Origin of the sequence: Agrococcus sp. Marseille-P2731, assembly GCF_900117395.1 — a bacterium.
Lineage (GTDB): Bacteria > Actinomycetota > Actinomycetes > Actinomycetales > Microbacteriaceae > Agrococcus.
On sequence record NZ_FPEG01000003.1, the window covers coordinates 1 to 223,280 of the forward strand.

Annotated in this window: 209 protein-coding genes, 4 tRNA genes, 3 rRNA genes and 1 riboswitch (1 of these 217 running past the window's edge); of the genes, 74 read left to right on the top strand and 142 right to left on the bottom strand. The window is 71.9% G+C overall.

Annotated elements, in window-relative coordinates; all coding sequences use genetic code 11:
• Positions 1 to 58 precede the first annotated feature (58 nt).
• From rrf to BQ6202_RS08225, 10 genes are all read right to left on the bottom strand, one after another.
• Positions 59 to 175, bottom strand: a 5S ribosomal RNA gene (rrf, locus tag BQ6202_RS08180).
• A 111-nt stretch (positions 176 to 286) separates the two neighbouring features.
• A 23S ribosomal RNA gene (locus BQ6202_RS08185) occupies positions 287 to 3,399 on the bottom strand.
• Between the two features lie 404 nt (positions 3,400 to 3,803).
• A 16S ribosomal RNA gene (locus tag BQ6202_RS08190) occupies positions 3,804 to 5,326 on the bottom strand.
• Together the 16S, 23S and 5S rRNA genes form the textbook arrangement of a ribosomal RNA operon.
• A 661-nt stretch (positions 5,327 to 5,987) precedes the next feature.
• Complete coding sequence (locus tag BQ6202_RS08195) at positions 5,988 to 7,442, bottom strand: NCS2 family permease (RefSeq protein WP_072314023.1); 1,455 nt, start codon at positions 7,440 to 7,442, stop codon at positions 5,988 to 5,990.
• A gap of 79 nt (positions 7,443 to 7,521) precedes the next feature.
• Positions 7,522 to 8,772: a citrate synthase gene (locus tag BQ6202_RS08200; protein WP_234946225.1), complete on the bottom strand. Its 1,251-nt coding sequence runs from the start codon at positions 8,770 to 8,772 to the stop codon at positions 7,522 to 7,524.
• Positions 8,773 to 8,860: 88 nt separating this feature from the next.
• Positions 8,861 to 9,934 carry a succinyldiaminopimelate transaminase gene (dapC, locus tag BQ6202_RS08205; protein WP_072314025.1) on the bottom strand — a complete coding sequence of 358 codons (1,074 nt, stop codon included), beginning with the start codon at positions 9,932 to 9,934 and terminating at the stop codon, positions 8,861 to 8,863.
• Positions 9,934 to 10,257: a ferredoxin gene (fdxA, locus tag BQ6202_RS08210; protein ID WP_072314026.1), complete on the bottom strand. Its 324-nt coding sequence runs from the start codon at positions 10,255 to 10,257 to the stop codon at positions 9,934 to 9,936. Before fdxA ends, dapC begins: the two co-directional genes overlap by 1 nt.
• A complete protein-coding gene (locus BQ6202_RS08215; RefSeq protein ID WP_072314027.1) occupies positions 10,254 to 11,348 on the bottom strand; it encodes a PIG-L family deacetylase in 1,095 nt (364 codons plus the stop codon). The genes fdxA and BQ6202_RS08215 overlap by 4 nt, the downstream gene beginning before the upstream one ends.
• A gap of 162 nt (positions 11,349 to 11,510) precedes the next feature.
• Positions 11,511 to 13,415 carry a translational GTPase TypA gene (typA, locus tag BQ6202_RS08220; protein WP_072314028.1) on the bottom strand — a complete coding sequence of 635 codons (1,905 nt, stop codon included), beginning with the start codon at positions 13,413 to 13,415 and terminating at the stop codon, positions 11,511 to 11,513.
• A gap of 83 nt (positions 13,416 to 13,498) precedes the next feature.
• On the bottom strand, positions 13,499 to 15,400 hold the full coding sequence (locus tag BQ6202_RS08225) for a dipeptide ABC transporter ATP-binding protein (RefSeq protein ID WP_083587138.1): 1,902 nt from the start codon (positions 15,398 to 15,400) through the stop codon (positions 13,499 to 13,501).
• A 62-nt stretch (positions 15,401 to 15,462) separates the two neighbouring features.
• On the opposite strand from BQ6202_RS08225, the gene BQ6202_RS08230 reads away from it, so the two are divergent.
• The gene (locus BQ6202_RS08230) at positions 15,463 to 16,080 is read left to right on the top strand and encodes a PH domain-containing protein (protein WP_083587139.1); all 618 of its coding nucleotides are present in this window, start codon (positions 15,463 to 15,465) and stop codon (positions 16,078 to 16,080) included.
• Between the two features lie 35 nt (positions 16,081 to 16,115).
• Here BQ6202_RS08230 and BQ6202_RS08235 read toward each other — a convergent pair whose 3' ends face one another.
• From BQ6202_RS08235 to BQ6202_RS08245, 3 genes are all read right to left on the bottom strand, one after another.
• Positions 16,116 to 17,117 (bottom strand): ABC transporter permease, encoded by a 1,002-nt coding sequence (locus BQ6202_RS08235; RefSeq protein ID WP_234946166.1) that lies wholly within the window; start codon positions 17,115 to 17,117, stop codon positions 16,116 to 16,118.
• Positions 17,114 to 18,655 (bottom strand): ABC transporter permease, encoded by a 1,542-nt coding sequence (locus BQ6202_RS08240; protein WP_072314029.1) that lies wholly within the window; start codon positions 18,653 to 18,655, stop codon positions 17,114 to 17,116. The genes BQ6202_RS08235 and BQ6202_RS08240 overlap by 4 nt, the downstream gene beginning before the upstream one ends.
• A gap of 138 nt (positions 18,656 to 18,793) precedes the next feature.
• Positions 18,794 to 20,614: an ABC transporter family substrate-binding protein gene (locus tag BQ6202_RS08245; RefSeq protein ID WP_234946167.1), complete on the bottom strand. Its 1,821-nt coding sequence runs from the start codon at positions 20,612 to 20,614 to the stop codon at positions 18,794 to 18,796.
• Between the two features lie 163 nt (positions 20,615 to 20,777).
• Here BQ6202_RS08245 and BQ6202_RS08250 point away from each other — a divergent pair, with 163 nt between their 5' ends.
• Positions 20,778 to 21,542: a CPBP family intramembrane glutamic endopeptidase gene (locus BQ6202_RS08250; RefSeq protein WP_072314031.1), complete on the top strand. Its 765-nt coding sequence runs from the start codon at positions 20,778 to 20,780 to the stop codon at positions 21,540 to 21,542.
• A 90-nt stretch (positions 21,543 to 21,632) separates the two neighbouring features.
• On the opposite strand, the gene BQ6202_RS08255 is transcribed toward BQ6202_RS08250, so the two are convergent.
• The 10 genes from BQ6202_RS08255 to BQ6202_RS08300 all read right to left on the bottom strand — a co-directional run bounded on the left by BQ6202_RS08255 (position 21,633) and on the right by BQ6202_RS08300 (position 34,080).
• Positions 21,633 to 23,423, bottom strand: coding sequence for an ABC transporter substrate-binding protein (locus BQ6202_RS08255; protein ID WP_072314032.1), 1,791 nt, complete (start codon positions 23,421 to 23,423; stop codon positions 21,633 to 21,635).
• Positions 23,424 to 23,452: 29 nt separating this feature from the next.
• Positions 23,453 to 26,296: an aminomethyl-transferring glycine dehydrogenase gene (gene gcvP, locus BQ6202_RS08260; protein WP_072314033.1), complete on the bottom strand. Its 2,844-nt coding sequence runs from the start codon at positions 26,294 to 26,296 to the stop codon at positions 23,453 to 23,455.
• Positions 26,296 to 26,655 (bottom strand): glycine cleavage system protein GcvH, encoded by a 360-nt coding sequence (gcvH, locus tag BQ6202_RS08265; protein ID WP_072314034.1) that lies wholly within the window; start codon positions 26,653 to 26,655, stop codon positions 26,296 to 26,298. The genes gcvP and gcvH overlap by 1 nt, the downstream gene beginning before the upstream one ends.
• On the bottom strand, positions 26,652 to 27,794 hold the full coding sequence (gcvT, locus tag BQ6202_RS08270) for a glycine cleavage system aminomethyltransferase GcvT (RefSeq protein WP_072314035.1): 1,143 nt from the start codon (positions 27,792 to 27,794) through the stop codon (positions 26,652 to 26,654). Before gcvT ends, gcvH begins: the two co-directional genes overlap by 4 nt.
• A gap of 63 nt (positions 27,795 to 27,857) precedes the next feature.
• A riboswitch (glycine riboswitch) is annotated at positions 27,858 to 27,944 on the bottom strand.
• A 30-nt stretch (positions 27,945 to 27,974) separates the two neighbouring features.
• On the bottom strand, positions 27,975 to 28,346 hold the full coding sequence (mnhG, locus tag BQ6202_RS08275) for a monovalent cation/H(+) antiporter subunit G (RefSeq protein WP_072314036.1): 372 nt from the start codon (positions 28,344 to 28,346) through the stop codon (positions 27,975 to 27,977).
• Complete coding sequence (locus tag BQ6202_RS08280) at positions 28,343 to 28,759, bottom strand: MrpF/PhaF family protein (RefSeq protein WP_072314037.1); 417 nt, start codon at positions 28,757 to 28,759, stop codon at positions 28,343 to 28,345. The genes mnhG and BQ6202_RS08280 overlap by 4 nt, the downstream gene beginning before the upstream one ends.
• Positions 28,759 to 29,289 (bottom strand): Na+/H+ antiporter subunit E, encoded by a 531-nt coding sequence (locus BQ6202_RS08285; protein WP_072314038.1) that lies wholly within the window; start codon positions 29,287 to 29,289, stop codon positions 28,759 to 28,761. Before BQ6202_RS08285 ends, BQ6202_RS08280 begins: the two co-directional genes overlap by 1 nt.
• The gene (locus tag BQ6202_RS08290) at positions 29,286 to 30,794 is read right to left on the bottom strand and encodes a Na+/H+ antiporter subunit D (RefSeq protein ID WP_083587141.1); all 1,509 of its coding nucleotides are present in this window, start codon (positions 30,792 to 30,794) and stop codon (positions 29,286 to 29,288) included. The genes BQ6202_RS08285 and BQ6202_RS08290 overlap by 4 nt, the downstream gene beginning before the upstream one ends.
• Positions 30,794 to 31,249: a Na(+)/H(+) antiporter subunit C gene (locus BQ6202_RS08295; protein ID WP_072314040.1), complete on the bottom strand. Its 456-nt coding sequence runs from the start codon at positions 31,247 to 31,249 to the stop codon at positions 30,794 to 30,796. The genes BQ6202_RS08290 and BQ6202_RS08295 overlap by 1 nt, the downstream gene beginning before the upstream one ends.
• Complete coding sequence (locus BQ6202_RS08300; protein ID WP_159433630.1) at positions 31,246 to 34,080, bottom strand: Na+/H+ antiporter subunit A; 2,835 nt, start codon at positions 34,078 to 34,080, stop codon at positions 31,246 to 31,248. The genes BQ6202_RS08295 and BQ6202_RS08300 overlap by 4 nt, the downstream gene beginning before the upstream one ends.
• 111 nt (positions 34,081 to 34,191) lie before the next feature.
• Between BQ6202_RS08300 and BQ6202_RS08305 the strand changes: the two genes are divergently transcribed.
• The 3 genes from BQ6202_RS08305 (at position 34,192) to BQ6202_RS08315 (ending at position 39,673) form a co-directional block, all read left to right on the top strand.
• A complete protein-coding gene (locus BQ6202_RS08305) occupies positions 34,192 to 35,391 on the top strand; it encodes an exonuclease SbcCD subunit D (protein ID WP_072315051.1) in 1,200 nt (399 codons plus the stop codon).
• Positions 35,388 to 38,450, top strand: coding sequence for an AAA family ATPase (locus tag BQ6202_RS08310; protein ID WP_072314042.1), 3,063 nt, complete (start codon positions 35,388 to 35,390; stop codon positions 38,448 to 38,450). The genes BQ6202_RS08305 and BQ6202_RS08310 overlap by 4 nt, the downstream gene beginning before the upstream one ends.
• A 62-nt stretch (positions 38,451 to 38,512) precedes the next feature.
• Positions 38,513 to 39,673, top strand: coding sequence for an LOG family protein (locus tag BQ6202_RS08315; protein WP_072314043.1), 1,161 nt, complete (start codon positions 38,513 to 38,515; stop codon positions 39,671 to 39,673).
• A gap of 13 nt (positions 39,674 to 39,686) precedes the next feature.
• Here the strand turns inward: BQ6202_RS08315 and BQ6202_RS08320 are convergent, their stop codons facing one another.
• The 3 genes from BQ6202_RS08320 to BQ6202_RS08330 all read right to left on the bottom strand — a co-directional run bounded on the left by BQ6202_RS08320 (position 39,687) and on the right by BQ6202_RS08330 (position 42,457).
• Entirely contained in the window at positions 39,687 to 40,391 is a 705-nt protein-coding gene (locus BQ6202_RS08320; RefSeq protein ID WP_072314044.1) for a hypothetical protein, read from the bottom strand.
• A gap of 34 nt (positions 40,392 to 40,425) precedes the next feature.
• Positions 40,426 to 41,967 carry an MDR family MFS transporter gene (locus BQ6202_RS08325; RefSeq protein ID WP_072314045.1) on the bottom strand — a complete coding sequence of 514 codons (1,542 nt, stop codon included), beginning with the start codon at positions 41,965 to 41,967 and terminating at the stop codon, positions 40,426 to 40,428.
• Positions 41,968 to 42,049: 82 nt separating this feature from the next.
• A complete protein-coding gene (locus tag BQ6202_RS08330; RefSeq protein WP_072314046.1) occupies positions 42,050 to 42,457 on the bottom strand; it encodes a VOC family protein in 408 nt (135 codons plus the stop codon).
• A gap of 72 nt (positions 42,458 to 42,529) precedes the next feature.
• Between BQ6202_RS08330 and BQ6202_RS08335 the strand changes: the two genes are divergently transcribed.
• The 5 genes from BQ6202_RS08335 (at position 42,530) to BQ6202_RS08355 (ending at position 46,150) form a co-directional block, all read left to right on the top strand.
• Complete coding sequence (locus tag BQ6202_RS08335) at positions 42,530 to 43,180, top strand: TetR/AcrR family transcriptional regulator (RefSeq protein WP_072314047.1); 651 nt, start codon at positions 42,530 to 42,532, stop codon at positions 43,178 to 43,180.
• Positions 43,123 to 44,217, top strand: a complete 1,095-nt coding sequence (locus tag BQ6202_RS08340; RefSeq protein ID WP_083587142.1) for an FUSC family protein — start codon at positions 43,123 to 43,125, stop codon at positions 44,215 to 44,217. Before BQ6202_RS08335 ends, BQ6202_RS08340 begins: the two co-directional genes overlap by 58 nt.
• 67 nt (positions 44,218 to 44,284) lie before the next feature.
• Positions 44,285 to 44,917, top strand: a complete 633-nt coding sequence (locus tag BQ6202_RS08345; RefSeq protein WP_072314048.1) for a CDP-alcohol phosphatidyltransferase family protein — start codon at positions 44,285 to 44,287, stop codon at positions 44,915 to 44,917.
• A complete protein-coding gene (locus BQ6202_RS08350; RefSeq protein WP_072314049.1) occupies positions 44,914 to 45,375 on the top strand; it encodes a hypothetical protein in 462 nt (153 codons plus the stop codon). The genes BQ6202_RS08345 and BQ6202_RS08350 overlap by 4 nt, the downstream gene beginning before the upstream one ends.
• Positions 45,376 to 45,445: 70 nt before the next feature.
• The gene (locus BQ6202_RS08355) at positions 45,446 to 46,150 is read left to right on the top strand and encodes a DsbA family oxidoreductase (RefSeq protein ID WP_072314050.1); all 705 of its coding nucleotides are present in this window, start codon (positions 45,446 to 45,448) and stop codon (positions 46,148 to 46,150) included.
• Here BQ6202_RS08355 and BQ6202_RS08360 read toward each other — a convergent pair.
• Both BQ6202_RS08360 and BQ6202_RS08365 read right to left on the bottom strand, forming a co-directional pair.
• Positions 46,129 to 46,872 carry a class I SAM-dependent methyltransferase gene (locus tag BQ6202_RS08360; protein WP_072314051.1) on the bottom strand — a complete coding sequence of 248 codons (744 nt, stop codon included), beginning with the start codon at positions 46,870 to 46,872 and terminating at the stop codon, positions 46,129 to 46,131. The two genes, BQ6202_RS08355 and BQ6202_RS08360, sit on opposite strands and share 22 nt — an antisense overlap.
• Positions 46,873 to 46,903: 31 nt before the next feature.
• The gene (locus tag BQ6202_RS08365) at positions 46,904 to 49,054 is read right to left on the bottom strand and encodes a DEAD/DEAH box helicase (RefSeq protein ID WP_442855766.1); all 2,151 of its coding nucleotides are present in this window, start codon (positions 49,052 to 49,054) and stop codon (positions 46,904 to 46,906) included.
• A gap of 235 nt (positions 49,055 to 49,289) precedes the next feature.
• Between BQ6202_RS08365 and BQ6202_RS08370 the strand changes: the two genes are divergently transcribed.
• Positions 49,290 to 50,174, top strand: a complete 885-nt coding sequence (locus tag BQ6202_RS08370; RefSeq protein ID WP_072314052.1) for a hypothetical protein — start codon at positions 49,290 to 49,292, stop codon at positions 50,172 to 50,174.
• A 10-nt stretch (positions 50,175 to 50,184) separates the two neighbouring features.
• On the opposite strand, the gene BQ6202_RS08375 is transcribed toward BQ6202_RS08370, so the two are convergent.
• Positions 50,185 to 50,631: an SRPBCC family protein gene (locus BQ6202_RS08375; protein ID WP_072314053.1), complete on the bottom strand. Its 447-nt coding sequence runs from the start codon at positions 50,629 to 50,631 to the stop codon at positions 50,185 to 50,187.
• A gap of 88 nt (positions 50,632 to 50,719) precedes the next feature.
• A complete protein-coding gene (locus BQ6202_RS08380; RefSeq protein ID WP_072314054.1) occupies positions 50,720 to 51,163 on the bottom strand; it encodes a YdeI/OmpD-associated family protein in 444 nt (147 codons plus the stop codon).
• 63 nt (positions 51,164 to 51,226) lie between these two features.
• On the opposite strand from BQ6202_RS08380, the gene BQ6202_RS08385 reads away from it, so the two are divergent.
• Positions 51,227 to 52,036, top strand: coding sequence for a YwaF family protein (locus BQ6202_RS08385; protein ID WP_143143701.1), 810 nt, complete (start codon positions 51,227 to 51,229; stop codon positions 52,034 to 52,036).
• On the opposite strand, the gene BQ6202_RS08390 is transcribed toward BQ6202_RS08385, so the two are convergent.
• Positions 51,989 to 52,540 (bottom strand): hypothetical protein, encoded by a 552-nt coding sequence (locus tag BQ6202_RS08390; protein ID WP_072314056.1) that lies wholly within the window; start codon positions 52,538 to 52,540, stop codon positions 51,989 to 51,991. The two genes, BQ6202_RS08385 and BQ6202_RS08390, sit on opposite strands and share 48 nt — an antisense overlap.
• 27 nt (positions 52,541 to 52,567) lie before the next feature.
• The gene (locus tag BQ6202_RS08395) at positions 52,568 to 53,806 is read right to left on the bottom strand and encodes a saccharopine dehydrogenase family protein (protein ID WP_072314057.1); all 1,239 of its coding nucleotides are present in this window, start codon (positions 53,804 to 53,806) and stop codon (positions 52,568 to 52,570) included.
• 208 nt (positions 53,807 to 54,014) lie between these two features.
• Between BQ6202_RS08395 and BQ6202_RS08400 the strand changes: the two genes are divergently transcribed.
• The 5 genes from BQ6202_RS08400 to BQ6202_RS08420 are packed head-to-tail and all read left to right on the top strand — an operon-like array spanning position 54,015 to position 58,152.
• The gene (locus BQ6202_RS08400; RefSeq protein ID WP_072314058.1) at positions 54,015 to 55,568 is read left to right on the top strand and encodes an APC family permease; all 1,554 of its coding nucleotides are present in this window, start codon (positions 54,015 to 54,017) and stop codon (positions 55,566 to 55,568) included.
• On the top strand, positions 55,565 to 55,984 hold the full coding sequence (locus BQ6202_RS08405; RefSeq protein WP_072314059.1) for a universal stress protein: 420 nt from the start codon (positions 55,565 to 55,567) through the stop codon (positions 55,982 to 55,984). The genes BQ6202_RS08400 and BQ6202_RS08405 overlap by 4 nt, the downstream gene beginning before the upstream one ends.
• Positions 55,985 to 56,027: 43 nt before the next feature.
• The gene (locus tag BQ6202_RS08410; RefSeq protein WP_072314060.1) at positions 56,028 to 57,368 is read left to right on the top strand and encodes an aspartate aminotransferase family protein; all 1,341 of its coding nucleotides are present in this window, start codon (positions 56,028 to 56,030) and stop codon (positions 57,366 to 57,368) included.
• Complete coding sequence (locus BQ6202_RS08415; RefSeq protein ID WP_083587146.1) at positions 57,365 to 57,814, top strand: Lrp/AsnC family transcriptional regulator; 450 nt, start codon at positions 57,365 to 57,367, stop codon at positions 57,812 to 57,814. Before BQ6202_RS08410 ends, BQ6202_RS08415 begins: the two co-directional genes overlap by 4 nt.
• Positions 57,815 to 57,837: 23 nt before the next feature.
• On the top strand, positions 57,838 to 58,152 hold the full coding sequence (locus BQ6202_RS08420) for a biopolymer transporter Tol (protein WP_072314061.1): 315 nt from the start codon (positions 57,838 to 57,840) through the stop codon (positions 58,150 to 58,152).
• A 34-nt stretch (positions 58,153 to 58,186) separates the two neighbouring features.
• Here BQ6202_RS08420 and BQ6202_RS08425 read toward each other — a convergent pair whose 3' ends face one another.
• From BQ6202_RS08425 to BQ6202_RS08435, 3 genes are all read right to left on the bottom strand, one after another.
• On the bottom strand, positions 58,187 to 58,471 hold the full coding sequence (locus BQ6202_RS08425; RefSeq protein WP_072314062.1) for a DUF3072 domain-containing protein: 285 nt from the start codon (positions 58,469 to 58,471) through the stop codon (positions 58,187 to 58,189).
• 81 nt (positions 58,472 to 58,552) lie between these two features.
• Entirely contained in the window at positions 58,553 to 60,217 is a 1,665-nt protein-coding gene (locus tag BQ6202_RS08430; protein ID WP_072314063.1) for an ABC-F family ATP-binding cassette domain-containing protein, read from the bottom strand.
• Positions 60,218 to 60,281: 64 nt separating this feature from the next.
• Positions 60,282 to 61,124, bottom strand: coding sequence for a formate/nitrite transporter family protein (locus BQ6202_RS08435; protein WP_072314064.1), 843 nt, complete (start codon positions 61,122 to 61,124; stop codon positions 60,282 to 60,284).
• 90 nt (positions 61,125 to 61,214) lie between these two features.
• Between BQ6202_RS08435 and BQ6202_RS08440 the strand changes: the two genes are divergently transcribed.
• The 5 genes from BQ6202_RS08440 to arfB all read left to right on the top strand — a co-directional run bounded on the left by BQ6202_RS08440 (position 61,215) and on the right by arfB (position 63,362).
• The gene (locus BQ6202_RS08440; RefSeq protein WP_083587147.1) at positions 61,215 to 61,541 is read left to right on the top strand and encodes a YrhK family protein; all 327 of its coding nucleotides are present in this window, start codon (positions 61,215 to 61,217) and stop codon (positions 61,539 to 61,541) included.
• Positions 61,542 to 61,601: 60 nt separating this feature from the next.
• A complete protein-coding gene (locus tag BQ6202_RS08445) occupies positions 61,602 to 61,940 on the top strand; it encodes a TraR/DksA family transcriptional regulator (protein ID WP_072314065.1) in 339 nt (112 codons plus the stop codon).
• Between the two features lie 72 nt (positions 61,941 to 62,012).
• On the top strand, positions 62,013 to 62,477 hold the full coding sequence (locus BQ6202_RS08450; protein ID WP_072314066.1) for a hypothetical protein: 465 nt from the start codon (positions 62,013 to 62,015) through the stop codon (positions 62,475 to 62,477).
• A complete protein-coding gene (locus BQ6202_RS08455) occupies positions 62,474 to 62,875 on the top strand; it encodes a barstar family protein (protein WP_072314067.1) in 402 nt (133 codons plus the stop codon). Before BQ6202_RS08450 ends, BQ6202_RS08455 begins: the two co-directional genes overlap by 4 nt.
• Before the next feature lie 46 nt (positions 62,876 to 62,921).
• Positions 62,922 to 63,362: an alternative ribosome rescue aminoacyl-tRNA hydrolase ArfB gene (arfB, locus tag BQ6202_RS08460; protein ID WP_072314068.1), complete on the top strand. Its 441-nt coding sequence runs from the start codon at positions 62,922 to 62,924 to the stop codon at positions 63,360 to 63,362.
• Between the two features lie 28 nt (positions 63,363 to 63,390).
• Here the strand turns inward: arfB and BQ6202_RS08465 are convergent, their stop codons facing one another.
• The 10 genes from BQ6202_RS08465 to BQ6202_RS08510 form a co-directional block, all read right to left on the bottom strand.
• Positions 63,391 to 63,843 (bottom strand): VOC family protein, encoded by a 453-nt coding sequence (locus BQ6202_RS08465; protein ID WP_072314069.1) that lies wholly within the window; start codon positions 63,841 to 63,843, stop codon positions 63,391 to 63,393.
• A gap of 56 nt (positions 63,844 to 63,899) precedes the next feature.
• The gene (locus BQ6202_RS08470; protein WP_072314070.1) at positions 63,900 to 65,168 is read right to left on the bottom strand and encodes an NAD(P)/FAD-dependent oxidoreductase; all 1,269 of its coding nucleotides are present in this window, start codon (positions 65,166 to 65,168) and stop codon (positions 63,900 to 63,902) included.
• On the bottom strand, positions 65,168 to 65,830 hold the full coding sequence (locus BQ6202_RS08475; protein WP_072314071.1) for a response regulator: 663 nt from the start codon (positions 65,828 to 65,830) through the stop codon (positions 65,168 to 65,170). Before BQ6202_RS08475 ends, BQ6202_RS08470 begins: the two co-directional genes overlap by 1 nt.
• A complete protein-coding gene (locus tag BQ6202_RS08480) occupies positions 65,827 to 67,083 on the bottom strand; it encodes a sensor histidine kinase (protein ID WP_083587148.1) in 1,257 nt (418 codons plus the stop codon). Before BQ6202_RS08480 ends, BQ6202_RS08475 begins: the two co-directional genes overlap by 4 nt.
• Positions 67,084 to 67,094: 11 nt before the next feature.
• Entirely contained in the window at positions 67,095 to 67,946 is an 852-nt protein-coding gene (locus BQ6202_RS08485; protein ID WP_072314072.1) for an ABC-2 transporter permease, read from the bottom strand.
• The gene (locus BQ6202_RS08490; protein ID WP_072314073.1) at positions 67,943 to 68,854 is read right to left on the bottom strand and encodes an ATP-binding cassette domain-containing protein; all 912 of its coding nucleotides are present in this window, start codon (positions 68,852 to 68,854) and stop codon (positions 67,943 to 67,945) included. Before BQ6202_RS08490 ends, BQ6202_RS08485 begins: the two co-directional genes overlap by 4 nt.
• A 108-nt stretch (positions 68,855 to 68,962) precedes the next feature.
• Positions 68,963 to 69,250, bottom strand: coding sequence for a transcriptional regulator (locus BQ6202_RS08495; protein WP_072314074.1), 288 nt, complete (start codon positions 69,248 to 69,250; stop codon positions 68,963 to 68,965).
• Between the two features lie 7 nt (positions 69,251 to 69,257).
• Positions 69,258 to 69,701: a hypothetical protein gene (locus BQ6202_RS08500; protein WP_072314075.1), complete on the bottom strand. Its 444-nt coding sequence runs from the start codon at positions 69,699 to 69,701 to the stop codon at positions 69,258 to 69,260.
• A 56-nt stretch (positions 69,702 to 69,757) separates the two neighbouring features.
• Positions 69,758 to 72,358 (bottom strand): excinuclease ABC subunit UvrA, encoded by a 2,601-nt coding sequence (locus BQ6202_RS08505; RefSeq protein ID WP_072314076.1) that lies wholly within the window; start codon positions 72,356 to 72,358, stop codon positions 69,758 to 69,760.
• Complete coding sequence (locus BQ6202_RS08510; protein WP_072314077.1) at positions 72,355 to 73,080, bottom strand: competence/damage-inducible protein A; 726 nt, start codon at positions 73,078 to 73,080, stop codon at positions 72,355 to 72,357. The genes BQ6202_RS08505 and BQ6202_RS08510 overlap by 4 nt, the downstream gene beginning before the upstream one ends.
• Before the next feature lie 157 nt (positions 73,081 to 73,237).
• On the opposite strand from BQ6202_RS08510, the gene BQ6202_RS08515 reads away from it, so the two are divergent.
• On the top strand, positions 73,238 to 74,077 hold the full coding sequence (locus tag BQ6202_RS08515; protein ID WP_072314078.1) for a PhzF family phenazine biosynthesis protein: 840 nt from the start codon (positions 73,238 to 73,240) through the stop codon (positions 74,075 to 74,077).
• Positions 74,078 to 74,086: 9 nt separating this feature from the next.
• Here the strand turns inward: BQ6202_RS08515 and BQ6202_RS08520 are convergent, their stop codons facing one another.
• A complete protein-coding gene (locus BQ6202_RS08520) occupies positions 74,087 to 75,013 on the bottom strand; it encodes a helix-turn-helix transcriptional regulator (RefSeq protein ID WP_072314079.1) in 927 nt (308 codons plus the stop codon).
• A 147-nt stretch (positions 75,014 to 75,160) separates the two neighbouring features.
• Between BQ6202_RS08520 and BQ6202_RS08525 the strand changes: the two genes are divergently transcribed.
• From BQ6202_RS08525 to BQ6202_RS08540, 4 genes are all read left to right on the top strand, one after another.
• Positions 75,161 to 76,198, top strand: a complete 1,038-nt coding sequence (locus BQ6202_RS08525) for a zinc-binding dehydrogenase (protein ID WP_083587149.1) — start codon at positions 75,161 to 75,163, stop codon at positions 76,196 to 76,198.
• A gap of 160 nt (positions 76,199 to 76,358) precedes the next feature.
• On the top strand, positions 76,359 to 76,877 hold the full coding sequence (locus BQ6202_RS08530) for a DUF2243 domain-containing protein (protein ID WP_072314081.1): 519 nt from the start codon (positions 76,359 to 76,361) through the stop codon (positions 76,875 to 76,877).
• Positions 76,874 to 77,710: a cytochrome c oxidase assembly protein gene (locus tag BQ6202_RS08535; protein ID WP_083587150.1), complete on the top strand. Its 837-nt coding sequence runs from the start codon at positions 76,874 to 76,876 to the stop codon at positions 77,708 to 77,710. The genes BQ6202_RS08530 and BQ6202_RS08535 overlap by 4 nt, the downstream gene beginning before the upstream one ends.
• A gap of 85 nt (positions 77,711 to 77,795) precedes the next feature.
• On the top strand, positions 77,796 to 78,449 hold the full coding sequence (locus tag BQ6202_RS08540) for a TetR/AcrR family transcriptional regulator (protein WP_159433631.1): 654 nt from the start codon (positions 77,796 to 77,798) through the stop codon (positions 78,447 to 78,449).
• 85 nt (positions 78,450 to 78,534) lie between these two features.
• Here BQ6202_RS08540 and ychF read toward each other — a convergent pair whose 3' ends face one another.
• Positions 78,535 to 79,608: a redox-regulated ATPase YchF gene (ychF, locus tag BQ6202_RS08545; protein ID WP_072314083.1), complete on the bottom strand. Its 1,074-nt coding sequence runs from the start codon at positions 79,606 to 79,608 to the stop codon at positions 78,535 to 78,537.
• A 112-nt stretch (positions 79,609 to 79,720) separates the two neighbouring features.
• Between ychF and BQ6202_RS08550 the strand changes: the two genes are divergently transcribed.
• The 4 genes from BQ6202_RS08550 to BQ6202_RS08565 all read left to right on the top strand — a co-directional run bounded on the left by BQ6202_RS08550 (position 79,721) and on the right by BQ6202_RS08565 (position 82,585).
• Entirely contained in the window at positions 79,721 to 80,548 is an 828-nt protein-coding gene (locus BQ6202_RS08550; RefSeq protein WP_159433632.1) for an FkbM family methyltransferase, read from the top strand.
• A gap of 100 nt (positions 80,549 to 80,648) precedes the next feature.
• Positions 80,649 to 81,062 (top strand): hypothetical protein, encoded by a 414-nt coding sequence (locus BQ6202_RS08555; RefSeq protein ID WP_072314084.1) that lies wholly within the window; start codon positions 80,649 to 80,651, stop codon positions 81,060 to 81,062.
• 47 nt (positions 81,063 to 81,109) lie between these two features.
• Positions 81,110 to 81,355 (top strand): acylphosphatase, encoded by a 246-nt coding sequence (locus BQ6202_RS08560; protein ID WP_327021586.1) that lies wholly within the window; start codon positions 81,110 to 81,112, stop codon positions 81,353 to 81,355.
• A 165-nt stretch (positions 81,356 to 81,520) separates the two neighbouring features.
• Complete coding sequence (locus tag BQ6202_RS08565) at positions 81,521 to 82,585, top strand: Glu/Leu/Phe/Val dehydrogenase dimerization domain-containing protein (protein WP_072314086.1); 1,065 nt, start codon at positions 81,521 to 81,523, stop codon at positions 82,583 to 82,585.
• Here BQ6202_RS08565 and BQ6202_RS08570 read toward each other — a convergent pair.
• Positions 82,582 to 83,184: a DinB family protein gene (locus tag BQ6202_RS08570; protein ID WP_072314087.1), complete on the bottom strand. Its 603-nt coding sequence runs from the start codon at positions 83,182 to 83,184 to the stop codon at positions 82,582 to 82,584. The genes BQ6202_RS08565 and BQ6202_RS08570 overlap by 4 nt on opposite strands.
• Before the next feature lie 25 nt (positions 83,185 to 83,209).
• On the opposite strand from BQ6202_RS08570, the gene BQ6202_RS08575 reads away from it, so the two are divergent.
• Both BQ6202_RS08575 and BQ6202_RS08580 read left to right on the top strand, forming a co-directional pair.
• Entirely contained in the window at positions 83,210 to 83,647 is a 438-nt protein-coding gene (locus BQ6202_RS08575) for a lipocalin/fatty acid-binding family protein (RefSeq protein ID WP_072314088.1), read from the top strand.
• 104 nt (positions 83,648 to 83,751) lie between these two features.
• Positions 83,752 to 83,946, top strand: a complete 195-nt coding sequence (locus BQ6202_RS08580) for a hypothetical protein (RefSeq protein ID WP_143143702.1) — start codon at positions 83,752 to 83,754, stop codon at positions 83,944 to 83,946.
• A 52-nt stretch (positions 83,947 to 83,998) separates the two neighbouring features.
• On the opposite strand, the gene BQ6202_RS08585 is transcribed toward BQ6202_RS08580, so the two are convergent.
• On the bottom strand, positions 83,999 to 84,376 hold the full coding sequence (locus tag BQ6202_RS08585; RefSeq protein ID WP_072314090.1) for a VOC family protein: 378 nt from the start codon (positions 84,374 to 84,376) through the stop codon (positions 83,999 to 84,001).
• A gap of 148 nt (positions 84,377 to 84,524) precedes the next feature.
• Between BQ6202_RS08585 and BQ6202_RS08590 the strand changes: the two genes are divergently transcribed.
• On the top strand, positions 84,525 to 84,713 hold the full coding sequence (locus tag BQ6202_RS08590; RefSeq protein ID WP_072314091.1) for a hypothetical protein: 189 nt from the start codon (positions 84,525 to 84,527) through the stop codon (positions 84,711 to 84,713).
• Here the strand turns inward: BQ6202_RS08590 and BQ6202_RS08595 are convergent.
• From BQ6202_RS08595 to leuC, 7 genes are read right to left on the bottom strand one after another with little or no spacing between them, the layout of a single operon-like run.
• Positions 84,710 to 85,183, bottom strand: coding sequence for a DUF488 domain-containing protein (locus BQ6202_RS08595; protein ID WP_234946168.1), 474 nt, complete (start codon positions 85,181 to 85,183; stop codon positions 84,710 to 84,712). The two genes, BQ6202_RS08590 and BQ6202_RS08595, sit on opposite strands and share 4 nt — an antisense overlap.
• 56 nt (positions 85,184 to 85,239) lie before the next feature.
• On the bottom strand, positions 85,240 to 86,358 hold the full coding sequence (locus BQ6202_RS08600; protein ID WP_072314092.1) for a D-alanine--D-alanine ligase family protein: 1,119 nt from the start codon (positions 86,356 to 86,358) through the stop codon (positions 85,240 to 85,242).
• Positions 86,355 to 87,353, bottom strand: coding sequence for an NAD(P)H-dependent glycerol-3-phosphate dehydrogenase (locus BQ6202_RS08605; RefSeq protein WP_072314093.1), 999 nt, complete (start codon positions 87,351 to 87,353; stop codon positions 86,355 to 86,357). Before BQ6202_RS08605 ends, BQ6202_RS08600 begins: the two co-directional genes overlap by 4 nt.
• Positions 87,346 to 88,158, bottom strand: coding sequence for a lysophospholipid acyltransferase family protein (locus tag BQ6202_RS08610; protein ID WP_072314094.1), 813 nt, complete (start codon positions 88,156 to 88,158; stop codon positions 87,346 to 87,348). Before BQ6202_RS08610 ends, BQ6202_RS08605 begins: the two co-directional genes overlap by 8 nt.
• Positions 88,158 to 89,474, bottom strand: coding sequence for a UDP-N-acetylglucosamine 1-carboxyvinyltransferase (murA, locus tag BQ6202_RS08615; RefSeq protein WP_072315059.1), 1,317 nt, complete (start codon positions 89,472 to 89,474; stop codon positions 88,158 to 88,160). The genes BQ6202_RS08610 and murA overlap by 1 nt, the downstream gene beginning before the upstream one ends.
• Before the next feature lie 41 nt (positions 89,475 to 89,515).
• The gene (leuD, locus tag BQ6202_RS08620; protein WP_072314095.1) at positions 89,516 to 90,124 is read right to left on the bottom strand and encodes a 3-isopropylmalate dehydratase small subunit; all 609 of its coding nucleotides are present in this window, start codon (positions 90,122 to 90,124) and stop codon (positions 89,516 to 89,518) included.
• 2 nt (positions 90,125 to 90,126) lie between these two features.
• On the bottom strand, positions 90,127 to 91,626 hold the full coding sequence (gene leuC / locus BQ6202_RS08625) for a 3-isopropylmalate dehydratase large subunit (protein WP_083587153.1): 1,500 nt from the start codon (positions 91,624 to 91,626) through the stop codon (positions 90,127 to 90,129).
• A gap of 165 nt (positions 91,627 to 91,791) precedes the next feature.
• Here leuC and BQ6202_RS08630 point away from each other — a divergent pair, with 165 nt between their 5' ends.
• Positions 91,792 to 92,823 (top strand): malate dehydrogenase, encoded by a 1,032-nt coding sequence (locus tag BQ6202_RS08630; protein ID WP_072314096.1) that lies wholly within the window; start codon positions 91,792 to 91,794, stop codon positions 92,821 to 92,823.
• Between the two features lie 26 nt (positions 92,824 to 92,849).
• Here BQ6202_RS08630 and BQ6202_RS14585 read toward each other — a convergent pair whose 3' ends face one another.
• On the bottom strand, positions 92,850 to 93,269 hold the full coding sequence (locus BQ6202_RS14585) for a TFIIB-type zinc ribbon-containing protein (protein WP_083587154.1): 420 nt from the start codon (positions 93,267 to 93,269) through the stop codon (positions 92,850 to 92,852).
• Between the two features lie 282 nt (positions 93,270 to 93,551).
• Entirely contained in the window at positions 93,552 to 94,409 is an 858-nt protein-coding gene (locus tag BQ6202_RS08640) for an endonuclease domain-containing protein (protein WP_072314097.1), read from the bottom strand.
• A 477-nt stretch (positions 94,410 to 94,886) separates the two neighbouring features.
• On the opposite strand from BQ6202_RS08640, the gene BQ6202_RS08645 reads away from it, so the two are divergent.
• A complete protein-coding gene (locus BQ6202_RS08645; protein ID WP_072314098.1) occupies positions 94,887 to 96,782 on the top strand; it encodes an FAD-binding monooxygenase in 1,896 nt (631 codons plus the stop codon).
• A gap of 86 nt (positions 96,783 to 96,868) precedes the next feature.
• Here the strand turns inward: BQ6202_RS08645 and BQ6202_RS08650 are convergent.
• Positions 96,869 to 96,944, bottom strand: a tRNA-Glu gene (locus tag BQ6202_RS08650).
• A gap of 96 nt (positions 96,945 to 97,040) precedes the next feature.
• Positions 97,041 to 97,931 (bottom strand): diacylglycerol/lipid kinase family protein, encoded by an 891-nt coding sequence (locus tag BQ6202_RS08655; protein ID WP_072314099.1) that lies wholly within the window; start codon positions 97,929 to 97,931, stop codon positions 97,041 to 97,043.
• 72 nt (positions 97,932 to 98,003) lie between these two features.
• On the opposite strand from BQ6202_RS08655, the gene BQ6202_RS08660 reads away from it, so the two are divergent.
• From BQ6202_RS08660 to BQ6202_RS08670, 3 genes are all read left to right on the top strand, one after another.
• A complete protein-coding gene (locus tag BQ6202_RS08660; RefSeq protein ID WP_072315061.1) occupies positions 98,004 to 98,636 on the top strand; it encodes an MBL fold metallo-hydrolase in 633 nt (210 codons plus the stop codon).
• Positions 98,637 to 98,724: 88 nt separating this feature from the next.
• Entirely contained in the window at positions 98,725 to 99,453 is a 729-nt protein-coding gene (locus BQ6202_RS08665; protein ID WP_072315062.1) for an IclR family transcriptional regulator, read from the top strand.
• Positions 99,454 to 99,456: 3 nt separating this feature from the next.
• Entirely contained in the window at positions 99,457 to 100,209 is a 753-nt protein-coding gene (locus BQ6202_RS08670) for a TSUP family transporter (protein WP_072314100.1), read from the top strand.
• Between the two features lie 33 nt (positions 100,210 to 100,242).
• Here the strand turns inward: BQ6202_RS08670 and BQ6202_RS08675 are convergent, their stop codons facing one another.
• Positions 100,243 to 101,745 (bottom strand): APC family permease, encoded by a 1,503-nt coding sequence (locus BQ6202_RS08675; protein ID WP_083587155.1) that lies wholly within the window; start codon positions 101,743 to 101,745, stop codon positions 100,243 to 100,245.
• 151 nt (positions 101,746 to 101,896) lie between these two features.
• On the opposite strand from BQ6202_RS08675, the gene BQ6202_RS08680 reads away from it, so the two are divergent.
• On the top strand, positions 101,897 to 102,901 hold the full coding sequence (locus BQ6202_RS08680) for an AraC-like ligand-binding domain-containing protein (protein ID WP_072314101.1): 1,005 nt from the start codon (positions 101,897 to 101,899) through the stop codon (positions 102,899 to 102,901).
• Between the two features lie 61 nt (positions 102,902 to 102,962).
• The gene (locus BQ6202_RS08685; RefSeq protein ID WP_072314102.1) at positions 102,963 to 105,095 is read left to right on the top strand and encodes a primary-amine oxidase; all 2,133 of its coding nucleotides are present in this window, start codon (positions 102,963 to 102,965) and stop codon (positions 105,093 to 105,095) included.
• 193 nt (positions 105,096 to 105,288) lie between these two features.
• On the opposite strand, the gene BQ6202_RS08690 is transcribed toward BQ6202_RS08685, so the two are convergent.
• The 3 genes from BQ6202_RS08690 to BQ6202_RS08700 form a co-directional block, all read right to left on the bottom strand.
• The gene (locus BQ6202_RS08690; RefSeq protein ID WP_072314103.1) at positions 105,289 to 106,692 is read right to left on the bottom strand and encodes an aldehyde dehydrogenase family protein; all 1,404 of its coding nucleotides are present in this window, start codon (positions 106,690 to 106,692) and stop codon (positions 105,289 to 105,291) included.
• A 23-nt stretch (positions 106,693 to 106,715) separates the two neighbouring features.
• Positions 106,716 to 108,236, bottom strand: a complete 1,521-nt coding sequence (locus tag BQ6202_RS08695; RefSeq protein WP_072314104.1) for a GMC family oxidoreductase — start codon at positions 108,234 to 108,236, stop codon at positions 106,716 to 106,718.
• Positions 108,237 to 108,359: 123 nt separating this feature from the next.
• Positions 108,360 to 111,404: a cytochrome P450 gene (locus tag BQ6202_RS08700; RefSeq protein ID WP_072314105.1), complete on the bottom strand. Its 3,045-nt coding sequence runs from the start codon at positions 111,402 to 111,404 to the stop codon at positions 108,360 to 108,362.
• A 114-nt stretch (positions 111,405 to 111,518) separates the two neighbouring features.
• Here BQ6202_RS08700 and BQ6202_RS08705 point away from each other — a divergent pair, with 114 nt between their 5' ends.
• Together BQ6202_RS08705 and BQ6202_RS08710 are read left to right on the top strand one after the other, a co-directional pair.
• Positions 111,519 to 112,442, top strand: coding sequence for a LysR family transcriptional regulator (locus BQ6202_RS08705; protein WP_072314106.1), 924 nt, complete (start codon positions 111,519 to 111,521; stop codon positions 112,440 to 112,442).
• On the top strand, positions 112,439 to 112,867 hold the full coding sequence (locus tag BQ6202_RS08710) for an HtaA domain-containing protein (protein WP_072314107.1): 429 nt from the start codon (positions 112,439 to 112,441) through the stop codon (positions 112,865 to 112,867). Before BQ6202_RS08705 ends, BQ6202_RS08710 begins: the two co-directional genes overlap by 4 nt.
• A gap of 56 nt (positions 112,868 to 112,923) precedes the next feature.
• Here BQ6202_RS08710 and BQ6202_RS08715 read toward each other — a convergent pair whose 3' ends face one another.
• On the bottom strand, positions 112,924 to 114,333 hold the full coding sequence (locus tag BQ6202_RS08715) for an MFS transporter (protein WP_072314108.1): 1,410 nt from the start codon (positions 114,331 to 114,333) through the stop codon (positions 112,924 to 112,926).
• Between the two features lie 147 nt (positions 114,334 to 114,480).
• Positions 114,481 to 115,197, bottom strand: coding sequence for a phosphotransferase family protein (locus BQ6202_RS08720; protein ID WP_072314109.1), 717 nt, complete (start codon positions 115,195 to 115,197; stop codon positions 114,481 to 114,483).
• Positions 115,198 to 115,262: 65 nt separating this feature from the next.
• On the opposite strand from BQ6202_RS08720, the gene BQ6202_RS08725 reads away from it, so the two are divergent.
• From BQ6202_RS08725 to BQ6202_RS08750, 6 genes are read left to right on the top strand one after another with little or no spacing between them, the layout of a single operon-like run.
• The gene (locus BQ6202_RS08725) at positions 115,263 to 116,777 is read left to right on the top strand and encodes a fumarylacetoacetate hydrolase family protein (RefSeq protein WP_072314110.1); all 1,515 of its coding nucleotides are present in this window, start codon (positions 115,263 to 115,265) and stop codon (positions 116,775 to 116,777) included.
• On the top strand, positions 116,774 to 117,508 hold the full coding sequence (locus BQ6202_RS08730) for a GntR family transcriptional regulator (RefSeq protein ID WP_072314111.1): 735 nt from the start codon (positions 116,774 to 116,776) through the stop codon (positions 117,506 to 117,508). Before BQ6202_RS08725 ends, BQ6202_RS08730 begins: the two co-directional genes overlap by 4 nt.
• A gap of 9 nt (positions 117,509 to 117,517) precedes the next feature.
• Positions 117,518 to 119,011, top strand: a complete 1,494-nt coding sequence (hpaE, locus tag BQ6202_RS08735) for a 5-carboxymethyl-2-hydroxymuconate semialdehyde dehydrogenase (protein ID WP_072314112.1) — start codon at positions 117,518 to 117,520, stop codon at positions 119,009 to 119,011.
• 58 nt (positions 119,012 to 119,069) lie between these two features.
• Entirely contained in the window at positions 119,070 to 120,164 is a 1,095-nt protein-coding gene (hpaD, locus tag BQ6202_RS08740; protein WP_072314113.1) for a 3,4-dihydroxyphenylacetate 2,3-dioxygenase, read from the top strand.
• Positions 120,161 to 120,997, top strand: a complete 837-nt coding sequence (locus tag BQ6202_RS08745; RefSeq protein ID WP_083587158.1) for a 2-keto-4-pentenoate hydratase — start codon at positions 120,161 to 120,163, stop codon at positions 120,995 to 120,997. The genes hpaD and BQ6202_RS08745 overlap by 4 nt, the downstream gene beginning before the upstream one ends.
• Positions 120,994 to 121,791 carry an HpcH/HpaI aldolase family protein gene (locus BQ6202_RS08750; protein ID WP_072314114.1) on the top strand — a complete coding sequence of 266 codons (798 nt, stop codon included), beginning with the start codon at positions 120,994 to 120,996 and terminating at the stop codon, positions 121,789 to 121,791. Before BQ6202_RS08745 ends, BQ6202_RS08750 begins: the two co-directional genes overlap by 4 nt.
• A gap of 105 nt (positions 121,792 to 121,896) precedes the next feature.
• On the opposite strand, the gene BQ6202_RS08755 is transcribed toward BQ6202_RS08750, so the two are convergent.
• Entirely contained in the window at positions 121,897 to 122,145 is a 249-nt protein-coding gene (locus BQ6202_RS08755) for a hypothetical protein (protein ID WP_072314115.1), read from the bottom strand.
• Between the two features lie 82 nt (positions 122,146 to 122,227).
• Positions 122,228 to 122,614 (bottom strand): DUF1304 domain-containing protein, encoded by a 387-nt coding sequence (locus tag BQ6202_RS08760; RefSeq protein ID WP_072314116.1) that lies wholly within the window; start codon positions 122,612 to 122,614, stop codon positions 122,228 to 122,230.
• 81 nt (positions 122,615 to 122,695) lie between these two features.
• Here BQ6202_RS08760 and trxA point away from each other — a divergent pair, with 81 nt between their 5' ends.
• The gene (gene trxA / locus BQ6202_RS08765; protein WP_072314117.1) at positions 122,696 to 123,079 is read left to right on the top strand and encodes a thioredoxin; all 384 of its coding nucleotides are present in this window, start codon (positions 122,696 to 122,698) and stop codon (positions 123,077 to 123,079) included.
• 50 nt (positions 123,080 to 123,129) lie between these two features.
• Here trxA and BQ6202_RS08770 read toward each other — a convergent pair.
• The 7 genes from BQ6202_RS08770 to BQ6202_RS08800 all read right to left on the bottom strand — a co-directional run bounded on the left by BQ6202_RS08770 (position 123,130) and on the right by BQ6202_RS08800 (position 129,326).
• Positions 123,130 to 123,201, bottom strand: a tRNA-Gln gene (locus BQ6202_RS08770).
• Between the two features lie 106 nt (positions 123,202 to 123,307).
• Positions 123,308 to 124,219: an NAD(P)/FAD-dependent oxidoreductase gene (locus BQ6202_RS08775; RefSeq protein WP_072314118.1), complete on the bottom strand. Its 912-nt coding sequence runs from the start codon at positions 124,217 to 124,219 to the stop codon at positions 123,308 to 123,310.
• Positions 124,219 to 125,709 carry a glutamate--tRNA ligase gene (gene gltX, locus BQ6202_RS08780; RefSeq protein WP_234946170.1) on the bottom strand — a complete coding sequence of 497 codons (1,491 nt, stop codon included), beginning with the start codon at positions 125,707 to 125,709 and terminating at the stop codon, positions 124,219 to 124,221. The genes BQ6202_RS08775 and gltX overlap by 1 nt, the downstream gene beginning before the upstream one ends.
• 51 nt (positions 125,710 to 125,760) lie before the next feature.
• On the bottom strand, positions 125,761 to 126,321 hold the full coding sequence (locus tag BQ6202_RS08785; protein ID WP_072314120.1) for a DUF937 domain-containing protein: 561 nt from the start codon (positions 126,319 to 126,321) through the stop codon (positions 125,761 to 125,763).
• A 52-nt stretch (positions 126,322 to 126,373) separates the two neighbouring features.
• A complete protein-coding gene (locus BQ6202_RS08790; RefSeq protein WP_072314121.1) occupies positions 126,374 to 127,147 on the bottom strand; it encodes a fumarylacetoacetate hydrolase family protein in 774 nt (257 codons plus the stop codon).
• A complete protein-coding gene (locus tag BQ6202_RS08795; protein WP_072314122.1) occupies positions 127,147 to 128,265 on the bottom strand; it encodes a branched-chain amino acid aminotransferase in 1,119 nt (372 codons plus the stop codon). Before BQ6202_RS08795 ends, BQ6202_RS08790 begins: the two co-directional genes overlap by 1 nt.
• Positions 128,262 to 129,326: a 3-isopropylmalate dehydrogenase gene (locus tag BQ6202_RS08800; protein ID WP_072314123.1), complete on the bottom strand. Its 1,065-nt coding sequence runs from the start codon at positions 129,324 to 129,326 to the stop codon at positions 128,262 to 128,264. Before BQ6202_RS08800 ends, BQ6202_RS08795 begins: the two co-directional genes overlap by 4 nt.
• Before the next feature lie 171 nt (positions 129,327 to 129,497).
• On the opposite strand from BQ6202_RS08800, the gene BQ6202_RS08805 reads away from it, so the two are divergent.
• On the top strand, positions 129,498 to 129,755 hold the full coding sequence (locus BQ6202_RS08805) for a DUF6458 family protein (RefSeq protein WP_072314124.1): 258 nt from the start codon (positions 129,498 to 129,500) through the stop codon (positions 129,753 to 129,755).
• Positions 129,756 to 129,836: 81 nt separating this feature from the next.
• On the opposite strand, the gene BQ6202_RS08810 is transcribed toward BQ6202_RS08805, so the two are convergent.
• Together BQ6202_RS08810 and BQ6202_RS08815 are read right to left on the bottom strand one after the other, a co-directional pair.
• Positions 129,837 to 130,544 carry an alpha/beta fold hydrolase gene (locus BQ6202_RS08810; protein ID WP_072314125.1) on the bottom strand — a complete coding sequence of 236 codons (708 nt, stop codon included), beginning with the start codon at positions 130,542 to 130,544 and terminating at the stop codon, positions 129,837 to 129,839.
• A 57-nt stretch (positions 130,545 to 130,601) separates the two neighbouring features.
• Positions 130,602 to 132,134 (bottom strand): MFS transporter, encoded by a 1,533-nt coding sequence (locus tag BQ6202_RS08815; protein WP_234946171.1) that lies wholly within the window; start codon positions 132,132 to 132,134, stop codon positions 130,602 to 130,604.
• Positions 132,135 to 132,184: 50 nt separating this feature from the next.
• On the opposite strand from BQ6202_RS08815, the gene BQ6202_RS08820 reads away from it, so the two are divergent.
• A complete protein-coding gene (locus BQ6202_RS08820) occupies positions 132,185 to 132,718 on the top strand; it encodes a TetR/AcrR family transcriptional regulator (RefSeq protein ID WP_072314127.1) in 534 nt (177 codons plus the stop codon).
• A 3-nt stretch (positions 132,719 to 132,721) separates the two neighbouring features.
• On the opposite strand, the gene serA is transcribed toward BQ6202_RS08820, so the two are convergent.
• Complete coding sequence (serA, locus tag BQ6202_RS08825) at positions 132,722 to 134,314, bottom strand: phosphoglycerate dehydrogenase (protein ID WP_072314128.1); 1,593 nt, start codon at positions 134,312 to 134,314, stop codon at positions 132,722 to 132,724.
• 119 nt (positions 134,315 to 134,433) lie between these two features.
• Between serA and BQ6202_RS08830 the strand changes: the two genes are divergently transcribed.
• Positions 134,434 to 134,901 (top strand): YbjQ family protein, encoded by a 468-nt coding sequence (locus BQ6202_RS08830; RefSeq protein ID WP_072314129.1) that lies wholly within the window; start codon positions 134,434 to 134,436, stop codon positions 134,899 to 134,901.
• 70 nt (positions 134,902 to 134,971) lie between these two features.
• Complete coding sequence (locus BQ6202_RS08835) at positions 134,972 to 135,367, top strand: DoxX family protein (protein ID WP_072314130.1); 396 nt, start codon at positions 134,972 to 134,974, stop codon at positions 135,365 to 135,367.
• A 17-nt stretch (positions 135,368 to 135,384) separates the two neighbouring features.
• Here the strand turns inward: BQ6202_RS08835 and BQ6202_RS08840 are convergent, their stop codons facing one another.
• From BQ6202_RS08840 to ilvD, 8 genes are all read right to left on the bottom strand, one after another.
• Entirely contained in the window at positions 135,385 to 135,780 is a 396-nt protein-coding gene (locus tag BQ6202_RS08840) for a hypothetical protein (RefSeq protein ID WP_143143703.1), read from the bottom strand.
• A complete protein-coding gene (locus BQ6202_RS08845) occupies positions 135,777 to 136,187 on the bottom strand; it encodes a hypothetical protein (RefSeq protein ID WP_072314132.1) in 411 nt (136 codons plus the stop codon). The genes BQ6202_RS08840 and BQ6202_RS08845 overlap by 4 nt, the downstream gene beginning before the upstream one ends.
• A complete protein-coding gene (locus BQ6202_RS08850) occupies positions 136,184 to 137,188 on the bottom strand; it encodes a DUF2332 domain-containing protein (protein ID WP_159433633.1) in 1,005 nt (334 codons plus the stop codon). The genes BQ6202_RS08845 and BQ6202_RS08850 overlap by 4 nt, the downstream gene beginning before the upstream one ends.
• Positions 137,189 to 137,295: 107 nt before the next feature.
• Positions 137,296 to 138,768 (bottom strand): FAD-dependent oxidoreductase, encoded by a 1,473-nt coding sequence (locus tag BQ6202_RS08855; RefSeq protein ID WP_072314134.1) that lies wholly within the window; start codon positions 138,766 to 138,768, stop codon positions 137,296 to 137,298.
• A gap of 130 nt (positions 138,769 to 138,898) precedes the next feature.
• Entirely contained in the window at positions 138,899 to 139,924 is a 1,026-nt protein-coding gene (gene ilvC / locus BQ6202_RS08860) for a ketol-acid reductoisomerase (RefSeq protein WP_072314135.1), read from the bottom strand.
• 51 nt (positions 139,925 to 139,975) lie between these two features.
• Positions 139,976 to 140,494, bottom strand: coding sequence for an acetolactate synthase small subunit (gene ilvN, locus BQ6202_RS08865; protein ID WP_072314136.1), 519 nt, complete (start codon positions 140,492 to 140,494; stop codon positions 139,976 to 139,978).
• The gene (locus BQ6202_RS08870; RefSeq protein ID WP_072314137.1) at positions 140,494 to 142,281 is read right to left on the bottom strand and encodes an acetolactate synthase large subunit; all 1,788 of its coding nucleotides are present in this window, start codon (positions 142,279 to 142,281) and stop codon (positions 140,494 to 140,496) included. The genes ilvN and BQ6202_RS08870 overlap by 1 nt, the downstream gene beginning before the upstream one ends.
• Positions 142,282 to 142,342: 61 nt before the next feature.
• Positions 142,343 to 144,040, bottom strand: a complete 1,698-nt coding sequence (gene ilvD / locus BQ6202_RS08875; RefSeq protein ID WP_072314138.1) for a dihydroxy-acid dehydratase — start codon at positions 144,038 to 144,040, stop codon at positions 142,343 to 142,345.
• Between the two features lie 124 nt (positions 144,041 to 144,164).
• On the opposite strand from ilvD, the gene BQ6202_RS08880 reads away from it, so the two are divergent.
• Entirely contained in the window at positions 144,165 to 145,016 is an 852-nt protein-coding gene (locus BQ6202_RS08880) for a sugar phosphate isomerase/epimerase family protein (protein WP_072314139.1), read from the top strand.
• A gap of 164 nt (positions 145,017 to 145,180) precedes the next feature.
• On the opposite strand, the gene BQ6202_RS08885 is transcribed toward BQ6202_RS08880, so the two are convergent.
• From BQ6202_RS08885 to BQ6202_RS08925, 6 genes are read right to left on the bottom strand one after another with little or no spacing between them, the layout of a single operon-like run.
• Positions 145,181 to 146,770, bottom strand: a complete 1,590-nt coding sequence (locus BQ6202_RS08885) for a class I adenylate-forming enzyme family protein (protein WP_072314140.1) — start codon at positions 146,768 to 146,770, stop codon at positions 145,181 to 145,183.
• A 2-nt stretch (positions 146,771 to 146,772) separates the two neighbouring features.
• On the bottom strand, positions 146,773 to 147,981 hold the full coding sequence (locus BQ6202_RS08890; RefSeq protein ID WP_200792238.1) for a cytochrome P450: 1,209 nt from the start codon (positions 147,979 to 147,981) through the stop codon (positions 146,773 to 146,775).
• Positions 147,978 to 148,772, bottom strand: coding sequence for a glycosyltransferase family 2 protein (locus tag BQ6202_RS08895; protein ID WP_234946172.1), 795 nt, complete (start codon positions 148,770 to 148,772; stop codon positions 147,978 to 147,980). The genes BQ6202_RS08890 and BQ6202_RS08895 overlap by 4 nt, the downstream gene beginning before the upstream one ends.
• Positions 148,769 to 151,483 (bottom strand): 3-oxoacyl-[acyl-carrier-protein] synthase III C-terminal domain-containing protein, encoded by a 2,715-nt coding sequence (locus BQ6202_RS14590; RefSeq protein WP_083587161.1) that lies wholly within the window; start codon positions 151,481 to 151,483, stop codon positions 148,769 to 148,771. The genes BQ6202_RS08895 and BQ6202_RS14590 overlap by 4 nt, the downstream gene beginning before the upstream one ends.
• Positions 151,480 to 154,449 (bottom strand): MMPL family transporter, encoded by a 2,970-nt coding sequence (locus BQ6202_RS08920; RefSeq protein WP_072314142.1) that lies wholly within the window; start codon positions 154,447 to 154,449, stop codon positions 151,480 to 151,482. The genes BQ6202_RS14590 and BQ6202_RS08920 overlap by 4 nt, the downstream gene beginning before the upstream one ends.
• Positions 154,449 to 155,087 (bottom strand): TetR/AcrR family transcriptional regulator, encoded by a 639-nt coding sequence (locus BQ6202_RS08925; protein WP_072314143.1) that lies wholly within the window; start codon positions 155,085 to 155,087, stop codon positions 154,449 to 154,451. The genes BQ6202_RS08920 and BQ6202_RS08925 overlap by 1 nt, the downstream gene beginning before the upstream one ends.
• A gap of 158 nt (positions 155,088 to 155,245) precedes the next feature.
• Here BQ6202_RS08925 and BQ6202_RS14910 point away from each other — a divergent pair, with 158 nt between their 5' ends.
• The 5 genes from BQ6202_RS14910 (at position 155,246) to BQ6202_RS08950 (ending at position 159,027) form a co-directional block, all read left to right on the top strand.
• On the top strand, positions 155,246 to 155,470 hold the full coding sequence (locus BQ6202_RS14910) for a hypothetical protein (RefSeq protein WP_072314144.1): 225 nt from the start codon (positions 155,246 to 155,248) through the stop codon (positions 155,468 to 155,470).
• Entirely contained in the window at positions 155,467 to 156,366 is a 900-nt protein-coding gene (locus tag BQ6202_RS08935) for a PfkB family carbohydrate kinase (protein WP_072314145.1), read from the top strand. Before BQ6202_RS14910 ends, BQ6202_RS08935 begins: the two co-directional genes overlap by 4 nt.
• 76 nt (positions 156,367 to 156,442) lie before the next feature.
• Complete coding sequence (locus BQ6202_RS08940; RefSeq protein WP_072314146.1) at positions 156,443 to 157,684, top strand: pyridoxal phosphate-dependent aminotransferase; 1,242 nt, start codon at positions 156,443 to 156,445, stop codon at positions 157,682 to 157,684.
• Entirely contained in the window at positions 157,681 to 158,229 is a 549-nt protein-coding gene (locus tag BQ6202_RS08945; protein ID WP_072314147.1) for a GNAT family N-acetyltransferase, read from the top strand. The genes BQ6202_RS08940 and BQ6202_RS08945 overlap by 4 nt, the downstream gene beginning before the upstream one ends.
• A 39-nt stretch (positions 158,230 to 158,268) precedes the next feature.
• Entirely contained in the window at positions 158,269 to 159,027 is a 759-nt protein-coding gene (locus tag BQ6202_RS08950; protein ID WP_072314148.1) for an alpha/beta fold hydrolase, read from the top strand.
• A gap of 70 nt (positions 159,028 to 159,097) precedes the next feature.
• Here the strand turns inward: BQ6202_RS08950 and BQ6202_RS08955 are convergent.
• Positions 159,098 to 159,170, bottom strand: a tRNA-Lys gene (locus BQ6202_RS08955).
• Between the two features lie 70 nt (positions 159,171 to 159,240).
• On the opposite strand from BQ6202_RS08955, the gene bcp reads away from it, so the two are divergent.
• The gene (gene bcp / locus BQ6202_RS08960) at positions 159,241 to 159,711 is read left to right on the top strand and encodes a thioredoxin-dependent thiol peroxidase (RefSeq protein WP_200792240.1); all 471 of its coding nucleotides are present in this window, start codon (positions 159,241 to 159,243) and stop codon (positions 159,709 to 159,711) included.
• A gap of 49 nt (positions 159,712 to 159,760) precedes the next feature.
• On the opposite strand, the gene BQ6202_RS08965 is transcribed toward bcp, so the two are convergent.
• Positions 159,761 to 160,165, bottom strand: a complete 405-nt coding sequence (locus BQ6202_RS08965; RefSeq protein WP_083587164.1) for a hypothetical protein — start codon at positions 160,163 to 160,165, stop codon at positions 159,761 to 159,763.
• A 138-nt stretch (positions 160,166 to 160,303) separates the two neighbouring features.
• On the opposite strand from BQ6202_RS08965, the gene BQ6202_RS08970 reads away from it, so the two are divergent.
• On the top strand, positions 160,304 to 160,552 hold the full coding sequence (locus BQ6202_RS08970) for a WhiB family transcriptional regulator (protein WP_072314150.1): 249 nt from the start codon (positions 160,304 to 160,306) through the stop codon (positions 160,550 to 160,552).
• 54 nt (positions 160,553 to 160,606) lie between these two features.
• Here the strand turns inward: BQ6202_RS08970 and BQ6202_RS08975 are convergent, their stop codons facing one another.
• From BQ6202_RS08975 to BQ6202_RS08985, 3 genes are read right to left on the bottom strand one after another with little or no spacing between them, the layout of a single operon-like run.
• Positions 160,607 to 162,118 carry a sensor histidine kinase gene (locus BQ6202_RS08975; protein WP_072314151.1) on the bottom strand — a complete coding sequence of 504 codons (1,512 nt, stop codon included), beginning with the start codon at positions 162,116 to 162,118 and terminating at the stop codon, positions 160,607 to 160,609.
• A gap of 4 nt (positions 162,119 to 162,122) precedes the next feature.
• Positions 162,123 to 163,376, bottom strand: coding sequence for a CpaE/TadZ family protein (locus tag BQ6202_RS08980; RefSeq protein ID WP_072314152.1), 1,254 nt, complete (start codon positions 163,374 to 163,376; stop codon positions 162,123 to 162,125).
• Positions 163,373 to 163,984: a hypothetical protein gene (locus BQ6202_RS08985; RefSeq protein ID WP_143143704.1), complete on the bottom strand. Its 612-nt coding sequence runs from the start codon at positions 163,982 to 163,984 to the stop codon at positions 163,373 to 163,375. The genes BQ6202_RS08980 and BQ6202_RS08985 overlap by 4 nt, the downstream gene beginning before the upstream one ends.
• A gap of 108 nt (positions 163,985 to 164,092) precedes the next feature.
• Between BQ6202_RS08985 and BQ6202_RS08990 the strand changes: the two genes are divergently transcribed.
• A complete protein-coding gene (locus BQ6202_RS08990) occupies positions 164,093 to 164,341 on the top strand; it encodes a helix-turn-helix domain-containing protein (RefSeq protein WP_072314154.1) in 249 nt (82 codons plus the stop codon).
• 38 nt (positions 164,342 to 164,379) lie between these two features.
• On the opposite strand, the gene BQ6202_RS08995 is transcribed toward BQ6202_RS08990, so the two are convergent.
• Entirely contained in the window at positions 164,380 to 164,949 is a 570-nt protein-coding gene (locus tag BQ6202_RS08995; RefSeq protein WP_072314155.1) for a hypothetical protein, read from the bottom strand.
• A gap of 160 nt (positions 164,950 to 165,109) precedes the next feature.
• Between BQ6202_RS08995 and BQ6202_RS09000 the strand changes: the two genes are divergently transcribed.
• A complete protein-coding gene (locus BQ6202_RS09000; RefSeq protein WP_072314156.1) occupies positions 165,110 to 165,502 on the top strand; it encodes an Rv3235 family protein in 393 nt (130 codons plus the stop codon).
• Positions 165,503 to 165,536: 34 nt separating this feature from the next.
• On the opposite strand, the gene BQ6202_RS09005 is transcribed toward BQ6202_RS09000, so the two are convergent.
• Positions 165,537 to 165,797 (bottom strand): hypothetical protein, encoded by a 261-nt coding sequence (locus BQ6202_RS09005; RefSeq protein WP_072314157.1) that lies wholly within the window; start codon positions 165,795 to 165,797, stop codon positions 165,537 to 165,539.
• The gene (gene mca, locus BQ6202_RS09010; RefSeq protein ID WP_072314158.1) at positions 165,797 to 166,651 is read right to left on the bottom strand and encodes a mycothiol conjugate amidase Mca; all 855 of its coding nucleotides are present in this window, start codon (positions 166,649 to 166,651) and stop codon (positions 165,797 to 165,799) included. Before mca ends, BQ6202_RS09005 begins: the two co-directional genes overlap by 1 nt.
• A gap of 144 nt (positions 166,652 to 166,795) precedes the next feature.
• On the opposite strand from mca, the gene BQ6202_RS09015 reads away from it, so the two are divergent.
• The gene (locus tag BQ6202_RS09015; RefSeq protein ID WP_072314159.1) at positions 166,796 to 167,188 is read left to right on the top strand and encodes a DUF4307 domain-containing protein; all 393 of its coding nucleotides are present in this window, start codon (positions 166,796 to 166,798) and stop codon (positions 167,186 to 167,188) included.
• Positions 167,189 to 167,243: 55 nt separating this feature from the next.
• Entirely contained in the window at positions 167,244 to 167,732 is a 489-nt protein-coding gene (gene greA, locus BQ6202_RS09020) for a transcription elongation factor GreA (RefSeq protein WP_072314160.1), read from the top strand.
• A 66-nt stretch (positions 167,733 to 167,798) separates the two neighbouring features.
• Here the strand turns inward: greA and ilvA are convergent, their stop codons facing one another.
• Together ilvA and BQ6202_RS09030 are read right to left on the bottom strand one after the other, a co-directional pair.
• Positions 167,799 to 169,091: a threonine ammonia-lyase gene (gene ilvA, locus BQ6202_RS09025; protein ID WP_072314161.1), complete on the bottom strand. Its 1,293-nt coding sequence runs from the start codon at positions 169,089 to 169,091 to the stop codon at positions 167,799 to 167,801.
• On the bottom strand, positions 169,088 to 170,314 hold the full coding sequence (locus BQ6202_RS09030) for an AI-2E family transporter (protein ID WP_234946173.1): 1,227 nt from the start codon (positions 170,312 to 170,314) through the stop codon (positions 169,088 to 169,090). Before BQ6202_RS09030 ends, ilvA begins: the two co-directional genes overlap by 4 nt.
• A gap of 69 nt (positions 170,315 to 170,383) precedes the next feature.
• Here BQ6202_RS09030 and BQ6202_RS09035 point away from each other — a divergent pair, with 69 nt between their 5' ends.
• Positions 170,384 to 171,595 carry a winged helix-turn-helix domain-containing protein gene (locus tag BQ6202_RS09035; RefSeq protein WP_234946174.1) on the top strand — a complete coding sequence of 404 codons (1,212 nt, stop codon included), beginning with the start codon at positions 170,384 to 170,386 and terminating at the stop codon, positions 171,593 to 171,595.
• Positions 171,596 to 171,771: 176 nt separating this feature from the next.
• Here the strand turns inward: BQ6202_RS09035 and BQ6202_RS09040 are convergent, their stop codons facing one another.
• The 8 genes from BQ6202_RS09040 to BQ6202_RS09075 all read right to left on the bottom strand — a co-directional run bounded on the left by BQ6202_RS09040 (position 171,772) and on the right by BQ6202_RS09075 (position 180,140).
• Positions 171,772 to 172,320, bottom strand: a complete 549-nt coding sequence (locus tag BQ6202_RS09040) for a LemA family protein (protein WP_072314162.1) — start codon at positions 172,318 to 172,320, stop codon at positions 171,772 to 171,774.
• A gap of 24 nt (positions 172,321 to 172,344) precedes the next feature.
• Positions 172,345 to 173,637 carry a D-arabinono-1,4-lactone oxidase gene (locus tag BQ6202_RS09045; protein ID WP_083587167.1) on the bottom strand — a complete coding sequence of 431 codons (1,293 nt, stop codon included), beginning with the start codon at positions 173,635 to 173,637 and terminating at the stop codon, positions 172,345 to 172,347.
• Positions 173,634 to 174,848, bottom strand: a complete 1,215-nt coding sequence (locus BQ6202_RS09050) for an alanine racemase (RefSeq protein ID WP_072314163.1) — start codon at positions 174,846 to 174,848, stop codon at positions 173,634 to 173,636. The genes BQ6202_RS09045 and BQ6202_RS09050 overlap by 4 nt, the downstream gene beginning before the upstream one ends.
• A gap of 158 nt (positions 174,849 to 175,006) precedes the next feature.
• Complete coding sequence (locus BQ6202_RS09055; protein WP_072314164.1) at positions 175,007 to 176,341, bottom strand: NAD(P)/FAD-dependent oxidoreductase; 1,335 nt, start codon at positions 176,339 to 176,341, stop codon at positions 175,007 to 175,009.
• Positions 176,342 to 176,417: 76 nt separating this feature from the next.
• On the bottom strand, positions 176,418 to 176,906 hold the full coding sequence (locus BQ6202_RS09060; RefSeq protein ID WP_072315071.1) for a DUF501 domain-containing protein: 489 nt from the start codon (positions 176,904 to 176,906) through the stop codon (positions 176,418 to 176,420).
• Between the two features lie 68 nt (positions 176,907 to 176,974).
• On the bottom strand, positions 176,975 to 177,427 hold the full coding sequence (locus BQ6202_RS09065) for an FtsB family cell division protein (protein WP_072314165.1): 453 nt from the start codon (positions 177,425 to 177,427) through the stop codon (positions 176,975 to 176,977).
• Between the two features lie 62 nt (positions 177,428 to 177,489).
• Positions 177,490 to 178,770 (bottom strand): phosphopyruvate hydratase, encoded by a 1,281-nt coding sequence (gene eno, locus BQ6202_RS09070; RefSeq protein WP_072314166.1) that lies wholly within the window; start codon positions 178,768 to 178,770, stop codon positions 177,490 to 177,492.
• Between the two features lie 101 nt (positions 178,771 to 178,871).
• The gene (locus tag BQ6202_RS09075) at positions 178,872 to 180,140 is read right to left on the bottom strand and encodes a histidine--tRNA ligase (RefSeq protein WP_072314167.1); all 1,269 of its coding nucleotides are present in this window, start codon (positions 180,138 to 180,140) and stop codon (positions 178,872 to 178,874) included.
• Positions 180,141 to 180,263: 123 nt separating this feature from the next.
• On the opposite strand from BQ6202_RS09075, the gene BQ6202_RS09080 reads away from it, so the two are divergent.
• Positions 180,264 to 180,893, top strand: a complete 630-nt coding sequence (locus BQ6202_RS09080; protein ID WP_083587168.1) for a Pr6Pr family membrane protein — start codon at positions 180,264 to 180,266, stop codon at positions 180,891 to 180,893.
• Positions 180,894 to 180,911: 18 nt separating this feature from the next.
• Here the strand turns inward: BQ6202_RS09080 and BQ6202_RS09085 are convergent, their stop codons facing one another.
• The 16 genes from BQ6202_RS09085 to BQ6202_RS09160 all read right to left on the bottom strand — a co-directional run bounded on the left by BQ6202_RS09085 (position 180,912) and on the right by BQ6202_RS09160 (position 198,248).
• Positions 180,912 to 182,330, bottom strand: coding sequence for a PepSY-associated TM helix domain-containing protein (locus BQ6202_RS09085; RefSeq protein ID WP_072314168.1), 1,419 nt, complete (start codon positions 182,328 to 182,330; stop codon positions 180,912 to 180,914).
• Positions 182,327 to 183,121: a YcnI family copper-binding membrane protein gene (locus BQ6202_RS09090; protein ID WP_083587169.1), complete on the bottom strand. Its 795-nt coding sequence runs from the start codon at positions 183,119 to 183,121 to the stop codon at positions 182,327 to 182,329. Before BQ6202_RS09090 ends, BQ6202_RS09085 begins: the two co-directional genes overlap by 4 nt.
• A gap of 130 nt (positions 183,122 to 183,251) precedes the next feature.
• Complete coding sequence (locus BQ6202_RS09095; RefSeq protein WP_072314169.1) at positions 183,252 to 183,860, bottom strand: hypothetical protein; 609 nt, start codon at positions 183,858 to 183,860, stop codon at positions 183,252 to 183,254.
• Entirely contained in the window at positions 183,857 to 184,606 is a 750-nt protein-coding gene (locus BQ6202_RS09100) for a MazG family protein (RefSeq protein WP_072314170.1), read from the bottom strand. Before BQ6202_RS09100 ends, BQ6202_RS09095 begins: the two co-directional genes overlap by 4 nt.
• On the bottom strand, positions 184,606 to 188,058 hold the full coding sequence (mfd, locus tag BQ6202_RS09105; protein ID WP_083587325.1) for a transcription-repair coupling factor: 3,453 nt from the start codon (positions 188,056 to 188,058) through the stop codon (positions 184,606 to 184,608). The genes BQ6202_RS09100 and mfd overlap by 1 nt, the downstream gene beginning before the upstream one ends.
• A gap of 92 nt (positions 188,059 to 188,150) precedes the next feature.
• A complete protein-coding gene (locus BQ6202_RS09110; protein WP_143143705.1) occupies positions 188,151 to 188,624 on the bottom strand; it encodes a hypothetical protein in 474 nt (157 codons plus the stop codon).
• A 51-nt stretch (positions 188,625 to 188,675) separates the two neighbouring features.
• The gene (pth, locus tag BQ6202_RS09115; protein ID WP_072314172.1) at positions 188,676 to 189,254 is read right to left on the bottom strand and encodes an aminoacyl-tRNA hydrolase; all 579 of its coding nucleotides are present in this window, start codon (positions 189,252 to 189,254) and stop codon (positions 188,676 to 188,678) included.
• Between the two features lie 21 nt (positions 189,255 to 189,275).
• Positions 189,276 to 189,914, bottom strand: a complete 639-nt coding sequence (locus BQ6202_RS09120; protein ID WP_072314173.1) for a 50S ribosomal protein L25/general stress protein Ctc — start codon at positions 189,912 to 189,914, stop codon at positions 189,276 to 189,278.
• A 161-nt stretch (positions 189,915 to 190,075) separates the two neighbouring features.
• Positions 190,076 to 191,485, bottom strand: a complete 1,410-nt coding sequence (locus BQ6202_RS09125; protein WP_072314174.1) for a GntP family permease — start codon at positions 191,483 to 191,485, stop codon at positions 190,076 to 190,078.
• 64 nt (positions 191,486 to 191,549) lie between these two features.
• Positions 191,550 to 192,134 (bottom strand): gluconokinase, encoded by a 585-nt coding sequence (locus BQ6202_RS09130; RefSeq protein WP_083587170.1) that lies wholly within the window; start codon positions 192,132 to 192,134, stop codon positions 191,550 to 191,552.
• Positions 192,131 to 193,204, bottom strand: a complete 1,074-nt coding sequence (locus BQ6202_RS09135; RefSeq protein WP_072314175.1) for a zinc-binding dehydrogenase — start codon at positions 193,202 to 193,204, stop codon at positions 192,131 to 192,133. Before BQ6202_RS09135 ends, BQ6202_RS09130 begins: the two co-directional genes overlap by 4 nt.
• 10 nt (positions 193,205 to 193,214) lie before the next feature.
• Entirely contained in the window at positions 193,215 to 194,006 is a 792-nt protein-coding gene (locus BQ6202_RS09140) for a glucose 1-dehydrogenase (protein WP_072314176.1), read from the bottom strand.
• Positions 194,006 to 195,061 carry a D-2-hydroxyacid dehydrogenase gene (locus BQ6202_RS09145; protein WP_072314177.1) on the bottom strand — a complete coding sequence of 352 codons (1,056 nt, stop codon included), beginning with the start codon at positions 195,059 to 195,061 and terminating at the stop codon, positions 194,006 to 194,008. Before BQ6202_RS09145 ends, BQ6202_RS09140 begins: the two co-directional genes overlap by 1 nt.
• Before the next feature lie 73 nt (positions 195,062 to 195,134).
• Positions 195,135 to 195,923 (bottom strand): fumarylacetoacetate hydrolase family protein, encoded by a 789-nt coding sequence (locus BQ6202_RS09150; RefSeq protein WP_072314178.1) that lies wholly within the window; start codon positions 195,921 to 195,923, stop codon positions 195,135 to 195,137.
• Positions 195,923 to 197,347, bottom strand: coding sequence for an MFS transporter (locus BQ6202_RS09155; protein ID WP_072314179.1), 1,425 nt, complete (start codon positions 197,345 to 197,347; stop codon positions 195,923 to 195,925). Before BQ6202_RS09155 ends, BQ6202_RS09150 begins: the two co-directional genes overlap by 1 nt.
• Positions 197,348 to 197,450: 103 nt before the next feature.
• The gene (locus BQ6202_RS09160; protein WP_072314180.1) at positions 197,451 to 198,248 is read right to left on the bottom strand and encodes an IclR family transcriptional regulator; all 798 of its coding nucleotides are present in this window, start codon (positions 198,246 to 198,248) and stop codon (positions 197,451 to 197,453) included.
• 100 nt (positions 198,249 to 198,348) lie between these two features.
• Here BQ6202_RS09160 and BQ6202_RS09165 point away from each other — a divergent pair, with 100 nt between their 5' ends.
• Complete coding sequence (locus BQ6202_RS09165) at positions 198,349 to 199,269, top strand: NAD(P)-dependent oxidoreductase (RefSeq protein ID WP_072314181.1); 921 nt, start codon at positions 198,349 to 198,351, stop codon at positions 199,267 to 199,269.
• Here BQ6202_RS09165 and BQ6202_RS09170 read toward each other — a convergent pair.
• A complete protein-coding gene (locus tag BQ6202_RS09170) occupies positions 199,266 to 200,225 on the bottom strand; it encodes a TIGR03557 family F420-dependent LLM class oxidoreductase (protein ID WP_072314182.1) in 960 nt (319 codons plus the stop codon). The two genes, BQ6202_RS09165 and BQ6202_RS09170, sit on opposite strands and share 4 nt — an antisense overlap.
• A gap of 101 nt (positions 200,226 to 200,326) precedes the next feature.
• Here BQ6202_RS09170 and gndA point away from each other — a divergent pair, with 101 nt between their 5' ends.
• Entirely contained in the window at positions 200,327 to 201,805 is a 1,479-nt protein-coding gene (gene gndA / locus BQ6202_RS09175; RefSeq protein ID WP_072314183.1) for an NADP-dependent phosphogluconate dehydrogenase, read from the top strand.
• A gap of 10 nt (positions 201,806 to 201,815) precedes the next feature.
• Here gndA and BQ6202_RS09180 read toward each other — a convergent pair whose 3' ends face one another.
• The 3 genes from BQ6202_RS09180 to BQ6202_RS09190 are packed head-to-tail and all read right to left on the bottom strand — an operon-like array spanning position 201,816 to position 205,186.
• Positions 201,816 to 202,859, bottom strand: a complete 1,044-nt coding sequence (locus BQ6202_RS09180; RefSeq protein ID WP_072314184.1) for a mechanosensitive ion channel family protein — start codon at positions 202,857 to 202,859, stop codon at positions 201,816 to 201,818.
• Between the two features lie 57 nt (positions 202,860 to 202,916).
• A complete protein-coding gene (locus BQ6202_RS09185; protein WP_072314185.1) occupies positions 202,917 to 203,600 on the bottom strand; it encodes a response regulator in 684 nt (227 codons plus the stop codon).
• Positions 203,597 to 205,186 carry a sensor histidine kinase gene (locus tag BQ6202_RS09190; RefSeq protein ID WP_159433634.1) on the bottom strand — a complete coding sequence of 530 codons (1,590 nt, stop codon included), beginning with the start codon at positions 205,184 to 205,186 and terminating at the stop codon, positions 203,597 to 203,599. Before BQ6202_RS09190 ends, BQ6202_RS09185 begins: the two co-directional genes overlap by 4 nt.
• A 162-nt stretch (positions 205,187 to 205,348) precedes the next feature.
• Here BQ6202_RS09190 and BQ6202_RS09195 point away from each other — a divergent pair, with 162 nt between their 5' ends.
• Positions 205,349 to 206,770, top strand: a complete 1,422-nt coding sequence (locus BQ6202_RS09195; RefSeq protein ID WP_072314187.1) for a cation:dicarboxylate symporter family transporter — start codon at positions 205,349 to 205,351, stop codon at positions 206,768 to 206,770.
• A gap of 79 nt (positions 206,771 to 206,849) precedes the next feature.
• Here the strand turns inward: BQ6202_RS09195 and BQ6202_RS09200 are convergent, their stop codons facing one another.
• From BQ6202_RS09200 to BQ6202_RS09230, 8 genes are all read right to left on the bottom strand, one after another.
• The gene (locus BQ6202_RS09200) at positions 206,850 to 208,151 is read right to left on the bottom strand and encodes an APC family permease (protein ID WP_072314188.1); all 1,302 of its coding nucleotides are present in this window, start codon (positions 208,149 to 208,151) and stop codon (positions 206,850 to 206,852) included.
• Between the two features lie 52 nt (positions 208,152 to 208,203).
• On the bottom strand, positions 208,204 to 208,332 hold the full coding sequence (locus BQ6202_RS15130; protein WP_234946175.1) for a putative transporter small subunit: 129 nt from the start codon (positions 208,330 to 208,332) through the stop codon (positions 208,204 to 208,206).
• A gap of 12 nt (positions 208,333 to 208,344) precedes the next feature.
• Positions 208,345 to 210,045: a sodium:solute symporter family protein gene (locus BQ6202_RS09205; RefSeq protein ID WP_072314189.1), complete on the bottom strand. Its 1,701-nt coding sequence runs from the start codon at positions 210,043 to 210,045 to the stop codon at positions 208,345 to 208,347.
• A 257-nt stretch (positions 210,046 to 210,302) separates the two neighbouring features.
• Positions 210,303 to 211,424: a methyltransferase domain-containing protein gene (locus BQ6202_RS09210; protein WP_072314190.1), complete on the bottom strand. Its 1,122-nt coding sequence runs from the start codon at positions 211,422 to 211,424 to the stop codon at positions 210,303 to 210,305.
• A gap of 7 nt (positions 211,425 to 211,431) precedes the next feature.
• Entirely contained in the window at positions 211,432 to 211,890 is a 459-nt protein-coding gene (locus BQ6202_RS09215; protein WP_143143706.1) for a hypothetical protein, read from the bottom strand.
• A gap of 24 nt (positions 211,891 to 211,914) precedes the next feature.
• On the bottom strand, positions 211,915 to 212,892 hold the full coding sequence (locus tag BQ6202_RS09220) for a ribose-phosphate diphosphokinase (RefSeq protein WP_072314192.1): 978 nt from the start codon (positions 212,890 to 212,892) through the stop codon (positions 211,915 to 211,917).
• 11 nt (positions 212,893 to 212,903) lie between these two features.
• A complete protein-coding gene (gene glmU / locus BQ6202_RS09225; protein ID WP_072314193.1) occupies positions 212,904 to 214,346 on the bottom strand; it encodes a bifunctional UDP-N-acetylglucosamine diphosphorylase/glucosamine-1-phosphate N-acetyltransferase GlmU in 1,443 nt (480 codons plus the stop codon).
• Between the two features lie 24 nt (positions 214,347 to 214,370).
• Positions 214,371 to 215,291 (bottom strand): glycosyltransferase family 2 protein, encoded by a 921-nt coding sequence (locus BQ6202_RS09230; RefSeq protein WP_072314194.1) that lies wholly within the window; start codon positions 215,289 to 215,291, stop codon positions 214,371 to 214,373.
• 66 nt (positions 215,292 to 215,357) lie between these two features.
• Between BQ6202_RS09230 and BQ6202_RS09235 the strand changes: the two genes are divergently transcribed.
• Together BQ6202_RS09235 and BQ6202_RS09240 are read left to right on the top strand one after the other, a co-directional pair.
• Positions 215,358 to 215,428 (top strand) — tRNA-Gln (locus BQ6202_RS09235).
• Between the two features lie 134 nt (positions 215,429 to 215,562).
• Complete coding sequence (locus BQ6202_RS09240) at positions 215,563 to 216,051, top strand: MarR family winged helix-turn-helix transcriptional regulator (RefSeq protein ID WP_072314195.1); 489 nt, start codon at positions 215,563 to 215,565, stop codon at positions 216,049 to 216,051.
• 64 nt (positions 216,052 to 216,115) lie between these two features.
• Here BQ6202_RS09240 and ahcY read toward each other — a convergent pair whose 3' ends face one another.
• Complete coding sequence (gene ahcY, locus BQ6202_RS09245; protein WP_072314196.1) at positions 216,116 to 217,552, bottom strand: adenosylhomocysteinase; 1,437 nt, start codon at positions 217,550 to 217,552, stop codon at positions 216,116 to 216,118.
• Positions 217,553 to 217,658: 106 nt separating this feature from the next.
• Here ahcY and BQ6202_RS09250 point away from each other — a divergent pair, with 106 nt between their 5' ends.
• A complete protein-coding gene (locus tag BQ6202_RS09250; protein ID WP_159433635.1) occupies positions 217,659 to 219,737 on the top strand; it encodes an acyltransferase family protein in 2,079 nt (692 codons plus the stop codon).
• Between the two features lie 6 nt (positions 219,738 to 219,743).
• Here BQ6202_RS09250 and BQ6202_RS09255 read toward each other — a convergent pair whose 3' ends face one another.
• The 3 genes from BQ6202_RS09255 to galU all read right to left on the bottom strand — a co-directional run.
• A complete protein-coding gene (locus tag BQ6202_RS09255; RefSeq protein WP_072314197.1) occupies positions 219,744 to 221,183 on the bottom strand; it encodes a sugar nucleotide-binding protein in 1,440 nt (479 codons plus the stop codon).
• Positions 221,184 to 221,188: 5 nt separating this feature from the next.
• On the bottom strand, positions 221,189 to 222,187 hold the full coding sequence (rfbB, locus tag BQ6202_RS09260) for a dTDP-glucose 4,6-dehydratase (RefSeq protein WP_072314198.1): 999 nt from the start codon (positions 222,185 to 222,187) through the stop codon (positions 221,189 to 221,191).
• A gap of 409 nt (positions 222,188 to 222,596) precedes the next feature.
• Positions 222,597 to 223,280, bottom strand: partial view of a UTP--glucose-1-phosphate uridylyltransferase GalU gene (gene galU, locus BQ6202_RS09265; RefSeq protein ID WP_072314199.1) — the 3' portion only. Its footprint extends 210 nt past the window's final position; the window shows 684 of its 894 coding nt (coding positions 211–894); its start codon lies off the right edge, out of view — the gene reads right to left on this strand; the stop codon is at positions 222,597 to 222,599.

The window sequence follows — 223,280 nt, forward strand, 5'->3', positions numbered from 1 at the left end:
TCGTGGCACAAACGGAAAAAGGGGCCCCAGACGAATCTGGGGCCCCTTTCCAAAAGAAGTCCGGCGGTGTCCTACTCTCCCACAGGGTCCCCCCTGCAGTACCATCGGCGCTGAGAGCCTTAGCTTCCGGGTTCGGAATGTGACCGGGCGTTTCCCTCTCGCTATGGCCGCCGAAACACTGTTGATGTTTCAGTCTGCACAGCTCTCCACACGGGGTGGAGGGCTGCGGTTCTCGACCGTACATCGAGAACCACAAAGTGGACGCGAGCAGCAAGCTCATATATATGTTATCAAGTCATCGGCTTATTAGTACCGGTCAGCTTCATGGGTCGTTAGTCCCCACTTCCACATCCGGCCTATCAACCCAGTAGTCTGGCTGGGAGCCTCTCGCCCGAAGGCATGGAAGTCTCATCTTGAGGCCGGCTTCCCGCTTAGATGCTTTCAGCGGTTATCCATCCCGAACGTAGCTAATCAGCGGTGCTCCTGGCGGAACAACTGACACACCAGAGGTTCGTCCAACCCGGTCCTCTCGTACTAGGGTCAGATCCTCTCAAACTTCCAACGCGCGCAGCGGATAGGGACCGAACTGTCTCACGACGTTCTAAACCCAGCTCGCGTGCCGCTTTAATGGGCGAACAGCCCAACCCTTGGGACCTACTCCAGCCCCAGGATGCGACGAGCCGACATCGAGGTGCCAAACCATGCCGTCGATATGGACTCTTGGGCAAGATCAGCCTGTTATCCCCGAGGTACCTTTTATCCGTTGAGCGACAGCGCTTCCACAAGCCACTGCCGGATCACTAGTCCCGACTTTCGTCCCTGCTCCAGTTGTCACTGTCACAGTCAAGCTCCCTTGTGCACTTACACTCGACACCTGATTGCCAACCAGGTTGAGGGAACCTTTGGGCGCCTCCGTTACTTTTTGGGAGGCAACCGCCCCAGTTAAACTACCCACCAGGCACTGTCCCTGAACCGGATTACGGTTCGAAGTTAGATATCCAGAGTGACCAGAGTGGTATTTCAACATTGACTCCACCCGAACTAGCGTCCGAGCTTCACAGTCTCCCACCTATCCTACACAAGCCACACCGAACACCAATACCAAGCTGTAGTAAAGGTCACGGGGTCTTTCCGTCCTGCTGCGCGTAACGAGCATCTTTACTCGTAGTGCAATTTCGCCGAGTTCGCGGTTGAGACAGCTGGGAAGTCGTTACGCCATTCGTGCAGGTCGGAACTTACCCGACAAGGAATTTCGCTACCTTAGGATGGTTATAGTTACCACCGCCGTTTACTGGGGCTTAAATTCTGAGCTTCGCTTGCGCTAACCCTTCCTCTTAACCTTCCAGCACCGGGCAGGCGTCAGTCCGTATACATCGACTTGCGTCTTCGCACGGACCTGTGTTTTTAGTAAACAGTCGCTTCCCACTGGTCTCTGCGGCCTTCAAACGCTTCCGGCAGCAAGTGCCGTCACGCCTCAGGCCCCCCTTCTCCCGAAGTTACGGGGGCATTTTGCCGAGTTCCTTAACCACGATTCTCTCGATCTCCTTAGTATTCTCTACCTGACCACCTGAGTTGGTTTGGGGTACGGGTGACTTGAACCTCGCGTCGATGCTTTTCTTGGCAGCATAGGATCACAGACTTCCCTCTAGGGTTCGGCAAAGCTCTCAGGCTATGTGTGGGACGGATTTGCCTATCCCACGCCCTACGGCTTACCCGGACTCAACCATCGGCCCGGTTCTGCTACCTTCCTGCGTCACACCTGTTAATACGCTAGCCGCCCCAGCATAGGGTCGAGTGCTAGGCCAAGGACGTCACCCCGAAGGGATCGGTCCAAGGATTCGGACTCTTAGCATTACTGGTTTGGCTTGGGCGGTTCTTCGTCAGCTCAGGAGTATCAACCTGATGTCCATCGACTACGCCTGTCGGCCTCGCCTTAGGTCCCGGCTTACCCAGGGAAGATTAGCTTGACCCTGGAACCCTTGGTCTTTCGGAGGACATGTTTCTCACATGTCTTTCGCTACTCATGCCTGCATTCTCACTCGTGTGGCGTCCACGGCTGGATTCCTCCGCCGCTTCACTCGCCACACGACGCTCTCCTACCAATCCGTACGCCTGGACAGCCGAAGCTGCCGAGCTGTTGTACGAATTCCACGACTTCGGTGGCGTGCTTGAGCCCCGTTACATTGTCGGCGCAAAATCACTTGACCAGTGAGCTATTACGCACTCTTTCAAGGGTGGCTGCTTCTAAGCCAACCTCCTGGTTGTCTAAGCAACTTCACATCCTTTTCCACTTAGCACGCGCTTAGGGACCTTAGTCGGTGGTCTGGGTTGTTTCCCTCTCGACGATGAAGCTTATCCCCCACCGTCTCACTGCTGCGCTCTCACTTACCGGCATTCGGAGTTTGGCTGACGTCAGTAACCTTTTGGGGCCCATCGGCCATCCAGTAGCTCTACCTCCGGCAAGAAACACGCAACGCTGCACCTAAATGCATTTCGGAGAGAACCAGCTATCACGAAGTTTGATTGGCCTTTCACCCCTATCCACAGCTCATCCCCTCAGTTTTCAACCTAAGTGGGTTCGGTCCTCCACGAGGTCTTACCCTCGCTTCAACCTGGCCATGGATAGATCACTTCGCTTCGGGTCTAGGACATGCGACTGAATCGCCCTATTCAGACTCGCTTTCGCTACGGCTACCCCACACGGGTTAACCTCGCCACATATCGCTAACTCGCAGGCTCATTCTTCAAAAGGCACGCTGTCACAGCTACTAGGGCTGCTCCAACGGTTTGTAAGCAAACGGTTTCAGGTACTATTTCACTCCCCTCCCGGGGTACTTTTCACCTTTCCCTCACGGTACTTGTCCGCTATCGGTCATCTGGGAGTATTTAGGCTTACCAGGTGGTCCTGGCTGATTCACACGGGATTTCTCGGGCCCCGTGCTACTTGGGATGAACCTCGCGCCATCGCACGGTTTCGGCTACGGGATTGTCACCCTCTGTGATGGACCTTTCCAAGTCCTTCGCCTACCGCGGTCTGTCACGCTTGCTGATCGGCAGATCAGCTGAGATGTCCCACAACCCCGATCGTGCAACGCCTGCCGGCTATCACACACGATCGGTTTAGCCTCTTCCGCGTTCGCTCGCCACTACTTACGGAATCACTGTTGTTTTCTCTTCCTGTGGGTACTGAGATGTTTCACTTCCCCACGTTCCCTCTACCCGCCCTATATATTCAGGCGGGAGTCACCGGGTCAGCACGCTGCCCAGCGGGGTTTCCCCATTCGGAGATCCTCGGATCAAAGCTCGTTTATCAGCTCCCCGAGGCTTATCGCAGATTACTACGTCCTTCATCGGCTCCAGATGCCAAGGCATCCACCGTTTGCTCTTAGAAACTTGACCACATACATGAGTATTTTGGTTAGGACACCACCGTCGAAACGATGGCGACCAATGATCTATATAGATCATCAAGACTCGAGCCGAAGCCCGAATCTAAGATGCTCGCGTCCACTGTGTAGTTCTCAACTTACGGTCGGTACCGACGATCGAAACGCATACGCGCAACAACCGGCCGGTCCGAGGGTCATCCAACGCCAAAAGGCGCCGTCCGGTCCCTCAGGACCCAACAGCGTGCATGCACCCGAGAACCCCGAACCCCACCGTTCCAGACCGCCGAAGCAGCCGTACTGAGCAGAGCTCGATCCCTCGAGCACCAATGTCAATGTTCCACCCATGAGCTGACCACCGATCGACATGGCGACCGAAGTGGCTCTGCGCCGGCGAACCGACGAGATGCTCCTTAGAAAGGAGGTGATCCAGCCGCACCTTCCGGTACGGCTACCTTGTTACGACTTAGTCCTAATCACCGATCCCACCTTCGACGGCTCCCTCCAAAAGGTTAGGCCACCGGCTTCGGGTGTTACCGACTTTCATGACTTGACGGGCGGTGTGTACAAGGCCCGGGAACGTATTCACCGTAGCGTTGCTGATCTACGATTACTAGCGACTCCGACTTCATGAGGTCGAGTTGCAGACCTCAATCCGAACTGAGACCGGCTTTTTGGGATTCGCTCCACCTTACGGTATCGCAGCCCATTGTACCGGCCATTGTAGCATGCGTGAAGCCCAAGACATAAGGGGCATGATGATTTGACCTCATCCCCACCTTCCTCCGAGTTGACCCCGGCAGTATCCCATGAGTTCCCACCATAACGTGCTGGCAACATAGGACGAGGGTTGCGCTCGTTGCGGGACTTAACCCAACATCTCACGACACGAGCTGACGACAACCATGCACCACCTGTATACGAGTGTCCAAAGAGTTCACTGTCTCCAGTGCGTTCTCGCATATGTCAAGCCTTGGTAAGGTTCTTCGCGTTGCATCGAATTAATCCGCATGCTCCGCCGCTTGTGCGGGCCCCCGTCAATTCCTTTGAGTTTTAGCCTTGCGGCCGTACTCCCCAGGCGGGGAACTTAATGCGTTAGCTACGACACGGAGACCGTGGAATGGTCCCCACATCTAGTTCCCAACGTTTACGGCATGGACTACCAGGGTATCTAAGCCTGTTTGCTCCCCATGCTTTCGCTCCTCAGCGTCAGTTACGGCCCAGAGATCTGCCTTCGCCATCGGTGTTCCTCCTGATATCTGCGCATTCCACCGCTACACCAGGAATTCCAATCTCCCCTACCGCACTCTAGTCTGCCCGTACCCACTGCAAGCCCGAGGTTGAGCCTCGGGATTTCACAGCAGACGTGACAAACCGCCTACGAGCTCTTTACGCCCAATAATTCCGGACAACGCTTGCACCCTACGTATTACCGCGGCTGCTGGCACGTAGTTAGCCGGTGCTTTTTCTGCAGGTACCGTCACTCTCGCTTCTTCCCTGCTAAAAGAGGTTTACAACCCGAAGGCCGTCGTCCCTCACGCGGCGTTGCTGCATCAGGCTTGCGCCCATTGTGCAATATTCCCCACTGCTGCCTCCCGTAGGAGTCTGGGCCGTGTCTCAGTCCCAGTGTGGCCGGTCACCCTCTCAGGCCGGCTACCCGTCGTCGTCTTGGTGAGCCATTACCTCACCAACTAACTGATAGGCCGTGAGCTGATCCTTGACCGAAATTCTTTCCACCCCCAGGAGATGCCTCCGAAGGTCGTATCCGGTATTAGACGCCGTTTCCAGCGCTTATTCCAGAGTCAAGGGCACATTGCTCACGTGTTACTCACCCGTTCGCCACTAATCCAGAGGAGCAAGCTCCTCCTTCATCGTTCGACTTGCATGTGTTAAGCACGCCGCCAGCGTTCGTCCTGAGCCAGGATCAAACTCTCCGTAAAGAAAAGATGCATACCACCCAGAAAAACCAGGCGGCAGCGAGTTTGAAACTGACAAAAAAGACTGTCTACTGACAATCTGTCTCATCCAAAGGAATCGTTCTGCCCGAAGGCAGGACGAGTAAATAATTTGGCATATGACATTGTGCACGCTGTTGAGTTCTCAAGGATCGGACGCTCCCGTGCTTCCCCCCATCAGGGATCAGCGCCGAGGCAACTTCTCAATCATAACCACTTCTCGGACCATGTCAATTCGACACGCCGTGCGGAGCTCGTACTCCCACCAGACCCTCAGGTCCGGCTCGTGGCAACCTGTCTAGGTTACACGCTCTGGAGCAGCTGTCAAATCGCTGATCCCGCACGGTTCGTTCCCGGTTCATGGCAACCTGTCTAGAGTACATGCCTCGCGGCCGCCGTCAAACCACCTGTGGGCCGGGCGCGTCGCGGGTCGGCGCGAGGCCCGCAGCTTCGCGTCTCGGCGATGCCTAGACGGCCCGCGATATTGGTGTAACCCGGACGATGGCGGGCCCAGCACGGCGTGACGCGGTCGACGCGCCTAGAGGTCGCCGATGGGGCTGCCCGTCGGTCGAACCGAGCCGTCTCCCCCACGCGGTCATCGCGATGCAGGACGCGATGCAGCGCTCGCACACACGAGCGACAGCGGCTACGCGGCGAGCAGTGCCTCGATGGGCCCGCGCGCGAAGAAGACGACGAACAGCACGGCGACGATCCACAGCAGCGGCGAGATCTGCTTCGCCTTGCCCGAGACCGCGTTGATCAGCACCCAGGCGACGAAGCCGACGCCGATGCCGTTGGCGATGTTGTAGGTGAGCGGCATCACGACGATGGTGAGGAACGCGGGCAGTGCCACCCGGAAGTCGGTGAAGTCGATGTCGGCGATCTGCGACATCATCAGCGCACCGACGACGACGAGCGTCGCAGCGGCCACCTCGAGCGGCACCACCGAGGTCAGCGGCGTGAGGAACATGGCGGCGAGGAACAGCACGCCCGTCACCACCGACGCGAGGCCAGTGCGAGCACCATCGCCGATGCCTGCCGCGGAGTCGATGAAGACGGTGTTCGAGGATGCGCTCGCACCGCCACCGGCGACGGCGCCGACGCCCTCGACGACCAGCGCACGCTTCAGGCCCGGGAACTGGCCGTTCGGGTAGGCCAGGCCCGCCTGGCGTGCGAGGCCGGTCATCGAGCCGATCGCGTCGAAGAAGTTCATGAACACGAGCGTGAAGATGAACATCGTCGTCGCGAGCACCCCGATGCGCTCGAAGGAGCCGAACGACACCTGGCCGATGAGTGAGAAGTCGGGCAGGGAGAAGATCGCGGTCGGCAGCGCCGGCGGGTTCAGGTTCCAGGCATCAGGGTTCTGCCCGAGCGACGGGCCCACCTTGAAGATCGCCTCGAGGATGATCGCGATGACCGTGGTGGCGACGATGCCGATCAGCAGCGCACCCTTGACCCGCAGCGAGAGGAGGATCCCCATCATCGCCAGCGCGATGATGAAGACGACCGTCGGCAGCGCGGTGATCGATCCCCCGTCGCCCAGCTGCACGGGCGGCGACGCCGCGAAGGTCGAGCGCACGAAGCCCGCGTCGACGAATCCGATGAAGGCGATGAACAGGCCGATCCCCACGGTGATCGCGCTCTTGAGCGCGGGCGGCACGGCATCGAAGATCATGCGGCGGAGGCCGGTGAGGCCCATGACGACGATGATGATGCCGTTGATGACGACGAGGCCCATGGCCTCCGGCCAGGTCAGCTCGCCGACGAGGCTGAACGCCAGGAACGAGTTGATGCCGAGGCCGGCCGCAAGCCCGAACGGCACGTTGGCGATCAGGCCCATCGCGAGGGTCATGAGCCCGCCCACCAGCGCGGTGACGGCCGCCACCTGGTGGTTGGGGAGCCATCCGCCCTCGACGTCGACCGCCGCCTGATCGGCGGAGAAGCCGCCGATGATCAGCGGGTTCAGCACGATGATGTACGCCATCGCGAAGAACGTGACGAGACCGCCGCGCACCTCCTGCGTGACGGAGGAGCCGCGCTCCGAGATCTTGAAGAAGCGGTCGAGGGCGCCCTTCGGCGCCGCCTGCGTCGTGCTGGTCATGAGTGCTCCGGGTCGGGCGCGGGGGCTTCGACGCTCTCGGCGCCCGCGGCGCGGAGCGGCTCAGCCGCCTGAGGTCGGGTCAGATGTGGCGCTCGGTCGGGCCGACGTAGAGCTGCTGCGGTCGGCCGATCTTCGTCTGCGGGTCGAGCATCATCTCGCGCCAGTGCGCGATCCAGCCCGGCAGGCGGCCGATGGCGAAGAGCACCGTGAACATGCGCTCCGGGAAGCCCATCGCCTTGTAGATGACGCCGGTGTAGAAGTCGACGTTCGGGTAGAGCTTGCGCTCCTTGAAGTAGTCGTCGGCCAGCGCCACCTGCTCGAGCTCCTGCGCGATGTCGAGCAGCGGGTCGCGCACGCCGAGCTGCGCGAGCACCTCTTCTGCCGAGGTCTTCACGAGCTTCGCGCGCGGGTCGTAGTTCTTGTAGACGCGGTGCCCGAAGCCCATGAGCTTGACGCCCTGCTCCTTGCGCTTGACGCGCTCCACGAAGCGCTCGACGCCCTCGCCAGAGTCGCGGATGCCTCGCAGCATCGACAGCACGGCCTCGTTCGCGCCGCCGTGCAGCGGCCCGGAGAGGGCGTGGATGCCGGCGGATACCGAGGCGAACAGGTTCGCGTCGGTCGACCCCACCATGCGCACCGTCGACGTCGAGGCGTTCTGCTCGTGGTCGGCGTGCAGGATCAGCAGACGCTCGAGCGCGCGCACCATCACCGGGTTCTGGATGTAGGGCTCGGCCTCGATGCCGAAGTTGAGCTTCAGGTAGTTCTCCACGAAGCTCAGGCTGTTGTCCGGGTAGAGGAAGGCCTGCCCGATCGACTTCTTGTGGGCGTAGGCCGCGATCACCGGCATCTTCGCCAGCAGGCGGATGGTCTGCTTGTCGACCTTGTCGGCGTCGCGCGGATCGTGGTCGGGCTCGTAGTAGGTCGACAGTGCGCTGACGGCGCTCGAGAGCGCGCTCATGGGGTGGGCGTCGCGGGGCAGCGCGTCGAAGAAGCGCCGCAGGTCCTCGTGCAGCAGGGTGTGGCGACGCACGCTCTGGTCGAAGCCCGCCAGCTCGTCCTCGCTCGGCAGCTCGCCGTAGATGAGCAGGTGCGCGACGTCGAGGAAGGTCTTCTGCTCCGCGAGCTCCTCGATGGGGTAGCCGCGGTAGCGCAGGATGCCCGCGTCGCCGTCGATGTAGGTGATCGCGCTGCGCGTGCTCGCCGTGTTCACGAACCCGTAGTCGAGGGTGGTGAGCCCCGTCTCGCGCGTCAGCTTCGACACGTCGATCGCAGAGCGCCCGTCAGCGGCCTCCAGCACCTGCAGCTGCGTCGAGCCGCCATCGTGCTGCAGCGTCACGGAACGGGCGGGCTTGGCGGTGTCCTCGATCGTCACGCTGACAGACTATCGGTCGCCAGCGGCTGCCCCTCACGCACCGGGATCAGCCCAGGAGTCGCGCTGCTGCCTCGGCGATGTCGTCGTCGGATGCGGTGAGCGCGACCCGCACCCGAGTGCCGTCGCCGTAGAAGGTGCCAGGGGCGACCAGGATCCCGAGTCGCGAGAGCGCATCGACCTGCTGCAGCGCATCCGAGCCGTCGGTGGCCCACAGGTAGAGGCCCGCGTCGGAGGCGACCTCGAACCCGCGCTGCCGGAGCGCGGGCAGCAGCTGCGCGCGGCGCGCGCGGTAGCGCTCGCGCTGCTCGGCCACGTGGGCCTCGTCGGCGAGTGCCACGGCGAGTGCGTGCTGCACGGGGCTCGGCGCCATCAGGCCCAGGTGCTTGCGCACCGCGAGCACGCGCTGCACGACGCTCGGGTCGCCGGCGATGAAGGCGGCGCGGTAGCCGGCGAGGTTCGACTGCTTGCTGAGCGAGTAGACGGAGATGAGGCCGCGCAGGTCGCCGTCGGTGACGCGCGGATCGAGGATCGACGGTGCCTCCTCGACCTCCCACGGCAGCAGCGCGTAGCACTCGTCGCTCGCGACCACGATGCCGCGCTCGCGCGCGACGCGCACGACGCGACGCAGCGCATCCACCCCCAGCACCTCACCCGTCGGGTTCGACGGCGAGTTGAGCCAGACGAGCCTGGTCTCTGCCGGCCACTCGTCGGGATCGTCGGCCCGCACCGGCGCAGCGCCGGCGATCCGCGCACCGATGTCATAGGTCGGGTAGGCGACCGACGGATGCACGACCACATCGCCCGCGCCGAGGCCGAGCTGCAGCGGCAGGCCGGCGACGAGCTCCTTCGAACCGACCGTGATGAGCACGTGCTCGTCGGCGATGCCCTCGACGCCGCGCACGCGGGCGAACCACTCGGCGATCGCCGCGCGTGCCTCCGCCGTGCCGTGGTTCGTCGGGTAGCCGTGCGCGTCGGTCGCCTCGCGGAGCGCCGCCTGGATCACCGGCGGCGTCGGGTCGACCGGCGAGCCGACGCTCAGGTCGACGAGCCCGCCCGGGTGCTGCGCGGCGCGAGCCTTCGCGTCCGAGAGCGTGTCCCAGGGGAACTCGGGCAGCAGCATCAGCTGGTCTGCTGCGGCGGGAGCGCGGCCACGATCGGGTGGTCGTGCTTGATAACGCCCACCTTCGCGGCGCCGCCGGGCGAGCCGATCTCGTCGAAGAAGTGCACGTTGGCCTCGTAGTACTCGGCCCACTCCTCAGGCGTGTCGTCCTCGTAGAAGATCGCCTCGACGGGGCACACGGGCTCGCACGCGCCGCAGTCGACGCACTCGTCGGGGTGGATGTACAGCATCCGCTCGCCCTCGTAGATGCAGTCGACGGGGCACTCGTCGACACAGGCGCGATCCTTGAGGTCGACGCATGGGAGCGCGATCACGTAGGTCATCGGTCTGCCTCCCCTCCTGTCGTTCGGCTCCTAGCCATCCTAATCCGCCGCATCGCCTCCGCATCCGGCCACGCCAGCGCGACGAAGGATGCGACCACCGGCACGATCGACCAGAGCCAGCCCGCGAGGTTGGAGGGCACGATCGAGCGCTCGGTGCCCCAAGCGCCGCGGCCGAGCGGATCGATCGCGATCAGGGCGATGACGCCGACCACGCCGAGCACGGCCGCGACCGTCATGGGCCGCGAGCCGCTCGTCGCCCGCACCCCGAGGATCAGGCCGACCGCGGCGATGAGCGAGAGGCCGAGGCCCCACGGCAGCTGCTGGTGCGAGAAGGTGCCGACGACGCCGACGACGAGGCCGGCGAGCAGCGCGCCCACCCGCAGCAGCACCCGCGTGCTGCGCTTCGGGCGCGCTTCGATGAGGCGGTAGTGCTCGACCGCGTCGATCGGGCGGCGCTGGCCGCCGACGTGCAGCACGTCGTCGCCCTCGACCGTCAGCTGCGAGCTGTGCTCGGCGAGCGCGGCGAGCACTCGGTCGCGCACCGGCTCGAGCGCGAAGGAGACGTCGGCCGCGCGATCGGTGCGCACGTAGAGCGGCAGGTCGTAGCGGCGCGCGACGAGCACGGCGGCGCGGTGCGCGGCGACGTGATCCGGATGGCCGTAGCCGCCATCGGCGTCGTAGGTCACGAGAGCCGTCGGGTCGACCTCCTCGACGACGACGCTCAGCGCATCCGCCAGGTCATCGATGTCGGCGCGACTCATGGAGGTCGGCGGGGCGTCCGGGGCGGCGCCGGCCTTGCCGTTCGTGTGCCACGCCATGCCGGAGTCGTCCCAGCCGTGGATGCGTCGGCCGCGGGCGCCGAGCGCGCGCAGTGCCGCGTCGAGCTCGGCCCGACGCACCTCGCCGATGCCGACCTCCTCGACGTCCGGCATCCGCTCGGCGCGGACCTCGCCGCGCTCGCCGAGCGTGAAGGTGACGACGACGGCGTCGCCGCCGCTCTCGGCGACAGCGGCGATCGCGACACCGGTCGAGAGCGTCTCGTCATCTGGGTGGGCGTGCACGAACATGACACGCTCGAGGCGGGGATCCATCCCTCTCATCCAACCACCGCTGGAGGCCTGCTCCGCACGCGACCGCCGAGCACCCGGCTGCTGGCGCGGTGCGGCGCGCAGACGCCGAAGGACCCCTCCTGCCATCCGGGGCCCGGTGCACCGGGTCGCCGTTGGCGGGAGGGGTCCTGTCGAGGAGCGGTGTCAGCCCTGCTTCTTGAGGCGGCTGGCCTCGCGAGCGCGCGTGGTCGCATCCAGGTTCACCTTGCGGATGCGCACGTTCTGCGGCGTCACCTCGACGCACTCGTCGTCGCGAGCCCACTCGAGGCACTCCTCGAGCGAGAGCTGCTTCGGCGGCGTCAGGCGCTCGAGCTCCTCACCGGTCGACGACCGGATGTTGTTGAGCTTCTTCTCCTTGGTGATGTTGACGTCCATGTCATCGGCGCGGGCGTTCTCGCCCACGACCATGCCCTCGTAGACGTCGTCGCCCGGCTTGATGAAGAAGGTGCCGCGCTCCTGCAGGGCCATGATGGCGTTCGGCGTGGCGACACCGGTGCGGTCGGCGACCAGCGCGCCGTTGTTCCGCGTCGTGATCGCGCCCGCCCAGGGGCGCACTCCGTGCGAGATCGCGTTGGCGATGCCGGTGCCGCGGGTGATGGTCATGAACTCGGTGCGGAACCCGATGAGGCCGCGCGAGGGCACGACGAACTCCATGCGCACCCAGCCGGTGCCGTGGTTCTGCATCCCGTCCATGATGCCCTTGCGAGCGGCGAGCAGCTGCGTGACGGCGCCGAGGTACTCCTCGGGCGCGTCGACCGTCAGGTGCTCGAAGGGCTCGTGCAGCACGCCGTCGATCTTGCGCGTCACGACCTGCGGCTTCCCGACCGTGAGCTCGAAGCCCTCGCGGCGCATCTGCTCGACCAGGATCGCGAGGGCCAGCTCGCCGCGGCCCTGCACCTCCCAGGCGTCGGGCCGGCCCACGTCGACGACGCGGAGCGACACGTTGCCGATGAGCTCGCGGTCGAGGCGGTCCTTCACCATGCGGGACGTGAGCTTGGCGCCCTTGACCTTGCCGGCGAGCGGCGAGGTGTTCGTGCCGATCGTCATCGAGATCGCGGGCTCGTCGACCGTGATGGTGGGCAGCGGGCGCACGTCGTCGGGGTCGGCGAGCGTCTCGCCGATCGTGATCTCGGCGATGCCCGCCACGGCGACGATGTCACCGGGGCCCGCGCTCTCTGCCGGCACGCGCTCGAGCGCCTTGGTCTCGAGCAGCTCGGTGATGCGCACGTTCTGCACCTCACCGTCGTGCCGCACCCAGGCGACGGTCTGCCCCTTCTTGATCGTGCCGGCCTTGACGCGCAGCAGCGCGATGCGGCCGAGGAAGGGGGATGCGTCGAGGTTCGTCACGTGCGCCTGCAGCGGCGCCTCGTCGTCGTAGGTCGGCGCCGGGATGTGCTGGAGGATCGCGGCGAACAGCGGCTCGAGATCCTCGCTCTCGGGGAGCGAGCCGTCGGCGGGCTTGACGGTCGAGGCGCGGCCGGCCTTGCCGGAGGCGTAGACGACGGGCACGTCGAGGACGGCGTCGAGGTCGAGGTCGGGCACGTCGTCCGCGAGGTCGGAGGCGAGGCCGAGGAGCAGGTCCTGGCTCTCCCCCACCACGTCGTCGATGCGCGCGTCGGGGCGGTCGGTCTTGTTGACCAGCAGGATCACGGGCAGCTTGGCCTCGAGCGCCTTGCGGAGCACGAAGCGCGTCTGCGGCAGCGGGCCCTCGGAGGCGTCGACGAGCAGGACGACGCCGTCGACCATGGAGAGGCCGCGCTCGACCTCGCCGCCGAAGTCGGCGTGGCCCGGGGTGTCGATGACGTTGATGATCACGGGCCCGTCGACGGCGTGCTCGCCCACGTAGCGGATCGCCGTGTTCTTGGCGAGGATCGTGATCCCCTTCTCGCGCTCCAGCTCGTTGGAGTCCATGGCGCGCTCGTCATGCGTGTCGTGCGAGCCGAACGAGCCGGTCTGCGTGAGCATCGCGTCGACGAGGGTGGTCTTTCCGTGGTCGACGTGGGCGACGATCGCCACGTTGCGGAGATCTGATCGCGATGCGATCGGCATACAGGAGCCTTCCGTATGGGGAGTGCGCGACGAACGGCCGCAGTCGCCCATCCTAGCGGGCGGCTGCGGCCGAGCTTCGCGGCTCAGATGCCGCGCTCCTCCTCGATCGCCGTCTGCGTCTTGCGCTCGTCGGCGAGCTGCTCGACGTCGACCGCGTCGCTGTCGCCCTGCGCCCCGTCCTCGGAGGTGCGCGCGAGCAGCTCGTGCCGCAGCGCGCGGCGAGCGCGCTGCTTGTCGGGATCGGGCACGGGGATCGCGGCGATGAGGCGCTGCGTGTACGGCTCCTTCGGGGCGCGCAGGATCGCGTCGCGCGCGCCCTGCTCGACGATCTTGCCGTGGTGCATCACCGCGATGCGATCCGACATGAGGTCGACGACCGCGAGGTCGTGGCTGATGAACAGGCACGCGAAGCCCTGCTCCTCCTGCAGCTCGCGCAGCAGCTCGAGCACGGTCGCCTGCACCGAGACGTCGAGCGCGCTCGTCGGCTCATCGGCGACCAGGAGGTCGGGGCTCATCGACAGCGCGCGAGCGATGCCGACGCGCTGCTTCTGGCCTCCGGAGAGCTCGTGCGGGAAGCGGTTCCGATATGCGCGCGGGAGGCGCACGGCATCGAGCAGCTCCTCGACGCGCTTGTCGAGCGCGGCGCCGCGGTGGATCTTCGCCAGGTACATCGGCTCGCCGATCGACTCGCCGATCGGGAGTCGCGGGTTCAGCGAGGACGAGGGGTCCTGGAAGACGATGCCGACCTTGCGGTTGAGGCTGCGCGCGAGCTTCCGGTCGATGTGCGAGATGTCGACGCCCGCGACCTCGAGCCGGCCCTCGGCGATCGGCTGGAGGCCGATGGCCGCGCGACCGATGGTCGACTTGCCCGAGCCGGATTCGCCGACGAGGCCGAGGATCTCACCGGCGCGGATCTCGAGCGAGACGCCGTCGACAGCGCGGAACGTGCCGAGCTTGCCCTTCTTGCCGTACTCGATCGCGACGTCCTCGAGCACGAGCACTGGCTCGCCCGTGAACTGCTTCTCCTCGCGCTGCGCCTGCTCTGCTGCGCGGGCGTTCTCCTCCACGCGCACGCGCAGGTCCTCGTCCATGACCTCCTGATCGGAGGCCAGCGCGAGCGCCGCGGTCAGGTCGATCGCGGCCGCGCCCTCGCTGCCCTCGCCGAGGCGAGGCACCGAGGAGAGCAGCATCTGCGTGTAGGCCTGCTGCGGGTTCGCGAAGATCTCGCGCACCGGCCCCTGCTCGACGATGCTGCCCTGCTCCATCACGACCACCCAGTCCGCGAGGTCGGCGACGACACCCATGTCGTGGGTGATGAGCAGCACGGCCGAGCCGAGGCGATCCTTCAGGTCGCGCATCAGCTCGAGGATCTCGGCCTGCACCGTGACGTCGAGCGCCGTGGTCGGCTCGTCGGCGATGAGCAGCTCGGGGTCGAGCGAGAGCGCCATCGCGATCATGGCGCGCTGGCGCTGACCGCCGGAGAGCTGGTGCGGGTACGACTTGAACGCCTTCATCGGGTCCGGCAGCTCGACGAGCTCGAGCATCTCGAGCGCACGCTCCTGCGCAGCGCTCGGCACCATCTCGCGGTGCAGGCGCAGCCCCTCCATGATCTGGAAGCCCACCGTCAGCACGGGGTTCAGCGCCGTCATCGGCTCCTGGAAGATCGCGGAGACCCGATTGCCGCGCACCTCGCGCATCTTCTGCGGGGCGAGCCCGAAGAGCTCGTCGCCACCGAGCTTGATCGAGCCGCGCGTGCGCGCGTTCTTGGGCAGCAGGTCGAGGATGGCCATGGACGAGACGCTCTTGCCGGAGCCGGACTCGCCGACGACGGCGACGACCTCGCCCTTGCCGATCTCGTACGAGACGTCCTTCGCCGCGGGGACCCAGTAGCCGTCGACGGCGAAGTCGACGTGCAGCCCCGAGATCTGCAGGGCGGGAACCCCGTCCTGAGCGTGCTGAGCGTTGTCAGTGTGATGCGAGGTCATGCCGCCTCCTCCAGCGGGGTGTCGGATTCGTCGCGCGATGCGGTGCCTGCGACGATGGAGCCGTGAACGACGACCCGCGTGCCGTGACCGTCCACTCCCGCGTGAATCGAGGCATGGCGATCTTCTGCTGGGCCCTGCTCGCCGTGCTCGGCGCGCTCGGCGCCATGCAGGCGGAGCCGCGGGGCGCGGTCGCGGCGGTCATCGCCGTCGTCTGGCTGGCCTACGCGGCCTTCGTGGTGCTGTGGGCTCCTGCGCTCGTGGTCGACCGCGCCGGCTGCGAGATCCGCAACCCGCTGCGCACCGTCCGCGTCGCCTGGGAAGCGCTCATCCACGTCGACACCCGCTACTCGCTGACGCTGTTCACGCCGAACCGTCGCTGGCCCGTGTGGTGCGCGCCGCAGGCCGGGCGCCTGAGCGCCCGCCGCAAAGCGCGCCGGGCGGGCGACGACGACCGCGATCCCCGCGACCCCCGCAACCCGCTCGACGCCGGCATGCGCATCGGCGACGTGCCCGGCACCGAGTCGGGCGACGCGGCGAGGCTCGTGCGCGATCGCTGGGCGTCGGCCCCGCGCGGAGCGGACGCCGAAGCGGTCGCGGTGCCCGTCGTGCTGCACTGGTCGCGGGTCGCGGCGCTGGCCGCGGGGCCCCTGCTCATCGCCGGCGTCCCGCTGCTCTTCTGACGCGGTCGTCGGCGCACAGCTGCTGAGACCGCGGATCATGCGCGCGACTCCGCGGCCACCGGCTGCTCCTTGGTGCGGCGCACCGAGAAGCGCTTCTGGCGCGGGTCGAACGCGTCGCGCAGCCCGTCGCCGATGAAGTTGATCAGCAGCGCGGGCGTCACGATGAAGAACGCCGGGAACCAGAACAGCCACGGCCGGGTCGCGAAGGCCGACTGGTTGTCGGAGACCTGGCGGCCGAGCGATGTGTCCGGCGGCAGGATGCCGTAGCCGAGGTAGCTCAGCGAGGCCTCGAGGATGATCGCGGCCGCGGCGATGAGCGACGCGGCGACGATGACGACGCCCATGGCGTTCGGGAGGATGTGCTTGAAGATGATGCGGAAGTCGTTCGCGCCCGCGACCCGCGCAGCCTCGACGAACTCGCGCTCGCGCAGCGACAGGAACTCGGCGCGCACGAGTCGCGCGATGCCCATCCAGGCGACGAGGCCGAGGAAGACGGCGAGGTACTGCACGCCCAGCCCGCCCGTCATGGCGCCGACGACCGCGCCCACGACGATCAGCGGGATCACGATGAACACGTCGGTGATGCGCATGAGGATCGCGTCGACCCATCCGCGGTAGTAGCCGGCGACGGCACCGACGACGGTGCCCACGATCGTCGCGACGCCGGCGAGCAGCACGATGACGACGAACGAGTTCTGCACGCCGCGCATGGTCTGCGCGAAGTAGTCGACACCGATGCGGTTCTGGCCGAAGGGGTGGTCGCCGAGGAACAGGCCGGCACCGCCGAGCCACTCGGGGATGAGCGACAGGGTGGGCCGCCCGCCGTCGACGACGGTGCTGGGCGTGCGGTAGTCGTAGTGCCACCAGCCCGGGATCGGACCGATGCCGATCGCCGAGATCGCGAACACGAAGATCGCCACCAGCAGCACGAGCGACACCATCGAGGACTTGTTCGAGACGAAGCGCGTGAAGATCAGGCGGCTCTGGCTCTGGCCGGCCACCTCTTCCTGCGTCGTGGTCTTGGCAGAGTTCGTCACTTGACCCTCACTCTCGGGTCGAGGAGCGCGTAGCTCAGATCGGCGATGAAGTTGAACAGGATCGCGGTGATCGCGATCACGAGGAAGTAGCCCATGACAGGGTTCACGTCGACGCGGTCGAGCGCGACGTTGAACAGCGCACCCATGCCACTGATGGCGAACACGCGCTCCGTGATTAGCGCACCGCCGAGCAGCGCGCCGATGTCGGCGGCCACGATCGTCGTGATCGGGATGAGCATGTTCCGGAACGCGTGCCGCGTGATCACGACGCGCTCGGAGAGGCCCTTCGCGCGCGCGGTGCGGATGTAGTCCTGGTTCATGACCTCGAGGAGGCCGGCGCGCGCGTAGCGCGTGTAGCCCGCGAACGAGATGAGCGTGAGCGAGATCGTCGGCAGCAGGAAGTGGGTGAACGTGTCGATGCCCATGACCCACATGTCGCCGGAGAGCCCAACCGTCTGCTCGCCGACCGTCGCGATCGGCCGGTTGTTGATGCGCGGGTTCGTGAGGTACGAGGGCCACGCCTGCAGGTAGCGGTCCGCGACGACGAGCAGCGACGACAGGGCGCCGACCACCATCGTGGTGCGCACGACCTGCGCCCGATCGTTGCCGCCGATGACCCATCCGATGACGAAGCACGCCGCGAGCGTCGCGAGGCCCAGGATGCCGATCGTCCACACCGTGGAGATGTCGAACAGGCCCTGCAGCACGAAGTACGAGACGTACGCGAGCACACCGGCGCTGATGGCACCGATGAGCGCACGGCGGTTGCCGAAGCCCGCCATGACGGCCGTCACGCCGAAGACCGTGCCGCCGATGAGCAGCAGCAGGCCGACGGCACCGAGGCCGGGCTGCTGGAACCAGTTGACGGCGTCGAGGTAGTAGAGCATGCCGAACGTCGCAGCGCCGGAGATCACGAAGGTGATGACGCGGTTGCGCCGCGAGCCTGCGACGAGCGCCTGCATGATCACCGCGATCACCAGCGCGATCACGAGCGTCGGGATGAAGCCGATGCTCGAGTCGCCGCTCGAGAGCCAGTCGTTGAACCCGATCGCCACGAACTCCTTCAGCAGCACCGCTGCGAGGAACGACGGGAGCGAGTAGAGGAAGAAGCTGACGAACGTCATACCGAGGTCGAACGCCGAGTACTGGCGCAGCGCCGAGACGATGCCCGTGATGATGCCGAAGATGATCGCGAGGATCGTCGAAGCGGCGACCAGCCTCACCGTTGAGGCGGCAGCGGGCGGGAGGAGCTGCGTGACCTGCGCGTAGTTCAGGTCGGTGCCGAGATCGCACGGCGTGAAGGGCGTGAGGCAACCTGCCGCGCCCGCCAGCCAGCCGAACCACCGCAGCGGCGGCGGGACGTCGAGGTCGAGGCGCTCGATGCGCTGCGCGATGAGCAGCTGCGCGTTCGGGGCGTTGGACGCCTGGAGGTCTTTGAGGGGGTTGTCCGAGTACGCCGTGAGGACGTACATGATGAACGACGCCACGAGGAGCGTGAGGATGGAGGCAAGGATGCGCCTCACGATGAAGCTGAGCATGGCTCTGTGCTCCGATCAGCCGGAGGACCGCGCGGGTCGCGCGCGAATCGAGGACGGACACGGGTTGGCCGTGGCTGCCGGGACGAGGTCCCGACAGCCACGGCCGAAGGACTAACTGGGAATCATACTGTCAGGCGATCAGCCGACGAGCGTCCACTCCCACGTGTTCCAGATGGCGCCCGTCTGGCCGCCGTTGTAGACGACACCGTCGACGCCGCCGTTGGTCGCAACCAGACCGGGGGTCTGGAAGAGCGGCAGGCCGTAGAAGTCGTCGCGCGACAGGCGGTCGATCTCGATCTGGATCTCCGTCAGTCGCTCCTCGTCACCGATCGTGATCTGCGACTCGTCGGCGAGAGCGTCGACCTCGGCGTTGCTGTAGCCGTTGTAGTTGCCACCGCCACCGGTCTTCCAGATCTGCGGCAGGCTCGCGTAGCCGACACCCGGCGAGACCCATCCGAAGATCGATGCGTCGTAGTCACCGCTGCCGAGCAGGCTCGACCAGTCGGGCGATCCGGCGTCGACGATGTTGAAGCCGGCCTCCGAGGCGCTCGCCTGGATGAGCTGGAAGGAGTCGACGCGGTTCGGGTTCTCCGTGTTGTAGAGGATGCTGACCGTCGGCGTAGCACCGGCGAGCAGCTCGCGAGCGCCCTCGATGTCGGGCTCAGCGAAGTCGCCGTAGCCGTTCTCCGCGATCGCGTCCTGGTACTGCGGCTGGTTCGTGACGAACTGCTGCGAGTTCAGGACCTCAGCGCCCTCCTGGATGGGCGTGATGATCGAGTCGAGGATCTGCTGGCGCGGGATGGTCATGAGGAACGCCTCGCGCACGGTCGGGTCGGAGAAGACCTCCGAGTCCATCGTGAGGTCGAGGTGGTCGTACGCCAGCTGCGAGCCCTGGATGAGCGTGCCGCCGAAGGCCTCGATCGAGGAGATCGTGTCAGCCGAGGGCTGCGGCTCGATGACCTGCACCTCACCGTTCTGGAGAGCGGTGATCTGCGCGTTCGGGTCACCGATGAAGCGGATGATCAGCTCGTCGAACGACGGCTGCATCTCGCCACGCCACTCGGGGTTCGGCTCGAAGGAGATGAAGCCACCGTCGTCAGCCTGGAAGTCCTTGGGGATCCACATGCCGGCGCCGACGAGGAGGCCCTCGTCCTCAGGCATCGCGGTGATGTTGTAGCCCGTGTTCCACAGCTCGGCCATGGTCTGCAGCTGCTCGTTCGGCTCGGCGGGAGCCTCGGGGTCGCCCTGCGGAGTCTCCTCGAGGAACGTCGCGAGCTCCTCGACCGAACCGAAGCCAGCGGCCTCAGCGAAGACGTGCGCCGGCTTGTTGATGAGGTTGACCAGGTTCCAGTCGACGTACGGAGCGCCGTAGTTCAGCGTGAGCGTGCCGGCCTCCGCGTCGATCTCCGGGAACTCGGTGGTGTCGAGGCCAGCCGTCGAGCCAGCGAGCTGGAAGTAGACGTTGCCCTCGGTGACCTCACCGGTCGCCTCGTCGTACGTGGCGTCGTCGTAGTAGCCCGAGCCGATCGCCCACGAGAGCAGGAGGTCGGTCGTGGTCATCGGCGTGCCGTCCGACCAGACAGCCTCGGGGTCGAGGGTGTACTTCACGACGAGCGGGTCATCGCTGACGAGCTCCATCGTGCCGTTGGTCTCGTCGGGGACGACGTTGAACTCCGGGTCGACGTAGGCGAACGAACCGGGGCCCGTGCCGGCACCCATGAGGTAGTCGACCATGCCGTTCGTGTTCAGGTTCGTGTCGGGGGTGCCCGAGTTCAGCGCGGTCGCAGCGTTGGTCTGCGCGACGCTGATCGTGCCGCTGGTGGGAGCGGCGCTGTCGGTGCCACCGGACTCTGCCGGCTCCGGGGTGGTCGTGGTGCAGCCCGCGAGCGCGACCATAGCGGCGGTGCCGATGGCGAGCCCGGCGAGCGCGCGGCCGCGACGCCTGTTGAGAATTGTCACTGGTTTCCTCCTGTGCAAGGTGAGCGAGCGGCTTCTTGAGCCGCAGTGCTCTGAGATAGTCGTCAGTCTAAGCACGGGGATTCGAGCGAGCGGGCCCGTTCTCCTGATCGTTACCAAGTTGGTGCTTGCGCGATCCGGAGCGCGGAGCCCCTAGCGTTGGAGCGTGCACGAGCCCCAGACCCGCCGCCGCCTCGCGTGGGAGATCGCCATCGTGCTGCTGCTCTCGCTCGGTGCGAGCGCCCTGTGGTCGGTGCTCCAGTTCGCCGACGTCTCGACGCGCGAGGCACCGATCGGCGAGCAGCAGGTGGCCCTCAACCCCAGTCGCTCCGACCGCGCCTGGCTCGACCTCGCGTATCAGCTGACCGGCATCCTGCTCGACCTCGTGCCCGTCGCGCTCGTCATCTGGCTGCTGTGGCGCGCCCGTCGACCCCACCTGAGTGCCCTCGGGATCGACGGTGCCCGCCCGTGGCGCGACACCGCATCCGGCACCGCCCTCGTGCTGATCATCGGCATCCCGGGGCTCGCGCTCTACATCGCCGGACGCGCGATGGGGCTGACGGTGAACGTGGTGCCATCGCCGCTCGACGCGCACTGGTTCACGGTGCCCCTGCTGCTGCTCTCGGCGCTGCGCGCCGGGCTCACCGAGGAGGTGATCGTCATCGGCTACCTCTTCGAGCGTCTGCGCCGGATCGGGTGGAGCCCATGGGCGATCATCGTCTCGGCCGCGCTGCTGCGCGGGGTCTACCACCTGTATCAGGGCGTGCCCGCGATGCTCGGCAACATTGCGATGGGGCTGCTGTTCGGGTGGCTCTACCAGCGCACCGGCAGGCTCGTGCCGCTCATCGTGGCCCACACGCTCATCGACGTCGCGGTCTTCGTCGGCTACCCGTGGGCGTACGCGAGCTTCCCGGTGCTGTTCGGGGGATGATCTCGTGACGCGTGCGACTGCGTCGCGCGCTCCTCGATCAACGGGTGGGGTGCGACTGGGTCACGCCCGATCAGCGGGGGTCGCGCGGCGTCACGGCGCGGGCGCCGGGGCGGTCGCGGTCTCGATCGCCCACTCCCAGGCGTTCCAGGTGAGGGATGCGCTGCGCGGCCTCGGCACGACACCCTGCACCTGCGAGGCCGAGACGGTCGTGGGCGAGGGCTCGATGATGGGGAGCACCAGCGCATCCGCGACCAGCGAGGTCTCGAGCTCGAGCAGGGTCTCCTCGAGGGCGTCGCGATCTGCCGTGGCCAGCGCCTCGTCGATCATTGCGTTGCGCTCGGCGCTGCTCGCGGCCGTGATGCCGCCGTCGCGCCAGCGCTCGTCGATCTCGCCGACGCCCTCCGGCACCGTGACCTGTCGCAGCACCGCGTGCCAGTCCTCGCCGGCGAGCCCGGCGCGCAGGTCGTCGACGCCGCAGTCGCGCACCGCCCACCCGGCCTCGGCGGCCTGCTCGCGCATCGCCTCGACGTAGGCGGTCGAGAAGCCCGACGCGCGGTCGTGCAGCACGCAGAGCTCGGTGCCCGCGGCGATGGCCATGGAGTCGCGCAGCGCGGCCGCGGCCTCCGCATCCGCACCGCCGAAGGCGTCGCTGAAGCCGGCGTCCTCGAGCGCGTACTCGTAGATGCGGGTGCCGGAGCGGAAGAGGATCGAGTCGGTCGCGGTGGTGTCCTGCACCCGCTCCCCCAGCGCCGCCTCGGTCGCTCGCCGCTGGTCGAAGGAGCGGAGGAACGACGTGCGCGCCTCGACCGACTGCAGCGGAGCGCGGTCGGCGCGCAGCGCGAGCTCCCAGCGCGTGCCGTCTCCGGCGAGCAGGAGCGACGCGTCGTCGCGCTCGAGGTCGCGGATGACAGTGCGGCTCTCCTCGGTCGGCTCGACGGTCGCGACGTCGACCTCGCCGGCAGCGAGCGCCTGCAGCGCCGCGGCGTCGTCGGCCACCGGTCGCAGGGCGAGGCGCTCGATCGCGGCGCTCTGGGCACCGACGTAGGAGGTGTTCGCGACCAGGTCGACGCGGCCGTTCTGGATCGTGTCCACGCGATAGGCGCCGCTCGAGACCAGGAGGTCGGACTCCAGGGCGAGCGGGTCGACCACGAACTCGCTGCTCCACGCCGCCGAGAGGCGGTGCAGCACGAGCGGATCCGCGCGGTCGATGGCGTCGAGCACCGCCTGCTTGGCCTCCATCGGGTCGGCGATGCCGAGCACCCGCTGCGCGAGCACGTGCGCGGGCACCGCGACCGGCAGCGCCTGCTGCCAATCGGGGATCGGCTGCGACAGCTCGACGTCGATCGAGCGCTGCCAGTCGTCGGGCGTCGCGCCGGTGGAGTGGATGAGGCCGCCCGAGTCTGCGACGTCGAACCAGACGGCGTCCTCCGGCAGGTCGAGCGCCCCATCCGTGCCGCGCAGCGCGGACACGTCGAGATCGGGCGTCGAGAGCGCGTTGGAGGTCGCGGCCCACGCCAGCATGAGGTCGGCCGCATCGACCGGCACGCCGTCGGACCAGCGCACGCCCTCGGCCAGGTCGTAGCGCACCGTGAAGGGCGACTCGCTCGCGATCGTGACCGTGCCGAAGCTGGGGTCCTCGCGCAGCTCACCGTCGTTGTCGAGGGTCGTGAACGCGCCCCGCGTGAGCGCCGCGAGGTCGCGGTTGCCCGCCGTCGCCCCGGTGCTGCTCGCGGCGTTCGCAGAGGTCAGCTCGCCCTCCCACGCGACCGCGACGCTCGTGCCGGCCACCACGCGCGGCTCGTACGACGGGCCCCCGCACGCGGTCAGCGCGAGCGCCGCGATGGCGGCGGCCGCGATCGCGAGCGTGCGGGGTCTCGTCACGCGTGCGGCGCGACCAGCGGACGGTGGCATCAGGCGAAGGCCTCCACCGGCGGGCAGCTGCAGACGATGTTGCGGTCGCCGAAGGCCTGATCGATGCGTGCGACCGGCGGCCAGTACTTGGCCCGCTCGACACCCGGCACCGGGAATACCGCCTGCTCGCGCGAGTACGGCCGATCCCACTCGCCGTGGACGATCGAGCCCGCGGTGTGCGGTGCCCGGCGCAGCGCGCTCTCCTCGAGCGGCACCTCGCCGCGCCCGATGGCGTCGGCCTCGGCCTTGATCGCGATCATCGCATCGATGAAGCGGTCGATCTCGGCGATGTCCTCCGACTCCGTCGGCTCGACCATGAGCGTGCCCGCCACCGGGAAGGACATCGTCGGCGCGTGGAACCCGTAGTCCACCAGGCGCTTGGCGACGTCGTCGTTCGAGACGCCCGTCGCCTCCTTCAGCGGCCGCAGGTCGAGGATGCACTCGTGCGCGACGAGGTCGCGCTCGCCGCTGTACAGCACCGGGAAGTGCTCGCTCAGGCGCGCGGCGACGTAGTTCGCCGCCAGCACCGCGCTCGCGGTCGCCTTCGTCAGGCCGCCGTGCCCCATCATGCGCACGTAGGCCCACGAGATCGGCAGGATCGACGCCGAGCCCCAGGGCGCGGCCGAGAGCGGGTTGGCGCCGAGGGTGAGCCCGTCGACGACCTGCGGCTCGTCGCGCGGGTCGCGGGGCAGGAAGGGCGCGAGGTGCGCCTTCGCCGCGACCGGGCCGACGCCCGGTCCGCCGCCGCCGTGCGGGATGCAGAAGGTCTTGTGCAAGTTGAGGTGCGAGACGTCGCCACCCATGTCGCCGAAGGTCGCGTGCCCGAGCAGCGCGTTGAGGTTGGCGCCGTCGATGTAGACCTGGCCGCCAGCGTCGTGCACGAGCTCGCACACGCGCCGCACCTCTGCCTCGTAGACGCCGTGCGTCGAGGGGTAGGTGATCATGAGCCCGGCGAGGTCGTCGGCGTGCGCCGCGATCTTCGCCTCCAGGTCGGCGAGGTCGACATCGCCGCTCTCGCTCGTCGCGACCACCACGACGCGGCAGCCGGCGAGCACGGCGCTCGCCGCGTTCGTGCCGTGCGCCGACGCGGGGATCAGCACGACGTCGCGGTGCTCGTCGCCGCGCGACCGGTGGTAGCCGCGGATCGCCATGAGGCCGGCGAGCTCGCCCTGCGCACCGGCGTTGGGCTGCAGCGACACCGTGTCGTAGCCGGTGATCTTCGCCAGCCACTCGCTCAGCTGGTCGACGAGCTCGAGCGTGCCAGCGGCATCCTCGATCGGTGCGTAGGGATGCAGCTGCGAGAACTCGGGCCAGGTGATGGCCTCCATCTCTGCGGCCGCGTTGAGCTTCATGGTGCAGGAGCCGAGCGGGATCATGCCGCGGTCGAGCGCGTAGTCGCGATCGGAGAGCCGCTTCGCGTACCGCATCAGCTGCGTCTCGGAGCGGTGCGCGGCGAAGACCTCGTGCGTCATGAACTCGGTCGTGCGCTCGAGCGACGTGGGGATCGCGCGCTCCCCCTCGCCCGCCTCGGCGATGCCGAGCGCCTCGAGCAGGTCGGCGAGCGGCACGCCCGTGCCGACCTCCGCCCAGGTCTCGTCGAAGGCGACGTGGAGGGTGTCGCCGTCGACCGCGTGGACGAGGATGCCGGCGTCGGCGGCACGGGACCGGAGCTCAGCCGCCCGACCGGGAACGCGCATCCGCACCGTGTCGAAGAACGCGTCGTGCACGAGCTCGACACCGGCCGCGCGCGCGGCTGCGGCGAAGCGCGACGCGACGGCGTGCACGCTCTCGGCGATCGCCCGGATGCCGTCAGGCCCGTGGTAGACCCCGTAGAACGAGGCCATCACGGCCAGCAGCACCTGCGCGGTGCAGATGTTGCTCGTCGCCTTCTCGCGGCGGATGTGCTGCTCGCGCGTCTGCAGCGTCAGGCGGTAGGAGGGGTAGCCGTCGGCATCCTGCGAGACGCCGACGAGGCGGCCCGGCATCTGCCGGGTGAGGCGCTGCGCGACCGCCATGAAGCCGGCGTGCGGCCCGCCGAAGCCCATCGGCACGCCGAAGCGCTGCGACGAGCCGACGGCGATCTGCGCGCCCTGCGTGCCGGGCGCCTCGATGAGCGCGAGCGAGAGCAGGTCGGCGGCTGCGACCGGCACGCCACCCATCTCGGCCGAAGCGGTGAAGATGCCCCGCGCATCCCAGACGAGGCCGGATGCGCCGGGCAGCTGGGCGATGACGCCGAAGGAGTCGGGCAGGTCGGCCGGGGCCGTGTGCGCGAGCGGCAGCTCGACGAGCTCGATGCCCGTCGCGTGCGCGCGGTGGCGCAGCAGCGCCTTCGACTGGGGCAGCAGGTCGGCATCGACGACGAACACCGACGAGGCCGACTTCGAGGCGCGGCGCGCGAGCAGCATCGCCTCGACGACGGCCGTGCCCTCGTCGAGCATCGAGGCGTTCGCGATGTCGAGGCCGGCGAGGTCGGCGACCATGGTCTGGAAGTTGATGAGCGCCTCGAGCCGGCCCTGGCTGATCTCGGGCTGGTAGGGCGTGTAGGCGGTGTACCACGAGGGGTTCTCGAGGATGAGCCGCTTGATCGGGGCGGGCGTCACGGTGCCGTGGTAGCCGAGGCCGATGGCGCTGTGGCGCACCCGGTTGCGGCCGGCGAGGGCCCGCAGCTCGGCGAGCGCAGCGGTCTCGGAGGCGGCCTCGCCGATGTCGGCGCCGGCGCTGCGGATGCCGGACGGCACCGCGGCATCCATCAGCGCCTCGAGCGAGTCGAAGCCGATCGCTTCGAGCATGACCTGCTGCGCCGCCGCATCGGTGCCGATGTGGCGGTCGACGAACGGACGCATCAGGCGGTGAGCTCGCGGTAGGCGGCCTCGTCGAGCAGCTCGGGCTCGTCGGTGAAGCGCAGCTTCACGAGCCAGCCCTCGCCCTCGGCGCCCGAGTTGACGAGCGTGGGGTCGCCCGCGACCTCGTCGTTGACCTCGACGACCTCGCCGGCGGCGGGCGCGATGAGCTCGCCGACCGACTTGGTCGACTCGATCTCGCCGATCGCCTCACCGGCGGCGAAGCTGCGGCCGACGCCCGGCAGGTCGACGAACACGACGTCGCCGAGCTGTGCCTGCGCGAAGTCGGTGATGCCGACGGTGGCGACGTCGCCCTCGGCGCGGACCCACTCGTGGTCCTTGGTGTACTTCGTCTCGCTCATGCTGAGGCCTCTCGCTTGTAGAACGGCAGCTGGGTGGTGACGGCCGGCAGCCGGGTGCCGCGGACGTCGACGGACAGGGAGTCGGAGGTCGCCGAGCCGGGCTCGACGAGGGCCATCGCGATGGGGTGGCCCAGGGTCGGCGACAGCGCGCCGCTCGTCACGGCGCCCACGACGAGGTCGCCGTCGAGCACCGGGTAGCCCGCGCGAGGCGCGCGGCGGCCCTCGGCGGTCAGGCCGACGAGCACCGGGGCCTCGGCAGCCGGGCCGGCCTCGATGGCGGCACGGCCCACGAAGTCGCCCTTGGTCTTCAGCGCGACGACGCGACCGAGCCCCACCTGCGTCGGCAGCACGTCGAGCGAGAGCTCGTTGCCGTAGAGCGGCATGCCGGCCTCCAGGCGCAGCGTGTCACGGGCGGCGAGGCCGCAGAGCGTCAGGCCGTGTTCCTCGCCGGCGAGCAGGATGGCGCGCCAGAGGTCCTCAGCCGCGTGGGCGGCGATGTAGAGCTCGAAGCCGTCCTCGCCGGTGTAGCCGGTGCGGGCGATCAGCACGTCCTCGCCCTCGAAGACGCCCGGCAGGCTGCGGTAATAGCGCAGCCCCTCGAGCGGCTCGGACTCGAGCCCGAGGCGCTCGACGATGGCGAGCGATGCGGGGCCCTGTACCGCGATGAGCGCGGTCTGCTCGGTCTCGTCGATGATCTCGGCGTCGAAGCCCGCCGCGCGCGAGCGGAGCGCGTCGAGCACCGCGTGGCGATTGGAGGCGTTGGCGACGACCAGGAACTCGGTGTCACCCGTGCGGTACACGATCAGGTCGTCGATGATGCCGCCGTGCTCGGCCAGCAGCAGCGAGTACTTCGCCTGCCACGGCTCGAGGGCGGAGAGCCGGCCGGCGAGCGCGTGGTCGAGCAGCGCGGCTGCGTCGGGGCCGCTCACGCGCAGCTCTGCCATGTGGCTGAGGTCGAACAGTCCCGCCCGCTCGCGCACGGCCTCGTGCTCGGCGAGGTCGGAGCCGTAGCGGACCGGCATCTGCCAGCCCGCGAAGTCGATCAGCTGCGCGCCCGCCGCCTCGTGGATCGCGAGCAGCGGCGTGCGCGGCGGGGCAGCGGGGCCGCCTGCTGCGCCTGTGGGATCGGTGCCGGTCATGAGTCCTCCATCGCTCTGGACTCCCCCACAGTCGCCGATCGTCGCCGATCTGCTCCAGTGCGGCCTTCCCGAGCGGTTCTAGAACCTGAGAGTTTGGCGGGGAGGCTTGCTCCTTCGGTGCTCCCGAAGGAGCTCTCCCGCACGGGCGTGCAGCGGCCGGCTGTATGTGCTGAGCCGATCCTACCCGTTCTCGTCGCGCCCGGCGGGATCATCGTCACCGTTCGGGGAGCGGTCGTCGACGACCACGATGTCGGAGCGGAACTGGCCGGTGCGGTAGGCCGCCTTGCCCATCATCTGGGTCGCGACGGGCGCCGTGACGAGCTGCATGCCTCCCGCCAGGATCAGCAGGGTGGTCGCCCCGGGATCGCGCAGCACGAGCGCCAGCCCGGCGCACAGCAGCAGGAAGCCGAGCGACTGCGGCTTGGAGGCCGCGTGCATGCGGTTCAGCACGTCGGGCAGCCGCACGAGCCCCACGGCCGCCGTCAGCGTGAAGAAGGCGCCGATCAGGATCAGCACCGCGCCCGCGACGTCCAGTGCACCTTCGATCGTCACGGGGTCTCCTTCCCCTCGCGCCCGACGTCCGGCACTTGGCCGGCGTCCTCCTGCGAGCGGTCCCCGAGCGGTCCGGCTGCCTCGCCCTCGGCGGGCGCGTCACCCTCGGTCGCGTCAGGGGCGGGACCCTTCGCATCGGGGCCGGTGCCCACGACGCTCTCGCGGCCCGCGACGAAGCGCGCCATCGAGACCGTGCCTGCGAAGGCGAGCAGCGACAGCACGAGGATGACCGGCAGGGTGTAGCGCTGGTGGTTGATCGCCGCCTCGACGGCGAGCGAGCCGGCGACGGTCGTGATGAGCACGTCGGTCGCGACCACGCGGTCGGCGGGGCCGGGCCCGCGCACGATGCGGACGAGCGTCAGCGCCGCGGCGACCACCAGCATGACGCCGGCGATGATCAGGATGACATCCATCAGCGCTCCTCCAGCAGCGCCCGGTCGGCCGCGGTGCCGAAGGCGCGCAGCGCAGTCGCCTCTGCCTCTAGCACCTTGGCACGGGCCTTCTCGACTCGCTCGGGCGTCGAGGCGTCGAAGACGTGCACGAGCAGCCAGCGGTCGCCCGCGTCCATCGCGACCGACCCTGGCACGAGCGTCGTCAGCTCGGCGGTGATGGCGGTGATGAAGATCGAGTCGCTGCGCAGCCGGACGCGGATGATGGCGTTCTGCGTCGGGCGCCAGAACGCGAGCACCTTGAGCGCGACCTCGAAGCTCGCGACCACCAGTCCCCACAGCGTGACCGCGACGAGCCGCAGGAAGCCGAGGGGCCGGAAGAACTCGAGCTCCGGCACGTCGGGCAGCGGGAAGAGGGCCTGGATCAGCAGCGCGATGATGACGCCCCAGAGCGCGGCGCCGAGCGTGAGCTCGCCCCACAGCATCATCCAGACGACCGCCAGCCCGACGGTGGTGACGATCGAGAACCGGTAGCGGAGCTTGGGTCGCTTCACGGGATCGCCTCCTCGACGGCGGCCTGGTACGCCCCGCCGTGGATGTCGACCGCCGCACGATAGGCGTAGTCCGTCAGCGGCCCCGCGATCGCGGTCAGCGCGACCGTGATGGCGACGAGGGTCGATGCGGCGACGACCCAGATGCGCGGCAGCACGCGGAGCGAGTGCACGCGGTCGTCGTCCTCGCCGCGATCCTGCCAGAAGGCGCGCTGCCACACGCGGATGACCGCGATGAGCGTCAGGATGCTCGTCACGACCCCGGCGATCACCGCGACGAGCGCGAGCGGGTTGTCGAGCATGAGGGCCGCGTCCATCAGCGCGACCTTGCCGAGGAAGCCCGACAGCGGCGGGATGCCGCCGAGGTTCAGCGCCGGCACGAGGTAGAGCACCGCCAGCAGCGGCACCGAGGCGAGCCCGCCGAGGCGCGCGAGGCTCGTGGAGCCGCCGACGCGCTCGATGAGTCCGACGACGATGAACAGCGTCGTCTGCACCAGGATGTGGTGGACGATGTAGAAGATCGCGGCGCCGAGCCCCAGCTCCGTGCCGAGCGCGATGCCGAGCAGCATGTAGCCGATGTGGCTGACGAGCGTGAACGAGAGCAGACGCTTGATCTCGCCCTGCGCGAGCGCGCCGAGGATGCCGAACAGCATCGTCAGGATCGCGACGACCAGCAGCAGGTCGGTGAGCGGGCTCTCCGGGAACAGCAGGGTCTGCAGCCGCACGATCGCGAAGACGCCGACCTTGGTCAGCAGGCCGGCGAAGACCGCGGTCACGCTCGCGGGGGCCGTCGGGTAGGAGTCGGGCAGCCAGGCCTGCAGCGGGAAGATGGCGGCCTTGATGCCGAAGACGACCAGCAGCAGCAGCTGGATGGTGAGCTGCATCCCCGGGTCGAGCGCGGCGAGCCGCTCCGGCAGCTGCGCGAAGCTGACGGTGCCCGTCGCGCCGTAGACGAGGGAGATCGCCAGCAGGAACAGCAGCGAGGAGACGACGCTGACCACCACGTAGGTGGAGCCCGCGCGCACGCGCTCTCGCGTCGCGCCCAGCATGATCAGCACGTACGAGGAGAACAGCAGGATCTCGAAGCCGACGAAGAGGTTGAAGAGGTCGCCAGCGAGGAAGGCGTTCGACACTCCCGCGGTCAGCACCAGGAACGTCGGGTGGAAGACCGAGACGGGGGCGCCGTCGGCGCTGTCGGCGATGTCGCGGCGCGAGGGGAAGATCACGACGATCGCGACCACGATGCTCGAGACGAGCAGCATCAGCGACGAGAGCCGATCTGCGACGAGCACGATGCCCAGGCCATCCGGCCAGGCCCCGACCCACAGCACGGTCGGGCCCTGCGCATCCGCCGCCAGGCACAGGACGAGCGAGACCACCGCGACCACCGCGAGCGTGCTCGCGGAGACGACGCGCTGCATGGCCGGGTGCCGGGCGAGGATGAGCGTGATGCCGGCAGCGAGCAGCGGCAGCAGCACGGGGATGGGGACGAGGTTGGCGAGGTCCATCAGCGCACCCGCCCGCCGTCGAAGCGGCCGCCGGACTCGGAGTCGGAGTCGTCGTTCGGGTCGGTGGAGGTGTCGACGTAGGCCTCGCTCGAGAGGTCGGCCTCCGCGCGACGGCGCACGATGGCGTCCTCGACGTCATCGGCGACCTCGTCGTGGCCCTCGAGCTGGAACGAGCGGTAGGACATGGCGAGGAGGAGCGCGGCGGTCGCGAGCGAGATGACGATCGCGGTGAGCACCATGGCCTGCGGCAGCGGGTCGGCGATCAGCTCGGGATCCTCGCCTACGATCGGCGCGAGGCCCGCGGGGCCGGAGGCGACGAGGAACAGCAGGTTCACGCCGTTGCCGGCGAGCATGACGCCGGCGAGGATGCGCATGAGGCTGCGCTCGAGGAGCAGGTAGATGCCGGCGGCGATGAGCACGCCGCCCGCGATCGCGAGGATGAGCGTGGGGGTCATCGGCGGGCCCCTTCTGCCGGCAGCGAGCGGTCGGAGCGCCAATGCGGACGCGGGGCGAGGTTCTGCTCGCCGTGCAGGTCGACACCGGCGCCTAGCGAGCGCACGAAGTCGAGCATCGCGCCGATGATGATCAGCCACACGCCGACGTCGAAGAACACGGTCGTGACGAGCTTCTGCTCGCCCAGCAGCGGCAGCACCGCCTCGATGGCGTAGGACTCACCGATGCGGCCGCCGATGAAGACGGGCCACACCACGCTCAGCACGACGACCGCCATGCCGCCGCCGAGCAGCTTGCCGGCGTCGAAGGGCACCGCCTCGAGCAGCTCGTCGCGGCCGCCCGCCAGGTAGCGCACCGCGAGCGCGACGCCCGCGACGAGGCCACCGGCGAAGCCGCCGCCTGGCTCGTTGTGCCCCACCGCGAGCAGGTAGATCGAGACCAGCATCATGATCGGGAACAGCAGGCGCGTCATCATCTCGAGCACGGGCGACGAGCGCTGCTCGTCGGCGAACGCGCCGCGCAGCCAGGTGCGACGGCCGGTCGCGCTCTGGCGCTGGCGCAGCACGCCGGTGCCCGCGACCGGGCGGCGGACGAAGATGAGGCTCGCGACGCCGGTGGCTGCGGCGAGCACGACCGCCACCTCGCCCAGGGTGTCCCAGGCGCGGATGTCGACGAGCGTGACGTTGACGATGTTCTCGCCGTGGCCGAACTCGTACGCCCACTGGTAGAAGCCGAGGGAGATCGGCTCGGCGGTGCGCGACTGGAGCGCCGCGAGGGAGGCGAGCGCCGCGAAGGTGCCGACCGCGATGCCCAGCGAGGCGCGCAGGTAGCGCGCGGCTCGCAGCGGCCGGTTCGTGAAGTACTTCGGCAGGCGACGCAGCACGAGCACCAGGATCACGAGGAAGACGGTCTCGGTGAGCGCCTGCGTGAGGGCCAGGTCGGGCGCGCCGTGCAGCAGGAACAGCAGCGCGACGCCGTAGCCGGCGACGGACAGCAGCATGAACGCCTTGAGGCGACCTCGCGTGGTGGTCGTGTAGACCGCGGCGATGCTCACGATCACGGCCGTCGCGATCTGGCCGGCGGAGTCGTAGAGGCGCAGGTCGCTCGTGAGCGCCCCGGAGAGCAGCAGCGCGATGCCGGGGAACGCGACGACGACCAGCAGGATCGTCGTGAGGTGCATGGGCAGCGAACCGGTCTGGAGGCGACCGGTCACCTCGACGGCCACGCGGTCGAGGCCGCGCATGCCCGCGTGGTACGCCCGCTCCAGCGGATCCTGGCCGTGCGGCGCGCGCCGGCGCCCGCCGAAGCGGCGGTGCACGAGCCAGCCGACGAGCCACGCGACCGCGGAGGAGACGAGCGCGGGTGTGATGCCGTGCCAGAGCGCCAGGTGCGGCGGGGCGTCGCCCGCGGGCACCGCAGTGGCCTGCGGAGCGAGGAGCGAGGTGATCAGCTCGCCGCTGAAGCCGCCGATCAGCCCGATGGCGGCCAGCGCGATCGGCGCGACGATGAGCAGGTTCGAGCGGCGCTTGGGCTCGGTGCGCATCGGCCCGAAGAACGTGCCGACCAGCAGCCGCAGCGAGTAGGCGACCGTCAGCGCCGCGCCGACCGCGATGCCGATGAAGGCGATCCAGCCGATCGCCGTCACCTCGCCGTCGACCGGGCCGAGCGCGGCGTCGAGCGCGGCCTCCTTGCCCAGGAAGCCGAGCGCCGGCGGGATGCCGGCCATCGACGCGGCCGAGAGGATCGCGGCCGTCGCGACCCACGGCATCCGTCGTGCCAGCCCGCCGAGCTCGCGCAGGTCGCGCGTGCCGGTCGACTTGTCGACGATGCCGACCACCATGAACAGCGCCGCCTTGAAGACCGCGTGCGCGGCGAGCAGCGTCAGGCCCGACTGCATCGCTGCCTGGGTGCCGATGCCGAGCACCGTCACGAGCAGGCCGAGCTGGCTGACCGTGCCGTGGGCGAGGAGCACCTTGATGTCGAGCTGGCGCATGGCGCGCAGCGCACCGACCAGCATGGTGATGATGCCGAGCGTGACGAGGCTCCAGCGCCACCAGGGCAGCTCGACGAACGCGGGGCTGAGCGCTGCGATCAGGAAGATGCCCGCCTTGACCATGGCCGCCGCGTGGAGGAAGGCGGAGACGGGCGTCGGCGCTGCCATCGCGCCCGGCAGCCAGTACTGGAAGGGCACGATGGCCGACTTCGAGAGCGCCCCGACCACCATAAGCGCCGCGGCCCACGCTGCGGTCACCGTCTGCGGCGGCTCGGCGAGCATGGCCGCGAGCGAGAAGGAGCCGGTCTCCGCCTCGAGCAGCATGATGCCGACGAGCATCGTCAGACCGCCGATGGTGGTGACGATGAGGGCGGTCTGCGCGGCCCTGCGGTTGCTCGCCGAGCGGTGGTTGAGGCCGACGAGCAGATAGCTGAAGACGGTCGTGAGCTCCCACCCGACCATCAGCGCGATGAGGTCGTCGGAGAGCACGAGCAGCAGCATCGACGCCGCGAAGCCCGTGAGGAGGCCGACGGTGCGGTTGGCGAGCTTCTTCGACTCGAAGTACCAGGCGCAGTAGATGAAGATGAGGCCGCCGACCCCGAGGACGACCATGGCGAGCAACCACTGCAGCGATCCCAGGCGCAGGTCGATCGCGATGCCGAGCACGGGCATCCACTCGACGCGCTCCTGCAGGATGCCGCCATCGGCCACGAAGGGTGCCTGCATGCCGAACCAGACGGCGGCCGCGATGCTCGCCGCCGCGGGCAGCAGGAACACGAAGCGCCCCATGCGGCTGCTGAGCGCGCTCGCGACGACGCCGAGAACGGCGAGTGTCGTCACAGTGAGCAGCACGTGGTGCAGTCCCTCTCGAGGCGCGGGCAGGGGCTGGCCCTATCCTATCCGCGCCGGGTGGTGCGGAACGACGTGGGCGGCGCCCTCTACCGTGGTGGCATGCGGCTCCTGCACACCTCCGACTGGCACGTCGGGCGCACGTTCCACGGGGCTGACACGCTCGGAGCGCTCGTCGGCGTGCTCGACGCGGTAGCGCTCGCCGTTCGCCAGCAGCGCATCGATGTCGTGCTCGTCGCGGGCGACGTGTACGACTCGGCGATGCCGTCGGGGCGCCACGTCGAGGCCCTCACGCGGGCGCTCGCCGAGATCCGCGCCGCCGGCGCCGAGATCGTGCTCTCGAGCGGCAACCACGACTCGGCGGCGCGGTTGGGCGCCAACGCCGGCTTCGCCAAGGCCGGCGGGCTGCACCTGAGCACGCAGGCGCTCGACCCCGACTCGTGGCGCATCCAGCTCTCGGACGAGCACGGGCCCGTGCACGTCTACGCCCTGCCCTACCTCGAGCCGGTGCTGCTGCGCGCCGCCCTGCCCGACGCCGGCATCACCGGCCAGACCGGGGCCGTGCGGTGGGCGATGGACGCGGTGCGCGCCTCGCGCGCGCAGCACCCGGGGCGCGCGGTCGTGCTCGCGCACTGCTTCGCTGCGGCGATGGGCGACGATGCCGCGGATGCGCCGACCGCGGCCGCGCAGGCCTCGGCGCGCGAGCTCGACGACGCCCCCCGCGACATCACAGCGGGCGGGCTCGACGTGGTGCCGGTGTCGGCCTTCGCGGGCGTCGACTACGTCGCGCTCGGGCACATCCACTCGCGTCAAGTGCTCGCGCCCGCCGTGCGCTACTCGGGCGCGCCGCTGCACTACTCGTTCCGCGAGCGCTCCCCCGAGCGCGGCGGCTGGCTCGTCGAGCTCGACGCGGAGGGGCTCGGCTCGGTCTCGTGGGTCGGGCTGCCGGTGCCGCGGGCGCTCACCACGATCGAGGGCGAGCTCGCCGAGCTGCTCGTCGACCCGCGCCACGACGGCACGGAGGGCGACTGGTTGCGGGTGCGCCTCACCGACCGGCTGCGGCCGATCGACGCCATGCGGCAGCTGCAGCGGCGCTGGCCGCACTGCGCGGAGGTCGACTGGATCGGTGGAGAGACGGCGCCGCAGGTGGCGCTGCGCGAGCGACTCGCGCGGCGCAGCGAGGCCGAGATCGTCGACGGATTCCTCGCCCACGTGCGCAAGGGGGCCGGCGCGAGCGAGCGCGAGGCTGCGCTGGTGCGCGACGCTCTGGGCCGGGTCGCCGCCGAGGAGGCGTCCCGATGAGGCTGCTCCGGCTCGCGGGGGCGGCCTTCGGCCCGTTCCGGCAGGAGTTCGCCATCGACTTCGCCGCCTTCGAGGCAGACGGGGTCTACCTGATCGCCGGGCCCACCGGAGCCGGCAAGTCGACGATCCTCGACGCGGTGACGTTCGCGCTGTACGGATCCGCGCCGCGATACGCCGGCAGGCAGCAGCACCTGCGCAGCGACCTCGCGGGCCCGGAGCAGGCGACGTGGGTCGAGCTCGAGCTCGCCGTCGGCGAGCGCGTGCTGCGCGTGCGGCGGTCGCCGGAGTACGAGCGGCCCAAGCAGCGCGGCACCGGCACGACGAAGGAGCGAGCCTCCGCCCAGCTGCTCGAGCTGATCGACGGCGAGTGGCGCGCGGTGTCGACGAACGTCGGCGACGTCGGCGTCGAGGTCGGCCGCACCCTCGGGCTGACGAAGGATGAGTTCCTGCAGGTGATCCTGCTGGCCCAGAGCGGCTTCGCGAAGTTCCTCGCGGCTTCGAGCGACGAGCGCAAGCTGCTGCTGCAGCGGCTCTTCGGCACCGGCAGCATGCGCCGGCTGCGCGAGCTGCTGCTGGAGGACGCGAGGTCTGTCGAGACCGAGCGCAGCGACCTCGAGCGCGTTCGCGACGAGCGCGGCGGGCGTGTGCGCGCGGTGCTCGATGACCTGCGACAGGGTGCGCCTGCAGGCGACGATGCTCCCGCCGCCGACGCTCCCGCCGACGCCGCGGTGATCGACGAGGCCCTGCTGGAGTCCGCCGCGGCGGCGCTGGACTCGCGCGTCGCGGCCGCCGAGGGCACTGCGGAGCGCGCGGCCCGGGGCGAGCGCGAGGCGCGGCTCGAGCGCGACGCCGCGCGGGCCCTGGCTGAGCGCTTCGCCCGCCGCGCGGCGGCCGAGGGGTCGCTCGGTCGCCTCGACGAGGTCGCGGATGCGATCGACGCCGAGCGCGCGATCCTCGCCGACGCCGACCGTGCCGCAGAGGCCGCCAGCGCCCTCGACCGCTGGGATCGCGCCGACCGCGCTGCCGAGCGCACTGCGACGGCCGCGACCGCCGCGACGGACGCACTGCTGCGGGCAGGACTACTCGAGGAGGCTGCGCTGCCCGATGCCGCGTCTGCAGGAGCGCAGAGCGCACCGACGCCCGAGCGCGACGCGGTCGAGCAGGCGCATGCCTCCGCCGCCGACGATGTCGCGCTGGCGGGCACCGCCGTGCGGCTCGAGGCCGAGCTGCCCGCGCTCGAGCGCGAGGCCACGGCGACCGCAGCAGCAGCGGCGGCCGCCGATGCCGCGGTCGACGGGGCGAGGCGCGAGCGCACCGAGGCTCCCTCCCACAGAGAGGCGATCGCGCAGGCGCGGGAGCGCGCCGCGACCATCGCCGCAGGGCTCGGCGCGGCAGAGCGCGCGGTCGACGCCGGGCGCGAGCGGCTCGAGGCGCGCGTCGAGGCCGACCGGCTGCTGAGACCGCTGGAGCGTGCCCGCGAGTCGGCGGCGACGACAGCTGCCGCTCAGGCGGCGGCCGCTGGCGAGGCCCAGCGCCTGCAGGCCGCCCGGCTCGCGGGCATCGCCGGCGAGATCGCGTCGAGTCTCGCGGACGGCGAAGCGTGCCCGGTGTGCGGCGCGATCGAGCATCCCGCCCCGCACGCCCCTGGCGCAGACGCCGTCACGGCCGACGACGTCGGCGAGGCGCTCGATGCCGCCGAGCAGGCAGCTGCTGCTTCGCGCGCCGCCAACGACACCCTGGGCGAGCTCGAGCGGCGGCTCGCCGCGGTCGAGGCGCGCGCCGGCGACGACGACCGGTCAGCGCTCGAAGCGGCGCTCGCCGAGGCCGAGTCCGAGTGCGCCGCGTGCACCGAGGCCGAGCGCGAGCGGGCGAGGCAGGTCGCCTTGCTGGCCGCGCACGACGAGGAAGCGCGCGGGCGGGACGAGCGCATCGCCGAGCTCGAGCAGCACGCCGCCCGCGCGCGCTCGGCCGAGGCCGCTGCTGCCGCCCGCCTCGTCGACGCCCGGCAGCGCCTCGTCGAGGCACGGGGCGAGCATGCTAGCGCGAGCGCGCTCCTGGCCGAGCGCACGGCGCGAGCGCGGACGCTCCGCGACTGGCTCGATGCGGATGCTGAGCACCGTCGAACCCTGGCCGAGCGGTCGGAGGCCGCAGCTGCGGGTGCCGCGGCGCTCGCCGAGCACGGCCTGCCCGCGCGCGAGACGACCGCGGCCATGCGCCTCGCGCCGGGCGACCGCACGACGCTGCGCCAGCGCATCCGCGCCCACGACGACGCCGTCGCGAGCGCGCGCGGCGTGCTCGCGCAGCCCGACCTCGCCGACCTCGAAGGCGAGGCGCCGGCGCTGGCGCCGCTCGACGCTGCCCTCGAGGCGACGGAGGCCGCCGCGCGCGACGCCGGGAAGGCGGCGGCCGCCGCCTCGACGAGCCGCGACCACACCCTCGCCGACATCGCCGCCGCGAGGCAGGCCATCCGCGCACTCGCCGACGGTGCGGCGGAGGCCACGACGGTGCGAGCGCTCTCTCGTGCGCTGCAGGGCGACAACGAGCTGCGGCAGGACATCGAGACCTACGTGCTCGCGACGCGGCTCGGCGCGATCATCGATGCCGCGAACCTTCGGCTCACCACCATGACGGGCGGCAGGTTCTCGCTGCTGCACGACGAGTCGACCGCATATCGGCGCAAGGCCTCCGGACTCGGCATCGAGGTGCTCGACGCGCACACCGGCGTGCCGCGCACGGCGGCCTCGCTCTCGAGCGGCGAGACCTTCCTCGCCTCGCTCGCGCTGGCGCTCGGACTCGCCGACGTCGTGCAGGCGGAATCCGGCGGGGTCTCGCTCGAGACGCTCTTCGTCGACGAGGGCTTCGGCTCCCTCGACCAGGACACCCTCGAGGCGGCCTTGGCGACGCTCGACGAGCTGCGGGCCGGTGGGCGCAGCGTCGGCGTCATCAGCCACGTGCAGCAGATGCAGGAGCGCATCCCAGCCCGCATCCGCGTCGTGCTGGAGCCTGGCGGCGGCAGCCGCATCGACGTCTCCCCCGCCGGAGCGCCCGCGACCGGCTGAGCGCGCCGGCAGATCCAGGGGCCGCAGGGGACGCACTGCGCGCGCTGGGTAGGCTCCCCCGCATGCGCGACTTCGATCAGCGACCGCAGCACGGCCGACGGCTCGACATCTCGTCGATCGCGGCGTTCGACCACTTCTCCCGCGACGCCGCGAGCATGCACGGCTGGCGCATCCAGGACGTCGACCTGCGCCAGCACGGCGACGTGCTCGAGCGCCTGCACGGCGACGGCGCCCTCATCATGGGCTCCGATCTGCCGCAGCAGGCCAAGGAGCGGCTGATCAGCGAAGGCGCGCTCGTCTTCGACGACGTGCCCGACACGCCGTTCAACGCCTACCGCTCCTCGCTCTACACGCCTGACGAGCTCGTGCAGGGCATCGAGCACGGGTACGCCGAGAGCTTCGACGCGCGGGTCTACGCCTGGTCGCGCACGCGCCACCACGACGTCGCCGACACGTTGGCGGCAGCGCTGCACGACCACTCGATCGACGACGCCCTCGCTGAGTGGGTGCAGGGCAAGCAGATCGTCGGCATCATGGGCGGCCACGCGCTGTCGCGCGACTCCGACGAGTACCGCCAGACCGCGCACCTCGCGCACGGGCTGGCGCGCGCCGGCCGCATCGTCGCCACCGGCGGCGGCCCGGGGGCGATGGAGGCCGGCAACCTCGGCGCGCGGGCCGTCGCGCTCTCACCGGACCAGCTCGACGCCGCCATCGACGAGCTCGCGGCCGTCGCCTCCTTCCACGGTGCCATCCCGGAGTGGATCGCCTCGGCGCGCAGCATCGCGAAGCGCGTCGGCGACGGCGTCTCGCTCGGCATCCCCACCTGGCACTACGGGCACGAGCCGCCCAACTCCTTCGCGACCTCCATCGCGAAGTACTTCCAGAACTCCATGCGGGAGGACATCCTGCTGCGGGTCGCGAACGCCGGCATCGTCGTGCTGCCCGGCGGCGGTGGCACGACCCAGGAGATCTTCCAGGACGCGTGCGAGAACTCCTATGCCGAGGAGGGCGCGTGGGCGCCGCTCGTGCTCGTCGGCGAGCGGTTCTGGACCGAGACGCTGCCCGCGTGGCCCCTGCTTCAGGCGGTCATGCGCGGCAAGCCGGGCGAGGCCGGCATCGCGCTCGTCGACACGGCGGCGGATGCGGTGGCCAGGATCGCGGCGTTCGAGCCGTCACCGGGCGGCTCGGCGCTGCACGCGGCGGCGCCAGAGGATCGCCGCTGATCCCAGGCGGCCCTCAAGCCTCGATCTCGCCGGCGATGCGGCGCTCGAGGTCGTGCGTGGTGGCGTCGGGCAGGGCGATGAGCCCGTCGAGCTCGCGGCGCGCCTGCCGATAGGCGCTCTGCCGCTCCGCCGGGGTCGACGCCTCGTTCTCGGCGAGCGCCATCAGGCGCTGCGCGGACTGCAGGCGGCCGCGCTCGGCGTCGTCGAAGTCGCTCTGCGCGCGCCGCTTCGCCTCGCGCACCGCTGCTTCGAAGGCCACCTCGTAGTCGCGCACGGCGTCGCGGTAGCGCTCGAGCGCGCCCTCGACGCGCAGCGCGCCCGGCTCATCCGGTCGCAGCCCGTCGGCGACCCGCTTCGCGCGATGGAAGGTCTGCGTCAGCGGCTCGCGCATGTCGGTCACGAGCGGGTAGTCGATGAGCTTCGCGACATCCAGCTCGAAGTCGAGCCAGCGTCGGTCGACCTCGTCATGATCGGCGAGGATCCGCTCGATCTGCCGATCGCGGTTCGCAGCGGCCTCCGCCCTCGCGCTGTCCGCGGCGGACGCCGAGGCGCCCTCGACGGGAGCCATCGGCGCCCGGCGCACGCGCTCGAGCTCGATCCTGTCGCGGCGCCGACGCTCGTTGTACTTCGCGACGCCGCCGACCCATCCGCCCACCGCCGGCCCGATGATGAAGATGAGCCACCAGTAGCTGCCGGCGAAGCGCAGGATCTCTTCCACGCCCGCAATCTATCGGGCGTCGGGGGCGGAGCCGTCAGGCGCGGGGTGCCCCCTCGGCCTCGCGCACGACGGGCTCCTCCGCGGCGTGACCGGCGAGTGCCTGCTCGGGCTCCTCGGCGACGACGTCCGCGGGCTTGCGCATCCAGAACGTCGCGGCGACACCCACGAGCCACAGTGCCGCGGCGCCCATGAACGCCAGGCGCGCGCCCTCGAGCAGCGCGTCGCCGCGCGAGACGCCCTCGGCGACCAGCTGCCCCTGCCGCGTCGCCATGACCGTGACGAACAGCGCAGTGCCCGCGGCGCCAGCGACCTGCTGCACGGTGCCGACGATGGCGGAGCCGTGGCCGTAGAGCCGCTTCGGCAGCGACGCGAGCGACACCGTGAACAGCGGCGGGAAGGTGAAGGCGAAGCCCAGCATCAGCACCATCTGCATGATGAGGACCATCCACCAGGGCGTCGTCGGGCTGAGGGTCGTGTAGAGCACGAGCGCCGCGAGCACGACCAGGCCGCCGGGGATGACGAGGGGCCGCGGGCCGAAGCGGTCGTAGAGGTTGCCGACCACAGGACCGAGGAGGCCCGTGAGCAGCGCGCCGGGCATCGTGATGAGACCGACCTGGAGCGGCTCGAGGCCCATGGAGTCCTGCAGGATGAGCGGCAGCATGATGAGCGTGCCGAACATCGCCGCCATCGCGAGCCCCATGATGATGACCGTCGTGGTGAACAGCGGGTGGCGGAAGGTGCGCAGGTCGAGCAGCGCGTCGTCGCGGCGCTGCAGGCGCAGCTGACGCAGCACGAACGCGACGAGGCTCAGCACACCGACGCCGAGCGCCAGCGGCAGCTGCCAGGCGGGCAGGCCCTCGGCGCCGAGCAGCGAGAGGCCGTAGACGAGGCCGCCGAAGCCGAAGGCGGCGAGCGGGATCGACAGCCCGTCGAGCTTGGGGCGGTCGTCGAGCGCGGTGCTGCTGAGGTTGCGGGCGCCGATCAGGAGCATCAGCAGCGCGAGCGGTGCGACGCCGAGGAAGATCCAGCGCCACGAGCCGAACTGCAGGATCACGCCGGAGACGGTCGGGCCGAGTGCCGGTGCGACCGACATGACCATCGAGATCGTGCCCATGAAGGCGCCCCGGCGGGCGGGCGGGACGAGCTGCATGACCGTGGTCATGAGCAGCGGGAACACGATCGCCGTGCCGGAGGCCTGCACGATGCGGCCCAGCAGCAGCAGCGGGAAGGACGGGGCGAACCCGGCGACGATGCTGCCGAGGACGAACGTGCCCATGGCCGCGATGTAGAGCGTGCGCTTGCTGAAGCGCGCCATCAGCCAGCCGGTCGTCGGGATGACGACGGCCATCGTGAGGAGGAACGCGGTCGTGAGCCACTGCGCCGCGCGCTCGTCGATGCCGAGCATCGGGTCAGTGATGAGGGTGGAGATGGCGACGTTCATCGCCGTCTCGTTCAGGATCACGACGAAGGCCGACACCAGCAGGGTGGCGATGATGAGCGCGCCGCCGGCGGGCAGGCGCTGGGGCTCGGATGCGGTGTGCGGCACGGGCCGCTCGTTCTGGGTGTCGATCTGCATGGTGCTCCGGGAAGGCGACGACGAACCCAGCGGGAGTGCTCCCGCTGGGTTCGCGTCGGTGCGTGAGAGAAGGCGGCGCAGGTCAGGCCTGCGGGACCTCCATGAAGAAGAAGTCGATGATGTGGCCGTCGGGATCGGTGAGCTGACCGCCGTACATGCCCCACTCATCCGCCTTGACAGGCTTGGAAAGGGTACCGCCTGCGGTCGTGCCCGCTGAAGCGAACGCATCGACCTCCTCCTGGCTTCCCAAGAGCATGGCGAGCAGGTTCTCGACGGCGCCCTGCGGCGCGCGCCGCTGATCGCCGACCAGGAACTCGTCGAACTTGTCGTGCTCGAGCAGCATGATGGACGCCTGCTCGCTCACCACCATGCAGCTCGTGTCCTCGTCGCTGAACATCTCGTTCTTCGAGAAGCCGAGCGCGGTGTAGAAGTCGGTGGCACGCGCGATGTCGGCCACTGCGTAGTTGGGGAAGATCATCTGGACAGCCATGGCCGCTCCTCCGTGCGAACGAGTGTGAACGGCGTTCACATTAGGTGTCGCAGGCATGTAGCGTCAAGAGCGATGGCACGATCGGGCTACTTCCACGGCGACCTGCGCAGAGCGCTGCTCGACGCCGGCCTCGAAGCTGCCCGCGCGGGCGGGCCCGACGCGGTGAGCGTGCGAGAGCTGGCCCGCGCAGCGGGCGTCGCACCCTCGGCGGTCTACCGGCACTTCGACAGCCACGAGTCGCTCGTCTCGGCGCTCGCGCTGCGCGCGCTGGCGCAGGTCGCGGATGCGATGGAGCACGAGATCGAGCAGGTCCCGATCGCAGGCGGTGATGGCGCCGACCGCGCGTGGGCCGACGGCGCGATCGCAGCGGTCGGCCTCGGCTACATCGGTTGGGCGTGGCGCGAGCCGGGGCTCTTCCGCCTCGCGTTCCGCGTGCACCGAGACCTCGACGCCGTGCACCTCGACGAGGCGCGGGGCGCCTGCGGCCGCACGCCCTACGAGCAGCTCGAGCGAGCACTCGACGCGCTCGCCGCCGCTGGCGAGCTCTCCCCCGCCGCTCGCCCCGGCGCCGAGGCGCTGGCCTGGTCGGCCGTGCACGGCTTCGCATCCCTCACGGTGGAGGGCCCGCTCCGCTCGCTCGATGCCGACACCCGGCGGATGCTCTCGTGGCGCGTCGTCGAGATGGTGCGCCTGGGGCTCTCGGCGACACCGCCGTCGCCGTGAGCGCGCCGGGGTTCCGCGAGGCGCTGCTCGCGTTCGGCCCGCACGACGGCGCGCACCGCGTCGCGCTGCGCGTGATGCTCTCGACCGTCGCGCCGCTGCTGGTGCTGCTGGCGATCGGCCGCATCGAGCTGGCGGCGTTCGCGGCGTTCGGATCCTTCGCCGCCCTGTACGGGCGCAACCGCGTGCACCTGCCCCGGCTCGTCATGCAGCTGACGGCTGCAGCGGTGATGGTCGCCGCCGTCGCGCTCGGCGCGCTCGTGGCGACCCTGCCGGAGCCCGCGTGGGCGATGGTGCTCGGCGGCGCGGCCTTCGCGGGGCTCGTCTCCGTCATCTCCGATGCCGAGGACTGGCATCCGCCCGGGGTGCTCTTCGCGCTGTTCGCCTTCAGCGGCTCTGCCTCGATCCCGAGCGTCGGGCTCTCCGATGTCGGGATCGCCGCGCTCGTGGCGGCGTGCGCCGCCGCGTTCGCGGTGCTCGTGGGCACCGCGGGCACCGCGCTGCGCGTCGCGCGCGGGCTGCCGCAGGCGGAGGCGCTGCCGGTCGACCGCGACTACCGCCTGCGCGACCGCCACCGGGTGCAGCTGCGCCGCGTCGGCCGCTACGCAGCCAGCGTCGTGCTCGCCGGCGGCCTCGCCATCGTGCTCGGCATCGGCCACCCCTACTGGGCGATGGTCTCCGCGGTGGTCCCCCATGCGGCCGGTGCCGTGACCGCGGGGATCGCCCGCGGCATCCACCGCATCCTGGGCACCGCGGTGGGCGTCCTGCTCGCGGCCGGAGTGCTCGCGCTGGACCCGGGCGACCTGCTCATCGTCGCGCTGATGGGCGCGGCGGTCTTCGGCGCCGAGCTGCTCATCGGCCGCAACTACGGCATCGCGATGGTCTTCGTCACACCGCTGGCCCTGCTCGCAGTGCACCTGGCCTCGCCGACGCCGGTGGAGGTGCTGCTCGTCGACCGGCTCCTGGAGTCGATCATCGGCGCGCTCGTGGGCATCGCCGTCGGGCTCGCCACCGCGCGCTGGTGGACGCGGCGGCCGTGAACCACCCGCGCGCCGGACGGCGACGGGTCTGCGGCGGCTCGACGCCTGCGCGTGCTATCAAGAATGCATGCCCCTCATCTCGGCTCGCGACCGCGATCCGGACGACCCCTTCTTCACGCGCATCCTGACCCTGCCCAACATCGTCACCCTCGCACGGCTGCTGCTGCTCGTGCCGGTGTGCTGGCTGATCGTCGTCGGTGCACCGGGTTCATGGCTGCCCGTGATCCTGCTCGCGCTCTGGGCGGCGACGGACTGGATCGACGGCGTGCTCGCGCGCGCCCTGCACCAGGAGTCGCGCCTGGGCGAGGTGCTCGACCCGGTCGCCGACCGCATCGGCATCATCGGCGTGACCCTCGCGCTCGCGCTCGGCGGCGCGGTCGACTGGTGGATCCTCGCGGTGCTGTTCGCGGTCGACGTCGCCACGGTCGCGCTCGCCGGCCAGGCGGCCCGCGACGGCAGCATCCACGTGTCGTGGGCCGGCAAGGTGCGCACGGCGCTGCTGCTCACCGCCATCGTGGTGCTGCTGATCGGCCACACGGTGCTCCCCTGGGCGATGCCGGTCGGCATGACCCTGATGGTGCTCGGCGTCGGCCTGCACGTCGTGGCCGGCATCGATTACATCGTGCAGGCGCGACGCCCGCGACGGGTGCAGACTGGAGAGGTGCAGCAGACGGGTGGGATCGATGAGGGAGATCGATGAGCGACTGGCTTGACGACCGCGAGCGGATCGCCGCACGGGTCGAGGACGTGATGGCCGGGTGGCACGACACGGTCGAGCGCGTCGCCGGCGAGGACGGCGACGCCGACTCCATCGTCGGTCGCGACGGTTCCAAGGTGTCGGCGATCCTGCTGCTCGACGAGGAGAACGTCGAGGCGCTCGTCGAGGCCGAGGCCGATGGCACCCTCGCGCAGTGGCTGCGCGACGAGCTCGCTGAGGACGACGAGCGCGACGACGACGACGCCGATGAGGAGGGCGGCGAGCTCGACGCCGCCGCCGACGCCTGGCTCGGCGACGACGCCGATGCCCCCGCTGACGACCCCCTGGTCGTTCCCGCTCCGGCGCCCACCGCATCCGCCGTCGACGATGGCGACGACTTCGACCTCGACGACTGGGACGACCCGGAGGCCGACGCGCTCATCGACGAGCTGCCTCGCTGAGCCCCACGCGCTGACGGCCCGCGCGAGCCCGCGTCGGAATCGTTCCGCGACTCGCGCTGTTGCCTCGAGCATGCAGATCGACATCTGGTCAGACGTGGCGTGCCCGTGGTGCTTCATCGGCAAGCGGCGGTTCGAGCGGGCGCTGCGCGCCTGGGAGCACGGGGACGAGGTCGAGGTGACGTGGCACTCGTACCAGCTCGACCCGAGCCTGCCGGAGCACTACGACGGCACCGAGGCCGAGTACCTCGCTGAGCGCAAGGGCATGCCGGTCGCGCAGGTGCGCGAGATGTTCCAGCACGTGACGCAGCAGGCCGCCGGTGAGGGCCTCGCCTACGACTTCGACGCCCTCGTCGTCGCCAACAGCCTGCGCGCGCACCAGCTGCTGCACCTGGCGAAGGCGCACGCCCGGGCCGGGGTCGCGGATGCGGTGAAGGACGCGCTCCTGTCGGCCCACTTCGAGCGCGGGGTCGACATCGGCGACGTCGACGCGCTGGTCGCGATCGGCACGAGCGCGGGCCTCGACGAGCGGGAGATCCGCGAGGCGCTCGCCGACGAGCGGCACCTGCCGGCGGTGCGCGCCGACATCGCGCAGGCGCAGGAGCTGGGCGTCACGGGCGTGCCGTTCTTCGTCTTCGACATGCGGCTGGGGCTCTCCGGCGCCCAGCCCGCCGAGGTCTTCGCGCAGGCGCTCGAGCAGGCGCGCACGCTCGCGCTCGATGCGGGCACTGGCGAGGCCGCCGCGCCCGAGTCGGCTCAGGGGCGCCGCGCCACGTAGACCCACTCGCGGCCCGGCCGGTCCGGCGCGTCACGCACCTCGACGACGTCGAAGCCGCGCTCGAGGAGCGAGCGCTCGATCGACTTGCGCGGGCGGAAGCGGAGCGTGGACGTCGAGTCGATGCGGTGCCCGTCCCGGTGGAAGACCGTCGGCGAGACGAAGGTGACGATCGCACCGCCGTCGGCCGTCGCATCCGCCGCCGTCACCTCGACCCAGTCCTCCACCGGACCCTCGTGCGGCACGTCGACGAGCTGCCGCGTCGCCTCCGGTGTCCACTCGAGCCACGCCCGGCGCTCGGGCCTGCGCGCCTCGAGCACGAGCATGCCCCCTGGGCGCAGCCGCTCGTAGGCGGCCGCGAGCACCGCACCCCACGCGGCGTCGTCGACGAAGACCTGCGCGACGTTCGCCGTCATGGTCGCGACGTCGACGCGCATCGGCGGCAGCGCATCCGCCGTGCCGACGTGCCACTCGACGCGGTCAGCACCTGGCTTGCCTCGGGCGACGTCGACGGATGCGCGCGCGGGGTCGACGCCGACGACCGAGAGCCCGCGGTCGGCGAGCATGATCGCGAAGGTGCCCGTGCCGCAGCCGATGTCGAGCACCGATCGGGCGCCGAGCTCGTCTGCGACGAGCGCGACGTAGACCTCGAGGTCACTGCGGTCGGGATCGAGCGCGTCGTACACCGCGGCCAGGCGCGGGTCCTCGAAGATCGCGTCTGCCACGGCTGTCCTCTGCGCTCGCCCTGCCGGATCGCTACGCGCGGCGAGCGCGCGCCGCGACGGCGTCGTGCAGCATGCCGACGACGGCCTCGAGCCGCAGGTCACCGCTCGTGGGCTCGTCACCCGTGGTGCCGTCGATCGCGCGGCCGACGAGGCCCGCCTTCGCGTCGAGCAGCTCGGCGATGCGCGTGTCGATCGTCTGCGCGGCGAGGATGCGCCACACCGTGACGGGCATCGACTGCCCGATGCGGTGGATGCGATCGATCGCCTGCGTCTGCTCGGCGTCGGTCCACGAGAGCTCGGCGATCACCATGTCGGCGGCAGCCTGCAGGTTGACGCCGACGCCCGCGGCCATGAGCGAGCAGACGATGACCTGCACCGACTCGTCGGTCGTGAACGCGTCGATCGCGCGCTGGCGCTGCGTCGGGGTCTGGTCGCCGCGGATCGAGACGGTCTTGATGCCGGCCTTCGCGAGCTTCTGCTCTGCGGTGTCGAGCACGTCGATGTGCTTCGCGAAGAAGACCACCTTGCCGACCGAGTGCGCGAGCTGCGCGGTGTAGTCGGCGGCGAGATCGGCCTTGGCACGACCGATGCGGCGGGCGAGCGCGAAGACGTTCTCGCCCGTGCCGCCCTCCTGCGTCTCGACCTCGCTGCGGGCGATGCGGCGGATGAGCTCGTCGTCGATCGCGGCGTCGTGGTCGGCGGTGCGCTGCAGCAGCGCCGCGTCGTAGCGCCGCAGCATGCGGTCGATCAGGTCGCGCTCGGCAGCGCGGATGGAGCGCACCTCGGTCTCGTCGAGCTCGACCGGGATGTCGGCGATGCGACGAGCGGGGATGTCGCTCGCGACGTCGATCTTGCGGCGGCGCACGATGCCCATGTCGATGACGGCCTTGCGGGCCGCGGGGTAGAACCCGCGATCCATCGGCGTCAGGCCGATCTCCTCCAGGTCGTCCGTCAGCTCGGCGTTCGGCTCCTTCTGGTCGATCCAGCCGAGGAACCGCCAGATCGCCCCGAAGTCCTCGATGTCGTTGATGAGCGGCGTGCCCGTCAGCGCCATCAGCAGCGGGTTGCCGATGCGCTCGCGCAGCGCCGCGGCGATCTGCAGCACGTGCCGCGAGCGCTTCGAGCGCGTGTTCTTGATGAAGTGGGCCTCGTCGACGACCATGCCGCGGAACCCGAAGCGCTCGAGCCAGCTGAGGTGCCGGTCGAGCACCTCGTAGTTCACGACGACGACATCGGCGAAGGCGTCGAGCGCGTCGCCGTCACCCTGGACGACGGCCGCGCGTCGACCGGGCACCCAGCGCTCGGTCTCGCGGGCCCAGTTGATCTTGACGACGCTGGGCGCCACGACGAGCAGGGGGAAGGCGTTCGCGGCCTGCGCTGCCAGCAGTGCCTGCGCGGTCTTGCCGAGACCGGGCTCGTCGGCGAGCAGGAAGGTGCGGTGGCCCTCGCGCGCCGACTGCACGAGCTGCGCCTGGTGGAGCATGAGCTCCTTGCCCCCGGGCGCGATGCGCCGCTGGGGCTCGGGCAGGGGCATGCAGGCGGGCTTGCCGTCGGCCGCGACCTCGAACGAGAGGTAGAGCGGCGACAGCAGGTCGAAGCCGGCGAGCCGATCGCGCTCGGGCTTGCGGCGGATGTGCGAGAAGTCGGGCTCGAGGAACGGCTTCGCCAGCTGCACGCGGCGCACCGACGGCGGCACGACCTGCGGCGCGAGCGGCTCGGAGGACTCGGGCTCGGGTGCCGACTGCTGCTCGACCTCGGGCTCGAGCCCGGCGGCCAGCAGCATCTCGCGCTTGCGCTCCCGCACGGCGTCGGTGATGGGTGCGCCCTCGCCGAGCAGCGGCAGGAGCGTGGGCTCGCGGCTGGCTGCCTTGGCCAGGATCATGGCGATCCCGTCGAGGCGCTTGAGATCCTCGGCGCGCTGCGCGTCGGTCAGCGCGGAGTCGGCGCGCACGCGGGCGCGCTCCTCTCGCGCGAGCATGGCGACGACCTGCAGCTTGACGCGGGTCGAGCGCGATGCCGCGCCCCGCTTGACGCCCGCTTCGACCTGCCGGACGGCGCGGGCGAGCTGCGGGATGAGCGCGTCGCGGTCGCGCGACGGGTGCTCGGCTGATGCGTCCGGCGCGAGGATGTCCGAGGGATCGGCATCCGCCTGAGGCGCATCGATGATCGCGGCGTCTGCCACATGTCCTCCATTCGAGGCGGGGCCGATGTCACGACCCCGGCGTTCATGCTGCGACGAGCGCCCCGCCCGACACGGCTTGCATGTGCGGCGGCGGCCCGACGAGCCGGCGACGGCGGCTGCGGTGCGCGGGATGCCACGATGTGACACCGGCGAGACCGGCGAGCTGACGCCTGCGCACCATGCTACCCCTCGCCCGCCAGATCGCGCGCAAGCCGTGCACAGGTAGCCTGACGCGATGCACCTCACGGACGACGTCGACCGCGGCGCGTGGCTGCGCGATCGGCTCGGCGCCTGGGCGACGGTCGCCGGCGCAGCGGGCACCGGCTTCGAGCGGTACGCACGGCTGCTGCACCCCGTCGGTGCGCGCCGCCTCGATCTCACCACGACCGACGCGTGGGGCCAGCACCCCGTCGCGGAGGAGGCGCAGTGGCCGTGGCGCGAGCTCGCCAGGCGCAACGGCAAGACGATGCATCCGCTCGTGCAGTGGCAGCGCATCACCGACGAGGAGCGAGCGCTCGACTTCGCCGACGGCTGGGGCGCCGAGCAGAGCCGGGACGGCTGGTTCGATCCGGCGCTCATGGCCAGGCTCACCTCGAGCCTGCGGACGCACACGGCGGAGCCCGACGACGTCACGATCGGGGTCTGGAGCGGCTGGGGCACGCCGGCGACCTACGGATGGCTCGTGCCGGAGGACGGCGATGCCGCCGCTGCTGCCGTCGAGCCCGTCGTCGCGGCACAGCTCCGCCGACAGGAGCGGGCGGGCGGCGCCCCCGCGTTCTCCCCTGCGTTCCTGCGGGCGCGCGAGCGCGGACCCCTCCTCCACCTCCCCGGCCGGGACTACGTGCTGCTCGCGGCGGCGCTGACGGAGCTCGCCGATCCCGATTGGGGGTACGGTGCGGGCATCGGCTGGGACCCGCGCTTCGACGGCGATCCATCGCCGCAGCTCGTCTGGTCGGCCGATCGCGCATGGATCGTCGCCACCGAGATCGACTGGGACTCCACGATCGTCGGCGGTCCCGCCGCGCTCATCGCCGAGGTCCTCGCCGACCCGGCCTTCGAAGCCTTCGAGGTGGCCGCCGACGCCGACCTGAGCTGGAGCGGCGACACCATCAACCGGTGACGCGCGGGCGTCACCCCTCGAGCAGCGCCGCGAGCCGGTCGATGGATGCCCGCAGGTTCTCAGCGCGCGTCGAGCGAGCGCGCTCGAGCCGGCTCTCGTCGTGCAGCTCGCTCCAGTCGTAGGTGTGGGTCACGCGCGTGCCGTCGCCCTCGGGCTCGAGCTCCCAGCGCCACAGGTGCCCGATCGGCTGCCCGCCCTCGACGGCCGGCTTCCACGCGATGCGCCGTCCCTCCTCGAACTCGACCACGTGGTTCTCGCGCACGGCACCCTTCGTGAGCGTCATCGCGAAGACGTCGCCGACCGCCAGCACGCGCTGATCGCCGGCCGCCTCACCGAGGTTGTCGTTGCCGTCCCAGGCCGGCTGCCGCGCCGGGTCTGCGATGTGCTCGAAGATCGTCGCCGCGGGCGCCGCGATCACTCGGCTGGCCTGCACGACTCGGGTTTCGCTGGTGCTCATGGGTCGATCCAACCGCACCGGCTCGCGCGGCGCCACGGTGGTCGCGCGCCCGCTGCGCTCGGAGCTCGGTGATCGCGAGGCGCGCCCGTCAGCCGCGCAGCTGCTCGAGCGCCTTCTGGAGGCGGCGCTGCCGCGTCTCCTCCGCCTTCGCCTCGGCGATCGAGCGCGCCATCTCCTTGCGCTTCGAGGGGGCGAGCGCGTCGAAGGCGGCCCTCGCCCGCTCGTCTGCCGCGAGCGCCGCCTCGAGCTCCGGCGCCAGCACGACCGTCCGCTCCGCCGTGTCGAGCGCGATGATCGCCTCCACCTCGTCGCCGTGCTCGACGCCCAGCTCGGCGCGCGCCGCCTTGCTCAGGCCGATCATGCTCTGCCCGCCCATCTGCCCGATGCGCAGGCGCGCGGTGCGCTCGCCGATCGTGACCGTCACGGGTGCGTTGCGCGCACCGCCGAGCGATGCCACCTGCTCCTCGGTGAGGAGGATGCGGGCGGCGGGTGCCGGCTCGACGATGGTGGTGCGGATGCGCAGCTCGCTCATGTGGGCGAGCCTACGACAGCGTCCGCGCGGCACGACCCGCCGAAACGTGCCTAGACTGCAAGGATGCTCCAAGCTGCAGCAGCGGTCGGGCGCATGGAGCCGTACAGCGTCGAGCACCTCGCAGCGCTGGCGCTGACCATCGCGCTCATCGTCGTGCTGCCGCTGCTGATCCGCCGAGCACGTGACGTGCGGCGCGTCGAGCGCTGGCTGAGCGCGGTCGGCTGGGCCCTCCTCGCGGTGACGGTGCTGTGGACGGCGTGGGGGATGCTCCCGCACAACTACGACGTCGACGAGTCGCTGCCCTTCCACTTCTCCGACGCGCTCCGCGTCATCACCGCGGTGGCGCTGATCCGACGCTCGGGCTGGGCGATCGCGGTCAGCTACTTCTGGGGCTTGACGCTCAACCTCCAGTCCATGCTGACGCCTGACCTCACGTACGCCTTCGGCGTGCCCTGGCTCGACTCGGCGATGTACTGGATCCTGCACATCACGGTCATGGTCGCCCCCGTCGTGCTCGTGTGGGGCCTCGGCTACCGACCGACCTGGTTCGGCTACGGCACCGCCTTCGCGCTCGCGGTCGGCTGGGCGGGGCTCGCGCTCGTCGCGAACCGCGCGATCGGCGCCAACTACGGCTACCTCAACGCCGCGCCGGAGGGGCCGACGCTGCTCGACGTGCTCGGGCCGTGGCCGATCTACATCGCCTGGGAGGCGGTGCTCGTCGCCTCGGTGTGGGCGCTCATGACCTGGCCGTGGACGACCAGGCGAGCCATCGCATCCGCCCCCATCGACGACCGCCTCGGCATCGTGCGGCGCAAGCCGCTCGCCTCAGACCGCCCACGGCAGACCGTGCCGCACCACGAACACGACGGCTGAGACGACGGCGAACGCCAGGAAGCTGCCACCCATGATCGGCCCCGTCAGCCGGCTCGACGAATGCGTCGCACGACGGATGCGCGGCAGCGCGACCAGGAGCGCGGCGGCCTGGAGCACCCCGAGGATCGCGTAGGCCGCATCCCCGAAGACCACCGCGAGCGGGATGAAGTGCAGCGCGACGACCATCGCCACCCACCATGCGATCCAGCGCGCCCCTCCCCGGACCGCCAGCACGATCGCGCCGCCCGCGATCAGCACGACCTCGATCGCGACGATCGCGATGTGGCCGCCGAGCCCCTCGTCGAGCGAGCTGGGCGTGCGCCAGCTGCCGATCACCGCGAGCACGAAGGGCACCGCGAGCAGCACGCCGAGCCCGGAGGCAGCGCCAAGGCGCCATCGCCATGAGGCGGGCGGATCCTCCTGCGCCCAACCGAGCCACGCCATGGTCATGACGCCGAACAGCGCGATCGCGGTCGCGTGGTCGCGCAGGAAGTCGGTCAGCATCGTCGCCCCTCGGTCGATGCCCGAATGCTATGCCGCCGAGGCGACCTCCATCTGACCCCACGGGCTGCCGTACTCGCCGAGCATGTCGAGGAACGGCTTCGGCGGCAGCGCCTCGGGCCCGAGCACGCCGGCGCCCGACCAGACGCCCGTCGCGAGCAGCTCGAGGGCGATGACCGGGTTGATGGCCGTCTGCCACACCACGCACTGGTGGCCGTACTCCTCCATCGACCAGGCGTTGTCGACCACGTGGTAGAGGTAGGTCGAGCGCTGCGCGCCGTCCTTGCCGGTGCCGCGCACCCAGACGCCAGCACAGGTCTTGCCCGTCATCACGGGGCCGATCGTCGCCGGGTCGGGCAGGCACGCAGCGACCACGTCGCGCGGGGAGACCTCGACGCCGCCGACGCGCACCTTCTCGGTGCGGTCGAGGCCGAGCGTGTGGAGCGTCTGCAGCACGCCGATGAACTCGGTGCCCAGCCCGTACTTGAAGGTGACGCGCTCGCAGTCGAGCCAGCGCGGCATGAGCAGCACCTCCTCGTGCTCGACGTTGACGCACTCGACCGGGCCGATCCCCTCCGGGAAGTCGAAGACCTCGGGCTCGCTGAAGGCCTCGGTGGTGTACCAGCCGCCGTCGACGGCAGCGCGGGAGCGCTCCCAGATCACCGGCGGGTTGAGGCACTCCTCGATCGTCGTCCAGATCGAGAACGACGGCGCGAAGATCTCGTTGCCCTCGTCGTCGTGCACGGCGAGGTTCGCGCCGTCGCGCGTTCCGAGCTCGTCGATGTGGTCGAACAGCTCGTCGGCGGCATAGCGCGCCAGCACGTTCGACAGGCCCGGCTCGACGCCCATGCCGACGAGCGCGAGGCGGCCCGCCGACTCCCAGTCGCCCGCCTTCGCGAACTGCTCGTCGCCGAGCTTCACGCCCACCTTGGCGTAGGGCTCCTCCGGGTGCCGCGTCGACAGGCTCATCGCCATGTCGAGGTAGTCGGCGCCGGCCGCGAGCGCGCCGTCGAAGATCGGCATGACGAAGCGCGGGTCGACGGCGTTCATCACGTGCGTGATGCCGTGCTCGCGGCAGAGCGCCGCGACCGAGTCGGGGTCGGATGCGTCCACTCGCGCAGCGGTGAAGCGCGCGTCGACGTCGGCGGCGCGCTGGGCGCGGGCCTCGTCGTAGTCGGCGATCACGATCGCCTCGTAGAAGTCGCGGCGGGCCGCGATCGCGGCGAACGCCCCTCCGACGCCACCGGCACCGACCAGCAGGATCCGCATGATGCTCCTCTCGGGGCCAGCGTCGCGGGCGCGAGTCGCGCACACCGCCGACCCTGGCAGTGCCAGACTCTAGCGCAGCGACAGCGGAATCTATAGGCTTCGGCACCAACGGCGACGGATGCATCGCTGCAAGCCGAGCTTGACGCACGAATCCGTCGAATCACTCGTCGCGGGCCTTCGTCGGCCGGCAGCACCAGGAGGAGCGCTCGTGTCCCACGATCCCACCACGACCGCCGCTCCCGACGGCGGCCCGCAGCTCAAGGCGAACGCGATCGGCTTCTTCGACGCCCTCGTCATCGGCCTCGCCTCGACCTCCCCGGCCTACACGATCGCCGCGATCATCGGCGGGCTCGTGCTCTACACCGGCGTGCACGCGCCCGGCGTCATGCTCCTGGCGTTCGTGCCGATGCTCCTGATCGCCTCGGCCTTCTACTACCTCAACACCGTCGACCAGGACTGCGGCACCACCTTCTCGTGGGTCACCCGCGCGATGGGCCCGTGGTTCGGCTGGATCGGCGGCTGGGCGATCACGATGACCGGCGTGCTCATCGTCGGCTCGCTCGCCGAGGTCGGGGTGCGCTACTCGCTGCTCACCTTCGGGCTCGAGGATCTCGCCTACGACCCCGTGCTCATCCGCGTGCTGACGGTGCTGCTCATCATCCTGATGACGGCGATCTGCGTGTGGGGCACCGAGGTCTCGGCCCGCGTCCAGAACGTGCTGATCGTCTTCCAGGTCGTCTCGCTGCTCGTCTTCGCGGTCGTCGCGCTCTGGCAGGTCTTCTCGAACAGCTCGGCCTACGACTCGATCACGCCCTCGTGGGAGTGGCTGAACCCCTTCGGGGGCGGCTGGACGGGCGTGACCGCCGGCCTGCTCCTGGGCGTGTTCGCGTACTGGGGCTGGGAGTCGGCGGTCAACCTCACCGAGGAGACCACGGACTCCTCCCAGGCGCCGGGCAAGGCGGCGATCTGGTCGACGATCGTGCTGCTGGTCACCTACCTCTCGGTCACGATCGCGGTCGTGGCGCTCGCGGGCACCTCGTTCCTCGCCGAGACGGCCGACGAGGAGGACGCGATCTTCCAGGTGATCGCCAGCGACACGATGGGCCCGTGGGCGTGGGTCGTGATGCTGTCGGTCGCGACCTCGGCGATCGCCTCGACGCAGACGACGATCATCCCCGCCTCCCGAACCGGCCTCAGCATGGCGCGGCGCAAGGCGCTCCCGGCGATGTTCGGCCGCATCCACCCGCGCTTCCGCACGCCGGACGTCTCGACCTGGTGGGTCGCGGGCATCGCGATCGCCTACTACCTCGTCGTCGGCATCCTGAGCGAGACGGCGCTGTGGGACACCCTCACCGCGCTCGGCCTGCTCATCGCGTTCTACTACGCGCTGACGGGCATCGCGTGCGCGATCTACTTCCGCAAGCGGCTCACCGCGAGCGTCAAGAACTTCGTGCTCATCGGCGTCGGGCCGGTCGTCGGCTCGCTGATGCTCATCGCGCTGCTCGTCGCCGCGATCATCGACTACGGCAACCCCGAGAACTCCTACAGCGAGACCTCGTGGTTCGGCCTCGGCCCGCCGCTCGTGATCGGCATCGGCATCTTCCTCACCGGCGTCGTGCTGATGACCGTCTGGTACTTCCGGGATCGACGCTTCTGGGAGGAGCGGCCGAGCACCGCCGAGCAGGACATCATCCGCTTCCAGACCGGTGCGCTGCCGAAGGTCTCGACCACGACCGTCCCCGACGAAGGAGCGAAGCGGTGAGCATCATCCTCGGCTACGACGAGTCCCCCGGCGCGAGGTCGGCCCTCGCCGTCGCGATCGACCTGGCGCAGAAGTACGGCAAGCAGCTGGTGATCGTGCACGGCACGGCGCCGCCCTCGAGCCTCGGCGAAGAGCAGCGCAGCCACGCGGATGCGCTGGCGCAGCTCGGGCGCGCGGCCCTCGGTCGCGGCCTCGACGCGGCCCGCGCCGCGGGGGTCGACGCCGTCGTGGCGGAGGTCGCCGCGAAGCCCGTCGACGCTCTGCTCGAGCAGGCCGAGGCGCGCGATGCGAGCATCATCGTCGTGGGCACCTGGGGCGAGAGCCCCCTCCGCGGCGCCATCCTCGGCGCGACGCCCCACAAGCTGCTGCACCTGAGCCGGTGGCCGGTGCTGTGCGTGCCGGCGCCCGGCGAGTGACCGACCCGACCACCTGACGACACCGACGACGAGGACGAACGACATGAGCGCATCCGCCGACCACCTCTGGCTGCACTTCAGCCGCATGGCGGGCGCCGAGCGCGCACCGGTGATGGTGCGCGGCGAGGGAGCCTACGTGTTCGACGACCGCGGCAAGCGCTACCTGGACGGGCTCGCCGGGCTCTTCGTGAACCAGCTCGGCCACGGCCGCGCCGACCTCGCAGAGGTCGCGGCCGAGCAGGCGCGCACGCTGGCGTTCTTCCCGATCTGGTCCTACGCCCATCCGAGCGCGCTCGCGCTCGCCGACAAGCTGGCAGCGCTGGCGCCCGGGGACCTGAACCGCGTCTTCTTCACGAGCGGCGGCGGCGAGGCCGTCGAGAGCGCCTGGAAGCTCGCGAAGAACTACTTCAAGCTCGTCGGCAAGCCCCTCAAGCACAAGGTGATCAGCCGCGCCATCGCCTATCACGGCACCACGCACGGCGCCCTCTCGATCACGGGGCTGCCGCCGCTCAAGCAGCAGTTCGAGCCACTCGTGCCCTCGACCTTCCGGGTGCCGAACACCAACATCTATCGCGCGCCGGTGCACCGCGACGACCCCGAGGCGTTCGGCCGCTGGGCGGCCGACCAGATCGCGATCGCGATCGAGCAGGAGGGTCCGGAGACCGTCGCCGCGGTGTTCCTCGAGCCGGTGCAGAACGCGGGCGGCTGCTTCCCCCCGCCGCCCGGCTACTTCGAGCGGGTGCGCGAGATCTGCGACGAGCACGACGTGCTGCTCGTCTCGGACGAGGTGATCTGCGCCTTCGGCCGGCTCGGCACGATGTTCGGCGCCGAGCGCTACGGGTACCAGCCCGACATCATCACGTGCGCGAAGGGGCTGACCTCCGGCTACGCGCCGCTGGGCGCGATGATCGCGAGCGACCGGCTCTACGAGCCCTTCGCCGAGCCGGGGGCGATGTTCGCGCACGGCTACACCTTCGGCGGGCACCCGGTGGCGACCGCGGTGGGCCTGGCGAACCTCGAGATCTTCGAGCGCGAGCAGGTGCTCGAGCACGTGCGAGCGAACGAGGGCGCCTTCCGCTCGACGCTCGAGCGGCTCACCGATCTGCCGATCGTCGGCGATGTGCGCGGCGACGGCTACTTCTACGGCATCGAGCTCGTGAAGGACAAGACCACCCGCGAGACCTTCGACGAGGACGAGAGCGAGCGCCTGCTGCGCGGCTTCCTGTCGGATGCGCTGTTCGACGCCGGGCTCTACTGCCGGGCCGACGACCGCGGCGACCCCGTCATCCAGCTCTCGCCGCCGCTGATCTGCGACCAGACGCACTTCGACGAGATGGAGCAGATCCTGCGCGGGGTGCTGACCGACGCCTGGGCCCGTCTGTGACCGAGCCCGACGGCATCGACAAGGCAATCATCGCCGAGCTGCAGCGCGACGGGCGCGCCTCCTACGCGGCGATCGCCGACGCCGTGGGGCTCAGCGAGACCGCCGTGCGCAACCGCGTGATGCGGTTGACGGATGCGGGGGTCATGCAGGTCGTCGCCGTCACCGATCCGACCCAGCTCGGCTTCGCCCGCCAGGCGATGATCGGCGTGCGCGCCTCGGGGGCGCTCGAGCCGGTCGCCGAGGCGCTCGCTGCCTTGCCGGAGGTCGACTACGTCGTCATCACGGCGGGCAGCTACGACCTGCTGGCAGAGGTGGTCTGCGAGAGCGACAGCCACCTGCTCGAGCTCGTCTCCGGGCGCATCCGCGCGATCGAGGGCGTGCGCGAGACCGACACGCTCATGTACCTGAAGCTGCAGAAGCAGTCGTATGCCTGGGGCGTGCGCTGAGCGCACTCAGGCATCATCGAGCCATGGCAGCACCCGAGCGCACAGACGACGGCAGGTGGATCATCGTCGACGGGCGGCGGTGGCGCGCAGAGGACCCGACGCTCGACGCGGATGCTGCGGCCCGGCTGCGCTCGCACCTGGGCCGGGCGCGCTCCGCGGTGCGGAACGCCGGCGACGAAGCGGCGCGCGAGGCCGCGCGCGACCGCGTCCAGCTCGCGAAGGAGGGCCTCGGCGAGCGGGGCGACCTCTGGTGGGAGCTGACGCTCGACGAGCGCTCCGGTCGCGCGGCCGACCGCCTCGCGGCCCTGGACGACCTCGCACCCCCGCCCGCCCGCTGAGGCCGGCCTCCTGCCCGCGGAGGTCAAGCGCCGATCAGGCCTGCGCGCCGGTCCCAGCAGCGTCGTCGCGGCCGCCCTGCAGCCGCTCGATGTGCTGCGAGGCCTCGGCCTTCGTGAGGCTCGCGGGGAGCTCTTCGCCGGCCTCGCGAGCGAGCGTGTCCAGGTAGGACCGCTGGGCTCCGGTCATCGGGTCATCGCCGCTCACCCAGTCGGCCGGGTCCTTCTCGACCGAGGGATCGGCGGCGCCCGGCGTCGCCCCGATCGTCTCGCCGGCGTCGGCGGATGCGTCGTGGGGCTCGGGGATCGTCGCTGCAGCCATGGTGTTCCTCCTCCGGCGGTCGCGTGGATCGCGCCCGTGCCGGAACCCTAGCCGCCCCGCCCGGACGCCCGCTCAGCGGCGTCAGCGCTCGATGACCATGCCGCCTTCGACGTGCCAGCGGCGGTCGACGCGGACCGTGTCGAGCATCCGCCGGTCGTGCGTGACGAGCAGCAGCGTGCCGTCGTAGCCCTCGAGGGCCTGCTCGAGCTGCTCGATCGCCGCCAGGTCGAGGTGGTTGGTCGGCTCGTCGAGCACGAGCACGTTGACACCCCGCGCCTGCAGCAGCGCGAGCGCCGCCCGGGTGCGCTCACCGGGCGACAGCTCGCCGGTCGGGCGCCCGACGTGGTCGGCGCGCAGCCCGAACTTGGCGAGCAGCGTGCGCACCTCACCAGAGGCCATCTCCGGCACGAGCGCCTCGAACGCCGCCGCGAGCGGCTGCTCGCCCGTCAGCAGCGAGCGAGCCTGATCGATCTCGCCGATCGCGACGCTCGCGCCCATGCTCGCACTGCCCTCGTCCGGCTCCTGCCTCCCGAGCAGCGCCCGCAGCAGCGTCGACTTGCCAGCGCCGTTGGGCCCGGTGATGCCGATCCGCTCGCCCGCGCTCACCTGCAGCGAGACCGGCCCGAGCGAGAAGGACCCCTGCCGCACGACGGCGCCGCTCAGCGTCGCGACGACCGAGCTCGAGCGGGGTGCCGCGCCGATCGTGAACTCGAGCTGCCACTCCTTGCGCGGCTCCTCGACCTCGTCGAGCCGCGCGATGCGGCTCTCCATCTGCCGCACCTTCTGCGCCTGCTTCTCGCTCGACTCGGTGGATGCCTTGCGGCGGATCTTGTCGTTGTCGGGCGCCTTCTTCATGGCGTTCCGCACGCCCTGGCTCGACCACTCGCGCTGGGTGCGGGCGCGGGCGACGAGGTCGGCCTTCTTGTCGGCGAACTCGTCGTACTGCTCGCGCGCGTGGCGGCGGATCGTCGCCCGCTCCTCCAGGTAGGCGTCGTAGCCGCCGCCGTAGACGCGGTTCGAGCTCTGCGCGAGGTCGAGCTCGAGCACCCGCGTCACGCAGCGGGCGAGGAACTCGCGGTCGTGGCTCACGAGCACGACGCCGCCGCGCAGCCCCTGCACGAACGACTCGAGCCGCTCGAGCCCGTCGAGGTCGAGGTCGTTCGTGGGCTCGTCGAGCAGCACGATGTCGAACCGCGAGAGCAGCAGCGCGGCCAGCCCGACCCGCGCCGCCTGGCCGCCGGAGAGCGCAGTCATCGGCACGCGCTCGATGGGCTCGCCGTCGAAGGCGAGGCCGAGCTCGGCGAGCACGATCGGGATCCGCTCGTCGAGGTCGGCGGCGCCGCTCGCCAGCCAGCGCTCGAGGGCGGATGCGTAGGCATCGGCCGGGTCGGCACCGGTCGCCGCGAGCGCGGGGTCGGCGAGCGCCTCGGCTGCCGCGTCCATCTCGCGCGTCGCGGCTGCGCATCCGGTGCGGCGGCCGATGTAGTCGACGACGCTCTCCCCCTCGACACGCTCGTGCTCCTGCGGCAGCCAGCCGATGAAGGCGTCGGCGGGCGCGAGCGCGACCGTGCCGGCCTGCGGCTCGTCGATGCCGGCGAGGATGCGCAGCAGGGTCGACTTGCCCGCGCCGTTCGCACCCACGACGCCGACGACGTCGCCGGGCGCGACGGTGAGGTCGAGGGAGTCGAAGAGCGTGCGGTGACCGTGCCCACCGGCGAGGCCCTGCGCGACGAGTGTTGCGGTCATCCCACGATCCTCTCAGCAGCTCGCGGGTGCGCCCGCCCCTCGGCACGCTGCGGCAGCGCGCGGCTCAGCTGCCCTGCTCCTCCGAGGACTCGAGCGGGACGGTGCCCGCGCGGATGCCGCGCAGCACCCGCAGCGTGCGCACGACGCGGGGCAGCGCGATGATGAGCAGCCCGCCGAGCATGTTGCACGGGATGACGATGACGAACCACAGGGCGAGGTCGCCGAGCGCGATGGGCGCTCCTGCGAGCATCGCGCCGAAGATGACGATCGCGTTCAGCGCCCCGTGCAGCATGCCGAAGCCGATCACGAGCAGGCCAGAGATCATGCACGTGATCGCCGTCACGACGTCGTTGGACGTGCCCTGCTGCATCCGCGTGGAGAGCGTGATGGTCGCGCCCGCGAGCAGGGCGAGCGCGATCATCACCGGCAGCGACGGCTGATCCATGTAGGCGAGCGCGGAGTCGATCATCGTCTGGTGGTAGCCGGGCAGGCCGACGACGACGATCGCCATGAAGCCGAGGCCGCCGAGCAGGTTGGTGATGAGCGTCACTCCCCACAGGCGCAGGATCTGCATCCACGTGCCCTGCCCGGCGATCACCGCGTTGAGGGGCAGCAGGAACTCCTCGGTGAAGAGCTCGGAGTGCGCGAGCTTGAGCGCGAGCAGCCCGACGCCGAACGCCATGCCCGCGAGGATGTCGGAGTCGGTCGCCTGCTTGACGAGCACCATCGCCAGGATGCCGAGGCCGACGTCGACGCCGCCGAAGAAGCCGGTGACGATCAGCTCCGGCCACTTGCGGTTCAGCCGCTCGGAGCCCTTCACCACGGTCATGACCGCTTCGTCGAGCAGCGCATCCTCGATGTCGAGATCGCTGTCGCCGAGCTTGCGCCGCTGCTCGCCCTCGTCCATGGGCACAGCGTACGGATGCGGCGCTGGGTGTCGGGCAGCGGGTCCGACGACTGCCACCCGGCGGCCAGGCTCGCCTGCGACGATCGAGGCATGTCCCCCACGAAGCAGCCCGAAGGAGGCGGACGCGAGGACATGGGCGCGAACGATGTCGAGATCCCGCTCTCCGGCAACGACGAGATCGTCATCCGAGACCGCTACGAGACGCTCAGCATCCTGAACGACGTGCTGATCGGGATCCTGTTCGTCGTGGGCAGCGTCCTGTTCCTCTCGGAGTCGACCTCGGGCGTGGGCACCTGGTTCTTCGTCGTCGGCAGCGCGCAGTTCCTGCTGCGACCGGTCATCCGCCTCTCGCGCCGCTTCCACCTCAAGCGGTTCGGGCCCGAGCGGGATCGCTCGGACCGCGGCGGCGATTACTGACCTCGCCTCCAACGCCCACCGCCACGGACCCGGTCGCCGTGGCAGCGCTACGCTGGCGGGATGACGGCCTCCCGAGCCACGCAGATCGCAGCGCGGCGGCTCGAGGTCGTGGAGCAGCTCGCGTCGCTCGAGCAGGAGCTCGCCGAGCTGCGCAGAATGCGCGAGCGACTGCACGACGATGACGAGCACGATCCCGACGGCGTCTCGCTCTCCTCCGAGTGGTCGCGCCTGGAGGGGCTCCGGCGCACGCAGCTCGATGCGCTCGCCGCCGTCGACGCGGCCGCCGCGCGGCTCGCATCCGGCCAGGCCACCGTCTGCAGCGTCTGCGGCGGGCCCATCTCGCCCGAGCGCCTCGAGGCGCGCCCCGACGCGACCACCTGCATCGACTGCGCTCGCTGACCAGGCGCGGCTGGGCAGTTCTCCCCATGCCGGGTGCACCGTGCGGGCGCTGAGCCGTGGTGGGATGGACCCATGGTGATCTGGCGTGGCTGGGGTGTGTTGGCGTTCGTCTACGGTGCGCTGGCGATGATGCTGTTCGCCGGTCTCGCGAGCACGCTCGTCGAGGAGGCGATGCTGCCCTTCTCGATCGCGCTCGGCCTCGCGAGCGCGGCCGGAGCCACCTGGTTCACGGGTCAGGCGCTGAACGTGACGGTCCCGCAGCGCAAGATCGACGCGTGGTACGAGCCGCGCGCGAACCAGCTGGCCGAGCTCGTGGCCTCTGGCCGCTTCATGATGGGCCCGGGTCAGCCGCCGCCCGCGTCGATGGCCGAGGCCGAAGCGCAGAGCGAGGCGCTCCTCGAGAGCGAGCTCCAGGCCGCGCGACGCTCGCGCAACGGCCACACGCTCTTCTTCATCCCGATGCAGTACTGGGCCTTCATCTATGCCGCCGTCGCGGTGCTCGTGCTGATCATGGGCGTCGTCGGCTCGATGCAGTGAGCTCCGCGAGCCTCGAGCCACCGGCGAGCGAGCTGCGGATCGACGGCGCAGCCGTGCACGGCATCGCCGACCTCTACGCTCAGCTGAACACCCTGCTCATGGCAGACGAGGAGTGGGAGCTCGGCCCGAGCCTCGACGGTCTCCACGACGTGCTCCACCGCTTCGACCGCGAGCCGGTCACGCTGGTCTGGGAGGACAGCGCGCACAGCCGCGCCGCGCTCGGCGTCGACGAGACCCGCCGGTGGCTGCAGGCGAAGCTCGACCCGACCGGCCGCTTCGACCGGGCGCGCATCCGCGCTGACCTCGAGGCGCTCGAGTCGGGCACCGGCACCACCTACTTCGAGCTCGTGCTCGAGGTCTTCGCCGAGCACCCGGCGATCGCGCTCGAGCTCCGCTGAGCTCGGGTCGCTCCACCCCGTCCGCCGAGTGCGCCACACTCGTGGGATGGACGATCTGCACGTGCCCCCGGCGCCCGGCGCGCCGCAGGGCCTGCGGGTGCCGGCGGCCGAGCTCCTCGAGCAGTTCTCCCGATCGTCCGGCCCCGGCGGTCAGGGCGTCAACACCGCGGATTCGCGCGTGCAGCTGAGCCTGGACCTCGCGACCACGAGCGCGCTCGACGACGCACAGCGCGAGCGGGCGCTCACTCGCCTCGCGGCGCGCCTGACGGGCACCGTGCTGACGCTCAGCGCCTCCGAGCACCGCTCGCAGCTCGACAACCGGATGGCCGCGCGTCGCCGGCTCGCCGCGCTGCTGCGCGATGCTGTCGCCCCGAGCAGGCAGCGACGAGCGACGCGGCCCACCCGCGGCGCGCAGCGTCGACGGCTCACCGCGAAGCGCGAGCGCGGCGAGACGAAGCGCAACCGGCGTCCGCCGCCGCACGATTGACCGCGCCCGGGCTCGGGCGTTCGGCGCCTCAGCCGTCCGAAGGCTCCGAGCCTTGCAGCTCCTGCGCGAGCATCACGATGATCCCGCTCGGGCCGCGCAGGTAGGTGAGCAGGTAGACGTCCCGGTAGTTCGCGACGCCGCGCAGCGGATGGCAGCCGTGCGTCGCCGCGATCGCGAGCGCCGCGTCGAGGTCGTCGACCGAGAAGGCCACGCGGTGCATGCCGATCTCGTTCGGCAGCGTCGGCTGCGTGGGGATCGCCGCTGGGTGGAGATACTCGAACAGCTCGATCCGGCCGTGCCCGTCGGGGGTCTGCAGCATCGCGATCTTCGCGTGGTTGCCGTCGAGCCCGACTGCGGTGTCGGTCCACTCGCCGCTGACGGTGTCGCGACCGATCTCGGCGAGGCCGAGGTCGGTGAAGAAGGCCACGGCGGCCTCCAGGTCGTCGACCGCGATGCCGACGTTCTCGAGCGTGATGGCCATGGGCGTCACGCTAGTGCCCGCGCCCCGCGCAGTCGAGGCCGCTCGTGCTGCCCGCGTCACCCGCCGAAGCGCGCGACCACCGCATCCGCCGCCCGTGCCCCCGCGACGAGCGCGCCCTGGATCGACGCGGTCTCGCGGTGGTCGCCGGTGACCAGCACCCGCTGGCCCCGCCACTCGGGCCCCCGGTCGATCGGGCCCGGCGGCTGCGCCGGCACGGCGTGCGGGATGACGTGGTGCGCGAGCACCTCCCACCGGTGGGTCGGGGTCGCGTAGATGCGGGCGAGGTCGCGCCGCACCTCGGCCTCGGTCGCCATACCGTCGGGCCGGCTGAGCAGCGTCGTCGCGTGCACGAGGTGCTGCCCGGGCGGTGCATAGCTGGGCGCGACCTGCGAGATCGCCGAGGTGTTGACGATCGGACCGCGCGGCCCACCTCCCTCGGCAGAGGCGTCGAGCACGAGGAATCGGCCGGTGCGCGGCTCCCCCGTCGCGCGGAACCACCAGGTCGTCAGCCCGTGCGTCGTGGGCGTCGTCTCGGGCGTCGTCGACGCCGTGAGCTGCGCGACGTGCTGCGGCCCGACGGCGACCACCGCTGCCCGCGCGGTCAGCTGGCCGGCGTCGGTCTCCACCGCCACGGCATCGCGTCGCTCGCGCAGCTCGCGTGCCGACGTGCGCAGCCGAACGGGCGCGCGGAGCGTCGCGGCCAGCTGCTCGGGGAACGCCTGCATGCCGCGTGCCGGAAGCCCGGGCGCGCCCAGCGCGAAGGAGCGCAGCAGCAGCCGCACGTAGTTGGCCGAGGCGCCGCCCGAGTCGTCGGCGAGCACTCCGGCGAGGAAGGTGTCGAGCACGTCGCGCCGCAGTCGGCCCGTCAGCCCCACGCGGTCGAACGAGGCATGCAGCGCCTCGTCGCTCGCGGCGCGCGAGGCGACGCTCGGCCGCAGGAGCGTGGGCCCGGCCCAACGTGCGAGCGCGACGAGGTCGGATGCCGGGGTCGCATCGCTCACGAGCGTCGCGAGGGCGAGGCTCGGGTGCCGCAGCGGATGCGCGAGGCGCGTGACGCGGGCTCCCCTGCGCACGATCGCGCCCACGGTGAAGCGCTGGAGGTCGAGCGCCTCGAGGTCGACCGCGCGACGCACCGCGGGATACGCGGGGTTGAGCACCTGGAAGCCGCGGTCGAGGCGGAAGCCGTCGACGGTGTCCGTTCGGATCCTGCCGCCCACCGCATCCGCTGCCTCGAGCACGATCACGCTGTGCCCGCGTCGCTCGAGGAGGCCGGCCGCGCGGAGGCCGGCGAGGCCCGCCCCGACGACGATGACGTCGGCATCCATCAGCGCCCCACCAGCCCGAGCTCGTAGGCGAGGATGACGAGCTGCACGCGGTCGCGCGCGCCGAGCTTGCGCAGCAGCCGGCCGACGTGGGTCTTCACCGTCGACTCGGAGAGCACGAAGCGCGCCGCGAGCTCGTCGTTCGAGTCGCCCTCCGCGATCGCGACCAGGAACTCGCGCTCGCGCGGCGTCAGCACGGCGAGCGCCGCCTCGTCGCGCTCGGCCTCGCCTGCGGCCGGCGCGCTCGATGCGAAGCGCTCGAGCATCCGCCGGGTGACCGTCGGCGCGAGCGCCGCGTCTCCCGCGTGCACGGCGCGGATCGCGGCGAGGAGCTCTGCGGGTCGCGCGTCCTTCAGCAGGAACCCGCTCGCGCCGGCGCGCAGGGCCGCGTAGGCGTACTCGTCGAGGTCGAAGGTCGTGAGGACCAGCACCTTCGGCAGCGGGCCCGCGGCACTGATGCGCTCGGTCGCGGCGATGCCGTCGAGGCCGGGCATCCGCACGTCCATCAGCACGATGTCGATGCCGCCCCGCGCCGCGAGCGCCACGGCCTCGGCACCGTCGGACGCCTCCGCGACCACCGCGACGCCCTCCTCCGCCTCGAGGACCATGCGGAACCCGAGGCGCACGAGCGACTGGTCGTCGACGATGGCGATGCGGATGGTCATGGAGCTCCAGTCTCGCTGAGGGTGACGGCGACGCGCCATCCACGCGGCGCCCGCGGGCCGGCGTCGACGAGGCCGTCGAACATCGCGGCGCGCTCCCGGATGCCGATGATGCCGCGCCCGGCGCCCATGGTCGTCGCGGGGGCGCCCGAGCCGTCGTCGAGCACCTCGAGCCGCACCGTGCCGCCCTCGTGCCGCACGTGCACGTCGACCTGCCGCGCATCCGACGCGTGGCGCAGCACGTTCGTGAGCGCCTCCTGCGCGATGCGATGCACCGTCAGCGCGAGCGGCTGGTCGTCGATGGCCGTCCCCGAGGTCGCGAGGCTCACGGGCATGCCCGCGTCGCGGAACGAGGCCACCAGCGCGTGCAGGTCGCCCGACGCGGGCTGCGGCGCGAGCGCGGGATCATCGCCGGGCTCGCGCAGCACCCCGAGCAGGCGTCGCATCTCGGTGAGCGACGAGCGCCCGGTGTCGGCGACGCTGCGCATGGTGGCGCTCGCGCGCTCCGGGTCGCGCGCGGCCTGCGCGGCTGAGCCCTCCGCGAGCGTCACCATCACCGTCAGCCCGTGGCTGACGACGTCGTGCATCTCGCGAGCGATGCGAGCGCGCTCGGCGGCGACCGCGAGGCGCGCCCGCTGGTCGCGGTCGCGGTCGAGGTCGGACGCGCGGGCGATCAGCTGGTCGACGTAGGAGCGTCGGGCTCGCGCCGAGATGCCGAGCAGCACCGCCACGGCGTAGGACGAGATCGCGAGCAGGTTCACCGACACCAGTGGGCCGACCATCGCGGGCTCGAGCGCCGGCAGCACGGCGGTCGCGATCACGGAGCAGACCGCGGCGATGGCGACGGCGAGCCACGCCCGCAGCGCCCGCGCGTGCGCGCCGACGGAGAACAGCGCGACGTAGAGCGCGAGCGCTGCCCCGGCCGAGGCCTCGAAGGGCACGCTCGAGAGCAGTGCGCAGACGACGCTGACGAGCAGCGGCAGGCGTCGGCGCCAGAGCAGCGCCGCGCCGGCGGCGATCGCGACGGCGATCATGCCGAGCCCCTCGCCGAGCAGCGGGGGCTCCCAGGCGTCGAGCGCGGCGCCGATCGCGAGCACCGCGCCGACCGCGATGGCCGGGAGCTGCGGGCAGATCGCCAGCAGCCAGTCGACGAGGCGCGGATGCGCGAGGCCGAAGCGCCGGAGCACCCCGGGCGGTCGCGGCATGCGCACGAGGCCCCCCGCGGGATCGCGGGAGGCCTCGTGGGTCGTGCTCACGTGGGCTGAGCCTACGCGTCGCGGCGCAGCATCGCGGCGGCGGCGCCGAGCAGCGCGACCGCGGGCCAGGCGGCGGTGACGGCGAGCGCCCGCCAGAAGTCCTCACCCGGCTCCGCGCCCGGCAGCGACATCGTGAGGCCCGCGTTCGGCAGCAGGTAGGGCGAGGCCTCCTGCACGAACTCGAAGGGGACCAGGCCGACGACGGTCGGCAGCACCAGCAGCACGCCGAGCGCGATGGCGATGGCGCCGGCGCCCGAGCGGACGAGCGCGCCGATGGCGAGCGAGAAGACCGTCAGCAGCGCGAGGTAGGTGGCTCCGCCGAGGATCGCGAAGGGCGCGTCGAGGCCGATGTCCATCGCGTCCAGCTCGAGGCCGAAGGCGAGCGCGACACCGATCGTCGAGGCCATGCCGATCGCGAGCGCGATGCCGCTGGCCACGAAGGCGATGAGGCCGAGCACGAGCGCCTTGGCGCCGAGCACGGGGAGCCGCCGAGGCACCGCGGTGAGGCTCGAGCGGATCTGCCCGCTGCCGTACTCGCCGGTGATGGCGATGACGCCCAGCACGGCGAAGACGAGCTGCGAGACGAGGAGGCCGGCGGTGCCGAGCGCCGCGACCGGCATGTCGGCGAAGGCGCCCTGCTCGATCGCGCCCTCCGGAGCCGTCGCCAGCGTCGCGAGGCCCGCGAGCGCGCCGAGGCCGGCGGTGATGACGACCGCGATGGCGATGGCCCAGCCGATCGAGCGGACGCTCGTGAGCTTCACCCACTCCGAGCGCAGGACGCCCGCGAAGGTGACGCGGTGCTGCGAGGGGCGGAAGGTGGCGCGGCGGGACTCGGCCTCTGCCGCGCTGGTGGTGGTGGTCATCGGAGCGCCTCCGTCCGGTACTCGACTGCGTCGTTGGTGAGATCCATGTAGCGCTCCTCGAGCGTCGCCCTGCGCGGCGCGAGCTCTTCGAGGCCGATGCCGTTCGCGACCGCGATCTCGGCGATGCGCGGTGCGGGGAGGCCGGAGACGTCGACGGCGTCGGGGGCGACCTGGGTGACGGTGACGTCGGGGCCGGCGAGCAGCTGCGGCAGGCGGTCGACGCCGGAGCCGCGCACGTGCACGTGCTGCGTGCCGCGCTGCGTGAGCATCTCGTCGATCGACTGGTCGGCGAGCACTCGCCCGCGGCCGAGCACCACGACGCGGTCGGCGACCTGCGCCATCTCGCTCATGAGGTGCGACGAGAGGAGCACGGCGCGCCCCTCCCCCGCGAGCGTGCGCAGCAGGCGGCGCACCCAGGCGACGCCCTCGGGGTCGAGCCCGTTGACCGGCTCGTCGAGGATCAGCGTGTGCGGGTCGCCGAGCAGCGCCGCGGCGATGCCGAGTCGCTGGCCCATGCCGAGCGAGAAGCCGCCGACGCGCTTGCGCGCCACAGCCTCCAGCCCTGTCTGCTCGAGCACCTCCCGCACGCGGGCCTTGCCGATGCCGTGGGTGGCGGCCATGCCGAGCAGGTGCCGCTCCGCCGTGCGGCCGGGGTGCCACGCCTTCGCGTCGAGGAGCGCCCCGACCTCCGACAGCGGCGAGCGCAGCTCGCGGTAGGGCACGCCGGAGACGGTGACGGATCCCTGGTCGGGCCGGTCGAGGCCGACGATCATGCGCATCGTGGTGGACTTGCCGGCGCCGTTCGGGCCGAGGAAGCCGGTGACGAGGCCCGGGCGGACCTCGAACCCGACGTCGTCGACCGCGACCTTCGCGCCATAGCGCTTCGTGAGGTGCTCTGCTGTGATCATGCATCCAGCCTGGCGCGCACGCCGCGCGAGCGCGTCAGCCCGGGGGTGGAACCGTGCGACCGCGCCCTGGTACCTGGGTACGACGGCGCGCCGCGCATCCGGACCGCATCATCGGCCGGCGATGCGGTTGAGCGTCGCGAGCAGAGCCGCGAAGGTGGCACGGCCCTCCGGGGTGAGTCGCACCAGCGTCGTGCCGTAGCGGGTGCGGCGCTCCTTGGTGACGGCGACGAGCCCGCGCTCCTCGAGGTCACGGATGATCTTGGACAGATCCGGGGTCGAGAGGCCCGTCGCCTCCTGCAGCCCGGGGTAGTCGGCCTGCTCGACCTGCTGCAGGTGAGCGAGCGTGACGAAGCGCTTGGGTGCGACGAGGTGCGCGTCGAGCTCCTGGAAGGGCATCGGAGACTCAGCGGCGGATGAGCAGGACGAGGTAGTAGGCGAGCCACGCGAGCGGTGCGAGGCCTGCGAAGAGCAGCGCCTCCGGGAACGGGATGACCTCGCCTCGGGTGATGCCTCGCCAGATCGGGATGACCATCCACACGGTGAACACGACGGTGACCATCGCGGCCGCCCGCAGCCGCGGCTCGTTCGCGAGGCGCTGGCGCCGCGCCACCCAGTGGTGGGAGACGACCAGCGCGCCGAGCCCCGGCACGATCGCCCACCACGGGTGGCCAGCGAGCGCGAGCGCCCCTGCGGCGAAGGAGAGCGCGATCGTCGCGAGCGCGCTGAGGTGGTCGATGGCGCCGAGTCGCCGTCGCGGGCGCGGCGGCATCGAGGCGAGGAGGCGCTGCGCCTCGGTCGCCGTCATGGCGTCGGGGGTGGACCTCGGGGTGCCGGTTCGCTCGTCCATGGCCCCACCGTACCCACCACTTGCAGATTGTGCAACTGGTTGCAGCGAGACCGACGTCAGCGCGCCGCCTGCCGTGGTGAGCCGCCGGAACCGGCCTCCCGCAGCGCCGCAGCGAGGTATGGAGCGGTGCGGCTCGCCGAGCTGACCGCGACCTGCACCGGCGTCCCCTCCGCGACCACGGTGCCCCCGGCCGCCCCGGATCCGGGGCCGAGGTCGACGACCCAGTCCGCTTCTGCCACCACGCGCATGTCGTGCTCGACCATGATCACCGTGCTGCCGCCGTCGACGAGGTGGTGCAGGTGCGTCATGAGCCGATCCGCGTCGGCGGGGTGGAGGCCGGAGGTCGGCTCGTCGAGCAGGTAGAGGGTGTCGCCACGCTGCCCCCTGCGCAGCTCCGCGGCCAGCTTCACGCGCTGCGCCTCGCCACCCGAGAGCTCCGTCGCGGGCTGCCCGAGCGCGACGTAGCCGAGGCCGACATCCAGGAGCGCGTCCAGGTGGCGGTGCACGTCGTCGTCCTCGAACCACTCGCGCGCATCCGCGACGCTCATCGCCAGCACATCCGCCACGGTCCTGCCGTCGAGCTCGACCTCGAGCGTCTCGGGGTTGTAGCGGCTGCCCCCGCAGGTGGTGCACGGCGCGTGCACCGTCGGGAGGAAGAGCAGCTCGACCTCCATCGTCCCCTCCCCCTTGCAGGTCGGGCAGCGGCCGGCCGGCAGGTTGAAGGAGAACCGGCTGGCCGAGTAGCGGCGGCGTCGCGCTTCCGGGGTGGCGGCGAAGAGCGCGCGGATGCGGTCGAACAGCCCGGTGTAGGTGGCGACGTTCGATCGTGAGGTGCGGCCGATGGGTCGCTGGCTGACCTGCACGATGCGCCGCAGCCGCTCCCCGGGGCCGCGCGCGCTGCCAGTGGTCGAGGCCTCGGTCGCGATCGCCAGCGGATCGTCGGCCGCAGTCGAGCCCTCGTCGGCGCGCGCCTCGTCGGCGTCCAGCTCGCTCGCGAGGCTCGCCTGCAGCAGCTCGGGCAGCGCCTGGGCGACGAGCGTCGACTTGCCGGAGCCCGACACCCCGGTGACCGCGGTGAGCGCGCCGAGCGGGAAGGCCACCGAGAGGTCGCGGATGGTGTGCCGCGTCACGCCCTGCAGCTCGATCCGGCCGTCGCCCTCGCGCGGGGTGCGCGGGCTACGCGCAGGTGGCGGTGCGTCGAAGAGGTACCGCCGCGTGACCGAGGCCTCAGCGCCTCGCAGCCCGTCGAGCGGACCGGAGTAGACGACCGTCCCGCCCTGGGCTCCTGCGCCCGGCCCGATGTCCACGATCCAGTCGGCAGCACGGATGACGTCGAGCGAGTGCTCGACGAAGTAGACGGTGCTGCCCGAGTCGCGCAGGCGCGCGAGGATGCGCAGCAGCGGCTCGGTGTCGGCCGGGTGCAGCCCCGCAGATGGCTCGTCGAGCACGAAGACGACGCCGAACAGCTGCGAGAGCACCTGCGTCGCCAGCCGCATGCGCTGCAGCTCGCCGGAGGAGAGCGATCCGGTCGTGCGATCGAGCGAGAGCGAGCCGAGCCCGAGGTCGACGATGGGCGCGATGCGGGCGAGCGCCTCGGAGACCAGGCGCCGCGCCGCGAGCAGCTGCTCGGGCGCGAGCGCGCCCGCGCGCCCTTCCCCTCCCTCATGCTCCGCCGCCCACTCCGGGCTCAGCACCTGCTCGAGCAGCGCCGCGACGTCATCGAGCGGCATCGCCGAGAGCTCGACGATGTCGTTGCCCTCGAAGGTGACGGCGAGCGCCTCAGGCTTCAGCCGCTTGCCGCCACAGCTCGGGCAGGCGATCGAGACCATGAAGGACGCCGCCCGCTCGCGCATCCGCGCGCTCTTCGAACCCGCGAAGGTGGACAGCACGTAGCGCCGCACGCCGAGGAACGTGCTCATGTAGCGAGGCTCGACGCCCTCGGCGACCGCCCGCTGCACCTCGGCCGGGGAGCGATCGGTGTAGACCGGCACCTGCGGCGACTCGTCCGTGTGCAGCGCCCAGTCGCGCTGCTCGCGCGTGAGCTCGCGCCACGGGATGTCGATGTCGTAGCCGAGCGAGATGAGGCTGTCGCGCAGCTGCTTGCCGTGCCAGGCGGTCGGCCAGGCGGCCAGGGCGCCCTCGCGGATCGTGAGGGAGTCGTCGGGCACCATCAGCCGCTCCGGCACGTCGTGCACGCGGCCGAGGCCGTGGCAGGTGGGGCACGCGCCCTGCACGGTGTTCGTCGAGAAGTCCTCTGCGAGCAGCATCGGCGCACCCTCGGGGTAGGTGCCGACGCGCGAGTAGAGCATGCGCACGACGTTCGCGATGGTGGTCGCGCTGCCGACGGTCGAGCGGGCAGAGCCGCCGGAGCGCTGCTGCGGCAGCGCCACTGCCGGGGGCAGTCCAGTGATGGCGTCGACGTCGGGGCTGCCCACCTGGTGCATCAGGCGCCGGGCGTAGGGCGCGACCGACTCGAAGTAGCGCCGCTGCGACTCGGCGTAGATGGTGCCGAACGCCAGCGAGCTCTTGCCGGAGCCCGAGACGCCGGTGAACGCGACGAGCGCGTCGCGCGGGATGTCGAGGTCGACGCCCTGCAGGTTGTGCTCCCGCGCGCCGCGGACGCGGACGCGATCGAGGTCTCGCTCCTGCGCCGTCACGCGACGGCTCGGCGGGTCGCCTCGAGGCGCTCGATCGCTTGGTCGATGCGGGAGGCGTCCGTGCCGCGGACGACGATGTTGGTGCCGAAGACCATCCCGTCGTGGAACGGGTAGGAGCCGATGTTGAGGTCGGGCAGCTCGAGCGCCAGCTCGCGCAGCGGCGCCGCGATGCGACCCTCTCCGACGTCGAACCGCAGCTCTCGCGAGCGCACGGGCAGGCCCGCCTCGAGGGTCGGCAGCAGCGCGTCGAGCATGGCCACGAAGATGGCCGGCACGCCCGCCATGACGTGCACGTTGCCGATCGAGAAGCCCGGTGCGCCGCTGATCGGGTTGACGATCAGGTCGGCGCCGTGCGGGATGCGCGCCATGCGCAGGTGCTCGGGCGTCAGCACCCTGCCGGTCCCGACGGCGGCCTGCAGCGCCGCTCGCGCATCATCGCGCACGTCGACCCCGACCCCGAAGGCGCCAGCCACCGCATCCGCCGTGATGTCGTCGTGCGTCGGGCCGATGCCGCCGGACGTGAGCACGTGCGTGTGCGCGGCCCGCAGCGCGTTGAGCGCATCGACGATCACCGCGTGGTCGTCGGGCACCACGCGGATCTCGCGGAGGTCGATGCCGAGTCGCCCCAGCTGGCCGGCGGCGTAGTGGGCGTTGGCCTCGCGCGTGCGGCCGGAGAGGATCTCGTCGCCGATCACGAGCATGGCAGCGGTCGGGTTGGTCATGGCTCCAGCCTGCCCCTCCCGCCTGTGGGAAGCGAATCGCCGAGCTGTACCGGAACGTGCTGGGGGTGCCGCCCGCTGCGCGCAGATCGACCCGCCGCAGCGGGTGCGTTGCGTGCTTGGCTGGGCACCACCCGCGCACGCTCGAGAGGATCATCCGATGCCCACTGCCTACGACTTCGTCCAGGTCGATGTCTTCTCGCCGGAGCCCTACCGGGGCAATCCGGTCGCAGTGATCCACGGCGCAGATGCGCTCGACGCCGCGACGATGCAACGGGTCGCCCGCTGGACGAACCTGTCGGAGACGACCTTCTTGCTGCAGCCGACCTCCCCGGAGGCCGACTACCGGGTGCGCATCTTCACGCCCGGCGGCGAGTTGCCGTTCGCCGGGCACCCCACGCTCGGGTCTGCGCACGCGTGGCTGGAGGCGGGCGGTCAGCCGAAGTCGTCTGATCGCGTCATCCAGCAGAGCGAGGCGGGGCTCGTGCCCGTCCGCCGCGGGGAGCTGCTCTCCTTCGCCGCTCCCCCGATGCGCCGGACCGGCGCGATGATCGAGGCGGAGCTCGCACCGCTGCTCGCCGCGCTCGGCGTCGCGCCGGAGCGCGTGCTCGATCACCAGTGGGTCGACAACGGACCCGGCTGGTGCGTGGTGCGACTGCGCACCGCGCAGGAGGTCCTCGACCTCGACCCCGATCTCTCCGGCATCCCTGAGGCGATGGTCGGCGTCATCGGCGCCTACCCCGCCGGCTCCCCGCACGCCTTCGAGATGCGGACCTTCGCTCCGGGCGTCGGTGTGCCGGAGGATCCGGTGTGCGGCAGCATGAACGCCTCGGTCGGGCAGTGGCTCACGTCGACTGGCGTGGTCGACGGCGACTACGCCGTCTCGCAGGGGCAGAGGCTCGGCCGAGCCGGCAGCATCGCGATCTCGCTGGACGACGACGGCCAGGTCTGGGTGGGCGGCGCGACGACCACCCGCTTCCGCGGCAGTGCGCTGATCTGAGGGCCCGGCTCACTGACGGGGGGCAGCGCGCTCCTGCGAGGCCGCAGGATCGCGCTCGGCAGCCGCGGTCGGTTCGGCCTTGCCGATGAAGCCTTCGCTCGCCGCCCACGATGCGAGCAGCCGAAGCGCGTCGGCGCTCGGCGATCCGGGGACCGCGGGGTAGGTCGTCAGCGTCATCCCGCGGTCGCCGTGCAGCGGCACCGAGAGGTAGTGGAGCTCGAGCGCCCCGACGACGGGGTGCACGAACCGCTTGAGGCCGGCGTAGTGGTGGCGCACGTCGTGGGCCGCCCAGAGGGTGCGGAACTCCTCGCTTCTCATCGACAGCTCGCCGATGAGCGAAGCAAGGCCCGCGTCGTGGGGGTTGCGACCGGCCTCGCCGCGAAGGATCGCGACATTCATGTCAGCGCTGCGCTGCCACTCGGGGAAGTAGGCCTTCGCGCGCGAGTCGAGGAAGATGAAGCGCGAGACGTTGGCCGGCCGCTCGGCGCCCGCGTACATCGGCGAATGGAGCGCATAGCCGAGCTCGTTGCCCGCGACGAGGTCCATGCGATGGTTGAGCACGATCGCGGGTGCGTCGGTGATCGCGTCGAGCAGATAGCGCACCTCGGGCCGCACGTCGGTCGCAAGCGGCTTCCGCTGCACCCGCGGCGAGGCTTGGGATGAGCGGGCGAGGTCGAAGAGGTGCTCCCTCTCGGCGTCGTCGAGGCGCAGCGCGCGGGCGATGGACTCGAGCACTTCGTCGGAGACGCCTTTCAGGTTGCCTCGTTCGAGCCGAGTGAAGTAGTCGACGCTCACGCCGGCGAGCCGGGCCACCTCCTCGCGGCGCAGTCCTGTCACGCGGCGGCGGTCGCCGAAGGTCTCGACGCCGGCTTGCTCCGGCGTGATCCGGGAGCGGCGGCTGACGAGGAACTCCCTGACCTCCGCGCGATTGTCCATGCGATCGACGGTATCTCCCGGACGCCTCGCGAGGGAGGTCCTGCCGGAACCCGTCACAGCGGGGCCCTTCCCCGATCGCGCGCCACGCGGTCGACTGTAGGCACCCATCCGCGCCCGTCTGACGGCGGGCCCCACGAAGGAGCGCTCATGCGAGCAACCATGATGTACGGCGCGGGCGATGTCCGCGTCGCCGAGGTCGCCGATCCCACGATCGTAGAGCCGACCGACGCGATCATCCGCGTCACCTACGCGTGCGTGTGCGGCTCCGACCTGCACCCGTACCACCAGCTCGACGAGACGCCCGAAGGCCGCCCGATGGGCCACGAGGCCATCGGCGTCATCGAGGAGCTCGGCTCCGACGTCGCGTCCCTCTCGGTCGGCGACACCGTCATCGTCCCGTTCGCCTTCTCAGACGGCACGTGCTCGTTCTGCCGCGACGGCATCACCACGTCATGCGTGCACGGCGGGTTCTTCGACGGCCTCGAGACCGGCGCGACCCAGGCGGAGCGCCTCCGCGTCCCGCACGCTGACGGCACGGCCGTCGTCATCCCCGCCGGCACCGACGAGTCGCTCATGCCGTCGCTGCTCACGCTCTCGGACGTCTACCTGACGGGCCACCACGCCGCCGTCCGCGGCGGAGTGGAGCCCGGGAAGACGGTCGCCGTGATCGGCGACGGCGCGGTCGGCCTCTCGGCCGTGCTCGCTGCGAAGCAGCTCGGCGCTGAGACGATCGTCCTCATGGGCCGTCACGAATCGCGCACCGACCTCGGGCGAGAGTTCGGCGCCACCCACGTCGTCGCCGAGCGCGGCGAGCAGGGCATCGCGAAGGTCCTGGAGCTCACCGGGGGCGAGGGTGCGCACGTCGTGCTCGAGGCCGTCGGTCACATGCCTGCCTACGAGCAGTCGTACGGGATCGTCCGACCGGGCGGCACCATCTCGCGCGTCGGCGTGCCGCAGTACGAGGATGCCCCGGTCGGCTTCGCCTCGCTGTTCGGCAAGAACGTGACCCTCACGGGCGGCCCCGCGACCGTCCGCGCCTACCTCGAGGCTGCGCTGCCGCTCGTGCTCGACGGCATCATCGAGCCCGGTCGCGTGTTCGACCGAGAGCTGCCCCTCGACCAGATCCCCGAGGCCTACCGCCTCATGGACTCGCGCGAGGCGCTCAAGGTGCTCATCCGTCCGTAGTCCGCGACGCTGCACGTCGGAGGGCTCGACCATCGGCAGAGCCCTCCGACCCAGGTCGGCCGGTCGGTCGGCCACCGGCGAGGCGCTCCTCCGAGCGGCTCCCGCTCGCAGCGTGACGCAGCCCGTGGCGGGCCGCGCCCGAGCATGGAACAGTGAGGGGATGGCTCCTTCTCGTTCCCCGCTCGCGGAGTCGAGCGCGGTGCAGTCGTCCTGGCCCGCTCGCGCCCGCTACTCCACCCGCAACGCCTGGTCGGGAGCGCTGTTCGGCATCGGCCTCGTGGCGTTCGTCGATGAGGCCGTCTTCCATCAGCTCCTCCACTGGCACCACTTCTACGACCGGGGCACGACCGAGCTCGGCCTCGTGTCCGACGGCCTCTTCCACGCCGTGAGCTGGTTCGCCACGATCGCGGGGCTCTTCCTCCTCGCCGACCTCCGCCGCCGAGGGGCGCTCTGGTGGAAGCGATGGGTGGGCGGGGTGCTGCTGGGCGCCGGTGGCTTCCAGCTGTACGACGGCATCGTGCAGCACAAGCTCCTGGGTCTCCACCAGATCCGCTACGTCGACGATCTGCTCCCCTACGACCTGACGTGGAACCTCGCCGCCGTCGCCCTCGCGATCGCCGGGCTGGTGCTCCTGCTCCTGACCCGGCGGTCCACGGCGCTCTCGCGCGATCCCTCATGACGCTCGCGGCGCCGATGCATCCGCACCACGCGAGCGGGAGCTTCTCGCTCGACCTCGTGCTCATCGGCATCGCTGTCGCCGCAGCGGCGCTCTACGCGCTCGGTGTGATCCGCGCGGGTCGTCGGGGCCGGCGCTGGCCTGCGTACCGCACCATCTGCTGGATCCTCGGGATCGCCGCCGCGACGGTCTCGGTCGCCGGGCCCCTCGCCGCCGCGGCCCACAGCAGCTTCGTCGCGCACATGTGGGCGCACCTGCTGGTCGGGATGCTCGCACCGCTGCTGCTGGTCGCAGCGGCACCAGTGACGCTGGCGCTCCGGGCGCTCGATGTGCTCTCCGCGCGCCAGCTCTCGCGCCTGCTGCGCACGCGTCCTGTCCGCGTCGTCGCGCATCCGCTCACCGCCGCACTGCTCAACGCCGGCGGCCTGTGGCTCATCTACCTGACGCCGCTCTTCGCGTTGATGCAGAGCAGCCAGCTCATGCACGTCGCCGTCCACGCGCACCTGCTGCTGGCCGGCTACCTCTTCACGGCGGCCGTCATCGGCGTCGACCCGAACCCGCACCGCCTGGCTCGTCCCTGGGTCGCCGGCATCGTGGTCCTGACCATGGCATCGCACAGCATCCTCGCGAAGCACCTCTACGCGAACCCACCGGCCGCCGTGCCTGTGCTCGAGGCGCACGACGGCGCCCAGCTGATGTACTACGCCGGGGCCTGGCTCGAAGCCGCGATCGTCGTCATCTTCTGCGCCCAGTGGTACCGAGCCTCAGGGATCCGTGAGCGCCGACGACCCCGATCTGAGCATTCTTTCAATGCGGCCCCGCGCCGCGAGTCGTGAGGGAGCGCCCGTCGACCAGGCGCAAACTCGCACGTGCTGCACTCTTCCGCGGCGATCCCTGACGAGACAGGTACGACGGATGGCTATGCCCTCCATTCACGACACCGCGCCGATGACGCCGAGCCTGCGCATCCGCAAGAAGCAGGTCACGCATCGCGCGATCACTGACGCCGCCCTCGCGCTCGCGAACGAGCGTGGTTTCTCCAACGTCACGCTCGACCAGATCGCGGAGCGCGCCTTCATCTCGGCTCGCACCGTCACCAACTACTTCGCCTCGAAGGAAGCAGCGCTCCTCGCCGCCTTCGACACTCCCTGCGACGACCTGTTCGCGATGCTCGCCGCGAGGCCGGCAGAGGAGCATCCGCTGCGCTCGGTGCAAGCAGCCATCACCGCCGACGTCCGCAGCTGGGATGAGTCCCGCCTCGCGCTGGTCCGCGCAAGGGAGAGCATGCTCGCGCAGAACCCGTCGGTCGCCTCGCTGCAGCTGAGCCAGCTCGAGCGCTTCGGACACGCCATCCACTCGACCCTCGCGCTGCGCGCGGGCACCGACCCCTTCTCCGAGCTCACGTCTCGACTCGCTGCGGGGATCACGGTGATCATCCTGAAGACGGCGACCACCCGCTGGACCGAGGTGCCGGATGATGCGGCCCGCCTTGCTGCACTGCTCGATGAAGCCTTCGACGAGGCAGCGCAGGGCGACCCACTCGCGCTTCCGATCTCGGCGGCGCTGCCGGCCTGACCCGAAGGCCTTCTGGGCTGTCCATGAACGCCTGCGGCCGGAGCCCGGCAGCTCTCGAGCGATTGCCCGAGGAGCCGGGCGCTGCTCAGACGTTGAAGCGGAACTCCACCACGTCGCCGTCGGCCATCACGTAGTCCTTGCCCTCGATGCGCACGCGGCCGGCGGCCTTCGCGTCCGCCATCGAGCCGTGCGCGTCGAGGTCCTCGAAGGAGACGACCTCTGCCTTGATGAAGCCGCGCTCGAAGTCCGTGTGGATGACGCCGGCGGCCTGCGGGGCCGTCCAGCCCTTGCGGATGGTCCAGGCGCGCGACTCCTTCGGCCCAGCCGTCAGGTAGGTCTGCAGGCCCAGCGTCTCGAAGCCGATGCGCGCGAGCTGGCCGAGGCCCGACTCCTCCTGGCCGAGCGACTGCAGCAGCTCCAGCGCCTCGGCGGGCTCGAGGTCGACGAGCTCCGACTCGACCTGCGCGTCGAGGAAGACGGCCTTCGCCGGCGCGACCAGCGCCGCGAGCTCCGCCTTCTTCTCCTCGTCGCCCAGCACGGCCTCGTCGACGTTGAAGACGAACAGCACCGGCTTGGCGGTCAGCAGCCCGAGCTCCTTGATGGGCGTGGTGTCGAAGCCGGCCTGCGAGAGCGTGCGACCCGAGTTCAGGATCTCATCCGCCTCGACCGCCGCGGCGAGCACCGATGCGTCGACCTTCTTGCCCTTGACCTCCTTCTCGAGGCGCGGGATCGCCTTCTCGAGGGTCTGCAGGTCGGCGAGCATCAGCTCGGTGTTGATGGTCTCCATGTCGGAGGCGGGGTCGACAGCGCCGTCGACGTGCACGACGTCGCTGTCGCCGAACCCGCGCACGACCTGCGCGATCGCATCCGCCTCGCGGATGTTCGCGAGGAACTTGTTGCCGAGCCCCTCCCCCTCGCTCGCACCCTTGACGATGCCGGCGATGTCGACGAACGACAGGGCGGCGGGCAGGATGCGCTGCGATCCGTGGATCTCGGCGAGGCGCGTCAGGCGCGCGTCCGGCAGCTCGACCACCCCGATGTTCGGCTCGATCGTGGCGAACGGGTAGTTCGCCGCGAGCACGGTGTTCTTGGTGAGTGCGTTGAAGAGGGTCGACTTGCCCACGTTGGGGAGTCCGACGATGCCGATGGTGAGTGCCACGACAGATCAGCCTAGCGACCGGGCGGTCAGCCGACGGCCAGTCGGATGCTGGGCTCGGCGGGTAGGGTCGCGGCACGGCGCTGCTGCCGTCACCTCGAGCTCGGGAGGCACCATGACGGATGGCACGACGGCGGATGCGCCTGCAGCCCTGCGGGAGCCGACCCGAGACGAGCCTCGAGCCGCGGTGCGCTCGAAGCGGATGTCGCTGGTCGCCGCGTGCCTGCGGAAGGCCGCGGGATGGCGACTGCTCGAACCGGAGGTGCTCGGGCTCGAGCAGCTGGTGCGCCCTGGCGACGTGTGCGTCGACGTGGGCGCCGCCTACGGCATGTACAGCTATCCGCTGGCGCACCTCGTGGGCCCGCTCGGCGCCGTGCACAGCTTCGAGCCGCAGCGGAAGGCGCACGCGCTGCAGCGCGCCGGCAGCGCGCTCGCCGGCGCCGGCCGCATCCACCTCACCCGCTCGGGCGTCGGCCGCGTCGCAGGCGAGGCCGAGATCGTGCTGCCCATCCGCTTCGGCCTCCCCATCCACGGCCACGCGCACATCGGCGACGGCCTCGTCGAGCCCTCACGACCGAGCCGCTGGCACTCGCGCACCAAGCGCATCCGGGTGCCCGTCACCACGATCGACGAGGTGTGCGCGGCGCGCGGCATCGAGCGCGTGCACTTCATCAAGGTCGACGTCGAGGGCTTCGAACCGGGCGTCGTGCAGGGCGCGGCCGAGGTGATCCGCCGCGACCGGCCGAGCTTGCTGCTCGAGATCGAGGATCGCCACCTCGAGCGCTACGCGACGACCGCCGCCGACTTCGCCGCCAGCCTGCTCGCGCTCGGCTACGCGATGCACGTCTGGCGGGCGGGGCGATGGCAGCGCGTCGACCGCGTCGAGCGCGGCACGCGCAACTACCTCTTCGCGACCGACGCGGCTTGGGGTCGCACCGCCTGACCGCCGCGCGCCCGTCGTTCATCCAGGTGATCCGCGTAGCGTCACCAGGACACCGCCGCGCGACGCTCCGCCGCCGGCGACGACCGAAGGGCGATGCACCATGGCCGCTGACCAGACCGACCCCGACTACGACCGCCGACAGGGCGACCCCGTGGACCACGAGCAGGCACCCGCCGACAGCGGCTCGGCCAGCTCGTTCGCCTCGCGCCACAACGAGTTCGCGCCCGAGGACGGCCACGACGCCGCCGCGCACGACCCCAAGACCGGCGCGCCCGTGCACGGCGACGGCACTCCCGTCGAAGCGGAGCCGGTGCACTGGGACAAGGGCGAGGCCAGCGGGCAGGATCCGGCCGCGCAGGCGGTCGAGGACGACGACGCCCCGCACGAGCGCGAGCGGGCCGGTGACGGGCAGGCTCGCGAGGCGCACCCCGACCACGTGCCGCAGCGGACGGAGCCCCACGAGGGCGCCAGCCACCTCGACGAGGCGGAGCCGGGCACGAAGGCCGAGCACTGAGCATCGACACCGGGAGCGCCGGCGGCCCCGCCCGCCGGCGCTTCGTCGTGCGCGGCAGCGTGCAGGGCGTGGGCTTCCGCATGGCCGCCGCGGCTGAGGCGCGCCGCCTCAGCGTCGCCGGCAGCGTGCGCAACCGCTTCGACGGCACCGTCGAGGCCGAGGTCGAGGGCACTGCGGATGCGGTGGCCGCCATGGGAGCGTGGCTCGCGCAGGGCCCGCCCTCGGCCCGCGTCGACAGCGTCGAGGCGGATGAGCTGGAGCTGCGCGGCGAGAGCGGCTTCCGCATCGCCTGACGCGCAGCGCGGCAGGTCGGGGTGCGCAGTCGCGCCCGGTCATGGCGCGGTGCACTGCGCGACGCGCGCAACCGCGACGCGCTCGCTTGCGCGCTTCGCGCATCCGTTGCATGCTCGTGGGAGCCGCGCGATCCGCGGTACCCAGCACTCAACGAGGAGAGCACCATGAGCGCCATCCCTGAGTTCTCGCACGAGCGCGTCCTGACATCGCAGGGCGCCCGCAGCGGGCTCGTCATCACCGTCGCACTGCACTCGAGCGCACTCGGCCCCGCGCTCGGCGGCTGCCGGATGTGGACCTACCCGACCTGGGCCGAGGGCCAAGCCGACGCCCTGCGCCTCTCTGCGGCAATGACCCTCAAGAACGCCGCCGCAGGCCTCGATGCTGGCGGCGGCAAGTCGGTCATCGCCCTGCCCGCCGGCGAACGCGTCGACAGCGAGCGCCGCCGCGCGGCCCTGCTCGACCTCGGCGATCTCGTCGAGACGCTCGACGGCCGCTACCGGACGGCCGAGGATGTCGGCACCACCGAGCACGACATGGTCGTCGTGCGCGAGCGCACCGAGCACGTCGTCGGCCTGCCCGCCGCGAAGGGCGGCGCGGGCGAGCCCGCCGGCGCCACTGCGCTCGGCGTCTACTCGTCGGTCGCACCGACGCTCGAGGCGGCGTTCGGCTCGGCCTCCATCGAGGACCGCTCGTTCGTGATCTCGGGGCTCGGGCAGGTGGGCGGCCGTCTCGCGCGCATGCTCGCCGGGCACGGCGCGCGCCTGCTCGTCACCGACATCGACGACCGCAAGCAGGCCCTGGCGCGCGAGATCGGCGCCGAGTGGATCGCGCCCGAGCACGCGCTCACGACCGCCGCCGACGTGCTCGTGCCGGCCGGCCTGGGCGGCATCCTCACCGACGCGACGATCGACGCGCTGCCCGTTCGGGCGGTCGTCGGCCCGGCCAACAACCCGCTCGCCGAGCACTCCGGCGCCGAGCGGCTGCAGCAGCGCGGCATCGTCTACGCCCCCGACTTCGTCGTGAACGCCGGCGGCGTCATCCACCTCGAGGGCATCGCGGGCGGGCTCGAGTGGCCGGCGATCGCCGAGCGCCTCACCGGCATCGGCGACACGCTGCGCGAGGTCTTCACGAGCGCCCGCGAGCGCGGCACCACGCCGCTCGCCGCGGCCGAGGCGATCGCCAACGCGCGCATCGACGCGGCGCGGGCGCGGCAGTCCGTGGCCGCCTAGGCCTCAGCGCTGGGCCGCTCGGCGGGAGCGGAATCGGCCACCGCTTGCAGGCGCGCGACATACGCGCTCCACCACTGCGCGTCCCGCTCCGGCAGGTTCGAGACGCCATCCCGCAGACCGGCAGCACCATCGAGGCTCTCGCGCACGATGTCGGCGTGCCCTGCGTGGCGCGCGACCTCGGCGATCATGTGCACGAGCAGGCGCTGCAGCGTCGTGTCGCCGCGGTCGCCCCACCAGGGCACGTGCGCGGGGGCGTCGAGCGGCAGCGCGGCGATGGATGCGTCGGCGTGCGCCCAGGCGCGATCCCAGAGGCCCAGCACCGACGCCTGCGACTCATCGGCCGCGGCCCACATGTCGGCGTTGTCCTCGGCAGCGTCGTCGTTCCAGGCGAGGCTCTCGGGGAACGGCGGGCCGACGCACACGCCGAAGTAGTCGGAGGCGACGGTCGCCACGTGCTTGACGAGCCCCAGCAGGTTGGTGCCGGTCGGCGTCATCGGCATGCGCAGCTCGCGCTCCGAGAGCCCCTCGAGCTTCCAGCGCAGCGCATCGCGCTGGACGGTCAGAGAGCGCTGCAGGATCTCCTCGGCGTCGTCGCTCATGCACGCATGATGGCAGACTCGCCCCATGCACGAGGAGATGCTGCAGGGCACCTGGCACGTCGTGGCGTCGAGCCTCACGATGTGGCAGCGCCGCAGCGAGCCGAGCATCACGTACGCGCCACTGCCGGACGGCCGCATCAGCGACACCGTCCTGTCGCGCGGGCGGCGCGGCTGGAGCACCATCGTCGGCATCGATGCGCTGCAGCCCGACGGCTCGCTCGAGTGGCGAGGCGTGCAGCCGCTCACCCTGCTCGTGCGCAGCCGCTGGCGCGTGCTGCTGCACGACGGGCGCTTCGCCGCGATCCGCTTCGAGCGCACGCCCTTCACCGAGGCCGGCATCGACATCCTCGCGCGCGATGCGAGCGCGAGCACGGATGCGGTGGCCGAGATCGCGCGCCGCCTCTCGGCAGAGCCCTCCGCGGCCGACCTCGTGCACCGTCTGCGTGCACCCAAGGGGCGCTGAGCAGCACACCGCCGACTCTGGCTCCACGCCCATGGCGCGTGCAGGATGCGCGCGTACGGTCGGCCGTGCGCGGCGACCGCGCTGCGCGGAACGGAGTGACGAGCATGCACGAGAGCAACCAGCACGACCAGGCCCGTCAGGGGCAGGAGCACGACGCCCCGGCCCAGGAGGACTCGGTGGTCGACAGCGGCGCCGAGAGCGGCGGCACGGTGCAGCAGCCCGACCCGGCGGTCGGCGAGGACGCCAAAGAGAATCCGGTCGAGGGCTTCGATCCTGAGAGCGAGAGCTCCGGAGCCTGACGCGGCTGAGGCCTCAGGCCCCGGCGGCGGATGGAGCCGAGCGAGCGACGCGTCAGGCGGCGCCGTCGCCCTCCATGAGCGCGATCACGTTGCCGCCGGGGTCCGTCGTCCACGCGATGTCGGGGCCCATGCCACGGGCGATGCCGCGCTCATCCTGCTCGAAGCCCTCGTAGCGCTGGAAGGCGACGCCGCGCGTGACGAGTTCGTCGACCGCTGCCCGCAGGTCGGGCACGACCAGGTTGAGGATGGTGAACACCGCCGGCTCGTGATCCTCCTTCGGATACGCGAGCACGACGGTGCCGCCCGGCAGCGTCAGGTGCAGCATCCCGTGGTCCTCCGCCACCTGCAGCTCGAGCACCTCGCTGTAGAACTCCCTCGCCGCTGCCACGTCGGGCACGGCGAAGCCGCTGAAGCCATCGTTGTAGTGCATCCGGCACCTCCCGCGGGCATCCTCCTCTCGGTCCGCCTCGGACACAAGGCCCGCTCAGCGGTGACGGCGCGACGCTCGGCCCACGCTGAGGTGCGCCACCTAGGGTCGGGATGCGCGACCACGTCGTCGCGCTGACGAAGGGAAGCACATGAGCGACCAGCACCAGCACACCCCCGCCGACAGCGACGGCCAGACGGGACCCGACGGCGCGATGGGCGGCGACTACGGCGACCCCGGCGAGGCGGAGAGCCTCGTGGGTCAGCCGGTCGAGGAGACCGGCGCCGACGAGAACGAGCCCGCGGAGGGCGAAGCGCCGCAGGAGCCGACCGACCGCTAGGCCGGCCAGCGCACCGCACCCTCGACGACGACCGCGGTCTCGCTCAGCGGGTGCGGTGCGAGCCGGCCGTCGTGCATGAGGTGACGCACGTCGACGCCGTGCAGCACCGTCGCGACGTCTGCGACGACGCGTCGATGGCAGCGCCACCACACGGCTTCCGAGCAGAGCACCGCGACGCGCCGCTCCGCCGCCTCGGCGAGCACGGTCTCGAGCCCCGCGCCGAACTCCGGCGTGCGGGTCCACGCCGCGTAGGCGCGGAACGCCGCGACGCGCCACCAGTCGTCTGGCGACTCGGCGTCGTCCGCGACCGACAGGCGACGACGCCCGCCGAGCCGCTCCTCCCACCGCCAGGCGATCCCGCCGGCAGCGAGCTCGTCCTCGATCGCATCCCGCGACGCGGCCGGGTTCGCCTGCGAGCCGGGGAAGCGGCGGATGTCGACGACGAGCTCGACGCCGGCGGTGCCGAGCACCGCACGGAGCGCATCCCCGTCGAGGCGTCCGTGGCCGACGGTGAGCAGCTGGAGCGCTATCGCTGCGCCTCCAGACCCAGCTCGATGAGCTCGGTGATGAGGTCGCTGTAGGCGATGCCGCTGGCCTCCCAGACGACGGGGAACATCGAGATCGAGGTGAACCCGGGCATCGTGTTCACCTCGTTGAGCACGATGCCGCCGTCGGGCGTGACGAAGAAGTCGACGCGGGCGAGCCCCGATCCGTCGATCGCCTCGAAGGCGCGGATGGCCGCATCCTGCAGAGCCTCGATCGTCGCCTCGTCGAGGTCGGCGGGGCACTCGGTGCGTGCCGTCGCGAGGCCGCGGTACTTCGCGTCGAAGTCGTAGAACGTGCCCTCGTCGAGCACGATCTCCCCCGGCAGCGAGGCGCGGGCACCGTCGCCGGCGCGGCCGCCGAGCACGCCGACCTCGACCTCCCGGCCAGCGACCCCCGACTCGACGAGCGCTCTGGTGTCCTCGGCGAGGGCCAGCTCCATGGCGCGGTCGAGCTCGGCGGCCGTAGCGACGCGGCTCACGCCCACCGATGATCCTGCGCGCGCGGGCTTCACGAAGACGGGGAAGGTCAGCTCGCCAAGTCGCGCCCGCACCGCCTCGGGGTCGCGCGCCCACTGCTGGCGCGAGACCGTGACCCACGGCGCCACCGCGATGCCGGCGTGCTCGATGACGGTCTTCGCGAAGTGCTTGTCCATCGCGACCGCGCTCGCCAGCACGCCGTTGCCGACGTAGGGCACGTCGATGAGGTCGAGCAGGCCCTGCACCGTGCCGTCCTCGCCGAATCGGCCGTGGAGGATCGGGAGCACGACGTCGACGTCGCCGAGCTGCCGGACCGCACCCGAGGCATCCGTCACCGACAGCGCGCGCGAGGCGATCGAGCCCGGCAGCTGCACCGCGTCGCCCTCGACGACCTCCGGCACGCGCTCGAGCGCGAGCGGCGCGGGATCGTCGGCCTGGAGCACGAAGCGGCCGTCGCGGGTGATGCCGATCGGCACCACCTCGAAGCGCTCGCGGTCGATGTGCTCGAGCACGCTGCCTGCGGTCGCGCACGAGATCGTGTGCTCGCTCGAGCGGCCGCCGAAGAGCAGCGCGACGCGGGTCCTGCGGCCGGATGCGGATGGGGAGAGCTCTGCCACGGTCATTCCTCGATCGGCTCGTCGTCGGTCGTCAGGTGCGGTGCGATGTCCCGCGGATCCATCTGCCCGTCGAGCACGAGCTTCACCTGCTCGAGGATCGGCATCCGCACCCCCTTGGCAGCCGCCAGCTGCGCCACCGGATCGACGGAGGCGAGCCCCTCGGCCACCTGCTCCATGCGAGCGATGACGTCGGTGCGCGAGTAGCCCATGCCGAGCAGCCGGCCGGCGGTGAAGTTGCGCGACAGCGGCGAGGCGCAGGTGGCGATGAGGTCGCCGAGGCCCGCGAGCCCGCGCAGCGTCTCGCGCTCCGCGCCGTGTGCCACGGCGAAGTCGGTCACCTCTGCGAGGCCGCGCGTGATGATCGAGGCCTTCGTGTTCTCGCCGTAGCCGACGCCGTCGACGATGCCGATGGCGAGGGCGACGAGGTTCTTCAGCACTCCCCCGAACTCGGTGCCGATCACGTCGGTGTTGATGAAGGAGTGGAAGTAGTCGTTGCGGGCGCGCTTGGCGACCGCGCGCGCGGTCTCGGCGCTCGCCGACGACACCACGGCGGCGGTCGGCTGCTCCTGCGCGATCTCGAGCGCGAGGTTCGGCCCCGAGACGACCGCGATGCGCTCCACCCCGAGCCCCAGCTCCTCGGCGATGACCTCGCTCATGCGCATGCGCGAGCCGGCCTCCACGCCCTTCATGAGGCTCACGATCGGCGCGCCGGGCTCGATCGCATCGCCGTGCTCGCGCAGCAGCAGCCGCAGCTGCTGGCTCGGCACGGCGAGGTAGACCTGGGATGCGCCTGCCAGCGCCGCGCGCACATCGCTCGTCGCGTGCAGGGTCGCGGGCAGCGTGATGCCCGGCAGGTAGCGGGTGTTGCGCCGTGCCTCGTCGATCTCTCGCGCCGCCTCGGGCCGGCGCGCCCAGAGCACCGTCTCAGCACCGCCGTCGGCCAGCGCCTTCGCGAACGTCGTCCCCCAGCTGCCGGCGCCCAGGACGACGGCGTCAGCCATCGGTGCGCTCGTCGTCGGCCGCACCCGGTGCCGTGCCCGGCGCATCCCGTCGGTGGTCGAACCTGCCGATCTCGCTCTGGCCGTGCTTGGAGGGGTCGTGGCGCTCAGCCGGGGGCGCCTCGCCGCGCAGCTCGCCGAGCAGTGCCGCGATCGCCGCCATCACGCGGTCGGTGGCGGCGGTCATCGCCTGCTGGTCGGTGCGGCCGGCGAACTCCGACAGGTCGACGGGCGGGCCGAAGAGGATGTGGATGTGCTTGCGCGGGAACGGATGGATGCGCTTGCCGTAGCGCGGCATCAGGTGCTGCGTGCCCCAGTGCGCGGCGGGGATGAGCGGCACGCCCGCTTCGAGCGCCATGCGCACGGCGCCGGTCTTGCCGCGCATCGGCCACAGGTCGGGGTCGCGCGTCAGCGAGCCCTCGGGGTAGATGATGACGCCCAGCTCGTCGCGCACGACCGTGCGCGCCGCCTCGAGCGACTGGCCGTGCGCGCTCGGGCGGCCGCTGCGCTCGACCGGGATCTGCCCTGCGGCGCGCAGGATGCGCCCGACCACGGGGATCTCGAACAGGCTCGCCTTCGCCATGAAGCGCGGGATGCGGCCCGACTTGTAGATCGCGACCGCCATCACGAGCGGGTCGATCTCGCTGTAGTGGTTCGGGGAGATGACGAACGCGCCGCGCGCGGGCACGTGCTCGTTGCCGCGGATGTGCAGCTTCGTCATCGCCGCGATGGCCGGCAGCACCGCAGCCGCGAGGCCGCGATACACCGGCGTGCGCTCGTGCTTCGGAGGCTTGCCGGGCAGGCCCATCAGCCCTCCACGTCGAAGTCTGCGCCCAGCGTCTCCAGCTTCTCGATGAAGCGCTCGTAGCCGCGGGCGATGATCCCCACGTTCGAGATGCGGCTCGTGCCCTCTGCGGTCAGCGCCGCCACGAGGTGGCTGAAGCCGCCCCGCAGGTCGGGCACGGTCACATCCGCGCCGTGCAGCTCGACGGGGCCGGCGATGACCGCCGAGTGCTCGTAGTTGCGCTGGCCGAAGCGGCAGGCGTGGCTGCCGAGGCAGTCGGTGTGGATCTGGATGCGCGCGCCCATCTCGACCAGCGCCTCCGTGAACCCGAAGCGCTGCTCGTACACGGTCTCGTGCACGATCGAGATGCCGTTCGCCTTCGCGAGCGCGACCACGAGCGGCTGCTGCCAGTCCGTCATGAAGCCGGGGTGCACATCCGTCTCGACCACGACGGGCTTCAGGTCGCCGCCGGGGTGCCAGAAGCGGATGCCGTCGTCCTCGATCTGGAAGGCGCCACCGGCCTTGCGGTAGACGTTGAGGAACGTCGTCATCTCGGGCTGGCGCGCGCCCTCGAGGAAGATGTCGCCGCCGGTCGCGAGCGCCGCGCACGCCCAGGAGGCGGTCTCGTTGCGGTCGAAGAGCGCGGTGTGGCTGTAGCCGACGAGCTTCTCGACGCCCTCGATGCGGATGGTGCGGTCGGTGTCGACCTGGATCTCGGCGCCCATCTTCTGCAGGATCGCGATGAGGTCCATGATCTCGGGCTCGACCGCTGCGTTCGTGAGCTCGGTGCGGCCGCGCGCGCGCACGGCGCCGAGCAGCACCTGCTCGGTGGCACCGACCGAGGGGTAGGGCAGATCGATCTTGGCGCCGTGCAGGCCGTTCGGAGCGGTCATGCGGATGCCGCTGGGCAGCTTCTCGACGACGGCGCCGAAGTTGCGCAGCACCTCGAGGTGGAAGTCGATCGGTCGGTCGCCGATGTGGCAGCCGCCGAGGTCGGGGATGAAGGCCTCGCCGAGCTGGTGCAGCAGCGGGCCGCAGAACAGGATCGGGATGCGGCTGGAGCCCGCATGCGCGTTGATCGAGGTCTCGTGCGCCGTGCGCACGTTGGCCGGGTCGAGGCGCAGGGTGTCGCCGTCGCGCTCGACCGTGACGCCGTGGAGCTCGAGCAGGCCCTGCACGACGCGCACGTCGCTGATCTGCGGCACGCTGCGCAGCTCTGACGGGCCCTCGCCCAGCAGCGACGCGACCATCGCCTTCGTGACGAGGTTCTTCGCGCCCTTCATCTGGATGCGGCCCTGCAGCGGCTTGCCGCCGCGGACGGTGATGCGGTCGACGTTCATGCCGACTGCTGCGCCAGCGCTCTTGCTGAACTCGGTCAGATTCACTGGGTTCCTTCCCTGACGGGCTGCGTCGTGGGCATCCACGCCGGTCGGTTCGCCTCGAAGGCCGTGATGGCGGCTTCGTCGCGGAGGGTCAGGGCGATGTCATCGAGCCCTTCGAGCAGGCGCCAGCGAGTGTAGTCGTCGATCTGGAAGGGATGCGCGACGCCGTTCGCCGTGGCGGTGCGCGCCTCGAGATCGGCCGTGACCTCGGCGCCGGGCGCCTCGCGCGCGATCGCCCACAGCGCCTCCATCGTCTCCTCGGAGATCTGGCCGACGAGCAGCCCCTGCTTGCCGGCGTTGCCGCGGAAGATCTCGCCGAAGCGCGGGCCGAGCACGGCGCTGAAGCCGAAGTCGCGCAGCGCCCAGACGGCGTGCTCGCGGCTCGAGCCGGTGCCGAAGTCGTGCCCGACGACGAGGATGCCGCCGCGCTTGAAGGGCTCGCGGTTGATGACGAAGTCGGGATCCTGCCGCCACGAGTGGAAGAGGGCGTCGTCGTAGCCGGTCTTCGTGACGCGCTTCAGGAACACCGCGGGGATGATCTGGTCGGTGTCGACGTTCGACCGCTCGAGCGGCACGATGGGGCCCGTCAGGGTGCTGATCTTCTCCATGCTCAGGCCTCCTCGGCCGTCGGCTGCTGCGGATCGACGATCTGCATCTCGTCGGCGCTCACGTTCTGCGGGTCGCGCCGGGCGGGCGCCTGCCCGTCGCCCTGCAGGTCCCAGGGGCTCGAGAGCGTGCCGCGGATCGCGGTCGCCGCAGCGACGAGCGGCGAGACCAGGTGGGTGCGCCCGCCCTTGCCCTGGCGCCCCTCGAAGTTGCGGTTCGAGGTCGACGCGCAGCGCTCGCCTGGCGCGAGCTGATCGGGGTTCATGCCCAGGCACATCGAGCAGCCGGCGAAGCGCCACTCGGCACCGAAGTCCTTGAACACCTTGTCGAGCCCGAGCGCCTCGGCCTCGAGGCGCACCCGAGCCGAGCCCGGCACGACCATGACCTTCACCCCATCCGCCTTCTGCTTGCCGCGGATGATCTCGGCGGCAGCGGTAAGATCCTCGACGCGCGAGTTCGTGCACGAGCCGATGAAGACGGTGTCGACCGGGATGTCCTTGAGCTTCGTGCCGGGGCGGAGGTCCATGTACTCGAGCGCGCGCTCTGCGGCTGCGCGGTCGGTCGGGTCGGTGAACGACTCGGGCGAGGGCACCTCGCCGGAGAGCGAGACGCCCTGGCCGGGGTTCGTGCCCCAGGTGACGAAGGGCTCGAGCTCGTTCGCGTCGAGGAAGATCTCGGCGTCGAAGACGGCGTCGTCATCGGTCGGGAGGGTGCGCCAGTAGTCGAGCGCTGCCTCCCAGTCGGCGCCCTTCGGCGCGTGCGGCTTGTCCTTGACGTAGGCGAAGGTCGTCTCGTCCGGGGCGACCATGCCGGCGCGGGCGCCGGCCTCGATCGACATGTTGCAGATCGTCATGCGGCCCTCGACCGAGAGCGAGCGGATCGCGCTGCCGCGGTACTCGAAGACATAGCCCGCGCCGCCGCCCGTGCCGATCTGGGCGATCACGGCGAGGATGATGTCCTTCGCGGTGACGCCGGGGCGCAGCTCGCCCTCGACGTTCACGGCCATGGTCTTGAAGGGCTTGAGCGGCAGCGTCTGGGTCGCCATGACGTGCTCGACCTCGCTCGTGCCGATGCCGAACGCCATCGCGCCGAACGCCCCGTGCGTCGAGGTGTGCGAGTCGCCGCAGACGACCGTCACGCCGGGCAGCGTGAGGCCCAGCTGCGGACCGACGAGGTGCACGATGCCCTGCTCCTTGTCGCCGAGCGAGTGGATCCGCACGCCGAACTCGGCGGCGTTGTGGCGCAGCGTCTCGATCTGCTTGCGGCTCGTCGGATCCTGGATCGGCTTGTCGATCTCGAGCGTGGGGGTGTTGTGGTCCTCCGTCGCGACGGTGAGGTCGGTGCGACGCATCGGCCTGCCGGCCTGGCGGAGGCCGTCGAAGGCCTGCGGGCTCGTCACCTCGTGGACGAGGTGGAGGTCGATGTAGATGAGGTCGGGTGCCCCGTCGGCACCCTTGACGACGACGTGGTCGTCCCACACCTTCTCTGCGAGCGTCTTGCCCATATCGATCTCCCCCAACACGGCCGGGCCCCGTCGTGCCCGTCTGCCAAGTCTACGCGTGGGCCTGTGCTGGCCCCCTGCAGGCGAACGCGTCGGCGGGTGCGCGTGTTCCCGTCGCCCCCGCTCGAAGCCCTGGTGGTGCACCGGCGCAGGCGGCACGATGGGGGCATGATCGCTCACTCCTCCCCCGCCGGTGCCACGCAGCCGGCGGGCTCCCGCACGCCCGTCACCGTCGCCGTCACCGGCGGCGCCGGCCAGATCGGCTACCAGTTGCTGTTCCGCATCGCTGCGGGCGACATGCTCGGGCCCGACCAGCCCGTGCGCCTGCGGATCCTCGAGGTCGAGCCGGCGCTGCCGGCGCTCGAGGGCGTCGTGATGGAGCTGCACGACGCGGCCTTCCCACTGCTGGCCTCCGTCGACACGACGGCGGATGCGGCGGTCGCCTTCGAGGGCGCAGATCACGCGCTGCTCGTGGGCGCGCGGCCGCGCGCGAAGGGCATGGAGCGCTCCGACCTGCTCGCGGCCAACGGGGCGATCTTCGCCGCGCAGGGACGCGCGATCCAGGAGGGCGCGAGCGACCGCATCCGCATCACCGTGACCGGGAACCCGGCGAACACCAACGCCCTGATCGCAGCCGCCGCGGCGCCTGACATCCCGCGCGAGCGCTTCTCAGCGCTCACCCGGCTCGACCACAACCGCGCGATCGCGCAGCTCGCCGCGAAGACCGGCGCCGCGGTCGCCGACGTGCGTCGGATGATCGTGTGGGGCAACCACTCGGCGACGCAGGTACCCGACGTGACGCACGCGCTCGTGGCGGGTCAGCCCGCTGTCGACCTGGTCGAGCGCGAGTGGGTCACAGACCAGTTCGTGCCGACGGTGGCGAACCGGGGCGCTGCGATCATCGAGGCGCGCGGGGCGTCGTCGGCGGCGTCGGCCGCCTCGGCGACGGTCGACCACGTGCGCGACTGGGCGCTCGGCACGGCCGACGGCGACTGGACGTCGATGTCGGTGCTCTCTCGCGGCGAGTACGGGGTGCCGGAGGGGCTCGTGTCGTCGTTCCCCGTCACCGTGGCCGGCGGCGAGTGGTCGATCGTCGAGGGGCTCGCGATGGATGCCGACGTGCGCGCGCAGCTCGACCGCTCGGTCGCGGAGCTCACCGAGGAGCGCGAGGCGGTGCGGGCGCTCGGCCTGATCGGCTGACCGGGCGCACCCGCTGGGCTGGCGGCTCAGCGCAGGATGTCGCCGAGCCAGTTGCGGCCGCCGCGCTGGTTGCCGCGCTGGCCGCCCTGCTGACCGGCGCGCTGCTGCACGGTGCGGATGACCTTGTCGGCGATGCGGCCGACGGTGTCGCTGGAGCCCTGCTGGCCGGGCTGCTCCTGTCCGTGCGACTGCTGGCCGTACGGCTGCTGCTGGCCGTGCATCGGCTGGCCGTAGGGCTGCTGGCCGTGCGGCTGCTGCGGCTCGTAAGGCTGCTGCGCGAACTGCTGCTGCTCGGCGCCACCAAGACCCTGCTGCTGCGCGCGGTCGATCAGCTTGTCGAGCTCACCCCGGTCGAGCCAGATCCCCCTGCACTCCGGGCAGTAGTCGATCTCGATGCCGCTGCGCTCGCTCATCACCAGGGTCGCTGCGTCGTTCGGGCACTGCATGAGGGGTCCTCTCGTCAGAAGACTCCAGCATCGCCGCGTCGCCTATGCGTCGGCCCGGTGCCACTGCGTCGGCTCGGTGCCTCGCGGCGCAGCGAGGCAGCGGGCGGCGGCGCTGGTGGCGTCCCCAGACGAGGACGCATCGGGGAATCGTCTCGAGACGAGGACGGAATGCGCAGACAGCTGCACATCGTCCTCGATTCGTGACAGGTGCCGACCGCCGGCCCACGACTGGCCGCCCACGGTTGGGCGACCGCGGCTAGCCGTCCGCACCGGGATGCGTCCTCAGCTCGCGGAGGCCTGCTCCCCCACCCGACCGGGCCTCCCCTGCGACAGCACCAACGAGATCGTCGCCATCGTCCGCGCGATGTCGTGCACGACCTCCGCATAGCCGAAGCGCAGCCCACGATCGCCCTGGTCCGTGATCGCACGGTCGCGTCGTCGATCCTTCGCCGCCTGGCGAGCGTTGTCGTGCCACTCGTCGCCGTCGGCCTCGACGTACAGCCAGCCGTCGATCAGCAGATCGCTGAAGCTCCCGCCCGGCGCCGGCACCTGCGACTCGACGCTCCAGCCGCGTTCCAAGCACGGCACGCGCACGAGCGACTCCAGCCCTGAACCCGCGTGCCGGTCGAGCATCCTCCGCCATCGCGCGCACCGCTTGGGCAGCTTCCCGAACAAGCGGTCGAGCTCCGGTTCACCGATCAGGCCGCGGTGCAGCGCGCTGTCGATCGACGCGATCGCGTGTGGCGCCTCCACGCGGCGCGCGTGCTGCGCCAGCGCATCGACGATGCTCACGCGCCATGGGCGAGCATCCGCCTCGTAGTCCTCCCAGATGCGGTCGCCGACGCTCGTCGCTGCCACGCCGCGCGTCGGTCTGGTGGCGATCTGCAGGCGTGGCTGCTCGGTCACCCAGACGCCGAAGCTGCCCAGTGCGGTCGCGCCGCCGAGCACGCCGTGCGCTTCGAGCGCCGCCCTGATCTCGGCGTCGGCCTCGCGCGGCATCACCCAGCTGCGGCCGACCGCTTGCACGCCGCCGCCCTCGATCGCCCGACGGATCTGCCTCGGCGTGTGCCCCAACGCCCGCAGTGCGGTGCGCGTCATCGCGCCGCCCGCGGCCGTCAGATCGAGCTCGATGTCGCGCATCCGGGCACTCTGCACGCGGCGGCGCGGGGGCGCGGGATGCGGTGGGGCGGCTGTGGAGGGCGAGGAATGCGGGAGCCGTGCTGGGCGCGGGACTCGCGGCTGCGCGGAGCGCAGGTCCCAGGGCCGCGAAGCGGACGGCACGCGGGATGGCTACGGAGAGAGCGGAGCACCCGGGCGCGGGCGCCGCGGGCGGTCGTTGCCCGCGGCGGGCCGAGCGCACCGAGATGAGGACGTGAGCTGACGAAGTGGCCATTCGATCCTCTGCTGGGTGCGGATCCGCGATGCATCCTCTATCCGGGACCGCGGCGGCGCCTTACGGCGGGCGGCGGCGGAGGGCCACGGGCGCTGACGCGCACGGCCCTTGCCCGCCGCATCCGACGACCGTATGCTCGTAGCAATAATCGAAGCGTGTGTTCAGATAGAGAACACCCGTCGTGACGAAGACGTCCGTCGTCTCACACAGGAGTGAGGAAGCCCGTGCAGTTCCACCACCACGGTTACGTGTCCACCGACCCGCGCGTGCAGCCCGCCGCCGGCATCGGCCTCGATCGGCCCGCCGAGCTGCCCGACGAGGTCGACGTGCTCATCGTCGGCTCGGGCCCCGCCGGCATGATCGCGGCCGCGCAGCTCGCGCAGTTCCCCGCCGTCAACGTGCGCATCGTCGAGCGCCGCCCGGGCCGGCTCGAGATCGGCCAGGCCGACGGCATCCAGGCGCGCAGCGTCGAGACCTTCCAGGCGTTCGGCTTCGCCGAGAGCATCACGGCGGAGGCCTACCGCATCACCAAGATGTCGTTCTGGGGGCCGGACCCTGACGACCGCACGCGCATCATCCGCACCTCGAACCCCGAGGACGACCCGGCCGGCATCAGCGAGTTTCCGCACCTGATCGTCAACCAGGCCCGCGTGCTCGACTACTTCGCCCAGGCCGCGCTCAACGCTCCCGGCCGCGTGAAGCCCGACTACGGCTTCGAGTTCGCCGGCCTGCGCGTCACCGGCGAGGGCGAGCACCCCGTCGAGGTGACGCTCAAGCACTCGGCCGGCGAGCGGCTCGGCGAAGAGCGCGTGATCCGCGCGAAGTACGTCGTCGGCGCCGATGGCGCGCGCAGCGGCGTGCGCTCGGCCATCGGCTGCACGCTCGCGGGCCAGTCGGCGAACCACGCCTGGGGCGTCATGGACGTGCTGGCGAACACCGACTTCCCCGACATCCGCACGAAATGCGCGATCCAGTCGGCCTCCGGCGGCAACATCCTGCTGATCCCGCGCGAGGGCGGCTACCTCTTCCGCATGTACGTCGACCTCGGCGAGGTCGCCGAGGGCGACAACCGCAAGGTGCGCGACACCCCGATGGACGAGGTAATCCGCCGGGCGAACGAGATCATCGCGCCCTACACGCTCGACGTGAAGGACATCGCCTGGAGCTCGATCTACGAGGTCGGCCACCGCATCACCGATCGCTTCGACGACGTCACGCCCGAGGAGCGCGGCACCCGCACGCCGCGCGTGTTCATCGCCGGCGACGCCTGCCACACCCACTCGGCGAAGGCCGGCCAGGGCATGAACGTCTCGATGCAGGACGGCTGGAACATCGGCTGGAAGCTCGGCCACGTGCTCGACGGCCGCGCCGATGCCGCTCTGCTCGACACCTACTCGCTCGAGCGCCAGGTGGTCGCGCAGAACCTGATCGACTTCGACAAGGAGTGGTCGACGCTGATGGCGAAGCCGGCGAGCGAGCTCGGCAGCCCGCAGGAGGTCGCCGAGTTCTACACACGCACGATGGAGTTCCCGGCAGGATTCATGACGGAGTACGAGTCGTCGATGATCGTCTCGGGCGAGCCGCACCAGGAGCTCGCGACCGGCTTCCCTATCGGCAAGCGGTTCAAGTCGGCGCGCGGCGTGAAGGTCGCCGACACGAACCCCGTGCACATCGGGCACTTCCACACCGCCGACGGCCGCTGGCGCATCTACGCCTTCGCGGACGCGGCCCGGCCCGGTGCGGCATCCGCGATCGCCGACTGGGCCGAGTGGATCCAGCGCGACCCCTCCTCGCCCATCGCCGTGCACACGCCCGCCGGTGCCGACACGAGCGCGCTGTTCGACATCCGCGCCATCTACCAGCAGCCGCACGGCGAGGTCGACCTCAACGACGTGCCGGATGCGTTCAAGCCGGTCGTGGGTCCGTTCGAGCTCGTGAACCTCGAGAACGTCTACGCGACGCTGCCGGAGGAGGACATCTTCGACATCCGCGGCATCTCGCGTGACGGCGCGGTGGTCGTCGTGCGCCCGGATCACTACGTCGCGCACGTCCTGCCGCTGACGGCGACGGCCGAGCTCGCGGCGTTCTTCCGCGGCGCACTGCTGCCCGCCGCGCGCTGACGCGTCGCCGCTCGCCCTCCGGGGCGGGCGGCGGCTCCGCGCCAGAGACGCGACAGAGCCCCGGTCCTGAGACCGGGGCTCTGTGCTGGTGACCCCAGCGGGATTCGAACCCGCGTTACCGCCGTGAGAGGGCGACGTACTAGGCCGCTATACGATGGGGCCGTGCTGCGCATCTTGCGATTGCAACCTGGATAGTTTGCCACACGATCCGCACCCGTGCCAAATCGGCGTGGCGAGCCAGCCCGAGGACGGCACCCGTCAACGGATGCGGAGCACCTGCAGCGCTCCGGGCATGACCGTGCAGCGCACGGGCAGTCGACCGACGATCTCGCCGTCGGCGCACACGGTGACCGTCTCGTCGCTCGCGATCTCCGCGGTCTCGCAGTCCACGATGTGCACGCGCGGGTCGGCGGCGTGGCGGCCGCGCAGCGCCTTGGCGAGCACGAGCAGGAAGCGAGGGTAGGAGAGCTCGTCGGCGAAGACCGCAGTCAGCCGCCCGTCGCGCAGGTCGGCGCTCGGGGCGATGGGGATGCCGCCGCCGAAGGTGCGGTTGTTCGAGATCGCGGCGATCAGCGTGCGCCAGGTGCGCTCGGCTCCCCCGTCGAGCGTGACCCGGAACGCGCGATGCCGGGGCCGCAGCACCGTCGCGAGGATCGCCGCCTGGTAGCGCACGCGGCTCGGCACCCGCGTGAACCGGAACGAGCGCACGTTGACGTCGGCGTCGAAGCCGACCGACACGATGCCGGCCGCGAGCGCCACGCCGTCGGGGTGCTCGATGCGCACCAGGTCGACGCGGTCGGGCACCGAGGCCAGCAGCGCCTCGAGCGAGTCGATCACCTGCTCGGTGGTGCCGAGGGCGAGACCCGCCGCGAAGTCGTTGCCGCTGCCGGCGGGCACGATGAGCAGCCGCTTCGACGTGCCGCCGACGATGTTGACCCCGAGGTGCACCATGCCGTCGCCGCCGACGACCACCAGCGCATCCGCCCCGATCATCGCGAAGCGCGTCTGCTCGAGCTGGCCCGCGAAGTCGAGCGCTGCGATGTGCTGCACGCGGTGGCCGAGGTCGGCGATGCGCTCGGCGACGAGCGCGCCGACCGGCTCGGAGCGCCCGAATCGCGCGGTGGGGTTCGAGGCGACGACGACGTGCACGGTGCGAGCCTACGGCTGGGCACGCACCGCAGGACTCGCGGCCTCGCGGCGCCAGCGCATATCGTGGAGGACATGCGAGTGACCAAGCGTGAGCATGCCTGCATGATCCTCGGCGACGAAGGGCAGCAGCTCGTCATCGACCCCGGCAACCAGACCGGCCCCGTCTCGGCGCCCGGCCTCGTCGCGATCGTCATCACCCACGAGCACCCCGACCACTGGGATGCCGAGCACCTCACGGCGCTGCGCACCGCGCATCCGACCGTGCCCATCTACGGCCCGGCCGGTGTCGCCGCCGCAGCCGAGGGTTTCGACGTGATCGTCGTGGAGCCGGGCGAGCGCGTGACGGCGGGCCCGTTCCGCCTGCGCTTCCTCGGCGGGCAGCACGCCGAGATCCACCGCACGATCCCCATCGTCGACAACCTGGGCGTGCTCGTCAACGAGCGCTTCTACTACCCCGGCGACTCCTACGCGACGCCGGGCGTGCCGGTCGAGCTGCTCGCCACCCCCGCGGGCGCACCCTGGCTGAAGATCGGCGACGTGATCGACTTCGTGCTCGAGGTCGGGCCGCGCGCGACCTTCGCCGTGCATGACGGCCCGCTGTCCGAGATGGGGCTGGGCATGGCCCACGCCCGCATCGAGGCCGCGGTCGCCGAGGGCGGGGGCGAGCACCACCCGCTCGCCCCGGGTGACTCGATCGAGATCTGAGCTCTTCGCTATCTGAACGCGCTGTTCTATGCTCGAGCAGAGCGCACATCGGCCCGACCGGGCGCATGCGACCGGAGAGCGAGCGACGATGCCCGAGCAGACGAAGGCGCAGCGGGAGCCCGGCGGCTCGCAGACCAGCGGCTCCCAGACGCTCTCCCGCGGCCTGACCGCCCTGTCGCTGCTCGCTGACCACGGCACGCAGAGCATCCAATCGCTCGCCGACCTGCTCGGCGTGCACCGCTCGGTCGCCTACCGCCTCGTGCGCACGCTCGAGGAGCACCGCCTCGTCGTGCGCGATGCCGCCGGCATGCTGGCGCTCGGGCCGCAGCTGGTGGTGCTCGCCCGCGACGTCGAGCACGACCTGCAGTCGGCCTCGCTCCCCCAGCTGCAGCAGCTCGCCGACGAGCTCGGCATGACCGCGTTCCTGGCGGTGCGCGACGGGGACGACGCCGTGACGCTCGCGACGGCCGTGCCCCGCGGCGTCAACGCATCCGTCGCCCAGCACCCCGGTCACCGCCACCCGCTCGCGCTCGGCGCGCCCGGCATCGCCCTGCAGGCGCTGCTGAGCGACGCCGCATGGCGCGACCTCGGGCACGACGAGCCCATGCACCCCGAGGTCGAGCGCGTGCGCACGCGCGGCTACGCCGTGAGCGCCAACGAGGTGATCCAGGGCATCACCGCCGTCGGCGCACCCGTCAGGGCGAGAGGCACGACGGATGCGGCGGTCGCCGTCGTCACGGTCGGCGAGCCCGACACAGTGCAGCTGGGCGACGCCGTGCAGCGCACCGCTCGCGCCATCGAAGCCGAGCTGCGCTAGCCCGTGGACCTCGTCTCGTTCATCGTCGCGCTCGTCGCGCTGCTGATCGGCGCCGCCGGCCAGCGCATGATCGGCATGGGCTGGGGCCTGATCGTCACGCCCGCCGTCGCGCTCGTCGCGGGTCCGCTCGCCGCGGTGCTGGTCGTCAACCTCTATGGCGCGCTCGCGTGCCTCATCATCCTGCCGCGGCTGTGGGCGGACATCGACTGGCGGCGGCTGGCGTGGCTCACCGTGCCGGCGGTCGCGCTCATGCTGCCGGGCATGCTGCTGGCGAAGGGGCTCGAGACCGACCTGCTGCGCATCGCCGTCGGCATCATCGCGATCGTCGGCGTCGTCGTCGCGGTCGCCTTCACCGCGGGCGAGCGCTCGCTCGACGGCCCAGCGCTGCGCATCGGCGCCGGCGCCACGATCGGTGCGCTGAACGCGAGCGTCGGCATGGGTGCCCCGGCGGTCGGCGTCTACACGCTGCTCTCGGGCTGGCAGGATCGCACCTTCGTCGCGACGATGCAGCCGTTCTGGGTGATCGTGAGCGGCGTGACCGTGGCGGTGCGGCCGTTCGTAGCACCGGAAGGCAGCCCCGACTGGCCGCTGTGGGCGTGGCTGGTGCTGTGCGTGCCGGTGGTCGCGGGAGTCGTCGTCGGTGACCGCTTCGCCCACCACGTGAACCCGACCGTCGTGCGGTGGACGATCATCGTGCTCTCGGTGCTCGGGGGCGCTGCGCTCATCGTCACCGGCACGCTGGCGATGCTCGGCTGAGCCCGCGCCTGCTCGCTGCCGGCGGCGCCCACCTCACGCTCGCGGTGCCGGCACCGCCGGCATCACCCCGGTGCCGATCGACTCGAAGGCCGCGGGCCGATGCGCCTTCGCCTGCAGCGCGATCGCGACGCCGACCACGGCGGCCACGACCAGCAGCGCCGGCAGCACGAAGGTGAGCGCCGTGGTCTCCTCCTGACCGAGCAGCAGGTTCCAGTTGGCCAGCGTCAGCACGGTGACCGTCACGAAGAAGGCCGCGGCGATCGCCGGCGCCACCATGCGCGACCAGGGCGTCGTGTCACGGGCGTCGCGGGCGAAGAAGCCGATCACCGCGATCGACACGACGGCCATCAGCACGATGAGGCCGAGCGCGCCGAGGTTGGTGAGCCAGGTGAAGAGCGTCAGCACCGGGTAGAGCGGGCCGAGCTCGCTGCCGGCCCCGGCGATCGCGAAGCCGATGACGACGACGACGGCGACCACCGTCTGCGCCATCGACCCGAGCGCGGGAGCGCCGCGGCGGTTCGCGCGCCCGAACGCGGGCGGCAGCATGTGCTCGCGCCCGAGGGCGAAGGCATAGCGGGCCACCGCGTGGTGGAAGGAGATGACGGCGGCCAGCAGGCTCGAGATGAACAGCAGCTGCGCGACGTCGGCCACGAGCACGCCGACGCGGTCGCCGAGCTGGACGAAGAGCAGGTCAGGGCCAGAGGCCTGCGCGTCGGCGACCATCTGGCTCGGCCCGCTGCCCATCTGCATGGCCCAGGCGCTGAAGGCGTAGAACAGGCCGATGATGACGACCGCGGCGTAGGTGGCGCGCGGGACGGTGCGGCCCGGCTCCTTCGCCTCCTCGGTGTAGATCGCGCCGGACTCGAAGCCCATGAACGCCGCGATGCCCATCACGAGCACCACCCCGATCCCGGTCGCGAACAGGTCACCCGGCAGGAAGCCGCTCGCGGTGATGCCCTCGGGCGCCGAGCCGAGCGCGACGAGGTCGTAGACGAGCACGACGAGGAACTCGAGCGCCACGAGCACGCCGACCACCTTCACCGACAGGTCGACGCGATTGACGCCGAGCGCGGCGATGACGGCGATGGTGATGAGCACGAACACCCACCACGGGATCTCGACGCCGGTCTTCGCGGCGACGAAGCTCGAGGTCGCGAAGCCGAGCATGCCGTAGATGCCGATCTGCATGGCGTTGTAGGCGACGAGCGCCATCCACGCGCCGCCCACCCCCGCGGCCGGCCCGAGCCCGCGCGCGATGTAGGCGTAGAAGGCGCCGGCGTTGCGGATGTGCCGGCTCATCGCGACGTAGCCGACGGCGTAGATCAGCAGCCCGCCGGCGAGCAGCAGCATGCCGAGCGGGACCCCGGTGATCCCCGAGACCGCGTAGTTGGTGGTGACCCCACCCGCGAGCACCGTGAGGGGCGCGGATGCGGCGATGATCATGAAGACGATGGACGGCACGCCGAGGCGTGCGACGCCGCCACCGAGCGCTGATGCGGCGCCCGTCGTGACCGGCTGCTGAGAAGCGATGGCCATGGCAGCTCCTTTGCTGTCGTGTTGCCTCGATCGTGCCTGGCGGGCGTAGCGAACGGGGGCCGCGCACTTGTCGCTCCGCGCACGAACCGCCGACGATGGCGCGAGTATCGTTGGGCGGTGTGGCCGCACTGCAGCGGCCTGTGGAGGACCGTTGGCAGACATCTTCGACTTCCCGCCGCTCGAGACGCCCTTCGTGGGCATCGCCCAGTGGCGGCGCGACGTCACCGAGCAGTTCGTGCCGCTCGACGTGCACCCGCTCGGCGACGAGCCCTTCCGCGCTCGCGCGAGCCGCGTGGACGTCGGCGAGGTCTCGGTGTTCCGGATCGAGCACAGCGCCAGCATCGTCGCGCGCACGCCCGCGCTCGTGAGCCGCGGCGCCACCGACCTCATCAAGGTCAGCCTCCAGCTCTCCGGCGAGGAGCTCATCGAGCAGGACGGCCGCGTGGCGCTGCTGCACGCGGGCGATCTCGCGATCTACGACACCTCGCGCCCCTACTCGCTGCGCTTCGAGGGCGAGACGAGCCTCGTCGTGCTGACCTTCCCGCACGGCTACCTCGACATCCCGCGCGAGGAGCTCGCGGCCGTCACCGCGACCGTCTTCCCGCTCGAGTCGCCGCTGGGCCGCGTCGTCAACCCCTTCCTCGTCGGGCTCGCGCAGAGCCTCGGCGAGCTCCCCGCCGAGCACGGTCAGCGCCTCGCGCGCACGGGCCTCGACCTGCTGATGACGCTCATCCGCACCCAGCTCAAGGAGGGCGTGCGCCGCGACCCGCGCCGCCAGCTGCTGCACGAGGTGCTCGGCACGATCGACCGGCTGCTCGGCGACCCCGAGCTCTCCCCCGCGCAGATCGCGGCGGCCCACTTCATCTCGACCCGGCACCTGCACGCGGTCTTCGCCGAGCACGACGTCACGGTCGCCGGCTGGATCCGCGAGCGCCGCCTCGAGCACATCCGCCGCGACCTGGCCGATGCGCAGCTCGCCGAGCTGCCCATCGCCCGCATCGCCGCCCGCTGGGGGCTCGTGAACCCCGCGCACTTCTCGCGGCTGTTCCGCGCGACCTTCGGGCAGAGCCCGACCGAGTATCGCGCGGCGACCGCGATCCTCCCGCAGCACGAGCGGGCGGCCGTCGAGCGGCAGGCGGCAAGCGCCCTGCGCTGACGGGCAAGACCGGGCGGCGCCCCGCCGCCTAGCGTGGAGGCACGCTGGACGAGGAGGTCCCATGCCCCACCGCAACGAGCCCGACGCCACCCACACGCACGGCGCGCGCGATTCGCGCCTGACCGAGCCGGCGCATCCGCTCGACGCGCTCTCGCCCGCCGAGATCGACCGGGTGCGCGCCGCGCTCGACGCCGAGGGGCTGCTGCAGCCCGACACGCGCTTCCCGCTGCAGGTGCTGCTCGAGGCGCCCAAGGCGCAGCTCGCCGCCTGGTCGCCCGGGCAGCCGCTCGGCCGCCGCGTGCTGAGCACGCTGCTCGACACCGCGACCGGCCTCGTGCGCGAGGCGATCGTGGCGCTCGACGACGACCGCGTCGAGTCGACCCAGACGCTGCCGACCACCGAGGCGCCCTTCGGCCAGCCGCCCTACCTGTTCGAGGAGTACGAGCTCGTCGACCGGGTGGTGAAGGCGGATGCGGGCTGGCGCGCGGCCATGGAGGCGCGCGGGCTCACCGAGTGGGAGCGCGCGCTCGTCGTGCCGCTCGCGCCGGGCCAGTTCGGCGAGGCCGACGAGGTCGGCAAGCGCATGATGCGCTCGCTCACCTTCATGCCGCCTGCCGAGGGCGACAACCCCTGGTCGTTCCCGGTCGAGGGTCTCGTGCTGATGGTGGACGTCACCGCGCAGCGCGTCGTCAAGCGCATCGACGAGCGCCAGGTGCCGATGCCAGCGATCGACGGGAACTACGACGACGCCTCGGTCGGCGAGCGCCGCACGACGCTCAAGCCGCTCGAGATCACGATGCCGGAGGGGCCGAGCTTCTCGGTCGACGGCGGCGAGGTGACGTGGGAGCAGTGGCGGTTCCGCATCGGCTTCTCGATGCGCGAGGGGCTCGTGCTGCACCAGCTCGGCTGGCAGGACGGCGACGAGCTGCGCCCGGTGCTGCACCGCGCGAGCGTGCCGGAGATGGTCGTGCCCTACGGCGACACGACCGAGACGCGGCGCTGGATCAGCTACTTCGACGCCGGCGAGTACAACCTGGGCAAGAACGCCAACTCGCTCGAGCTCGGCTGCGACTGCCTGGGCGCGATCCACTACTTCGACGCGCACCTGGCTGCCGACACCGGCGAGGCGATCACGATCCCCCGCGCCGTGTGCATGCACGAGGAGGACTACGGGATCCTCTGGAAGCACCGCGAGCTCGACGGCGCCACGACGCACGGCCGCCGCTCGCGGCGGCTCGTCGTCTCGTACTTCGCGACGGTCGGCAACTACGACTACGGCTTCTTCTGGTACCTCTACCTCGACGGCTCGATCCAGTTCGAGGCGAAGGCGACGGGCATCGTGTTCGCGGGGGCGGATGTGCCGGGCACCGAGCTGGCGCACGCCACCGAGATGGCGCCGGGGCTCTTCGCGCCCATCCACCAGCACATCTTCTGCGCGCGCCTCGACTTCGACGTCGACGGCACCGACAACTACGTCGACCAGGTCGACCTGGTGCGCATCCCGATGGGTGAGGCGAACCCCTGGGGCAACGCCTTCGGCCACCGGCGCGATCGCGTCACCGAGGCCTCCGGCATGCTCGGCGACGGCGCCCTCGGCCGCACCTGGCACATCGGCTCGGCGAGCCGCACGAACGCGGTGGGCAGGCCGACGGAGTTCCAGCTGATCCCCGAGGCTCGGGCCACGCTCATGGCCGATCCCGCCTCGACGGTGCACGCGCGGGCGACCTTCGCGACGAAGCACCTCTGGGTGACCGCGCACGACGAGGACGACCTCTACCCGGCCGGCCGCTACCCGAACCAGCACGCGGGAGGCGCGGGCGTGCCCACGTCCGTCGCGGCCGGCGGCGAGGTCGACGGCGCCGACCTGGTGGTCTGGCACGCCTTCGGCCTCACCCACATCCCCCGCCCCGAGGACTGGCCCATCATGCCGGTCGACTACTCGGGCTTCTGGATCAAGCCCTCCGGCTTCCTCGACCGCAACCCGACGCTCGACGTGCCCGAGGCGGGCGGCGCGGGCGGCGGATGCGGCTGCGCCGGTGGATCGGGCGCGTGTGGCTGCGCGAGCGGGCACGGCGGGCACCGTGGCGGGCACGACGGGGACAGCGGCGGGCACAGCGCGCACAGCGGGCACGACCACGACGGCCACGAGGGCCACCACGGCGCCGACGGCGCCGATCACGTGGCGATCCGCTGACGCAGCCCCGCGTGGCCCTGCGAGCAGCCTCGCGCACAGCGCAAGCCGCGCCGCCCCCACGCACAACGCAAGCCGGCCCGCCCCACGCACAACGCAAGCCGAGCCGCCAGGTTCGGCGGGCCCCCGCGGGAGGATTCGGGATCCTCCGCGAGGACCAGCGGCTCGGCTTGCGTTGTGCGAACGGGGCAGTGCCTCAGCCGTGGATGACCTGCGGCACGCCCATCGCCTTCAGCCCCTCGACGCCGAACTCGAGGCCGTAGCCGGAGCCCTTCACGCCGCCGAACGGCGCCATCGGGTGGATGGTGCCGTGCGAGTTGATCCACACAGAGCCCGCCTCGATGCGGGACGCGACCTCGCGGGCGCGCCCCGCATCCGCCGACCACACGCTGGCGCCCAGCCCCGCCTCGCCGCGGTTCGCGCGCTCGATGGCGTCGTCGATGTCGGAGTAGCGCAGGATCGGCAGCGCGGGGCCGAACTGCTCCTCGCGCACCAGGTCGGCGTCGTCGTCGAGACAGTCGACGAGCGTCGCCGGGTAGAACCAGCCCGGTGCGTCGCGGTCGGGCTCGCCGCCGAGCAGCACGCGGCCGCCGCGCGCCTTCGCATCCTCGACGAGGCGGTCGACGACGCCGTACTGCTGCTCGGTCGTGAGCGGGCCCAGCACGTTCTGCTCGTCGGAGCCCGGCCCCATCGGCATCGCACCAGCCACCGCGACGAGCTCGCGCACCACGTCGTCGTAGACGTCGTCGTGCACGTAGAGCCGCTTGAGCGCCGCGCAGGTCTGGCCGGTGTTGATGAAGGCGCCCCAGAAGAGCCCCTCGGCGATCGCCTTCGGGTCGACGTCGGGCAGCACGATGCCCGGGTCGTTGCCGCCGAGCTCGAGCGTCAGCCGCGTCAGGTTGTCGGCGGATGCGCGCATGATGGCCGCGCCCGTGCGGGCGGAGCCGGTGAAGGTGACCTTGCCGAATGCCGGGTGCGACGAGATCGCCTCGCCCAGCTCGCGGTCGCCCGCGACCACGGTGAGCAGGCCCTCCGGCAGGTGCCGGTTCACGAGGTGCGCGGTCGCGAGCACGCTGAGCGGCGTGTACTCGCTCGGCTTCATGACGACCGCGTTGCCCATCCGCAGTGCCGGCGCGAACTGCCAGGTCGCGATCATGGCCGGCCAGTTCCACGGGCCGATCGCGCCCACGAGTCCGATGGGGCGGTAGTAGACGGTGGCCTTCGCGGCGCCGTCGTCGACGACGACCTCCGGCTCGAGCTCGGTGGCGATGGTCGCCCGCAGCCAGGCCACCACGGCTCCCGCCTCGAAGCGGGCACCGGGGCCGCTGAGGGGCTTGCCCTGCTCGCGGGCGATGATGAGCGCGAGCGCCTCGGCGTTCGCCTCGACCTCGTCGGCCGCCGCGGTGAGCGCGGCGCGGCGCCCCTCGTCGCCGAGCGCCGCCCAGGCGGGCTGGGCGGCCCGAGCCGCCTCGATCGCGCGCTCGAGGTCGTCCGTGGTCGAGACCGGCGCGTGCGCGAAGGTCTCACCGGTGGCGGGGTCCACGACGGGCGACCCCTCCTCTGCGCTGACGGCTGCCAGCAGGCTCTCGTAGGTCTCCATGGTCGCTCCTTCTCGTGTGGGGTTCATCGGTTCGACGTCAGGACGTCGGCCGCGCGCTCGCCGATGAGGATCGAAGGCGCGTTGGTGTTGCCGCTGGGCACGCTGGGCATGATCGACGCATCCGCCACCCGGAGCCCCTCGATGCCGTGCACGGCGAAGCTGGTCGGGTCGACGACCGCGTCGGGCCCGGTGCCCATGCGGCAGGTGCCGACCTGGTGGTGGTAGGTCGTGACCCACTCGCGCATGTGGTGGTCGAGCGCGGCATCGTCGAGCTCGCCGGCGGGCCGCGGCAGCACGAGCCGCGCGCCCCACTCCTCGGCCAGCTCGGGCTGCGCGCCGACCTCGAGCATCTGCTGCATCGAGGCGCGCAGGCTCGCGACGTCCTCGGGGCGCTCGAGGATGCGCGGATCCAGCAGCACCGGCGCCTGCGGGTCGTTCGACACAAGCCGCAGGGTGCCGCGCGACTCCGGGCGCACGAGGCCGGCCTGCAGCGTGAAGCAGGTGCCGGTGACGTCCTCGCCCGGCGGCGCCATCGCGACCGAGAAGCAGATGGGCTGCGTGTCGGGCACGTCGAGCCCCTCTCGGAAGCGGGTGAAGGAGTGCACCATCGCCGCCGGCTCGTACTCGACGCGGGCCGGGATGGGCTTCGCCGCCGTCTCGTAGACGAAGGGCACGAGCAGGTGGTCGTGCAGGTTCTCGCCCACGCCCGGCAGATCGATCACGAGCGGCACGTCGACCTCTGCCAGGTGCGCGGCGGGGCCGATGCCCGAGTGCAGCAGGATGCGGGGCGTGTCGAGCGCGCCCGCGCACAGCACCACCTGGTCGGCGCGCACCTGCTCGAGCGCGCCATCCGCCTCGACCTCGACGCCGACGACGCGCCCGCCCTCGACGAGCAGGCGGTGCACCCAGACGCCGGTGCGCAGCGTCAGGGCGGGGTGCTCCTGGACGGGGCTCATGCAGGCGCGCCACGTCGACAGCCGCACGCCGTCGCGGGTGGTGAGCTGCATCCAGCTGACGCCCTCGATGTCGGCCCCGTTGTAGTCGGGGTTGGCCGGCACGCCGGCGCCGACGAAGGCGTCGTGGATGGACTCGAAGATCGGGTTGCGGGCGTATCGGTCGGTGACGTCGAGCGGCCCGTCGGCACCCCGCAGCTCGCTCGCCCCACCGGAGAAGCGCTCCATGCGGCGGAACACGGGCGCGACGTCGTCCCAGGCCCAGCCCGTCGCACCCTCGCGCGCCCAGCGGTCGTAGTCGCCGTGGGCGCCGCGCACGAAGATCGAGGCGTTCAGCGAGTGCGAGCCGCCCAGCACCTTGCCGCGCGGCCAGTGGATGCGGCGGCCGTGCGCGTGCTCCTGAGGCACCGTGTGGTACCCCCAGTCGTCAGGGCTGAGCCACAGCTCTGCCAGGCGGCCGAGGTCGTCGATCGATGGCTTGCGGTCGTCACCTCCGGCTTCCAGCAGCGTGACGCTCGCACCCGCATCGAGCAGGCGACGAGCGATCACCGACCCAGCGGACCCCGCTCCGATGACCAAGACGTCCGACATGCTTCCTCCTCGGCCGATCTCCGTCGATCGGCACTCGCCAGCCTCACAGAGCGGCCGTCGCCGGGGCTATCGCGTCGCGGCGTCGACCTTGCCGATGCGTGCACGGCTGGCCAGAGCTCCGGCTCAGGCGACCGCGGTCGCGAGCGCCTCCGCGAGGACGCCGTCGGCCCACTCGGCCGCGGCCTCGGCCGCGAGCGCCGGTCCGCCCGCGTCGTGCCTGCCGTACTCCCCCACGCGCGTCGCCCCGCAGGCGGCGAGGCCCTCGTCGATGAGCTCGCTGCCGCGCGAGTAGGTCTTCGTGTAGCTGCGATCGCCCATGCCGAACACGGCGTAGCGCAGGCCGGCGAGGGTCGGGTGCTCGGCGAGCGCCGCGAGGAAGGGCCGGGCGGAGGTCGGCACCTCGCCGTCGCCGTAGGTCGAGCACACCAGCAGGTGCAGCCGCTCTGCGTCCAGCTCGCTCGGCGCCACGTCGGCCAGATCCTGCACCGCGACGTCGGCGCGTGCGCCGAGCGTTCGCCGCAGCTCCTCGGCGACCAGCTCGGCGCCGCCCGACTCCGTGCCGAAGAGCACGGTGACCGGCAGCGAGCCGCCGCCGGCGCCCGTCGCCTCCGGCACGATCTGCGGCAGCGGGATCTGCTCGTCGACGGCGGCCGCGAGCATCGCCGCGCGCTCGCGCAGCTTGGCGCGGGAGCGCCCGGGCGCTGCGCCCAGCTGCTCGCGCAGGTCGATGCGCCGCCAGCCGTCGAAGCCCACCTCGTCGTCGCGGCTCGGCAACCCGGGAGCGCCGATCGCCAGCGTGCCGGTCTTGAGATCGGACGCGATCGTGCGCGCCAGCTCGCGCGCATCCGTCCGCTGATCGGGGATCGTGCCGCGAGGGCCGCGGCGCAGCCAGCCGGCGGTGTAGAGCCCGGGTGCGACCCGGCCATCCGGGTGGGCGCCGGGCTCGGCGAGCGCCGCAGGATCGGTCGCGAAGCCGACCGCCGTCACGATCGAGTCGGCCGCCAGCACGACCTCGCCCTGGGCACCCCGGAGCACCATGCGCTCGACGCGGCCGTCGCCCTCCACCCGCACCGGCTCGAGGCCGAACCACCAGTGCAGCTCGACGCGCACATCCGATGACGGCCCCGTGCTCGCCGCACCGGCGTCTGCTTGCGGCGCGAGCGCACGCACCGCATCCGCCCTGGCGTCCTTGCCCGCGACGACCTCGTCGAGCACGGCCCCGTGCACGCGATGCACCACACCGTGGAGCCCGGCCAGCTCGCGCACCATGACCGGGTCGAACTTGGCCGCCGTCGGGGCGCTGCGCCCGACGAGGTGGATGGTGCGGAGCCGGCTCGCCAGGCGCTCGTGCGCGGCGTCGTCGACATCGGTGCCCTCGAGCTCGGCGGGGTCGCGGGCGAGGAGGCGCGCGACGTCCATCGCGACGTTGCCGTGGCCGACCACGACGGTCGAGGCGCCGAGCGACGGCGCCTCGCCCTCGTCGGCATGGGCGTTCAGCAGTCGGGTGATGCGGCCGGAGCCGTGCACGCCGTCGAGCCGCGCGCCGGGCACCGCGAGCTCGCGGTCGACGCGCAGCCCGGTGGCGAGCACGACCACGTCGTAGGCCGCGCGCAGCCGATCGAGGCCGACAGCATCGACGCCGTCCTCGCTGCGGCCGATGCGCACGTTGCCGCGGAACCGCACGCCCTCGTGCAGGAAGAGCCGGTCGAACTGCCGCGCGACCGCCTTCGTGCCGTGGTGGTCGGCGGCGACGCCGGAGCGCACGAGCCCGTAGGGCACCGGCATCGCGTCGAAGACGTCGATGGATGCGGCGGGGAACCGTCGGCGCAGCGCCTGGGCCGTGAAGCAGCCGGCCGGGCCAGACCCGACGATCGCGACGCGCGGCGCGGGAGCCTCAGCAGAGCCCTGGGAGGCGCCGGAAGCCGGCACCTGCAGCGCGGACGTCGACAGCTCGGGTGTTGCCGGCGCGGTCGCCGATCGCACGGATGCCCATCGCACCGGCAGGCTCAGCATGCCGCGGAAGACCCATCCGCCGATCTCGGCCGGCCGCTCGGGCACGAGCTCGAGCCCCTGCAGCCGCTCGAACAGCATCGGCAGCGCCACGTCGGCGACCTGCGACCTCGCCACCCAGGCGCCCAGGCACACGTGCACGCCCTTGCTGAAGGCCAGGTGCGGCTTCACCTCGCGCCGCACGTCGAAGGCGGCTGCGTCCGCCCACACGCGCTCATCGCGGTTGGCCGAGAGGATGCAGATGCCCAGGCGGGCGCCGGCGGGCAGGCGCACGCCGGTCAGCTCGGCCTCGCGCGTCGTCTGGCGGGAGTAGAGCCCGATCGGCGCGATCCAGCGCAGCGTCTCGTCGAAGGTCGCGTGCCACAGGCTCGCGTCTCCCTCCACCGCCCGCCGCTGCTCGGGGTGCGTGAGCAGCCCCCACGCGGCGACGCCCAGCGCGTCGCGCGGCTCGTTGAGGCCGCCACCGATCGTCATCTTCACGTTGGCGCGGATGCGCTCGATCGGCATCTCGTAGTCGGGGATGCGCAGCAGCTGCGAGAGCAGCGACTGGTTGGGGTTCCCCGCGTGCCACCGCAGCATCTCGTCGAGCGCGACGTCGACCTCGTCGAACGAGCGCTTGCCCTTCGCCCACACCTCTGGGTCGTCGGCGTAGTTGCCGGTCGCGTCGATCATGGTCTGCGACCAGCGCTGCATGTCCGCCTGCGAGGCGTTGTGGAGGCCGATGATCTGCCGCAGGCTCTCGGCGGCGAAGGGCGCGGCGAAGTCCCAGATCAGGTCGGCCTCGCGGCCGCGCTCCGCGAGCCCGTCGACGAGCTGCTCGGCGGTGCGCTCGAACACCGAGCGCCAGTGCCGCTTCACGACGCCGGGCCGCAGGGTCGGCTGCCACGCCTTGCGCTCGAGGTAGTGCTCGGGGTCGTCGCGCCGCAGCATCGAATGCCCCATCGCCCGGATCTGCAGCGATCCCTGCTCGTTGGCCGAGTAGGTCGTCTGGTCGAGTTCGGTCTCGTGCACCGCGGCATAGGAGGTGATGAGGTACCTGCCGACCTGCGGCACCCAGTGCACGCCGCCCTCGGCGCGCAGCCGCTCGTAGATCGGGAAGGGGTCGCGGTAGAGATCCGGGATCGTCACCCAGTCGGCGACGGGAGCGTCGTTGCTCATGCACACTTCCTCGTGGTCCGTGCGCCCGACGAGGGCGCTCGCGTCGAGTCTGCCTGCACCCCTACTGTGGGAAAAGCGCATTGATCATGAGAACGACCACGGAGGAGCCGAACAATGGATCGCCTCGACGCCCCGGGCTTCACGCTCCGCCAGCTCTCGTTCCTCGTCTGCGCAGCAGAGACCGGCACCGTCGCCGGCGCCGCCGCACGCCTGCACGTCTCGCCCTCGGCCGTCTCCGAGGCGCTCAGCGAGCTCGAGCGCAGCCTCGGCGCGCAGCTGACGGTGCGCCGCCGAGCGCGGGGGCTCTCGCTCACGAGCACAGGGGCGGATGTCGTCGCTCGCGCCCGCGCGCTCCTCGCGGAGTCGCGCGAGCTCGAGACCTCGCTGCGCGGCGCCCATGGCGAGCTGGTCGGGCCCATCACCATCGGCTGCTACCCGACGCTCGCACCGACGATCCTGCCGGCGCTGCTGCAGGGCTTCGGCCGCGCGCATCCGCGGGTCGAGCTCGCGATCCTCGAGGCGACGCACGACCGGCTCGAGGGCACGCTCGAGGCCGGGCAGCTCGACGTCGCCTTCGTCTACGACACGCTCATCCCCGGGCAGCCGCAGCGGGCGAAGCTCTTCGAGCTGCCCGCGCACGTGATCGTCGCCGGCGACGACCCCCTCGCATCCGCCGCCCGGGTCACGCTCGAGGAGCTCGTCGAGCGCGACCTGATCCTGCTCGACGCGCCGCCGTCGAGCGAGCACACGCTGTCGCTCTTCGCGGCGCGCGGCCTGGCGCCGCGGGTGCGGCACCGCGTGCAGAGCTACGAGGCGGTGCGGGCGCTCGTCGGTCGGGGCCTCGGCTACGGCATCCTGGTGCAGCGGCCCGCGAACCCGGCGAGCTACGAGGGCTACCCTGTCGCCATGCTGGAGATCACGCCCGCCGTGCCGCCCGTCGGCGTCGACGTCATCTGGCCGTCGCTGCCCGCGCCGACCGCGCGCACGCGCGCCCTCGTCGACTTCGCCAGGGCGATGCCCTGGCCGCAGGCGCGATGACGCACCCCTCGCAGGGCGAGCCCGCGCTCGTGTGGCGCATCAAGGGCTCCCTGCTCGGCTACGTGCGAGGCATGCCCGACGGTGCCGTCACGATCGCCGGCGGCGCCCAGGAGACCGCGGAGGGCTTCCGCTTCCCCGCCACCGGGCAGCTGTCGTTCGGCGGCTCCGTCACGCTCACCGGGCACAGCGGCATGATGCGGGTGGTGATCGCCGAGCCGTCGATCGTGCGCACGGGCGACGGCTGGTCGCTGGAGATCGCCGACACCGAGGCCGCGACCGGGAGGCTGCGCTTCGCGATCCTCGCCGGCTTCGACGGCAGCCGCGCCACGGGCACCGCCCTCACCGAGGAGGGCGCCGACCTCTTCTTCGGGCCGTACACCGCAGGCACGCCGCTCGACGATCCCCGCATCCTCAGCGCATCCTGACACGACGGAGGGGCCCGGCGGTCTGGCGGACCCCTCTGTCGTTCGCGGTGGGAGCGTCAGCGCTCGACGTGCGCCGCGCGGTCCACCGCGGATGCCTCGACGAACTCGTCGCCCTTCTTCCACGTGTCCCACTTGCCCGAGTTCTCGAACTCGATCGACATCGGGATGCCCGTGCGGTCGCGCAGCAGCAGCGTGCCGATGATCGAGATCACCACGGTCGCGAGCAGGTAGCCGACGATCGCCCACGTGCTGCCGGTCGCCTGCAGGAGCGCCTGCGCGATCGTGGGGGCGAAGGCGCCGCCGATGACCGCGCCGATCGCGTAGGCGATCGAGACGCCGGAGAACCGCACGGAGGCCGGGAAGGACTCGGCGTACCAGGCGGCCTGCGCGCCGTAGGTGAGTCCGAGGCCGACGCCCAGGATGATCGTCGCCCAGGCGACGCCGGCGACACCGGTCTGCACGAGCAGGAACAGCGGCACGATGCCGATCGCGAGCACCACCCAGCCCATCAGGTAGAGCGGCTTGCGGCCGATGCGGTCGGAGAGCCAGCCGGCCACGAAGGTGAAGACGAGCCACGACAGCGAGCCGGCGAAAGCCGCGAGCTGCACGCCCACCGGGTCGAAGCCGTAGCCGGGCGGCGTGCCGTCCACGGGCCGCGACGCCAGGCCCTGCACGTAGCCGCCGGTCGTCATGTAGCCGGTGGCGTTGTTGGCCATGAAGACCATCGCCGCGAAGGCGATGACCGCGCCGTACTTCTTGAAGACCTGGACGACGGGCGCCGACTCCTGCTGCGCCGTCTGCTTGATCTCCTGGAACACCGGCGACTCGTCGACCGAGCGACGCACGATGAAGCCCACGAGCACCAGGATGATCGAGACGAAGAACGGGATGCGCCAGCCGACCTCGAGGAACGCGTCACCGGGGAAGGCGGCGCGCACCGCGGCGAGGATGCCGGTCGCGAGCAGCATGCCGATCGGCACGCCCGCCTGCACGAACGAGCCGTAGAGGCCGCGGCGGTTGGCCGGCGCGTGCTCGATGGCCATGAGCACGGCGCCACCCCACTCGCCGCCGGCAGAGAGGCCCTGCAGGATGCGCAGCAGGATGAGCAGGACCGGCGCCATCACGCCGATGGAGTCGTAGGTCGGCAGCGCGCCGACGAGCGTTGTCGCGACGCCCATGAGCAGCAGCGTGATGACCAGCATCGGGCGGCGGCCCAGCTTGTCGCCGAAGTGACCGGCGAGGAAGGCGCCGAGCGGGCGGAAGAGGAAGGAGATGCCGATCGTGATCAGCGAGAAGATCTGGCCCAGGCCCGGGCCGGCGGGCTCGAAGAACAGCGCCGCGAAGACGAGGTTGGCCATGAAGGCGTAGATGAAGAAGTCGTACCACTCGATGGTGGTGCCGACGACGACCGCGGCGAGCACCTTGTTGCGCTCGCGGGTGGACGTGTGCGTCGTGCTGTGAGACACGCTGACTCCTTTGTCAGAGAGGTGGGGTGGCAATGGCGCACCCCCGGGACTGTGAGGAACATATACGATTTCGTGCACGACAGCAAGACTGGCCGCGGTGCAATCGCGCTCCTGGCAGAGCCTCGCTGCCGGATGGGCCGCTGCGCCTCACGCGGAGGGCCACGCGCGCAGCTCGGCGGTCAGCTGCTCGAGGTACTCGGGCGGCCCCGCGTGCGCGAACCACAGCCACAGCTCTGCCGCGTGGATCGGTGTCCACGCTCGCACGTGCTCGGCGTCGGCGCCATAGCCGCGCACCATCGCGTCGAACGAGCGCGGGTCCTTGCGCGCCGCGCCCCACGCGGCCCTCGACAGCTCGCGCACCGGATCCCCGCGGTGCGACTTCTCCCAGTCGAGCACCGCGGTGACGCGCGAGCCGATCGCCAGCACGTTGCCGTCTCCCCAGTCGCCGTGGCAGAAGGCGGGCGGGCTCGGCTCCGGCACCACGAAGGGCAGCGGCGGCCCTCCGGCGTCGCGATATCGGCGGACGATCGCCGCATCGTCCGGCGCCGGCGGCAGCGCTGCGGGCGGCTCGAGCGCATGCAGCCGCCGCAGGAGCACCATCGACGCCTCCAGGCGCTCCAGCCGCAGGTCGACGCTCCCGGCGTCGAGCCGCTCCCCGGGCATCATCGACATCAGGATCGAGCCTGGGGCTGCCTCGACGAGCTGCGGGGCGGGGATGCCCGAGCCGCGCAGCGCTCGGAGGGCCGCGACCTCCGCGTCGTGCCGCACCGCATCCGCCATGCGCTTCTCGACCAGCGAGCGCCCGTCGCGCGTCACCTGGCGCACGTGACCCACCGCACCCTGTCGCATGGCACCGTCTCGCATCAGGCGATCATGGCAGTCGCTGCTCGGCCTTGCAGGTCAGATCAGAAATCGTATACGATGCCCGCATGGATGCATCGTCGCAGCCCGCTCAGGGTGCCCCGCAGGCCGCCGTCGACGCCTGGCAGCTGCTGGGCAGCCGCCCGGGCAAGGTCTTCGCGATGCACATCGGCTACCGCGCCCGCGCCGCGCAGAAGGGCCGCACCCCCGAGGCGCCCGGCTACTTCCTGAAGCCCGCCACCTCGCTCTCCACCGGCGGCGAGGTCGTCGCTCCCGCGGGCACCGAGATCTTCGGCTTCGAGGGCGAGATCGCCGTCGTGATCGGCACCGCGGCTCGCGCGGTCGGCGAGGCGGACGCGTGGCGGCACGTCGCGCACGTCACGGCATCGAACGACCTCGGCGTCTTCGACCTGCGCTGGGCCGACAAGGGCTCCAACATCCGCTCGAAGGGCGGCGACGGCTTCACGCCGATCGGCCCGGCCCTGCTCGACGCCGCGCAGCTCGACCCGCACGCGATCGAGGTGCGCACCTGGCTCGACGGCGAGCTCGTGCAGGCTGACTCGACCTCGACCCTCATCTTCTCGCTCGCGCAGATCGTCAGCGACCTCTCGCAGCTCGTCACGCTCGAGCCCGGCGACGTGATCCTCACGGGCACGCCCGCCGACGCCTCGACCTTCGCCCCCGGGCAGCGCGTCGAGGTCGAGGTGAGCGCGACCACCCTCGGCGGCGACCAGGTCTCCACCGGCCGCCTCGCCTCGACCGTGCGGGTGGGCGAGCAGCAGCTGCCCGCCTACTCCGCCCAGCCCAAGCCGACCCCGGAGCAGTGGGCCGACGCATCCGGCCGGCCCGTCGACGAGTTCCGCGAGCCCGTCGCGCCGGTGCTCGACGCGGCGCTCCGCGAGCAGCTCTCCAGCGTCGCCCTCGCGACGCTCTCCTCCGGCCTGCGCAAGCGCGGCCTCGACAACGTCTCGATCGACGGGCTCCGCTCGACGCAGCCGGGCAAGCGCATCGTCGGCACGGCTCGCACCCTGCGCTACGTGCCGAACCGCGAAGACCTCTTCGCGAGCCACGGCGGCGGCTACAACGCGCAGAAGCGCCTCTTCGATGACCTGCACGAGGGCGACGTCGTCGTGATCGAGGCGCGCGGCGACAACCGCTCGGGCACGCTCGGCGACATCCTGGCGCTCCGCGCCCGCCACCTCGGCGCCGCCGGCATCATCACCGACGGCGGCGTGCGCGACCTCGACGTCGTGACCGAGATCGGCGTGCCGACCTATCATGCGGGCGGGCACCCCGCGGTGCTCGGTCGGCTGCACGTGCCCTGGAGCGTCGACGAGACCGTCGCCTGCGGCGGCGCGACGGTGCAGCCGGGCGACATCATCGTGGCCGACGGCGACGGCGTGCTCGTCATCCCGCCGGCGCTCGCGCGCGAGCTCGTCGAGGAGGCCATCGAGCAGGAGCGCGCCGAGGAGTTCATCGCGCAGCAGATGGACGCCGGCGAGGTGCTCGACGGGCTCTTCCCCATGAACGCGCAGTGGCGCGCGAAGTACGAGGCGTCGCTGGGCTCGACGGAGGAGCGATGAGCGCGCCGACCCCTGTGGAGGCACCGACCACGGTCGCCGCGAAGCCGACGCAGTCGAAGTCGCAGCGCGCCTACGCCCTGCTGCACGACCGCATCGTCGACGGCACCTACTCCCCCGGCTACCGGCTCGTGCTCGACGCGATCGGCCGCGAGCTCGAGATGAGCGTCGTGCCCGTGCGAGAGGCCATCCGGCGGCTCGAGGCCGAGGGGCTCGTGACCTTCGAGCGCAACATCGGCGCCCGCGTCGCCGAGATCGACGAGCTCGAGTACCACGACACGATGGAGACGCTCTCCTTCGTCGAGGGTGCGGCCATCTCGCTCGCCGCCGGGCTCTACTCGAAGCGCGACGTCGACGACGCGCGCGCCATCAACCAGCGGATGCGCGAGTCGCTCGCCGCCTTCGACCCCGTGCAGTTCACGGCGCTCAACGAGGCCTTCCACCGGCGACTGAGCGACGTCTCGCCCAACGGCGTGCTCGGCGACGTCATCGACACCTGCTGGAAGCGGCTCGCGCGGCTCCGCCAGTCGACCTTCTCCTTCGTGCCGAGCCGAGCCCTCCCCTCCGTCGACGAGCACGAGACGATCCTCGGCCTTATCGAGGAGGGCGCGGACCCGCGCCGCATCGAGCTCGCCGTGCGCGCGCACCGCCTCGCGACGCCCGATGCGTTCCTGCACCGCACGCAGCCAGACCTCAGCAAGCCCGACCTCACCGACACCGACTCCCCCGAGTAAGGAGCCACCATGGCCAACCAGCCCGCAGGCATCCCCGAGCTGATCCCCCACTACATCGACGGCGAGCGCGTGCCCTCGATCGACGGCGAGACCTTCGGCGTGCTGAACCCCGTCACGAACGAGGACTACACGGTAGCCGCCTCCGGCAAGCAGGCCGACATCGACCTCGCGGTCGCCGCCGCCACGCGCGCCTTCGAGGAGGGTCCGTGGCCGCGCATGAAGAACCGCGAGCGCGCCCGCATCCTCAGCCGCATCGCAGACATCGTCGAGTCGCGCGACCAGGAGCTCGCGCAGCTCGAGTCCTGGGACTCCGGCCTGCCGATCACGCAGGCCCGCGGCCAGGCGCAGCGCGCCGCCGAGAACTTCCGCTTCTTCGCCGACCTGATCGTCGCCGGCCGCGACGACGCGTACAAGGTGCCCGGCAGCCAGGTCAACTACGTCAACCGCAAGCCCAAGGGCGTCGCCGGGCTCATCACCCCGTGGAACACCCCCTTCATGCTCGAGTCCTGGAAGCTGGGCCCCGCGCTCGCCTCCGGCTGCACCGTGGTGCTGAAGCCCGCCGAGTTCACGCCCCTGTCGGCATCGCTCTGGGCCGGCATCTTCGAGGAGGCAGAGCTGCCCAAGGGCGTCTTCAACCTCGTCAACGGCTTCGGCGAGACCGCGGGCGACGCGCTCGTCAAGCACCCCGACGTGCCGCTCATCTCGTTCACCGGTGAGAGCTCGACCGGCCAGACGATCTTCGCGAACTCCGCGAAGCACCTGAAGGCCATGTCTATGGAGCTCGGCGGCAAGAGCCCGGCTGTCGTCTTCGCCGACGCCGACCTCGACGCGGCGCTCGACTCGACGCTGTTCGGCGTCTTCTCGCTGAACGGCGAGCGCTGCACGGCCGGCAGCCGCATCCTCGTCGAGCGCTCGATCTACGAGGAGTTCCTCGAGCGCTACGCCGAGCGCGCCAGGAACATCGTGGTCGGCGACCCGCACGACCCGAAGACCGAGGTGGGCGCGCTCGTGCACCCCGAGCACTTCGACAAGGTGATGTCCTACGTCGAGATCGGCAAGCAGGAGGGCCGCCTGCTCGCGGGCGGCGGCCGCCCCGAGGGCTTCCCCGACGGCAACTTCGTCGCCCCGACGGTCTTCGCCGACGTCAGCCCGGATGCGCGCATCTTCCAGGAGGAGATCTTCGGCCCGGTCGTGTCGATCACGCCGTTCGACTCCGACGAGGAGGCGCTCGAGCTGGCGAACAACACGCGCTACGGCCTCGCCGCCTACATCTGGACGCAGAACCTCAAGCGCGCGCACCTCTTCGCGCAGGACGTCGAGGCGGGCATGGTGTGGCTCAACAGCCACAACGTGCGCGACCTGCGGAGCCCCTTCGGCGGCGTGAAGGCCTCGGGCCTCGGCCACGAGGGCGGCTACCGCTCGCTCGACTTCTACAGCGACCAGCAGGCCGTGCACATCACGCTCGGCGACGTCCACACGGCACGCTTCGGCGCATCCGCCTGACTCGCCCGCACGGGCACCCGTGCGCTGACACCCCACGCACTTCGAAGGAGAAGCACCCATGAACGAGATCCCGAAGCCGGTCGCGCCGGCACCCGACATCGTGCGCTGCGCGGCGATGGACCTGGTCGTCACCGACCTCGAGGCGAGCCGTCGCTTCTACGTCGACATCCTCGGCCTGCACGTGACCGAGGAGGACGACGAGGCCATCTACCTGCGCTCGTACGAGGAGTTCATCCACCACAATCTCGTGCTGCGCAAGGGGCCGGTCGCGGCCGTCGCCGCGTTCGCGTACCGCGTGCGCACCCCCGAGGACGTCGACCGGGCCGAGGCCTACTACCAGGAGCTCGGCTGCCGCACCGAGCGTCGCAGCGGCGGCTTCCAGAAGGGCTTCGGCGACAGCGTGCGGGTCGAGGACCCGATCGGCTTCCCCTACGAGTTCTTCTACGCCACCGAGCACGCCGAGCGCCTGCACATGCGCTACGACCTCTACTCGGCCGGCGAGCTCGTGCGTCTCGACCACTTCAACCAGGTCACCCCCGACGTGCCGCGCGGTCGCAAGTACCTCGAGGACCTCGGGTTCCGCGTGACGGAGGACATCAAGGACGACCAGGGCGTCACCTACGCCGCCTGGATGCACCGCAAGGGCACCGTGCACGACACGGCGCTCACCGGCGGCAACGGCCCGCGCATGCACCACATCGCCTTCTCGACGCACGAGAAGCACAACATCATCCAGATCTGCGACAAGCTCGGCGCGCTGCGGATGTCGGACCACATCGAGCGAGGGCCGGGCCGGCACGGCGTCTCGAACGCGTTCTACCTCTACATCACCGACCCCGACGGCCACCGCATCGAGATCTACACGCAGGACTACTGGACGGGCGACCCCGACAACCCCGTCATCACGTGGGATGTGCACGACAACCAGCGCCGCGACTGGTGGGGCAACCCCGTCGTGCCCTCCTGGTACACGGAGGCATCCCCGGTGCTCGACCTCGACGGCGACGTCGTCGAGGTGGTCGAGCGCACCGACTCGAGCGAGCTCGAGGTGACGATCGGCGCCGACGGCTTCTCGTACACGCGGCCCGGTGACGAGGACGGCACCTACCGCGGCGAGGCGGCCAAGGGCTTCAAGCTCGGCAACCAGCTGTGACGCTCGCTCATGACTCGTCCGGGTCCGCCGGACCCGGACGCGGGCGCGGCCTCGACGACGCGACGGTCACGGCGATCGCCGACGAGCTCGCCGAGGCGACGCGCTCGCGCAGCACCATCGAGCGCATCTCGGCGCGGTTCCCGGCGGCGACGATCGAGGACTCCTACGCGGTGCAGCGCGTCTGGCGCACCCGCCGCGAGGAGGCGGGCGCCCGCCTCGTCGGCCGCAAGATCGGCCTGACGAGCAAGGCGATGCAGTTCGCCACCGGCATCAGCGAGCCCGACTACGGCGTGATCTTCGCCGACCAGGCCTACCGCTCGGGCGAGACCGTCGAGCACGCGCGGTGGTCGAACGTGCGCGTCGAGGTCGAGCTCGCCTTCGTGCTGCGGTCGCCGCTCGAGGGCGAGGGCCTCACGGTCGACGACGTGCTCGACGCGACCGAGATCGTCGTGCCGGCGCTCGAGATCCTCGACTCGCACATCGAGCTCGAGGGCCGCACGATCGTCGACACGATCAGCGACAACGCGGCGCTCGGCGCCATCGTGGTCGGCGACCACGAGATCGGCCCGCGCGACCGGAACCTGTCGTGGGTGGGCTCGCTCTGCCTCGTGAACGACGAGATCATCGAGACCGGCGTCTCCGGCGGCGTGCTCGGCAACCCGGCGCTCGGCGTCGCCTGGCTCGCGGGCAAGCTCGCGCAGCACGGCGACCGGCTCGAGGCCGGCGAGCTGATCCTCGCCGGCTCCTTCACGCGGCCCGTCTGGGTGCAGCCCGGCGATGTCGTGCGCGCCGAGTTCCAGGACATGGGGATGGTCGAGGTGCGGTTCCGATGAGCACCTTCCGCGACGCCCTCGCGGCCGCCGAGGCTCCCCTCGTCGGCCTGTGGAACGCATCCGGCAGCCCTGTCGCCGCCGAGATCCTGGCCGGCTCGGGCGCCGACCTGCTGCTGATCGACGGCGAGCACGGACCGATCACGGTGAGCGAGCTGCTGCCGATGCTGCAGGCCGCCGCCGCCTACCCCGTCACGACGCTCGTGCGCGTGCCCTGGAACGACCCCGTCATCATCAAGCAGGTGCTCGACGTGGGTGCGCAGAGCCTCGTCGTGCCGATGGTCTCGACCGCCGACGAGGCGCGGGCCGCGGTGCGCGCGGCCCGCTACCCCGGCAGTGCTGGCGAGCGCGAGGGCGGGCGCGGCATCGGCTCGGCGCTCGCGCGGTCGTCGCGCTGGGGACGCATCGCGGGCTACGTCGGCGAGGCCGACCGCCACGTGTCGGTGACCGTGCAGATCGAGACGGCGGATGCCGCGGCCAACGCCGCGGAGATCGCCGCGGTCGACGGCGTGGACGCGATCTTCATCGGGCCCGCAGACCTCGCGGGCTCGATGGGCTACCCCGGCGACCCCTCGGCGCAGGCGGTGGTGGATGCGGTGGACGCGACGATCGCCGCGGTGCGCGCCGCCGGCAAGCCGGTGGGCGTCAACGCGTTCGCGCCGGCCGACGCCGACCGCTGCATCGAGCGCGGGGCCGCCTTCGTGTTCGTCTCGGCCGACGTCACGCTGATGGCGCGCGGCTCGGAGGCGGCGGTCGCCCGCCTGAAGGAGCAGCGCCGCCAGACCGACGCCTACTGACGCTGCCGCGCCCAACCCGCCGGCGAGCGGTGCTGCTGCGCGCGAGCGGTGCTGGCACGCCGGCACCGCTCGTGCGCAAGCGCACCGCTCGGCAGCGGCGCTCGCTCAGCCGAGCCGGCGGATGCCGAGCTCGCGCTCGATCTGCGGCGTGCGATCCCCCACCAGGAGGAACGCGACGAGGCCGACGAGCGGCAGCAGCACGATCGCGAGGCCCCAGGCGAGCTGCGAGACCAGCGCGATCTCCATGCGCTGCACGCGCGCGATCGCCCAGAGGCACGTCGCGGCCCAGGCGATCATGCCCAGCGCTGGCCCCAGCATCATGAGGAGGTCGATCGGTCCAGCATCCATGGGCATCAGCGCCTCCTCCGAGTCGGAGTCAGCATCGCACGGCGATCGATCTCAGCGGAAGAGGGGCTTCGTCTCTCCCGCGACCCCATCAGCGCAGCAGCGCGACGACCGAGGCGATGACCGCCAGGAGCGGGAAGATCCCCTGCACGAGCGCGGCGCGCGCGAGTTTGCGGTCGCTCAGCACGAGGTACAGGGCCGCACCGAGCATGGTGCCGGTGGCCGTCAGCACGACAGCGAGGCCCGCGTCCACCGCCCCTGCCGCGATCGCGACGACGCCCGCGAGCGCGGCGATGCCGAGCAGCAGGTTGTAGACGCCCTGGTTGGCGGCGAGCTGCTTCGTCTGCGCCGCCTGCTCGGCCGAGGTGCGGAAGACGCGCCTGGTCGCGGGGTGCTCCCATCGCAGCGTCTCGAGCACGAAGATGGAGGCGTGCACGAGCGCCGCGAGCACGGCGGCGATGCAGACGGCGATGAGCATGAGCGGAGTCTATGGCGAGGCGCGCGCGCTCGTTCGCTGAGAGCGGGAAGCCTGGGGCGCCGTCCGACATACGCTGGAAGCATGGCTACGACCGAGATCACCAAGGACACCCTCGAGCAGACCATCGACGGCGGCGGCATCGTGCTGCTCGACTTCTGGGCGGCGTGGTGCGGCCCGTGCCGCATGTTCGGCCCCATCTTCGAGCAGGCGTCAGAGCAGCACGAGGACATCGTCTTCGGCAAGATCGACACGGAGGCCGAGCAGGAGCTCGCCGCCGGGTTCCAGATCTCGTCGATCCCGACCCTCATGGCCTTCCGCGACGGCGTGCTCGTCTTCTCGCAGGCCGGCGCGCTGCCGGGCCCGCAGCTCGAGCAGCTCATCGGCGCCGTGCGCGGCCTCGACATGGACGAGGTGCACGCGAAGATCGCCGAGCAGCAGGCCGCGAACGCCGCCGATCAGGGCTGAGACGCCGGCAGGAACGACGAAAGCCCCCGCTCTGCGGGGGCCTTTTCGTGCTGGGGTACCTGGACTCGAACCAAGAACAAAGGTACCAGAAACCTCCGTGTTGCCAATTACACCATACCCCAATGGTCACGCGCCGGAGCGGGCGAACCAAGAGTCGAGCATACCTGAGGTGGGGGCGGAGCGCCAATCGGCTCCGGTCTCGTGACGCGTGTCGACCTGCGGGATGGATCAGCGGCCGCGGGCGATGAGGTCGCGGTTGATGACCGAGGCGGCGATGGTGCCGGCGCCCGCGGCGACGGCCAGCTGGCGGAAGCCCGGCGTGATGTCCCCCGCCGCGTAGATGCCCGCGACGGATGCTCGCTGCGACCGATCGACGATCACGAGGCCGTCCTCGTCGGTCTCGAGCCCGAGCGCTTCCGCGAAGCCGAGCTGCGGGTGCCACCACGGCCGCACGAACCCGCCGGTGCGGATGCTGCGCGTGCCGTCCTCGAGCACGATCGCCTGCATGCCGGTGCGGTCGCCCTCGATCGCCGCGATCGGGGTGCGCACCAAGGCCACCCCGTGCTCTGCGAGGCGGGCCTCACCCGCCTCGTCCACCGCATCCGACCCGTTCGTGAAGACGGCGAGGTCGTCGGTGTGCCGTCGGATCACCATGGCGCGGTCGACGAGGTCGCCCGTCTCGCCGATCAGCGCGAGCGCCTGGCCGCGCTTGTCGTAGCCGTCGCAGTCCATGCACGAGTGCAGGCTCGTGCCGTACCAGGGGCGCACGTGCTTCGAGGCCGGCAGCGTCTCGCTCAGGCCCGTGGCGATCATCACGGCAGCCGCGCGCGTCTCGCTCTCGGCGCGCGAGCCGGGCTGCTCGGCCTGCACGGCGAAGCCCCCGTCGACCCGCGCGATCTGCTGCACCAGCGCGCGCTCGTGCGTCACCGTCGGGTAGCGCAGCACCTCGTCGCGGCCCATCGTGCGCAGCTCGAGCGGCGAGATGCCGTCGCGGGTGATGTACCCGTGCGACTGCAGCGTGGCCGCGTGCCTGGGCCGGTTGGAGTCCAGCAGCGCCACCGTGCGCTGCTGGCGGGCGAGGTTGAGCGTCGCGGCCAGGCCCGCAGGGCCGGCGCCGATGACGACGACGTCGACCTGCATCAGACCCTCGCGGCCAGCCGGTCGATGCGGGCGAGCGTTGCCTCGCGGCCGAGCAGCTCCATCGACTCGAACAGCGGCGGCGAGACGCGGCGGCCCGTGACGGCGACGCGCAGCGGCGTGAACGCGAAGCGAGGCTTGATACCGAGCCCCTCGACCAGCACCTCCCGCAGCACCTGCTCGATCGAAGCGGTGTCGAAGGTCTCGAGCTCGGCGAGCGCGCGCTTCGACGCCTCGAGCGTCGCGAGCGCGTCGTCGCCCAGCTTGGCCACCGCGTCCGCGTCGTGGTGGATGTCGTCCGTCTCGAGGAAGAGGAAGCCCAGCATGTCCTCTGCCTGGCCGATCAGCTGCATGCGCTCCTGCACGAGCGGTGCCGCCTGCGCGAGCAGCGCGCGCTGCGCCTCGGTCGGCTCGCCGTCGAAGATGCGCCCGAGATAGGGCTCGAGGCGCTGCGCGAAGTCGTCGGCCGCGAGCATGCGCACGTGGTCGCCGTTGATCGACTCGGCCTTCTTCGGATCGAAGCGGCTCGGGTTGGGGTTCACGTCGGCGATGTCGAAGGCGGCGATCAGCTCGTCGCGGGTGAATACGTCGCGGTCGGCGGCGATCGACCAGCCGAGCAGCGAGAGGTAGTTCAGCAGCCCCTCGGGGATGAAGCCGGCCTCGCGCAGCAGGAAGAGGTTCGACTGCGGGTCGCGCTTCGAGAGCTTCTTGTTGCCCTCGCCCATGACGTAGGGCATGTGGCCGAAGCGCGGGATGGCGGTCGCGACGCCGATCTCGGCGAGCGCGCGGTAGAGCGCGATCTGGCGCGGGGTCGACGACAGGAGATCCTCGCCGCGCAGCACGTGCGTGACGCCCATGAGGGCGTCGTCGACGGGGTTGACGAAGGTGTAGAGCGGGGCGCCGTTCGGGCGCACCACGACGAAGTCCGTGAACGAGCCGGCCGGGAAGGTGATGTCGCCTCGGACCAGGTCGTCGAAGGAGAGGTCCTCGTCGGGCACGCGCAGGCGCAGGCTCGGCTGGCGGCCCTCGGCGCGCAGCGCCTCGCGCTGCTCGTCGCTCAGGTCGCGCTCGAAGTTGTCGTAGCCCTGCCGCGGGTCGCGCCCCTGCGCGACGTTGCGCGCCTCGATCTCCTCAGCGGTCGCGAACGACTCGTAGAGGTGGCCCGACGCGCGCAGCCGCTCGATGATCTCGGCATAGATCTCGCCGCGCTGCGACTGCCGGTAGGGCGCGTGGGGGCCGCCGGTCTCGACGCCCTCGTCCCAGTCGATGCCGAGCCAGCGCATGGCGTCGAGCAGCTGCTCGTACGACTCCTGGCTGTCGCGGGCGGCATCGGTGTCCTCGATGCGGAAGACGAGCCTGCCGCCGTGGTGCCGCGCATACGCCCAGTTGAACAGGGCGGTGCGGATGAGCCCGACATGCGGGGTGCCGGTGGGCGAGGGGCAGAAGCGCACGACGACATCGCTGCCCGTCGCGGCCGAGAAGGGGACGCTCATGATGCCTCCCATCCTAGGCGCGGGCAGCGCTCGTCGCCGCGCCCCGATGGCCTAGCGGCGACCGCCGCCGAGCAGACCGCCCAGCAGGTCGCCGAGGCCCCCGAGGCCACCGCCCTGCTTCGAGCCGCCGCCGAGCACGCCGCCCAGTAGGTCGTCGAGGCCGAAGCCGTCGTCCTGCTGCTGGGGCGCCTGGGCCTGGCCTGCCTGACCGCCCTGGCCGCCATGCGCGAAGAACCGGTTCGCGATCCACGCGATCACGATCGGCGCGACGATCGGCAGGACCTTCTGGATGATGCCGCCGAGCGCCGAACCGCCGCCCGCCGCCCGCGCGATCTGCTCGGTGTTGTCGCCGAAGACGTTGTGCACGATGCGCTGCCCGTCATCCGGGTCGATGCTGCCGGCGAGCCGTTCGTCCAGCCGACCCTGGTGCTTGCCGAGCGCGCCCATCAGCGACTGCGCGCCGGAGGGGTCGTGGGCGTTGGCCCGCATGCCGCCGACGAGCGCCGGCACGATGGCCTCGATCGCCTGCCGCGCCTCCGCCTCGTCGACACCTGCCTGCTGCGCCACCTGCTGGATGGGGATCTGACCGATCAGCTGCTGGATCTCCGACATGACTCCTCCTCGAGCCTCGGGGCGACGGGTGCCGCCGGTGCCCCGATGCTACTCAGACGGCCTGCTGGGCGACGACGGGATTCCTCAGGGTGCCGATGCCGGGGATCTCGACCTCGACGCTCTGGCCCGCGGTCAAGGGCCCCACGCCGTCCGGCGTGCCCATGAGCACCACGTCGCCCGGCAGCAGGGTCATGGATGCGGTGATCCAGCTGAGCACGGTCGGCGCGTCGAAGATCCAGTCGGTCGACGGGCCGTCCTGCTTGACCTCGCCGTCGACGCGCGTGATGATCCGCAGCGCGTCCCAATCGGGCTCGGTCTCGACGGCGGGGCCGAGCGGGCAGAAGGTGTCGAAACCCTTCGCCCTCGCCCACTGCGGCTCGCGGCGCTGCAGATCGCGCGCCGTCACGTCGTTCGCGACCGTCACGCCGAAGACCGCGCCGAGCGCGTTCGCGGGCGTGAGGCGGCGCGCGACGCGGCCGATGACGAGCGCGACCTCGCCCTCGAAGTGCACGTCCTCGGACTCGGGCGGCAGCACGATCGCATCGCCCGGTCCGATCACCGAGGTGTTGGGCTTCAGGAACACCAGCGGCTCCGCGGGGACCTCGTTGCCGAGCTCGGCCGCGTGCTTCGCGTAGTTGCGACCGACGGCGACGACCTTCGAGCGCGGGATGACGGGCGCCAGCAGGCGCACCTCGCTCAGCGGCACGCGCGTGCCGGTGGTCTCGAAGCCCATCACGATGGGGTCGCCGACGAGCTCGACCAGCGCGTCGTCGTCGACGACGCCGTAGCCGATCCGGTCGCCGTGGGAGAAGCGCGCGACCCGCATCAGCGTGCCTCCGCGCTCTCTGCCCCGGACGCCTGCGCCTCGGTGAGCTGCACCATCCAGCCGTGCGGGTCCTCGACGCGGCCGTACTGGATGTCGGTGAGCTGCTTGCGCAGCGCCGTCGCGACGGGACCGGCCGGCGCGTGCTCGTCGCCGATGACCTCGTCGTGGCTCTTGAGCGCCGCGATCGGGGTCAGCACCGCCGCGGTGCCGCAGGCGAAGGCCTCGGTGATGCTGCCGTCGGCGACGCCGTCGCGCCACTCCGCCAGCGTGACCGTGCGCTGCTCGACCTCGTGCCCCGCATCCGCCGCGAGCTGCAGGAGGGAGTTGCGCGTGACGCCGTCGAGGATGGACTCGGAGGCGGGCGTGACGAGGGTGCCGTCGGCCTTGACGAGCACGACGTTCATGCCGCCGAGCTCCTCGAGGTCCGTGCCCTCCTCGTTCAGGAAGAGCACCTGCGCGCAGCCGTGCTGCACCGCCTGCTGCGTCGGCAGCAGGCTCGCGGCGTAGTTGCCGCCGCACTTCGCGGCCCCGGTGCCGCCGCGCCCTGCGCGGTTGTACTCGCGCGAGAGCCAGATCGAGACGGGCTTGACGCCACCCGGGAAGTAGGGGCCAGCCGGGCTCGCGATGACCATGAAGCGCACCGTCTGGGCTGCGCGCACGCCGAGGAAGACCTCGTTGGCGATCATGAAGGGGCGCAGGTAGAGCGAGTCCTCGCCCCCGGTCGGGACCCATGCCTCGTCGATCGCGACGAGCTGGCGCACCGCCTCGACGAAGTCCTCCTCGGGCAGCTGCGGGAGCGCCAGGCGCTCGGCCGAGCGCTGCATGCGCTGTGCGTTCTGGTCGGGTCGGAAGGTCCAGACCGAGCCGTCGGCGCGGCGGTAGGCCTTCATGCCCTCGAAGATCTCCTGGCCGTAGTGCAGCACGGCGGATGCGGGATCCATCTGCAGCGGGCCGTAGGGCTCGACCCGGGCGTCGTGCCAGCCGCCGTCCAGCGTCCAGTCGATCGAGACCATGTGGTCGGTGAAGTGCCGACCGAAGCCAGGTTCGGCGAGCACGCTCGCGCGGACGTCGTCGGCTGCCGGGCGGTCGCTGCGCGTGAGCGCGAACTCGAGGGTCATGCCTGCTCCTTGGAAGCGGTGATGCGGTCGACGATGGCGTCGCCGACCTGGCTGGTGCTGCGCTGGGCGTCGTTGACGTCGCGGCTGTCGACGTCGGCGTCCACGGCGTCGCGGATGCGCTGGCCGGCCTCGGGATGTCCGGAGTGCTCGAGCAGCAGTGCGGCGGAGAGGATCGCGGCGGTCGGATCGGCGACGCCGCGCCCGGCGATGTCCGGCGCCGAGCCGTGGACCGGCTCGAACATGCTCGGGAACTCGCCGGAGGGGTTCAGGTTACCCGAGGCGGCGAGGCCGATGCCTCCGCCGACAGCGCCCGCGAGGTCGGTCAGGATGTCGCCGAAGAGGTTGTCGGTGACGATGACGTCGAAGCGGCTCGGCCGGTCGACGAGGAAGATGGTCGCCGCGTCGACGTGCAGGTAGTCGACCTCGACATCCGGATGCTCGGCGGCGACGCTGTCGACGATGCGCTGCCAGAGCGCGCCGGCGTGCACGAGCACGTTCTTCTTGTGCACGAGCGTGAGGCGACGTCGGCGCTGCTCGGCCAGCTCGAAGGCGAAGCGCACGACGCGCTCCACGCCGAAGGCCGTGTTCACGCTCGTCTCGTTGGCGATCTCGTGCTCGGTGCCGGTGCGGAGCGAGCCGCCGTTGCCGACGTAGGGGCCCTCCGTGCCCTCGCGCACGACGACGAAGTCGATCTCACCCGGGTCGCGGAGCGGGCTCTCGACCTTCGGGGGCAGGCGCGTGGGCCGCAGGTTGACGTGGTGGTCGAAGGCGAAGCGGAGGCGCAGCAGCAGGCCGCGCTCGATGATGCCGCCGGCGAGCCGTGCGTCGGCAGGGTCGCCGCCGACCGCGCCGAGGAGGATCGCGTCGTGCCCGGCCAGCGCCGCGAGGGTGGCGTCGTCCAGGACCACGCCGGTCTCGAGGTAGTGGGCTGCTCCGAGCTCGAACTCGGTCTCCACCAGCTCGACGCCGTCGAGGGCCGCGCGCATGGCGCGCCTCGCCTCGAGCGTGACCTCCGGCCCGATGCCGTCTCCTGCGATGACCGCGAGGCGCAGCTGCTCCACAGTTCCTCCTTGCGGCGCTCCTGCGCGCCCGTCGACCAGCGGCGCTGCTGCCGCGCAGGCCGCGCGACCAGCCTAGTCGCGCCTCCGCCGCCCGCCGCGTCCCAGGCTGGCGGGGGTACAGTGCCAGCACCGGCGGCCCGCGATGGGCCGTCACGACGAACGGAGACCACCTTGAGCATCGGCTTCGGCATCTTCCTCATGGCCGTCGGCGCGATCGTCGCCTGGGCAGTGCCAGCACTGTGGCAGGTCGAGGGCGTCGACTGGGCCCTCATCGGCTACATCCTGCTGGGCGCGGGCGCGCTCATCACGATCATCGGCATCGCCGTGAGCGCGCGCTCCGGCCGCACCTCGCAGGTGTCGCGCTCGAGCGTCGACCCGGGCACCGGCACCCGCGTCGAGCGCACCGAGCGTCGCGACGACCTGATCTGACCTGCGCATCGCGCGACGGGGCGCTGCATCGCGAGAGCGACGCAGCGCCCCGTCGCTCGTGCAGGAGCCGGCGCAGGGCGCTCAGGCGCGGGCGGCCTCGTCGATGAGCGCCGCGAGCTCGGCGGGCTTCGACCACATCGGCCAGTGGCCAGTGGGCAGATCGACGAGCGTGAGCGCTCGGTGCTCGAGCACGCCGGCCAGGAACGGGATCCCCTGCTCGGCGTAGGAGCGGTAGTCCTCGGCTGAGAACGCCGTGCAGACGATGGTCGCCGGCACGTCGAGCCGCCGGTCGTCGGTGAGGCGGGCGACATCGCGGACCGCGCCCGCAGGCTCCGGCACCGCACGGCTGCGCATCTCGACGAGCTGCTCGTCGCTCAGGTCGCGCATCGAGCCCTGCTCGAGCTCGTCGTCCCAGTTCGCCTCGATCGGCAGAGCGTCGCCCTCGAAGCTCGCGTCCATCGCGGCGCCGTCGACGACCGGCGCGGTGTCCACCCACACCGAGCGCGCCACGCGGTCGATGTTCCGGTCGATCGCGACGGTCGCGGGGATCGCCGCGCCGCTGTGGGCGACGAGCACGACCGGCCCGTCACCGATCGCCGCCTCGATCGCGCCGACGTGGTCCTCGAGCGAGACCTCGCCAGGGGTGGCGAAGCCCGGCTCGAGGCCCGGCAGCGTGAGGGCTTCGACGTCGTGGCCGAGCTCGCGGAGGCGAGCGGCCACGTCGTCCCAGGCCCAGGCGCCCAGCCAGAAGCCCGGGACGAGCAGGATGCGTGCAGGAGCGGTCGTCATGCTGGCGACGCTAGCCGCCTCCGCCCACATCGGCCAGGGCCGATGCGAGGCGGTCGCTCAGTCCTCCGAGCCGCGCAGGGAGACCCACGCGACGACCATGGCCAGCGCCATGAGCACGGCGCCCGAGATGCTGGTCGCGATCACGCCGTGGTCGAAGGCGGTGCGGGCGGCCTCCAGCAGCCGCTCCCCCGCGGCGCCCGCGCCCTCGGTCGCGGCGACCGCACCGCCCAGGGTCTCGCGCGCCGCATCCGCCATCGCCCCGTCGGTGCCGGCCGGCACCACGAGCGTCGCCCGGTAGACCGCGGTGAGCAGGCCGCCGAGCACGGTGGTGCCGAGCACGGCGCCGAACTCGTAGGCGGTCTCCGACATGGCGGATGCCGCGCCCGCCTTCGCCGGCGGCACGGCGGTGAGGATCATGTCGTTCGAGACGGTCTCGGCGGCGCCGATGCCGAGACCCAGCAGCGCGAACGCGACCGCGATGCCGGGCACCGTGACGTCCTCGCCGAGCACGGCGAGCATGCCGTAGGCGGCGAGCGAGGCGCTCAGCGCGATCACGACCGCGACTCCCGGGTCGACCCGCCGCACCACGCGCACGACCAGCAGGCCGGAGCCGATCATCGCGATGACGCCCGGCACGAGCACGAGCGCGGCGTCGAGCACGGGCATCGCCTCGACCAGCTGCAGGTGCTGCGTGACGAAGAAGAGGAAGCCGGTGAGCGCCACGACGCTGAGCAGGTTCACGAGCAGCGCGCCGCTGAACTGCGGCAGCCGGAAGAGCCCGACGTCGAGCATCGGCTGGGCCACCCGCCGCATCCGGCGCACGAACAGCCAGCCGGTCAGCACCGCGACCAGCACGAGCGCGATCCCGAGCGGGTCGACGCCCTTGACCGCGATCTCCTTGATGCCGGCGGCGAGGCCACCGAGCGCGAGCATCGACAGCGCGATGCCGATCGGGTCGATCGGGCCGGGCGCGGGGTCGCGCGACTCGTCGACGAGGAGCGGCGCGAGGATCAGCAGCGGCAGCAGCACCGGCACCGCGATGAGGAAGATGGCACCCCAGTGGAAGTGCGCCAGCAGCGCGCCACCCACGATGGGGCCGGCGGCCGAGCCGACCGAGAAGCCCGTCGCCCACACGGCGACGGCGAGGCGGCGCTGCTGCCGGTCGAGGAAGATGGTGCGCAGCAGCGCGAGCGTCGCGGGCATGAGCGTCGCGCCGAAGAAGCCGATGGCGGCGCGGGCGGCGATCAGCAGCTCGGCGGTGGGCGCGAAGGCCGCCAGCACCGAGACGACGGCGAAGCCGGTGGCGCCGATGAGCAGCAGGCGGCGACGGCCGACGCGGTCGCCGAGGTTGCCCATCGCGACGAGCAGGGTCGCGAGCACGAGCGAGTAGGCGTCGACGATCCAGAGCTGCTGCGAGGAGGTCGGCTGCAGCGACTGCGCGATCTCGGGCAGCGCGAAGTTGAGGGCCGTGATGTCGATCGAGACCAGCAGCACCGGCAGCATCAGCACCGCGAGCGCGGCCCAGCCGCGTGCTCCGGCGCGCGCAGGCGCGGTCGAAGGGGTGTCAGTGCTGCGGATGTCGTTGGTCACCCGAATACTGTACCGTCTGGACGGTTTTTTGTCGAGGTAGGGTGGGTGCCGTGAGCAAGGCAGATGACACCAGGGATCGCATCCTGGACGCGTTCGAGCAGCTCGTGCTCGAGCATGGCGAGCGCGCCGGCACGATCGCCGCGACCGCCGACGCGGCCGGGGTCTCGAAGGGCGGCCTGCTCTACCACTTCGGCTCGAAGACCGCGCTCGTCGAGGGCCTCGCGGAGCGGCTCGACCGCTTCGGCGTCGAGGAGGAGGATCGTCTCTCGCCCATGCCCGACGCCGTGCAGGTGTTCCTGCGCGAGTCGCTCGCCGCAGAGCACCCGATCGACCGCACGCTGGTCGCGCTGCTCAAGCTCGGGCAGCACGACGAGCACCAGGCGGCCCGCGAGGCGCTCACCCGGCTCGACGAGCACTACCTCGCCGCGCTGACGGCGAGCCTGGGCGATCGCGACCTGGCGCTGCTCGTCGTGCGGCTGAGCGACGGCATCTACCTGCGGTCGGTGATCGGCGGCTCTGGCTCGCTGCCGGCCGACTCGGTCGAGCGCGTGATCGCTCGGCTCGAGCTGCTGCTCGAGGGCTAGGGGCTAGAGCTCGCGGATCTCGATCTGGCGGATCGCGGTCGCATCGATCGAGGCGCTCAGCTGCTCGATGAGGGCGTCGGGCGCAGCCTGGTCGATCGTCACGATCGACAGCGCGTCGCCGCCCGCCTCCGTGCGCGCGATCTGCATGCCGGCGATGTTGATGCCCGCCTCGCCGAACGCCGCGCCGTAGGTCGCGACGATGCCGGGTCGGTCGACGTACTCCATCACCACGAAGTGCTGCGCGAGCGGCACCTCGACCGACTGCCCGTTGACGCCGACGATCTTCTCGATCTGCTTCGGGCCGGTCAGCGTGCCCTCGACGCTCACCCGGCGGCCGTCGCTCGTCGCCAGCACGACCTCGACGACGTTGCGGTACTCCTCGCTGCGCTCGTCAGCGGTCAGCGTGCTCGTCACGCCGCGCGACTCGGCCAGCACCGGCGCGTTGACGAACGTCACCTGCTCGCTCACGATCGACGAGAAGAAGCCCTTGAGGGCCGCCAGGCGCAGCACCTTGACGTCGTAGGCGGCGAGCTCGCCGTGCACGGCGACGTCCACCGACTCCACCGGTCCCCCGGCGAGGCCCGCCGCGAACTGGCCCAGGCGCTCCGCGAGCGGGATCCCGGGGCGCACGTACTCGTCGATGATCCCGCCTGCGACGTTCACCGCATCCGGCACCAGGTCGCCGGCGAGCGCGAGGCGCACCGAGCGGGCGACGGCGATGCCCGCCTTCTCCTGCGCCTCGTCGGTCGATGCGCCCAGGTGCGGCGTGACCTGGATGTTCGGGGCGCTCGTGAGCGCGTCGTCCTTCGGCGGCTCCGAGACGAAGACGTCGATGCCTGCACCCGCGATGCGGCCGCTGCGGAGCGCCTCTGCGAGGGCGGCCTCGTCGATGATGCCGCCGCGCGAGGCGTTGACGATCCGCAGGCTCTGCTTCGCGAGGGCGAACTGCGCCTCACCGATCAGGCCGACCGTCTCGGGCGTTCGCGGGATGTGGATGGTGATGAAGTCGCTCTCGGCCATCAGCTCGTCGAGCGTGCGCAGCTCGACGCCCAGCTGTGCGGCGCGCGCGGGGCTGACGAAGGGGTCGAAGGCGATGAGCTTGGTGCCGAAGGCGGCGAGGCGCTCGGCGACCAGCACGCCGATGCGGCCCAGGCCCACGATCCCGACCGTCTTCTCGTAGAGCTCGACGCCCGTGTACGCCGAGCGCTTCCACTCCCCTCGCTTGAGCGACGCATCCGCCGCCGGGATGTGCCGGGCGAGGCCCAGCAGGTGCGCGATCGCGAGCTCTGCCGCAGAGACGATGTTCGAGGTCGGGGCGTTCACGACCATGACGCCGGCCTTCGTGGCAGCCGGGATCTCGACGTTGTCGAGGCCGACGCCCGCGCGTGCGACGACCTTGAGCTGCGGCGCGTGCGAGAGCGCCTCCGCGTCGATGCGCGTAGCGCTGCGCACGAGCACGGCGGATGCGTCGGCGAGCGCCGCGAAGAGCGCGGGACGGTCGGTGCCGTCCACGTTGCGCACATCGAAGTCGGGCCCGAGGGCATCGACGGTGGCGGCCGAGAGCTCCTCGGCGATCAGGACGACGGGCTTGGACATGCGGGACTCCTCGCGGGGTGGGGGCAGGCAGCACCACGTCGTGCCGCGCCCAGCCTATCGAGGGGCGCGTACCGAGGCGGCCTCCGACGTCTTCCAGCGCAACAGGCCATGATGCCCTCATGCTGACCGTGACGACGAACGAGATCCCGGGCTTCCGCATCCTCGCCGTGCAGGGCGAGGTGATGGGCCTCACCGTGCGCAGCCGCGACGCGGCCTCGAACTGGGTCGCGGGCTGGCGAGCGATCGGCGGCGGCGAGATCCCCGAGTTCACGCAGATGCTCTACGAGGCGCGCATGCAGGTGATGGGCCGCATGGTCGACGAGGCGCAGCGGCGCGGCGCGAACGCGATCGTCGCGATGCGCTTCGACGCCAGCGACATCGGCGCGCAGTGGACCGAGATCTGCGCCTACGGCACCGCGGTCGTCGTCGAGGCGATCCCGAGCGGGCAGGAGGGCGCGACCCCGCAGTCCGCCGACCTCGCGCGCCAGCACCCGCGGCATCCGGGCGTCTTCACGCCGCCGGGCGACGTGCCGCCCGCAGCGCACGGAACCCCCGACCCCTTCGGCCTGCCGCCGCACCACCCCTGAGCCGCGCCTCGCACTCCTGCGTCAGCGGGCGCGTGCGGCACAGGCACCCGGATGCGGGAGGATGGACGCGATGGACGCCTTCGCAATCGCGCAGCTCGTGCTGCGCATCATCCTCGCCCTCGTCTTCGTCGGCATGGGCCTGACGCACTTCGTCCCGCGCGTGCGGCGCACGATGGCGGCGATGATCCCCGCGAGGCTCGCCGGGCCGGAGCGTCGGCGAGCGCTGCCGCTCGTGACGATCTCGGGCGTCGCCGAGGTGCTGGGCGGCATCGGCCTGCTCGCTCCCTGGTGGGGCGTGCGCTTCGCGGCGGGCATCGCGCTCATCGCGCTGCTCATCGCCGTCTTCCCGGCGAACGCCGAGGCCGCGAGGGATCCCAAGCGCTTCGGCGCGGTCGCGATGCCGCTCGTGCCGCGCGCGATCGGCCAGGTCGTGCTCGGGGCGCTGCTGCTCGTCGCCGTGATCTGACCGGTCGCCCGTTCGCGTCAGCCGCCGAGCGCGGTGACCGCGATCTGCCGCGCCAGCTGCTCTGCGAGCAGGCTGAGCTGCGCGCTCACCGCGAGCGCCACGAGCAGCACGCCGGCCTTGGGCACCAGGCGCATGCCGCGCCCGATCCACAGCGCTGCGAAGAACAGCACCGCGGGCAGCGCGACGCCGGCGATCAGCAGCCACCACGGCGTCGAGCCCTCGATGCCGCTGCCGAGGTAGAGCAGCGGCAGCTGCTGCAGGTTGGCGACCGCCTCGACCGTGTCGTAGCCGAAGCCGAGCGCGAGCAGCAGCGCCACGATCCAGCTGTCGCCCGGGCGCTCCTCGCGCGGCGGCCGCGCTTGGTGCACCTGCTCGTCCGGCATCCGCGCATCTCCCGCCTCAGCCGCGCTCATGCGAGGAGCCCTGCCACGAGCGGCCACGGCGCGGTGACGACGAGACCGGCGAGCCACCAGGGCGCACGGCGCGCGAGCGGCGCGAAGCGGTCGACCACGAGCCACCAGAGCAGCGGCGCGATCACCGCGAGCAGCTCGCCGAGCTGGTACATCGCGAGGCCCAGCAGGCTCGGCTGGTCGACCGGGTTCGCGACGATGATGACGACCCAGCCGGCGGTCGCCGCGACCGCGAGCACCAGCAGCAGCCAGCCGAGCGGCCCGCGCGGCCGCGCTGCGCGGGCCGGGGCGGCGGATGCGTCGGCGTGCGCCACGCGGTCGGCCTCGGCCTGCGCCTCGGCCTCGGCGACCGACAGGCGATCGAGATCGTCATCGCCCTCCCAGCGGAGGGCGTCCTCGTCAGTGCTCATCGCTCCGATGCTACCGGCGGCAGATCGTCGATCCAGGTGATCGAGGCCCCGTGAGGGTGCGTGATCGCGAGCGGCTCGCCGTCGCGGCGCAGCACGAAGTCGCCCGGCCGCGCCCACGGTGCGGGCGGGCCGAGCTCGAGCGCTCCGCCCTCGTTCGCCACCCACGTGACGGGCAGCTCCCGCATGAGCTCGGCGAAGTCGACGCGGGCCGCAGCCGGCACGTAGGCCAGCACGGCCGAGTGCCACACGACCACCGTCGGCGCGTGCCGCGCGGCCTCCTCGACGACCGCGCGCGTGTCCGTCATCAGGTCGCCGCGGCGCACGTGGGCGCTCTCGCGCCGCGCGATCGCGATGCCGGTGCGCACCCGGTCGACGCGTGCGCCGTCGACGCCGCCCGTCGCATCCGGCCACACGAGCGCCTCGAGCCACGCCCGCGTCTCGGGATCGTCGGGGTCGAGGGGCTGCAGGTCGAGCCCGCCGCGCCAGGCGACGGTCGGCGGATGGGTCGGCACGGGCGTCGAGGGCGAGGCCTCGGTCTCGAGCAGCGGCAGGCTCGCGTCGCCCGCGTACCGGCCCGGTCCGAAGCGGTAGCGCCAGCGGTCAGGGTAGAGGCACAGGCCCGCGGATGCGCCCACCTCGACGAGCGCGATGGGCCCGGTCAGGTGCGCGATGGCCGGCAGCAGCGTGGCCATGCGCCTCGCCTCGTTGGTCTGCGTCATGCGCGCGAGCATCGTGGCGCGGATGCGGCCCCAGCTGCCCGCGATCATGTCGCGCACCTGCGACCACGGCTGCAGCGGCACGCCCTCGAAGCGCGCGGCGGCGAAGAGCAGGTTGGCCTGGCGCTTCAGCGGCTCGAGCTCGGCGATGGCCGCGCACAGCCACGGATCGTCGGCGACGCCGAGCGCCCACTCGGCGTAGCGGGGCGAGCCCTCGCCAGCCTCGACCCGTGCCCAGCGGCGATAGGCGTCGCTCACCCGCTGGTCGTCGGTCACGCTCTGCATGCCGCCCAGCATGGCACTGCACGGCACCGGCGACGGGCAGCGCTCCCGCCGCGGGCGCGACCGCCAGCCATCGCCGCGCCCCCTGCCGCAGCGCAGCTGCCTCGCGCCTAGGCCACCGCGCGCTGTCGCAGCGGGCAGGCGGCCGGGCCCTCGAGCCGCGCACCGTCCGGCGCGAAGCGGGAGCCATGCGCGCTGCAGTCCCAGCTGCGCCCCTCGGTGTTCCACTGCACGAGCGCACCGACGTGCGGGCAGAAGGCCGACACCTGCCGGGTCTGGCCCCCGACGGTCGAGGTCGCGACGATCCGCACGCCATCGCGGCCGAGGCTGCCCTCGCCCTCGGCGGGCACCGACGCGGGCGTGAGCGCCTGGCCCCAGGCACGCATGTCGGCGGCGCCGCTCGCAGCAGCAGCGCCCGCGAGGCGACCGAGCGCGACGGGAGTCGTGCCGCGCCGTCGCAGCGCGTGCGCCCACCCGGGCTCGTCGCCGACGATGCGGCCGGCGAGCGCCAGCGCGCTCATCGCTCCACTCGTCATCCCCCACTTGTCGAAGCCCGTCGCGAGCAGCACGCGGCCGCGCGAGCCGGGCCGCGCGCCGATCCACGGCAACCGGTCGGGCGTGCGGTAGTCCTGCGCGCTCCACTCGTGCGTGCGCTCGGCGTCGGGCCAGTGCTGCAGCACCCAGCGATCGAGCTCGGCCACGATCCGACGCGTGTCGCGGTGGCGCCCCACCGCGTGGCCGCCGCCGCCCGCGACGAGCACTCGCTCACCGCCCAGCGTGGCCGTCCGCAGCGAGCGGCTCGGCTCGTCGACGCTCAGCGCCATCACCTCGGGCAGCGGCGCAGCGGTGCGGTAGGAGGCGGCGTACGAGCGCTGCGCCTCCAGCAGCGTCGACGTGCCGCGGGCGGGCACGGGCGAGCCCGTCGCCAGCACGGCCGTCCCCGCGTGCCACTGGCCCGCATCCGTCTCGATCTCGACCCCGCCGCGCCGCGCGCGCACCCGGCGCACGGCGGCGTGCACGATGCTGCCGCCGTGCTCGCGCAGCTCGCCGGCGAGCGCGGCGAGGGTCGTCATCGGCTGCAGCTGCGCCTGGTCGACGAGCTGCAGGGCGCCGGTGGTCGTGAAGGGCAGGCTCTCGTCGCCGCCCGGCTGGACGGGGAGGCCGAGAGATCGCGCCGCCTCGAGCTCGCGAGCGACGCTCGCCGCGCCCTCGGCGCCGAAGGCGAAGGAGACGGCCGGGCGCAGCTCTGCAGGGGTGCCGCGGCGCTCGAGCAGCTCGAGCAGCCAGCGCTGGCCGGCGAGCGAGCCGTCGACGTAGGCCTGCGTCGCGTCGCGGCTCGCGAGCTGCAGGATGCGGTGCAGGCGGTCGCCCTGCAGCAGGCTGAGCTTCGCAGTGGTGTTGCCGGTCGCGACGGAGCCGATGGGGCGTGCCTCGAGCACGACGACGCTCGCGCCACGGCGCGCGAGCAGCGCTGCGGTGGCGAGGCCCGTGATGCCCGCCCCGATCACCGCGACGTCTGGCCGCCGCTGCGAGGCGTCGTCGAAGTCGATCGTCGGGCCGTCGGCATGCCAGAGAGCAGTCATGTACCCCAGCCAAGCGAGGCGACGGGGCATGCGCAAGGGGCGGGCACCCAGGTGACCCTCGCGCTACCACCGGACAGCGAAGGGGCGAGGGATCCGCGTGGATCCCTCGCCCCTGCCGTGGCCTCGCGGGTCAGCGCTGCGCGCTGCCGTCGACGTAGTCGGCGTCCGGCTGCTCCCAGGCGAACAGGTCGCGCAGCTTCTTGCCGGTCGCCTCGATCGGGTGGCTCTCGGCCTTCGCGCGCAGCTCCTTGAACTCGGGCGCGCCGGCATCCTGGTCGGCGATGAATCGCTCGGCGAAGGCACCCGTCTGGATGTCCTTCAGCACGGCCTGCATGTTCTCCTTGACGCGCGCGTCGACGACGCGGGGGCCCGAGACGTAGTCGCCGTACTCGGCGGTGTCGGAGACCGACCAGCGCTGCTTCGCGATGCCGCCCTCCCACATGAGGTCGACGATGAGCTTCAGCTCGTGCAGCACCTCGAAGTAGGCGATCTCGGGCTGGTAGCCCGCCTCGGTGAGGGTCTCGAAACCGTACTGCACGAGCTGCGAGACGCCGCCGCAGAGCACGGCCTGCTCGCCGAAGAGGTCCGTCTCGGTCTCCTCGGTGAAGGTCGTCTTGATGCCGCCCGCGCGCAGGCCGCCGATCGCCTTCGAGTACGACCAGGCGGTCTGCCATGCCGAGCCAGAGGCATCCGTCTCGACGGCGACGATCACGGGTACGCCGCGGCCCGCCTCGAACTCGCGGCGCACCGTGTGGCCCGGGCCCTTGGGCGCGACGAGCACGACGTCGATGCCCTCGGGCGCGTCGATGTAGCCGAAGCGCACGTTGAAGCCGTGGCTGAAGACGAGGGTCTTGCCCTCGCTCATGTGCTGCGCGACCTCGTCGTTGTAGATGTGGCGCTGGAACTGGTCGGGCGCGAGCAGCACGACGACGTCTGCCCACTCCGCGACCTCTGCGGGCGTGCCCACCTCGAAGCCGGCCTCCGTGGCCTTCTGGCGGCTCTTCGACTCCGGCTGCAGGCCGACGCGGACCTCGACGCCCGAGTCGCGCAGGTTCTGCGCGTGCGCGTGGCCCTGCGAGCCGTAGCCGACGATCGCGACCTTCTTGCCCTGGATGATGCCGAGGTCGGCACCGTCGTCGTAGATGACCTCAGTCATGGGTGACTCCTTCTGTTCGTTCGTACGTTCTTGGTGGCTCAGGGGCGCGCGTCAGGCGCGGTCGGCCTTGAGCACGCGCTCGCTGATGGACTTGCCGCCGCGCCCGATGGCCAGCAGGCCCGACTGCGCGATCTCCTTGATGCCGTAGGGCTCGAGCAGCCGCAGCAGCGCCTGGCACTTCGGCGAGTCGCCCGTGACCTCGATCACGAGCGCATCGGTGGTGACGTCGACGACCCGCGCCCGGAAGAGCGTCGTCGCCTCGAGGATCTGCGAGCGGGTGGAGTTGTCGACGCGCACCTTGATGAGCATGTGCTCGCGCTGCACCGACTGCCCGGGCTCGAGCTCGACGATCTTCACGACGTTCACGAGCTTGTTGAGCTGCTTGGTGACCTGCTCGAGCGGCAGCTGATCCACGTCGACGACGACCGTGATGCGGCTGAGACCCGGCACTTCGGTCTTGCCGACCGCGAGCGACTCGATGTTGAACCCCCGGCGCGCGAAGAGCGCGGCGACGCGGGTCAGCAGACCCGGCTTGTCCTCCACCAGGAGCGACAGGACGTGCGTGCTCATCACTCCTCCTCCCACACGGGGCTGTGATCCTTCGCGTACTGCACGAAGGAGTTCGAGACCCCCTGCGGCACCATCGGCCACACCATCGAGTCCTTCGAGACGATGAAGTCGATCACGACCGGGCGGTCGTTCGTCTCCAGCGCCAGCTTGATCGCCGGGTCGATCTCCTCCGGCGTCGTGACGCGGATGGACAGGCACCCGTAGGCCTCGCCCAGCTTCACGAAGTCGGGGATCATCTTGGCGTCGGTACCGGTCTCGAGGTCGGTGAACGAGTGCCGGCCCTCGTAGAACAGGCTCTGCCACTGCCGCACCATCCCGAGCGACGAGTTGTTGATGATCGCGACCTTGATCGGGATGTCGTTGAGCGTGCAGGTGGCGAGCTCCTGATTGGTCATCTGGAAGCATCCGTCGCCGTCGATCGCCCACACCACCCGCTCGGGGTCGGCGACCTTCGCGCCCATCGCTGCGGGCACGGCGTAGCCCATGGTGCCGGCGCCGCCGGAGTTGAGCCACGCGTTCGGACGCTCGTACTTGATGAACTGGGCCGCCCACATCTGGTGCTGACCGACGCCCGCGGCGAAGATGCCCTCGGGTCCGGTGATCTCGCCGATGCGCTGGATCACGTGCTGCGGCGAGAGCTTGCCGTCGGTGGGCGGGGTGAAGCCGAGCGGGAACCGCTCCTGGAGGCCGTGGAGGCGCTCCCACCAGTCGGTCAGGTCGGGGCGCTCGCTCACCGCGAGCTCCTGGAACGCGATCGACAGGTCGGCGAGCACCTCGCGCACGTCGCCGACGATGGGCACGTCGGCGGCGCGGATCTTCGAGATCTCCGCCGGGTCCACGTCGACGTGGATCACCTTGGCGCCGGGGGCGAACTCGGCGACCTTGCCGGTGACGCGGTCGTCGAAGCGGGCGCCGAGCGCGAGGATCAGGTCGCACTCCTGGAACGCGAGCACCGCGGGCACCGCGCCGTGCATGCCGGGCATGCCCAGGTGCTGCGGGTGCGAGTCGGGGAACGCGCCGCGCGCCATGAGCGTCGTGACGATCGGGGCGCCCGTCGCCTCGGCGAAGTCGAGCAGCTCCTGCGAGGCCTTCGCGCGGATCACGCCGCCGCCGACGTAGAGCAGCGGGCGCTGCGACTGCGAGAGGAGCTGCGCCGCTGCCGCGATCTGCTTGCCGTGCGCCTTCGTGACGGGCCGGTAGCCGGGCAGGTCGACCTTCTCGGGCCAGACGAACGGCGCCGAGTTGGCCTGCGCATCCTTCGTGATGTCGACGAGCACGGGGCCGGGGCGACCGGTCGAGGCGATGTGGAAGGCGGCCTGCAGCACGGCCGGCACGTCGGCCGGGTCGGAGACCTGGAAGGTGTGCTTCGTGATCGGCATCACGATGCCCGTGATGTCGGCCTCCTGGAACGCATCCGTGCCGATCAGGTGGCTGAACACCTGGCCGGTGATCGCGACCATCGGCACCGAGTCCATGTAGGCGTCGGCGATCGCGGTGACGAGGTTCGTGGCACCGGGACCGGAGGTCGCGAGGCAGACGCCGACCCTGCCGGTGGCGGCCGCGTAGCCCTCGGCGGCGTGGCCGCCGCCCTGCTCGTGGCGCACGAGGATGTGGCGGATCGCGCTCTGCTGCATGAGCTCGTCGTAGAACGGGATGATCGCGCCGCCGGGGATGCCGAACACGTCGGTGACCCCGAGGAGCTCGAGCGACTTGAGGACGGCACCCGACCCCGTCAGGGTCGGCGGCGAGGCCTCGCGCGGCGGCGCAGGCCGTGGGGTGATGGTCATGGCTCTCCTGTGCTCGAACGGCCTGTGCAGGACAGACCGGGCTGGATCGACCGGGCGTGCGTCAGCCGGTGACAGCGCCGGTGGCGGCGGACTGCACGAGCTTGGCGTACTTGGCGAGGACTCCGCGCGTGTAGCGCGGGGGCAGCGGCTCCCAGCCCTCACGCCGGGAAGCGAGCTCTGCCTCGTCGACGATCAGGTCAAGCGAGCGAGCGGCGATGTCGACCTTGATGCGGTCTCCGTCGCGCACGAAGGCGATCGGACCGGAGTCGACCGCCTCAGGGGCGATGTGGCCGATGCACAGGCCGGTTGTGCCGCCTGAGAATCTGCCGTCGGTCAAGAGTAGTACATCCTTGCCGAGCCCAGCGCCCTTGATGGCGGCGGTGATGGCGAGCATCTCGCGCATGCCGGGGCCGCCCTTCGGGCCCTCGTAGCGGATCACGACGACGTCGCCGGCCCGGATCTCGCCGTTCGTCAGCGCATCCATCGCCGCGCGCTCGCGGTCGAAGACGCGCGCGGGGCCCTCGAAGACCTCGGCGTCGAAGCCGGCCGTCTTCACGACGGCACCGTCGGGGGCGAAGGAGCCGGAGAGGATCGTCAGGCCGCCGGTGGCGTGGATGGGGTCGGCCAGGTCGCGCACGACCGTGCCGTCGATCGGCTGCGGGTCGAGCGCTGCGAGGTTCTCGGCGAGCGTCCTGCCCGTCACCGTCAGCACGTCGCCGTGCAGCAGGCCGGCGTCGAGCAGCGCCTTCATGACGACGGGCATGCCGCCGACGCGGTCGAAGTCCTGCGCGACGTAGGCGCCGAAGGGCTTGACGTCTGCCAGGTGGGGCGAGCGCTCCCCCACGCGCCGGAAGTCGTCGAGCGTCAGCTCGACCTCGGCCTCGTGCGCGATCGCCAGCAGGTGCAGCACCGCGTTCGTCGAGCCCCCGAGCACCATCGCGACGGTGATGGCGTTCTCGAACGCCTCCTTCGTCAGGATGTCGCGCGCGGTGATGCCGCGACGCAGCAGCTCGACGACCGCGGCGCCCGATTGGCGTGCGTAGTAGTCGCGACGGCGGTCGGCCGAGAGCGGCGTCGACGAGCCGGGCAGGCTCATGCCGAGCGCCTCGGCGACGCAGGCCATGGTGTTCGCGGTGTACATGCCGCCGCAGGCGCCCTCGCCCGGAGCGAAGCCGCACTCGATGCGGTGCAGGTCCTCCGCCGAGATCTTGCCGGCCTTGTAGGCGCCGACCGCCTCGAAGGAGTCGATGATCGTCATCGACTTCGGGATCGTGCCGTCCTCGAGCTTCGCGAAGCCGGGGGCGATCGAGCCGGCGTAGACGAACACGCTCGCGAGGTCGAGGCGCGCGGCCGCCATGAGCATGCCGGGCAGCGACTTGTCGCAGCCGGCCAGCAGCACCGTGCCGTCGAGGCGCTCGGCCATCACGACCGTCTCGACGCTGTCGGCGATGACCTCGCGCGAGACGAGCGAGAAGTGCATGCCCTCGTGGCCCATCGAGATGCCGTCGGAGACCGACACCGTGCCGAACTGCAGCGGGTAGCCGCCGCCGGCGTGCACGCCCTCCTTCGAGGAGCGCGCGAGGCGATCGAGCGAGAGGTTGCACGGCGTGATCTCGTTCCACGAGCTCGCGATGCCGATCTGGGGCTTCTCCCAGTCGGCGTCGCCCATGCCCACGGCGCGCAGCATCCCGCGGCTGGTGGTCGCTTCCACCCCGTCCGTGACGGCACGGGAACGCGGCTTGATGTCGATCTCAGGCATGCTGCGATCCTACGCCGCGGGTGATGTCTGATCTGGCCGCCCAGCACCGCCTCGCTCGTCCGCGGCACCGCATCCGACGTCATCCTGCACGTTCGCACTCACCGAGAGGGTCTACCGTCGAGGCATGATCCCGATCGGCCTCAGCACGATCTCCGTCTTCCCCAAGGGGGTCGAGGACGGCTTCCGGCTCTCGCGCGAAGCGGGCTTCGACGGTGTCGAGGTCATGGTGACGACGGATGCGAAGACGCGCAGCCCCGAGCGCCTGCTCGAACTCGCCGACCGCTACGAGCAGCCCATCATGGCCATCCACGCGCCGGTGGTGCTGCTGACGACCTTCGTCTGGGGCCGAGACCCCTTCGTGAAGCTCGATCGCTCGGCCGAGCTCGCCGTCTCGGTGGGCGCGCCGACCGTCGTCGTGCACCCGCCGTTCCGCTGGCAGGGCAAGTACGCCAGGACGTTCACGGATGCGGTGCGCGCGACCGAGCAGAAGCACGGCATCGAGGTCGCGGTCGAGAACATGTTCCCCTGGGCGGCCGGCGGCATCGACCGCCAGGCCTATCTGCCCGGCATCGACCCGAGCCTCATGGACGTCGACCACGCGACGCTCGACTTCTCGCACTGCGCGCTCGCGAAGCGCGACTCGATGCAGCTCGCCCTCGACCTGGGCGACCGGCTGCGCCACGTGCACCTCACCGACGGCGTCGCCGCCGAGGAGGGGCGCGTGTTCGACGAGCACCTGATCCCCGGCCACGGCAACGAGCCCGTCGCCGAGGTGCTGCAGATGCTCGCGCAGCAGCAGTGGTCCGGTCAGGTGATCGCTGAGATCAAGACGCGGCAGGCGCGCTCGGAGCGCGACCGCCTGCGGCTGCTGACCGAGACGATCGAGTTCGCTCGCGAGCACCTCGCGGTCGACGCGCCCGCCGAGGCCGAGCCGGCCGCGGCCTCCTCGACGCCCGAGCCCGACACCGGCACCTGACGCGGTCGACGCTCGGCGCGCCGCGCGGCCGTCGCGATGCTGACCGTGTGCACGCTCCGGTCCTCGGGCGCGCCGTCTGAGCGCGACTGCGTGCACACGGATCGCCGGGGCCACGAGTCGTGCAGCGAGTCAGCGCGGCGGCGAAGGTGTCAGCGGGCGCGGCGTCATGGGGCCAGCTCGCCGCGGCCCGGCGGAGTGCTCGCGGCGTCGAGCAAGGGCGTGACCAGCGCGACGAGCGCTGCCCGGTCGGGCTTGCGCATCCGCCCCCGCCTCGGCAGCGCGCCGATCGCGACGACCAGGTCTGGCAGCGCGCCGTGATCGATGAGGCCCGGCAGCGCGGCCGCGACGCGCCTCGCGAGCGGATGCGCGGGGTCGGGCACCAGCCCGTCGCGCGCGCCGCCGGTGCCACCTGAGGCGGGCACCACCGCGACCACGACGCGGTCGTCGCCGATCGCATCCGGCACCCCCACCATCGCCGCGTCGGCGACACCGGGCAGCGATGCGATGAGCGGCTCGTAGAGCCCGACGTAGATGTTCTGCGTGCCGCGCAGCAGCATGTCCTTCTTGCGGCCGAGCAGGGTGAGGCGGCCGTCGTCGATGCGGGCCAGGTCACCCGTGCGCACCTCTGCGAGCTCGTCGGGCAGCTCGTGCAGGTAGGCGCGCGCGAGGCCCGGGCCCGAGAGCACCAGCTCGCCGTCGTCGATGCGGGCGTCGACGCTCGGCACGACGGCACCGACCAGATCGCCCGCGCTCGACGCGCGCAGCTTCTCGCGGCCGTCGGCGATCGCGACCGGCAGGATCTCGCTCATCCCGTAGACGCAGCGGATGCGCGCCTGGGGGAACCGCGCGAGCGCGCGCTCGATGAGCGGCGGCAGCACCGGCGCCCCGCCGAGGGCGATGAGCTGCAGGCCGCCGGGCGCGGCACCCTGCTCGTCGAGGAGCCGCAGGATCGCGTCGAGCCCGCCGGGCGAGGCGAACACGGCTTCGGCGCGCTCGAGGTGGGGCAGGTAGCGCTCCGGCGAGGCACCCGGGTCCAGACCCGCGGGCGGCAGCGTCCAGTGGCTGCCGGCGATGAGCGCGGGGATGCCGATCATGAGCTGGTCGGTGAGGAGCCGCAGCCCGGGCGTGAGGCCGAGCCCCGCGCGGATGTCGGCGAGGCCGGCGCCGAGCGACGCGAGCGTGTGCAGCACGGTCTTCGGCTCGCCCGTGGTGCCGGAGGTGAAGATCAGCAGCGCGTCGGCGTCCGCGTCGGCGGCCGGCAGCGCCCGCGGGCGGGTGCGCGCGAGCGCGTCGAGGCGATGCGCCCCCCGGGGCGAGCCTGGCAGGCTGCGGCCCGCGACGATGTGTCGGGCGTGCGGCAGCAGCTCGGCGTAGGCGGGCAGGTCGATGCCGCGGCTGCGCGCGACGCGGCGGAGGCCGGGGCTGGAGACGAGGTGCAGCAGCGACTCTGCGGCCGTCCACTGCGGCTGCGCGAGCGCGAGCCGGGCGGCGAGCAGCTCGGGCCCTGCGCCCAGGTCGACGAACGCGATCTGGCCGCCGGCGCGACAGATCGCGAGCGCGAGCACCACGGCGTCGATCGACGGCCGCACCGAGAACGCGACGCGGTCGCCCGGCCGCATGCCCGCATCCACGAGCCCCGTCGCGACCCGCTCGATGCGCTCGCCCAGGTCGCCGAAGCTCAGCGTCTGCCTGCCGGAGCTCAGCGCGGGGCGCCCCGCGTGCTCGCGGGTGGCGGCGAGCACGGCCTCGAGCATGCTCACGGTCGGGCCTCCACGATCAGTCGGGCGTAGGCGGGCAGCAGCTGGCCGCGAGCGGGCGCGCGCTCGATGACGCGCAGCGTGCGGCCGGCCCGCTCGACGCTGCGCAGCGCCGCGAGCACCAGGCGGATCTCGGCCATCGCGAGCGGGGCGCCGATGCAGAAGTGCGCACCCGCGCCGAACCAGAGCTGCTTCAGCCCCGCCGCGCGATCGCTCGCGGGGTCGAAGCCGCCGGCAGCGCGGTCGGCGGCGTAGGTGAGGATGATGACGCGATCGCCGGGCGCGACCGCGACCGATCCGATCGTGCGGGCGACGAGGGTCGATCGCAGCATGACGGGGGTCGGCGTCGTCCATCGCAGCCCCTCGGCGATCGCCCGCTCGGCCGCCTCGTCGTCGACGACTTCCCGCAGCGTGCCGCTGTCGGCGAGCAGCGCTGCGATGCGCGGGATGGCCGCGGCGATCGTCTCGGTGCCCGTCAGCACGAACGCGCCGACCGCGCTGAGCGCCTCCTCCTCGCTGAGGCCGAGGCCGCGCAGGCGCCCGGGCACGGTCGACTCGTCGCCGCGGTAGGCAGCGGCCGCGTGCTCGCCGAGCGCGTCGAGCACCGCGCGGGCGCTCTTGACCTGCGCGGGGCGCAGCGTCGGCCGAGTGAGGCGCACCATGCCGGTGATGCCAGCGATCTGCTGGAACAGCCGATCGTCGACAGCCTCGCGCTCGAGCCCGACGAGCAGCGCGATCGCGGCGCTCGCCGAGCGCCGGGTGTGCGCGGCGAGATCGACGCGCTCGCCCGCGAGCAGGCTGCGCTCGAGCGCCGCCGCGCCCTCCCCCAGCGCCTGCTGCACGAGCGGCTCGACGAACGAGGGCGAGAAGATCGGCGCGAGCCTCCGCCGCAGGGTGCGGTGGTCGTCTCCATGCATGTTCAGCAGGACGCTCGGGCCGAGCACCGGCGTCCACAGGTCGCTCGACGCGCCCTTGCCCTGCTTCGAGAACCCCTCGCCGTCGAGCAGCACCCGGCGGGCGAGCGCCGCGTCCTTGACGACGACGCCGAGGCCCGGCACGCGACGCACCGGCCCGCGCACGGCCTGCAGCAGCGGGTAGCCCACGGGGTGCACCGCACGCATGAGCCGCTCGTCGTGGCGCATCGCGAGCGCCAGAGCCTCCGCGCGGTCGGCGGAGGGGCGGTGGGCAGTGGCTCGGTCCGCGGTCATCGGATGTCCACGTGCTCGGGCCGGTACGCGTGGTCCTTGTACCAGAGCAGCGTGTTCTTCAACCCCCACGCCTGCACCCGGCGCGACGAGCCGCGCACGACGACGTCCGAGCGCCGCGCGTAGTTGCCCGTCAGCCGCCGGACCGCGTTGACGAGCGCGCGATCCTCGTGCAGGTCCTCGATCGCGGTGCGCGGGAACCCGCCGCTCGCGACGTACATCGCGGCGGTGATCGCCACGTTGCAGCCGGGCGCCATCACGTAGGGACCGTGGAACTGCGGGCCGTTGTTGTCGGGCCTGACGACGCCGAACGCATCCGCGATGTGCACCGCGCCCATCAGCAGCGCGCGGGTCACGGGCCCGAGCCCCTCGTCGTGCCGCGGCACGAGGCTGCCGGCGACGAGATCGAGCCCCAGGCCGCCCTGCTCGCGAGGCGTGAGGGCCTGGCGGATGCGCGCCGTCCAGTCGAGCCGCGGGATGCAGTCGGCGTCGGTGCGCGCGAGCATCGTCGCGCCGGCGGCGATCGCGGCGCGCATGCCGGTGTCGGCAGCCGCGCCCGTGCCCTTCTGCGGCTCGTCGACGACGCGCCAGCGGCTGAGCCCCCGCGCAGCGGCGAAGGCCTCGATGACGGCGCGCGAGCCGTCGGTCGATGCGTTGTCGACGAAGACCGCGTCGAAGTCGGCGTCGCGCTGCGCGGCGAGCTGACGCAGCGTCGGGCCGATGCCGCGCGCCTCGTCGAAGACCGGCACGACGACCGCGAGGCGCCCTGTCGCGGGGGCAGCGGCGCCGCTCACAGCCGCACCGCCGCCGCGCCCAGGCTGATGCCGCCGGCGAGGCCGACGAGCAGCACGAGGCTCCCGGGGCCGACGAGCCCCTCGTCGAGCGCCTGCCGCAGCTGGATCGGCAGGGTCGCCGACGCGAGGTTGCCGTGCAGCGCGACGGTCGGGAGGATGCGCTCGACACCGAGGCCGAGGCGCTCGGCGATCGGCGCGAGGTGCGGCTCTGCCACCTGGTGCATCAGCACGAGGTCGACGTCGTCGAGCGCGATGCCGTTGCGGGCGAGGAGGCCCGTGACGAGCTCGGGCCCGAGCGCCATGAAGGCGCGCTGCAGCCCGCGTCCATCGATGTCGAAGTAGGTCGCGTCCGGGTCGCGCGGGCGCATCGAGCCGCCCATCGGCAGCGTGCCGATCGACCAGTGGTGGCTCGCCGCCGAGAACGCGAGGTCGACGATGCCGCGGCCCTCGTCCTCCGGGGCGGCCTCGAGGATGAGCGCGGCACCCGCGTCGCTCATCGTGTAGCCGGGGAATGAGCGCACGAACTGGTGCCGGTCGGCGACCTGCCACCGCACCGCGCTCGTCGGCGTCTCGCCGCTCGCGATCAGCACGCGCCGCGCCTGGCCGCTCACGATGAGCGCCTGCGCGACCTGCACGGCGTTCAGCACCGAGTTGCAGGCGTTCTTGACGTCGAAGACCGGCACGCCGAGGCCGAGCTTGTCGCTGACGATGTGCGAGGTGGCGGGCTCGATGAGATCCTGGCTCGCGCTCGCGAACACCAGCAGGTCGACGGGCTCGGGCGAGGCTTCGATCGCTCGCCGCGCCGCGTGCACCGCGAGGTCCGAGGCCTGCTCGCCCTCCTCGCGCTCGTGCACCCGGTCGACGCCCGTCATGCGGCGGATGAGCCCGACAGGCAGCAGCACGCCGGGGTTCTCGTCGCGCAGGCGCCGCTCGGTCTGCTCCGTGGTGCGGATGCGCGTCGCGAGCAGCGCCTGCACGCCGACGAGCCAGGCCGAGCGGATGAGCATCGTGAGCAGCACGCGGCCGTCGGACTCGCCGGAGGCGAAGACCCTGCTGCGGCTGCGCGCCAGCACGAGCGCGAGCGCCAGGGCACCGAGCCACAGGCCGATCGGCACGGCGATCGTCAGGATGCGCGCCTCGCCGGTGGGCAGCGCGCCCTGCTCGGCGAGGTCGAAGCCGACCGGGTTGGTCGCGACGTCAGAGAGGTTCTCGAGCTCGCTGTCGCTCAGCTGCGGCAGGGCGTCGAGGCCTTCGCGCAGCCCCTCGGCGAGCTGCGTGCCACCGTCGCCCAGCTGCTCGGCGCCGGTCTGCGCCGAGCGCGCGCCAGCGGCCAGCTGCACGGCGCCCGACTCGAGCTCGCCGAGCCCGGTGCCGAGCTCGCGGGTGCCGTCAGCGAGCTGCTGCGCGCCGGCGACCGAGGCGCCGAAGCCGCCTTCGAGCTCGCCGAGTCCACCGGCGAGCTGGGAGGCGCCGTCGCGCAGCGCGGGCGAGCCGGCCGAGGCCTGCGCGGCGCCGTCGGCGAGCTGGGCAGCACCGTCGCGCACCCCGGCGCCTCCGGCGATGAGCTGCGACGCTCCTGCGCCGAGCTGGTCGAGCCCGCCGGTCGCCTCGCCCAGACCCGCCGCGAGCGAGCCCGCGATGTCCTGCTGGTCGAGCTGGCCGAGCCCTGCGGCGAGCTGCCGCGCCCCCTCGAGCGCCGCGGGGTCGGTGCCCGGGTCAGCCTCGAGGGCCGCGACGACCTGAGCTGCGGCCGACGCCGATGAGCCGATCGCGTCCTCGAGCTGGCCGATGCCGCCCGCCTCGATCGCCTGGTCGAGCCCGGCGCCGATCTGCGAGGTCAGCTGCTGCACGCCGCCGGCGAACTGGTCGACGCCCGCGGTGTACCGGTCGATGCCGTCGCTCAGCTGCGCGGCGCCGCCTGCGAGCTGGTCGACGCCGCCGGTGTACTGCCCGATGCCGTCGCTGAGCGCGGCTCCACCGTCGGCGAGCTGGCCGATGCCCTGCTGCGCCGTGCCGAGGCCGGACGCGAGCTGATCGCCGCCGTCCGCGAGCTGCAGCGCACCGTCCTGGGCGCTGCCTGCGCCGTCGGCGAGCTGGTCGACGCCGCCGGCGATCTCGCCGATGCCGTCCGCGAGCTCCGTGCCGCCGTCGCCGAGCGCATCCGCGCCGTCGACGACCGCGCCCAGCTGCTCGGCCATCGTGCCCATGCCGCCATAGATGCCAGAGATGAAGCCGCTCGTCACCACATCGCCGAAGGAGGCCATGATCGATTCGCCCGTCTCGGTCGCGAGGCTCGTCGCGAGACCGCTCGAGCTCGCGTCGGTGACGATGCGGATGCCCGCCTGCTGCGGCTCGTCGCCCTGCAGGCTCAGCACGCGCTCGGAGAAGTCGTCGGGGATCGTGACGACGGCGCGCACGTCCCCGGCCGCGAGCGCCTCGGCCGCGTCCTCCTCGTTCAGGATCAGGAAGTCGAAGCCGTCCTCGTCGTCGGCGACCAGGTCGGTGACGACCTGTCGACCGGCGAACATCGTCGACTCGGTGCCGTCCGCGGCCGTGGTCGTGATGATCTGATCGCTGTTCACGACCGCTGCCGTCACATCGCGCTCGCCGTCCACGGCGGGCCCGAGCGACCAGGCGGCGAACGCGGCGATCGCGAACGGGGTCGCGGCGGCCGCGGTGAGCGCGGCGGCCTTCGTGAGCGTGCTGGTCATCGGTCTGCTCCCGTGGTCGCGAGATCCCCGCTCGGGGTCCCGCTGTCGGTCGATCGGTCGTCGTTCGAGGTGGTGGCGGATGCGGCGCCAGCGGCCGCGCGCGCGGCCTCGGCAGCGCGCGCCTCGGCAGCGCGCTCCTCAGCGGCAGCATCCGCAGGCGTGAGCTCGAGCGTCGCCCGCCCGTGCGCCTCGGGCGAGGGCTCGCTCGTGACGATCGTGAGGTCGTCGCCGCCCAGGCGAGCCGCGAGCGCCGCAGCGCCGGTCGGGGCGCCGGTCGCGGCGTCGATCCAGACGAGGCTCGGCGTGCGCTCGAGCGCGATGGCGAGCAGCACGGCCGCGCGCTCCAGCGGCGCGAGTCGCGCGAGCGGCGCCGCAGCGTCGATCGCGGTGCCCGCGGCCGAGCTCGCGCGCTCGACGAGCGCCGCTGCCCGCGCATCGAGCACGTGGCCGACCGCGAAGGGCGAGCGCAGCGCCAGTGCGGACCGCGCCGCCTGGTGCGCCGATTCGACGTGCCCGTCCAGGTCGACGAGCGCGATGCGGTCGCGCAGCGTGGCGACGTCGCCGGGCAGCGCCGCCCCGCCGAGGTGGGCGCGCCCCTCGGCGCCGACGTCGCCCAGCAGCGCGTGCGCGAGCCGCTGACGATCGGCGAAGGGTCCGTCGAGGCGCACGACCGCGCCGCGCGGTGCCGTGATCGTCCAGGAGGCGCTGCCGGGCTCGTCGTGGCCGAGCTCTGGTCGCAGGCGCTCGAGCGCGAGGTGACCGCCCGCATCCGTCGCCCACGCGAGGGCTGCCCGGTGCCGGCCCAGGCTCTCGCCCTCGACGTCCATGTCGGGCATCGCGCGGTCGAGCCACTTCGGCAGCCACCAGGCGCGCTCGCCCATGAGCGTCATGAGCGCCGGGATCAGCGTCATGCGCACGAGGAAGGCGTCGACCGCCACTCCGACCGCGAGGCCGAGCGCGATCGCCTTGATCATCGCCATGCCCTCCGGCACGAACGCGAAGAAGACGAAGAACATGATGAGCGCAGCCGCCGTGACGACGCGGGCATTCGCGGCGAAGCCGTGGCGCACCGCGTCGATCGCCCGATCGGGGTCGGAGGCGCGCCCGTGGGCGTAGGCCTCGCGCATGCCGGAGACGAGGAACATCTGGTAGTCCATCGCGAGGCCGAACAGCACCGCCATCAGCAGCACCGGCATGAACGACAGGATCGGCCCGGGCTCCGCGTGCAGCAGCTCGATGCCCCGGCCCCACTGCATGACCGCGACGACGGTGCCGAAGGCGGCGAGCACCGAGCCGAGGAAGCCGAGCGCGGCCGTGATCGGCACGAGGATCGAGCGGAACACGAGCATGAGCAGCACGATCGCGAGCGAGACGACCACGGCGCCGAAGGGCAGCAGCGCGTCGGCGAGGCGCGCAGAGACGTCGATCTGCACGGCCGTCGCACCCGTCACCGCGATGGGCGTGTCGTGCGCGGCCTCGAGCGCGGGGGCGGCGTCGCGGATGCGCTGCACGAGCTCTGCGGTCGCGTGATCGGTGGGGCCGGTCTCGGCGATGACCTGCACGATCGCGGTGTCGGCGGTCTCGTCGGGATAGGCGCTGCCGATGCGCTCGACGCCCTCGATCTCGGCGAGGTCGTCGGAGAGCTCGTCGAGCACGCCCATGATGTCGGTGACCTGCGTGATGTCCGCCATCACGACGAGCGGTCCGGTCGAGCCGTCGCCGAAGCCCTCCTGCAGCATGTCGTAGGCCATCCGCTGCGTCGTGCCCTGGGCCTCCCGCCCGTTGTCGGGCAGTGCGAGCTCGAGGCTCGCGGCAGGCACGGATGCGACGCCCACGACCGCGAGCACGGCGAGGATCGCGACCCAGGGCCGCTTCGCGACGCCGGTGACCCAGCGCATGCCGAGGGTCGGCTGCGCATCGACGTCGCGCTCGGCGAGGCGCGCGGCGCGACCGCCGGGCTTCGGGCGCAGGCGCTCGCCCAGCAGCGCCATGATCGCCGGGAGCAGCGTCGCGGCGGCGGCGACGGCGATCGCGACCGAGACGGCCGCGCCGATGCCCATCACCGACAGGAACGGGATGCCGACGATCAGCAGGCCCGTGAGGGCGACGATGACGGTGAGGCCCGCGAAGAGCACGGCGGTGCCCGCGGTGCCGACCGCGAGCGACCCGGATTCGATGACGCCCATGCCGCGGGCGAGCTGCGATCGGTGCTTCGAGAGGATGAAGAGCGCGTAGTCGATGCCGACGGCGAGGCCGATCATGAGCGCCATGAGCGGCGCCGAGTTCGACACGGTCACGAGCGCGGATGCCGCGAGCACCCCGCCCATCGTGATGCCGACGCCGACGAGCGCGGTGATGAGCGGCAGGCCGGCGGCGAGCAGCGACCAGAAGGTGACGAACAGCACGATGCCGGCGAAGAGCACGCCGAGGCCCTCGACCCAGGAGATCGGCACGCTCGTGGCCTGGAACGCCTGCCCCCCGAACTCGACCGTCAGGCCCGACGCGCGCGCCGCATCCGCCGTCGCCACCAGCTCGTCGACGCCTGCGGGCGCCGCGCTCGAGCCGCTCGGCTCGAACTGCACCTGCGCGAAGGCGTAGCGGCCGTCGTCGGAGATCTGATCGGCGGCGAACTCATCCCAGGGGCCGAGCGCCGTGGCGATGTCGTCGATCTCGGCGATCTCGGCGACCTGCGTCTCGATGACGTCGCGGAACTGCTCGACCTGCTCGCCCTCGGGCGCGGCGTAGACGACCTGCACGGCCGAGCCCGCGACCTGCGGGAAGACGCTCGAGAGGCGATCGAGCGCCTGCTGCGACTCGGTGCCGGGGATGTCGAAGGACTCCTGCATGTTCGGGCCGAGCGCCAGCGCGCCGCCCAGCACGCCGCCGAGGGCGAGCACCCAGGCGATGATGACGAACCATGCGCGGCGCATCGAGGCTGCGCCGACGCGGGAGAGCCAGGTGGCCATCAGGCGTCCTTCCCTTCGGTGGTGGCGCTCGCGGCGCCAGCGGTGTTCGCTGCGACGGTCGCGGCGGGGTCGTGCTCTGCCGGCAGCGGCGGGCACAGGTCGACGATCGTGTCGATCAGCACGCGGCGCTTGAGCTCGCGGTCGAACTCCGGCACGTCATCGCGCTCGGCCTCGCCGATCAGGAAGGCGGCGCCCGCGAGCCCGATCGAGAGGCGCATGACCTCCGGAGTGGCGGATGCCTCGGCGATGAGCACCTCTGCCATGCGGTTCACGAGAGCGTTGGCGCGCCCGATCACCGGCACGTCGAGCAGAGCGCCACGCTGGCTGACGAAGATCGTGACCGCGCGCGCATGCGCCTGCAGCAGGTCGACGAAGACGGTGACGAGCGACACGAGGTCGTCGCGGCTGAAGGCGTGGTGCTGGTCGCTCGTGGGCACCTGCTGCAGCAGCGACTCGAGCGCGTCGAGCGCCGGCGCCATCGCGGCCTCCAGCAGCGACTCCTTCGAGTCGAAGTGGTAGAGCACCGAGGACTTCGAGGTGCCGACCGCGTCGGCGATCTGCTGGATCGAGGTGCCGAGGTAGCCGTAGCGGGCGAAGCGCTCGAGCGCCGCTTCGAGGATCGTGTCGCGGGTGGTCACGTGACCCCACTGTACTGACCGATCGGTCAGAGTTCGACCGATCGGTCAGGATCCAGAGCGGATGCGTGGGTTTCGGCGCGGCGCTCAGCCACCCGCCGCTAGGTTTGGTCGCGACCGAGGTCGGCTGCGACCGAGGTCTTCTGCGACTAGGAGGCGCGATGCGCAAGTACCTGTTCAACGCTGGAGTCCTCAGCGCCGTCGCGAGCGGCATCGGGGTCGCGAAGGCGACCCGTCAGGGCCCGCGCGACTGGCGGCTGGCGCTGCTGTGGGCCAGCTGGGGCATCGGCGTGGCGCTCGCGCTCGGCTCGGTGAAGCAGCGCGAGGAGGGCATCCGCCAGCAGGAGCTCGAGCGCGAGCTGCGCAAGGCCGCCAAGGGCAAGTGAGCCTCGACCCGGGCGGCGCTGACGCCGGTCGCGTGCTCGTGGTCGGCGACGCGCTCGTCGACGAGGTCGACGGGTCGACGATCGTCGGCGGCGCCGCGCTCAACGTCGCCGTCGGGCTCGCGCGCCTCGGGGTGCCGTCGCGGCTCGTGGCCATGGTCGGCGATGACGGGGCGGGCCGGCTCGTGCGCGAGCACTGCCAGGCGCACGGCGTCGAGCTGGTCGCGACTCCCGCGCCGCTGGGCACGGCGATCGCCCGCGCTGAGCGCGTCGGGGGCACCATGCACTACGCGTTCAACGAGGCCGGCATGCGGCGCTTCGTCGATCTGACCGGTCTCGAGCGCGAGCTCCGAGGCGCACCGCTCGTGGTGGTCTCCTGCCTCGCGCTCGAGCACGAGGCGCAGATCGCGCCCCTGCTGGCGCTGCCGCGCTCGAGGGAGCGCCTGCTCATCGACCCGAACGCGCGGCCCGGCTACCTCAAGGCGCCCGGCGCGCGGGAGCGCTTCGCCGCGGGTCTCGACGCGCTCGCGGCGCGGGCCCTGGTCGTGAAGGTGAGCGACGAGGACACCGAGCTCGTCTTCGGCGAGGATGCCGGTGAGACCGCGTCGCGCTGGCTGAGCGCCGGCACGGGAGCGGTGGCGATCACGCGCGGTCCCGAGGGTGCCCGCATCGCGACCGCCAGCGGCTGGGTCGATGCGCTCGTGCCGCAGCTCGCGGCACCGCTGGCCGACACCATCGGTGCCGGTGACAGCGTGCTCGCCGCGCTCACCGCATCCGTCGTCTCTGGCGACCACGCCGGCGGATGGGCGGGGCCGCTCGAGCGCGCGATGGCCGTCGCTGCCGCCACCACGCGCGTCGCCGGCGGCCTGCTGCAGCTGCCCCAGCAGCGCGACGCCTGACCCGCGCTGCTCAGCGCCCGGGCGAGGTGAGCCACCTGCTCGCCAGTGGCACGGCGGGCGCGCCTAGCATGGTGCAATGGCCCTGAAGTCGCTCGACCAGTCCTCGAAGCTCAAGCACGTGCTCTACGAGATCCGCGGCCCGGTGGCCGCCGAGGCCGCGCGGCTCGAGGCCGAGGGGCACCGGATCCTGAAGCTCAACATCGGCAACCCCGCGCCGTTCGGCTTCGAGACGCCCGACACGATCGTGCAGGACATGATCGCGAACCTGCCGCTCGCCGAGGGGTATTCCGACTCGAAGGGCATCCTCTCCGCTCGCCGCGCCGTCGTGACGCGCTACGAGGGCGTGCCAGGGTTCCCACAGCTCACGGTCGATGACGTGTTCCTCGGCAACGGCGTCTCCGAGCTCATCACGATGACGATGCAGGCGCTGCTCGACTCCGGCGACGAGGTGCTCATCCCCGCCCCCGACTACCCGCTGTGGACGGCGATGACCTCGCTCGGCGGCGGCACCCCGGTGCACTACCTGACGGATGAGTCGAACGGGTGGGTGCCGGACCTCGCGGACATCGAGGCCAAGATCACGCCGCGCACGAAGGCCATCGTCGTCATCAACCCCAACAACCCGACGGGCGCCGTCTACACGAGAGAGGCGCTGCAGGGGATCGTCGACCTCGCGCGCCAGCACTCGCTGCTGATCCTCGCCGACGAGATCTACGACCGCATCCTCTACGACGACGCCGAGCACATCTCGATCGCGACGCTCGCCCCCGACCTCCTGACGCTGACCTACAACGGGCTGTCGAAGACCTACCGCGCGGCCGGGTTCCGGGCAGCGTGGCTCGCGATCACCGGACCCAAGTCGCACGCGGCAGGATTCCTCGAGGGACTCACGCTGCTCGCATCGACGCGCCTCTGCCCCAACGTGCCGGCGCAGTACGGCATCCAGGTGGCGCTCGGTGGCGTGCAGTCGATCGAGTCGCTGATCCTGCCCGGCGGGCGGCTGCTCGAGCAGCGCGACGCCGCCGTGCAGGGGCTGCAGAGGATCCCGGGCGTGAGCGTCGTCAACCCGAAGGGCGCGCTCTACCTGTTCCCGCGGCTCGACCCAGAGGTCCACGAGATCCGCGACGACCGCCAGTTCGCGCTCGACCTGCTGCGCGAGCAGAAGATCCTCGTCACGCACGGCACGGGCTTCAACTGGCCGGCGCCCGATCACTTCCGCATCGTGACGCTGCCGTGGAAGCGCGACCTCGAGGATGCGGTGGAGCGGATCGGCAACTTCCTCGCCTCGTACCGGCAGGAGTCGAAGCCTCTGCCATGACCGAGCCGCCCGTGCTCCGAGCCGAGCCCATCCGCACGCTCAGGCTGCAGCTGGAGCCGCTGCGAGCGGAGCACGCCGACGAGGCGGCCGCCGCGTTCGACGACGTCGCACTGCACGCCTTCATGGGCGGCTCCCCCGCGAGCGCGGCGCAGCTGCGCGAGCGCTACGCGCGGCAGGCCCTCGGGCACTCGCCGGACGGGACCGAGGGGTGGGCGAACTGGATGCTGCGCTGCACCGCGTCGGGCGAGCTCATCGGCACGGTGCAGGCGACCGTCTCGCCTGCGGGAGCCGGTGCTCGCAGCGCCGACCAGGGCCCCTCGGCGGAGCTGGCGTGGGTCCTCGCAGCCTCGCATCAGGGCCAGGGCTATGCCCGCGAGGCCGCGACGGCGATGGCGACCTGGCTGCGGCAGCGGGGCGTCGCGACCCTCATCGCCCACATCCACCCCGAGCACGCGGCGTCGGCCGGGGTCGCGCGCGCCGTCGGCCTGCGCCGCACGGATGCGATCGTCGACGGCGAGGAGCGCTGGGACGGCGGACGCGCCTGAGCGGTGGTGCGCCCGCCGTCGATGCGGCACGATCGGGGCATGCGACTCTCATCGACCACGGCCGGAGCCGGCCCCACCCACGTCGGCCTCGTGCACGGCCTGGGCGCTGACGGCGAGACGTGGCGGCCTCTGATCGAGCGGATGCTCGCGGCAGGCGACCTGACGGTCACGACCGTCGACCTCCGCGGTCACGGCTCGAGCGCGCGTGCGACCTCGTACGCGCTCGACGACCTCGCGGACGACGTGGCGGAGACGCTGCCGCGCGGGCTCTCGGTGCTCGTGGGCCATTCCCTCGGCGGTCCCGTCGTGGCGCGGGCCGTCGAGAGGCTCGCGCCCAGCCGTGCGGTCTACCTCGACCCGGGCTTCGGCCTCGCACTGCCGACGACGGGCGTAGCGGGACGCCTGTTCTGGACGGCGCCCACCATCACGCTCGGCGTCGCTCAGCTGCTGCGGGCGCGACGATCTGGCAGGCAGCGGGCGGCATACCCGCAGGAGGTGCGGCAGCTGCTGGACGACGCCATGCAGCGCTTCGACGCGAGGATGGCGGTCGGGGTCTTCCGCGACGTCGCGTTCCATCCGATCTCGGTCGCCCCTCCTGCGGTGCCATCGACGATCGTGCTGTCGGACGAGTCGCCGGCGGTCCTGCCGAATGCGCTGGCGACGAGGCTCGAGCAGCAGGGCTGGGACATCCGTCGCATCGACGGCGTCGGCCACGACATGCACCTCGAAGCGCCGGATCGCGTGCTCGAGGCGATCATCGACGTGCTCTCGCCGCGGGCGGAGCCGCATCCCGACTGATCGCGGCGCTCCCCTGACATGCGAGAGGACCCCCGACCGGTGATTCCACCGGTCAGGGGTCCTGTGCTCGTACACCCCCCGGGACTCGAACCCGGAACCGATTGATTAAGAGTCAACTGCTCTGCCAATTGAGCTAGAGGTGCATGGCTTTCCAGCCGAGGATCAAGAATAGCAGACGATCGGGGTGGCGCGCACACTGCTTGGATGGAGCGGATGACGCACCTCGAGCCCGGCATGACCGCCCCCGACTTCACGCTGCCCGACCAGTACGGCCGCCCCGTGTCCCTCGCGGACCTCCGCGGCCGCAAGGTCATCGTCTACTTCTACCCCGAGGCGCTCACCTCGGCCTGCCAGCAGCAGGCCTGCGACTTCCGCGACCGCCTGCCCGATCTCTCGCAGCACGGCTACGCGGTGCTCGGCATCTCGCGCGACCCGCTCGAGCGCCTGGCGCGAGCGCACGAGCAGGACGGCCTGACCTTCCCGCTGCTGAGCGACGAGGATCTCGCCGTGCACCGCGCTTGGGACACCTTCGGCGAGAAGAACAGCTATGGCCGGATCGTCCAGGGCGTGCGCCGCTCGACCTTCGTGCTCGATGAGCAGGGCATCGTCACCCACGCCTTCTACAACACGAGGGCGAAGGGGCACCTCGAGATGCTCGGCAAGCGACTGGGACTCTCGAGCTGAGCGCTGCCACCGCGTGACGCGCGCGGCCCTGGGCCGCGCGCCGCTCGGCCTATGCCTCGACGTCCGGGTTCAGCCAGAGCGTGACCGTGCGACGCAGCACGAGCACGAACACGGCGACACCGACCCCGGCGAGGATCAGCGCGAGCCACACCGGCCCCTCACCCCCGTCGAACGTGCCAGCGGCGACGCCGAGCTGCAGCACCTGCCAGACGATGGCGCCCGCGCGTGACCAGGACTTCCCGTCGAGCATCGCCCTCGCGACCTGCAGCAGGAAGAACGCCGCGCCCGCTGCGAGCGCCGCGAGGAAGATGCCGCCGGCGATGTGCTGGGGCGGGTCTCCGAGGGCGTTGATGGCGACCCAGACAGCGATCGCGAGCATGCCGAGCGCCTCCAGCAGGAGCAGCCCGCTGGCTGCGGTGGCGGCGGTCGGACGCACGCGCGAGTGATCGCTCACGGAAGAAAACCCTTGCCTCTCTGGGGGGCCTGTGGAAGCATGGAACGTCGGGCGGCACCGGTGCTGCGCCCTGAGACTTCTGCGCCGCGGGTATCGCGATGCGCGACTTCCCCCCTCCAATGTACAAGGAGCACATGTATGGATTGGCGTGATGACGCTGCCTGCCTCACGGTGGACCCCGAGCTGTTCTTCCCGGTCGGCAACACCGGCCCGGCGCTCGAGCAGATCGAGAAGGCCAAGGCCGTGTGCGCGACGTGCCCGGTGACCGAGATGTGCCTGCAGTACGCACTGGAGACCAACCAGGACTCCGGCGTGTGGGGTGGCCTCTCCGAGGATGAGCGCCGCGCCCTCAAGCGCCGCGCCGCACGCGCTCGCCGCGCGGGCTGACGCACACGCAACGCAGCAGCGGGGTCGCCTTCGGGCGGCCCCGCTGTCGCGTGCTCAGACGATCGCTTCGTCTTCGCGGATGTAGGCGAGCGGCACCCTGACCGTGACCTCGGTGCCCTCCACCGCGCGAGCGCCCCAGTCGATCGTCCCCGACAGCTCGCCCGTGACGAGCGTCTTCACGATCTGCGTGCCGAGCCCCGAGCCGACGCGCCCGGGCGGTAGCCCTGCGCCGTTGTCGCACACGCGCACGGTGAGCCAGCCGTCGGCGCGGTCGGCGGTGATGCGCACGAGACCGTCGGAGCGGCCGGCGAGGCCGTGCTCGACGGCGTTCGTGACCAGCTCGGTCAGCGCCAGGGCGAGCGGTGTCGCGTAGCCGCTCGGCAGCACCCCGAAGGTGCCGGCGCGCTCGGTGCGCACCTGCGCGCCGTGGATGGACGCGAGCTCGCTCGTGAGCTTCATCGCGCGATCGAAGACCTGGTCGAAGTCGACGGACTGGCTGAGCCCCTCCGACAACGTGTCGTGCACGACGGCGATCGACGAGACGCGCCGCTCGGCGTTCTGCAGCGCAGCGCGGGACTCCTCGCTCTTCGTGCGCCGCGACTGGATGCGCAGCAGCGCCGCCACCGTCTGCAGGTTGTTCTTGACGCGGTGGTGGATCTCGCGGATCGTCGCGTCCTTCGTGATGAGCGTCTGCTCCTGGGCGCGCATGTCGGTCACGTCGCGCACCAGCACGATCGCCCCCAGCCGCTCCGAGCGCAGCCGCAGCGGCACGGCGCGCAGCGACAGCGTCACGAGGCGGGTCTCGATGTCGGTGCGCCACGGCGCCCTGCCGGTGACGACGAGCGGCAGCGCCTCGTCGACCTCGTGCGACTCGTCGATGAGGTCGGTGGCGATCTCCGCCAGCGACTCCCCCTCGAGCTCGCCGCGGAACCCGAGCCTCGTGAACGCGGAGAGCGCGTTCGGGCTGGCGAAGGTGACGGTGCCGGCCTGGTCGAGCCGGATGAGACCGTCGGATGCGCGCGCCGCGCCGCGCCGCGGGCCGGAGGGGGCTGCCTGGTCGGGGAAGTCGCCGTCGGCGATCATGCGGAACAGGTCGTCGGCACATTCGCGGAAGGTGCGCTCCAGCCTGCCCGCGCTGCGGGTGTCGGCGTGGTTGGCGTGCCGCGTGATGACGGCGATCGGGTGCTGCACGAGCACGGTCGAGGGCTCGGCCTCCCGGCGCCGCACCGGGATCGCACGCACCTTCGCGTCGGATTCGACGCCCCACTCGGGTGAGTCGGCGCTCAGCGAGACGCCCTCGTCATAGGCGCGGCCGACCTGCTCGCGCCAGGCGTTCCGCACCGGCTGGCCGACGATGTCGCGGTAGAAGAGCGTCGCGGCACCGGCCGGGCGCGCGTGCTGGACGGCGATGTAGCCGTCGTCGTCGCCGGTCGGGAGCCACAGGACGATGTCGCCGATGGCGAGGTCGGCGAGCAGCTGGAAGTCGGCGACCAGCCGATGCAGCCATCGCAGGTCATGGTCATCCAGCAGGCCGTAGCGCGCAGCGATCGACGTCAAGCTCGTCACCCGCTCAGCGTAGCGCGGGCAGCCAGCGCCGCTCGGGCCGCTCGGCCGCCCGCAGCGCCGCTCGACTGGTCGGCTCTGCCGCAGGCACGAGCGTCGCCGCGAACTCCTGCACCCGCCGCCGCAGTCGGGACCGACCCGCGACGTCGACGAGCGGACGCCCCTCGAGGAGCGCCGCGTCAGCCGCTCGACTGTCGAACGGCCAGCACGCCTCCGGCGTCACCGCAGCGAGCCTGCGCAGCGTCTCCTGCACCGCGCGCTCGGGTGCGATGCCGATCGCCGATGCGCGCACCTTGTTCACGACCACTCGCACGTGCGCCTGCGGCACCAGCTCGCGCAGCTCCGGCAGCGCGCGCACCAGGCGAGCCACGCCGACCGCATCGCCTCCGGCGATCACGACCACCTCGTCGCTCGCCTCGAGCGTCGCGTGCGTCGCGGCATGGCGCCGCGGAGCGAAGAGGTCGCTCGAGATCTCCTCGTCGCGCTCGATGCTCGCACCGATGTCGACCACGGTGGTGTCGACCCAATCCCGGCAGCGCTCGAGCACCTCTGCGACTCGATCGCCTCCCAGCTCTGGCCAGCGGCTCGCGCGACCGATCCCCGTGAGCACCCGCACGACTCCGCCCATCGTGGGCACCTGCTGGCAGATGCGATCGAGCTCGTCGATCGTCAGGCTGCCCGCTCTGGCGAGGCGAGCGGCGGCCGCGAACCCCGGGGACTCGTCGAGCAGACCGAGCGCCGGAGCGACCGAGGCGCTCGTGGTGTCGGCGTCGACGAGCGCGACCCGCCGCCCGAGCAGGGCCAGCTCGGCCGAGAGCGCGACGGCCGCCGTCGTGCGGCCGGGGGCGCCGGCCGGCCCCCAGACGGCCACGACGCGGCCACGCGCGCGCTCCGCTTCGCGCTCGAGCCCCTCGGTCGGCTTCGCCTTCGCCTCGATCGCGCTGAACCCCTCGGCCCACGTGACCGAGTCCACGCCGAGCGATCGCGCGCGCGTCCGCTCGCCGGCGTCATCGGCGAGCGCCAGCAGGCGCAACCCGCGCGCATCGCACTCGGCGACCAGCTCGCGGTGGAGGTGCCGCTCGTCGGCGACGACGAGCACGAGGTCGAGGCGCGGCTCGGCATCCGGCGCTCGCGCAGCGAGCCGCTCCACGAGATCCGTGGCCGTGGCCGCGCGGATGGCCACGCGATGGCCGTGCCTGGCTACTTCGCGGACGATGGCGTCCTCGCGCTCGAGCGGCGCGGAGACGGCGAGGCCCATCATGGCGCGCTCGCCGTCGGCGTCGCGAGCGGGACGACCGAGAGCGCATGCTCGTTGGACATCGCCTCGAGCAGCACCGAGGTGTCGGCACTCGGCACCAGCAGCTCGAGCTGCCTCGCTGATGAGGCGAGGATCCCCTCGTCCTCGACGATGGCGACGACGATCGCGTCATCGACGAGCACCGCCGGGGCCTCGAAGCCGTCCTCCCCCGGCGCCGCGGTCCAGATGTCGACGAGCGACCCGGCCCGCACCGCGCGCGGCAGCGCGCCATGCACATCGATGACCACCGCCGAGCGATCGACGCCCGAGGCCGAGCCGAGCGCTCGCAGCGGCAGGACCTCGCCCTCCCCCACCGTCGATGCCACGACCATGCCCTCGGGTGCGGTCGTGGCCGGCAGGTAGCGATGCTGCGACTGCGGCAGCCGCACCTCGACCCGCTCGACGTCGGCGCCGGTCACCACGTCGCCCGGCAGCAGGGTGCGGGTCGCCGCCCAGGCGGTCTCGGTGCGAGCCGACTGCTGCACCACGAACCAGACGCCCGCGAGGGAGACGAGCACCAGCGCGACGCCGATCACCAGCCTCGGATCCATCCAGCCACGACGTGTCGTCATGCCACCCTCCCGTTCGGTGGCATCAACCTGGCAGGAGGCCGCAGGGGGTCGCTGAAGTTCTCCACAGGCTCTGCTCATCCGGCGGGAGACTGGCGCACAATGGTGCCCATGCCGCTCGAACCCCGACGTTTCCTCACCGTCGCAGATGTGGCCGAGCTGCTCGACGCGACGCCCAGCGCTGTGGTCGCGCTGCTCGAATCCCGCGACATCCGCGGCGTCCGCGTGCGCGGGCAGTGGCGCGTGGCGCAGGATGAGGTGCAGGCCTGGGTCGATCGCCAGCTCGAGCTGGAGCGCCGGCGGGCGCTGTGGCGCCAAGCCCAGTCGGCGAGCGTCGCCGACCTCTTCGGCGGTCGCTGACGCGCCGCAGGACCGACGCGCCGCAGGACCGGCGCGCCTCAGGGCAGGCGCACCCAGTCGAAGGCCGCGAACGGCACGATCCGCCAGGTGCGCACCACGCCCACCCGGGGCCGCTCGCCCGGCTCGTGCACGGCGAGGTCGAGGTGATCGCGGCCGACCCGGTCGATGGTGCCCGCGACGGGCGCATGCCCCTCGAGGATCACGGACGCGCGGCGTCGAGCGAGGTCGCGCAGCGCGAACGCGAAGCTCAGGCGCGCCTGCAGGTCGTTCGCCTCCTTCGCCGGCTGCACCGAGGCTGCGGCCCCGTCGCCGTCCAGCACGATCCCGGTGATGGCCTGCAGTGGCACGATGGCCCCTGTCTCGGCGGGTGCCCCGTCGAGCACGATGCCGTTCAGCCAGTCGCGTCCGAGGGCCATGCGCCGCAGCCGCAAGCGGGTGCCGGCTCGCAGCGTGACGTCGAGCAGCCGGGGTGCGGCGGCGATCCGGTCGCGGAGCTCGAGCCTGCCGAGCCGGAAGCGCTCCTCCTCCGCCTGCAGATCCCGCTGCTCGGCGTCGAGCTCTGCCTCGAGCTGGCTCTCCAGGTCATCGAACAGATCCTCGAAGCGCACAGTCGCGAATCTAACCGCGCGCGCGGCGCCGCCGTCGGCTTTCTCCACAGCACGAGCGCGTCGGTTGACACGGCCGGGAGTAACAGCGTTATCTTCTGCACCTGGGCCGCGCCGAGTCGGGCCCGAGCGAGGGGGCCGCGTGCGCGCGACGAGACAGCGGATGACGACGGTCGACGCCGAGGAGTTCTTCGACTTCCAGCCGTGCTCCTCGGCCGACCTGCCCGATCCCACCCCGCTGCTCGAGAACCTCGCACGCGGCGTCATCGAGATCCTCCTGGGCGTGCGCGAGGTGCAGCAGATCGCCCGGTGGGTGACGGAGCAGACCTTCGTGATGCTCACGCAGCGCGCGCTCAGCGCGAAGCACGCCCGAGCTCGGCAGCCGCAGCGCACGGTGCCGGGATTCGCGATCACCAGCGTGCGCGCCTGCCATACGGCCGACGGCATCGTCGAGGGAGCCGTGATCGTGCGATCGGCCGGGCGCACCCGGGCGGTCGCGATCCGCCTCGAGGGGCTCGACGGCCGGTGGCGGGCGACTGCGATCGGCGTCCTCTGAGGCCGGCCGCCAGCGACGGCCACGCGTTCTGCGGCTACGCGCCGGTGCCCGGCTCGCGTCGCTTTTGGTCCCCGACCTCCGCCGCGAGGCGCTCGCGCGCCTCCATCTCCGCGACCTCGACCTCGAGGCGCTCGCGCACATCCGCCCGGTCGTTGATGCGTCGAACGCGGCGGTTGAAGTCCCACAGCAGCAGGATGACGACCGCGGCGACGAGCAGCGTCGCCAGGAAGCCGACCCATCCCGGCGTGACCTGGTTCGGGTCGTAGGGCAGCTCCTGCAGGAACAGCGGAAGCATCAGTCCTCCTCGACGCCCGCGAACAGGTCGTCCTCCTGGCCGTCGCCGCGCACGCGCGATCGCACCAGCTCGTAGTCGTCGGTCGGCCACGTCTGCCGCAGCAGGTCGTTCGGCCAGAAGAAGAAGCGCGACTCCGGATCGACCTGGCTCGCGTGCGCACGCAGCGCCAGATCGCGAGCCTCGAGGTGCTCGGCGACCGAGATGCGCGTGGTCATGGTCGCGCCGCGATCACCCATGCGCTCGGCCCACTCCCGCACGAAGGGCAGCCGCTCGTCCTCGGGCGCGACCGCCTCGAGCGCGGTCAGCAGCGCTCGCAGGCGCGCGCCGCTCATGCTGCGATCGAAGTAGACCTTCTGCACCTCGTACGGCTCGCCGAGCTCCGGCATGCCGGCGGCGGCGTGCTCGACCGCCCACATCGTCACCTCGTGGCAGCGGATGTGATCCGGGTGCGGGTAGCCGCCGGTCTCGTCGTAGGTCACGACGACCTGCGGGCGCAGACGACGGATGAGCCGCACGAGCGGGCGACCGGAGACCTCGAGCGGGATGGTGGCGAACGACAGCGGCCGCAGCGGGTCGCCCTCGTCGGGCAGCCCCGAGTCGACGTAGCCGAGCCAGGCGTGATCGATGCCGAGCGCGGCCTGGGCGGCCCCCATCTCCATGCGCCTCAGTCCCGTGATGTCGCGGGCCGCGCGGTGGCCGAGCTCGAAGCGCTCGTTCAGCACGCTGCCGCTCTCGCCGCCCGTGCAGGAGACGACGGTGACCGCTGCCCCCTCGGCGGCGTAGCGCGCGAGCGTGGCCGCGCCCTTGCTCGACTCGTCATCCGGGTGCGCGTGCACGGCGAGCAGTCGACGCATGGCTTCATCCCTCCCACGGCGCGCTGCCGCGCCGGTGGCCCAGCTTCGAGCGCGCTGCCGCGCCCATGGCCCGTCCCAGCGCCGCCGCGCCGAGGGCACGGCGATAGGCTGGGAGTGCTCCCATCATCCCACGGACGAGGCTCCATGACCCATCTCGATGCCCGCTACGGCCGCACCCGGTCGCGCACGCGGCGCGAGAAGCTGCTGGGCATCGTCGTCGGCGTCGGCATCCTCCTCACGGCGACGCTGTGGGTGTGGTGGGTGGGCACCGATCCGGCGACCACGCAGCTGCAGTCGCGCACGATCGGGCACGAGATCGTCGACGAGTCGACCGTGCGGGTCATCTTCGAGGTCTCGGTGGATGCGGGCACCGCGACCACGTGCGCGGTCGAAGCGCTGAACCCCTCCTTCGGCATCGTCGGGTGGACGGAGCTCGAGCTCGAGCCCGTCGACGCCTTCACGAGCACGCACGCCGTCGAGGTGCGCACGAGCGAGCTGGCGACCACAGGATTGGTCTCCGACTGCTGGGTGCCATAAGATGCCACGAGGACCGGCCCACTCGGGGCCGGTTCTCTGCATATCGGGAGACCACATGAACGGCACCACGGAGACCTGGCTGACCCAGGAGGCGCACGACCGCCTGCAGGGTGAGCTGGAGCACCTGCAGGGGCCCGTCCGCGCCGAGATCGCCAAGCGCATCGAAGAGGCTCGCGACGAGGGTGACCTGAAGGAGAACGGCGGCTACCACGCCGCCAAGGACGACCAGGCGCAGATCGAGGCGCGCATCGCTCAGATCACGCAGCTGCTGCGCACCGCCACCGTCGGCGAGGCGCCCAAGGCGAGCGGCGTCGTCGAGCCCGGCACCGTCGTCACCGCGACCGTCGCGGGCGACGAGACGACCTTCCTCGTGGGCAACCGCGAGATCGCGGAGGTCGGCGACGACCTCGACGTCTACAGCGAGGCGAGCCCGCTCGGCGCCGCGATCATGGGGCTGAAGATCGGCGCGAAGACCACCTACGAGGCTCCGTCGGGCGCGACCATCGAGGTCGTCGTCACCGACGTCCAGACCTACGCGGGCTGACGCCCCGACGCAGCAGGCCCCGCGGTTCGCGCCGCGGGGCCTGCTGCGTGCCCGGCCCTTCCGGCGTCAGACGATCACGGGCTCGTAGCCCGCGCGGCGCAGCGCCTCGAGCACCCGCTCGGCGTGCTCCGGCCCGCGCGTGGTGACGGAGATGTCGATCGACACGTCGCTGATCGAGGTCCAGGCGTCGTGCTGCGAGTGCAGCACCTCCACGACGTTCGCCTGCTCGTCGGAGACGATCTGCGCGATGATCGCCAGCTGCCCCGGGCGGTCGGGCAGGGCGATGCGCACCTTGAGGTAGCGCTGGGAGGCGGCGAGCCCGCGACCGATGACGCGCTCCATGAACAGCGGGTCGATGTTGCCGCCCGACAGCACTGCCACGACCGGCCCGTCGGATGCGACGAGCCCGGTCATGATGGCGGCGGTCGTCACCGCCCCGGCCGGCTCGACGACGAGCTTGGCTCGCTCGAGCAGCATGATCATGGCGCGGGCGATGTCATCGTCGGAGACCGTGACGATCTCGTCGACCGCTTCGCGGATGATCGCGAACGGCAGGGTGCCGGGCCGGGCGACCGCGATGCCGTCGGCGATCGTCGGCAGGGTCGCGATGGTCGTCGGCTCCCCCGCTTCGAGCGAGGTGACGTAGGACGCGGCGCGCTCGGCCTGGACGCCGATGATGCGCACGGTGCGCCCGTCGAGCGCTGCGCGCTGCCGGATGGCGGATGCCACCCCGGCCGCGAGGCCACCGCCCCCGATCGGCACGACGACCGTGGTCGCATCCGGAGCCTGGTCGAGGATCTCGAGGCCCAGCGTGCCCTGCCCCTCGATGATGTCGGGGTGGTCGTAGGGCGGGACGAAGGTGGCGCCGGTGCGCTCGACGTGCTCGATCGCCGCCGCGAGCGCGGTCTGGAACTCGAGGCCGCGCAGCTCGACCGCCGCACCGTAGTCGCGGGTGGCCTGCAGCTTGGGCAGCGCGACGCCCACGGGCATGAAGATGGTGGATCGGACGCCGAGCTCGCTCGCGGCGAAGGCCACGCCCTGCGCGTGGTTGCCTGCCGAGGCCGCGACGACGCCGCGCTGGCGCTGCTCGGCCGTGAGCTTCGACAGCATGTTGTAGGCGCCGCGGATCTTGTAGGCACCCGTGCGCTGCAGGTTCTCGCACTTGAGGTGCACCTGGGCGCCGAGCATGCCGCTGAGGTAGCGGGAGAGCTCCATCGGGGTCTCCTGCGCGATGCCGACGAGCCGCTCGCGCGCGCCCTCGAAGTCGGCGAGCGTCGGGCCGGGCAGCGGCGCACCCTGCCCTGCCGTGGCGGAGGCCTCAGCTGGCGGGGCTGCGGCGGGCGCGGCTGCGTCGGTCATGCGACCACATCCTCGACGGTGGGGTTCGGATTCGTGCGCCAGGTGCCCGTGGCGACCGTCTTGACGAAGCTGTTGACGAACGCGACCACCGGTACCGCGAAGAGCGCGCCGGCGATGCCCGCGATGGTGGAGCCCGCAGCGACGGCGAGCACCACCGCGAGCGGGTGGACCTTGACGGCCGTGCCCATGATGAGCGGCTGGAGCACGTGGCTCTCGACCTGCTGCACGAGCAGCACGATGCCGAGCATGATGAGCGCCGGGACGAGGCCGAAGGAGATGAGCGCGACCAGCACCGCGATCGCGCCGGTGACGACGGCGCCGATGATGGGGATGAAGGAGCCGAGGAAGACGAGGATCGCGATCGGGATCACGAGCGGCATGCCGCCCTCGAAGAAGAGGCCGAGGATGAAGGCGCCCAGACCGATCCCGACCGCGTCGATGAAGGCGACCAGCACCTGCACCCGCACGAAGTTGCCGAGCGTCACCCAGCCGGCCTTCGCGGCCCCGTCGGCTGCCGGCTGCGCGTTCCTCGGCAGCAGGCCGACGACCCAGCGCCAGATGCTGCGGCCGTCGCCGAGGGTGAAGATGAGCGCGAAGATCGTCAGGATCAGGCCCGCTGCGAAGTGGCCGACGGAGGAGCCGACCGTGAGCGCGCTCGAGAGGATGGACGAGAGGTCGTCGCGCAGGGTGCCGAGGATGTTCGTGCCGAAGTCGCGCACATCCTGCTCGGAGATGTCGAAGGGCAGCGACAGGATCCACTGCTGGGTGTCGTTCCAGAAGTCGACGCCTCGCTGCTGCAGCACGGGATACTCCGCCCGGATCTGCGAGACGGCGAGCCAACCCAGGCCGCCGACGACGACCACCACGCCGACGAGCGCCAGCGCCACGGCGAGGCCACGCGGCCATCGCGCCCGCACGAGCGCGTCGACCATGGGGCCCAGAAGTGCGGTGAGCAGCGCGGCGACGAGCACCGGGATGACGATGAGGCTGAACTGCATGATGAGCCAGATCACGACGGCGGTGGCTGCGGCGATCGCGACGAAGCGCCACGACCAGGCGCCGGCGATCTGCAGGCCGCGGGGCACGTCCGGATGCGACCGGGCGGCGGGCGACCCCTGCGCGCTGCCCGTGTCGGCCTCGGTGACCTCGGAGCGCAGGGCCGCTCCGGAGCGCGTGGCTCCGTCGAGGGCAGGCAGCCGCGGTGTGCGGCGGGCGAACAGCATTGCCCGATCCTACGACCAGCGCGGGCGCGCGTCGGACATGTGTCGGCGGCCGTTGCTAGCCTCGCGCACGTGAAGCCACGCACCATCTCAGCGGCGCAGGCGCGCCGCATCGCCGTCGCCGCGAGCGGCCTGGACGGTGCGCTGCCCGGCGAGCGCGGCAGGACGGGCGCGCGCACGCTCGAGCGCACCATCGCGCGGCTCGGCCTGCTGCAGCTCGACTCCGTCAACGTCTTCGAGCGCAGCCACTACCTGCCGCTGCTCGCACGCCTCGGCCCCTACGACCGCGCATCCCTCGACCGACTGCTGCACCACGACCACGGGCGCGGCCTCGGCCGCTACACGGAGTACGTGGCGCACGAGGCCGCGGTGCTGCCGGTCACCGACTGGCCCCTCTGGCGCTGGAAGCGCGAGCAGCCCTATCGGCCGAGCACCCAGCGCTGGGCCGACGACAACGCGAGCCTCGTGGACGACGTGCTGGCGGAGTTCGCCGAGCGCGGACCGATGCGGCCGAGCGAGATGGAGCATCCCGCGCACGAGCGGCTGCCGGGCGGCTGGTGGAACAAGTCGGAGGCGTACTGGGCCACGTCGGTGCTCTTCGGGCAGGGGCGGCTCGTCACGGTGGGTCGGACGCGGTTCGAGCGGCGGTATGCCGCGGCCGAGGCTGTGCTGCCCCAAGCCTCGCTGCCGCAGCTCGACCGCGCCGACGCGCAGCGCGAGCTGGTGCGGCGCGCGGCAGTCGCCTTCGGCGTCGCGACGCTCGACGACCTCGCCGACTACTACCGGCTGAAGGTCGCGGACGCGAAGGCTGCGGTCGCGGCCCTGGTGGAGGCCGGCGAGCTCGAGCCGGTCGCGGTCGAGGGCTGGGGGCGCCCCGCCTACCTGCACGTCGACGCACGACTGCCGCGGCGCATCCGCTCGACCGCACTGCTGTCGCCCTTCGACCCGCTCGTGTGGTTCCGCCCGCGTGCCGAGCGCACCTTCGGCTTCGCCTACCGCATCTCGATCTACACGCCCGCCGCGGAGCGACAGCACGGGTACTACGTGCTGCCGGTGCTCGTCGACGACGAGCTGGTCGGGCGCGTCGACCTGAAGAGCGACCGGCGAGCCGGCGTGCTGCGCGTGCAGCACGCGACCATCGAGCCGAGCAGTGCGCATCGGGCGGCCGAGCTGGCCGAGCGGCTCTCCCCCGCGCTCGCCGAGGCCGCCGCGTGGCAGGGGCTGGATCGCATCGAGGTGACCGGGCCCGGGACCTGGGCGCCGGAGGTGGCTGCGGGGCTCTGAGCCGCGAGCGGCTCGGCGCATCGGTCACGCGCAGAGGGCGGTGGCCCTGGCAGGGCGGAATCGTCCTCTGCTGGGGGCGATCCGCACCAGCCGTCCTCGGCTCGCGACGCGGGCCGGCGAGCGGCAGCGGTGCGGATGCGCGACGCGGGCGACGGGGCGGGCGGCCGGCCCGCGCGTCAGAACTGGATGCGGGGCGGCTCCGCGACCGCGTTCGAATGGTCGACCTCGAAGAACTCGCGCGGGGTCGAGAGCGCTCCGGCGAACAGCGAGGCCGGGAAGCGGCGCGCCTTCGCGTTCAGCTCGCGAGCACCCGTGTTGTAGTCGCGCCGCCGCGCCTGCGTCTCGTCGTCCAGCGCGGTGAGCGCGGCGCGTGCCTCCGCGGACCCGGCGCCGAGCGGCTGCGACGCCGAGGCCTGCACGAGTGGGCGCAGCAGGCGCTGCACCTCCGCCTCCGCCTCGGCCTTGGCCCCGGGAGCGTCAGCGCGCTCCAGGGCGGCGAAGGCATCCGCCACCTGGGTGCGCTGCTGGGCGCTCGCCGGTGCCAGCAGCGGCGCGGCCACGGCGGCCCGTCCCTCGAGCGCCGCAGCGAGCGCCGCCCAGCGCTCGTCGACCGTTGACGCCAGTCGGCGGATGGAGCCCCGAGCCGAGACGATCCACACCAGCGCGATGAGCGCCAGCACCACGACCGCGCCGACGATGATCCAGAGGGTGAGCATGGGATCCATGCCCTCCACCCTAGAGCCGCGCGGTCAGTCGCCGAGCACCCGCCGCGTCCACTCGCTCGCGAACACACGCTCGGGGTCGAGCCTGTTGCGCACGTCGAGGAACTCGGCGAAGCCGGGCACCAGCTCGGCGAGCTGCGGCGCGCGCAGCGAGTGATGCTTGCCCCAGTGCGGCCGCCCGTCGTGCGCGAGCAGGATCGGCTCGACGAGCTCGAACAGCGGGCGCGGATCCTCGCGCCACCAGCGGTGCGCGGCGATGTAGGCGGTGTCGCGTCCGCGCGCGGTCGAGAGCAGGGCGCTGTCGGCCGCGGTCGCCCGCATCTCGAAGGGGAAGGTGGGCGTCAGGTCCGCGCGTCGCAGAGCAGCCGTCAGCTCGCGCATCGCGTCGGGCAGCGCCTCGACCGGGATGCCGTACTCGAGCTCGCGGAACCGCACGGCGCGCTCGGCGACGAACACGCTGTGGCTGGGCTCGACGAAGCGCCCGCGCGCCATGCCGCGCGCGGCGACCTGGTTCAGGGCGCGCGACGCCGACGGCAGGAGTGCCCCGACGGTCAGCAGCGCGCGGTGGCCGACGTCGGTCAGCACCCGCTCGTCGAGGAAGCGGCCGATCGCGGAGCGCGGCTCGAGCGGCCCCTCGACGCGGCTGTTCGACTTCGTGACGGCGAGCTCGGTGCCGGCGAACCAGTAGAACTCGAAGTGGTCGGTGCGCTCGAGCAGTCCCATCCAGTCGTCGAGCACGGCGTCGAGGTCGACGGTCGCCTCGATCGCCTCGAGCGCGAAGGCCGGCACGCACTGCAGCGTGACGTCGACGAGCACGCCGAGCACGCCGAGCCCCAGCCGCACGGCGTCCAGCAGCTCGGGCTGCTCGGTCTCGCTGACGCGCACGACGGCGCCGGCGGCGGTGACGAGCGTGGCGGCGACGACGGATGCGCCGATGGACCGGTGCAGGATGCCGGTGCCGTGCGTGCCGGTCGAGATCGCGCCGGCGATGCTCTGCCGATCGATGTCGCCGAGGTTGTCGAGCGCGAGCCCGCGGTCGGCCAGCAGCGCCGAGAGCTCGCGGATGGTCGTGCCAGCCAGCGCAGTGACGCGCCCGCGCTCGGCGTCGTGCGCGACGAGGCCGCGCATGGCGTCGACGCGCAGCTGCGCGTCATCTGGGCGAGCGGCGGCCGAGAAGGAGTGTCCGCTGCCGAGCGGCCTGATGGTGCCGCCGCGCTCGCGCACGCGCGCGATCGAGCGCCGCACGTCGTCGACCGTCGCGGGCGAGAGCACCTCGCGCGGCTCCGCTCGTTGCGAGCGCGCCCAGTTCGACCAGATCACAGCAGCTCCCTCCCCTCCCCACGATACGTCGGGACCGCACCGGCCGCGGTGTCGCCCTCGACCAGCTGCAGCTCGCGCACGCGCTCGTTGGGCTCGCCCGACTTCGCCGGACGCATCCACACCCGGTCCCCGAGCCGCAAGCGGTCGGCGGCGCGGCCGAGCACCGGCGTCTGCACCTCGCCAGCGCCCTCCGCGGGATCGAGCCGGAGCCCGGGAGGCCAGGCGATCACGGGGCTGCGGTGGCGCCCGGCCGGGCCGGAGGCGATCCAGCCGCCGCCGAGCAGCGTCGCGACGCCGGGCGCGGGCTTGCGCACCACGGGCAGCGCGAAGCCGATCGCCGGGGCCGGCATGAAGCGCCGATAGCCGTCGAAGAGGTGGCCGCCGAAGAGACCGCTGCCCGCGCCGATCTCGGTCACGGCGGGGTCGGCGCCCGTGCTCTCGATGGAGCCCGTGCCGCCGCCGTTGACGAACTCCAGCGGCGCCACCTCGCGCACCGCGGCGACCGCGGCCGTGCGGCGCTCCAGCAGGTCCGAGACCGACAGCCGCTGCATCCCCCGCACCACGAACGCGGGAGCGATGCCGCGGTGGCGCGCGCTCTGCACGCCGGCGACCTGTGCCTCGTAGGACATCACGCCGACCAGCGCGAAGCCCCGGCGATCGGTGACGGTCTGGGCGAGCGCGCGGATCTGCTCCGGCGTGTGCAGGGGCGACCGGCGCACGCCCGCGCGCAGCGGACCGAGCGCGAGGCCCGAGTCGAGCTCGACGGCGATGCGGATGCGCGGGTGGCCCGGCGCCGCGCTGTCGATCACGTCGAGGTGATCGACGCTGTCGATCATCAGCGTCACGCGCTCGAGCGCCCGCTCATCGGCGGCGAGCGCGCGGAGCGCGCGCACGTCGACGGTCGGGTAGCCCATCAGGACGTCGTCGACGGTCTCGGTCAGCCACAGCGCCTCGGAGAGCGTCGCCGCGAGCGCGCCGCGCCAACCGGGCGTCGCGAGCACCGCGTCGATGACGGGGCGCGATCGCACCGACTTGGTCGCGAGCCGCAGCGGGGTGCCGGCCGCGCGCCGCACCATGTCGCGCGCGTTGTGCGCGAGCGCCTCGAGCGAGAGCGCGGCCAGCGGTGCGTCGAGGTGCGCGACCGCGGCATCCATGCGCTCCCAGTGGCCGTCGGCGCTCCACGGCCCCGCCGCAGCGAGCTCGAGCGTCATCGACGAGGGCCGAGCACGAGGCCCTGCGCTTGCACTGCGTCTCGCGCCACGGCCGCTCCGATGCTCGTGGAACCGTCGTGTGACGATTCTTCACGTCTCCAGGATACGACAGCGCCGCGCCCTGCGGACAGGGCGCGGCGCAGATCGGGGCGTCGCGGCTACGCGTCGACCGGGGGCTTCGGGCGCGACGCGAAGGTCTCGAAGGCGACGCGCGGCTGCTCGCGGTCCGAGATCTCGGCGATGTCGCGGCCCAGCCAGAACTGCGCCCACCAGTCGCCGAACACGCGCAGCTTGCGCTCCCACATGGGCATCGCGAGGCCGTGGTAGCCGCGGTGCGCGACCCACGCGAGCGGCCCCTTGATCGCGATGTTGCCCTTCTGGAACACGCCGTTCCAGAGGCCCAGGCCCGCGACGGCGCCCTCGTTGGCGTGGATGTACTCGCGCGGCGCCTCGTCGCGCAGCACCGCGACGATGTTCTTCGCGAGCAGCTTGGCCTGGCGCACGGCGTGCTGCGCGTTCGGCACGCAGAAGCCGCCGGGGCCGGGCGTCTTCGACTTGTCGGGCACCGCCGAGACGTCGCCGGCCGTCCAGGCGTCCGGCACGACCACGCCGTCCTTGGCGACCTGGAGGGTCGCGAGCGCCGTCACGCGGCCGCGCTCGTCGAGCGGCAGGTCCGTCGCTCGCACGACGGGGTTCGCCATCACGCCGGCGGTCCAGATGATCAGGTCGGAGCCGAATCGCTCCCCCGTCGACAGCTCGACGACGCCGCCGACGGCGCCCTGCAGCTGCGTGTCGAGGTGCACGTCGACGCCACGCTTGGTGAGGTCCTCGACCACCCAGAGCGCGGTCTGCTCGCTGACCTCCGGCATGATGCGGCCCATCGCCTCGACGAGGTGGAAGCGCACCTCCTCGAAGGAGATCTCGCGGAACCGCGACAGCAGGTGCGTCGCGAAGTCGCGCAGCTCGGCGATCGTCTCGATGCCGGCGAAGCCGCCGCCCACGACGGTGACCGTCAGCAGCCGGTCGCGCTCGGGACCAGCGGGCAGCGCGGCGGCCTTGGCGAAGTTCGAGATCAGGCGGTCGCGCACGGCGACGGCCTCCTCGATCGTCTTCATGCCGATCGCCTCGTCGGCGACGCCTGCGATCGGGAAGGTGCGCGAGACCGAGCCCGCCGTCATCACCACGACGTCGTACTCGAGCTGCCACTCGTCCCCGAGCTCCGGCTTGATGGTCGCGACCTTGCTGGCGTGGTCGACGTAGGTGACCTTCGCCTGGATGACCCGGGTGCGGTGCAGGTGGCGGCGCAGCGGCACCACCGCGTGGCGCGGCTCGATCGAGCCGACGGCGACCTCCGGCAGGAACGGGAGGTAGGTCATGTAGGGCAGCGGATCGACGATGATGATCTCCGCCTCGGAGTCACCCAGCTGACGCTCGAGCCCTCGTGCGGTGTACAGGCCGGCGTAGCCGCCTCCGACGATCAGGATCTTGTTCACAGACGCACTTCTTCCCCGGTATCAGATGTGGATTGCTCCCGATTCTATCGCCTTCGGGATGCCGATCTCGCGGCCATCACTCACCGTGGGTGTCGGCGCGCTGGCCGCGGGCCTCCGGCGCGCACGCGCACACCGCGGGCGACCAGTCGCCGAGCTCGAGCGTGCGGTCGCCCATCGGGTTCACGCCATGTCCCGCCACGAGCGCGTGGGCGAGCACGGCGTGCAGGCACTTCACCCGCGTCGGCATACCACCGGCGCTGATCCCGGCGATCTCCTCGACGTGCCCGTGCGCCTCCCGGGCCGCGAGGTACGACGCATGGGCCGCGGCATACGCATCCGCCACCGCCGGATCGTCGAGCTGCGCCTGCAGCTGCGCCATGGTGCCGTCGGCCTCGAGCCGAGAGGCGGATGCGGCTGCCGCCGGGTGCGTCAGGTAGTAGAAGGTCGGGAAGGGGGTGCCGTCGGGCAGCCGCGGGCTCGTGACCACCACGGTGGGCGCCCCGCAGGCGCAGCGGGCGCCGACGCCGAGCACGCCGCGCATCGTGCGGCCGAGCTGCAGCGCCATGATCTCGAGGTCGCGCTCGCTGGCGGGATCGATCGGGGCTGCGATGCCCGACTGGAGGGATGCGTCGTTCACTGCGGCTCCGGTGCTGTGCCGAGCGGGCTCGGCGCCTGGTTCGTGAGTCCTGCGAGCAGGAAGGAGGTCGCGGCACTGCTCGACCAGTCGCTGCTCGGCGCCTCGAGGCTCGCTGAGGGCACCTCGGTCGGCGCTGTCTCGAGCGCGGAGCGGTCGTCGAGCAGCACGAAGCTCGTCTCGTCCGGGTAGACGAAGAAGAGCCGGTCGCGTGCCTGCGCCTCGATGTAGGCCGGGTCGTCCCAGCGAGCCACCTCGGTCTCGAGCGACTCGACGTTGGACTGCTGCCCGGCGACCTGAGCCTCGAGCGCGGCGATGTCGCGCCGCTGCTCGAGCAGCAGGCCGACCGTCGGCGCGAGCACGACGAAGCCCGCCACCACGAGGCCGACGACGACCAGCAGCAGCCACGAGACGCGCAGCTGGCCGAGGGCGACGTCAGACGAGGAAGGCACCCGCCGATGCTACCGGCGGGTGCCCTCCTGCGGCGGTCGAACCGCGGTCAGTCGCTGATGCGTCAGCCCTCGAAGCGCGGGTAGGCGCCGGCGCCGGCGTACTCGGCGGCCTCGCCCAGGTCCTCCTCGATGCGCAGCAGCTGGTTGTACTTCGCGACGCGCTCGCTGCGGGCGGGCGCGCCCGTCTTGATCTGGCCGCAGTTCACCGCGACGGCGATGTCGGCGATCGTGGTGTCCTCGGTCTCGCCCGAGCGGTGCGAGAGCACCGAGCCGTAGCCGGCCTGCGTGGCGATGCGGATCGCGTCGAAGGTCTCCGACAGCGTGCCGATCTGGTTGACCTTGACCAGCAGCGCGTTCGCAGCCCCCCGCTCGATGCCGTCGGCGAGGCGCTCGGGGTTCGTGACGAAGAGGTCGTCGCCCACGAGCTGCACGCGGTCGTCGAGCGTCTCGGTGAGCGACACCCAGCCGTCCCAGTCGTCCTCGTCCAGCGGGTCCTCGATCGTGACGAGCGGGTAGGCGCCGACCAGCTCGGTGAAGTAGGCGGCCATGTCGGCGCTCGAGCGCTCCTGGCCCTCGAAGCGGTAGACGCCGTTCTCGAAGAACTCGCTCGCCGCGACGTCCATGCCGAGGGCGATGTCGGTGCCGGGCGTGAAGCCGGCCTTCTCGATCGCCTGCATGAGCAGGTCGAGCGCCTGGCGGTTGTTGGGCAGGTCGGGGGCGAAGCCGCCCTCGTCGCCGAGGCCCGTCGCCAGGCCCTGCTCCTTCAGGATCGCCTTGAGCGTGTGGTAGGTCTCCGCACCCCAGCGCAGGCCCTCGCGGAACGACTCCGCACCGATCGGCAGGATCATGAACTCCTGCACGTCGACGCCCGTGTCGGCGTGGGCGCCGCCGTTGATGACGTTCATCATCGGCACCGGCAGCAGGAAGGCGTTCGGGCCGCCCAGGTAGCGGAACAGCGGCAGGCGCGAGGAGTCGGCCGCTGCCTTCGCGACGGCGAGCGAGACGCCCAGGATCGCGTTGGCGCCCAGGTTCTTCTTGTTGTCGCTGCCGTCGAGCTCGATCAGCGTCGAGTCGATGACGCGCTGGTCGTCCGCGACCATGCCCTCGATCGCCTCCGCGATCTCCTCGTTGACCGCGTCGACCGCCTGCTCGACGCCCTTGCCGAGGTAGCGCGCGCTGTCGCCGTCGCGCAGCTCGTAGGCCTCGAAGGCACCGGTCGATGCGCCCGAGGGCACGGCGGCACGGCCGACGGAGCCGTCGGAGAGCAGCACCTCGACCTCGACGGTCGGGTTGCCGCGGGAGTCGAGGATCTCGCGAGCCTGCAGGGTGTCGATGAGTGCCACAAGTGCTCCTTGGTTGATGGTCAGCGGTCGCAGTGGATGGCCGACTCGAGCCTAGCCCTCGCCGCATCTGACCGCGCCGGGCATCCCTAGGGGCGGCAGCGTCAGCCGATGGGCTTGATGTCCAGGCCGGTCGCCATCGTGCCGGGGCGCACGAAGGCGAAGTGGGTGGCGCCGGATGCGGCCAGCTGCTCGAGCAGCAGCGTCGCGTTCTTCGGGCGGCGCTGCATGCGCACCGTCTGACCGGCCGCCACCAGCTCGCGCTTGATGGCCACCGCATCCGCGGGCTCGACCGCCTTGTCGACCAGCAGCGCGATCGTCTCGCCTGCGGTCTCGTGGGGCAGGGCGACGAGGTCGACGAGCCGCTCGAAGCCGAGCGAGATGCCGACGGCGGGCACCTCCTGCCCGAGGAAGCGACCGACCATGCCGTCGTAGCGGCCGCCGCCGCCGATGGAGAAGCGCAGCTCTGGGTGGGCGATCTCGAAGATCGGGCCGGTGTAGTAGCCCATGCCGCGCACGAGCGTGGGGTCGAACTCGAGGCGGATGCCGGCGCTCGCGCCGAGCAGCTCGCGCACCGGCGCGAGGATGTCCTCGTCGAAGCCGTCGAGCGGTGCGGCGGCCGCGGCCTCGTCGCTGCCCGGGTCAGCGACAGCGCGCTCGACGAGCGCGCGGATCGCCTCGAGCGTCGCCAGCAGCCGCGCGCCGTCGATGCCGCGGTCGGCGAGCTCGGCGACGACGCCGTCCGGGCCGATCTTGTCGAGCTTGTCCACCGTGATGAGCGCGCCGTCGCGCAGCCCCTCCGCGACGCCCGCGTGCTCGAGCGCGGCGAGGAGGATGCGTCGGTCGTTGATGCGGATGAACGCGTCGGGGATCCCGAGCCGCGTCAGCGCATCCCCCGTCGCCGCGAGGATCTCGAGCTCTGCCGTGATGCCGGGGTCGCCCGCGATGTCGATGTCGCACTGCATGAACTGGCGGTAGCGGCCGCGCTGCGGGCGCTCGGCGCGCCAGACGGGGGCGATCTGGATGGCGCGGAAGACCGGCGGCAGGCTCGCGCGGTGCGTGGCGAGGAAGCGCGCGAGCGGCACGGTCAGGTCGAAGCGCAGGCCCAGGTCGGCCAGGTCGAGCGGCGCCGCCGCCTCGCGCAGGTCGTCGACGCCGAGGCCGCGCCGCATCACGGCGAACGCGAGCTTCTCGTTGTCGCCGCCGAGGCCCGCGTGCAGTCGCGCGGCATCCTCGACCACCGGCGTCTCGATCTCCTCGAAGCCGTGGTGCTCGTAGGCGCTCCTGATGACGCGCAGCACGCGCTCGCGCACGCGCTTCTCGACCGGCAGGAAGTCGCGCATACCGCGCGGCGGGTTCACCTGGGATGCCATGTCTCCATCCTCCCGCACGCGGCACGCGCTCGGCGTCAGCGTCGCATCCGCACCTGTGGCCGCGCGAGTGCGACGATGAGCGTCATGCGAGGACGGTGGCCACTCCACGACCAGGCTGTGCCCGTGGTCTCCTGGCGGATCGTGATCCTGCTGACGGCGGCCTTCGCCGAGGGCTGGAACATCAAGAACATGCTCGACAGCGGCGAGCGGGCGAGCGAGCACTTCGCCTACTTCACGGTGCAGTCGAACATCCTCGTCATCGTCGTGATGGCATGGATGCTGCTGGTGCCGCAGGAGCGCAGGCCGCGGTGGTTCGACCACCTGCGCGGCGCGGCGACGGCCTACATCGTGCTGACCGGGATCGTCTACGCGGTGCTGCTCGCGCAGCCCGACGAGGTGTGGTCGTGGTCCATCGAGTTCACGAACGCCGCGCAGCATCGCATCATCCCGTGGCTCGTCGGCCTCGACTGGCTGCTCGTGGCCACGCATCGGCGGATCCGCCTTGGGCGCGCGGTGTGGTGGATGCTGTACCCGATCGCCTACCTCGCGTGCTCGCTGCTGCGCGGCGGCCTCGTCGACGGCTGGTTCCCCTATCCGTTCCTCGACCCGGGCGAGCACGGCGGATGGGCCGGGCTGCTGTGGCCGACCGGGCAGGTGCTGATCGCGTTCTTCGTCGGCATCCTGCTGGTGGCCGCGCTCGGTCGGCTGCGCCACCGCGAGCCGGCCGCGCGCCGCGCCGTCACAGAGGGCTGACGACGGCGCGGCGCGACCTCAGGCGCTCGCGGTCTCGCTCGCGGTCTCGCTCGCGCGCGGCCGGGTGCGCAGGGCGACGAGCACGCCGTCGATGACGACGAAGGCCACGAGGCCCCAGCCGACGAGCGGCAGCAGCAGGCCGACGGTCGCCCCGACGGCGACCACCGCGAGGATGCCCCACCACGGCGCCCGTGACAGCGCCCCAGCCTCGGGCGGCCGGCCCGGTCGGCCGTAGGGGCCGCGCGTCCACCACATCCGCATCCCGAGCACGACGATCGCCGCGATCCCGAGCGCGAGGGCCGCGAGCACGAGCTGGTTGGCCAGGCCGAACATCGAGCCCATGTGCAGGTCGATCCCCCACCGCGCGAGCTTCGGGATGAGGCCGAAGTCCGCGAAGTCGACGCGGTCGACGACTTCGAGGGATGCGCCGTCGATCGCGACCGAATCGACCTGCGTCGGGAACGACCGCTGGATCTCCTGCACGACCCACGCCGTCTGCGCGTCGGCCGGCGGCCGGATCTCGATCAGTCCGACGTCGACGTTCTCGGTGCGAGCGACGGCCAGGACCTCGTCGAAGGACCTCGGGTCGACATCGGCAGCCGCGATCGCCTCGCCGTGACCCGCGTGCGGATCGGCCTCGCCCGTCGGCCCCTCGAGCGAGGTGGAGACGGAGGGCGTCGACCAGCCGAGCGCAGATCGCAGCTCGGTCACGTTCGCGCCGGCGAGCTGCGACCAGGTGATGCCGGTCGCCGACAGGAAGAGCGCGCCGAGGGCGAGCCAGATGCCCAGCGACGCATGCCACGAGCGCAGGCGGCGCACGCCCTTCGCGGCTCGCTCCGGTCGCAGCAGCTCGCGTCGGCGGCGCGAGGTGCGCCACCTCGCGATCCACAGGCCGACGCCCGCCAGGACGACGATGCCGAGCCAGCTCGCGGCCAGCTCGGAGTAGAGGCGGCCGATGTCGCCGAGGCCGAGGCCGCGGTGGAAGTGGTCGATCGCCGTGCGGAGCGGCAGCGCGCCGCTCGTGCCGTAGACGGTCATGTCGCCGCGCACCTCGCCGCTCACGGGATCCACGAAGATCGCGCGGCTCTCGCTCTCGACGAGCGCGTCGTCGGTGAACAGCACGCGCGTGGTGGCGCCTGCCTCCGGCGCGGGTCGCACGGCAGAGAGCGCCGCGCCGCCTGCCGCTTCCTGAGCGATGCGCACCTGCTCCGCGAGCGGCAGCGACTCGCCCTCCGCAGGCGCTGTGAGCGCTTCTCGGTAGAGCGCCCCCTCGACGGCGGGGGCGAGGGCGTAGGCCGCGCCCGAGAGCGCAGCGATCACGATGAAGGGGCCGACGAGGACGCCTGCGAGCCAGTGCAGGCGGTGCAGGAGCGGCGCGAACCACCGCCGCGGACGAGCGGGAGGCGCGGACGCCTCCGGTGAGGCGGTGGCGGTCATCGCTGCTGCGCCTGGCGACGCAGCGCCGCGGCGCCGAGGATCGCAGCCAAGACCGCCACGACGAGTGCGGCGATGGAGACCGGCACAGCCGGGCTCGCGCCCGACTCGGCTGCGGGAGCCACCGCTGCGGCAGCGGCATCGGCGGGCGCACCGCCGTGGTCTGCGTGATCGCCTCCGGCTGCCTCGCCCTCAGCTTCGGCGTCGACCGCGGGCGCACCGTGGTCGTGCCCGTGTGCATCCGCCGTCTCGCCGATGGTCAGCAGGGGCGCCGGCGTCTCGGAGCCCTGGTCCTCGTCGGCCCACAGCCACTCGCCGGTCTCGCACTGCTGCAGCGTCGGGAAGACGAGCTGCGAGCCGTCGGCGGCGCCCTCGGGCAGCGCCACCTCGAGCTCGAGCGTCTCGCGCACCCCGTCGGGGATGGGCGTGTCGGCGGTGAAGGCGACCGTGCGGGTGCCGTCCTCGCCGAGGTCGGCTGCGACCTGCCAGCCGGCATTGGCGATGAGCGCGACCGAGGCGACCTCCTCGGGCACGGTCACCTCGATGCCGGTCGTGGGCGAGCCGTCGCAGCCGTGGCTGAACGAGAAGGCCAGCTCGCTCGTCGCCCCGGCCTCGGTCGAGCTGGGCGTGACGTGCACGTGGGCGTTGGCAGCGACGGGGCCCGCGAGCACGAAGGCTGCGGCCGCGAGACCGGTGGCGGTGGCGACCACGGCGCGGCCTGCGCGCCGACGGCGGCGGGGGCCGGGTGCGGCGCTGGCGGGACGGTTCGGGTCGGACGGGATGGGGTGGGTCATGACTGCTCCTCGCAGTGGGCGCGCACGCCGACGGCGCTGCGCGCGGTGCGCCCTCGGGCGCGTTCGTCTGGGAGCACGCCGCCGGAGGCGGGCGTGCGGGGCCGCGCGACGCAGCGCGCGGAGGATGGGCTCAGACGAGCGCGAGCGGCGGGCCGCGGGGGACGAGCGCGGCGTGGAGCACGTCGAGCGTGCGTCGTCGCGCGGGGCTCGAGGCGGTGACGGATCCGCGGCGTCGAGCGGGCATGCCCGCCCACCGGAGCACGGCGACGGCTCGGCGCAGGGACATCGCCTCGAGCATCGCCGCGAGCGCGCGCGGCACGAGCCGCAGCAGCGCGAGCGTCAGCGCCCCGGCGACCAGGTGCGCCAGCGGCATGCTCGTGTGCGCGTGCAGCACCTCTGCTGCACCGGGCAGCGCGGCATCGGCGTGGTGCGCGTGATCGGCCGCAGCGGTCGGATGGGCGGCGCCCGGCAGCGAGTAGAGCCCGTGCTGCACCACCTGCGCGATGGCGACGGCGACGCCCTGCCGCGCGAGCGATCGCCGCGAGCCGAGCACCGGCGCGAGCACGAGGAGGGTGACGACGAGCCCGGCCGCGAGCAGCAGGGCATCGGGCGCTGCTCCCCCGCCGAGGGCGTGGGCGAGGCCGGTGGCGAGCGTCGTGGCGCCGGCGACGACGAGCGCGGCGGCCAGCGCGCGGCGGCGGTGCTGCAGCCGCGCCTCGGTCGTCGTCGCAGCGCTCACAGCTGGACCCTACCCGTCGCGCCGGGCACGGCGGCCTCCCGCTCGCGCAGCTCGCGCTCGAGCTCGCGGGTGGCGCCGCGCAGCGCGCGCTCGGCGTCGAGGCCATCGGCGGATGCGCGGCGCACCATCGCGAGCAGCGCACGACCCAGGTGCGCCTCTGCGTCGTGCGCCGATGCATCCTCCTCCGGCTCGGTAGCGGGCGCCCCGAGCGGCTCGAGCGCAGGCTCGAGCCCGGCCCGCTGCGCTCGGCCCAGCAGCTTCTGCGCGCGGGCGAGCGCCGGCAGGCTCGCGGGGATGCCGTCGAAGGCGCTCTCGCGCTCGGGCTTCTCAGCGCGCTTGATCGCGTCCCAGTTCGCGACGACCTCGCCGACGCCCTCGACCTCCGTGTCGGCGAAGACGTGCGGATGCCGGCGGCGCAGCTTCTCGATCAGCGTGCGAGCGACGTCGTCGACGTCGAAGCGCCCCTCGACGCGAGCGATGTCGGCGTGGAAGACGACCTGCAGCAGCACGTCGCCGAGCTCCTCGCGCAGGTGCGCGTCGGCGGCTGGATCACCCGCCGCGGCCTCGATGGCCTCGGCGAGCTCGTGCGCCTCCTCGATCGCGTAGGGCGCGAGCGAGGCGTGCGTCTGCTCGGCATCCCACGGGCAGCCGCCCGGCGCCCGCAGGCGCGCCATCACCGCGAGGAGCTCGTCCAGACCGCTCGCCGCGTGCGAGCGCGGCACGCCGGACCAGTCGTCGCCGTCCATCACTGCGCCGACCCCTCGGCGCCAGCCTCGGGCTTCGGCGCCGGGAAGATGGCCGTCAGCAGCGCGTCGACCCACGCGACGAGCTCCGCGTCGGGCAGCGGCTCGGCCTGCGTGCCCGCGAGGCGCCCGCCACCCGCCGTCGGCAGCGGCACGACGATCGTCTTCGCGGCCGCGTTGAGCTTCGCCTCCGGATACATGCGGCGCAGCCGCAGCTGCACCGAATCGGCGAGCTCTGCAGGCCCCACGCGCAGGTTGGGGCCGACGGTGATGACCTCGGAGAGCTTCGCCGCCTGAGCCTTGCGCCGCAGCCGAGCGATCGCCACGAGCGCGCTCACCTGCGCCGGCGGTTCGCCGTAGCGGTCCTGGAGCTCCTCGAGCACGTGGTCGATCGCGGCGTCGTCGCGCGCCGAGGCCGCAGCGGAGAGCTTCTGGTAGGCCTCGAGGCGCAGGCGCTCCGAGTCGACGTAGTCCTCGGGGATCACCGCGTCGACGGGCAGCTCGAGCCGCAGCTCGCGCGGGCCGTCGTCCTCCTCGCCGCGGAAGACCGCGACGGCCTCCCCGACCATCCGCAGGTACAGGTCGAAGCCGACGCCCGCGATGTGCCCCGACTGCTCGCCGCCGAGCAGGTTGCCGGCGCCGCGGATCTCGAGGTCCTTGAGCGCCACCTGCATGCCGGCGCCGAGCTCGTTGTGCACGGCGATCGTCTCGAGCCGGTCGTGCGCCGTCTCCGACAGCGGCTTCTCGCCGTCGTAGAGGAAGTAGGCGTAGGCGCGCTCGCGGCCGCGGCCGACGCGCCCGCGCAGCTGGTGCAGCTGGCTGAGGCCATAGCGCTCGGCGTGGTCGACGATGAGCGTGTTGGCGTTCGGGATGTCGAGGCCGGTCTCGACGATCGTCGTCGAGACGAGCACGTCGTACTGCTTCTCCCAGAAGTCGACGATCACGCGCTCGAGCGCCGTCTCGGCCATCTTGCCGTGGGCGACGCCGATGCGCGCCTCCGGCACCAGCTCGGCGAGCTGGGCCGCCACCCGGTTGATCGAGGAGACGCGGTTGTGCACGAAGAAGACCTGGCCCTCGCGCAGCAGCTCGCGGCGGATCGCGGCGGCCACCTGCTGCTCGTTGTAGGCGCCGACGAAGGTCAGCACCGGGTGCCGGGCCTCTGGCGGCGTCGCGAGCGTCGACATCTCGCGGATGCCGGTCACCGCCATCTCGAGCGTGCGCGGGATGGGCGTCGCCGACATCGAGAGCACGTCGACATTGGTCTTCAAGGACTTGAGCCGCTCCTTGTGCTCGACGCCGAAGCGCTGCTCCTCGTCGATGATGACGAGGCCGAGCTCCTTGAAGTGCACGTTCTCCGAGAGGATGCGGTGGGTGCCGATCACGACGTCGACGGTGCCGTCGGTGATGCCTGCGATCGTCTCCCGCACCTCCTTGTCGCCCTGGAACCGGCTGAGGGCGCGCACCTGCACGGGGAAGCCCGCGAAGCGCGCCGCGAAGGTCTCGAAGTGCTGCCGCACGAGCAACGTGGTCGGCACGAGCACCGCCACCTGCGTGCCGTCCTGCACGGCCTTGAACGCGGCGCGCACCGCCACCTCGGTCTTGCCGTAGCCCACGTCGCCCGAGAGCAGCCGATCCATCGGCACCTCGCGCTCCATGTCGCGCTTGACCTCGTCGATCGTGGTGAGCTGGTCGGGCGTCTCCGCGTAGGGGAAGGCGTCCTCGAGCTCGCGCTGCCACGGGCTGTCGGGGCCGAAGCGCCGCCCCTTCGAGGCCATGCGCTTCGAGTAGAGCTGCACGAGCTCCACCGCGATCTCGCGCACGGCCTTGCGGGCCTTCGCCTTCGACTGCTGCCAGTCGCTGCCGCCCATCTTCGACAGCTGCGGCGCCTCGCCGCCGACGTAGCGGTTGAGCTGGTCGAGCTGGTCGGTGGGCACCGAGAGGCGATCGCCCGGGTGGCCGCGCTTCGACGCCGAGTACTCGATGACGAGATACTCGCGCGTCGTCTTCACCGGGTTGCGGCCGCCCGTGGAGACGGTGCGCTGCGTGAGCTCGACGAAGCGGCCGACGCCGTGCGTCTCGTGCACGACGTAGTCGCCCGCCTTCAGCTGCAGCGGGTCGACGACCGAGCGGCGGCGGCCGGCGAGCTTGTGGGGCTGGCGCGCGTCGACGCCGACGGCGCGGCCGAAGAACTCCGCCTCGCTCACCAGCTCGATGCGCTCCTGGGGCAGCGAGAACCCGTGCTCGACGGATGCGCGGATCACGTGCACGACGCCTGGCTCGAGCTGGGCGGGCAGCGCGTCCACGACGCGCGCCGCGACCTCGTGCTCGCCGAGCACCTGCGCGGCGCGCTCCACGAGCCCCTGGCCGGCGGCGGTCACGACGACCCGCCAGCCCTCTCGCGTGCGCTGGCGCAGGTGCTCGACCGCGCCGTCGGCGATGCCGGTGAAGCTCGGCACCGGCTGCCCGTCGATCGCCGTCACCGTGTCGTCGGCGGCGAGCACCGAGTAGCTCCACCACGGGGCGTCGACCGCCGCGCGCAGCTCGTCGAGGCTCAGGAAGCCGCTCGAGAGGTCGACGGGCGCCTGGCCGCCCGCGGTGGCGGCGCTCCACGCGGCCTCGAGGAACTCCTGGTTGGTGTCGTTGAGGCTCGTGACGCGGTCGCGGATGCGCTCGGGGCCGAGCACGAGCACGCCGGTGCCCGGCAGGTAGTGCGTGATCGGCACCATCCGCTCGAGGAGCGCGGGCGCGAGCGACTCCATGCCCTCCACGGGGATGCCCTCGGCGATCTTCTCGAGCATCTGCTGGATGCCGGGGAACTCGGGCGCGAGCTGGCGCGCTCGCGCGCGCACCGCATCCGTCAGCAGCAGCTCGCGGCTCGGCGGCAGCACGATGCGCTCGACCGGCGCCGGGTCGGAGCGCTGATCGGCGACGTGGAACCAGCGCATCTGCTCGACCTCGTCGCCGAAGAGCTCGATGCGCACCGGGTGGTCCTCGGCAGGGCTGAAGACGTCGACGATGCCGCCGCGGACGGCGAACTCGCCGCGGCGCGTGACCATGTCGACGCGGGAGTAGGCGAGGTCGACGAGCTGTCGCGACAGCGCGGTCAGGTCGACGCCGCGGCCTCCCGCCTCGAGCTCGATCGGCTCGACGTCCAGCAGGTTGTCGGCGACGGGCTGGAGCGCCGCGCGCACGGAGGCGAGCACGATGGTCGGCCGGCTGCCGTCGCGGCGCGCGACCGCGCGCAGCGTGGCCCCGCGATGGCCGACGGTCTCGGCAGAGGGGCTCAGCCGCTCGTGCGGCAGCGTCTCCCACGCGGGGAGGTCGAGGATCTCTGCCTCCGGCAGCCAGGCGGTGAGGTCGTCGCGCACCGACTCGACCTCGCGCCGGGTCGCGGCGATGACGAGCAGCGGTCGCTCGTGCTGGTGCGCCACCGCAGCCGCGACGGGGGCGCGCATCGGCTCGATGCCGGTGAGCGCGCCGCCGGTCGACGCTTCGACGACGGGCGCGAGCGCACCGCCCTCGAGCAGGTCGAGGAGCGGCTGGAGGCTCACGAGGTCATGACCGTCTCGCCCGCCGCGTTCCTCACCTCGAACGTCCAACCCTGGTCGTTCGTCTCGTACTCCGGCATGACCAGGGCGAAGACCGCCGGCGCCTCGTCGGAGAGCGGGGTGCCCGCGGTGAGCGGCAGCGCCTGGCCGTACCAGTTCAGCACCGCCTCGGTCGAGCCCGGAGGCGCGATCACGAGCATCATCGTCGGCTGGCGCCAGTCATCCCAGCAGTACTTCGGCGCCGTGCCGAGGCACGTGTGCACGTAGCTGCCCTCGGGCGACTCGAGGATCAGGTCGGTCAGGCCGGAGCCCTCGCTCAGGTCGTTCCAGAGCAGGCTGCCGTCCTCGAGCGTCGCCGACAGCGTGAAGCCGTTCGGCGGCTGCGGGCCGCTCGGCTCCTCGGCGGTGGCGCAGCCCGCGAGGGCGAGGGTGGCCACGGCGACGGCGGCGGCACTCATGGCGAAACGGCGCACGGACCCTCTCCTTCTGATCGGCACTCCATGCTAGCGGCGCGCACGCCGGGGCTATGACGGCGCGTGGATGCGCTGCTGCGCGGCGAGGAACCCCTCGGCGATCACGCGCTCGACCGCGTCGGCGCCCAGCTGCACGAGCAGCTCGGCCTCCGCCTGCTCGGCCTTCGCGAAGGGGCGCAGCACGAACTCGGCGGCGTCCTGGCGACCGGGAGGCCGCCCGATCCCCAGCCGCACGCGCAGCACCTCCGGCCCGCGCGCAGCGATGATGTCGCGCATCCCGTTGTGCCCGCCGTGGCCGCCGCCCTGCTTGAGGCGCAGCTCGCCCAAGGGCAGGTCGAGCTCGTCGTGGAGCACGATCACGCGGTCGACCTCGACGCCGTAGTAGTCCATCAGCTTCGCGACCGGGCCGCCGGAGCGGTTCATGAACGACAGCGGGAACGCCGTGACGACCTTGGGGCCGCCGATGACGCGCGACTCCGCGACGAGCGCCTCAGCCTTGCCGTGCTTCTTCGGGCTCGCGCCCGCGCGCCGCTCGAGCTCGGCGACGACCATGCGCCCGATGTTGTGGCGCGTGCGCTCGTAGTCGGGCCCGGGATTCCCGAGCCCGACCACGAGCCACGTGTCGGCCATGCCGGCGTCGATGCTGGCGGATTACTCCGCGGCGTCCTCGGAGGACTCCTCGGCGGCCTCGGCGGTGTCGCCCTCGGCTGCCACGGCGTCCTCGTCCTCGAGCACCGGGGCGGCAGGCGTGACGATGCCGACCACGAGCGCCTCGGGGTCCGTGAGCAGCGTCGCGCCCTTGGGCAGCTCGATGTCGGCGGCGGTGATGTGCGCGCCCTCCTCGAGCCCCTCGACCGAGACGGTGATCGAGTCGGGGATGTGGAGCGCCTCGACCTCGATCGACAGCGCGGTGGTCTCGTGGTTCGAGATCGTGCCGGGAGCCGACTCGCCCTCGAGGTGCACGGGCACGTCGACGGTGACCTTCTCGCCGCGCCGGACGATCACGAGGTCGATGTGCTCGATGGCGGGCATGCCCTGGAGGACCGGGTTGCGCTGCACGTCCTTCACCAGCGCGAGCTGGTTCGAGTCGCCGATCTGCAGGTCGATGATCGCGTTCGAGCGGCGCACCAGCAGGTAGAGCGCGTGCGCGTCGACCGTCAGGTGCTGGGGCTCGGTGCCGTGCCCGTAGAGGACGCCGGGGACCTTGCCGGCCGCGCGCAGCTTGCGCGCCGCACCCTTGCCGAAGGACTCGCGGATCTCGGTCTCGAGCTTGTCGTACTCAGTAGCCATGGCAGTGCTCCTTGTGGGCCGCAGCCCGTCGTCGTCGACTCGAACGCGCAAGCGTGAGGACTCGGTCCACTGCTTCCACCGCGTCGATCACGGATGCGTCCGCATCCCTCGCCGAAGTTCAGCCTCCGAGTCTACAGCACGGCGATCACCGGCCCGGCGCGTCAGCCGAGCGCGCCACCGATCAGGTAGATCGCGAAGGCGATGATGAAGCCGACGATGGCCATCAGGCCCTGCGCGACCGTCCAGGTCTTCAGCGTGGTCTTGACATCCATGCCGAAGAACTTGCTGACGAGCCAGAAGCCCGAGTCGTTGACGTGGCTGAAGCCGACCGAGCCGGCCGCCGTCGCGAGCACGATCGCTGCGGTCTCGACGGGGTTGAAGCCGCCGTCGACGACCACGCCGGCCATGAGCGAGGCAGCGGTCGTGAGCGCCACCGTCGCCGAGCCCTGCGCGATGCGCACGATGAGCGCGATGAGGAAGGCCGCGACGATGACCGGCATGCCGATCGAGTTCAGCGACTCGGCGATCGCATCGCCGATGCCGGTGACGCGCAGCACGCCGCCGAACATGCCGCCGGCGCCGGTGACGAGCACGACCGAGGCGATCGGCCCGAGCGCGCTGTCGGCGACCTTCTCGATCAGCGAGCCGGCCTTGCCCATGCCCCAGCCGAGCAGCCACATCGACACGATGACGGTGATGAGCAGCGCGACGGGGGTCTCGCCGAGGGTGCGCAGCAGCGCCACGACGGGCTCGGCCTTGAACGCATCCGGGTCGGCGGTGGTCGCCGCGTACATGTTGAGGCCGGTGTTGAGCAGGATCAGCACGAGCGGCAGCACCAGCAGGAAGATGACCTTGCCGAACGAGGGGTTCGACTCCATGTCGCGGTGGTCGTCGTTCGCGCCGCCGAGGATGTCGGGCACGCCCACGTCGTACTTGCGACCGACCCAGCCGCCGAACAGCACGCCCACGATGTACCAGACGGGGATCGCGACGACGAGGCCGAGGATGAGGACGAGGCCGACGTCAGCACCGAGGATGGCGGATGCGGAGACGGGGCCCGGGTGCGGCGGCACGAAGATGTGCATCGAGCTGAACGCGAGCGCCGCGGGGAAGGCGACGGTGAGCAGCGAGCCGCCGAGCCGGCGGGAGACCGCGTAGATGATCGGCATCATCACGACGAGGCCGGCGTCGAAGAAGATCGGGAAGCCCATCAGCAGGCTCGCGACGCCGACGGCCATCGCAGCCCGCCGCTCGCCGAACGCCCCGATGAGCTTGTCGGTCAGCACCCTCGCGCCGCCGGAGGTCTCGATCATCCGGCCGAGCATCGCCCCGAGCGCGACGAGCAGCATGACGCTGCCGAGCGTGGGGTTGAAGCCGAACTGGATCGCCTCGATGAGCCGGTTGAAGGGGATGCCGGCCGCCACGGCGGTCAGCAGGCTCGTGATCATCAGGGCGAGGAAGGCGTGGATCTTGAACGCCATGATGAGGACGAGCAGCAGGGCGATCGCCCCGGCGGCGAGCAGCAGGAGGCCGCCCGTGCCGAGGTCCCAGTTGAGGACGAGGTCTTCCATGGGACGGACTCCTAGGGTGCGTGTGCGGTGCGGAGGGAGGAGTCGCCGCGATGCGGCGACCGAGTCAGCCGGGCTGGACGGTGATGGAGCCGGTGATCGTCGTGCCCGGGTCGGGCTCGATCGTGCGGCCTGCGGCGCGTGCCATCAGGAGGCGCGTGACCTCGTCGACGATCGCCGCCGGGGTCTGGTCGACGGAGATGGCGATGCCGTGCTCCCACTCGGCGAGCGGCTCGAGCGTGTCGATCTGGCTCGTGAGCAGCGTCGTCGGCATGTACTCGTGGTCGCGGTGCGCCAGGCGGTCGGCGAGCAGTCCCTCGCCGCCGACGAGGTGCACGAAGATGAGCGACTGGTCGCTCGAGCGCAGCAGCTCGCGATACCACCGCTTCAGCGCAGAGCATGCGACGATCGTGACCCGGCCGCGAGCGGTGCCCTCGGCGATCGTCTCGCCGATGGTCTTGAGCCACGGCACGCGATCCTCGTCGGTCAGCGGCGTGCCGCCGGCCATCCTCTCCTTGTTCGCGGGCGAGTGCAGGTCGTCCCCGTCGATGAAGTCGATGTTGAGCCGCTGCGCGAGCGCCGCGCCGATGGTGGACTTGCCGGAGCCCTGCACGCCCATGATGATCATCGGCGGGTATCGCGTCTCGCTCATCGGTCCACTCCTTCGTCGCCATCGGCCGCAGGGAAGCGCAGCAGCACCTTCGAGGATACGGCCGCATCGCGCGCGAGCTCCAGGGCGCGCAGGCCATCCTCGATCGGCAGCTCGTGGCTGATGACCGCACCCGCGTCGAGCGACCCGTCCGCGAGGGCGTCGAGCACCTCGTCGAGCTCGTCGTTGAAGCGGAACGATCCGACGAGCGTCAGCTCGCGCGTGATCGCGCTCGCCATAGGGACGGCGACGTCCCCCGCGCGCTGCAGGCCGAGCATCACCACGGTGCCCCCACGACGCGCGCCGCTGATCGCGGCGGCGAGGCCCGGCACGGTGCCAGACGACTCGATGACCACGTCGGCGTGCACTGCGGCGATGCCCTCCGCATCCGTCGCGTGCATCGCCGTCGCACCGAGGCGCTCGGCGAGGGCACGCGGATGCTCGTGCAGGTCGGTCGCGAGCACCTCGCTCGCGCCGTGGTGCCGCGCGACGGCGATCGCGAGCGCGCCGATGGGGCCCGCGCCGATCACGAGGACGCGGCGGCCGGAGACGTCTCCGGCCTGGCCGACGCCGTGCCAGGCGACCGCGGCCGGCTCGGCGAGCGCCGCGAGTCGCAGGTCGAGACCGGCCGGCAGCTCGCGCAGCATGCGCGAGGGCAGCGCCGCGCGGCTCGCGAAGGCGCCGTGCGTGTGCGGCATGCGAGCGGCGGAGCCGAGGTAGGTGCCCGCCGGGCTCAGGTTCGGTCGGTCGGCAGGGAACGGCGCAGAGCCGTCGTCGATGGGCGTCGCGGGGTGCACGGCGACGCGCGCGCCGGCCGACGGACCGCTGCCGTCGGCCGCCGCGTGCAGCACGGTGCCGACGATCTCATGCCCGAGCACCATCGGTTCGCGCAGGATCGACTGGCCGGCAGCGCCGTGCAGCCAGTAGTGCAGGTCGGAGCCGCAGATGCCGCCGTAGGCGATCGTGACGACCGCCTCGTCGCGAGCGGGCGAGGGCTCGGGGAGCGCCTCGATGCGCACGTCATCCTTCGCGTGCGCGACCAGTGCGAGGTTCTCGTCGCTCGTGCTGCTCATCCCGCCCCTCTCAGACCACGGCCGTCATGCCGCCGTCGACGTAGATCGTCTGGCCGTGCACGAAGGCGCTCGCGTCGCTCGAGAGGAACACGAGCGCGCCGACGAGGTCGCGCACGTCGCCCCAGCGGCCGGCCGGCGTGCGCTGGGCGACCCAGGCCGAGAACTCGGCGTCGTCGACGAGCGGCTGCGTGAGCTCGGTGGCGAAGTAGCCGGGCGCCAGCGCGTTGACGCTGATGCCGTGCGGCGCGAGGTCGGCGCAGAGCCCCTTCGTGAGCATCACGATGGCGCCCTTCGTGGCGCTGTAGGGCGCGATCGACGGCCGCGCGAGCTGCGACTGCACCGAGCCGATCGAGACGATCCGGCCGGAGCCGCGCTCGATCATGCCCTTCGCGACGCGACGCGAGAGCAGGAAGGCGCTCGTCAGGTTGGTGGCGACGAGGTCGTGCCAGTCCGCGTCCGTGAACTCCGCGATGGGGTTGCGGCGCTGGATGCCGGCGTTGTTGACGAGGATGTCGGGCGTGCCGAGCCGCTCCTCGACGTCGCCGACGCCTGCGTCGACCGCCGACGCATCCGTCACGTCGAAGGTCGCGACGTGGGCCTCGCGGCCGGTGGCGGCGGCGATCTCACCGGCCGCTCGCTCGGCCTTCGCGCGATCGCGGCCGTGCACGATGACGCTGGCGCCGGCCTCGGCGAGGCCCTGCGCGAGCGCGCGGCCGATGCCCTGGCTGGAGCCGGTGATGAGGGCGGTGCGGCCCGAGAGGTCGAACAGTGCCGCGCCGGTGCCCGCGGTGCCGGCAGCCATCAGTAGAACTCCTTGGTGCTCATCACGTTCTGCAGCGGCTGGCCGTCGAGCATCCGGGTGGCGTTCGCAGCGAACAGCTCGGTGATGCGGCGCGGCTCCTGCACCGACAGCGCCGCGGTGTGCGGGCTCAGCAGCACGCTCGGGTGCTCCCAGAGGCGGCTGTCGGTCGGCAGCGGCTCGACCGCGGTGACGTCGAGCGCCGCGAAGCCGATGCGGCCGGCGTCGAGCGCGTCGAGGAGGGCCGGCTCGTCGACGACCGTGCCGCGGCCGACGTTCACGAGGATGGTGTCGGGCCGCGCGCCGCCCAGCACCTCGGCACCGATCAGGCCGACGGTGTGCTCGGTGCCGGGCAGGGTGTTGATGATCGCGTCGACCTGGGTCGCGGCGTCGGCGAGCTCGTCGATCGGCACGAGGCGGTCGACGTGGTCGACGGGCTGGCCAGAGCGCGTCGTGCCCCAGACGGTCGCGCCGAGACCGGCGAACCGCTCGGCGACGACCGTGCCGATGCCACCGAGGCCGACGACCAGCACCGTCATCTCGCTCACGTGCCGCATGATGCGGCGGCCGTCGCCCCAGGTGCGTGCGGCCTGGTCGGCCTCGAGGCGCCGCAGGCCCTTCGCGCCGGCGAGCACGCCGAAGACTGCCCACTCGGTGAGGGTCGACGCATGCATGCCGGCGCTCGTCGTGACGACGACGCGCTCGAGCTCGTCGGCGGTGAGCTGCGCGGCCTTCACCTGGCCGCCGCCTCCCGCGGCCGTCGTGTGCAGCCAACGCAGGCGCGGATTGGCGCGCACGGTGCGCGCGAGCGCGGGCGGCGAGACGTCGGGCAGCCCGAAGAGGGCGTCGGCATCGTCGAGCATCGCCTCGAAGGCGGCCTGCTGCTCGGGGGTGCGCTCCCACGAGGGGTCGCCCTCCCAGTCGCCGTGCCAGCGCCAGGGGCGCGTCAGCGCGGGATCGCGCAGCAGCTCGATGCGCGGCTCGAGCGCGATGAGCTGCGCGGCGGATGCGTCGTCGAGGCTGACCGCGACGGCGACCTTCAGGGTGGGCTCAGACATGGAGTCTCCTTCCAGGACAGGCTAGCGAGCGGTGCGCGGCCGCTGGGGCATCGATGCGCGTGGCGCCGGGCGCTCAGCGCAGCGGCGTCTCGAGGCGGATGTCGCCGACGACGATGGCGGCCGTCTGCCCGGGCCGCGCCTCGTGGTTCGAGTGCGGGGCGCCGGCCATGACGACGTCGCCCGGTCCGAGCCGCACCCAGCGGGCGACGTAGGCGAGTGACTCCCGCACGGGCACGGGCATCGCGCGGGCGCTCGTGTCGCAGACCCGCTCGCCGTCGAGCTCGAGCGCGAGCGCGAGGTCGTCGATGGATGCGTCGGTGTCGATCCAGGGACCGAGGGGCGTCGACCCCTCCCCGCCCTTCGACTCGAAGTTGCGCGGATCGAGCACGGCGCGGTCGGGGTAGGAGATGTCGTCGACCGCCGTGACCCCGAGCACGAACTCGTGCGCGTTCGCCTCCGTGAGGCTCGGCGCCGTCGGATCGCCCGTGTCGCGCCCGATCACGATGGCGATCTCGGCCTCGACGACGAGCCTCCCGGCGTCGCGCCGCACGTGCACGGGCTGTCCGTGCGCGACGACGGTGCGCGGGCTCTTCAGCCAGGCCTGCACGGGCGGCAGGTGCTCGGCCGCGCCGCGGTTCTGCGCGATGCCGACGACCACCCGCGGTTCGGCGGGCGGGAGCAGCGGATGCGCCGCCGCGGCGAAGGGTGCGTTCGAGACGTCGTGCGGCAGGCGGCCATCGGCGAGCGACCGGTACGGGTCGTCGATCGGCATCCATGCCGCTGGCATCCCGTCGGCTCCGAGATCGCCCACGGGGCGCACGTGCAGCGCCTGTCCGCCCGCGTCGATGCGCGCGATGCGCATCAGCGACCCCCGCCGACGACCTCGTGCGCCGCGGTGCGCTCATCCGAGCCCTCGCCGCCCGACACGTTCACCGCATCCTCGAGCCGCAGCAGGTCGCGACCCTGCGTCTCCGGGACGAGGAACGTGGACGCGGTGGTGATGAGCGCGAGCGTGCCCATGTAGATGGCGGGCAGCAGCCAGTCGCCGTCGGAGACCGCGAGCAGGTAGGCGCCCAGGACTCCGGCGAGGCCGCCGGCGAGCACGGCCGAGATCTCGCGGGCCATCGCGACGCCGAGGTAGCGGTGGCGGTTGCCGAAGAGCTCCGGCAGCATCGCGCACTGCGGCCCGAGCATGGTGTTGACCGCGACGCCGATGCCGATCGCGATGACCGCGACGACGATCGCCGGGTTGCCGAGCGACAGCAGCCACCAGGCAGGGAAGGCGTAGAGCAGCATGAACACCGCGCCGAAGCGATAGACCGCGCGGCGTCCGAAGCGGTCGGAGAGGTGGCCGGTGAGCGGGATCGTCGCCATGCCGATGAGCGAGCCGATGGTGACGCCCCAGGTCGCGATGCCGCGGTCGACCGGGTTGGCCAGGAAGTTGCCGGCGACGAACGCGAGGGCGAGCGTCTGGAACATGTAGGAGCCGCCGTTCTCGGCCATCCGCAGGCCCACGCCGACCGTGACGCCCGGCAGGCCCTTCGTGAAGATCTCGCGGATCGGCCGCGAAGCGACCTGGTCGTGCTTCTCCAGCTCGACGAACGTCGGGGTCTCCCGCAGCCGCAGCCGGATGAACAGGGCGACGAGGATCAGCAGGAACGAGGCGAGGAACGGCACGCGCCACGCCCAGCCGAAGAAGACCTCGTCCGGCAGCAGGGCCATGAGCGAGAACACGACCGCTGCGAGCAGCGTGCCCAGCTGGATGCCGATGAACGGCAGGGAGGAGAAGAACCCGCGGCGCTTCACGGGGGCGTACTCGGCCATCAGCACCGTCGCGCCGGCCTGCTCGGCGCCCGCGCCGAAGCCCTGGAGCAGGCGCAGGACGGTCAGCAGGACGGGGGCCCAGACGCCGATCTGGTCGAAGGTGGGCAGCACCCCGATGAGGGTGGTCGCGCCGCCCATGAGCAGGATCGTGACGACCAGGACCCACTTGCGGCCGAGCTTGTCGCCGAGCGTGCCGAAGAAGAGGCCGCCGAGGGGCCGAGCGATGAAGCCGACGCCGAACGAGGCGAGCGAGGCGACGATCTGGAACTCGGCAGGCAGGTTCGAGAAGAACAGCTGCCCGAAGATCAGTGCGGAGAAGAGCCCGTAGAGGGCGAAGTCGAAGTACTCGAGGGCACTGCCGACGCTCGACGCGAGCGTCGCGCGTCGCAGGTTCGCGGCGTACTCCGGGTCGTCGGTGTGCGCTCGTGCGCCCTCGGGGCCCTGCGGGGTGGTCGTGCTCACGGTCCATCTCCTTCGACAGTCGTGCTGGCTTCGTTGCTGGAGCCGACGGTAGCAGCGGAATGTACGGCGTACAACCTGCTGAACGGAAGTCGGCCGGCGCGGCTCAGCCCGCGCCGCCGCCCAAGGGGTTGGTGAGCGCAGCGGCGATCTCCAGGAGCGCCGACCCGACCTCCGCGATGCGCTCCTCGTCGACGTGCTCGGCCGGCAGCGCCGCACCGATGGCCAGCGGCGGATCGGCAGGCGCCCATGGCTCGAGCGCGACCGCGACCCCGACGATCCCCCCGAAGGAGCCGCCGTGATCGATCGCGAAGCCGCGCTCCCGCACGGCCGCGAGCTGCGGCAGCAGCTCGGCGATCGTCGTGGTGCTCTCCGGCGTGAGCTGCGGGAACGGCTCGGCCTCGTGCAGCAGCGATCGCACCTCGGCGTCGCCGAGCCGCGAGAGCAGCACGAGGCCCGTCGCGCTCAGCGGCGCCGGCAGCCGCGAGCCGAGCGGCGTGCCGAGCCGGTAGGGCGAGCGGCCCTCGTGCCGCGCGAGGTAGAGCGCATCGCTGCCGTCCAGCATCGCGATCTGCACGACCTCGCGGTGCAGGACGGGTGAGGCGGCCACGAGGCCGTAGAACTCGCGCACCTGGTTGAACTGCTGCGCGTAGGCGCCGCCGAGCTCTGCCGTGCGACGGCCGAGCCGGTAGCCGCCCGAGTCCCGCTCGATCATCGCGCCCTCCTCGAGCACCGCGCACAGGTTGGCGGTCGACGACTTCGCGATGCCGAGCGCCCTCGCGATCTCGCTCAGCGTCGTGGGCACGCCCTCTGCTTCGGCGAGCAGCGTGAGGATGCGCAGCGAGCGCGAGACGGCGGGCGCCGGATCGCGGTCGCCCTTCGCGCTCTGGGTCATGTCGGTCATGGCCGCTCCTTCGCGGTCGAGGACGATGCCGCAACAGCCTACGACCCATCCACTGACCTGAACACTGTTCGGCGGACTGGCCCTGCGCTAGCCTGCGGCCATGAGCGCAGACGCCCAGCAGGCCGCATCCTCGACCACTCCCACCGACCGAGCGCAGACGATCGGCGTCATCGGTCTCGGCGCGATGGGCGAGCCCATGGTGCGCCGCCTGCTGGAGGCGCGCGGCACCGCGATCACGGGCCGATCGGCGAGACCCGCGCTGGTCGAGGCCGGCGCCGAATGGGCGCAGACGCCGCGGGAGCTCGCGGCGCGCGCGGGCGTCGTGCTGTCGATGCTGCCCGACCTGCCAGAGCTCGAGGCAGCGCTCGACGGCCCCGATGGGCTGCTCGCCGGGCTCGGTGAGGCCGAGGAGCTGCTGCTGCTCATCGGCTCGACCTCCTCGGCCCCCGGCGTGCGAGCGCTCGCCGAGCGCCTCGCCGTGCAGTCCGGCGGGCGCGTGCGCGTGGTGGACTGCCCGGTCTCCGGAGGCGTCGACGGCGCGACCGCGGGCACGCTCTCGATCATGCTGGGCGGCGCGCAGGCGGATGCCGATCGCGCCGCCGCGATGCTCGCACCGTGCGGCACCCCCGTGCACCTCGGCCCGCTCGGCGCCGGCGAGGTCGCGAAGGCCTGCAACCAGCTGGTCGTCGCCGCGACGATCACCGCGCTCGGCGAGGCGACCGTGCTCGCAGACCGCTCAGGGCTCGACCTCGACGCGCTCTGGACGCTGCTGGGCGGCGGCTACGCAGGCTCCAACCTGCTGGCGAGCCGCAAGGAGAAGCTCGTCGCAGGCGACGACTCCCCCTCCGGCATCGCCCGCTACATGATCAAGGACCTGTCCTTCGCGGCGGACATCGCCGAGGCGACCGAGACGAGCCCCGCGCTCATCCCGACGCTCCGCGCGTTCTTCGACGAGATCGTCGAGCGGGGCTACGGCGAGCGCGACATCACGGTCTCGCGACGCGTGATCGCCGAGCGCTAGGCCGATTCGCGCAGCCGCGGGCCGAGCTCGTCCTGGAAGAAGCCCATGAAGGCGTCGGGGTCGGTGCTGGCGTCCATGAGCACGAGGTGGTCGAAGCCCGCCTCGCGGAACTCGGAGAACACCTCGACGTGCCGCTCGACGTCGGGGCCGCAGGCGAACGCCTCCTCCATGTCCTCGACGCGGATCGACTGCGTCGCCTGGTCGAACGCCGTGGGGTCGGGCAGCTCGGCGAGCACCTTCCAGCCGAGCGGACCGAAGCGGAACCGCTCGTGCGCAGCCTCCGCGCCGGCGCGCGCGTCGGGCGCGTACGCCGTCGGCACCTCGCAGTAGCGCGGCCCGTCGCCGCCCGCCGCGGTCCACGCCTCGATGAGCGATGCATCGGGGTCGGTCGAGAAGAGGCCGTCGCCGAGCTCGGCGGCGAGCGCGGCCGCCTGCGGGCCACCCGCCGCGACGACGATCTCCGGGAGCGTCTCCGGCAGGTCGAACACGCGCGCGTCCTGCAGCGTCAGGAAGTCACCGCGGTAGGAGTGCGTGCCGCCCGACCACAGCAGCCGGATGATCTCGAGCGCCTCGCGGAACCGCTGGTGGCGGTCGCCGATCTCAGGCCACCCCTGGCCGACGATGCGCTCACTGAGCCGCTCCCCCGCGCCGACGCCGAGCGTGAAGCGGCCGTCGGAGATGATCTGCAGGGTCGCAGCCGCCTGGGCGATGATCGCCGGGTGGTAGCGGATCGACGGGCACGTGACGCCGGTCGCGAGCCGCAGCGTCTCGGTCTTCGCCGCGATCGCCGACAGGATCGCCCACGCGAACGGCGAGTGCTGGTGCTCGGGCAACCACGGGTGGAAGTGATCGCTGATCTCGACGAAGTCGAAGCCGGCGCGCTCGGCCTCGACCGCTCGCCGGATCAGCTCCTTGGGTGCGACGTCCTCGGCGAAGAGCTTGTATCCGATCTGCATGCACCGACGGTAGGAGGCCCACCTGGACGCCTGGTGGGGGACGGATGCGCGCGTAGCTCGCGGCACCTCGGCCGTGCCGACGCATCCGCTGCTGGATAGCCTTGCCTCAGACCCCCGAGCCGTCCAGGAGGACCTCTGTGACCACCGCAAACATCGCCGTCGTCGGCCTCGCCGTGATGGGTTCGAACCTCGCCCGCAACCTCGCCAGCCGCGAGGGCAACACCGTCGCCGTCTACAACCGCACGACCTCGAAGACCGACGACCTGATCGCGGCGCACCCCGAGGCCGGCTTCGTGAAGGCCGCGACGATGCAGGAGCTCGCTGCCAGCCTGCAGACCCCTCGCACCGCGATCATCATGGTCAAGGCTGGCTGGGCCACCGACGCCGTCATCGACGAGCTCGTGTCGGTGTTCGAGCCGGGCGACATCATCGTCGATGGCGGCAACGCGCTCTTCACCGACACGATCCGCCGCGAGGCGGCGGTGCGGGAGACGGGCATCCACTTCGTCGGCTGCGGCATCTCGGGCGGCGAGGAGGGTGCGCTCAACGGCCCCTCGCTCATGCCGGGTGGCACCGCGGAGTCCTACGAGACGCTCGGCCCGATCCTGCGCTCCATCGCCGCGGTCGCCGAGGGCGAGCCCTGCGTGACCCACATCGGCAGCGACGGCGCCGGCCACTTCGTGAAGATGGTGCACAACGGCATCGAGTACGCCGACATGCAGCTGATCGCCGAGGCCTACGACCTGATCCGCCGCGGCACCGGCAAGTCGCCGGCCGAGATCGCCGATGTCTTCGACGAGTGGAACCGGGGAGAGCTCGAGTCCTACCTGATCGAGATCACCGCGGAGGTGCTGCGCCAGGTCGACGCCGAGACGGGCCAGCCCCTCGTCGACGTCATCCTCGACGCCGCCGGCGCCAAGGGCACGGGCGCCTGGACGGTGCAGACGGCGCTCGACCTGGGCGTGCCGGTCTCCGGCATCGCCGAGGCGGTCTTCGCCCGCTCGCTCTCCTCGAAGCTCGACCAGCGGGCCGCGGCGACCGACCTCCCCGGTCCGGCCCTCGCGTGGCAGGTCGACGACGCGGATGCGTTCATCGAGGACGTGCGGCAGGCGCTGTTCGCATCCAAGGTCGTCGCGTACTCGCAGGGCTTCGACGAGATCGTCGCCGCCGCCATCGAGCACGGCTGGGACATCCAGAAGGGCGAGGTCGCGCGCATCTGGCGCGCTGGCTGCATCATCCGCGCCCGCTTCCTCAACGACATCACCGAGGCCTACGCGACGAGCCCGGAGCTCCCCGCACTCGTGCTCGCCCCCTACTTCCGCGAGGTCATGGGGCGCACGCAAGAGGCATGGCGCCGCGTCGTCGTCGCGGCAGCGCAGGCGGGCATCCCCTCGCCCGCCTTCTCGTCGTCGCTCGCGTACTACGACGGGCTGCGCGCCGACCGGCTCCCGGCTGCGCTCGTGCAGGGCCAGCGCGACTTCTTCGGCGCCCACACCTACCGTCGCGTGGACCGCGACGGCACGTTCCACACGCAGTGGTCGGGCGACCGCACCGAGATCGAGGCCGTCGACACCCACTGACGACGACGGGTCACTCCGACCGCACCGCGAGGCGGCTCGTGGGCAGGGCACCCTCGTGGTGCTCGCGCAGCCAGGTCACGAGCCCCTCGCGCACGGCGTGCTGCAGGGTGGCGAGCGAGCCGCCGTCCGCAGCGGTGATGAGCGCGCGCATCCGCACCTGTCCGCCCGTCGCGTCGTAGACCTGCAGCAGCTGCGCCCGCCCATCCCACAGCTCGTGCGCCTCGACGATGCGCGTGAGCTCCTCGCGCATCGCCTCGACGGGCACGCGCCAGTCGACGTCGATCTGCACCGACCCCCACACCTCGGTGGAGGTGCGCGACCAGTTCTCGAACGGCGTGGTGGTGAAGTAGGTGGAGGGGAGCACGAGGCGGCGCTCGTCCCAGATGCGGACGACGACGTAGGTGAGCGTGATCTCCTCGATCTCGCCCCACTCTCCCTCCACCACGACCACGTCGTCGACGCGGATGGCGTCGGACGCCACGAGCTGGATGCCGGCGAAGACGTTGCCGAGCACCGACTGCGCCGCGAGACCGGCGACGAGCGATGCGACGCCGGCGGAGGCGAGGAGGCTCGTGCCGACGACGCGCGCCGCCTCGAAGGTGAACAGCGCCACCCCGAGCGCGATCACGACGACGATCGCCCCGACCACGCGGCGCAGGATGAGCACCTGCGTCTGCACCTTGCGCGCGCGCCGGGCATCGCGCGCGGCTGCGACGCGAGCGAGCGTCGCGTCTGCCCCGACGCCGATCAGCCGCACGAGCAGCCAGGCGCTGGCCATGATGGCGGCGATGCGCATCCCATGCTCGAGCACCGCGCCCCACCGCTCGCCGATCGCCGTCTGGAGACCGGTCGCCGCTGCCGCGATCGCCAGCGCAGCACTCAGGACGAGCGCGGCGATCGGCGCCCGCAGGCGCCTGCGCACGACGGCCCTGCGCTCCCGGTGCCGCACGGCAGCGGTGGTGGCCACGAGCAGCGCGACGTGCGCGGCGACGGCTGCCGAGGCAGCGATGGCGATGGTGAGCCCCAGCGGGAGCAGGGTGTCGACGACGGGCAAGCGGGCCTCCTCAGGATGCGAAGCCGGCCACGGTACGCCATCGACGTGTGCAGGGACTCAGCGCGGCCGGGAGTACTCGAGCTCCGGCCGCCCGCGCGAGCCGTACCTCGGTTGCCGCTCGACGTCGCCGCTCGCCGCGAGGTGCTCGAGGTAGCGGCGCGCGGTGACTCTCGAGAGGCCGAGCGCGGCAGCGACCTCGGCAGCGGAGCGGGCGGTGCCGTCAGCGAGCAGCGCGGCGACAGCGTCGAGCGTCTCGGCCGAGAGGCCCTTCGCGAGGCCCGGGGCGTTCGTCGTGCGCAGGGCCGCGATGGCGCGATCGACCTCCTGCTGCGTGATGCGGCCGCTGCCGTCGACCTGCTCGCGGTACGCGCGGTAGCGCTCCAGCCGCTCAGCGAGTGCCTGGAAGGCGAAGGGCTTGAGCAGGTACTGCACGACGCCGACCGCGATCGCGTCGCGCACCGTCTCGAGCCCGCGCTCGGCCGTCACGGCGATCACGTCGACGAGGTGGCCCTCCGCGCGCATCCGCCGGCACACGTCGAGCCCGTGGCCGTCCGGCAGCTGCATGTCGAGCAGCACCAGGTCCATGGGCGCGCCGGCCGCCGCTGCAGCCCGCATCGCGGCGAGCGCGGCTGCTGCCGAGTGCGCGACGCCCGCGACCTCGAAGCCCTCGCAGCGCTCGACGTAGGCGACGTGCGCGGCCGCGGTGCCGCGCTCATCCTCGACGATCAGCACCCTCGTCACGGGGCATCGTCCGGCCGCGGCAGCAGCACGGTCACGGCCGCGCCGGCGCCTGCCTCGCGCGGACCCAGCTCGATCGAGCCGCCGAGCCGCTCGACCGTCGCTCGCACGATCCCGAGGCCGTAGCCGCGGCCGTGCGGCCCGGCCGGCTTCGTCGACCAGCCCGCCTCGAACGCGCGCTCCCGCGCCGCCTCGTCGATGCCGGCCCCGGTGTCGCTCACCTGCAGCACGATCGAGCCTTCGTCCTCGTCGAGGTACACCTCCACCCAGGCCGGCTCGGACCCGGACGGCCGCCGCGCCGCATCCTCCGCCGCCGCGTCGATCGCGTTGTCGACCAGGTTGCCGAGCACCGTGACGAAGTCGACCGGGTCGATGCCGTGCGTGCCCGGCGCCAGGTGCGTCTCGACGTGCAGCTGCACTCCCCGCTCGTGCGCCTGCGCCGACTTGCCGAGCAGCAGCGCCGCGATCACGGGCTCCTCGTCGTCGCCGACCACCCGGTCCGTGAGCCGCTGGCCCAGGTCGCGACCGGCAGTGGCGACCTCGAGCGCCTTGCGCGGCTCATCCAGCTCGATGAGCGTCGCCACCGTGTGCATCCGGTTGCCGAACTCGTGCGTCTGCGCCCGCAGCGCGCTCGCGAGGGTGTTGACCGCGTCGAGCTCGCCCGTCATGCGCCGCACCTCGGTGCGATCCCGGATCGTGAGCGTCGCCGAGCCGAGCCGCGCCGCCGGACGGCGCTCGACCACGAGCCAGCGGTCGCCGACGCGCAGCTGCCCGCCATCGCCGTCGAGCAGGGCGCGCACATCGGCAGTGAGCGACGCCGCGGCCGGGAGCGGCGTCGCGGCGTCGCCGAGGCCGAGGAGCGCGCGAGCGCGGTCGTTGGCCAGCACGACCGCGCCCTCCTCGACGAGCACCAGGCCATCCTCGACGGAGTGGAGCGCGGCCTCGTGCGCGGCGAAGAGGCGAGCGAGCTCCTCCGGCCCGTGGCCGCCGGTCACGCGATCGAGCCTGCGCGCCAGCAGCCATGCGCCGATACCCGCGACCGCGAGCGCGGCAGCGACCACGCCGCTCACGGCGAGCAGCCGACCCGTCACGAGGGAGCCCACGCGCTCGACCGTCACGCCCGCTGCGACGAGCGCCACGACCTCGCCGCCCTCGGTCACCGGCGTGACCGCGCGCACCGAGGTGCCGAGCGTGCCCTCGAAGACCTCGGTGAAGGTCTCGCCCGCGAGCGCCGGGGCCGTCGTGCCGAGGAACTCCCGACCGATCTCGGCGAGATCCGGATGCGTGTAGCGCGTGCCGTCGGGATGCATGACCGTGACGAAGTCGAGTCGAGTCGCCAGCCGGACCTCCTCGACGTAGGGCTGCAGCGCATCCGTCGCCGTCGCGATGGCGCCCTCCCTGTCGGAGCCGTAGCGCTCGAACGCCTGGGCCGCCGAGGCGCGCACGGTCGGGGTCGCAGCCATCGCGAGGGCGAGCTCCTCGCTCGCGATGCCGGCCTCCCGCTGGCGCTCCTGCCCAGCGTCGAGCGCCAGCAGCGCGAACGCGGTGAGCCCGGCGAGCACGAGGAGCCCTGCGGTCTGCACGAACACGCGCGTCGCGATGCTCGCAGATCGCCACCACCCTCGCATCGCCCCGCCCTCCGCTCGCGCTGTGAACACTATGCACGAAACGCGGCCTCCCGCAGCGGCCGGCCACAGGATGACTGCTCAGGAGCGCCGCGCAGTGGCGGCGCCCGATGCGAGGAGCACAGCATGGCAATGACGCCCGGCACCAGGAACCGACGCTCGCTCGGAGCTCGCGTCAGGGGTCTCGACAAGACCCATTGGCTCTACATCTCCGTCATCATCGCCGTCGTCCTCGGCATCGCGGTCGGCCTCATCTCACCTGAGACCGGTGAGGCGCTCGCGCCCATCGGCAAGGGCTTCGTCGCACTCATCAAGATGATGATCGCGCCCGTCATCTTCTGCACCATCGTGGTCGGGATCGGCTCGATCGCGAAGGCGGCGACCGTCGGCAAGGTCGGCGGCCTCGCCCTCATCTACTTCCTCGTCATGTCGACCTTCGCGCTCGCGATCGGTCTGCTGGTCGGCAACTTCGTGCACCCGGGCGAGGGGCTCAACATCGCCGGCGCCACCTACGAGTCCGAGGGCGAGGCGGAGTCGACCACCGACTTCCTGCTCGGGATCATCCCCGTCACGCTGTTCTCCCCGCTCACGGGTGAGTCGGTGCTGCAGACGCTCTTCGTCGCCCTGCTGGTCGGCTTCGCCGTGCAGGCGATGGGCGAGCGCGGCAAGCCGATCCTCACCGTCGTGAAGCACCTGCAGGCGCTCGTCTTCCGCGTCCTGACGATGATCCTCTGGGTGGCGCCGCTCGGTGCCTTCGGCGCGATCGCCGGCGTCGTCGGCTCGACCGGATGGGGCGCCGTCGTGGCCCTGGCGACCCTGATGCTCGGGTTCTACGCCACCTGCGTGCTCTTCATCGTCGTCGTCCTCGGACTGCTGCTGAAGGTCGTCACGGGCATCAACATCTTCCGCCTGATGCAGTACCTGGGCCGCGAGTACCTGCTGATCGTCGGCACCTCGTCCTCCGAGTCGGCGCTGCCGCGCCTGATCGCGAAGCTCGAGCACGCGGGCGTCTCGAAGCCGGTCGTCGGCATCACGGTGCCGACGGGCTACTCGTTCAACCTCGACGGCACGGCGATCTACCTCACGATGGCGTCGCTGTTCATCTCGACCGCGATGGGCATGCCCATGTCGCTCCCCGAGCAGATCGGCCTGCTCGTGTTCATGATCATCGCGTCGAAGGGTGCCGCAGGCGTCACCGGCGCCGGCCTCGCCACGCTCGCGGGTGGACTGCAGACCTACCGTCCCGACCTCGTCGACGGCGTCGGCGTCATCGTCGGCATCGACCGCTTCATGTCGGAGGCGCGAGCGCTGACGAACTTCACGGGCAACGCCGTCGCCACGCTGCTCATCGGCACGTGGACGAAGGAGATCGACATGGAGCAGACGCGCGCGGTGCTCAGCGGGCAGCGACCCTTCGACGAGCGCACGATGCTCGCGGACGAGCACGGGGCGAGCGACGAGTCGAACGACCCGGCGGTGCCGGCAGCGGCAGGCGGCCCGGCCGAGGCCGGCGTGCCGCGCGACCTCGGGCCGCACGGCCAGCGCTGAGGCGGCTGTCGCAGCGCGAGAGCGACTGCCCGCGCAGCGCGTGGCCCGTGCCCCATCGGGGTGCGGGCCACGCGCCGCCTCACCGGGGCAGCAGCGCCCGCGCCCCCAGTCCGAGCGCGAGCCAGGCGGCTGCGCCCACGACGCCCTGCCAGGGCAGCGTCAGCACGACTCCGAGGCAGGCGACCACTCCCAGCCACGGGATCCAGACCGGCAGCCACAGGCGCTGCGCGCGGCCGCGCATCCGCATCGCCGCTACGTGGGCGATGGCGTAGTAGACGAGCACGCAGGTGGACGAGAAGGCCACCAGGCTGCCGGCCGGCAGGAGCAGCGCCGCCGCGATCGCCACGAGCGCGACGGCAGCCTCGGCGAGCACCGGGGTGCGCGTGCGCGCAGCGATGCGCGAGAGCGGCCCAGGCAGGTCGCGGTTCCGCGCCATCGCGAGCCCCGTGCGGCTCAGGCCCGCGAGGATGCCCATGAGCGAGCCGAGGCACGCGAGCGCGCCGGCGCCGAGCATGACGGCGTGCAGCGCCGGATGCCCGACGAGGTCGGCGAGCGGGGTCGCGGAGAAGATCAGGTCGGGCCCGAGCCGAGCGCTCGTGGCCCAAGCGACCGCTGCGTAGAGGGCGAGCACGACCGCGAGCGCCGCGACGATGGCGACCGGCAGGGTGCGGCGCGGCTCGCGCACCTCCTCGCCGAGGGTGGCCATGCGCGCGTAGCCGGCGAAGGCGAAGAACAGCATCCCAGCGGCCGTCAGCCATCCGAACGGGCCAGCCGCGCTGCCGCCGACGAGGCCGAAGTCGTCGGTGCCGCCCACGAAGCCGAAGTCGCCGCTCGGCAGCGCCGATGCGGGCGGCAGGAGCGCGAGCACGCCGTCCGGCTCCGCGGTCGGCGGCCCCGCCGCCGCCCAGCCGAGCGCGCCGGGCACCGCCACGAGGACCAGGGCGACGATGCCGGAGGAGACCCAGGCCGTCACTCGTACGCCGAGCATGTTGAGCGCGGCGAGCAGCGCGACGGCCGCCGCCGCGACCCAGCGCGCATGCTCGGGCCAGAGGTGCTGACCTGCGATGACCGCGATCGCGGCTGCGGAGGCGGTCTTGCCGGTCAGGAACATCCAACCGGCCGCGAAGCCGACCCGCTCCCCCACCTCGGCCCGACCGTAGGCGTAGGCACCGCCCGAGACGGGGTGCCGCATCGCGAGCTGCGCCGTCGAGAGGGCGTTCAGCACGGCGATGGCGGCCGCGAGCGCGACCGCCGCCGGCAGCATCGGGCCGGCGAGCAGCGCCGCCGGCGCCCACACGAAGAAGAGTCCGGCGCCGATCATCGCGCCGAGGCCGATGGCCACGGCACCGGGCACGCCGATGCGGCGCTCGAGCTGGGTCATGGCGTCGACGCTACCCGCGGGCGGTGAACGGGATGCGTCGGTGCTACCAGCCTCAGATGATGGGGCGCCCCTCGCGCTTCGCCTCGCGCAGCTCGCGGAAGAAGGAGCGCGCGATGACGAACAGCACGCCGGCGACGACGACGGGCCACATCAGGACGTAGATGGTGAGTGCGACGGTCATGGTCTCCTCGGTTCAGTCTCGGGCGCGCGCGGGCGCGCTGCTGGTCTCGTCGGGCGTCGCGCTCGGATCCGGCGCGCCATCGAAGTCCCCCGTGAGGTCCTTGATGGTCGAGAAGTCGAAGCGCTGCTTGGAGCGGAACGACAGCAGGTAGCACACCAGGAACGAGACCGCGTAGGCCACGAGCGATGCGGTGAGCACGACGTAGTCGCGCAGGAAGAACAGCGTGAAGGGCGCTGCTGCCAGCACCGCGACGATGCCGACGATCGTGCCGACCCGCAGGCCGAAGAACCCGAAGGCCATGATGCCGAGCACCACCCCGATGCCGATCGTGGCGAGCACCTCGATGGGGAGCGCGAGCACGCCGGTCAGCGAGACCCACTCGAAGCGCACCGGGATGAAGACGACGAGCGCGGCGATCACCGAGGCCGTGAACGCGAGGTTCGTGACCTTCTTCCAGTAGAACGAGGCGATCACGGGGAAGACGAGGCAGCCCCAGAGCGCGCCGACGAAGACCAGCAGATCGAGGATGTTGAACTGACTCGTCGCGAAGAAGAGCGCTGCTCCCGTGGCGACGATCATGCTGATGCGGCCGATGAGCAGCATCGTCTTGGGGTTCGCGCGCTCCTTGCCCACCGACTGGCCGTACACATCCGCCATCACGATCGACGAGAGCGCGGCGAGATCGGAGTCGGCTGTCGACGACAGCGCGCCGATGATCATGACGAAGGCGATCGCCAGCAGGATGAGCGGCAGGTAGCTCGCCGCCATCTGCGGGATGAGGTTGTTGACGTCGCCGGCGAGCGGCTGGACCCCGAGGTAGAGCGCCATGACGCCCAGCATGCCGACGCCGATCACCGTGGCACCGTAGCCGACGGTCGCGGTGATGAAGGTGGGCTTGATGAGATCCTCGCGCACGGCGAAGAGGCGCTGCGCGATCGTCTGGTTGCCGATGGCGTAGGCGAGCACCGCAGCGATGTAGGGCGCGCCCTGCTGCAGGAACGCGTCGGACGAGAAGAAGTCCTGCTGCTGCGCGGTCACGTTGCCTGCTGCGACCCCGGCCTCGAACAGGCCGGGGCCGCCCGCAGCGAAGAAGATGACGGGGATCACGACGATGGCGGCGCCGAGCATGCAGACGACCTGGGCGAAGTCGGTGAGCACGGAGGCGCGGAAGCCGGACCAGAGCGTGTAGAGCAGCACGCCGGCCGCGACGATGACGATGCCGGTGCCGAAGCTGAGCGGCGAGAGCATCGCGATGAGCGCACCGCCGGCGATGAAGTTGGAGGTCAGCGAGATGAGCGAGCCGAGCACGTTCGAGCCCGCGAGCATCAGCTGCGAGGAGCGGCCGTGCCGGGCGTACATCACCTCGGCGAGGGTGTGCGCCTTCGGTGCGACTGCGCGGATGCGCTTGCCGAAGGGGTAGATGAAGAGGATCATCAGCGCGCCCCAGAGCCCGTAGTGGATGGGGCCGGAGATGCCGTAGGTGTAGCCGGCGGTAGCCGAGGCGTACATCGAGGATGCCCATATCCAGGTGGCGGTCATCGACGCGGCCGAGATGCCGAAGCCGATCCGGTTGCCGGCGGTCATGTAGCCGTCGGCGTTCTCCTTCTTGCGGCCGATCCCGAAGGTCATCAGCAGCGTGCCGCCGTAGAAGACGACGAGCAGGATGATGACGGTCGCGATCCCGAGCTGGGCGATCTCCTGGGCGGGCGGCATGGGCTTCCTTCCGATCGGCGGTCTCGAGCAGCTGCGGGCGCGCCGGACGGCAGGCCTGACGGCGGGCCTCCCCGGGCCCGTTCCGCCCTCGCGGCGCAGCGCCCGAGGGTCTCTCGATGCGATGCCCGTGCGTCTTCTCGCGCGACTCGAACGGGCGCTCTCCGCACCGGTGCCGGCGGTCCGCCAGCACTTTCACACTGTCATGAACGGCGACGCATGGCCAATCGAGACGTCGGTCGCCGTCCCCCAGTCGGGTGTCAGCGGCGAGCGAGCTCGACCAGCACCTCAGCGTGGTCGGTGTGCGGGAACATGTCGAACGCTCGCGCCCTCACGGGCGCGAAGCCGGGCATCGCCGCGAGGTCGCGCGCGAGCGTCACCGGGTTGCAGCTCGAGTACACGACCCGCTGCACCGCGGAGGCGTCGAGCCGCCCGGCGAGCTCGCCGATGCCGCGTCGTGGCGGGTTCACGACGACGAGCTCCGGTGCCCGCGCGCCCTCGAGGTCGACGCTCGCGGCGTCGCCGACGGTGAACGACGCATCCGCCCCCATCGCCTCGGCGGTCTCGCGCGCGGCATCGATCGCCTCGGCGGTCACCTCGACGCCCGAGATCGGCCGTCCGGCGCGGGCGGCGTGCAGCGCGAAGCCGCCGACGCCGCAGTAGAGGTCGAGCATCGTCGCCGGGTCGGCCTCGTCGATCCAGGCGGTCGCCTGCCGGTAGAGGGCGGATGCGACGGCCGTGTTGGTCTGGAAGAAGCTGCGCGGGCGCAGCCGCAGCCCGATGCCGTTGACGCGCATCACGAGCACGCCGTCACCGGCGAGCAGCAGCTCGTCGTCGCCCTCGAGCACCGCCTTGTGCTCGGGCTGCAGGTTGGCGGAGACGCTCACGAGCGGCAAGTGGTCGAGCACGGCGAGGTGCTTGCGGATGCGCGGCAGCGACTCGCTCGAGCGAAGCACGATCCTGAGCGCCAGCTCGCCGTCGGGCGATGCGGTGAGGATGAGGTGCTTCAGCTCGCCGCGGCGGCTCGGCACGTCGTACGGCGTGAGACGCGCATCCCGCACCAACCGCTCGAGCGCGGGCATCGCATCGACGATCGGCTGCTCGTGGAGCGGGCACGCCTGGAGGTCGATGCCGGTGCCGTCGGCGGCGAGGATGCCGAGCGTCGGCGCCTCGACGGTGCCCGCGACGGCCATCTTGGCCTTGTTGCGGAACCCGCCGACGGCGCTGGCGTGCGGCGCATCCCACAGCATCGGCGGCAGCAGGGCCTCCATGCGCGCCTGCTGCTGGGCGAGCTGCACCTCGTAGGGGGTGGCGAGCAGCGTGCACGAGCGGCAGCGCCAGGCGTCGAAGTAGCCGCACGAGAGAGCGACGCTCGTCGTCACCCCGCTGTCAGCGCTCGTCGGTCGCTCCGCCGCGCCCCTCGATGGGGGCGGGCCCTCCGGCGTCCTCGATCTGCTCGGCGAGGAAGGCGTCGAGGATCTCGCTCCTCAGCCCGTCGACCCTCGCCCGGAGCCGCTTGAGATCCGCCTTGGCGCTGCCGGGGCCGAGCAGCTCCAGCGCGTGCTCGAGCCCGGTGAGCGAGGCCGCCCACCTGTCGGCGCGAGCGCGCTCGGCGTTGTCGTCCGCGCTGCGGCGCAGATACTCGACCTGCTCGCGCATCGCCTTCAGGCTCTGGCGCATGGCGTCCGAGCTCGGCCCGCTGGAGCGCAGCAGCCGCCGCACCTGCTGCTGCACGTTGGCCGCGACCTCCGGGTTGCTGCTGAGCCACGCCAGCACCACGGGGCCGTACTTCGGCGCGTTCGAGCCGATGAAGCGGAGCGCGGGGACGAGCCACGGGGGCATTGGCACGGTGGACCTCAGATCGTCGGAACGCTACGCGGCCCCGTCGAAGAGGCTCGTGACCGAGCCGTCCTCGAAGACCTCGGTGATGGCGCGCGCGAGCAGCGGCGCGATCGAGAGCACCTCGAGCTTCTCGAAGCGCTGGTCCTCGCCGAGCGGCAGGGTGTCGGTCACGACCACCTTGTCGATCGCCGCGGAGTTCAGGATCTCGGACGCCGGGTTCGAGAAGATCGCGTGCGTCGCGGCGACGATCACGTTCGTCGCCCCACTGGCCTTGAGGGCCTCCGCCGCCTTCACGATCGTGCGGCCGGTGTCGATCATGTCGTCCACGAGCAGGCAGGTGCGGCCCTCGACCGTGCCGACGATCTCGTGCACCGAGACCTGGTTCGGCACCAGCGGGTCGCGCCGCTTGTGGATGATCGCGAGCGGCGCGCCGAGCTTGTCGCTCCAGACGTCCGCGACGCGCACGCGCCCCATGTCGGGCGAGACGACCGTGAGGGTCTCGGGATCGACCGTGTGCTTGAAGTGCTCGAGCAGCACCGGCATCGCGAACAGGTGGTCGAAGGGCCCGTCGAAGAAGCCCTGGATCTGCGAGGCGTGGATGTCGATCGACATGATGCGATCCGCGCCTGCGGTCTTGAACAGGTCAGCGATGAGGCGCGCCGAGATGGGCTCGCGGCCGCGACCCTTCTTGTCCTGGCGGGAGTAGGGGTAGTACGGCATGACGACCGTGATGCGCTTCGCCGAGGCGCGCTTGAGGGCGTCGACCATGATGAGCTGCTCCATGAGCCACTCGTTCACAGGGCGGCAGTAGGACTGCAGGATGAACGCGTCGGAACCGCGCACCGAGCCCTCGAAGCGGGCGTAGATCTCGCCGTTCGCGAAGGTGCGGCTGTCGACGTCCATGAGGTCGGTGCCGATCTCGGCAGCGACGGCGCTCGCGAGCTGCGGGTGCGAGCGGCCCGTCGCCAGGACGAGGTGCTTGCGGTTCTTCGCGACGATCGATCCCACTCGGGTGCCTCCTAGGCGTCAGGTGCCTCGTGCTGCGCCGCCGCTGCTGCGTCGGCTGCCTTCGATCCGGGACGATTCGCGGCGACCCAGCCCGTCATGTTGCGCTGCGGTGCGACGGAGATCGCCAGCGCGCCGGCTTCGACCTCCTTGCGGATGACTGCGCCGGCTCCGGTCTTCGCGCCTGCACCAATCGTAACGGGCGCGACGAAGCTGTTGTGGACGCCGGTCTGCACCTGATCGCCGATCTGCGTGCGGTGCTTGGCGACCCCGTCGTAGTTCGCGGTGATCGCGCCGCCGCCGATGTTGACGCCGTCGCCGATCGTCGCATCGCCGATGTAGGAGAGGTGCGGCACCTTGCTGCCCGCGCCGATCTGCGAGTTCTTCGTCTCGACGAACGTGCCGATCTTGCCGCCCTCGCCGATCACCGAGTTCGGGCGCAGGTAAGCCCAGGGGCCGACGGATGCGCGGGCGCCGATGACCGACAGGGTCGCGTCGGTGCGCTTCACGATCGCGTCCACCCCCACCTCGGTGTCGACGAGGGTCGTGTCGGGGCCGATCGTCGCGCCAGCGGCGACGACGGTGGCGCCGTGCAGCTGCGAACCGGGCAGGATCGTGACGTCCTCGCCGAGCGTCACGTCGACGTCGATCCAGGTCGACGCCGGGTCGGCGATCGTGACGCCCGCTCGCTGCCAGCGGCGGATGATGCGGTCGTTGAGCTCGTGCGCGGCGGCGGCGAGCTGCACGCGGTCGTTGATGCCCCAGATCGCCCAGGTGTCGGCGGCGGGGACGGCCTGGATGCGCCCGCCCGTCGCCTGGATCCGAACCGCCGCATCCGTCAGGTACATCTCGCCCTGCGCGTTGTCGCGGTCGATGGTGGAGAGCGCCGCTCGCAGCGCGGTCGCGTCGAAGACGTAGATGCCGCCGTTGACCTCGTCGATGGCGCGCTCAGCCTCGCTCGCGTCCTTCTGCTCGACGATGCGCACGAAGGCGCCTGCCTCGTCGCGCACGATGCGACCGAGCCCGGTCGGGTCGGGCAGGTGCGCCGACAGCAGCGTCAGCTGGTTGCCCTCGCGCTCGTGGCGCTCGATGAGGTGGCCGAGCGTGTCGGCGTCGATGAGCGGCACGTCGCCGGAGAGCACGACCACGTGGCCGTCGAAGCCCGCGAGCGCGTCGAGGCCCTGCTCGACGGCGCGGCCGGTGCCGGGTACGTCGTCCTGGTCGGCGATCAGGACGTGCGGGGCGAACTCGAGCACGGCGGCGGCCATGCGCTCGCGCTCGTGGCGCACGACGGTGACGATGCGCTCGGGGTGCAGCTCGCCAGCAGTGCTGAGCACGTGCGCGATGAGCGGCTTGCCTGCGAGCGGGTGGAGCGGCTTGGGCGTGCGGCTCTTCATGCGGGTGCCCGCGCCAGCGGCGAGGACGATGACGGCGACCTGAGGCACGCTCTCTCCCATCGGATGCGTTCGATTTCCCCCAGGCTACTCGCGCGCAGGGGGCGGCCCCTGCCGACCCCGCCAGCCGTCGCGAGCGCCACGCACCATCGCGCGGGCGTTGCGGATGCGCGGCGCGACGAACGCGGTCATGCGGGCGAGCTTGAAGAGCATGCGGGGCACATCCTGCGCCGTCCAGACGGGAGGGGTGCCGTGGCGCCGCCAGAGGGCGACGCGGTTGCGGGTCATCATGTAGAGCCGCAGCGGCGAGTGGACGAACATCGAGCCGCCGCCGGGGAGGCGGACGAGCTCGTCACCGATGGTGTGCAGCATGCGAGCGTCGGCCACGCCGACGAGCTGCAGGCCGGCTGCCTTCGCGCGGAAGCACCACTCCATGTCGACGCTGTCGATGAAGAGCCCCTCGTCGAAGGGGCCGGCCGCGGCGATCGCCGTGAGCGGGATGAGCGAGCCCGAGGAGATCAGGAAGTCGGCGTCCACGTCGCCGCCGGGCGCCGCGTGCAGCTTGCGGTTGAGCGGGAAGCCGAAGCGCACGAAGGGCGCCCGCTCACCGCTGCGGGCGTCGACGAAGGTGGGGCCGACCGCGCCGAGGGGGCCGCGGGCTGCTCGGGCGTCGGCGTGCCGCAGCAGGGCGTCGACGCAGCCCTCGTCGAGCTGGGAGTCCTGGTCGAGCAGCAGCACGGAGCGCGCGCCGCGCTCCGCGGCGATGGCGGCGGCGCGGTTGTAGGCGGCGCCCAGGCCCACGTTCGTGGCCGAGCGCTCGACCTCGACGCCGGCCGGCAGGGCGACGCGTTCAGACCAGTGCTCGCCGTCGAGCAGCGGCGTGTCGTTGTCGAGCACCACGAGGGTGCCGACCTGCGCCGCAGCGCGCTCGAGCACGTCGCCGATCGCGGCCTCATCGGGCCGGAAGGTCACGGCGACGGCGACGACGTCGGCGGCGGTCGAGGGCATGCCCCCATCCTGCCCCCTCTCGCTGCCAACGCGGGGGCGCTGCGCCGACTAGCCTGGTAGGCGCGATCCGCCATGGTGTAACGGCAGCACAGCGGCCTTTGGAGCCGTTTGTCCAGGTTCGAATCCTGGTGGCGGAGCAGACGACCCCCCGCTGGCTGAGGAGCGCGCGGCGCAGCCGCACGCGTCTCGAAGCCCCCACCCTTCGACACGCTCAGCGCCTGCAGCGCGGAGCGGCTCAGGGAGCACCCGCCGCGAGTGCGAGACTGGCTGCATGGCCGCGCACCGCGACGACGTCGATCGCATCATGGAGCAGTGGATGCACGTGCGCCCCGACGCCGACGTCTCGCCGCTCGACGTGCTGAGCCGCATGACGCGCATCTCGCGGCAGCTCGGGCGCGTGCGCGCCGAGGCGTTCCAGCAGGCGGGGCTCGAGCCCTGGCAGTGGGATGTGCTCGCGGCGCTGCGCCGTCAGGACGGCCCGCTGAGCCCGAAGGACCTCATCGCGCAGACCATGGTGACGAGCGGCACGATGACGAACCGCATCGACAACCTCGTCGCATCCGGCCTCGTCGAGCGCGTCGCGGGGTCGGCCGACCGTCGCGTGCGCCTCGTCGCGCTCACCGACGAGGGCATCGACCGCGTCGACGTCGCCCTCGACGCGCTGCTCGAGGCCGAGCGGCGGCTGCTGCGCGACATCCCAGCCGACGATCAGGCGCGCCTGGCCGAGCTGCTGCGCGTACTGGCTGGCGCGATGCTCTGAGCGGGTCTCGTGACGCGAGCGGCTGCGCCGCGCGCTCCTCGACCTACGGACGAACGAGCGTGGGCTAGTAGCGGTAGTGCTCCGGCTTGAAGGGGCCCTCGACCGGCACGCCGATGTAGGCGGCCTGCTCGGGCCGCAGCGTCGTGAGCCGCGCGCCGAGCGCATCGAGGTGCAGGCGCGCGACCTCCTCGTCGAGCACCTTCGGCAGGCGGAAGACGCCGAGCTCGTAGTCCTCGGTCGCGAGCTCGATCTGCGCCAGCACCTGGTTCGAGAACGAGTTCGACATCACGAACGACGGATGCCCGGTGGCGTTGCCGAGGTTCATGAGCCGCCCCTCGGAGAGCACGAGGATCGCCCGGCCGGAGGCGAAGCGCCACTCGTGCACCTGCGGCTTGATCTCGATGCGCTCGGCGCCCGAGCGCTCGAGGGCAGCGATGTCGATCTCGTTGTCGAAGTGGCCGACGTTCGCGACGATCGCGAGGTGCTTCATCGACTCGAGGTGCTCGAGCGTGATGACGTGCTCGTTGCCGGTCGTCGTGACCCAGATGTCGGCGCTGTCGAGGGCGTCCTCGACGCGCGCGACCTGGAAGCCGTCCATCGCCGCCTGCAGCGCGCAGATCGGGTCGACCTCGCTCACGATCACGCGCGCGCCCTGCCCGCGCAGCGCCTCCGCCGCACCCTTGCCGACGTCGCCGTAGCCGACCACGAAGGCGGTCTTGCCGCCGATCAGCACGTCGGTCGCGCGGTTGATGCCGTCGGGCAGCGAGTGGCGGATGCCGTAGCGGTTGTCGAACTTCGACTTCGTGACGGAGTCGTTGACGTTGATGGCGGGGAAGAGCAGCCGCGACTCGGCGAACAGCTGCTCGAGGCGGTGCACGCCGGTCGTGGTCTCCTCGGTCACGCCGCGCAGCTGCTCGGCGATGCGCGTCCAGCGCTGGTCGTCGTCGGCGAGCGTGCGGCCGATGAGCGCGTCGATCACCCGCAGCTCCTCCGGGGCGCCCTCGGGCGTGACCGGCGCGGCTCCGGCGAGCTCCGCATCCCGGCCCCGGTGCACGAGCATCGTGGCGTCGCCACCGTCGTCGAGGATCAGCGTGGGGCCGCCCGCGAAGTCGAAGATGCGGTTGGTGCAGGCCCAGTACTCCTCGAGCGTCTCGCCCTTCCAGGCGAAGACCGGCACGCCGTTCGGCGCCTCGGGGGTGCCGTCGCCGACGGCGATCGCCGCGGCCGCCTCATCCTGCGTCGAGAAGATGTTGCAGCTCGCCCAGCGCACCTCGGCGCCGAGCGCCACGAGGGTCTCGATCAGCACCGCCGTCTGCACGGTCATGTGGAGGCTGCCCGCGATGCGCTGGCCCGCGAGCGGCTGCTCTGCGGCGTAGCGCCGACGCAGCTCCATCAGGCCGGGCATCTCGTGCTCCGCGAGGCGGATCTGGTGGCGGCCCGCCTCGGCGAGGCCGAGGTCGCGCACGTGGTGCTCGAGGATGCGGGGTGCGGTGTCGGTCATGTCGTCCATCCTCGCACCTGCGCGGCTCGCGCGGCCGTCTCGCTGCCGGTCGCGTACGATCGCTCCGCGTGACCATCGACCGCAGCAGCGTGCACGGGCGGGAGCGGTGACCGCCGCGGTCCCCGCGCAGCGCACCCATCGCAAGGACATCCAGGGCCTGCGCGCGATCGCCGTGCTCGCCGTGGTCGCGTGGCACCTCGACCCGCGCGCGCTGCCGGGCGGCTTCGCCGGCGTCGACGTCTTCTTCGTCGTCTCGGGCTTCCTCATGACGCGCTGGCTCGTCGAGCGGCACACGCTCGACCGCGCAGCGCTCGCCGACTTCTGGGCCCGGCGCTGCCGCCGCATCCTGCCCGCCGCGACCCTCGTGCTGCTCGTCACACTCGTCGCCGGATGGATCGTGCTCCCGGCGACGCGCAGGCCAGAGCTGTCGTTCGACGCGCTCTGGTCGGCGCTCTACGTCGTGAACCTCCACTTCGCGCAGGGCTCGACCGACTACCTGCAGAGCTTCGCCTCGCCATCGCCCTTCCAGCACTACTGGTCGCTCGCGGTCGAGGAGCAGTTCTACCTGCTGTGGCCGCTGCTCATGGCCGCTGCTGCCGTCGCCGCCGCGCGCTGGCGTCGCAGCCGGCGCCTCCTCTCCGGCGCGATCGTCGTGCTCGTGATCATCGCCTCGGCGGTCGCGTCGATCGTCTGGACGGCCACCGATCCCGCCTCCGCCTACTTCACGACCCCCACCCGGCTCTGGGAGCTCGCGCTCGGCGGCCTCGTAGCCGTCGTGCCTGCCCTCCGCGGGCGCGCGGCGGGGCCCGTTGCGCTCACGGGCGTCCTCGCCGCGGTCGCCTCCTTCGCGGTGCTGCACGGCTCCACGCCGTTCCCGGGCGTCGCGGCGTGGTGGCCGACGCTCGCGACGGCGCTCGTGCTCTGGGCTGGCGGGGGCGGCGACGAGCTCGTGCGCCGCAGCCTCGTGCACCGCGCGCTCGCGATCCGCCCCGTGCAGTGGGTCGGCGCGATCTCCTACTCGGTCTACCTCTGGCACTGGCCGGTCATCGTGCTGGCCAACCCCTACGACAAGGACACGACGCTGCTCTCCTGGCGCACCGTCCTGATCGTCGCGGTGACGCTGGTGCTCGCGTGGCTGACGTGGCGGCTCGTCGAGGAGCCGCTGCGCTCTCGCTCACCCCGCGTGCCGTGGGCGAGCGTGCGCGGCGGCATCCTGCTCGGCGCCGCCTGCCTCGCGACCACCGTGCTCGTCGTCGGCGCAGCAGCCACCGCCGCTCCCTCGCTCGCGCAGGTGCCCGACTACCCGGGCCCGGCAGCCACGGCCGGCGGCGCCCGGTCGATCCCCGCAGGCGCGACGGCGGATGCGGTCGCCGGCCGGCCGGTGACCGGGTACGTCCCGGCGCCCGAGGACCTGCACGCCGACCTCCCCGCGTCCTATGCCGACGGCTGCCACGTGCAGGCGGAGGTGGCAGAGCCCGTCGAGTGCCGCTGGGGTGACGACGGCCCGCTCGTGGTCGTCGTCGGCGACTCGCACGCGACCCAGTGGGTGCCGACCGCGGAGGCGCTCGCCGAGGAGCACGGCTGGCGCGTGCTCGCGATGACGAAGGCCGGGTGCCCGTTCACCGCGAGCGAGGTGGCGATGTCCGGCAGCGGCGTCCCCTACTCGGCATGCATGCAGTGGAACGCGGCGGTCGCAGCGGTGCTCGAGCGCGAGCAGCCGGCGCTCGTCATCACCAGCAACGCGCCCACCGTCGCCTGGGACGGCGGCGTCGTGCCCGACGAGGGCGCGGATGCGTCGCTCGGCACCGGCATGGCGACCGCGTGGGGTGCGGTGCTCGACCGCGGCGCGCGCGTGGCGGTCATGCGAGACACGCCCGCCGCCGGCTTCTCGATCGACGACTGCGTGCGCGAAGAGCCGCAGTCGCTCGGCACCTGCGAGTTCGACCGCGGCCCCGCGCTCGAGCGGGCGGGCACCGGTCAGGAGGAAGCCGCGAGGCTCGAGCCCCGCGCCGCCCTCATCGACCTCAACGACGCCATCTGCGGCAGCAGCACGTGCTACCCCGTCATCGACGGCGTCGTCGTCTTCCGAGACGCAGGCCACCTGACCGGCAGCTACGCGCGAACCCTGGCCGACCACCTCGAGCGCGAGCTCGAGGCGGCCGACGTGATGCCGACCGAGCGCTGACGCGGCTCAGGAGCCGCGCGACTCCTCGGCGATCGCGTCGATGTGCGCGTCCAGCGCCTCGTGCTGGTCGAGCGGCGCGAAGCCGGTGGCGCGGATGCGCGAGAGGTCGAGCACGCTCTGCTTCGGGCGCGGCGCGATGCCCTCCTTGCCGGCGTAGTAGGCCTCTGTCGACACGGGGGTGACGCGGCTCGGCTCGTGCCCGAGGCGCGCGAACACCCGCTGCGCGATGTCGGCCCAGCTGACCGGGTCGCCGTCGTTGCTGAGGTTGTAGGTGCCGTGCGGAGCGCCCGAGGCGAGCAGGTGGTCGATGCCGCGCGCCAGCTCGGAGGCGAACGTGAGCCTGCCCACCTGGTCGCTGACGACCGAGGGGTCGATGCCGCGCTCGGCGAGCCCCGCCATGATCGAGACGAAGTTCTTGCCGTCGCCGACCACCCACGAGGTGCGCAGGACGTAGTGCTTGCGCGTCGCCTCGACGGCGAGGTCGCCCGCGGCCTTCGACTGGCCGTAGACGCCGAGCGGGCTGAGCGGCTCGTCCTCGCCGTGGAGCGCGCTCGTGCCGTCGAAGACGTAGTCGCTGGAGACGTGCACGAGCGTGAGGCCGTGCGCGGTCGCGATGGCGGCGAGCCTCGCGGGCGCGGTCGCGTTGACCGCCCAGGCGTCGCGGCGACCCTCGTCGGTCTCCGCCGCATCCACCGCCGTGTAGGCGGCGGCGTTGACGATCGTGCCGTACGACGACCAGCGGATGCCCTCGAGCGTCTCCGGCCGTGCGAGGTCGATGCGGTCGCGGCCCGCGAACTCGACGTCGGTGCGGCCGGCCCACTGCGCGCGCAGCGCCCGGCCGAGCTGGCCGTTCGCGCCGATCACGAGGGTCGTGCGCGGCGGCATGGGGGTGACGTCGGCGAGCGTCGGGTGCGCGCGGTCCTTGTCGGAGAGCTCGGCCTGCTCGAGCGGGATCGGCCAGGCGATCGCCGCCGTCGGGTCGGCGAGGTTGAGGAAGGTGTACTCACCCTGCGCCTCGGCCGACCAGTGGTCGTTGACGAGGTAGGTGTAGGCGGTGTCTGGCTCGAGGGCCTGGAAGGCGTTGCCGACGCCGCGCGGCACGAACACGGCGACCGAGGCGTCGATCTCGATCGTGAACGTCGCCCCGAAGGAGGGGCCCTCGCGCAGGTCGACCCACGCGCCGAAGACGCGGCCGGAGGCGACCGAGATGTACTTGTCCCACGGCTCGGCGTGGATGCCGCGGGTCACGCCCGGCTGCGCGTTGAACGAGATGTTGTTCTGCACCGGCCCGAAGTCGGGCAGGCCCAGCGCCAGCTGCTTCTCGCGCTGCCAGTTCTCCTTGAACCAGCCGCGGTTGTCGCCGTGCACCGGCAGGTCGATGACCAGGAACCCCGGGATCGGCGTCTCGCGCACCCGCAGCTGCTTGCCCGTCTCCAGCTCTCCCATGCGGATCAGTGCCCGGCCTGCGCGTACTTGGCCTCTGCTGCGGCCTTCTGCGGGCGCCACCACGCCTCGTTGGCGCGGTACCAGTCGATGGTGTCGCGCAGCCCCGCCTCGAAGTCGGTGAACGCGGGCTCCCAGCCCAGCTCGTCGCGCAGCTTCGTCGCGTCGATCGCGTAGCGCATGTCGTGGCCAGGGCGGTCCGTCACGTGGTCGAAGGCGTCGGCCTCCTGCCCCATCATCGTCAGGATCGCCTGCACGACCTCGAGGTTGTTCTTCTCGCCGTCGGCGCCGATGAGGTAGGTCTCGCCAGAGCGGCCAGCCTCGAGGATCCGCAGCACCGCCGAGGAGTGGTCGTCGGCGTGGATCCAGTCGCGCACGTTCTCGCCCGCGCCGTAGAGCCGCGGCCGCACGCCGTCGATCACGTTCGTGATCTGCCGCGGGATGAACTTCTCGACGTGCTGGCGAGGGCCGTAGTTGTTCGAGCAGTTCGAGATCGTCGCCTCGAGGCCGAACGAGCGCACCCAGGCGCGCACGAGCAGGTCCGAGCCCGCCTTCGTCGACGAGTAGGGGCTGGAGGGGTTGTAGGGCGTCTCGGGCGTGAACTTCGCCGGGTCGTCGAGCTCGAGGTCGCCGTAGACCTCGTCGGTCGAGATGTGGTGGAAGCGCTTCGCGTGGCGGCGCGCGGCCTCGAGCAGCGTGAACGTGCCGATCAGGTTGGTCTGGACGAAGGGCGAGGGGTCCGAGAGCGAGTTGTCGTTGTGCGACTCCGCGGCGTAGTGCACCACCGCATCCGCCTCTGCCACCAGGCCATCGACCACCTCGGGGTCGGCGATGTCGCCCACCACGAGCCGCACGCGGTCCTCTGGCAGCCCCTCGAGCGTCGCAGGGTCGCCGGCGTACGTCAGCTTGTCGAGCACGACGATGTCGTGCTCGGTGTTGGCGATGGCGTAGTGGACGAAGTTCGAACCGATGAAGCCGGCGCCGCCGGTCACGAGGAGCTTGCTCATGGCACCCAGCGTAGTGGCGGTGCAGCGGCGCTCTCGCGGTGGGTGGCGCCCTCCAGCGCCGAGTGGCGCCTCCCGGCGTTGAGTGGCGCCTCCCAGCGCTGACTGGCGACTCCCGGCGCCGAGTGACGCCTCCCAGCGCTGACTGGCGGCTCCCAGCGCTGACTGGGGCCTCCCGGCGCCGAGTGACGCCTCCCAGCGCCGAGTGGCGCCTCCCAGCGCTGACTGGCGCCTCGGGCGCGCAGGGATGCCGCGCCAGCGGCAGATGTGGAGGGCGCCACTCATACGCGCGAAGCGCCACTCACACGCGCGAAGCGCCACTCACACGCGGGAAGCGCCACTCAGGCGCCGGAGGCGCCACTCAGGCGCGCGAAGCGCCACTCAGGCGCCGGAGGCGCCAGTCGGGGCGCGGTCAGCGCTCGAAGCCGTCCACGAACTCTCTCAGCCAGGCGCGCAGGCCCGGGCCGAGGTCCTCGCGCTCGACGGCGAGCTGCACGTTGGCCTTGATGTAGTCGAGCCTGTCGCCCGTGTCGTAGCGGCGGCCGCGGAACACCACGCCGTGGAGCCCGCCGAACACCTCGTCGTCCGCCATCGTCAGCAGCGCATCCGTCAGCTGGATCTCACCCCCGCGACCCGGCTCCGTCTGCTCCAGCACCGGGTAGATCTCCGGCTTCAGCACATAGCGGCCCACGACCGCCAGGTTCGACGGCGCCGTCCCCGGCTCCGGCTTCTCCACCAGACCCCGCACCCGCACCACGTCATCCTCATCGGTCGCCTCGACCGTCGCGATGCCGTACAGGTGCGCCTGCGCAGGATCGACCTCCATCAGCGCCACCACGCACGAATCCTTCGCGTCGTGCACCTGCAGCATCCGCTCCAGCAGCATGTCCCGGCCGTCGATGATGTCATCGCCCAGCAGCACCGCGAACGAGTCACCGCCCACGTGATCGCGCGAGCGCAGCACCGCGTGCCCCAGCCCCTTCGGATCCCCCTGCCGCACGTAGTGCACGTTCGCCAGATCCGTCGACTCCGCCACCCGCGACAGCTTCTGCGCGTCGCCCTTGCTCGTCAGGATCATCTCGAGCTCCGTCGCCCG

Bases quoted from the DNA above. Each gene is read 5' to 3' on its own strand.
- BQ6202_RS08410 (WP_072314060.1), top strand. From the start codon at position 56,028: ATGAGCGCATCCGCCGACCACCTCTGGCTGCACTTCAGCCGCATGGCG.
- BQ6202_RS08885 (WP_072314140.1), bottom strand. From the start codon at position 146,770: ATGCTCGAGGCCGTGCTCGCCGCCACCCGCGAGCACGCGGGGCGCCCC.
- BQ6202_RS09160 (WP_072314180.1), bottom strand. From the start codon at position 198,248: ATGACCGACATGACCCAGAGCGCGAAGGGCGACCGCGATCCGGCGCCC.
- BQ6202_RS08610 (WP_072314094.1), bottom strand. From the start codon at position 88,158: ATGGGCCTGCCCGGCAAGCCTCCGAAGCACGAGCGCACGCCGGTGTAT.
- BQ6202_RS08705 (WP_072314106.1), top strand. From the start codon at position 111,519: ATGGATCGCCTCGACGCCCCGGGCTTCACGCTCCGCCAGCTCTCGTTC.
- ilvA (WP_072314161.1), bottom strand. From the start codon at position 169,091: ATGACCGACGCAGCCGCGCCCGCCGCAGCCCCGCCAGCTGAGGCCTCC.
- BQ6202_RS08515 (WP_072314078.1), top strand. From the start codon at position 73,238: ATGCCCACTGCCTACGACTTCGTCCAGGTCGATGTCTTCTCGCCGGAG.
- BQ6202_RS08580 (WP_143143702.1), top strand. From the start codon at position 83,752: ATGCACGAGAGCAACCAGCACGACCAGGCCCGTCAGGGGCAGGAGCAC.
- BQ6202_RS08830 (WP_072314129.1), top strand. From the start codon at position 134,434: ATGCTGACCGTGACGACGAACGAGATCCCGGGCTTCCGCATCCTCGCC.
- BQ6202_RS08710 (WP_072314107.1), top strand. From the start codon at position 112,439: ATGACGCACCCCTCGCAGGGCGAGCCCGCGCTCGTGTGGCGCATCAAG.
- BQ6202_RS14910 (WP_072314144.1), top strand. From the start codon at position 155,246: ATGCGCAAGTACCTGTTCAACGCTGGAGTCCTCAGCGCCGTCGCGAGC.
- BQ6202_RS08225 (WP_083587138.1), bottom strand. From the start codon at position 15,400: ATGACCTCGCATCACACTGACAACGCTCAGCACGCTCAGGACGGGGTT.
- BQ6202_RS09030 (WP_234946173.1), bottom strand. From the start codon at position 170,314: ATGCTGTTCGCCCGCCGCACACCGCGGCTGCCTGCCCTCGACGGAGCC.
- BQ6202_RS08215 (WP_072314027.1), bottom strand. From the start codon at position 11,348: ATGGATCCCCGCCTCGAGCGTGTCATGTTCGTGCACGCCCACCCAGAT.
- BQ6202_RS14590 (WP_083587161.1), bottom strand. From the start codon at position 151,483: ATGACCAGCACGCTCACGAAGGCCGCCGCGCTCACCGCGGCCGCCGCG.
- typA (WP_072314028.1), bottom strand. From the start codon at position 13,415: ATGCCGATCGCATCGCGATCAGATCTCCGCAACGTGGCGATCGTCGCC.
- BQ6202_RS08490 (WP_072314073.1), bottom strand. From the start codon at position 68,854: ATGATCACAGCAGAGCACCTCACGAAGCGCTATGGCGCGAAGGTCGCG.
- BQ6202_RS08755 (WP_072314115.1), bottom strand. From the start codon at position 122,145: ATGCCCATGGATGCTGGACCGATCGACCTCCTCATGATGCTGGGGCCA.
- BQ6202_RS08305 (WP_072315051.1), top strand. From the start codon at position 34,192: ATGCGGCTCCTGCACACCTCCGACTGGCACGTCGGGCGCACGTTCCAC.
- BQ6202_RS08850 (WP_159433633.1), bottom strand. From the start codon at position 137,188: ATGCAGAGCGTGACCGACGACCAGCGGGTGAGCGACGCCTATCGCCGC.
- BQ6202_RS08790 (WP_072314121.1), bottom strand. From the start codon at position 127,147: ATGCGGGTCGCGCGCTTCTCCCACGGCGACCGGATCGGCTACGGCGTC.
- BQ6202_RS08605 (WP_072314093.1), bottom strand. From the start codon at position 87,353: ATGGCTGACGCCGTCGTCCTGGGCGCCGGCAGCTGGGGGACGACGTTC.
- BQ6202_RS08980 (WP_072314152.1), bottom strand. From the start codon at position 163,376: ATGATGGGCCTCGCCGTCTCCGCGCCGCTCGAGCGCGAGGACGCCATC.
- BQ6202_RS09100 (WP_072314170.1), bottom strand. From the start codon at position 184,606: ATGGACGGCGACGACTGGTCCGGCGTGCCGCGCTCGCACGCGGCGAGC.
- bcp (WP_200792240.1), top strand. From the start codon at position 159,241: ATGACGCACCTCGAGCCCGGCATGACCGCCCCCGACTTCACGCTGCCC.
- BQ6202_RS09230 (WP_072314194.1), bottom strand. From the start codon at position 215,291: ATGCCCTCGACCGCCGCCGACGTCGTCGCCGTCGCCGTGACCTTCCGG.
- BQ6202_RS08345 (WP_072314048.1), top strand. From the start codon at position 44,285: ATGCCCCTCATCTCGGCTCGCGACCGCGATCCGGACGACCCCTTCTTC.
- hpaE (WP_072314112.1), top strand. From the start codon at position 117,518: ATGGCCAACCAGCCCGCAGGCATCCCCGAGCTGATCCCCCACTACATC.
- BQ6202_RS08565 (WP_072314086.1), top strand. From the start codon at position 81,521: ATGAGCGCCATCCCTGAGTTCTCGCACGAGCGCGTCCTGACATCGCAG.
- BQ6202_RS08385 (WP_143143701.1), top strand. From the start codon at position 51,227: ATGCTCCAAGCTGCAGCAGCGGTCGGGCGCATGGAGCCGTACAGCGTC.
- BQ6202_RS09200 (WP_072314188.1), bottom strand. From the start codon at position 208,151: ATGACCCAGCTCGAGCGCCGCATCGGCGTGCCCGGTGCCGTGGCCATC.
- BQ6202_RS08445 (WP_072314065.1), top strand. From the start codon at position 61,602: ATGACGGCCTCCCGAGCCACGCAGATCGCAGCGCGGCGGCTCGAGGTC.
- fdxA (WP_072314026.1), bottom strand. From the start codon at position 10,257: ATGACCTACGTGATCGCGCTCCCATGCGTCGACCTCAAGGATCGCGCC.
- BQ6202_RS09255 (WP_072314197.1), bottom strand. From the start codon at position 221,183: ATGGGAGAGCTGGAGACGGGCAAGCAGCTGCGGGTGCGCGAGACGCCG.
- BQ6202_RS08890 (WP_200792238.1), bottom strand. From the start codon at position 147,981: ATGACCGCGGACCGAGCCACTGCCCACCGCCCCTCCGCCGACCGCGCG.
- BQ6202_RS08380 (WP_072314054.1), bottom strand. From the start codon at position 51,163: ATGAGCGAGCTGCGCATCCGCACCACCATCGTCGAGCCGGCACCCGCC.
- BQ6202_RS09145 (WP_072314177.1), bottom strand. From the start codon at position 195,061: ATGTCTGAGCCCACCCTGAAGGTCGCCGTCGCGGTCAGCCTCGACGAC.
- BQ6202_RS08355 (WP_072314050.1), top strand. From the start codon at position 45,446: ATGCAGATCGACATCTGGTCAGACGTGGCGTGCCCGTGGTGCTTCATC.
- BQ6202_RS08525 (WP_083587149.1), top strand. From the start codon at position 75,161: ATGCGAGCAACCATGATGTACGGCGCGGGCGATGTCCGCGTCGCCGAG.
- BQ6202_RS09000 (WP_072314156.1), top strand. From the start codon at position 165,110: ATGACGACGGTCGACGCCGAGGAGTTCTTCGACTTCCAGCCGTGCTCC.
- mfd (WP_083587325.1), bottom strand. From the start codon at position 188,058: ATGCGCGCCCCCGTCGCGGCTGCGGTGGCGCACCAGCACGAGCGACCG.
- BQ6202_RS08950 (WP_072314148.1), top strand. From the start codon at position 158,269: ATGCGACTCTCATCGACCACGGCCGGAGCCGGCCCCACCCACGTCGGC.
- BQ6202_RS08435 (WP_072314064.1), bottom strand. From the start codon at position 61,124: ATGGACGAGGGCGAGCAGCGGCGCAAGCTCGGCGACAGCGATCTCGAC.
- glmU (WP_072314193.1), bottom strand. From the start codon at position 214,346: ATGGGAGAGAGCGTGCCTCAGGTCGCCGTCATCGTCCTCGCCGCTGGC.
- BQ6202_RS08290 (WP_083587141.1), bottom strand. From the start codon at position 30,794: ATGGACCTCGCCAACCTCGTCCCCATCCCCGTGCTGCTGCCGCTGCTC.
- BQ6202_RS09125 (WP_072314174.1), bottom strand. From the start codon at position 191,485: ATGGAAGACCTCGTCCTCAACTGGGACCTCGGCACGGGCGGCCTCCTG.
- serA (WP_072314128.1), bottom strand. From the start codon at position 134,314: ATGTCCAAGCCCGTCGTCCTGATCGCCGAGGAGCTCTCGGCCGCCACC.
- BQ6202_RS08920 (WP_072314142.1), bottom strand. From the start codon at position 154,449: ATGGCCACCTGGCTCTCCCGCGTCGGCGCAGCCTCGATGCGCCGCGCA.
- BQ6202_RS08420 (WP_072314061.1), top strand. From the start codon at position 57,838: ATGGCAGCACCCGAGCGCACAGACGACGGCAGGTGGATCATCGTCGAC.
- BQ6202_RS08375 (WP_072314053.1), bottom strand. From the start codon at position 50,631: ATGAGCACCAGCGAAACCCGAGTCGTGCAGGCCAGCCGAGTGATCGCG.
- BQ6202_RS09150 (WP_072314178.1), bottom strand. From the start codon at position 195,923: ATGCGCATCGCGCGCATCGACGCGGGCGGACAGGCGCTGCACGTGCGC.
- BQ6202_RS08660 (WP_072315061.1), top strand. From the start codon at position 98,004: ATGCGAGTGACCAAGCGTGAGCATGCCTGCATGATCCTCGGCGACGAA.
- BQ6202_RS08730 (WP_072314111.1), top strand. From the start codon at position 116,774: ATGAGCGCGCCGACCCCTGTGGAGGCACCGACCACGGTCGCCGCGAAG.
- BQ6202_RS08370 (WP_072314052.1), top strand. From the start codon at position 49,290: ATGCACCTCACGGACGACGTCGACCGCGGCGCGTGGCTGCGCGATCGG.
- BQ6202_RS08840 (WP_143143703.1), bottom strand. From the start codon at position 135,780: ATGAGCGCGGCTGAGGCGGGAGATGCGCGGATGCCGGACGAGCAGGTG.
- BQ6202_RS09085 (WP_072314168.1), bottom strand. From the start codon at position 182,330: ATGACCGCCACCGCCTCACCGGAGGCGTCCGCGCCTCCCGCTCGTCCG.
- BQ6202_RS08520 (WP_072314079.1), bottom strand. From the start codon at position 75,013: ATGGACAATCGCGCGGAGGTCAGGGAGTTCCTCGTCAGCCGCCGCTCC.
- rfbB (WP_072314198.1), bottom strand. From the start codon at position 222,187: ATGAGCAAGCTCCTCGTGACCGGCGGCGCCGGCTTCATCGGTTCGAAC.
- BQ6202_RS09040 (WP_072314162.1), bottom strand. From the start codon at position 172,320: ATGGATCCCATGCTCACCCTCTGGATCATCGTCGGCGCGGTCGTGGTG.
- BQ6202_RS09015 (WP_072314159.1), top strand. From the start codon at position 166,796: ATGACCCATCTCGATGCCCGCTACGGCCGCACCCGGTCGCGCACGCGG.
- BQ6202_RS08440 (WP_083587147.1), top strand. From the start codon at position 61,215: ATGTCCCCCACGAAGCAGCCCGAAGGAGGCGGACGCGAGGACATGGGC.
- greA (WP_072314160.1), top strand. From the start codon at position 167,244: ATGAACGGCACCACGGAGACCTGGCTGACCCAGGAGGCGCACGACCGC.
- BQ6202_RS08970 (WP_072314150.1), top strand. From the start codon at position 160,304: ATGGATTGGCGTGATGACGCTGCCTGCCTCACGGTGGACCCCGAGCTG.
- BQ6202_RS08600 (WP_072314092.1), bottom strand. From the start codon at position 86,358: ATGACCGTGGCAGAGCTCTCCCCATCCGCATCCGGCCGCAGGACCCGC.
- ilvC (WP_072314135.1), bottom strand. From the start codon at position 139,924: ATGACTGAGGTCATCTACGACGACGGTGCCGACCTCGGCATCATCCAG.
- BQ6202_RS08425 (WP_072314062.1), bottom strand. From the start codon at position 58,471: ATGGCTGCAGCGACGATCCCCGAGCCCCACGACGCATCCGCCGACGCC.
- BQ6202_RS08700 (WP_072314105.1), bottom strand. From the start codon at position 111,404: ATGAGCAACGACGCTCCCGTCGCCGACTGGGTGACGATCCCGGATCTC.
- BQ6202_RS09240 (WP_072314195.1), top strand. From the start codon at position 215,563: ATGGCCGCGCACCGCGACGACGTCGATCGCATCATGGAGCAGTGGATG.
- BQ6202_RS09005 (WP_072314157.1), bottom strand. From the start codon at position 165,797: ATGCTTCCGCTGTTCCTGCAGGAGCTGCCCTACGACCCGAACCAGGTC.
- mca (WP_072314158.1), bottom strand. From the start codon at position 166,651: ATGCGTCGACTGCTCGCCGTGCACGCGCACCCGGATGACGAGTCGAGC.
- BQ6202_RS08785 (WP_072314120.1), bottom strand. From the start codon at position 126,321: ATGTCGGAGATCCAGCAGCTGATCGGTCAGATCCCCATCCAGCAGGTG.
- BQ6202_RS08795 (WP_072314122.1), bottom strand. From the start codon at position 128,265: ATGACCCTCGAGTTCGCGCTCACGCGCAGCGACCGCCCGGCAGCCGAC.
- BQ6202_RS08465 (WP_072314069.1), bottom strand. From the start codon at position 63,843: ATGGCCATCACGCTCGAGAACGTCGGCATCGCGGTCGACGACCTGGAG.
- BQ6202_RS08690 (WP_072314103.1), bottom strand. From the start codon at position 106,692: ATGGAGACCTACGAGAGCCTGCTGGCAGCCGTCAGCGCAGAGGAGGGG.
- BQ6202_RS08870 (WP_072314137.1), bottom strand. From the start codon at position 142,281: ATGACCATCACCCCACGGCCTGCGCCGCCGCGCGAGGCCTCGCCGCCG.
- BQ6202_RS15130 (WP_234946175.1), bottom strand. From the start codon at position 208,332: ATGACCGTCGCACTCACCATCTACGTCCTGATGTGGCCCGTCGTCGTC.
- BQ6202_RS08685 (WP_072314102.1), top strand. From the start codon at position 102,963: ATGCCCCACCGCAACGAGCCCGACGCCACCCACACGCACGGCGCGCGC.
- BQ6202_RS08280 (WP_072314037.1), bottom strand. From the start codon at position 28,759: ATGGATGTCATCCTGATCATCGCCGGCGTCATGCTGGTGGTCGCCGCG.
- BQ6202_RS08775 (WP_072314118.1), bottom strand. From the start codon at position 124,219: ATGCAGGTCGACGTCGTCGTCATCGGCGCCGGCCCTGCGGGCCTGGCC.
- BQ6202_RS08325 (WP_072314045.1), bottom strand. From the start codon at position 41,967: ATGCAGATCGACACCCAGAACGAGCGGCCCGTGCCGCACACCGCATCC.
- BQ6202_RS08500 (WP_072314075.1), bottom strand. From the start codon at position 69,701: ATGGACGAGCGAACCGGCACCCCGAGGTCCACCCCCGACGCCATGACG.
- BQ6202_RS08350 (WP_072314049.1), top strand. From the start codon at position 44,914: ATGAGCGACTGGCTTGACGACCGCGAGCGGATCGCCGCACGGGTCGAG.
- BQ6202_RS08945 (WP_072314147.1), top strand. From the start codon at position 157,681: ATGACCGAGCCGCCCGTGCTCCGAGCCGAGCCCATCCGCACGCTCAGG.
- ilvD (WP_072314138.1), bottom strand. From the start codon at position 144,040: ATGCCTGAGATCGACATCAAGCCGCGTTCCCGTGCCGTCACGGACGGG.
- BQ6202_RS08720 (WP_072314109.1), bottom strand. From the start codon at position 115,197: ATGCGAGACGGTGCCATGCGACAGGGTGCGGTGGGTCACGTGCGCCAG.
- ilvN (WP_072314136.1), bottom strand. From the start codon at position 140,494: ATGAGCACGCACGTCCTGTCGCTCCTGGTGGAGGACAAGCCGGGTCTG.
- BQ6202_RS08590 (WP_072314091.1), top strand. From the start codon at position 84,525: ATGAGCGACCAGCACCAGCACACCCCCGCCGACAGCGACGGCCAGACG.
- BQ6202_RS08450 (WP_072314066.1), top strand. From the start codon at position 62,013: ATGGTGATCTGGCGTGGCTGGGGTGTGTTGGCGTTCGTCTACGGTGCG.
- BQ6202_RS09130 (WP_083587170.1), bottom strand. From the start codon at position 192,134: ATGAGCGAGACGCGATACCCGCCGATGATCATCATGGGCGTGCAGGGC.
- ahcY (WP_072314196.1), bottom strand. From the start codon at position 217,552: ATGACCGACACCGCACCCCGCATCCTCGAGCACCACGTGCGCGACCTC.
- trxA (WP_072314117.1), top strand. From the start codon at position 122,696: ATGGCTACGACCGAGATCACCAAGGACACCCTCGAGCAGACCATCGAC.
- BQ6202_RS08495 (WP_072314074.1), bottom strand. From the start codon at position 69,250: ATGCCCTTCCAGGAGCTCGACGCGCACCTCGTCGCACCCAAGCGCTTC.
- BQ6202_RS09140 (WP_072314176.1), bottom strand. From the start codon at position 194,006: ATGGCTGCCGGCACCGCGGGCACCGGCGCGGCACTGTTCGACCTCTCG.
- BQ6202_RS08535 (WP_083587150.1), top strand. From the start codon at position 76,874: ATGACGCTCGCGGCGCCGATGCATCCGCACCACGCGAGCGGGAGCTTC.
- gcvT (WP_072314035.1), bottom strand. From the start codon at position 27,794: ATGACCGGCACCGATCCCACAGGCGCAGCAGGCGGCCCCGCTGCCCCG.
- BQ6202_RS08240 (WP_072314029.1), bottom strand. From the start codon at position 18,655: ATGCTCAGCTTCATCGTGAGGCGCATCCTTGCCTCCATCCTCACGCTC.
- BQ6202_RS08750 (WP_072314114.1), top strand. From the start codon at position 120,994: ATGAGCACCTTCCGCGACGCCCTCGCGGCCGCCGAGGCTCCCCTCGTC.
- BQ6202_RS09170 (WP_072314182.1), bottom strand. From the start codon at position 200,225: ATGCAGATCGGATACAAGCTCTTCGCCGAGGACGTCGCACCCAAGGAG.
- BQ6202_RS09165 (WP_072314181.1), top strand. From the start codon at position 198,349: ATGAGCGCAGACGCCCAGCAGGCCGCATCCTCGACCACTCCCACCGAC.
- BQ6202_RS08940 (WP_072314146.1), top strand. From the start codon at position 156,443: ATGGCCCTGAAGTCGCTCGACCAGTCCTCGAAGCTCAAGCACGTGCTC.
- BQ6202_RS14585 (WP_083587154.1), bottom strand. From the start codon at position 93,269: ATGCAGTGCCCGAACGACGCAGCGACCCTGGTGATGAGCGAGCGCAGC.
- BQ6202_RS09120 (WP_072314173.1), bottom strand. From the start codon at position 189,914: ATGGCTACTGAGTACGACAAGCTCGAGACCGAGATCCGCGAGTCCTTC.
- BQ6202_RS08295 (WP_072314040.1), bottom strand. From the start codon at position 31,249: ATGACCCCCACGCTCATCCTCGCGATCGCGGGCGGCGTGCTCATCGCC.
- BQ6202_RS08630 (WP_072314096.1), top strand. From the start codon at position 91,792: ATGATCGCTCACTCCTCCCCCGCCGGTGCCACGCAGCCGGCGGGCTCC.
- BQ6202_RS08990 (WP_072314154.1), top strand. From the start codon at position 164,093: ATGCCGCTCGAACCCCGACGTTTCCTCACCGTCGCAGATGTGGCCGAG.
- BQ6202_RS08810 (WP_072314125.1), bottom strand. From the start codon at position 130,544: ATGACGACCGCTCCTGCACGCATCCTGCTCGTCCCGGGCTTCTGGCTG.
- BQ6202_RS08665 (WP_072315062.1), top strand. From the start codon at position 98,725: ATGCCCGAGCAGACGAAGGCGCAGCGGGAGCCCGGCGGCTCGCAGACC.
- BQ6202_RS08855 (WP_072314134.1), bottom strand. From the start codon at position 138,768: ATGACTGCTCTCTGGCATGCCGACGGCCCGACGATCGACTTCGACGAC.
- gltX (WP_234946170.1), bottom strand. From the start codon at position 125,709: ATGAGCGTCCCCTTCTCGGCCGCGACGGGCAGCGATGTCGTCGTGCGC.
- dapC (WP_072314025.1), bottom strand. From the start codon at position 9,934: ATGCTGCTGCCCGAGTTCCCCTGGGACACGCTCTCGGACGCGAAGGCT.
- BQ6202_RS09075 (WP_072314167.1), bottom strand. From the start codon at position 180,140: ATGGCATCCCAGGTGAACCCGCCGCGCGGTATGCGCGACTTCCTGCCG.
- BQ6202_RS08430 (WP_072314063.1), bottom strand. From the start codon at position 60,217: ATGACCGCAACACTCGTCGCGCAGGGCCTCGCCGGTGGGCACGGTCAC.
- leuD (WP_072314095.1), bottom strand. From the start codon at position 90,124: ATGGAGAAGATCAGCACCCTGACGGGCCCCATCGTGCCGCTCGAGCGG.
- BQ6202_RS08845 (WP_072314132.1), bottom strand. From the start codon at position 136,187: ATGAGCACTGACGAGGACGCCCTCCGCTGGGAGGGCGATGACGATCTC.
- BQ6202_RS08195 (WP_072314023.1), bottom strand. From the start codon at position 7,442: ATGACCAGCACGACGCAGGCGGCGCCGAAGGGCGCCCTCGACCGCTTC.
- BQ6202_RS08550 (WP_159433632.1), top strand. From the start codon at position 79,721: ATGACGGATGGCACGACGGCGGATGCGCCTGCAGCCCTGCGGGAGCCG.
- gcvP (WP_072314033.1), bottom strand. From the start codon at position 26,296: ATGCGTCCGTTCGTCGACCGCCACATCGGCACCGATGCGGCGGCGCAG.
- BQ6202_RS08835 (WP_072314130.1), top strand. From the start codon at position 134,972: ATGGACGCCTTCGCAATCGCGCAGCTCGTGCTGCGCATCATCCTCGCC.
- BQ6202_RS08395 (WP_072314057.1), bottom strand. From the start codon at position 53,806: ATGCGGATCCTGCTGGTCGGTGCCGGTGGCGTCGGAGGGGCGTTCGCC.
- gcvH (WP_072314034.1), bottom strand. From the start codon at position 26,655: ATGAGCGAGACGAAGTACACCAAGGACCACGAGTGGGTCCGCGCCGAG.
- BQ6202_RS09050 (WP_072314163.1), bottom strand. From the start codon at position 174,848: ATGACGCTCGAGCTCGCTGCGGCGGGGCCGTGGAGCGCCGACGGCCAC.
- arfB (WP_072314068.1), top strand. From the start codon at position 62,922: ATGGACGATCTGCACGTGCCCCCGGCGCCCGGCGCGCCGCAGGGCCTG.
- pth (WP_072314172.1), bottom strand. From the start codon at position 189,254: ATGGCCGACACGTGGCTCGTGGTCGGGCTCGGGAATCCCGGGCCCGAC.
- BQ6202_RS08485 (WP_072314072.1), bottom strand. From the start codon at position 67,946: ATGACCACCACCACCAGCGCGGCAGAGGCCGAGTCCCGCCGCGCCACC.
- BQ6202_RS08390 (WP_072314056.1), bottom strand. From the start codon at position 52,540: ATGCTGACCGACTTCCTGCGCGACCACGCGACCGCGATCGCGCTGTTC.
- BQ6202_RS09090 (WP_083587169.1), bottom strand. From the start codon at position 183,121: ATGACCCACCCCATCCCGTCCGACCCGAACCGTCCCGCCAGCGCCGCA.
- BQ6202_RS08760 (WP_072314116.1), bottom strand. From the start codon at position 122,614: ATGCTCATCGCCGTCTGCATCGCCGCCGTGCTCGCGGCGCTCGTGCAC.
- BQ6202_RS09195 (WP_072314187.1), top strand. From the start codon at position 205,349: ATGGCAATGACGCCCGGCACCAGGAACCGACGCTCGCTCGGAGCTCGC.
- BQ6202_RS08985 (WP_143143704.1), bottom strand. From the start codon at position 163,984: ATGACGACACGTCGTGGCTGGATGGATCCGAGGCTGGTGATCGGCGTC.
- leuC (WP_083587153.1), bottom strand. From the start codon at position 91,626: ATGGGCAAGACGCTCGCAGAGAAGGTGTGGGACGACCACGTCGTCGTC.
- BQ6202_RS08575 (WP_072314088.1), top strand. From the start codon at position 83,210: ATGCACGAGGAGATGCTGCAGGGCACCTGGCACGTCGTGGCGTCGAGC.
- BQ6202_RS08310 (WP_072314042.1), top strand. From the start codon at position 35,388: ATGAGGCTGCTCCGGCTCGCGGGGGCGGCCTTCGGCCCGTTCCGGCAG.
- BQ6202_RS08315 (WP_072314043.1), top strand. From the start codon at position 38,513: ATGCGCGACTTCGATCAGCGACCGCAGCACGGCCGACGGCTCGACATC.
- BQ6202_RS08330 (WP_072314046.1), bottom strand. From the start codon at position 42,457: ATGGCTGTCCAGATGATCTTCCCCAACTACGCAGTGGCCGACATCGCG.
- BQ6202_RS08510 (WP_072314077.1), bottom strand. From the start codon at position 73,080: ATGACCAACCCGACCGCTGCCATGCTCGTGATCGGCGACGAGATCCTC.
- BQ6202_RS08475 (WP_072314071.1), bottom strand. From the start codon at position 65,830: ATGACCATCCGCATCGCCATCGTCGACGACCAGTCGCTCGTGCGCCTC.
- BQ6202_RS08725 (WP_072314110.1), top strand. From the start codon at position 115,263: ATGGATGCATCGTCGCAGCCCGCTCAGGGTGCCCCGCAGGCCGCCGTC.
- BQ6202_RS08530 (WP_072314081.1), top strand. From the start codon at position 76,359: ATGGCTCCTTCTCGTTCCCCGCTCGCGGAGTCGAGCGCGGTGCAGTCG.
- BQ6202_RS08555 (WP_072314084.1), top strand. From the start codon at position 80,649: ATGGCCGCTGACCAGACCGACCCCGACTACGACCGCCGACAGGGCGAC.
- BQ6202_RS08585 (WP_072314090.1), bottom strand. From the start codon at position 84,376: ATGCACTACAACGATGGCTTCAGCGGCTTCGCCGTGCCCGACGTGGCA.
- murA (WP_072315059.1), bottom strand. From the start codon at position 89,474: ATGAACGTCGACCGCATCACCGTCCGCGGCGGCAAGCCGCTGCAGGGC.
- BQ6202_RS09205 (WP_072314189.1), bottom strand. From the start codon at position 210,045: ATGCCGCCCGCCCAGGAGATCGCCCAGCTCGGGATCGCGACCGTCATC.
- BQ6202_RS08880 (WP_072314139.1), top strand. From the start codon at position 144,165: ATGATCCCGATCGGCCTCAGCACGATCTCCGTCTTCCCCAAGGGGGTC.
- BQ6202_RS08470 (WP_072314070.1), bottom strand. From the start codon at position 65,168: ATGGATGCCGACGTCATCGTCGTCGGGGCGGGCCTCGCCGGCCTCCGC.
- BQ6202_RS08640 (WP_072314097.1), bottom strand. From the start codon at position 94,409: ATGCGCGACATCGAGCTCGATCTGACGGCCGCGGGCGGCGCGATGACG.
- BQ6202_RS08695 (WP_072314104.1), bottom strand. From the start codon at position 108,236: ATGTCGGACGTCTTGGTCATCGGAGCGGGGTCCGCTGGGTCGGTGATC.
- BQ6202_RS08540 (WP_159433631.1), top strand. From the start codon at position 77,796: ATGCCCTCCATTCACGACACCGCGCCGATGACGCCGAGCCTGCGCATC.
- BQ6202_RS08335 (WP_072314047.1), top strand. From the start codon at position 42,530: ATGGCACGATCGGGCTACTTCCACGGCGACCTGCGCAGAGCGCTGCTC.
- BQ6202_RS09060 (WP_072315071.1), bottom strand. From the start codon at position 176,906: ATGGCGCTGCAGCTCGGCCGCACGATGCGCGGCGTGCTCGGCGTCGGC.
- hpaD (WP_072314113.1), top strand. From the start codon at position 119,070: ATGAACGAGATCCCGAAGCCGGTCGCGCCGGCACCCGACATCGTGCGC.
- BQ6202_RS09135 (WP_072314175.1), bottom strand. From the start codon at position 193,204: ATGAGCAGCACGAGCGACGAGAACCTCGCACTGGTCGCGCACGCGAAG.
- BQ6202_RS08570 (WP_072314087.1), bottom strand. From the start codon at position 83,184: ATGAGCGACGACGCCGAGGAGATCCTGCAGCGCTCTCTGACCGTCCAG.
- BQ6202_RS08675 (WP_083587155.1), bottom strand. From the start codon at position 101,745: ATGGCCATCGCTTCTCAGCAGCCGGTCACGACGGGCGCCGCATCAGCG.